Here is a 230686-nt window from a genome sequence, read left to right on the forward strand (position 1 = left end):
GTATCTAGAGTTGCCTCATTCGGAGACCTCCGGCTCGATGCTTGCTTCCAGCTCCCCGGAGCGTTTCGTCGGTCGCTACGTCCTTCTTCGCCTCTGCGTGCCTAGGTATCCACCGTTAGCTCTTTCTAGCTTGACCTGGTGAGTCTTACCTGACATCATTTTTCGCTTTCTCGCTCTATGCAGTTTTCAAGGTTCTCGCCGAACTTTCGTCCAGCAATCTCTCTGTTGCCACTAGAGTCGTTGCTAAACGATTTTTCTTTTTTCTTTTTTCCTGGGTTCAGGTGGGCCATCCTGGACTTGAACCAGGGACCTCACCCTTATCAGGGGTGCGCTCTAACCACCTGAGCTAATAGCCCATGCTCCCAAACCCGAACGACTGATAGTTTGAAAGCCTGTCCTTTTCCCTTGCTCGACCTTGGGATGTCTCTCAGGAAAGGATAGTTTTTGAGCGGCTCGGGGTTTTCTGTTTTTTCCCTTTGCCTTTTTCCTTTTTTCCTTGAGTTGGGTCTCCCTAAAAAGGAGGTGATCCAGCCACACCTTCCGGTACGGCTACCTTGTTACGACTTCACCCCAGTCACTAGCCCTGCCTTCGGCATCCTCCTCCTCATCGGTTGGAGTAACGACTTCGGGCGTGGCCAGCTCCCATGGTGTGACGGGCGGTGTGTACAAGGCCCGGGAACGGATTCACCGCCGTATGCTGACCGGCGATTACTAGCGATTCCTCCTTCATGCAGGCGAGTTGCAGCCTGCAATCTGAACTGAGGTAGGGTTTGCTGAGATTCGCTCGCCCTCGCGGGGTCGCTGCCCTTTGTCCCTACCATTGTAGTACGTGTGTCGCCCAGGACGTAAGGGCCATGCTGACTTGACGTCATCCTCACCTTCCTCCGGTTTGTCACCGGCAGTCTCCCTAGAGTGCCCAGCTTCACCTGCTGGCAACTAAGAACGAGGGTTGCGCTCGTTGCGGGACTTAACCCAACATCTCACGACACGAGCTGACGACAGCCATGCAGCACCTGTGTTCCGGCTCCCGAAGGCACCCCCGCCTTTCGGCAGGGTTCCGGACATGTCAAGCCCTGGTAAGGTTCTTCGCGTTGCATCGAATTAAACCACATACTCCACCGCTTGTGCGGGCCCCCGTCAATTCCTTTGAGTTTCACACTTGCGTGCGTACTCCCCAGGCGGGAAACTTAACGCGTTAGCTTCGGCACGGCTCGGGTCGATACAAGCCACGCCTAGTTTCCATCGTTTACAGCTAGGACTACAGGGGTATCTAATCCCTTTCGCTCCCCTAGCTTTCGTCCCTCAGTGTCAGTTCCGGCCCAGTAGCGCGCTTTCGCCACCGATGTTCTTCCCAATCTCTACGCATTTCACCGCTACACTGGGAATTCCCGCTACCCCTACCGGACTCTAGCTGCGCAGTTTCCACGGCCGCTCCGGAGTTAAGCTCCGGTCTTTGACCGCCGACTTGCGTTGCCACCTACGGACTCTTTACGCCCAATGATTCCGGATAACGCTTGCCTCCTCCGTCTTACCGCGGCTGCTGGCACGGAGTTAGCCGAGGCTGATTCGCTCGGTACCGTCACTTTCTTCTTCCCGAGCAAAAGAGGTTTACAACCCAAAGGCCTTCCTCCCTCACGCGGCGTTGCTCCGTCAGGCTTTCGCCCATTGCGGAAAATTCCCCACTGCTGCCTCCCGTAGGAGTCTGGGCCGTGTCTCAGTCCCAGTGTGGCTGCTCATCCTCTCAGACCAGCTACAGATCGTCGCCTTGGTAGGCTTTTACCCTACCAACTAGCTAATCTGACGCGAGCTCTTCTTCAGGCGAATTTCTTTCACCTTGCGGCACATCGGGTATTAGCAGCAGTTTCCCGCTGTTGTCCCCGTCCTGAAGGCAGATTCTCACGCGTTACTCACCCGTCCGCCACTAGGTGTTTCCACCCCGTTCGACTTGCATGTGTTAGGCACGCCGCCAGCGTTCATCCTGAGCCAGGATCAAACTCTCCATGGTAGAGTTGGTTTGATTGTTGCTCCAAAAACTGTTTTCAGTCTCCGGCATCTTTCGAGGTTTTCCTCGATCGGACTAGACCTCGCTAGTCGCTCGAGTTATAATTTCTTTTAACAAGGGCTCTGGCAACTTGGCTTTCAAACTATTGTCTTGTCTAGGTTCGGGGCGCTGCTCGAAGCGTTTGCCTCAACCGCGCATTTATTAATGTAACTATCTTTTGAGCGTTTGTCAACCTTTTGGCTCAAAAAATTTTTCAAACGCTGGAAACTCTCTTGCTCTGTGTTAGGCAACCGCTCGCGTCGCGCTCCGAGAACTTAACTCCGAGACGAACCAAGCAGCAGAAAAAAGCGATCGCGAAAAATTCAACGAATGGGATCGTGTACTGTAACTAACTTTGTTCCATCAGGAAACGTGGCTTCGACTTGTACCTCGTGCAGCATTTCTGGAATACCTTCCATGACGTCGTCTCGCGTTAATAAGGTTGTTCCGTAACTCATTAATTCAGCGACTGTGCGTCCTTCTCTCGCACCTTCTAAAATGGCAGCAGAGATAAAGGCGACCGCCTCTGGATAATTTAGTTTTATTCCTCTTGCCTTGCGTCTTTCTGCCAGGAGTGCTGCTGTAAAGATTAATAATTTGTCCTTTTCTTGGGGAGTTAGTTGCATTTTTCAGCGGACGGCGACCAGTTATCAGTGATTAGCTATTTAATATTACATCCAGACTCTGGGTTTGATAACGGAGCGTTTCATAAGTGAAAGACGCAGTAATTGCCAAACTCCTGTAAACCAGTTTCTGACATCTGCTGTAGACGAGCCTCGATAACGACATAATAATCCTCGTGCTTGGGTTTGAGTTACTCCGGCTTCCCCCAGATACTGTTTATCGCTCCAGAGGGTTTGTGCCCGTTCTATTATGTTTTGCGAAACAGGTTTTCCAATCCAGATCAGACTCGCTACGATTGGTTGTCCTGCCAAACCCAAAGAGCTATTAATAATTGCTTCTCCTGCAGGTAGCCATTGTCGGTCGATTAACAGCGGTTGTCCTTGTTGCCAGATTTCTGTATGAGATCGCCAATTTCCCTCCAAAAATTTTTCGCCTCTGGCACTGCGTCCTAAGCGAGTAATTTCCCATCCCAGCCAACTAGCTCCAGGCGCTAATTCTACTCTCAAATCTTGCTGATATATTGCCCCGTTGAAAATTATCGTTTCCTGAGGCACCCATTCTAAACAAGCACCCGATTCGATTTTGATACGAACTATTTGTTTGGCAAGTTTTCCGTTGCTGCGATAAACTTTTCCAGCTGCCGCCGTGGTAATTAAAGTATTGGCATTTTCTCTTAGTCGTATTGTTTGGGAAAGACTATCGCCTTCTACGATTCCTCCAGCCGTATGTAAAATGACGCTGTGACATACGGATTTGCCTTCGGGATAAAAAGGACGCTGCACTTTGAGGGGAGCTTTAACCAAAGCATGGGTCAGATAAGTAGTATCTCTCTCGCAACTATAGACTAAATCGAGACTACCATGCCATCCGGAGCCTGGTCGGGTTGTCATTAGATAAAGTAGTGCTTTTTTTAAACTTGATGGCACTTCTGGGAATAATAGAGTTGTCGGGAAATAAAAAACAACAAGAAGAAAGGAACTCAATTTGATGTGAGAGTTCTCAAGCTGGATTAATTTTAAGCTGCCATTAAATACCAATTCCATAATCCTGCTGCGGTTAACATTAACCGATCGTCAAAATCGAGGATTCGATTGCGGTAAATTTGACTGACAGCATCATAACGTTTGACTCCTGCAAAGGCATTTTCACCAACAACACGAGAACTACTTAAAAGGCGATTTTCTTCTTTTTGAGTTTCATCTAGTTCACCTCCTTTGGGCTTTCGATGAGGTAGATGGATGTTGTCATCCTGTTTTTGTAATCCCAGAAATCCTGAATCTACTTCAATCGGAATCTCTTCTGGAATACTTCGTGCAATATCATCTTCATCATGAGCGCGTTTGTCATGTATTTTTCCTTCTCTGGCTTGAGTCAGAACTAAAACTCTTTTTTTCTCGTCTACTGCTGCTAGATGTTTTCGATTGTGGCGTTTCTTCTTAAGCGAATAGTTAAGTTTTTGTTTTTCTGGATTTTTGGGTCTTTGAATCGGTCTTTCTGTTCCATCAATCATCACTCTTTTTACCTTGGGATATCTTACGAGAAAGGCTTCAATACTATTTAACTTTCGTTCTGGTAAAGCCATTTTCTGACCTAAAGCTGCTTCTAATACTGGCTGTAATCTATGTACCCAATCATGAGCCACACAGCGAGCGATGCATCCCAAAGATAAATCCTGCTAAATCGAATGTCGGATAACATTTGAAATAGAATGAGATGAAAAACAATTTTGCCGCTCCTGTCTCTAGGATAGCTTTTCTTCCACCTCCTACTGCTCTTTGTCTCAGTTGTTTGTCTTGCTCTGTTATTGTCTGTTGGTAGAACTCATTAAATGTTGGCAGCAAGGACTCAAATGCTTTTCGATTTAAGCCTGTCAAGGCTCTTAACAATCTGTCTTGTTTGATGACTTGCTCTATCTTCAACATTTGTGACTTCTGTTTTCTGCTATTATTCCTTATTTCCCGACAAGTCTAATATCACTGGAATTTAGGACTTGCTATTTATGGCACGCATAAAATAATAGCGGGAACCGATGTAGAAACTAAGTTTTACAATAATTTACTGACACTCGAACAAATTACTCAAGAATATGAGGAGGAGAAATACTGGACTGCCCTGGACTGCCTTGGAAATTGAAGACGAACTCCAGGCGCTGAAAGCAACGCTCTAAATTTTTTATTCATGAAAGCCAGGAAACAATTACCAGTAATTGGTTGGCGAGAATGGATCGAGCTACCAGAGTTGGGGATTGAGGAAATCAAAGCCAAAATCGATACGGGGGCACGTTCGTCGGCTTTACATGCCATGCATGTCGAATCATTTGAGCAAGAGGGTAAAGAGATTGTGCGCTTCCAAGTGCATCCCTATCAGCGAGATAGTTATTTTACCGTATCTGCCCAAGCGCAACTTTTGGAGTGGAGACAGATACGGAATTCTGGCGGAGATACTCAACTGCGACCCGTGATTCAAACAGCCATAAAATTGGGAGGGTTACAATGGTCGATCGAATTGACCTTAACCAATCGAGATGTTATGGGATTTCGTATGTTGTTGGGACGTGAGGGAGTGCGCAGGCGTTTTTTGGTCAATCCAGGTCGCTCCTATTTGCTAAGTCATCAACTGGAACGACAAACGAAACATTTCTTCTAAATTTGAGAAATTTCTTCAAATATAGTGACAAATTCTTCGGTCTTGATTATACTTTATGTTGTGTGAGGAGCGAACCAGTTAGAGAACCGAGACGAAACACGGCCAGTCGTCGGTTCTCTTTCTGATTTTTAGGGAAATTAAAGCGCTAAAATTCAAATTCTTCTAGGTCATCCTCTACCAATCGTCCGCGCTTGTTTCTTTTTGGTTGCGGCAGAAGCAAAGGTACGATCGCGCCCAGAATCATACCAGCTCCCAGGCAAAAAGATAACAAAACTCCCACAGGAATCTGAATCGATGCAAAGGTCAGGAATTTCAGGGAAACTGCCTCGATATTTTGGATTGAGAACACAGCGATCGCCCCAACCCAAGCAGCCATGACGATAGAAGTTAGCAAGGATGTAAAAGTTTTCATATTACCATCATAGTGAATATCTTTGAGCCATTCTAAGCTGCCGAATGTTAAGAGAGTCAGTAGCTTGAAATGGCGAAGAGTCGTTGCGTGATAAGATGATGGACTCTAGTATGAAGAATGTAACTTAATCCTCAAACTCCTAGATTTCAGTATAAGTTCGCGATCGCAATGAAACACACACTTTCAGTTCTAGTTGAAGACGAAGCAGGGGTTTTGACCCGAATCGCTGGTTTATTTGCTCGCCGTGGTTTTAACATCGAAAGTTTAGCTGTAGGACCAGCAGAACAAGTTGGGATTTCTCGAATTACGATGGTGGTGCCGGGAGACGAGCGCATTATCGAGCAACTGACTAAGCAACTCTACAAGCTAATCAACGTCCTGAAAGTGCAAGATATTACAGAAATTCCCTGTGTAGAACGGGAATTGATGTTGGTAAAAGTGAATGCGACATCTTCTAATCGTGCGGAAGTGATTGAATTAGCGCAAGTCTTTCGCGCCCGCATCGTCGATATTTCTGAAGAGACTCTGACTGTAGAGGTTGTAGGCGATCCCGGAAAAATGGTTGCGATCGTACAGATGTTAAATAAATTTGGTATTAGAGAAATTGCCCGCACTGGAAAGATTGCCTTAATCCGTGAATCGGGAGTTAATACAGAGTATCTTAAATCTCTGGAAGCGAAAGTTTAGCCTGATTCTTCGGCAAAGTCAATTTTGCTATTAGCGATCGCATAATTTTAGATACAAAAAACAGGGGTGACCATTGTATTAATAATTAGTCATCCCCATCATATTTTTCAACTAGGCAATGTTTTAAGCCAACGGCCTGCCTGCCTAGTTAAAGTTGCGGCACAAAGCGCTCTTTTTCAGGAACTCGCGTGTACTCGGCTACGATTTGACGAAACTCTTCGCCGTCAATGGTTTCTTTGTCAATCAACAGATCGACCAAGCGATCGATGACCTCGCGATTGTCTCGAATAATTTGCCGAGCAAGGTTGTGACCTTGTTCTGCGATCTCTCGTACTTGTTTGTCAATGCGAGCGGCAACTTCTTCGGAATATTCAGCACGGGTCATTAAACCGCCTCCTAAGAATACCTCTCCTTCTTGTCCTTCAAGGGACAAAGGTCCTAAATCGCTCATGCCGAAACGAGTCACCATTTGTCGCGCCAGTTCGGTCACTTGTTGTAAGTCGCCGCCTGCACCCGTAGTCACCTCGTCGTATCCAAAGATTTCTTCTTCGGCAGCACGACCGCCCATAGCCCCAGCAATCCGCGCCATCAGTTGCGATTTGGCTATCAAACCTTGTTCTTCGCTCGGCATAAACCAAGTCAATCCTTGAGCTTGTCCTCGCGGGATCAAGGTCACTTTCTGTACGGGATCGTGAGCCTCGACCAAAGTACCGACGATCGCGTGACCGACTTCGTGATAGGCAATTAATCGCTTGCTTTTGCTGTCAACTAGAGGAGTTCCCTCCATTCCTGCCACGACGCGATCGACTGCATCGTCAATCTCTAACATCGTAATAGCTTCTTTACGGCGACGGGCGGTTAAGATAGCGGCTTCGTTGAGCAAGTTTGCCAAATCGGCACCGCTAAATCCGGGAGTTCGACGTGCGATTCCTTCTAAAGATACTTCGGGCGCGAGTTTTTTATTGCGAGCGTGGACTTCTAAGATTGCCAAACGACCTTTAAAATCGGGCGCATCTACAATCGTTTGCCTGTCAAAGCGTCCGGGACGCATGAGAGCAGAGTCTAGTACGTCGGGACGGTTGGTAGCGGCGATGACGATGATGCCCGTATTGCCCTCAAATCCATCCATTTCTGTCAGGAGTTGGTTGAGGGTTTGCTCTCGTTCGTCGTTTCCGCCGCCGATTCCCGCACCACGCTGACGACCGACGGCATCGATTTCATCGATAAAGATCAAACAGGGAGCATTTTCTTTGGCTTTTTTAAACAAATCGCGCACGCGGGAAGCGCCCACACCTACAAACATCTCGACAAATTCCGAGCCAGAGATGCTGAAAAAGGGAACGCCTGCTTCACCCGCGATCGCTTTTGCTAGTAATGTTTTTCCCGTTCCTGGAGGACCGACTAATAGCACGCCTTTGGGAATTCGCGCCCCAACAGCCGTAAATTTTTCCGGTTGTTTAAGGAAAGTGACGATTTCTTGTAATTCTTCTTTGGCTTCGTCAATTCCAGCTACGTCATCGAAGGTTACTCCAGTTTTAGCCTCCATTTGGAAACGAGCGCGAGATTTGCCAAAGTTCATCGCCTGACCGGGACCGCCTGGAATATTGCTAGAACGGCGGAAGAGGAAAAATAATGCCGCGATCAAGAGGATGGGAAAAAGCAAATTGCCTAAAAATCCCCAAAATGCTCCATCATTGCGGATTGGATGAGCGTCAAGGCTAATATTAGCTTCTCTAAGCTTAGAGATTAATTCTGGCGAATTGGCTGGTAAATCTACGCGCATCCGTTGCACGCGATTTTCCAAGTCCGGATCAACTGCTTGGACGATCGCTGTCCGACCTCCTTCATAAAGGTCTACGCTGATGACTCTACCCGCGTCCAGATATTCCAAAAAACGACCATATGTCATGCGGGTACTTGCCGTATTAGTGCCCGCGTTTCCCGCAACTGGAACGAAGGTTCCTTGCCAGAGAAAGAACCCAATAACCAGAGCAGGTAGCGTCCAAAGTAGTATCGTTCTCCAAGAAATTTTCATTTTGTTAGTTTTCTCTAAATGAGCAAAAAACTTGCTTTTCTTAAATTTTATCGGCTGCTTTTGCTAAGGCTAATAACATAGTCAGAGCCAAATATCTATATCAGCCATGCCAACTTAACTAAATTTAACTTAATTCTCATCTTTACTGCAACCAGTAAATAAAAAGGCAGCGGGTTAGTCTCCATTGTCTAAAAGACAAAAAGAAGCTATCCCGCCGCTGTTGATTTCTGTAGTTCATAGCTCATCTGTCGCGATCGCAAGATCGACAATGAACGATGAACCATCGACAACGAATGTTAGTAAGTTTCAACGTGCCAGCGTTCTTCTTTCTTCATTTGTTTTTGGTAATCAGACCAATTCACTCCGTGCTTGGCAGCGGCTGCACTGAGGGCTTGGTCGATCCCGTCTTCCATTCCTTTGAGACCGCAAATATAAGTGTGAGTTTTGGGATTTTGCATCATTTCCCACAATTGGTCAGCATATTCGGCAACTCTATGTTGAATATACATCCGACCCCCTTGAGGATTTTTCTGTTCGCGGCTAATGGCATAGGTGAGGCGGAAGTTATCGGGATAATCGGCAGCTAATTTTTCTAAATCTTCTCTATAGAGAATATTAGGAGTCGTAGGAATGCCAAAGATTAACCAAGCAAAGCCTTTAAACTTGTAATCTTCGTGCTGTTCTTTGAACATCCGCCATAAATAGGCGCGGAAAGGCGCAATCCCCGTCCCAGTCGCCATCATAATAATATTGGCATCTTCGTCGTCGGGTAAGAGCATTTCTTTACCAACGGGACCGGTGATGGCTACATCTGCGCCGATTTCTAAACCACACAGATAAGTGGAGCAGACTCCGTATACGGTTTCTCCGGTTTCTGGGTGTTTGTACTCCAGTTGGCGAACGCAAAGGGAGACAGTTTTATCGTCGCCGCGATCGCCATGACGGGTAGAAGCAATTGAGTAGAGTCTGAGTTTGTGAGGTTTGCCTTTATCATCGGTTCCCGGTGGAATAATCCCGATACTTTGACCTTCGAGATAGCGCAAATCGCCACCGGAGAGGTCGAAGGTGAGATGTTGGACGATCCCGATGCCTCCCTCGCCAACGAGCGAATAATTTTCAATGCACTTTCCAATAAAAGGTTTATTTGGGCGATAGATATTCACGGGAATATCTGCGTGTTTTGCCTTCGCTTGAGTCATAGACTTACTTTTTTCTTGGGTCTGCTGTTGTGGTTCGTTTGTGGTTGTTAGTTGCGCGGGAATGTCTCCGTTTAAGGGTTTGATACTAACGATTTGACCTCCCAGGCGATTGATTCTCCTCATCTCCTGATTCATGCGCTGATAGGGCACCGTAATAAATACGCTGCCACTACGACGAATTGGATAGTTTAGACTGTCGGTGCTGCCGTTCTGACGTAAACCCACCACTTCAAAGACAAACAAACGGTTCCCATAATCTGTCGTGCTTGCAGAAGTTGCTGTCGTACCTGGACTGTACATACTTTAAATAACTCCCAACTCTCAATGACTGAGAATGACTGTTCTATTTAGCCTATCATTAGGAAGGCTATGGTCACGGTAAAAGGAAGCCTATCGAGGGAAACCGTCTAACTGTCCTAGTTATTAGTTAGAATGAGATTATCGAGTTTTAAAATAAAAAACTGTTAAGATTGCGTCAATTTTAGATTTTCTTTACTAAAAAAGACCGAAAAACCGTAGGATAAGAACTAAATAAGCTAGTTCCATTTTAACGCTGTTATCGGAGTCGGAGATTGACCGGGCGAAACGTAACTTAGCCTTGTGGGAGAAATTCCATTCTGGTAAGATTCATGCACGGGATCTAGTATTATTAAATACTTAAAAACTAGGGCGAGCTTGAGTCTTCTATACTCAAGGTCGATTTCTCTACAGGCAAGGTTTTCTTGTCTTGGGCAGGCTAAGAACTTAGTTTGCCTTATACTACGGGATAACAAATCAGTTTTGCATTAGAGGAAAGCTATGACCGCTCAGCCAGACCGCGTGGTTCTCATTGGAGTAGCCGGAGATTCCGGCTGTGGGAAATCAACATTTTTGCGTCGATTAACAGATTTGTTTGGGGAAGAGTTTATGACAGTTATCTGTCTGGATGACTATCATAGCCTCGATCGCAAGCAGAGAAAAGAGCAAGGCGTAACGGCGCTCAATCCTAAAGCTAACAACTTTGACCTGATGTACGAGCAAATCAAAGCGCTCAAGAATGGTCAGGCAATTGATAAACCCATCTACAATCATGAAACGGGAACCATCGATCCGCCAGAGAGAATAGAACCTAATAAAGTTGTCGTGATCGAAGGACTTCACCCGCTTTATGACGAGCGAGTCCGCTCTCTGATTGATTTTAGCGTTTACCTCGATATCAGCGACGAGGTAAAAATCAACTGGAAAATTCAACGGGACATGGCAGAGAGAGGTCATACCTACGATGACGTAATCGCAGCTATTAATGCTAGGAAACCAGATTTCACCGCCTATATCGAGCCACAAAAGCAATATGCCGACGTGGTCATCCAAGTTTTGCCAACCCAACTGCTTGACGACAAGGAAAGCAAGCTATTGCGGGTACGCTTGATTCAAAAAGAAGGCGTGCCCAACTTTGAACCATCTTATCTATTTGATGAAGGGTCAACGATTGATTGGAGACCTTGCGGTCGCAAGTTAACTTGTGCCTATCCCGGCATTAAAATGTACTACGGACCCGATAATTTTATGGGGAACGAAGTATCTATCTTAGAAGTGGATGGTCAGTTCGATAATCTCGAAGAAATGATTTATATCGAAAGCCATCTGAGCAAGACGGGAACGAAGTTCTATGGCGAAATGACCGAATTGCTGCTGCAACACAAGGATTATCCTGGCTCTAACAATGGAACGGGATTATTCCAAGTCCTTGTGGGGCTAAAAATGAGAGAAGCTTATGAGAAATTAACTGCTTCTACGACTCCTGCTGCCAAAAAGGCAACAGCCCAAGTTTAATCGACGGCTACGTAAGATTTTGCGATCGCGGGAGAGACAGGATAACTCTCGCGATTTTATTTTTTGGTTGAGTTAGTGGTTAGTAGCGATCTCGAACGACTAACCACTAACAAATAACAAATAATCAATCGCTTATGAAAATCGCTAAAGTCTGGATAACTATTGTTTTTCTTCTCTTTGTCTTAGCCGAACTTTATCAGTGGCTCGTAGGCTTTATACTGCCTTTACCAATTTATATCTTAGCAGGAGCATTTCTGGCGATCGCGTCTAACTACGACCGAGGAATTGGCGCGTTGTTTCGTCAAGTGGCTGGGAAAGAAGAAAAAGTATCGCCAACTGCCACCCTAGTCGAGTCGATAGAGGCTTTAGACGAAGCCAAGAACGATTATGTCTTGCCTCCTAGAGATTAGACGAAGTCACAGAGAAAGTTGTCATAGCGATCCGCCTAACTAAGTTATAAAGTTATAAAATAATGTTGGCAAAAATCTTAGAGTAACAGCAATTGGCATTAAATGTGGTACTAAATGTAAAATCCTGTTTCTCTGTGGATTTTTTGTTGTATATGTTGGTATGGAACTAAGCAAAGAGTATCTTTATGCTGTCTCTCGACGTACCTCAGAGTTCTTCTAAGCCTGAATTCGTCAATACCAGTCGCATTCTCGTCGTCGAAGACGAAGATGTCATTCGGGACATGATAGTTTTAGCTTTAGAAGAAGAAGGTTATGAGGTGATAACGGCAAGCGATGGACGAACAGCCCTAAATTTACTGCAAAACCCTGCTTCTGGGGATAGCGAGGAATCCTTCGATCTAGTCATTCTAGATCTAATGTTGCCTCAAGTTCACGGGTTGGATATTTGTCGCCTGCTGCGCTATCAAGGCAATATCGTTCCGATTCTAATGCTAAGTGCTAAAGCGAGCGAAACCGATCGCGTTCTCGGACTAGAAGTGGGAGCCGATGATTATCTGACCAAACCATTCAGCATGCGCGAGTTAGTAGCTCGCTGTCGTGCTCTCCTGCGCCGTCAGAGTTTCGGCAACTTGTCTCAAACGTCAATAATCCGCAAGTTTCGAGATATTTCTCTCTACACCCAAGAATGTCGCGTCATCGTCCGAGGCGAGGAAATTAATCTATCTCCTAAAGAATTCCGCTTGCTAGAACTATTCATGAGCTACCCCCGTCGAGTTTGGTCGCGAGAGCAACTCATCGAACAGGTGTGGGGGCCCGATTTTTTGGGAGATACCAAAACAGTAGACGTTCACATTCGCTGGTTGCGAGAAAAGTTAGAACTCGATCCCAGTCAACCAGAATACTTGATTACGGTTCGCGGGTTTGGCTACCGATTTGGTTGAGGGAGTTGGGAACTGGTAAAATAAATTACGTATGGCTCCAGCGTTACGAGTAACGGGGAACGTCGATCGCTATAACTAGAGTAAGGAAATTCTTGGTCGCGATCGCACGAGAAAAGTTATCTTAGAATTCAGAATCTTCTGCGGGTGCCAGCAGAATTCGCAATTCAGATGGCTTTCATTGTTACGTTTATCTTGGGAGTCGCTCTGGGCATAGGTTTTCATTACTGGAACCAGTATCGGTTTAAGCGCCAACTAGCCCAGATTTTGACTGCCTCCTCGGATACTGCCGACCTGATAACTTCCCTGCCCAGCTCATCCTTGGTGCGGCGAGAGATGGCGTATCTGACTCAGAAATGTCAAGCTCTTGAAGAAGAATTGCAAACTTGGCAAACTGTACTTGAAGGGGCACCTGTTGGCTATTTACAGGTAGATGCTGAAAATCAACTGCTTTGGTGCAATCAACAAGCTCGCAAATTACTTAAAATCGATCGCTGGCAACCCGGACAGCTTCGTTTGTTGCTGGAGTTGGTTCGCTCCTACGAACTCGACCAATTAATCGAACAAACCCGCTCCACTCAAAAACCTCAAGAACAAGAATGGGTATATTATCCCACTTACTATGCTGCAAAAGGAGAGCTGTCCGAGCGAGAACAATTGCAGCTATCGAGCGAAAAATCGATCGCGATCGAAGCCTTTGCTTACCCACTTCCTCAAGGACGAGTCGGCGTTTTTTTAGAAAACCGACAGCCTTTGGTAGAGCTATCGCGATCGCGCGATCGCGCTTTTTCCGACCTGACTCACGAACTGAGAACCCCTCTAACTTCCATTTCCCTCGTCGCCGAAACCCTACAAAAACGCCTCCAAAACCCCGAACGTCGTTGGGTCGAACAGATGCTCAAAGAAACCAACCGCTTGATAAATCTAGTTCAAGAATGGCTCGATCTCAGCCAACTACAAGAAGCGCCGGATCGACACCTCTCCTATCAATCCGTCGAACTGCGCGAATTAATTTTTGCCGCTTGGCAAAGTTTAACTCCTCTAGCTCGACAAAAAGAAATTACCCTTACCTATTGCGCTTCCGATACATTTTACCTGCAAGCCGATCGATCCCGCCTCACGCAAGTCTTTCTAAATTTATTCGATAACAGCATCAAATACAGTCCCCCTCAGAGCGAGATTCGCGTTCAAGTCGAGGCGATTTCCGAACCAGAGACTAGCGAAATTCTAATTAGTATCGTCGATTCGGGTTCCGGCTTTTCCGAGTCAGATCTTCCCTTTATCTTTGACCGATTATACCGAGGCGATCCGTCTAGAGCAAGATACCCTAGTCCTACTCAGGCGATAGAAACGCTCCCGACTCGACACGGCAGCGGACTGGGATTAGCGATCGCCCAGCAAATTATCAAAGCTCATGGCGGGTCTATTTCTGCTCAAAACCATCCCGAAACTGGTGGGGCTTGGTTGCAATTGCGATTGCCAACCCATCAATCTAAAGACATATAGTGCTTTTGGTTGCATTGAGTATAATTGGTGATAAGTGAAGGACTTTTTTGTGCTTTGCTATTGACAAAAAACTTATTTTAATATAATCCTAAGCATGAGCCAGTGAGCCTGTCTTCTCAGAGTCAACATACCGAACGAGCTTATTTTGAACGCTGCCTCCGACGTCTAGAACAAGATGTTTTGAGGATGGGAACGCTGGTGGAAGAGTCTTTTCGCCTCAGCCATCAGTCCGTCTTCGCTCGCAACTTAGCAGCCGCTCAAAAAATTCCGGCGATCGACAAGCAGATCGACCGCTACTACCGTCAAATCGAGTTAGAGTGTGCAACTCTGATGACGCTTCAAGCGCCTGTCGCTCAGGATTTACGACTGCTGAGCGCTTTCATGCAATTGGTTCGGGATCTAGAGCGCATCGGAGACTACGCCAAAGACATTGCAGAAATCGCCATTAAGCTCTTTCCCTATGAACCTCACCCTTGCATGAGCGAGATCGAAGCCATGTCCCGCCACGCTCAACTCATGTTGTCAACCAGTCTAGTCTCCCTTGCCGATCTCGATGCCGAAGCAGGTCAAAAGGTGAAAAAATTAGATGATACGGTAGATGATGCCTACGATCGCCTTTATGAAACCTTAGCCTATCAGCGAGATATTAAAGGAGTGGTAGAACCCATCCTTCTACTCGGACTACTCATTCGCCATTTGGAAAGAATGGCAGATCATGCCACTAACATCGCTCAGCGCGTTTCCTACATCGTGACCGGACATCGAGCTTGATAACAGCGAGTAGCGACCATACATAAAGGCGATCGCCTGGAGATTTAACCCGGGTTGACTGACAAATCTTTGTCCCCTCATCCCTAAATCCCTTCTCCCCTTGTGGGAGAAGGGACTTTAGTCCAAAGTCTTAAGTGGAAAGCCCCTCTCCCGCTCTGGGAGAGGGGTTGGGGTGAGGGCGATTTGAGTTTTGTCATTCAACTAGGATTTAACCTTATGATTCCCCAAACATTACCTTTTTCTAAATTAGCTGGTTTAAGATTGAAGAAAAACGTTAAATTTTTCAGCCCAACAACCTAATTGACATTACATTAAGAATCAAAATAGAATCTTACGGTTTTATTAACTTATTAGTTATCCTTCTTAAGATTGTGATTTATTTGATGAGTTTAGGGTAAGCTAAAGATAGATGTTTCTCTAGTATTCGTAATTGGGAGAAACAAAGCTGCCAAATACGTCATCGATACCAATAGTTAACTAAACGTTTAAGTCCCTGAGGTGTGAGGATGAGTTCGATGTCTAAATTACTGTGGTCTTCGATTAAAATTGCCCCAGCGATCGTTGGTGCATTCTTTCTAGCAATCCAGAGCGCGAGTGCCGCTCCAGAGGAGACGAGCAAGGTTGAGCTAGCCGAGAATTTGATGGCTCAAGCCGCTTCTAATCCTGGCAATGGCAACAGCAGCACCCAAATGCTCGAACAGCCAGGCGAGTTGAATCGCATGGACGGTCAACTCGACGAAAGCGAATCAATGGACCAAGTCACTAGCGTCCAGGAATTAAAAGATGTTTCGCCAACAGAGTGGGCTTATGAAGCGCTTCAGAGTTTGGTAGAGCGCTACGGCTGTATCGTCGGTTATCCAGACCAGACCTACCGAGGCAACCGCGCCCTAACCCGTTGGGAGTTTGCCGCTGGTTTGAACGCTTGCATGAATACCATGGAGCGCCTCATTCAGGAAAATGTCGCCGTTCTTAAAGAAGATATCGATACGCTCAAGCGCTTGGCGCAGGAATTTGAAGCCGAACTAGCCGCGCTCGGCGGACGAGTCGATAACCTGGAAGGACGGGTGGCTTTCTTGGAAGATAATCAGTTCTCCACAACCACCAAACTCAGAGGTGAAGCAATCTTCAGCGTTGCCGATACTTTTGGAGAAGACGACGACACCCAAACTGTTTTCCAAGACCGGGTTCGCCTCAACCTAGAAACGAGCTTTACGGGTAAAGACTTGTTGAGAACCCGCTTGCAGGCAGGAAACTTTGGGGGAAATCGATTCGATGTTTCCAATACCGGAACCAACGTGACGCGCTTGGCGTATGATGACGGTAGTAACAATGACATAACTATCGACGACCTCTGGTATCGCTTCCCGCTATTTGACGACAAATTGACGGTTTGGGTAGGTGCCAATGCTCTGAACTTGGATGATGTTTTCAATACCGTTAGCCCCTATTTAGCAGACGGCGGTACGGGTTCCCTCTCTCGCATCGGGCGATACAATAACATGGTCTACCGAGGACCATCGGGAGCGGGTCTAGGATTTAGATTTGACATTAGCGATCAATTCTACGTAGGGGGAGCTTATTTAGCTAGTGATAATAGTGAATTAGGGGCATCTAGTCCCGATGAAGGATCGGGCTTGTTCAATGGCTCGTATAGTGCAGGCGGTCAAATAGGATTCAAACCAACCGAGGACATCGAGTTAGCTGCGACCTTCGTGCATACCTTCCGAACTGGAAATTCAGATATATCAGATAATCAAGGTCTTTTTGGTAACATCAGCGATACCGATGCTGAATTTCCTTTTGGCAGGGGCATTCCAACGGCTGCCGAACGGATTGGTCTGTCTGCTAGCTGGAAAATCACAGACAGAATCCATTTAGGCGCTTGGGGCGGATATGCGATCGCTAATGAAGTATCTTCCGCTATTGGATTGGATAGCCGGGATATTTGGACTTGGAATGCCAATGTTTCTATCCTTGACTTGGGTAAAGAGGGTGCCGTTCTTTCTCTGAGCGGCGGTATGCCACCCAGAGGTGAATTCCAAGAAGGAACAGTAGAAGATCCCCTCACTGGAGAGACGATTACCGTCCCAGATGCCAGAAGAGTGGACGATCCAACTTACCTCATCCAAGCTCAGTACAAATTTCCCATCAATGACAATATCAGCATTACTCCGGGTGCCTATGTAGTTCTCAATCCCAATCAAAACGACGACAACGACGCGATTTGGGTAGGCGTTATTCGTACCACCTTTAAGTTCTAATAACTCCTAGTTAACCAATCTCGATAAAGTAGGGGCAGGTGTCAAAACCTGCCCTTTTAAACTACAGATCCAACAATCTCTCCCGTTCGCGAATTGCCATCCCGTGCGCCGGAAATTCTTCATAGGCAGCCAAGGTTTGCGTAGTTTGCTTGAGGCGGTTAAACCCTTCTGGCGTTAGATAGGCGAGTGTCGATCGTTTGAGAAAATCAAACACGGAAACGGCAGAATAGGAACGGGCAAACCCTCCCGTTGGCAGGACAGCATTGACTCCAATCGCATAGGTTGCCATAGAAGAAGGCGTATAAGCTCCCAGTAAAATTTCGCCAGCATTCTTAATTTTGCCGACGACGCTGAAGGGATCTCTGACTAAAATTTCCAAATGTTCCGGCGCGTAATCATTAATAAAATTAATCGATTCTTCTAAGCTGGCGGTGAGCAGAATGCCGCCATAGGAAGCCAATCCTTGCTCGCAAAATTCCCTGCGCCAATTGGGGAGACGCTTGAGATAGTCTGCGACATATTCGCTCGCTTGGCGTGCCACGACTTCGCTATGGGTCACCAACAGAGCCGCCGAATCGGAGCCGTGTTCTGCTTCGATTAAGAGATCGAGGGCAGCTATTTGGGGATCGGTCGTTTCATCGGCTAAAACAATCGATTCGCTCGGTCCGGCGGGAAGTCCGACATCGACAGTTCCATACAAGAGTCGCTTGGCGGCAGCGCCGTAAATACTGCAAGGACCGATAATTTTGTCGACTTTGGGGATCGTTGCCGTTCCCAATGCCATAGCCGCGATCGCCTGAACGCCGCCCAGCTTATAGACCTCTTCGATCCCTGCCATCTCGGCGGCAACGAGAGAAACGGGTTCGACATTGCCTTGTTTGTCTGGCGGCGTGCAAACGATAGCTCGGTTGACTCCGGCGACCATCGCAGGTACGGCAAGCATCAGCATCATCGAGGGAAACGCACCTCTACCTCTGGGCACGTATAAGCCAGCGCTGGGAATCGGCGAAATTTTTTCTCCGGCAAAGACCCCCGCGTCGATTTCTGCCAATTGCATTTCTTCTGGCATCTGGCGTTGGTGAACCGCTTTAATGTTGGCAAAGGATTGCTCGATGGCGGCTCTTACCTCTGGATCGATTAATTCCTGCGCTTTGGCAAATTCTGCTGCCGTTACCTTCAGATTTTCAACCGATGCTCCAACGTAGTCAAATTTTCTGGCATATTCAACGACTCCTCCGTCGCCGTCTTGTTTTATCTTGTCTATAACCGCTTGAGCGATAGGCAGTGCCTTATCGATATCTAACTCGGATCGTCTTTTCAAGGCGGCTAGTTCTTGTGGGGTCATTTGTGCGAGTTTCCGAATCACGATCGCTCTTTCTCTCCTTACAACTAGGAACTAAAAATGATATAGTCTTTCATTTACTGAAAGATCGTGTTAATTTCCCTAAGAAACCATCGAAAAGAGTGAATGAATCCTTTGGAACATCCTTTTGAGGCTACTACTTTAGTCGATCTGTTGCGCTATAGGGCTATCTATCAGCCCAACGTTCTTGCCTATACCTTTTTGGCAGATGGAGAAACGGAAGAAGTTGACCTTACCTATGAAGAACTCGATCGCAAAGCGAGAGCGATCGCCGTTTGCCTCCAATCGATTTGCCCGCCAGAAGAGCGCGCTTTACTCATTTATCCACCAGGTATTGACTATATTGTTGCATTTTTCGGCTGTTTGTATGCCGGAGTCATTGCCGTTCCTGCCTATCCTCCTCGACCCAATCGCTCTGCGACGCGCCTTCAGACCATGATAGCCGATGCCCGACCCAAAGTCGGTTTAACCGTGAGATCGGTTTTGGCGGGTCTGGAGCGACAGGGGGATCGCGCTCCCGAATTAAAGAGCTTGCGCTGGCTGGCTACCGATAATTTGAACGATAAGCTAGCGATCGACTGGCAACATCCTAGCTTAAGCGGCGATACCCTCGCGTTTCTCCAATATACATCGGGTTCGACAGCCGAACCCAAAGGCGTAGCGATCGCGCATCAAAATTTACTGCACAATTTAAGCTGGATCTATCGTCGTTTCGAGCATACGCCCAACAGCAAAGGCGTTATTTGGCTGCCACTCTATCACGATATGGGATTGATTGGCGGCGTGCTACAACCTCTCTACGGCGGGTTCCCCACAATCTTAATGTCGCCGCTCATGTTTTTGCAAAGTCCCATTCGTTGGTTGCAGGCGATTTCTCGCTATCGAGCTACCACTAGCGGCGGTCCCAACTTTGCCTACAATTTAGTTAGTCGCAAAGTCACTCCAGACCAACTCGCCAATTTAGATTTGAGTAGTTGGGGCGTTGCTTTTAATGGGGCGGAAACGATTAGCTATGAAATTATCGAGCAATTCTCAACTCTCCTGGAACCTTGCGGATTTCGTCGAGAAGCTTTCTATCCTTGCTATGGTATGGCAGAAGCCACCCTATTTATCTCAGGCGGGCAAAAAACTGCTCCCATCGCCTACAAAAAACTCAAAGCAAAAGCCATTGAAAAACATCGCGTCATTCCCGCTAGCGACGGCGAAGCCAATTTTCGGATAGTCGTTGGTTGCGGTCAAAGTTTACCCGATCAAAAAGCGATCGTGGTTAATCCCGAAACCATGACGCGATGCGCTCATAATGAGGTAGGAGAAATTTGGGTATCTGGTGCTAGCATCGCTCGCGGCTACTGGAATCGACCGGAAGAAACGGAGCGCACTTTCTACGCTTACCTGGCAGATACTGGCGAGGGTCCTTTTTTGCGTACTGGCGACTTGGGATTTATTGAAGATGGCGAACTTTTTATAACGGGTCGTCTCAAAGATACGATCGTCATCAACGGTCGCAATTATTATCCTCAAGATATTGAATGGACGGTAGAACAGAGTCATTCTCTTATCAGACCTAATTGTTCAGCTAGCTTCTCTGTAGAAATGGAGGGCGAAGAAAGGTTAGTTATTTTAGCAGAGGTGGAGCGCAGCTACCGAAAACGCCACTTGGAAGCAGATTATTCCCCCGAATCGCCAACGGACGCTTCCAAAGCTTTAATTCAGGCAATCCGCAAAGCTGTTTTACAACAGTACGACCTACAGGTATACGATGTATTGCTCCTGAAACCGGGTGCCCTTCCCAAAACTTCTAGTGGGAAAATTCAACGTCATTTGTGTCGGACTCATTATCTTGCCGGAACGTTAGAGGTTTTATAGACAAAATTACCTTATTCATTCATATTTCTATAGGTAGCAACGGCAGAAGGAGAAACGCGGTTGAGATAGCGGAAAATCCAATACTTGAATATCGTGTCTAAAATAACGGGAAATGTCGCGATGAATAAAAAATTAAACTCTCTATTTTCGGGCAGTCCAAAATGTTCGGCAATACTTCCTAAAATCACTTCCCATCCATGAGGAGAGTGAAAGCCTACAAACATATCTGTAAATAGAATAATGAGAAAAGCTTTTGCTGAGTCGCTCAGACCGTAAATAATTTCATCGAGAAATGATTTGACAATTTCAATTTCCTTTCGGTTAGTTGCAATAACTACCGCAAAAGCAACTAGGGAAAAGAGATCGGCAAAAATATTTGCGATCGCATTGCCTCCTTTCTGGCGAAACTCTTTGGAAATTTCTTGGGCTTTTTCCCTAACCCGATCTTGGATTTCTTCTAAAGATAATGTTGACAGTCCGATGATATTTCTGAACTGTAACATTTCCTCAAAATGTCTGAGTTCTAAAAAAGCTTCTTCTTCTAAATCTCTATTAATAAAAATAATTTGTGGATTTTTCTCCAGGTAATTACTGACAAGCGGACTGACCAAAAATGTCTTGGTCAGTTGATGGGTCAAAAGAGGAACGATAATTAGCAAAAGAATAAATTTAATTGAAATGGCTGTCTTATAACGAGAACTTCGATATCTTTTGATAACTTCTTCTTCGGTTTCTCCCGATTGGGGATCGATTTCTTGTCTGATGCGACTAATCGTATTCAAAAATGAGCGAGGTAAAACACCAGTTTTTTCAGTAGCTTTTGCAACTCTAGTTTTAGAATTCAGATCTTCATTTTCTAAATTCAGTTCTGGCTTACCATTTCTTTTCTTTTTTGAAGCCAAACTATCCCTGACATTAACGAGTTCCGAACCTTTACCATTTTTCCAATCCTCAGACTCATCTACTAACAGACTTTGCTTTGTATCTTTTTCTATAAAATTAGTTTTGTATTTAGAGACGATCTCGTCGATAAACTTTAGTTTTTCCAGAATAGCTAGCGAGCGATTTTGTTCTTCGAGCAACTTCTCTCGATTTTCCAGTTGGTTTTTGGATAAATTGAAAAGATTGAAAAAGAAACGACTGGTTTTAAACTCCACCAGTGCCATATTGATGGTTTGTAAATACCCTTTAACTTCTGTTTGAAAATAAGCAATAACGCTCTCTCCATAGTCAGAAAATCGAGCAGATACTTTTTGACCGTTAAAATGCCTATCTTCAATGTCTTTAATCTTGATAGCTGCTCTGTATGCCCTCTCCAACGCTCTTTCTGGAGTAGCAGAAAACCAGCGGGTAGCATTGCCTAAAATATTGTTGAGTTGCATAGAAATCGTTAACGATCTTTGTAAGATGATGAGAGACAGCAGCGATCGCTCAACCGATGCAGAGACGCAATATCTTGCATCTGTACTAGGATTCTGAATCTCATTGTATGCTCTGCACTAGCAAACTGACCTTAAAAAACAACTGTGTTGCTCTCATCAATTTGGATTATCGGATTAACTCGCAGTGGGAAAACAACGCGCTTAATTGGCGAATTTCGTCAATGGGTTCGGGAAAAACGACGCGCGTCCAAGCAAGTTGCTCGCAACAGCGATTCCGCTCAACCGTTGACCTCTGCTATTTTGGTCTTTGCCGCCAATAACGACAATCGTCGGAACTTAGCAGATCGACTGTCAATTTCGGTACGGGGAAGCTATCCAGTGCTCTGTAAAACCCCATTAGGATTTATCTGTGACGAGGTAACCTTGTTTTGGCCCCTGCTGTTCGAGCGATTGCATCTTAAGGCACAGTTCCCCCTGCGCCTGCGTCCGGAAACCGAACAAGAATTAGCAACGCGCCTGTGGCGACCTAAATTAGACCAAGAAAGTTTAACCCGACTCGGAATCGGCGAGTATCAGTTGGTGCGCCGAACGCTGGATTTATTGCAACTAGCTGGAGCAAGCGGCATTCCGGTAGAAGATATCCCCGCGATTTTAGCGGCAGGTTTTCCCAGTCTCAACGAGTCAGTTTCCGGCAATGTCTCGTATTGTCTGGGAGAATTGCTGATGGAGTGGCGACAGTGGTGCTTGGAGAGAGGATTGCTCAGCTATGGCATTATTTACGAACTTTATTGGCGGTATTTACTACCCGATCCAATTTATCAAGAGCATTTGAGCCGTCGCTACCAGGCGATTTTTGCTGACGATACAGATGATTATCCGGCAATTATCAGAGATTTATGCGAACTGCTTCTCGATCGCGGCGCGTTTGGCGTATTTACCTATAATCGAGACGGTCGGGTACGAATGGGATTGAATGCCGATCCCGACTATCTAGCAGGTTTAGCCTCTCGCTGTCGCGTCGAAGAATTATCCAACGCAAGCGGACTAGGAACCGACTTAGGAGACGCGATCGCGCAATTTCTCGACGATCCCACCTTTATTCCCAGCTTGCCCCCGTCAGTCCTATCGATTCAAACCATCTCCCGCGCCCAACTGTTGCGAAAAACGGCTGAAACTATTATTGAAGCAGTCGAAGCGGGAGAAGTTCGACCGGAAGAGATAGCGATAATCGCTCCCGGTTTGGACGAAATTGCTCGCTATACGCTCATCGAGATTCTCTCGTCGGCGGGAATTCCCATCGAACCGCTCAACGAACAGCGTCCCCTGATTAGTTCCCCGCTCATTCGCGCCTTATTGACGCTGTTGGCGCTTGTTTATCCGGGGTTGGGACGTTTAGTTGGACGGGATTTGGTAGCAGAAATGCTGGTCGCACTCAGTCAAAAACCTACAGGCGAAGCTAGAGAGATAGAGAACGGTGAAGACGGGGAAATATGGACAAACAACAGACAACGCCGACTCGTTCCGGCGATCGATCCGGTGCGTGCGGGTTTAATTGCCGACTATTGCTATCAGATCGACCCAGAACAACCGCGCTTGTTGCCTGTAGAGACGTTTGCTAGATGGGATCGCTTGGGATATCGAGCAACAAAAGCATATCAAGAGATCGCAGCTTGGATAGAAAAAACTAAATCCCTACTCCAACAACAGCATTTAGCCTACCCAGTTATGGTATTGGATCGGGCACTCAAGCATTTTGTCGGCAATGGCGCTCATCTGCCCTACGATTGTCTCTCTGCTTTGAGGGAACTGATAGAAACGGCACAACATTTTTGGGAAGTGGATCGGCGGTTGCGGCTAAACGAACCCATATCCTCCTCGGTGGCGACAACGGTCGCTCAATTTATTCAGCTATTGCGTCGGGGCACGATTTCAGCCAATCCCCGTCCGGTTAGCTCTTTTGGCAAAAAAAGGGGGGCGGTTACCTTGGCGACGATTTTCCAGTACCGTTCTCTTCGTTCTTTTCACCGCTGGCAGTTTTGGCTGGATGCCTCGTCTCATCTCTGGGATAAAGGCGGTGCGGCAACGCTATATGGCGCGCCCTTATTCCTACGAGAATGGTCGGGACGTGCCTGGATGCCAGAAGACGAGTTGGAGAGCGATCGCGAGCGTTTAGGGGGAATTTTGCGCGATCTCTTAGGACGGGTTGACGAACGAGTCTATCTGTGCCATAGCGATTTGGGCGTTAACGGAACAGAACAAATGGGTCCGCTTTCGGTATGGGTTCGCGCTTCTAGAGAGTATGTTGCAGAGTCTAAGGCAATTAGGGAAGATCGTCTCCAGAGAGAAGTTTACAGAAATTTATCTCAATAATGCAGCGCCAGCTAAAAAGGTTACAATTCAGATAATTATGGACTTATGAGGCTGCCTCTAAACTATTTTTACTGTCATCTGCCAAGCGATCGTGGACTTTTGCTTCTCATCTTCTCTCATTGCCGCTTCATCAGCTTCAACCGATAAAGGCACCGGCACTTCTCAATCGCTCTCGATCCGAACTGTTGAAGCCAGCGATATTAAGGGTCTTGCTGAAGTCATAACCCGAAGCTTTCATCCCCGTCAGGGATTGTGGTATTGGTTTTACCCTTTACTCAAATTAGGAATTTATGAAGATTTGCACAGCCGTATCCGTTCCTTCTCGCCCTATCATCGATGTATCGTCGCCAGTTTGTCGATCGATGGCGCAGCGGGTGGAGTAGAAGAAATCGTCGGTACGGCAGAAATTGCAATGCGCTTTGACTCGACTGCAAGCGACGGCTTCCCCTATATTTCTAATTTGGCAGTCAGTCCCACCCATCGGCGACAAGGAATCGCGCGAAAATTGCTGATCGCCTGCGAGCAGATCGCGGCGCGGGAATGGGGATGTCAAGCCGTCTCGCTACACGTTCTCGAAAATAACTATCCCGCTAAACGACTTTATTTTTCGTGCGGATATCGACTTTATCGTATTGATTTTAGCTTCGGTAACTGGTTGCTAAAGCGTCCCAGACGTTTGTTGATGTACAAAAAAATGCAAAATTCGTTCTAGTTGCAGCTCGATAGCAAAACAAGCTAAAAAACATCCAAGACAGTCAGATCGATGTCATGCAAGCCCCAAATAAAGAGACACAAATTCCCGATATCCTCGCCCAACTGCGCGAGAAAAAGTTCTCGATCGTCAATCCTCGCCGTAAAAATGGCTTGATTCTCTATAAACCCTATCATGCTGAATTTGTTGGTCCTGGAGCCGTGGTGGGCAGCGAGATTGATACAGATGTGGTAAAAGTCATATCAGTTGGCAATTTGTCGCTTGTAACTCCTCAAACCGCCAAAGAAAAAATTAATGCCTATTTGATTCGGCGGCAGTGGGTCAGGCTGACCAAACAAATTACAGACAATCCCACTGCCCTGCAACGGGCGCAAGTTATCCTCAATCAGTTTGAAAATTGGTTCGATCCTCAGACAACTGCCCAGCTTCCCGACGAGGCTTTTGCACTTTTGGTAGGAGTTTTGCCACAAACGATTAGAAAAGTCCGCAATGCATATATTGGTTAGGCTAGGGTAATTACGGTTAATTCTGGCGGACAAAAAATCCGTCCTGGAAAGTAAGTTCCCAAACCGCGATTGACGTAGAGTTGGTTGCGTCCTACCCGATGCCATCCCTGCGCCCATTGCCAATGTTTGACGACTCTAGAACATTGTCTGAGAAAGGGAATATACGACTGTAAGGGTTTTGGAGTATTTTGACGCAGTTGTTGCAGCAAAATTGGTGCCGGACCGCATCCTGGGATAACGATCTGACCGCCGTGGGTATGACCGGACAGTTGTAGATCGACCCGCCATCGTTTCAAAACTTCGGCAGTATCGGGATTGTGAGATAAGACGAGGCGGGGAATCTGCGCGTCTAGCCGATCTAAAACCGATGCGGGAGCGAATTCCCGCGACCAATAATCTGCCAGTCCGACAAGGGGGAACTCTTCTCCCAAAGGAGTCGCGATCGCGTTCCACAAAACATGAATGCCAACCCTGGTTAGCGCTTCGATGACTTTCTCTTTTGAGTGTCGGTAATGGTTATCGTGATTTCCCAAACAAGCATAAATTCCAGCCCGACTTTTGAGGGATTTTAGCCGGCGCGCTAATTCGAAGATCGGCGTTGGATCGTCGGTCACGTAGTCCCCCGTTAAAAGAACGAGATCGGGATTTTCTTGATTACTAGCTTCGATAGCTTGAGAAAGCAAGTCTTCCGAAAGACGCAACCCATCGTAATGAAAATCGGATAGTTGGACGAGTTTCGTTCCGACTAATGGGGCAGGCAACCCCGCGATCGCGACTGTCAATCTTTCTACACTTAAGGGTTCGGTTACGATCCACCAAGACATGAATTGATTTTCACTCCCCTCACCAGTTAGCAAATACCAGTTATCAGTGATTCGTCGCTCGATCGCGCTCTCTGACTGGTAACCGAACGCCGAATGGCGCTCTTTGTTATGACCCTGCCTTAATAGAATAACTCATGTCAATTCTAGGTAAGTATTACCTAGCACACCTAAACCCTGCCAAAATCTGACGCACGCCGGGATAGTACCAGTTGCGGAAACTCGATCGCATCGCCCAAGGACGAGTTGCCCAACTGCCGCCGCGCAAGACGCGATGCTGGTTGTCGAAATAGGTTTGGGAATACCCCTGATAAGGATAGGGCTTAAATCCCTCATACCCGGCAAACCAAGAAGCCGTCCATTCCCAAACATTCCCCAGCATATCGCAGCAACCATAGGCACTTTGATTCCCTCGATAGGCATCGACGGGGGTTGTATGTCCGACTAAAGTGTCATGATTGCATAGCTTCACATTGGGTTCCCTGTTTCCCCAGGGATAAAGGCGTTTTTGCCCCTTTTCAACATCCCAACTCGCAGCTTTTTCCCATTCCGCCTCTGTCGGCAATCGTTTTCCCGCAAATCGCGCGTAAGCTTCCGCTTCGTACCAACTGACACCGCAGACGGGATGATTATCCCAATCGCTGGAATCCGACCAATATAGAGGCTGAGAGACGGGATTTTCTTGCAACCATTGCCAGCCCTCCTCCGACCAAAATTGTCGCTCTTGGTAGCCTCCTGCCGTCATAAATGCTCGATACTGACTGCAAGTCACGGGATAGCGATCGATCCGATAGGCATCTAAATAAACCCGATAGACGGGACGTTCGTTATCCTGGGCATCAATAGCATCGCTTCCCATTGCAAACTCTCCGGCAGGGATTTCTACCATCTCATCGAATTTTGGCGAAGCCCTTTTCAAGGAGAACGGCGGATTTTTTTGGATTGACGATTTTGGAATAGAAAAGTGTAATTGAGTATAGAACCCCTCTCGATCCCAGCGATGGAGTTGTAGGAGAAACGCGATCGTTTCGTTATGCTGACTTTCGTGTTGAATCAGCCAACGCCAGAGACGCTCCTGTTTTTCTAGCGGTGCTGTTTCCAGATAGGTTAAAACTTGAGTTCTGACCGTATCGAGATACTCTCGAATTACCTCTATACCAGGTAATTTCTGCCGTTCTGACTTGGGCAAACCATCAGCCGCAAATAGTTTGTGATATTGAGAAAATACAGGCGGTAAACCCGCACAACACTCTAAAATCCAGAACGCTTCGGTAAAAGCAATGTGACCTAAATGCCAACCTACGGGACTAAAATCGGGATGCGCCTGCTTGCATAAGGTTTCTGAATCAATATCGACAAATAAATCTAAAGTGCGACTGCGACACGCTTGTAAGATCTTAAAAATTTCCTCTCTACGAGATTGAATTGATACGAACTTCAAGATTTCTCCCTACACTAAATAGAGGTTTTGAGGGTTCAAGTTGGTATTTTAACTCACCGATCGAGGTCTGCTAATTTGAAAGGCTTGGCATTAAAATTTTTCCAAAAGTTTTCAGCGGGTAAATGACTTCGGCAAGAAGTGTGAAACTCTAGTAAGTAAATATCGCCCTTGTTTTTGGGTTTGTTCTTGCTGAAAATTTTAAAAGGTATAGTCTGCTTACAGGTTGTCCCAAAAGTATAGTATGTGCAAGGTACTCCACCGTCTCGCGGCGGAGCCTGAAAAGCGCTTCGTCATGTTGAGCGTGGCGATAGCGAAGCGAAACATCTTATAGCAATTCGCCGATGCTCCTCCACTTCGTGGAAGTCCGCGTCGGTTGGCAATTATAAATTCGCAATTAGTCAGCCGCTCTGGGTGTAAGGCTTTTCCTTCGAGCATCTGTAGCGTTCTTGTTTAGAGATGGTCTTATAGCAGTTTTCAGTTAGATGAGAGACCAAATTGGTCGATGGAGAAAAGGGAAAAATCCTGTATTCTACCTCCAAACAAGGATTCTTCCTTATGTTCTCCTGCACTGAGAATGACAAAATAGACTTTTGGGATGTCCTCTTAAATACGCCCTTAATATCAAGTCTACCTGATTGGTCGTAATATGTATGTAGTGCGCTTATCGTAGCGTGCACTCGACAGAGCGCATATGTCTTGCTCGCCAATCCTTACCGCTCGAGACTCCTGTTGGTCGCACTACTTGGTATTATGGTCGTTCGACCGGATTGAACAGATTTAAGCTCAAAGGCTAGCGGCAAGTTCTTTCAGTAGCTGGCTGCCATTGCGAAAGACAGACCAGCCATCTCCTATCAGTACCGCATTTATGCCGCTGATTTGTGCTAGCCGACGGACTGAGATTAGGACCTCGGCTCGATTCCGAAGCTTAGCATCTGGTAGGAGCGTTAAGCTACCCGCTTGGGGGGCCCGCACTAGGTCTCCTGTAATTAGGGTGGTTTCTTCGAGCAGCAGCGCCAATTCTCCAGGTGTTTTAGATCCCTTCATTTCCAAAACTTTTAGCCCCGGAATTAATTCTTCGCCATCAGATAGCCAGCGATCGCATTGAATGGGAAAGGTGTCTTTTTCAGCTGCTGGTCCTGCTATCCGAGCACCTGTGAGCTGGGCAATTGCTGGAGCAGCGCGCAGATGATCTGAGTTAGTGACAACAATCCAAGCTGCGCCACCGAGGGATTGTAGATGATTCCAGTCATGCTCTGATAAGGGCAGCGGGTCTATCAGGACGTTTCCGTCAGGGCGAATCCAAGCAACACTATTAAAATCTATGTTTCTTTCAGAGTCGAACGACGACCAGCAATAGAGATCGGGACGATTCAGCGATTTCATGGGAATTTCTAGTTACTCTCTTCCATCAGTGTAGGCGCTTGCCGAGGAGCCGACTTAATAAAATTCTTCACCAGAGAATTTCTCAAGTTCCATTGCTGCGAAAAAACTGTTTGAGGATTTCACTGGGTTGCCGATCCCAAGTATCGATATGCTCGTAGATTAAGCCATCTGGCGTAAGTTTATAAGTCGAATAGCCGTTAAACAGAATTTTAGCTCTCCAAGGCACGCGCAAAGTCCCGCGTACAGTCCAATGAGCCAGAATGATATCTGTAGCTGTCTGCTTTACGTCGTGCAGGTCAAAGTAAATTTTAGTAAAAAAGAGCTTGCCGTGAAACCTTAACGTCCAGAAGATAATTCGATAGTTCAGTTTGCCTTTAAAAGTGTTAACTGGGTCTTTAAAATAAATATCTTTAGTATAGATATCGTAAGAAAGATCGGTTTCAAACAGACTCGGCAGTTCTGCTTTGAGAATTGCGATCGCTTGTTGGACTCGCGCTTGGTAATCGTTTAAATTCTCTTTCATCTAGAAAAGGGGATTGATAATACCATGCCAACACTGCTGTTGCCTCAACATACGTTCGTCGGACAACTCTATTGAAAAATGGGTACGATATCCGCACCGTACAGAAATTACTCAATCACCTCTAACCAAGCCGCTTTAACTCTTGTAAAATCCGATCGGGTTCCGCATTGCTGTCAATAAAGGTAAACAAATGTCTGTAGGTAATGCGACCTTCGCGATTGATGACGTACTGAGCGGGTAAAGGCGCGCCTAAAGCTTGTCCAGCTCCATAGAGGCGAAAGGTCTTGCAATCTGGATCGGACAAAAAAGGATAGGGCAGGTTCAAGTCGGAAACAATTTGCTCGCTCTGTACGCGATCGGTACTGGAAATCATCAGTAACTCTGCTCCGCGATCGCAAATATCTTGATAGCGTTGCTTTAAGTCTTGAATATGAGGATAGCAAAAAGGGCAAAAAAGTTTTTCGGTAAAAATGCGCGTAAACGCCAATACGACAGGCTGCTGACCTCGGTAGTCAGATAATCTAACCAGTCCGCCTCTAATTCGGGGTAGGGTAAAGTCCGGAGCTAACTCGCCAACCTCTGGCACTTGAAATCCTGGTAAGGGGATAAAGTTTTTAGCAAAGCGTTGGTTAAAAAGTCCTGTATTCCCAGTCATAACAATTTGTTAAGCGCTTTTTTCTCAAGGTAACATACCTTGAGAGCGATCGCTTTGTAGAGACAGGGCTAAAGAAAGCGATCGAGCTTTAGATCTCAAAAATCTTTATCGTAGGGATTTGGGAAGTTAGCTGGTGAGAAACACTAATAACGGTACGTTCTCGACAATTCTTCCAGTTTCCCTCAAATAAAGGTTCGGAGGCTATTATAACGGCATCTGGGTAGAGTAAATCGTCTTGCAACCAGTAAAGGGTCGGCGTTGGAGCGCGGTTAGAATAACGGGAAGCGACTAACTGTTTTCCATTACTGATAATGATATTGGCTGAAAAGTAAACATGATGCGATTTAGCCAATTGAGTCAGTTGAGTTAACGCATTAATCAAAGCCTTTTCTAGACTAAGATTGGGCGACTTTCGTAACTCACTAATGACTAGGGCAAAAATATGTTCGGAATCGGTTGTTCCTGTAATTAATTGATAGGCGTAGTCATCTAACAAGTTGCGGATAGGTCGATATAGCGTTTGACGAAAATTATGAATAAAGCCGTTATGAATAAAAAGTAAATTTTCATGAGTAAAAGGCTGGCAGTTACTTAAATCTACAGCTAGCGGCGGAGTAGCGCTGCGAACGTAGGCAAGTACGCAACTCGATTCGACATATCGACTCAAATGAGGAAGATTAACATCGCTCCAAATAGGTAAAATGTTTTTGTAAACATAGGGATTCTCGTCTTTTTGAGGGTGATACCAACCCACGCCAAAACCATCGGCATTGAGCAATCCGGCAGTCATTTCGCGGGGTTGGTAACTTTGAGCGATGAGAGAGTGGTCGGGTTTATAGAGTAAGTTATCTAGTTGAATTGCTGAACCTAAATAGCCTAATAAACGGCACATATTCAGAAATCAAGGCGTTAGAGATTAGCCTTTAGAGATTACATAAAACTTTCAATTCATTCTGTCACAAAGTCATCAAAATCCGATCGCCCAGCAATTCCAACTCATTCCTATTAACTTACAATTGGAGGCGGAGCGCGATCGCGCTACTCTTCTGTCTGTTGTTTCTGTTGATACTCTCCCAAAAGTTTAGCGACTCGCTCTTTAATTTGTTGGTGCCTGTCAATGCCTTCGTAGGCATAGCGGTTGAGTCTTTGTCGAACGATCGCCTCTTCTAAATAGCGAACGCGATCCTCCGTGTCTGGGTGAGTAGAAAACCATGCCGGAATGCCGGGATCTTCCTCCTCATTGAGCGTTACCATCAGGTTGCGAACGCCGTCTGCTGCATAGCCGTTGGCTGCTAGCAGCCTCGTTCCGAAAACATCCGCTTGTTCTTCCATCTCGCGGCTGTAGTTGAGAACGATTAGATCGCCTGCTACATTGCCAACATAGGGAATGTATTGAGTCACGCTGGCTGTTAAATTTCCCTCAGCCATGAGTTGAAAACCGTGCGACAAAACGGCGTGAGCGAGTTCGTGGGCAAGCAATCCCGCTAATTCTGCTTCTGAGTTAGTGTCAAGAATTGCACCTGCATTGAGGAATACCTTACCCCCTGGCAAGGCAAAGGCATTAAGGCGATCGTCCATGATGACGTAGAACTGGTAGTCAAACTCATCTCGCCCCGCGACATCGGCAAGTTTATTGCCGATGCCTCGCACGTATCCCAGAACCTCCTCGTCTTGCATCATGGGAAGTTCTTCTTGAATCCTCTCCGAAAAGCGATCGCCGATCGAAGATTCTCCTTCTAACAGTAAAATTGCGGTTTCCAGAGCAGACAGAGGACCGAAAATATTCCCCGTCAAGGCAAATCCTAGTCCGCCTACGATCGCATTGCCGACTGCATTCCAGGTGATGTCTGATTCTAGTTTGTCTTGGTAGCGCGCTAAATTTTCGTTGGCTATGCGAGTAAATTCGGCGGCTTGAGGATTTCCGGGATTGAACGAGGCAAATTGACGCGCCGTCAGCGAAGCTTCTAACCAATCTTCTGAGTCTTGATAAGCTTTAATTTGCGATCGTACTAATTCAGCTTCGTTAGGATACAAGGTGGCGGCGTGCTGGAGAACTTGCATCGCCTCTTCTTTTTTTCCTGCTTCTGCGAGCGATCGCGCGTAGTGCAAGTGACCGGGAATAAATTCGGGATACTGCTCGGTCAGCAGTTGCAGCGGCGCAAAAATTTTACTTTCTAAACGTTTATCTTTGCGTCCCTGTTGATACATACGCCAGTATACAGCACCGCCCGGTGGTAACTGTTCTGGTTGGTAAATGGGTTCTGGAATTTTCTCTCGCTCGATAGCTATCTCGGCGGGAAAGGGTTCTTTTGCTTCGCGATATACTTTCTCTGCCTGCGATAATTCTCCGCATGCATAAAGGCGATCGCCTTGCGCTAATTTTTTATTGCGGACGATCTTTTCTAGCGATGGTATTGGCAGCTTAGCCGTCTCGACTTCAAAAGAATCGATTTGACTTATTTCACCCTCTCCAGAATTTTGTGCGATCGCGAGTGGTGGCAAGCTAACCGTCAAGGCTAGTTCTAAAGTCGCTCCCGGAATCGTTTCGTCCGTAAAGGTTAGTAAAGAATCGCTCGGTTTATTACAGTCTTTTTTAGTTGTATTCTCTTGTGCCTGTTGAATTTTAGATTGTAAAAGCTGTCTTGTGCCTTCTAACTTCTGCCTTTTGCCTTCTGCCTTCTGCCTTCTAACTTCTGAGCGAAGCGAAGTTGAAAAAGTCAATTCTGGCTGGCTAGAAAATTGCTCTTCATAAGCTGCTATTGAAGGGAGAAAAGCTTGAGCGAAAACTGCCGGAGTAGGTAATAAGACCCCTAAAGCAATGAGAAATGAACTTCTTAGGGATTTCATAGCTCGGTCTCCCGATGCAATCGGCGCTAAGCGCCTCTATCTTTAGTTATATCGCTCAATCTTTTTTTAGATTTTTTTATTGTTACCAGCTAGATCGAGAAAACCTTTAAGCAAGAAAGAAAGACCACAATAGCAGTAAGATAGTGCCAAAAAATATGACGTGGTTCATCCAATCATCAAACGACCAATCTTTAAAATTAAACATGGCGATCGCTTCTCGTCAGAAAGTAGCGTAAGTTTGATGGTATCTCGAAATTCTATGCGATCGCGACCCCAGAATGCCAAAAAAATAGTGCAAGCCGACTAGGGCTTGCACTTAAAGTTAATGGAACTCGAACGCTTACACGCCTTCCTTACGAGTACTTACGTCACCCACTTTCGCGAAGAGTCCGAATTCGACTTGTTCGCCAAGATCTGGGTCAATACCAGCAAATACGTCTCGGAAAAGCGTCCGAGAGCCGTGCCAGATGTGACCGAAGAAGAACAGCAGCGCGAAACAAGCATGAGCGAAAGTAAACCATCCTCTGGGGCTGGTGCGGAAGACACCATCAGAGTTTAGGGTTTCGCGATCGAAATCAAATGATTCGCCGAGTTGAGCCTTACGAGCAAACTGCTTCACCGTAGCCGGATCGCTGAAAGTTTGCCCGTCGAGGATTCCACCGTAGAAGCTAACCTTGGTTCCCGTCTGCTCGATACTTGTTTTGGATTCTGCGCGTCGGAAGGGAATGTCAGCGCGAACGATTCCGTCGGAGTCAGTTAAGACGACCGGGAAAGTCTCAAAGAAGTTAGGCATCCGACGAACGCTGAGTTCCCGACCTTCCCCATCTCTGAAGACAGCATGACCCAACCAAGCTCTTGCAATGCCATCGCCACTGTTCATGGCTCCGGTACGGAATAAACCGCCTTTAGCTGGGCTGTTGCCAACATAGTCGTAGAAAGCCAGCTTTTCGGGGATTTTCGACCAAGCTTCCGAGAGAGTGTCTCCAGCCGCTAAGTTAGCTTCAACGCGACGCTGAATTTCTTGCTGGAAGTAACCTTTATCCCATTGATAGCGGGTGGGCCCGAATAACTCGATCGGAGTAGTGGCACTGCCATACCACATCGTTCCCGCCACGACAAAAGCTGCAAAGAAAACTGCGGCAATACTGCTAGAGAGAACGGTTTCGATATTCCCCATTCTCAGGGCGCGATAGAGTCTCTCTGGAGGTCGAACCGTCAGGTGGAAAAGACCGGCAATAATACCGACGATACCAGCAGCAATATGGTGGGCGACAACTCCGCCTGGATTGAAGGGGTTAAATCCAGCCGGTCCCCACTCCGGCGCTACGGGTTGAACGTGACCCGTTAGACCGTAGGGATCGGACACCCACATTCCGGGACCCCAAAGCCCCGTCAAGTGAAAAGCTCCAAAGCCGAAGCAGAGAAGACCGGATAAGAACAAGTGAATGCCAAACATTTTGGGCAGGTCGAGCGCGGGTTCGCCCGTGCGGGGATCGGTGAATAATTCGAGATCCCAATAAACCCAGTGCCAAACGGCTGCTAAGAACAGCAAGCCGGATAGAACGATGTGAGCGGCAGCAACGCCTTCAAAAGACCAGAAACCGGGGTTAACGCCTGTTTCTCCAGTGACGCTCCAACCGCCCCAAGAACCCGTGACTCCCAAGCGAGCCATAAAGGGCAGGACGAACATTCCTTGCCGCCACATGGGGTTGAGAACCGGGTCGCTGGGATCGAAAATCGCTAGCTCGTAAAGAGCCATCGAACCTGCCCATCCTGCTACGAGAGCAGTATGCATCAGGTGTACGGAAATCAGCCGTCCCGGATCGTTCAGGACGACTGTGTGAACTCTATACCAAGGTAGTCCCATTGAACTACTACGCTCCTCCTGTTGACAATTAGTGTCTGCTTAGACGCTTTTTTATTAACTGGTGTTAGGTTAAGTGCCCAACTCTCTCTTTTGCTAGAGGTTTTAGAATAGTGTATCTAAACAGAAAGAGTTTGACTCACCTAATTATCCCTTGAAATGATGATTATTTAAAGAAGTGTAACTATTGTGAGAGTCGATTGCAAGCGCGGCGGTATGAAGCTTGGCATCGCCTGAAATAATTTTTAAGAATTGGATCGCGACAGCTAGGCAGAAAAACCCCCTTATTCTTTTATTAGTTGATGAATGATGCCTTCGGCTTCGCTTAAACGCTCGATCGCTTCATCTGCATCGATCAGGCGTTTGAGAATTACTTGTCCAAACGGTTTGGCAGGATCGCTTGTCTCGCGAATCGGTTTCACTTCCACCATTAAAACAGCATCTTCAACTTGATAGAGCCAGAAAATTTCACCTTTTTCAATAATTCCTAAAGGCAAACGCTCGATATAAGGTTTGCGCCGCCAAGAAATTTCGTCCCATAGTCCGCCAAACTCCCAAACCCGCGCATAAGTCCATCCGTCCGATAAGAAGAAGTATTTCACTAGAAGTTATTTGTCTACCTGTCTAGATTAGGCTAGGTGTATATTACCCCTCAAAGAACTGCTAGAGATGGTTGGCAAAAAAATTTTAGTGGCACTCGATCGCTCGTCTCAAGCTCCAGTCGTATTTGAGGCAGCCATGCAGTTCGCTCAAGCCCAAAATAATTCTCTGATGGTGTTTCACTGTTTGGACTGGGAGACAGAAAATTTAGGGGAGGCTTTCCTGGGCATCGGCACGTTAGGAGATGTAGACCTCTATGGGTTATCGCTTGGGCGGCGGCGAACATTTCTGGGACGAAAGATGCAGCAGGCACAAGAGTGGCTGCAAGATTATTTCCAGAAGGCAATAGATGCGGGAATTCCTAGCGAGTTAAAATGTCAAGTCGGCGATCCCGGTACGAGAATTTGCCAATTGGCTCGAAATTGGGACGCTAATCTAATCGTGCTAGGTCGTCGAGGCCATCGAGGAATCTCGGAGGCTTTGTTAGGCAGCGTCAGTAATTATGTCGTTCACCATGCTCCCTGTTCTGTTTTGATCGTTCGGAGTGGAGAGATTGGGTGACAGTAACGTCTGCTGAATATCTTCTCGCCCCGAACGAGTCCCATAGCGATCGCGCTGGATTTTAATCTAAAAATCCCACATCACTGGATTTTTATCGAGATAATCGGTTACTTGTCGCCCAATGCGAGCGATTGCTTGCAATTCTTCCTCTGAAAGCTCTACTTCTGCCGCTTTTGCGTTTGCTGAGGCTTGTTCGGCAGTTCTTGCACCCGCGATCGCGTTGGTTTGAGGCTGGGCAATTAACCAAGCCAGAGATAGCTGAGCCAAAGTACAATTGTTGCGATCGGCAATGGGCCGGAGTTCGTTCAGTGCTTTTTGAGCGCGTCGGTAATTTTCTCCTTGAAAAAGTTTATTTTTCGAGCGATGGTCGCCTTCAGCAAATTTATGGTCGGGAGCGAATTTCCCGGTCAGTAGTCCCTGAGCGAGAGGCGAATAGGCAAGGATCGAGATATTGTTTTCAATGCAATAGGGCATGGCATCGGTTTCTACTAGCCGCCAAAAGAGCGAATAAGGAGGCTGTAAGCTATCGATGCGTCCATATTGCGAAGCTTCTTCTAGTTGGGCGCGAGAGAAATTAGAAACTCCGATCGCGCGGATTTTCCCCTGTTGTTTGAGTTGGTTAAGAGCGCTCATCGTCTCTTCGATGGGGACAATTTCTGTCTTGAACGAACCGGAGGGCCAATGGATTTGGTAAAGGTCGATGTAGTCGGTGTTGAGATTTTTGAGAGAGCGATCGCACGCTTCTATGACTCGGTCGTATTTGAGATGATTGGCAAAGACTTTAGTGGCATAGACAACTCGATCGCGAACATCTGAGAGTGCTTTGGCGACAATTTGCTCTGAGTGTCCCTCTCCATAGACTTCGGCAGTGTCAATGGTGGTAATGCCTGCCTCATAAGCAGCTCGAATCGCTTTGATGCTTTCTTCGTCTTCAATTCCCACCCACATTCGCTTGCCAGCTTGCCAAGTTCCCATGAGAATGGGAGTAATTTGAATGTCGCTATTGCCGAGCGATCGCTTTTTCATTGTTCTTTGACTATTGCTTAAAAGAAATAGTGACTACAGAAACAACCTCTAGGTCTACGTTACAGTATAAGAGGGGATGGGATCGAAGGTAATTATATGAAAATTGGCGTTCCAAAAGAGACAAAAGACCAAGAATTTCGGGTCGGATTAAGCCCCAGCAGTACGAGAGTACTTTCTGACAACGGGCACGTTGTTTTTGTAGAAACGGGTGCGGGTATCGGTGCAGGCTTTCCCGATGAAGAGTATGTACGAGCAGGGGCTAATATTGTTGCCAGTGCAGCTGAAGCATGGAACCATGAATTAGTTGTCAAGGTCAAAGAACCCCTACCCCCAGAATATCAATATCTTCAAAAAGGGCAATTATTATTTACCTATCTGCATTTAGCAGCCGATCGCAGCTTGACGGAACATTTGCTCAAAAGCGGCGCGATCGCGATCGCCTACGAAACCGTCGAACTTCCCGACGGAAAGCTTCCCCTGCTTACGCCCATGAGTATTATTGCCGGGCGCTTGTCGGTACAGTTTGGGGCGAGATACCTGGAGAAGCAGCAAGGCGGACGGGGAGTCCTGCTAGGTGGCGTTCCTGGGGTACGTCCCGCTAAAGTCGTCATTCTCGGCGGTGGCGTAGTGGGAACCGAAGCAGCCAGAATTGCCGTCGGAATGGGCGCTCAAGTGCAAATTCTCGATGTTAATGTCGATCGCTTAGCCTATTTAGAAACTTTATTTGGTTCTAGAGTCGAACTGCTTTACAGCAGTCCAGCTCATATAGAAACGGTGGTTCCGGAGGCAGATTTACTGATCGGTGCGGTCTTAATTTTAGGGCGACGAACGCCGATTTTAGTGTCTCGAAGCTTGGTACGACAAATGCGTCCCGGTTCGGTCATTGTCGATGTTGCCATCGATCAGGGCGGCTGTATCGAAACTTTGCGACCGACTTCTCACAGCCATCCTACCTATATTGAGGAGGGAGTGGTTCATGTAGGCATTCCTAATATGCCGGGGGCGGTTCCTTGGACGGCAACGCAGGCACTCAATAATAGTACCCTTCCCTACGTTCTCAAGCTGGCTAATTACGGTCTCAAGGCATTGGAGACGGATCTCGCTTTAGCCAAGGGATTGAATATCAAGGACGGTCGCATCGTCCATCCAGCCGTACAAGAGGTTTTTCCCGATTTGGTGTAGTTTAGAGTTAGCTTGATTTAAAACTGAGGGATTGAAGCGATTAGCTTTTTAGTGTAGTCTTTTTGGGGATTATTAATAATATTTTCTGCAATATCCATCTCTTCAATTTTTCCCTGATTCATGACCAGAATGCGATCGCTCATAAACTTAACTACGCTTAAATCGTGGGAAATAAAAATGTAAGTCAAGTGAAAATCTTTTTGCAATTTTTTGAGCAAATTTAAAACGCCAGCTTGTACCGAAACATCCAGTGCCGATACCGATTCATCGCAAATAATAAACTCAGGATCGACTGCTAAGGCTCTAGCTATACATACCCGTTGGCGTTGGCCTCCTGATAGTTCGTGAGGATAGCGATCGAACCAATCTGGATTTAATCCCACTCGTCCTAACAAATCCTTAACTTTTTCTCGTCTTGCTCGCGAACTTTTCCCTAAATTATGAATAGTCATCGGCTCCATAATTGCCTTTCCAATAGTCAGGCGAGGATTGAGAGAATTATAGGGATTTTGAAAAACAATTTGCATTTTTCTTCGCAAAAAACGCAGTTTTTCATCGCCCATAGATAGCCGAGAAATATCCTCTTCTTCAGTCGCTTCTCGAAACCGAAATTTAATTTTTCCAGTTGTTGCTGGAATTAAACGCAAAATCGTGCGAGCAAGGGTCGATTTCCCGCACCCTGATTCTCCGACTAATCCTAGCGTTTCGCCTGGCTTGACCTCAAAAGAAACATTGTCTACTGCTTTAAAAAAAACTTTCGTTTGACCGAACATCCCGCGAACGGGAAATAGAACGGACAAATTTGAGACAGATAATAAATTTTCTTTTTGTTGCAGGGAAGATAATCGTTCTTGTCGCTTTTGAGGAGAGATCGTCTTAAATTCGGGTGGTTCTTTTTCCTGAATCGATAACACTTTTCCCGTCGCAGAATCTTTGGTCGCTATCATAAAATTTTCTACTACGGGCAGTATTTCTAACTGGGAATGCAAACGAGGGCGACAAGCTAACAAGCCTTTTGTGTAGGGATGTTTGGGTTCGTATAAAATTTTGTCCTTATTGCCTGCTTCGACAATTTTTCCCCCATACATTACGACAACTGCATCGGCAATTTGATTGATTACTCCCAAATCGTGAGAAATAAAAATCATCGACATATCTCGATGGGTTTTGCATAACTCTCGCAGCAGGTGCAAAATTTCTGCTTGTACTGTTACGTCGAGTGCCGTTGTCGGTTCGTCAGCGATCAAAATGGTTGGGTTGCAAGAAATTGCCATGGCGATAGTAACCCGTTGCAGTTGACCGCCAGAAAGTTGGTGAGGATAGCGTTTGAGGATTGATTGTTTGTACTGCTTGATGTAATTTTTAACTCGTTGCGTGACCAAACCTGCCTCAGTGTTTTTATTACCTTTATTTTTCTCTAAATACTCGTTTTCTAACTGTTCGTCGCTAGGGATAAGCTTAACTTCTTGCAAAAGCGCGATCGCTTGATTTTTGGCTTGTTCTGGCGCGACATTTTGATGCAGTCGAATCGCTTCGATAATTTGAAAGCCAATCGTATAAACTGGGTTTAGGGCGCTCATCGGTTCTTGGAAAATCATGGCAATTTCCCCTCCCCGATAATTGCGCCGCTTTTCTTCGCTTAAGGCTAGGAGATTGACAAGTCTCGCGTTCCGTGCTTGATTATTTTCCCTAGCAGGACGAAACCAAATTTCGCCCCCGCTAATTTTGCCGGGACTGGGAATCAATCCCATAATTGCCAAAGAAGTAACGGATTTACCCGAACCCGACTCGCCGACGATCCCTAAAATCTGTCCTCGTTTGAGTTGAAAGCTTATGTCATCTACTGCTCTTGGGGAAGAATTTTCTGAAAAATTATTACGCGAGTCGCTCAGAAATTCAACTCGCAAGTTGCGAACGTCGAGAATAGTGTCGCTTGTCAGTTCGCGGATATTAACAGTAGCGTCACTCATAAGCAATTCAAAGTCAACTAACTTTGGCGATCGGTTTGGTTGGTTAAATGGATTTTAACCGATCCATCGTAAGGCAACGGCAAAAGAAAACCGAATAATCAATATTCGGTTATCAGTTACCAGTTACTATGATTTACTTGGACTCGGCGATCGCTAGCGAAGCAGAGATAGCAGGCAAACTGGGATGGATAAAAGGAATTACCACCAATCCCACCTTACTAGCCAAAAGCGATTTATCTCCGGAGGAGACCTTAAAACAACTCGCTGCTATCAGTCCTGGCGAGCTATATTATCAGCTTACTGCAACCGATTGCGATCGCGCGATCGCAGAGGGACGACGTGCCTTTGAAATTATTGGCGCGAAAACGGTACTGAAGGTTCCGGCAAGTGCGGTTGGGTTTCAAGTAGTAGCGTGCCTGTCACCGGAAATCCCTTGTGCGGTAACGGCGATTTACAGTGCGGCACAAGCGGCAGTAGCGCGAGAAGCGGGAGCAAAATATGCGATCGCTTACGTCAATCGCGCGACGAGATTGTTGGGCGATGGCTTGGCGTTGGTACGGGATATGGCTGCCTTATTGCAAGGGAGCGCGACAGAAATCCTTGCTGCTAGTCTGAAAACTCCTAACGAAGCTGCTGCTGCCTTGCGAGCGGGAGCGCATCATCTAACTTTGCCTTTAAGCGTCTTGCAAGCGATGACGACTCACGAGCTATCCGAGCAAACCGTAGAGGAGTTTAACAGTAATGGAACGGGAATAGAATTGCCATAACATTTAGCTATTTCTGAGAACAGGTCAACTCTTTTGAGGAGGGGAGATTAGCTGGCGGTAACTCGCAATGACTGGCAAGAAGCTTCCGAGAGCCGTTCTCAGTCTGTTGCAAGCTGACTTCGCGGATGGGAGATGTCAGCGTCAGGGGGATGCCGATCTTAACTGTCGTCCCTTTACCGCATCCAGCACTGTGCAGCCTAATGTTACCTCCCATGAGTTCGATTAAATTGCGGGAAATAGCCAATCCTAAACCCGTTCCGCCAAACTGACGGGTTGTTGAGCCATCTACCATCACGAAGGGGTGAAAGAGTTTATCCTGTTGGCTAGGATCGATTCCGATTCCGGTATCTTTAACCGTTATAACCACCTTTGAAGCATTCGCTGCTAACGCTTCATCTTTTTCGATGCCAATGCTAATCGCGATACTGCCTGACTGGGTAAATTTGACGGCATTACCTATCACGTTCAAAAGAACTTGTCGGAGTTTTGCCGGATCGGTGTAAATGATAATATCGTTCTCCCAATTAGGAGTTTTTAACTTCAAACCTTTTTTCTGGATGGGAGCGATTTGTAGATTGATAACTTCTTTGAGCAGTTTGCCTAAATCGACTGGCTCTAGGTTCACAGACAGTTTGCCGGCTTCAATTTTGGCAATATCTAAAATGTCATTAATAATGTTGAGCAAGTGAATAGCTGCATTATCTGCTTGCTGCAAAAACTCTATTTCTTCTTCTCGGCTATCGCAATAACCATCTTTAATAATCCGAATGCAGTTGATGATTCCGTTGAGCGGAGTTCTCAATTCGTGAGAAGTCGTCGCGAGAAATTCGTTTTTAAGCTGATTGGCATTCTGAGCTTCTTTCCACGAGCAGACGATCTCGTCTCCCCAAGTTTGGAGGCGTTCGAGCATTTCTTGGATAGCCGAAGCCAGTTGATTAAACTCCCGAATTTTGAAATTTTGCGGGCAAGTTTGAGGGGTTTCTGTTTTTTTACAAAAAAGCTCTTTTTTGATGGCGTAATCTCTGAGTTGTTCTAGAGGACGCGCTAGCTCGCGAGAAATAAACAATATGACTAGGATACTGGCGACGATCAAAGCCAACGTCATGCCAAATAGAGCTTTTTGAATATCCTGAAGTGGTGCTAGTGCCTTGTCTATGGGAGCTACGGCGAGAATCACCCATTTTTTACTTCTCTCGCTGGTAATGGGACTGGCGATGGCACTGTAACCCGCGACGAGTTCTACACCATCTTCATCAAAGGCAAATAAATGCAAAAACCTGGGCTGTCCTGCGATCGCGCTCCAGACAAGATCTTTCAATCGGTTGGCATCATCTTCTTCTCTAATGTTGCGTCCTACCCGTTCGGATAGGGGATGTGCCAAGATAGTTCCCTGTTGGTTAATGACAACCGTATAACCCGTCAGCGAACCGGGTTGGGTTTCGGTAGATACGAATTCTTTTTCTTGCAGTGCCGACTTAAAGCTCAAAACGTAACGAGGTCGATCGCGATCGTCGTAAACCGGAGCCGACAGGAGCAATTCTAACTGACCTTCATTTACCTCTGGATTCTTCTGCTGTTGGGGAAGTAAGAACTTAATGGAAATCTTGTTTGCCTCAACCGCCAGTGACTCTTGCTCCACTACCCCTTGGCTTCGAGCTAGGTTGTCGAGAGGTTGGTTCCCGCAGGTACTCGCTATAACTTGCCCCATTTGAAAATTGGTTAGCTGCACGCACTGAATTTGGTTTGGGAGTTTGGAGGCAAGGCGATCGAGAAAAGCTTGCTGTTGTAGAGGCGTTCCCTGCTTGAAAACAACGCTATCGCTTGCCGTGGCAAGATTGGCTCGTAGCGCCTCAATGGATCGATCGATACTTTCTCCTTTTCTAACTGCACTTTCAGTCAAATTTTGCCGTGCTGTTTCTAGGAAAGCCGAACGAGCTTTTCGATAGGTAACGTACACGCCTACTAGAAGCACGGGAACGCTGACCAGCAATAGGCGCGACAAGAGAATACGACGAAAAGAAGATTGACTGAGTGCCATAAAACTGAGGTTAGCGCTAAGGAGAGCGTAAATTGTTTCGAGCTGTGAAGCTAAATCGAGCGGCTAGGGAATCACCAACGTCAGAATTTAACCTAGCGAGTCAAAAGCGAATGACCTCTGCTGTTTACCTGTTCGTCTCCACTGTTATAGCATAGAGACCCGTTAGATTACTTGATAGATTAAATTACTTGGCGAACTTTATAGGAATTTGTAGTCAATTTTACCTTTTTCTCTTGAATGACAACCTTCGGTGGAGAAAGCTACAAAAATTGATTGATTTTTTTACCTATCCGCTTTTGCCCGATGAATCGCCCTTTTACTACAGTTATATTAGCGATGACGGCTGATGGAAAAATTGCCGATGTTGGGCGATCGCACGCTCGATTTTCCTCGGCAGCTGACAAAGCTCATTTAGAAAAACAAATTTCCCTTGCAGATGGCGTTCTTTTTGGGGCTGGCACGCTTCGCGCCTATGGAACGACGCTCCCCATCGGCGATCCCCAATTCTTACAGGCTAGAGAGAGGCAGCAAAAACCGCCACAACCCATACATATCGTCTGTTCTGCCTCGGCGCAAATCGATCCTCAATTGCCTTTTTTTCGTCAACCCGTCCCTCGCTGGTTGCTCGCGACGGCGGCTGGCGCTAAATCATGGCGAGAAAGCAAGCGAGAGGGCTTCGATCGCATTTTAGTCGCCGATGCAGGGGAGACTTTTGAGGCACTGAGAGATGAGGGGACAAAAGGACAAGGGAGAGTGGGGAGACAATTAATCCAAAATCAAAAATCTTTTCATCAAATGACTAATGACAAAAGACAAAGGACAACTGACCAATCCCCAATCTCCAATCCAAAATCGATTGACTGGATAGATGCATTAGCTCAACTCAAAGAACTAGGATTGCAGAAGCTGGCAATTCTTGGGGGTGGGGAATTAGTGGCTTCTCTGCTGGCAAAAGATTTGATTGATGAGTTTTGGTTGACCGTATGCCCGATTATTTTGGGAGGCGTTACTGCACCAACGCCAGTAGAAGGAATGGGTTTCCCAGCACAAGAGGCGCGGCGCTTGGAATTACTAAGTGTAGAACGAATTGAGGGAGAAATCTTTTTACACTACCGCCTACAACGTTAAGGAATATTACATTAATCTATGAGTAATGCTGATTATCAGTGACTGAATTATTGATTACCGATTACTGATTACTGACTTCGATGGTCGAACAACTCAAGCCCCAGTATTCCATCGCCTGGATAGAAAAAATCGCTGAAATTCCTAAAATCGAATGGGATTTCCTTGCCGAACCCCTCAAAACTCCATTTCTAGAGTGGGAATGGCTCAATAACCTAGAAACGTCTGGGAGTGCGACGGCGCGGACTGGATGGCAACCAGCTCACCTAACGGTGTGGCGAAATAGAAGCTTGATTGCGGCTGCGCCTTTGTATATTAAGGGTCACAGTTATGGCGAATTTGTTTTTGACCACCAATGGGCGGATTTGTCCCATCGTTTGGGAGTGCGTTACTATCCAAAACTTTTAGGGATGACTCCCTTTACTCCTGCCGTAGGCTATCGCTTTTTGATCGCGCCGGGGGAAGACGAAGCAGAGATTACAGAAATGATGGTAGCGGCGATCGATCGTTTCTGCGATCGCAACCGCCTCTCTGGTTGCAATTTTCTGTTTGTCGATCCCGATTGGCGCGCTGTAATGGAACGTTACGGTTTCAGAAGTTGGCTGCACTACAGCTACATTTGGACCAATAGAGGTTTTCAAACCTTTGACGATTATCTAGCCGTATTTAATGCCAACCAACGTCGCAATATTAAGCGCGAACGCAAAGCCGTTGTTAATGCCAATCTACAGGTGAAAACATTGGTAGGTGAAGAAATTCCCCATCATTTATTTCCTTTAATTTATCGATTTTACAGCAGCACTTGTGATAAGTTTTATTGGGGAAGTAAATATTTAACGCGCCAATTTTTCGAGCAACTTTATCCTCGCTATCGCCATCGCGTCGTTTTGGTAACGGCGTATCGAGAAGACAACGATTCGCGTCCCGTAGGATTATCTTTTTGTCTGCGCAAAAGCGAAAATTTTTACGGGCGCTATTGGGGCTGTTTTCAAGAATACGATTGCCTACATTTTGAGGCATGTTATTATAAACCGATTGAATGGGCAATTTCTCAGGGCATTCAAATGTTCGATCCCGGTGCTGGTGGAAGTCATAAAAAGCGGCGTGGGTTTCCTGCAACTCCCAATTACAGCTTGCATCGCTTTTACGACCCAAGAATGAGCAATCTTTTACGTCACTACATTAATGAAATTAATGCGATGGAACGGGAAGAGATCGATGCGATCAATCAAGATTTACCTTTTAGTAAACGAGAAATAAAATTTCAAATTTAGGCTATTATTCCTAAATTCTCGCTTTTGTAGCGCCGTTCCCTGGAATATCTCTACAAAGTTTTGAAATCCTGCAAGAATTCTATTGTTCGAGTGCCGATCGCCCTTGTTTGCCCAAGCGAATCAGGAGAAAATAGGCAAAGTAGAGCGTGTAAATAATCAATCCCACCATGCCTAAAAACCCTAAGAATCCCGGCGATGCATTGGGATGAAACCATTCTTTGTACCCCCAAGGTGCTTCTAACCAAACCCAACAAAAGGGAGTGTTGACTGCATATTCTCCGCCCGAAAAAGCACAAGAAAGAAAAGGGAAGCTAGCGATCGCGCCCAGACTAGAATAAATCGTTACTGCCCAGCGCCAGGAAGTCAAGACCAGTTTGAGAAAACTTTGGGGCAAATCTCTAATTTCGTCATTTAAATCGACCCAAAACCAAAGCGAGATGGGAATGAGAATGCGGGCTACCAACCCCGTGATATAGCTTAACGGACAAGACCAAGTAGCGATCGCTAAATAAACAGTAATCATTAGTAAACTCGATACTCGCCAGTAGATAATTAATAGCCGTAAAATCGCATCGGCTTGACGAACTAACGCCCAAATTAGCAAAATAGCGGGCAGGATAACGGTAAATAAAACTGCCAATCGGTAATCCATCCATACCAGGGATCGAAGCCAAGTTTCATCCATCTCTTCTTGCTCGTAAATGAAAATAATCCTAGATTATTTTAAAGACATACTCATGAAAAAAATTAGCAGTGGAAAGATCCTCAAAAGGATTCTCACTGCCGCGAAACAGGAGCCTAAAGCAGTATTCAACTACTAAACATTATCTTAGTCGTCGTAAACGCGACATTCAGCCGCATCGGGATTTTCGTCGCAATACTGTTGAAAAGAAGTTTTCTCAGGGTGTTTTTGACGTTGATGGGCGGCTTCTGCTTGCAATTCTTCAACTGCATCCCATGCAGCGGCACATTCGCTGGAAGTTTCTCCCTCCGTGCTACAAACAGTTCTGGCGTTTTCAATCTCTTGTTCGATTTGGTTTTTGATATCGCTCATGATTCCTCTAAATTCAGTGACTGAATATAGTATAAAAATTGATTGGGGCTGACGGTTTCGATCGTCTACTCAGTAGCGCTGCTGCTCTTTGAGTTTAAACAGTTGTTTATCTCAGTACTATCTTATTTGGTTTTTGCATGCTCAATCGTAGCTCAATGTCTTAAGATTTGACTATAGCTCAAAATATAAGTTTTCTGTTTAAAGAGCAAGATTTTTTGCCGTCCAATCCTGACAATACTAGGCTTTAGTTGTCATCGACACCCATGACCGATCGGATGCAGTGGACAAATGCTTTATCAACTCGTCCCTCTCTAGAAACCGCCATCGCAGAAGTTACTGAGAGGGTTCAACAGTCTTTGTCAGGAAATCCTGATTTAGGAGTGTTTTTCATTTCCTCTGCTTATGCCACTGATTTTCCGCGCGTGATGCCACTAATGCTCGAAAAATTTCCCCTCCCAGTTCTGATTGGCTGTGGTGGCGGTGGTGTTATCGGCACGGACGATCGCTCCCAAACTATCGAAGTAGAAGGCGCTCCCGCTCTTAGCTTCAGTGTAGCACGGTTGCCAGGGGTCGAGATTCATCCGTTTCACGTCTCGGCTGAGGAAATCCCAGATTTAGATAGTTCGCCAGAAGCTTGGGTAGAGTTAATAGGAGTTCCGCCTCAGAAAAACCCTCAGTTTATTTTGCTGTGCGATCCTTTTACCTCAAGAGTCAATGATTTAATAGAGGGGCTGGATTTTGCTTATCCGGGTTCGGTGAAGGTAGGAGGATTGGCTAGCGCCCGAACGATGGGAGTTCAAAGTGCCTTATTTTACCATTCCCCCAACCATTCCAGCCCATCTTTATATCGCGAAGGGACGGTGGGCGTAGCGTTAAGCGGCAACCTGATTCTAGAAACGATTGTGGCGCAAGGATGCCGCCCAATTGGCAAGCCCTATCGCGTGAGTCAGGGAGAGCGCAATATTATCCTGGAGTTGACCGAGATTGAGGATGGCAATGAAGGGATCGCGTCTTCTTCTCGTCCGCCGCTAGAGGTGTTGAGAGACTTACTGCAAACTCTAGACGATAAAGATCGCGAGTTAGCCCAGCATTCGCTATTTATAGGCATTGCTAGGGATGAGTTTAAAGCTCGACTGGGACGAGGAGATTTTTTAATTCGGAATCTGCTAGGAGTAGATCCGAGGAAGGGAGCCATGGCAGTGGGCGATCGCATTCGTCCCGGTCAAAGAGTACAATTTCATTTGCGAGATTCTGAAACCTCTGCTGAAGATCTAGAATTTCTCCTAGAAGCTTATCAAAAAGAAAAAGGAACATCCTCTCCAGGGGCGGGCGCCCTCATGTTTTCTTGTCTGGGACGAGGAGAGGCTCTCTATGGAGTACCTAATTTCGATTCCAAGCTCTTTGGGCGCTATTTGCATGATATTCCTCTGGGAGGTTTTTTCTGCAATGGGGAAATCGGTCCCGTAAGCGGTAGGACGTTTTTACACGGCTATACCTCGGCATTTGCTATTTTACGACAGCCCTAATCGATTTTTCGGACTATTTTTCTTTGGATTCAGACGGTTTTTTCGCCAGATAAATGCTAATCGTCGAGAGAATAGCAATAGACGCGATCGCAACCCCTATCCATTGCCCTTCCTTTTGTTTGTTAGTTGCTGGCTGTGAAGAACTTTTTTGAGAGACAGTTTTTCCAGGAAGAACGGTAACGCTATAAGCTAGCTTAAACGGCTTAAATTTTGCCTCTCCTTTAGGAGTTCCGCCGATCTCTAATTCATAGATTCCCGCTTCCGGAAAGACAATATCTGCCCCAGGAATATTTCGATACCGTTCTGCCGAAATAGCCTTGAGTGGAGGATTGGGAATTGATGAACTTTCTATATCCCTAGATTGAGGACGAACGGTTAACTGACAGTTACACCGATCTAGGGCGATCGGTTCTCCGCCTTGACGAGTTAAGGCAAACCAAGCTCTAGCTGGTTCTCCCGCGCGGGGATTATGATTGGGTTCGATATGAAACGTTGCGCCAACATCGCCATCGGTTTTGATGTTATGTGCTGCAACGGGGCTGATGCAACTGAGAAAAAGAATGCCGCTCAGAATTTTTATCAATTCTTTTGTCATTCGTCCTTTCTCCTTTGTGAGTTGAAAACGGTCAATGGGCGGCGCGATTGCTCGTTTTTATGAGGAGACTTTTACCCGTTGTCAGTATGCTAGCGCGATCGCTACAGTTTTCCTAGGCTTAACTTCTTTTCGGAATTTAGCCTTCCTGCTCGATCCCAGGTTTTTAGAGAAGCAAGATATAATTTGTTACGAAACTGATTAAGAAAGTTTTCCCATGAGCAATCCAGTTCTGCGTGCCTTTTTTTTTGGTAGGGCTTTAGCTGAAGTCCTAAACGAGAAAGTTGAAGAGACTTTTACCAACGCCCTTAGCGAATTGGGCAAATTCGATGCCGAACAGCGAGAGCGCCTGCGCAAATTCGTTGAAGAAGTTCAGGCCAGGGCAGAGCGGGAAGCTGCTCAAGAAAGCACGACAGGAGCAGCAGAGTCTTCTGGAGACTTACAGGAGGAAATCGACGAACTGCGAGCCGAAATCGCTCGCCTGCGGGCAGAAATCAAAAATTTTCGCAGTTAGTTCGCCTTGAAACGCGATCGCGTTATTCCTCAGCCGTGCCCTCAAATTGTTAATTTTTTCTTAAAAATTTTTACAATTTTTGAGATTAACATCATCTCCAGTAAAGATTCACGAAAACAAAACGAGTGTCTGCCCCGTCTCCCAACACTAACAACACCGCTCGGTACTCACCCGATTCTGACTCCAGCAAGCGCATTCTCCAAAACCCATCCCCTAAGAGTGCCTATCGCTGGAATCAAGAAAATTACTCTATCAATCGCCGACGCTTTGATATTTGGCGGTTCATTTTGCTATTGCTGCTCAAACTGTGGCTCAACGGCAAAAAGTGGAGCTATAAGGGCGGGTACGAGGAAGCCAAGCTTTTCCAACGCAGAAAAGTGCAAGCAGCTTGGATTCGAGAAAGCCTGCTGGAGTTGGGACCGACTTTCATTAAAGTCGGTCAGCTCTTCTCGACGCGAGCAGATTTATTCCCCGCCGAATACGTAGAAGAACTCGCCAAACTACAAGACCAAGTTCCCGCCTTTACCTACGAACAAGTGGTCGCGATTGTGGAAGCCGATTTAGGCAAGCCGATGAATAAACTCTTTCGCCATTTCGATCCCGTTCCCATCGCGGCGGCTAGCTTGGGACAAGTTCATAAAGCCCAACTGCATTCCGGGGAAGAAGTGGTCGTCAAAGTCCAGCGTCCCGGTTTGAAAAAGCTATTCACTATCGATCTGGCCATTCTCAAAAAGATTGCCCATTATTTTCAAAATCATCCTAAGTGGGGTAAAGGACGCGATTGGCTGGGAATATATGAGGAGTGCTGCCGCATTCTTTGGCTAGAAACCGACTATCTCAACGAAGGGCGCAACGCTGACACCTTCCGCCGCAACTTTCGCACTCAAAATTGGGTGAAAGTCCCTAAAGTCTACTGGCGTTATACGTCGCCGCGAGTTTTAACGCTCGAATACGTACCTGGGATTAAAATCAGTCACTACGAAGCCCTAGAAGCGGCTGGGCTAGATAGAAAATTACTGGCTAAACTTGGGGCTAAAGCTTATCTGCAACAATTGCTCAATGACGGCTTCTTTCACGCCGATCCCCATCCCGGCAACCTGGCGGTCAGTCCCGACGGAGCGTTGATTTTTTACGACTTCGGTATGATGGGCGAGATTAAGACCAATATCCGCGAAAAATTAATGCAGACCCTGTTTGGCATTGCCGAGAAAAATGCCGATCGCGTAGTGAATTCTTTGATCGATCTGGGAGCATTGGAGCCGACAGGAGATATGAGTTCCGTGCGGCGTTCGATCCAGTTCATGCTGGATAACTTCATGGATAAGCCGTTTGAAGAGCAATCGATCGACCAAATTAGCGAAGATCTTTACGAAATCGCTTACGATCGACCCTTTCGCTTTCCGGCAACGTTTACTTTTGTTATGCGAGCCTTTTCAACTCTAGAAGGCGTGGGCAAAGGGTTAGATCCAGAATTTAACTTTATGGAGGTGGCACAACCATTTGCTATACAGCTTATGAGCAACACAAACGGTAGAAACGGAAGCAATATTTTTGACGAACTGGGACGAGAAGCAGCGCGAGTTGGCAGTACGGCGTTGGGACTGCCCCGACGCATCGAAGATACGATCGAGAAATTAGAACGCGGCGATATTAAAGTTCGGGTGCGCTCTAGCGAATCCGATCGAATTTTGCGACGTTTGAGTGCGCTTCAACTCGGAACTAACTATACTTTACTTATTGGTACCTTCATCTTGTCCGCGACAATTTTATATGTCTATGGCAAAGTACAAGCAGCAATAGCCGTTCTTTTGTTAGCAATAGCTCCCGCTTGGGCATTCTTTCGCCTGCTCAGACGGCTCGATCGCTTAGATCGAATGTTTTAAGGACAACTCTGACAAACAAGCAACAGGAAAATGATAAATTTTAGAGGTTAAACGCAAATCTGGTTTATCATTGAGTATCACTTTCCTAACTATATAATCGATCGACCATATATATTACAGTGTTGGAATCAAGCTTGCCAATGATGAAACGTCGCTTCACGGGTCTTACCGATCCCGGATTGCTGCGCTCAGTCAATCAGGATAATTTCTATCTCGACCCTGAAGGGCGCTTTTTTATAGTCGCTGATGGCATGGGAGGGCATGCTGGCGGACAGGAAGCCAGTCAAATTGCCACTAAGCGAATCGCGGCTTACTTGGACGAACATTGGGATTCCGACATGGCTTCCGACGTTCTCTTAGAAGAGGCATTGAAACAAGCCAATCAAGGCATTCTCGAAGATCAATACGACCATCCCGAACGGGGTGATATGGGAACGACTGCCGTGGTGGTCGCGTTCCGCCAAAACCAACCTTGGTATGCTCATATCGGCGATTCCCGTCTTTACAGATTGCGAGATTCCCAATTAGAGCAGATTAGCGAAGATCATACCTGGGTAGCACGGGCGCTCAAAGTCGGAGACATTTCGCCAGAACAAGCAAAAGTACATCCCTGGCGGCACGTGTTATTCCAATGTCTGGGACGCAAGGATTTACACCAAATGGATATCTATCCTTTGGATGTTAAAGCAGGCGATCGCCTTTTGATGTGCAGCGATGGATTGACAGAAGAAGTCCCTGACGAACTGATTAGCGAAGTCCTTCAGTCGAGCAAGACCTGCGAAGAAGCCGCAACGCAGCTTGTCGAAGCCGCTAAAAAAGCTGGAGGCTCCGATAACATTACCGTAGTGATTATTGTTCAAGACTAGCAAGCTTGTTGCCAAACTCGCCCAATGGTATTGACTTGAGTAGGATTTTAAAGGATGGAATCGCCCTTAATAATTAATTTCCTAGCTGATAGAAAGATAGAAAAAGTCTTCTAAAGAGAACCCGATGGGAATTTCAGTCAATTTTAATCGAGTTGAGCTTTGAGCCTAGAACTAAAATTCTAGGCGTTGATGCCAAAAGTACAAGATGTAAGCTTAAACCAATTACGAAACTTTCTTCTGTCAATACTTTCAAATCGTCCATAAAGACTCATCAGCAAGCTTATGGAAGATTAGGGAATCCTGCGCGACATATACGTTGAAATCTTTAACCATAGTAGGGAGGTTCGTTGCCGCGTTTCCATTTGATGTTGCAACCGATACTGGGTTTTTGGTGAGAATCGACTTCTTTGCCTGCCAGTAGGGCATCGATCGCGGCGCGTAAATCTTTACCCGTCACGGGTATATTGTTGTTAGGGCGGCTGTCATCCAATTGCCCCCTATAAACAAGCTCTCTGTTGGCATCGAACAGGAAAAAGTCTGGCGTACAAGCAGCCGTGTAGGCTTTCGCCGTCTCTTGGCTTTCGTCGTAGCATAGGGGAAAAGTAAAGCCAAGTTCCTCTGCCATAGCTTTGAGGTTTTCGGGAGAATCGTCGGGATAGTTGGCAACATCGTTGGCACTGATGGCAACAATGCCGAGTTTGGTATCGGTGTAGTCTTTGCCAAGCTTGGCTAACTCGTGCTTGACGTGTTGAACAAAAGGACAATGCTGACAAATAAACATCACCAAAAGCGCTTTTTTGTCGGCAAATGTCTCTAGAGAAATCGTCTTGCCCCAGACAACATCCGGTAGCTGGAAATCGGGCGCTTTTGTTCCCAGGGATAACATGGTCGATTCTGTTAATGCCATTGATGCAATTTCCTAATACGCGCTACAGGATATCTATCCTGTTACCTATATTCTCGTACAAATACTAGGATTTATAATCGGAATTCAAGTAGCGATCGCTCTCGACCGATCTTGTACGCATGGTACTAATGTTCTACAATCTGAAGAAGGATTAACACCTCAACGAATATGAAGAAACTGTTAACGTCAGTTCCTGCTCTCCCTTTAGAATCTCAAAATTTTATTGAGACTGACCCTAAAGAACGTATCAAAATTGGTTTAAAACAGTTACAGGCGCAGTCGGAACGGATTAATCTATTATCAGCCGAGTTAGAAAGAGCAATTTTGGAATTTCAGGCGATCGCAACTCAAGTCAACCAAGACAGTCGTTTTGTTAGAGTACAACAGCGTCACGCCGAACGATTTAAAATTTGCGAATATCGTTCGGTTTATCTTCCGATTATTCGCCAAAAATCTGGGGGTCGTTTCGTTGTCGCATCGCGTTCGATAGATTTATCCAAACCTCCCAAACCCCAACAAAAACCCTTTTCGCTGGTACAGAAATTGCGAAGATGGATAACCAGAAAGCCAGCAAGTGCGATCTCTGAAAGTCACGAGTAGTTTTAGTGGCGCTCGCAATAGGAAACTCTTAAAATAATAGATCTAAATTTGATTAGCTCTAGCTGCTTAAAGCGCTTTTCGAGCGACGGTTTGACAAGTCGCGATCGCGCGGACGAGTTCTTGGGGACGATAAATCAAACAATCGGGTTGATGTTGGGCTAAAATCGATGGCGAATTGAATCCCCAACCGACGGCGACTGCCTTGACACGGCTTGTTTTGGCGGCATTGATATCTCTGGTTTCATCTCCAACATAAATGACTTCATCGGGTTGTAAGTTATATTGTCTGAGAATTCGTTCGAGAACTTTATGTTTTCCAAACAAAGAAGCTCCCGAATAAATAAAATCAAACAGCGATTCTAAGTTATTATTTTCTAGAAAAGCGCAGACATTATCCTTTTGATTAGACGTAACAATTCCCAATTGATAACCTTGCTCCTTTAGACAAAATAGAGCGGTTTCCATTCCCGTAACTGGTTTGAGATCTCTAATTTTTTTGCCTAATTCCGTTTTGACTCTTCTCAGGAGAAAGGGAATTTTAATTGCTGCAATCTGCGATCGTTTTATAATCTCTCTAGAACTTAAAGTCTTTAAGATCTCAAGTTCGTCTTGACCTACGGGTTTATAACCAAATTCTCCTGCTAGGCGATTGGTAATTTCAACTAATGCGTCGTGAGTATCTGCAATAGTTCCATCAAAATCAAAAATTATTACTTTAACTGTCATTGTTATTTAGAAGTAGCTACCACGGAGTCGAAAAACTCGATAGTAATGATCTGACGTTTCTGCATTGGGATTGAGAGAAGAAGGTGGCAATTTCCAGCAATTGCTTCTGGATAATTGGCTCTTTAATATTAGATTCTTTAGAATTCCTTATTTATTTAGATTAGCACGAGCATTTCGACGCAACATCGCAGGTTTAATCCTTCGTAACGCTGAGGCTGGAAATCGACGCTCCCACTCTTCATCGCTCATCTCGGCTAATTCCCTAAGTTTTGGTCCGATATTCCAAGGATAAGGCTGAAAATCGGCAATATTCGTCTCTTTCGCAAAACGCTGATTCCACGGACAGACATCTTGACAAATATCGCATCCTGCTATCCAATTAGACAAATGGGAGGCGATCGATGCGGGTAATTCTTCGGCGCGATTCTCAATCGTATGATAAGCAATGCAGCGATTGGCATCCACTACGAAAGGTTTGGCGATCGCACCTGTCGGACAAGCTTCCAGACAGCGAGTACAAGTCCCGCAGTGTTCTGCATGGGGAGTATCGGGTTTTAAGGCTATATTGGTCAAAATTTCGCCTAAAAATACCCAACTACCGTATTCTCTCGTAATTACATTTCCATTTTTGGCAATCCATCCAATTCCCGCCCGTTGCGCCCAAACTTTATCTTGTACGGGACCCGTATCGGCATAATAACGAGTTTGAATGCCTTCTGCTTGCGCTTCCAGCCATTGACTGAAGGCTTTGAGCTTTTTGTGCATTACCTTGTGGTAATCTCTTCCCCAGCCATAGCGAGAAATTTTGCCGTATTCCTTGCCCTCTGGACGTTGATGGGGCGTGTAATAGTTAAGGGCAACGCAAATGACAGATTGTACTTCGCTCATGCAGGCACGAATATCGAAGCGTTTTGAGTTCGCCATCCATGCCATATCCGCATGATATCCTAGAGCCAGCCAAGCTTGCAGGCGGGCAACGGCTGAGTCGTCTGGATCGTTTGCGATCGCAGCAATACCGACTTGATGAAACCCCAAAGACAAGGCTTTTTCTTTAATTTGCAGACTATCGAGTGTCACGGAACGGTTACCAGCGATCGATAGGACGCAACATATTTTCTACTTGAGCCGTCTGCTATCGAATATTTATCGCCTATAGGCGGAGAGAAAAAAACTTTTTTCTAGTCGCTATCTTAGTGCGAATTGGTGGGAATTTGGGAACACTAATTCCGGTAGCTAGAGGTTAAGGATATGTCGCGTCTGAATCAAAAAGCTTGGAAAATTCTACAGGCTGAAGTAGAAAAATGTGCTGCTAACGAAAAATTCGTCCCAGAAGTCGCAAGAGATATCGCGCTCAAGCGCCTAGAAAAGCTGCGCGATCGCGCGGGCAAACCAATTGCCGAAGAAGAATTGCGTCAGTTAACGAGCGATATCTTTCCCAATTTTAGCGAACAAGCCCTCAAAATAGCAGCGCAAGCGAATCGAACCTTCAGTCCTGTAGCCGTTGTGCCCTGGGCAGTGGCAGGTTTGGCGGGTTTGGCAGGGCTAGTTTGGCTGGTCAATTTACCCTCAACTCGCCAACCCGTCGCTAGAACTGCATCGATTCTACTTTTCCCTACCCATGTCGAGATCGATCGAAACTATCGAGAGGCGATCGCTCATCTAGAACAAGCAGAGCAACTCGTCGATCGAGCTGCCAGCAAAAACGATCTACAACTGGGCACACAAAAAGTTCGACAGGCGCAAAAAAATCTCGATGCCTTGCCTGTAGAAGTTTTAGACAACGAACGCCAGCCATCTTGGCAGGTGACGTGGGATGAGATTAGGGCGTTACGCGCTCGGGTTGGGCGCATGAAAACGATAATTTTCCAAGAAAAAAATGCGATCGCTCGACTCGAAACCTTAGAAGCAACGATCCAGCAAGCCAAACAAGCTTATCATCGCTCGTTTATCTTAGCACAAAAGCAAGCAGCCATTCAGACTTGGCAAACAGCTTTAGATGAATTATTTAAACTTCCTCCGGCTACTCTCGCACGAAGGAGGGCAAACGCCAAACTCGATACTTATCAAAGCGACTTTCAACAAGCTTCCAGTTTAGTCGCCCGTAACAACCGCGCCAATACTTTAATCGATACTGCCAAGCAATTTGCCGACCAAGCCGCTCAAACCTGTCAAAATTCTCCCCTTGGCGCAACCCAATGGCACGAATGCGTTAGTCTGTGGGAAGTCGCGATCGCACTGTTAAAAACGGTTGATGAGCGAGAGCCAGGATATCTAGAAACCCAAACTTTACTGGCAACCTATCAAAGCAACTTAGGGAATATCAAGCTTCGACAACAAACAGCCGTAGATTCACCAGAAGTTCGAGCTAAAATTGAACAGTTGCAAGCTTCTCTTGCTGAAGATGTCAACGCTATCGCTCAAAACCAGATTCTCGGTCAACTACAAGAAATCCCCATTTTCCCCAAGGCACCAGAAATGTTGAACTCGGAACCGAACGAGCTTGAGGAGTTTTAGTAACTACAATTTTATGGTCTTGGGCAGTGCGATCCGCGTAGCGCTCCCGTAGGGAATCGCTCGATTTTCGGCAAGCCAGTCGCGATTAAAACACGCAATCTAAGGTACTTTTATGGATGCAGAACGTTATCTCGCCTATCTCGAATTAATCGAATCGCTGCTGGCAGCTTTGGGCGACGAGGAAGCAACCGATATAAGCTTCAAGGTCAATCCAGATTTAATCGATATCGGGTTGGTCGAAGTCATGCGCGGCGTGGCAAGTATGGCAGCAGAGCAAGGTCAACAACATTCTGCCGATTTTCTCACCGGACTCGCGCTGCAACTCGAAGCGTATCTATGTCAAAATATTTCCACCTAACAGCCGTTGATAGCGGATCTCCAACTCTTTTTTGATAGAGGGCATCTCTTTGAGAGTTGGATCTCTCATCATAATCTTTTCTGCCGCATCCCGCGCTAATTCCAACACCTCTCGATCCTCCGCCAAACTCGCCAAGGCAAAATCGGGCAATCCCACCTGACGAGTGCCCAAAATTTCGCCGGGACCGCGAAACCGCAGATCCATCTCGGAGATAAAGAAGCCATCCTGAGACTGTTCTAGTACGCTCAATCGTTGATGGACATCTGGGGTTTTACTGCTACTCATTAATAAGCAGTAGGACTTATGACTGCCGCGACCGACGCGACCCCGCAACTGATGCAACTGGGATAAGCCAAACCGTTCTGCATTTTCGATTAACATCACGGTCGCATTGGGCACGTCTACCCCAACCTCGATGACGGTGGTAGAAACGATAATTTGCGTTTGATTGTCTCTGAATGCATTGAGGGCTGCTTCTTTATCCTGGGAATTCATGCGCCCGTGCAATAGCCCGATTTGAAAGTCGGGAAAGATAGTTTCTCTCAGGCGTTGGTATTCGTCTACGGCGGCGCGAACGTCAAGCTTTTCTGATTCTTCAATGACTGGAAAAATCACGTAGGCTTGTCGTCCTTGGGCAACTTCTCGCCGAATGAGTTCGTACGCTTGGCTGCGTTCTCTTCCCGATAAGACGGTCGTCTGAATCGGTTGCCTTCCTGGAGGCAATTCGTCAATTTGACTCACGTCTAAATCCCCGTGCATGGTCAGCGCTAGCGTTCGGGGAATGGGAGTTGCCGTCATGGAGAGAACATGAGGGGATTGTCCTTTGGATAGCAAACGCGCCCGTTGTTGCACGCCAAAGCGATGTTGTTCGTCAATGACGACTAAACCCAATCTGCGGAAGTTAACGGGGTCTTGTATGAGGGCGTGAGTTCCTATGAGTAAAGGCAATTCTCCCGTTTGCAATTGAGCATGAATTTCCCGACGTTTAGAGACTTTGGTAGATCCGGTGAGGAGTTCTACAGGGAGATGCAGCAAGTTAAACCAACTGACGATTTTGCGGTAATGTTGTTCTGCTAGGACTTCTGTTGGTGCCATCATTGCAGCTTGATAGCCTGATTGAATGGCGGCAAGAATGGCAAAGACGGCAACGATTGTTTTGCCCGAACCTACATCTCCTTGTACTAAGCGATTCATCGGCGTGGAGGAGTTTAAATCGGCGAGAATTTCTCCTATAACACGTTTTTGAGCATTAGTCAAGCTAAAAGGAATGATTTGATTTAATTTCTCGATTAATTGACCAGAAGGGGTAAAAATGGCGCTTTTTTCAGTTTGACGCTGCTGGTGGCGGCGGTGGAGAAATCCTAATTGTAGGTAGAAAAACTCTTCGAACACCAATCGCCGTCGCGCATGACCCAGAATATCTACATCGGTGGGAAAATGAATATTGGCGATCGCATCTTTTAACCCCAGCAATCCATATTGATTCCGCAGACTGACTGGCAAGGGTTCTTTAATTTGACTAATCGCCCCCATCGCCCCAATCACCGCTTTTCTGACGACATCGGCCGTGATGCCTTCAGATAGCGGATAAACGGGCAGTACTCGACCGATTTTCAGCGATTCGATACTCGCTCCCAAACTATCTAGTACTTCAATTTCTGGATCTTCGAGCGTCAAGCCATACTTATTTTTTTTGACCAACCCAGAGGCAGCGACTACCGAACCGAGGGGATATTGTCGTTTTTGATTTTCCTGCCAACCGCGATTGGTAAAGCGAGTTCCAGCAAAAAAACGATTGAGCTTGATTTGTCCGGTTTTATCCCTTATAAGTAGCTCAAAAATCGTTAATTTGCTATTTTTGGGACTGGTAAAGCAGTTACAGCGTCTAACGGTTCCGATGACTGTTACGGTTTCTCCAGCGACGAGATGGGCAATATTGACTTGACGGGCATAATCGATGTGGTCGCGGGGATAGTAAAAGAGAAGATCGCGCACGGTTCGCAAACCGAGACGCTCTTCTAAAGATTTCCCTCTGATGCGTCCTACCTCGGCTAAAGTGCCGATCGGATCGTCGAGACTGACGAAGCAATCGCTAGCTGTTTTACTATTCCCGAGCGCGGGTTTCGTACGAGGAAGTTTGGGTTGAGAGAGTTCGGGTGAAGATTCTAGCGTCTGTCTGAGGTCGTAGAGAAAGCGACGTGCTTCTAGGACGAGCGATTGACGCTGCGCTGGGGGCAGTTGGGGATAGCGGGCAAACCGAAGTGCAAATTCCTGCCAGCGACGGCGTTCCGATCCAGGAGTGCCGACGGGAGGAGCTTGTCCGAAACTCAGGCAGAGAAATTCGCTAAAGCGATATTGATTGCCCGCAAGGTCGGTAAAACCCCGTTGTGCTTCTATCGAAAGCGCTTTTTGCAACCGTACCCAGTCTGGAATTTCAGAATTCATCATCGCTCGTTCATAATTCCTTAATCTTCGTACCAAGTCGCGCGCCATGCTGCTTCAGCTTCGGCGATAGCATATTCACGCTGTAGTTGGCGATATTGTTGCCGAATTTTTTTGAGTTTTTCTAGCCAAGTGCGAACGCGATCGCGTTCGATGTTTAAGGTCGGGTCGGAAAATTCAATCTCTGCAAGTCGCAGATGAATGGCTGTCAGCTTGGTTATTTTGGCATTCTCTTTGGGCGCTGGCGATTCTCGTTCGCCTTCTCGTTCGGTTTCGATTAATAAGCTTAGGAGATTGGGGGAACCGCTCGCCGAGGCAGCGCTTGCTTCAGTTTGCATTGCCATTTCTAGAACTTTTACTGGCACTTGAGCGGGTAAAATTTGGGCTTCTTGCAAATAGAAATTAACTTCTTGAGATAAAGTTTCTAAGGTCTCTTGAATGCCTTGCTCTATTTGTTGGCACCAACGAATTAGGTCTTCTGGATTGGCAATTTTTTCGGATTCTGGCTCTTGTGCTTGGATTTCTGTTTCTGCTGGGGACGATGCTTCCTCGGAAGGCGGCAATAAAAGTTCTTCTGCTTCTAGGGTAGCTACATCGCTAGGATCGCTAGAATGAATGGGAAGATCTAAAAGTGCGAGTAGCTGAAACTGGAGATTTTTTCCTAGTCTTCTCAGATTTTCCTGTAGTTTCTGGCGATCGCTTCCAGATAATTTTAAAAATGATTCTGGATAGACTTGAGTGCAAATCTGATAGCTTGCCAAAATTAACTGTTTTCGGGCTGAATGACCCAATAATTTTAGATATCTGCCATAGAGCGCGCGTAGTTCAACGGCAAGATTAGCAACTTTCTCTTCTATTGTTGCTAGATCTTGCTTGATTTGTTGCATTGCTCTGGCCATATCAATTTGTCAATTCAATAGGAATCCGAGCGAGATACCCCCTTGTGCACTTCTTCAGGGATTCTTTAAATATAATCATTAATCGTAAAAAGGCAAAAGTTGAGAAACAAGTTTCCTTCCTTTTGCCTTTTTTAGGAGAGACCCGATTCATCGCGTCTCTACAATTTTTTTGGGAGCGTCTTATTTTTTCTTTTTGCCTCCTTTGGACTTTTTGTCTTTTTCGACGGTTGTAGCCTTGGTATCGGGTTTAGCTTCCGGCTTGGTTTTTTCTTCAACTGCTTTCGTCTTTTGACCGGTTTGAGCGGCGACTTCTTGAGCGAAGTCGGTTTGTTGTTTCTCGATGCCTTCTCCTAGAACGAAACGAGCAAAACGTCGTACTTGAATGTTTTCGCCTAGTTCGGCAATGCTTTGTTTGACCAACTCTTCAACGGAGATGTTCTGATCCCGAATGTAGGGCTGGTCGAGCAAAGACAGCTCTTTTAGGCGCTTTTCAATCCGACCCTGGACTATCTTCTCCTTAATATTATCGGGTTTGTTAGCCAGGTCTTCTCGTCCCATTTCGATTTCTTTCTCTTTTTGGACGACTTCTGGCGGGATATCCGCAACCTTCACGTATTCAACGTTGGGGCAGGCAGCAATTTGCATGGCAATATTGTTAACCAATTCTTTGAACTTTTCCCCACGGGCTACGAAGTCGGTTTCGCAGTTAACTTCTACTAGAACGCCAATCCGACCTCCCGTGTGAATATAGCTACCGACTAATCCCTCAGCGGCAGTTCGACCCGCTTTTTTCTCTGCCGAGGCAACACCTTTTTTGCGCAGCCATTCGGCAGCAGCCACTATATCGCCGTTAGTTTCTTGCAGCGCTTTTTTGCAGTCCATCATGCCAGCGCCAGTTTTTTCACGTAGCTCTTTGACCAGTTGTGCCGAGATTTCCGCCATTTTACTCGTGTTCCTACACTACATGTTGATAGTTCGGAGTTCGGAGCTTTTAATTTAAGTAAAATCGATTCCGAACGCCTAATTCCTAACTCTTAGTTAATTATCTTCGTCTTCGTCCTCGTTAGCATACTCTGCTGCTAAGTCCGAGTAATCCTCTTCGTCTTCGCCTTCTTCTTCGTAATCGGTTTCCTCAATGCTTTCTTCAAACTCTTCGTAATCCTCGTCGGTGTCGAGCTGTCCGTGACGACCTTCATAGATGGCATCCGCCAATTTTCCGATCACGAGTTTAATCGAGCGAATCGCATCGTCATTGGCAGGAATGGGAACGTCAACGACATCGGGATCGCAGTTAGTGTCTAACAGCGATACGATGGGAATTCCCAATTTTTGGCATTCTCGGATAGCATTGTATTCCCGTCGCAGGTCTACAATGACCGCAATATCGGGAAGCTTGCGCATAGTTTTGAGACCGCTGAGGTATTTCTGTAGTTTGGCGAGTTCTCGGCGCAGAACGGAGGCTTCTTTTTTGGGTCGTTTGGCAATACTACCATTTTCTTCGAGCGCCTCCAGTTCTTTCAATCGCTCGAGCCGCGATTTAATCGTTTCCCAATTGGTAAGCATTCCGCCCAACCAGCGCTGGTTGACATAGTTAGCGCCGCATCGAGAGGCTTCTTGCGCGATAATTCCGGCAGCTTGACGCTTGGTGCCGATGAATAAAAACCGCTTCCCCGCCTCGGCTGACTTACGCACGTAATCGTAAGCTTCTTCCATTAATTGGGCGGTCTGCACTAAGTCAATAATATGGACTCCGTTGCGAGCCGTATAAATATATTGAGACATTTTCGGGTTCCAACGACGGGTTTGGTGCCCGAAGTGAACTCCCGATTCTAGCAATTCAGCAAGCGATACAACTGGCATAGGTAAATTTTTTCTCCGATTCGGGTTGATCCTCCATCCAGGAATGTTGTTTTTTGTCCTTTGTCCTTTGTTTCTTGCCAATGACTAATGACCAATAACAAACCCGAAAGCCTGGATGTGCGATATTAGACAACTTTTCTAAAGTAGCATAAAAACAAGATTTTGAATTAATTGGATGGCTGCGATAGAATAAACAAGTTTTTCAAATTTTGATGAGGCGGTTTTTCTCAATAATCCAAAATAGTATCGCTCTTGAATCGGTGGGCGACCCTAGCGATCGCGCCGACCGCTTTTTTAAAGCGCTAGAATTAAAACAATTAATGCATCAGAGCTTGATTCAACGCGATTTCTCTGAAGCAACCTTGAAGCTTGTCTAAAGTTCCCAGGCTCGCAAAAAAACTTTTCCTATCATAGGAAAAGCGACGAAAAATCCTTCTCAGAGGCTTTAGTAAGGTCGGTGTTACTGCTCTTAGAGAGATCGTTGCTACACCTTAGGGAAAAGTAAAAACCATGTATAACTCCGAACAGCTCATCATTCCAGAGCACAGCTTGGATCGGGACTGCACGACCCTCTCTCGCCACGTTCTCCAACAATTTCAGAGTTTCTCCCCAGAAGCTCAAGATCTCAGCGCGATTATGAGCCGCATTGCCCTGGCTGCCAAACTGATCTCCCGTCGCCTCAGTCGCGCTGGATTAATGGCAGGCGTACTGGGCTTTACGGGCGAAGTTAACGTCCAAGGGGAATCGGTCAAAAAGATGGATGTCTATGCCAACGAGGTATTTATCTCCGTCTTCAAGCAAAGCGGTTTGGTCTGTCGCTTGGCATCGGAAGAAATGGAAAAACCCTATTATATCCCAGAAAACTGCCCCATCGGACGCTACAGCCTACTTTACGACCCCATCGATGGCTCCTCTAATGTCGATATCAATTTGAACATCGGTTCTATCTTCTCGATTCGCCAACAACAAGGAGAAGATTTAGACGGACAAGCGAGCGATTTATTGCAAGACGGTCGCCAACAAATTGCCGCCGGCTACATTCTCTACGGTCCAGCTACCGTACTGGTTTATTCTCTCGGTCACGGGGTTCATTCCTTTATCCTCGATCCGAGCTTGGGAGAATTTATTCTCTCCCAAGAGAATATCAAAATCCCAGAACACGGACCCGTGTATAGCACCAATGAGGGCAATTTTTGGCAGTGGGAAGAACCTTTTCGGGAATACACGCGCTATGTGCATCGCCATGAAGGATACACGGCACGCTATAGCGGCGCGCTAGTGGGAGATATTCACCGAATTTTGATGCAAGGCGGCGTATTTCTCTATCCGGGAACGGTTAAAAAACCAGAAGGAAAATTGCGCTTGCTCTACGAAACCGCCCCCCTCGCTTTTTTAATCGACCAAGCGGGAGGACGAGCGAGCGATGGAACGCGAAACCTTCTCGATATCGTGCCCGATAAACTGCACATGCGGACTCCTTTGATTATTGGCAGTACCGAGGATGTTAAGTTGGTCGAGTCATTTATCCAGGATTGGAAACGGCGAGGTCAAGAGATCCAAGTTCCGGTGCATTCTTGAGTGAGAAATGAAGGATCGAAAGAAGTGAATTGGAGGGAGCTAATGATGACGACAGCAACGAATCCCATTTTTGAGATCGAGAAGAAATACGGTCAAAGTATTTGGTTGGATAATTTAAGCCGCGACCTCATCGAATCGGGCGAATTGAAGCAATTAATCGAGCATCGGGGAATTGTGGGAATTACCTCCAATCCAGCCATTTTTGAGAAAGCGATCGCGGGCAATAAAATTTACGATGCCGATATCGAAGCAGGGATAAAAGCCGGAAAGTCGGTCGCAGAAATTTATGAGTCTTTAATTTTTACCGATATCCGCAATGCCTGCGATATTTTGAAGCCAGTTTATGAAGAAACTAACGGATTAGACGGTTACGTCAGCATCGAGATCCCGGCGACGATTGCCAGAGATACAGAGGCGACTATCAAAGAAGTCAGACGCTATTTTCAAACCATCGATCGCCCGAATTTAATGGTCAAAATCCCGGGCACGCCGGAAGGCTTGCCAGCGGTCGAACGAGCGATTAGCGAGGGCATTAATGTCAACGTCACCCTGCTCTTTTCTGTCGATAGTTATGTCGAAACCGCTTGGGCATACATAAGAGGACTAGAAAAGCGGGCGGCTGAAGGCAAGGATATTAGTAAAATTGCTTCGGTGGCCAGTTTCTTCCTCAGTCGCATCGATACCAACATCGACAACCGCATCGATGCCAAACTAAAAGCCGGCGTAGACAGCATCGAGCAAGAGGCAAAATTGCGAGCCATCAAAGGTAAAGTGGCGATCGCCAATGCCAAAATTGCTTACCAGAAGTATAAGGAAATCTATAGCAGCGATCGCTGGCAAGCCTTGGCAGAAAAAGGAGCAAAAGTGCAGCGCTTGCTTTGGGCTTCTACCAGCACCAAAAATCCCGAATACAGCGACGTGATGTATGTTGACGAACTCATCGGCGCTAACACGGTTAATACGCTACCGCCGCAAACTCTCGAAGCTTGTGCCGACCATTGCCATCCCGGCGATCGCATCGAAAGCGATGTCGAAGGCGCGTATCGACTGATGGAAAGTCTCAAAGATCCCGATATCGACATCGATATTAAAGAAGTGATGGATGAATTGCTCGAAGACGGAATCGATAAATTCGTCAAACCTTTCGAGTCCTTAATGTCTTCTTTAGAGACTAAAGTCAAGCAGTTAGCTACTGTTTAGTCAGTGGTGAGAAGGGGATTGGAAAATTTCCTTTCCCCGGCGATCGCTCCTCTACTTCTGGAAACTCCCATGTCAAGTGCTTATTCCTTACTCAAGCTCGATCGAGCTTTCCGCGTTTGCGAAGCGTCTTCAGACGAAACCAAGTACCATCTGGAAATTGCACCGCTAAACGATACAGAAAAAATGCGATTGCAGGAAATCGAAGCGATCGTCGCTCAAGGACTTCAGACGTTTTACGAAGTCGGTCAGGCGCTGATTGAGATTCGAGACAGAAAACTCTACCGCGAAACCCACAAAACCTTTGAAGCGTATTGCAAGGAAAAGTGGAGTCTGACGAGACCATCAGCGTATCGATTACTTAAAGCAGCAGAGGTTATCAAAAATTTGTCTCCCATGGGAGACAAATTTCCTACCAACGAACGTCAAGTTCGTCCCCCTACTAAACTTCCCCCAGCACAGCAGTTAGAAATTTGGCAAAAGGCAGTGGAAGAATCGCCCAATGGCACTCCAACTGCGAAGATAGTCGAACGTTTGGTAAAAGAACAAGAAAACTCCACCCCAAAGAAAAAAACTCTCTCGGAAGTAGAGCAATTACGTCAGGAAAACGAGCATTTAAAAGAAGAATTCAAAAGACAGGCTCAAGAGAGAGAACGACGCGCTGCATTAGTAGCCGCAGAATTAGAGCAATTACGAGAAGAAAATCGACAGCTCAAAGCCGAACTCAGACAACGAGATTTGGATTGGGAAGTACGACTGGCAGTAGAAAAAGAGAAAATTCGGGCTGAAGTTGAAGCTCAGATGGAGGCTAAATATCGAGGAATCATTGACTTGCTGACAGCAAAACTTGCCGAGATGACCGCCAAAAAATACGAAGCCGTTCTAGCAAGACTCGAAGCAATAGAAGGAGCAAAAGAGTAGATGGTAACGTTCCTAGAAAATCCCCTGCGAGTCGGACTGCGCCAAGAAAGAACTCCAGAACCTCTCATTCTAGTCATCTTTGGAGCTTCTGGGGATCTAACGCAGCGCAAACTCATTCCCGCTTTATATCAACTCAAACGAGAACGCAGGCTTCCGGCAGAAATGACGGTTGTTGGCGTTGCTCGCCGAGATTGGAGCGATGATTATTTCCGCGAACAGATGCGCCAGGGAATCGAAGAATTCTCCAATGGCATCGGCAACGAAGCCTTATGGCAAGACTTTGCCGAGGGATTGTATTACTGCTCCGGCAATATGGACGATCCAGAAAGCTATCAAAAGCTGAAAGCCCTGTTGGAAGAACTCGACGGACGGCGAGGAACGAGGGGCAACCGCGTCTTTTATTTGTCCGTCTCGCCCAACTTCTTTGCCCCGGCGATCAAACAACTCGGCGCAGCAGGAATGCTTCGAGATCCGCTCAAAACTCGCCTCGTCATTGAAAAGCCGTTTGGGAAAGATTTGAGTTCGGCACAGACGCTAAACCGAGTCGTGCAAAAAGTCTGCAAAGAAGAGCAAGTCTATCGCATCGACCACTACCTCGGCAAAGAAACCGTTCAAAATCTCCTAGTCTTTCGATTTGCCAACGCCATTTTTGAGCCGCTGTGGAATCGACAGTTTGTCGATCACGTACAAATTACGGTAGCAGAAACCGTCGGCGTAGAAGACAGGGCGGGTTACTACGACACCGCCGGCGCGTTGAGAGACATGGTGCAAAACCACTTACTCCAACTCTTTAGCCTTACAGCGATGGAACCGCCCAACGCCCTCAATGCCGACAGCATTCGCAACGAAAAAGTCAAAGTCCTGCAAACTACCCATCTAGCCGATATTCATAACCTAGAGCGATCGGCAGTTCGCGGTCAGTACAAAGCAGGCTGGATGAAGGGCAAACCCGTTCGCGGCTATCGAGAAGAACCCGGCGTAAATCCTAACTCGACAACCCCAACCTTTGTGGCTCTCAAACTAATCATCGACAATTGGCGCTGGCAAGGCGTTCCTTTCTATCTGCGCACGGGCAAACGCATGCCCAAAAAAGTGAGCGAAATTGCCATTCAGTTCCGGGACGTTCCCTTGCTCATCTTCCAGTCCGTGGCGCATCAAACCAACCCCAACGTATTAAGCCTGCGCATTCAGCCCAACGAGGGGATTTCGCTGCGCTTTGAAGCGAAAATGCCCGGTTCCGAACTGCGGACGCGAACGGTAGAGATGGACTTCGATTATGGGTCGTCCTTTGGTATGGCAGGAGCGGATGCTTACCATCGACTGTTGCTAGACGCGATGTTGGGCGATCAAACGCTCTTTACTCGCGCCGACGAAGTAGAAGAAGCTTGGCGAGTCGTTACGCCCGCTTTAGCCGCTTGGGATGCACCCGCCGACCCCGCAACCATTCCTCAATACGAAGCAGGAACCTGGGAACCCCCAGAAGCCGAATTGTTAATCAACCGAGACGGTCGGCGTTGGAGAAGACTCTAATGAAGGACAGAAGACAGAGGACTAAAGACAAATGACTACCACAGAAATCTCCCCTTTAGTTTCCTTGCAAGCTCCCAAAGATGTCTCAATCGATGAAATTGAGGCAGAACTGCGAGAAATCTGGAAACTCTATGGCGAAAACGAAGAAGGAATAGCCGCAACGCGGGCAGCTACATTTAGCTTGTTGATATACGAACCCACGCCAACGCAGCAGATGTTAGCCTCTTTGGGGTACTACACTGGACCGATTGACGGGATTGCCGGACCGCGAACGACTGCTGCAATCAAGTCCGCTCAAAAAGCTTATGGCTTGGAAGCAACGGGCAAGTCAGACGAAATATTTCTCAAGAAATTACAAGAGGAATATCAACAAGCCAAAGCTGAAGGCAAACTTGACGATGCCACCCAGAGAATGGAAAAGCAGTATTCTCCCGATTTGGAAGGAGCGGGCATTGCCGACGCGATCGCGGCTTCTAACCCCTGTCGCATCATTACCCTGTGCCCCACTACCGAGGAAGACAAAGGGGTAACGGCTCAGGTTTCCGCCTATTGTCCGATTCAAAAACGAACTCATAACAAGCTAATCTGTTGCGAGTACATCATGTTGCGGGGAACTGCCGATGCCTTAGAGCGAATTGGCGGCATCGTGTCCGAACTGACGATTAACGGACTGCCCAAATTCCTCTGGTGGAAAGCCAGTCCCGAACTCGAATACGGTCTATTCAAGCGACTGTCTTCTCTGTGCGACACGATTATCGTCGATTCGAGTACCTTTAAAGAACCAGAAGCCAACTTGTTGCGGATTGGGGAACTCCTCGCCAAAGGCGTTCCCATGGCTGACTTGAACTGGGGACGGCTTGCCGCTTGGCAGGAATTGACGGCTGAAGCCTTCGATCCGCCAGAACGCCGCCAGGCGCTCTCAGAAATCGATCGCGTGACCATCGATTACGAGAAGGGCAACCCCTCCCAGGCGCTCATGTTCTTAGGCTGGATTGCCAGTCGCTTGAAGTGGCGACCCGTTTCTTACCGAAAAGAAGGCGGCGATTATGACATCCGGCTGATTAGCTTGATCTCCGAAGATTGCCGCTCTATTGAAGCCGAGTTAGCTGGCATTCCTTTAGCCGATTCGGGAGAGGTACCGGGCGACCTGATTAGCTTGCGCCTGAGTTCTACCAACCTAGAAGCAGATTGCTGCACCGTCCTGTGTTCGGAAACGACCGGATGTATGCGCATGGAAGCAGGCGGCGGCGCTCAAGCTTGTCGCATTCAGCAAGTTACGCCCCTATCCGACCAAAAGACGGAGACTCTCTTGAGTCGGCAATTTCAACGCTGGGGTCGCGACATGCTCTACGAAGAAAGTATGAGCGTTACTACTCAAATTATTAACTTAGCCAATTAGAAAGAGATCTGGGACGACACAACGGCGTCGGCGGCTGCCACCGACGCCCCGTCCTCAACCTCGCTTCGCGATCGAAGGCAGAAGGCTTTTAGGCAGAATTCTAACTTCTCAGTTATGTCGAGAAAATTTTTTAGGGTTTATATCCAAAGATAGTTTTGTACCGTTACCACCGATCGAAAATAGGTACAAGGAAAAGTTGGAAATCGGAAGCGCATACAAAACTTTATGCCGGAACAGAAAAAAATTCTTCTCAATTCCGTAATTTCACCGAAAGAGATTGTAGATAGTTCTTAGAGCATTGGGATTAATTGTATTAGCGTGGGGTTAGCCATCGAGTAAAGATGGCTACTTTTTTTGGGAACTAGAAGCCAAGTTTCCTGCGTGGCTCGCTAACAATGCATCTAGAGACCGTCAAATTCGCTCGGACGACTACAATAGCAGGTAAGGTAGTGCGGATAAAATGAGCGCCGAGGAAACGATCGCGGCAAACTGTTTCATGAACTCTTCTGTGGGAAAGCCAGTCTAAACGGCAGACAGAGATGTAGAGCCATGCTAAAAACCAAGTCTCAGCAAACGGAGCCAGAAAATTTGACGACCTTACCGCCTCGTCCGAAAACGCCTCAACTGCTGCGGATGCTCAATCTGATTTTTCGTCCCATAGACTACATGGACGATTATGGAAAACGCTATGGCGATTTCTTGACTGTCGGCAGCGAAAAAAATCCCTTCGTCTACGTCAGCAACCCCCAGGCAATCCAAGAGATTTTTACAGGCGATCCCTATCGATTCGATACGGGGATGAGGGGAGGATTTATTTACTTATTGCTAGGGGCAAACTCCCTATTATCCCTCGATGGCGCGAGACACCAACGGGAGCGAAAGCTTTTAATGCCGCCTTTTCACGGCGATCGCTTGCGGGCATACGGTCATCTCATCTGCGAGATTGCCCGACAAGTAACAGAACCTTGGCAAGTAGGCAAATCCTTTCAAGTCCGCTCCTACATGCAAGAAATTACCTTGAGAGTTATTTTACAAGCCGTGTTTGGCTTGCAGCAAGGGGAGCGCTGCGATCGCTTGCGGCAACTTATCGGTTCGATGCTCGATTCCATCAGTTCTCCCCTCAGTTCTACCACGATGTTTTTTCCGGCGCTGCGAAAAGATTGGGGAAACTGGAGTCCGTGGAGTCGCTTTTTGCGCCAACAGGAACGAGTCGATCGCCTTTTGTTCGATGAGATTCGGGAACGTCGAGAACGGGGGCATTTAGACGGCGAAGATATTCTCACCTTACTGATGTCGGCTCGCGATGAAGAAGGAAAGCCAATGACAGACCAAGAGTTGCGCGATGAATTGATGACGCTCTTGTTTGCCGGACACGAGACGACCGCATCGGCACTATCCTGGGCGTTGTATTGGATTCATTATCTCCCAGAGGTGCAAGAAAAGCTGCGCTCCGAGCTAGCCAGTCTCCCAGAAGGAGCTGCTCCCGGCGAGATCGTTCGACTTCCTTATCTTACCGCCGTCTGCCAAGAAACCCTGCGAATTTATCCCATTGCTTTAGCTGCCTTCCCTCGCCTCTTAAAAGCTCCGCTAGAACTCATGGGCTATCAGTTTGAAGCGGGTACGGTGCTGGCTCCCTGTATCTATCTAACCCACCATCGCGAAGATTTATACCCAGAACCCAAGCGTTTCCAGCCAGAGCGCTTTTTGGAGCGACAATATTCTCCCTTTGAATATTTTCCCTTTGGCGGCGGCAATCGTCGCTGCATCGGCATGGCATTGGCAATGATGGAGATGAAATTGGTACTGGCGACCATTCTATCTTGCTATCAACTGGCACTGACTAGCAATTGTCCGGTGAAGCCAGTTCGTCGCGGTTTAACCGTCGCCGCGCCCAGTAGGTTGCGAATGCTGGTCAAACGGAAAGATTAACTTCTTCCGCGCGGGAAGTCCCCTAATTTATCGGTGGGATGAGAGCGCGGGCAGCACTTATAATTCTTGTTGAAATCTTCATATTGCTTGCCATGTAAGTGATATAAGCTAGAAATAGCTCAGAAATCAAACCGAGCCAAAAGGAATATACGGGCGAACCGGCCGTCAGGTCGTAGACACTCTACGCTGACGGCACTCAATGTGGCGACGCAGGTTCGCCCCCGCACCTCGTCTGCGAACATAACCGGAGTACTGATGGGATCTGGGTCAACACATAAAGAGTACTGCGGGACTCGCAGGAATCGAAAACGCCTATGCAGTTGAGGACGCGGATGCGCCACCTGCGGGCGCATCATTTGAGTGTCCGTCGGTCTGTCGAGGAGTAAGTCATGGGGCTGCTCTAGATAAGAAGCGAAACTCCAGTGATGGAAATAACTAGGAATGCCTAATCGTGAGGTTAGGAAGTTCCCGATTTATCGGGAGAGGATGTCACATTTCTCGATACACCCGTTTGGGAGAGGGTTGGAGGTCGATCGCAATAGCTACGGGACGCTCGCTGCGCTCTTTTGGCAACTGCGCTCCCCATTTCTGAAGGCTTTTCAGTACGGCTTCTCGAACGCCGGGTTCTTGTTCCCTAGAGAGCATCAGACAGAAATATTCGACCAGCTGAGGCCGGTAAACTTGACGCAAACGAGGTTGGTTAGCCAGATGGGAGAGTTGTCGCACGGCTATCAGGCGTTTGAGGGGATCGGCTGCTGTTAGATCTGACAATAGATGCTCGAATTTTCCCTCATCTCGCCGATCGCGATCGCAAATCAAGTGCCAAATTAAAAGGAGAAGCGTCAAGACAGTCCCAACCCCCTGTAAAATCGTCCCCGTTGCCAGCCAGCGGTTCTCAGAGTCTGCCCAAATCGAAGCGGCAATATAGGTACTCAAGGCAGCAAACCCGCCGCTTCCAACCGCAACGGTCAACTTTCCCTGAGATCCTGTAAAAAACTGTCGCCAATGGAACCAGTAGGCTTGCCAGTTCCATCCCTGCATAAAATAGACAAGCAACATCAATCCTACCCCAGCAACCGTTGCCAGTACCAGTTTCCAGTTCCACAACAGCATCGCGGTAACCCCCAAAGCGCCAAGAAACCAACCAATTGCCTTTCGGAATGATTTTTTAGAGAGAAATTTAATCAGTTGTCTCTCGACTCGATTGAATGACGGGTTGCCAATCGCATAGCAAACTTGTTTCCACCAGTGTGATGCTTGTGCCACAGGGAATTCCTATTAAAGTGGACGATCGATAAAATTTTGTTTTTTAATGGCTGTCATTAGCATAGATCGGGAACGATCCGATCGCGATCGCGAAATGCCATTGCCTAACTAATTTTACAGAGGTTTAGCGATTTGGAGGTGCTAGCGATCGCGCAATGCATCAAAAATTTAACTATTTATAACCCAATCGCTAAAAATGGCTTTCTCGTAACGCTTCTAGATAATCTATCGCCGCTTCTAGCTTATTGTCGTAAGCATAGGAAAATTCTTCAAACCACATCCCTTCTTCAGAACGAGGATTGAGTTTTTTTAACCACTCTTGCGCTTGTTGCCTCAATGCCTGTCGTTTTCGCTGCCGCCGTTCTCGGAGTTCTTGCTGTTGGCGTTCTCGTTCCAATCGCTCTTTTTCTCGATATTCAGCTTGAATGTCTTGTAAGACCCTATTATCTGACGAGGACGCAACGGTTGCTGGAGAAGTCGATTGTAGCGGCTGTGGGGAATAGTTTTTAGGAGCTTCCAATTCAGCCTTCACCTCTGCTAGTAAATTATCGATAAGCGGTTGCGATCGCGTTGGTTCCGAAGATGGCGATGCTAGCTGATTTTGTTCGTACTCGGCTTTCAGTTGGGCGAGTAAATTCTCCATTTCGTCCATATCACATACCCTCAGGCTACTATAGCGTAGGGGATTCTATTTACCGATCGCTGATTCCTGACAATTAATATTAGTTATCAGTCAGCGATCGCGTTGAGCAAAACTTCTGTTAAGGTGTAATTTTCCATATCTTGGATAGTTATCGTATCGACGATATCAAATTTTGCCCCGACGGTTTGCATTTCGTCGTCTAGCGCCTTGAGAAAGCGCGTTGCTTCGGCATCATTGCCGATTTGAATGAAAGAAATCGCTAGTTCTTCGTCTTTTTCCATACGCCGCGACGCTTCGATGATGACGCGCATCACTGCCTTGCGATCGTCGGGTTCCCCATCGGTGACGATCAAAATAATTTCTCCATTCGGCTTTGTCTGTCCGGCTGCTTTGCGCTGAAAGTAACCGTTGACGGCATCTTGCAGAACCCCTGCCAAATCCGTGCTGCCGAGGGGTTCGTTTTCGAGAAAAATTTGTCGGACTTTGCTAGAGGTAACGTTGTCGTAGCGCTTAAACCGTCCCGAAAAGGTGTAGACGGTAATGCCATCGGGATCGACTTCTTCGCATTTGCTTGCCAAAGCCAGGGTTGACTCCTGCATCGAACTCCAGCGACTTCTGCCTCCCGGCTGGTCTTTGATTGACATGCTGCCACTTTTGTCAATAATAAGCGTACAATCGCGTTGGTCTAACATTCCCGTCTCCGTAATTAATTTGTACGAGCAAGGTATGTCTTGCTCCCATTAATCGACGATAGCATCGAGCCAGTCTTCCGTCATCGTTAAATTCTCTATATCCTCAACACTCAGCGTATCGACGAGATCGAATTCGGATTTTTCAAGCAGCTAATACTATTTCTAAAAAAAGAACGCTACAGATGCTCAATGAAAAAGCCTTGCACCCAGAGCGACTGACTAATTGCGAACCGATAATTGCGAACCGACGCGGACTCCCACGAAGTGGAGGAGCATCGGCGAATTGGTATGACGCGCTCCTCATTGCCATCGTTTCTGCGGCATAGCCATGAAAAATTTTTGGTGCGATCGATCGCGATATTAGCCGTCCGATTTAGAAAATCCGTAATAAAATTGAATCGGATTCTAGAGAGCCTAAATTTTTGTAAACGGATAGAAGATGGGGATACTGACTAGAAAACGAGATTTCAAGAGCGGCTCTTTGTGTCATTAATCGTAGGTGAGGATGGCTAATAACAATCTCAACGGGAGCAATGACTATCGCTCGACCGAGACAGCGAGGAATCGTAGATTGAATGCTCACCATCTCGATCGAACGATTAATTATTGGCCCCCTGGCAAACAATTAGAAGATGGGAAATATACGATCGTCCAAAAATTGAGCAGTGGCGGTTTTGGGATTACTTATTTAGCGCAGGATAATAGAAGTGGCGATCGCGTGGTTGTCAAAACTCTCAGCATAGAATATATTCCGCCCGATCGCTTCGAGCGATTCCGTAAAGATTTTCTTAACGAAGCCGTTCGGTTGGCAAAATGCTGCCATCATCCTCACATCGTCTGCATCATTGAGTTGATTGAAGAGGAAGGGTGGCCCTGCATTGTCATGGACTACATTCCCGGTCAAGATTTGGAAACGATAGTCAAACAAAAGATCCTATCGCCTGAAGAAGCTTTGCGCTATATCAGACAGATTGGCGCGGCATTAATTACCGTCCACCAACAAGGATTGCTGCATCGAGATATCAAGCCGAAAAATATTATCATTCGAGCCGATAGAGATGAGGCAGTTTTAATTGATTTTGGCATTGCTCGCGAATACAATCCTAACGTAGAAAGATCGCTGACAGCTTTTATGTCGGGAGGTTATACGCCTGTCGAACAAATTTATCCCAACGAAAGCGAAAACAAAGCGGGATTTTATACCGATGTTTATGGACTATCAGCAACTTTATATTATCTCGTGACGGGAATCAATCCTGAAGATGCACAAAGTCGAGTCATTAATTTAGCTAACCATCGCTCCGATATTTTAGTCAATCCTCGGACAATTAATCCAGAAATCAGTGCCGAACTGGATCGGGCAATTTGCCAAGGGATGGAAATCTATCCAGCCAATCGACCTCAAACCATACAAGAATGGCTCGATCTCTTGCCAAATTCTTTTCATGAATTAGAAAGAGAGCAAACTTTAAAAATCGCCGCAACCCACCGTCAAAATAGCCATCCAACTCAATCATTTCTTCGACCGTTAAAACAACGAAAACTTGGCAGAAAATCTAAAAGGCATCTGGTTTGGATTATTGGAGGAGCGTTGAGCGCGATCGCACTCAGTATAGGCACGATCGGGGGTCTGCAAAGAATACTAGAACGACCAACTTCAATTAACTCAAATAGCAATTCGACTGTTGAGTTCGACAATCGAGAAGTAGCCGAGTATTCCCACTATGGAATTAAGTTTAAATATCCAAAAGACTGGGCAATTAAACAATACGAACCCAATGAATTTACTCAGATCGTAGCCGAATTAATTCCCCCTAGCGATCGCGCTTCGACCGAATCGATTCAACCCAAAATTCTTGTCGAACTTAGAGAACTGACTAATTCTTATTCAATCGATGAAGTTATGCAAGGAGCTGCTGAAGAAATTCAAAAATATTTACCCAACTCCAACATTATAGAAAAGCAAAAGATCCAGTTGAGATCGCATCCAGCTTATTTATTAGTTTATACAGGATTGGATGAAAAAAATGCCTTACAAAGAATACAAATTGGAGTTTTAAATAGCGATCGATTATACATTCTGACATATGAAGCAAAAGTCGAGCAATATAAAACCCACGAATCCACCGTACAATCTATCGTCAACTCTTTCGATTTTTCTCAGTGAAGCCTCTTAATAAAGTTTTTATTATAAACTATAAAAATCCTTTTAATTTTCTCCTAAAATTCTAATTGAAAAAGTTAAGAAAACAAACGGTGAAACCTTACAACCTGACTAAGATTCTCAGTAGACTGGCACTCGTTCTGGCTTTTAACCAAGCGATCGCCGAACCCAGCATGGCAGAAACTCAGCGTTTCTTCTGTGCGGTACTCAACGGAAACTATACGACTTTTGTTCGTACCCCGCGAGGCAACGTCCCGCTCATTCTTTGGACTTCTGGTGCTTTCGATCGAGCGGGATGGACGAATGAAAAGCGCTGCCTAGAGGTTAGCGGACGCTTTCAGAAGTACAACAAAAGCGGTAGGCTGAAATATATTAGGACGAGTAGCATCAATCGACTTCCCGTCCTATGCGTAGCGCAGGCTAAAGGGGGCAGTTGTCAGACTGAAGATGTATTATTTACCCTTCGAGCGGGAACAAATGCCCAACAAGTCCTGACAAGACTCTTAGATGTTCGTCGCGGTGCTGGTAGGAGTACGCCAATTCAACTGAGTAACGAGCAAATTTTTTCCTATGATGAGCGAGGCGAACTCTACGCTGATGTAGAAAACCTCATCCAAGCTTTGCCAGTGGAATCGGAGAAGAAAATCCAGCCAATTGAATCAAGAAATACAGAAACTACTCGACCTTTATGGTAAAGAGGAAGAGAGTGATGCAGATAAGATGGCGAGCGCTAGGACTCTCGTTATTCATTGGGAGTTTGGTGATAGGACTTCCAGGAAACACCCATAATGCCGATCTGGATCTGGCAAATCAAAAAGTCCAATCCGAGCAATTGCGCGATCGCCTGAGCGAAGAACAACTGTATCGAGAAGCCCAAGCCATTACCGTCAGAGTCTTATCCTCATTATCGCTCGTCGGCTCGGGAACCATCGTTCGCGCCGAAGGCAATACCTATTTCGTGCTGACAAATGCTCACGTTCTTCGCGCCGCCCCATCTCCCTATCAAATTCAGACCCCTGACGGTGCGGTTTACGAAGCCACAGTCATCACGCCCGCTTCCTTCCAAAAGAACGATCTGGAAGTTTTACAGTTTAGCGCCGCTAAACCTGACTACTCGGCGGCTAAATTGGGCGCATCGGCTACGCTAACCCAAGGAGAAGAAGTCTTTGCGGCTGGATTTCCCTTTTCCCTAGAAAAGCGCACTGCCGTGCGCGCACCATCAAAAAACGCTTCTGCTGCCAAATATTCTACTGACAGCAGCTTTGCCTTCAGAGAAGGTCGCGTCGTTCTCATATTGGACAAAGCCTTAGAAGGAGGCTATCAAGTAGGCTATACTAACGAGATTGAGAGGGGAATGAGTGGCGGACCGCTACTGAACCGCGTCGGAGAGTTGGTGGGCGTGCACGGCATGCAAGTCTATCCCCTATGGGAAGCTCCCGACTATTACGAAGATGGATCTGCGCCCCCTTCTCCTTTGCAACAAACGATCGCTCGTTCAAATTGGGCAATTCCCATCGAAAGAATCGTCCGGTCAGCAGCACCAGCCCAACTATGGTGAAAATTGCCTCCCGAATCCCTGTCGCGTTAATCGTCGCTACGACAACGATTACCCCAGTGCCATCTTCTGGCGCGGAGAGTTCGTCGCCGCCAGCCGTCGCCCAAATCGCTGCAGACATCACAGTGCGCATAGACGGACAAGAAAACGGTTCCGGCGCAATTGTCGCTAGAGAAGGCGATACTTACCGAGTTCTGACCAACTGTCACGTCGTCGATACGCCGGGAAGCTACGCGATTGTCACCTCCGATGGCGAGCAACACCTCATTAACATCAGTCAGGCGAACTGTCATCGGGAGGCAGATTTAGCTGTCGTGCAGTTTAGTGCAAAAAAAGACTATCCGGTAGCAGAAATCGGGGATTCAGGCCGACTGACGACAGGGACAGCTATCTATATTGCGGGTTGGGTAGACCGAGATCCCGTCAATCCCGAACGGGGCTATCGGTTTCGCGATGGAGCGATCGCGGGAATTCAGCCCCATGCGAGAAAAGGATACGCGATCGTTCACACCAGCGAAAGCAGACCCGGAATGAGTGGCGGTCCGATTCTCGATGCCCAAGGGCGCTTAATAGGCATCAACGGACAAAGCTTCACCGACCCCAACTCTAACGCCGTCGAGTTTTATGGCATTCCCATCGATACTTACACGAGTTGGCAAAAAATCGATTCAACTGTGTCAAACCCGGTTGCCACGGTAACGCCTATTCCCAACGACTCGCCAAGCGAACCCAGCAGCAGTACTGCCCCTCCCCCTACGCCAGAACCAGAACCCACTCCCACGCCCCCGCCCAGCAACAACAACGCTCAAATCGCTTACGTTCCTATCTCAAATTATGCCTTGACTTATATGCTCAGAGGTCATGCTTGGCCCGTCGTTAGCGTTGCTTTCAGTCCCAACGGACAGAAAGTAGCGAGTAGCAGTTGGGACGACTCGATCAAACTTTGGAATCCAAAGAATGGGAAATTAGAAAGAACGCTCGAACTGCACAGTGCCGGGGTCAACGCGATCGCGTTTAGTCCAGACGGACAAAAGCTAGCCAGCGGCAGCGAAGACAAAACCATCAAAATTTGGAACCTGACTAAAAATAGCTTAGAACTGACGCTGACAGACCATTTAGACTGGGTGATGTCTCTTGCCTTCAGTCCTGACGGACAACGATTGGCTAGCGGCAGCAAGGATAACGCGATCGCGATTTGGAATTTAGCGACTGGAACTTTAGAGGCAACGCTCAGCGGTCATGCCGGTGCGGTGCAAAGCGTGGCTTTTAGTCCCGACGGACAGCGATTGGCTAGCGGCAGCGACGACGCGACCGTCAGAATTTGGAATGTCAGGACTGGTAGCTTAGAGCAAACCCTCGAACAACATGCCCAAGGCGTAAATAATGTTGTTTTTAGTCCCGACGGACAGCGATTGGCTAGCGCTAGCAAAGATAAGAAGATTAGGATTTGGAATGTCAGTATTGGCAAGTTAGAGCAAACCCTTAACGGTCATGCCGATAGCGTCAATAGTGTTGCTTTTAGCCCCAACGGACAGCAATTAGTGAGTGCCAGCGACGATAAAACTATCAAAATTTGGAATCTGAGCAATGGCAGCGTAGAACGCACTCTCGAAGGGCATTCTAAAGCGGTTAAAAGCATTGCGTTCAGCCCGGACGGACAGGAGTTAGCTAGCGGTGGTTTGGATAATACCGTTGCAATCTGGCAGGCAAAACCACAGACAGAAGATGATTAATGTGAGTTCGGAACTTAGAAGCCAGAAGTTACAAGTAGGGGTGGATTTATCTAGAAACTCTAGGAACTTCCCAATAGCTAAATAAAAACCAGCCCTTAAACTCGGAAGGCAGAAGGCAGAAGAAAGGCAGAAGTCAGAAGTCGGAACGAGCTAAATCTGAAATCGAACTTGCATATGATTAGTACAACTCTCAAAATACCGCAAGACGAGTATGTCAAAGTTGGTTCTGTTAAGACTCGCTACTGGCGGGCAGGAGACAAAGGTTCTCCAGTCATTTTGCTACACGGTGGTGGGGGATCGGTAGAATTTTGGCTTTATAACATCCCCGTTCTGGCAAAGCATCACAGAGTTTATGCTTTCGATATGGTTGGTTCGGGTCTTTCCGATAAACCATCGGCTACCTATTGCCTCACCTATCAGGCACAATTTATCAAAGATTTCATGGAGGCTTTGGGGCTCGATCGCGCTACTTTGATTGGCAATTCGATGGGCGGTGGTGCGGCTTTGCAGTTTGCCCTCCTGTTTCCCGAACGCTTGCACAAGCTGGTGCTGGTGGATAGTTTTGGGCTGGGCAGGGAAATCTCTTTCGGTCTGCGGTTGGCCTCGATTCCCTTTGTCGTGCGATCGCTCCGTCCCAATCGCCGCATCTTTGAACCAATGATACGCCATGATTTTCACGACCCGACCTGCATTCCCCAAGAATGGCTCGAAATTCGCTATCCGATCTTTGCGTTGCCAGGACGACAAAAAGCACTCGAACAACTGGCGCGAACAAATTTAAGCTTACTGGGCGTTCGTCGTTCTGTCTACCGCCCCCTAGTCGAGCAACTGAGTAAGATCGCCGCGCCAACCCTGATCGTTTGGGGAAAACAAGATCGCATTCTACCCGTCGCTCATGCCTACGTTGCCGCCAAACATCTCCCGAATAGCCAGTTGCATATCTTCGATTCCTGCGGGCACCACCCCCATCTAGAACGCCCGGATGAGTTTAATCATTTGGTTTTAGAGTTTTTAGCTAGATAGCTTGCCAAGCGTGACTGGCGGATAAACAATGGTTTTACTTTTTATTAAACGCGAAGCTGCTAGAAATAAACTAAATCCAACTCCTCGTCCCCCTGCACTTTCAGTTGATAAGCGAATAAAAATGGCAGCAGTGGAGACGGCTAGGATACCGATAAATAAGATTAATCCTACTTGCCATTCCTTGGGGCGAGTGGCTGTTTTCATGAATCTTTTGGCATAAATGATTTTGATCTTGCGCAAAGGCGCAAAGGAACTCGCAAAAAACTGGCATGGAAATCTGATTGCTCTAGCTAAGTTGGCTCTCGCTTACGCCTAAAATCGCGATCGCATCTCCGACTCGCACGACTTTTCCAGCTTCCGAAGCAGGGACGTTGGTATTTACGCTCAATCGATAAAAATGATTAAAACGCTCTGTAACTGTCCATGATGGCAGCAATTCTCGCCGTTTATTGATAAATACTTTCTGGAAATTAGCGGTCGCTTCTCCCGTTTTGGAATCGCGCGTAGGAACGATGCAACGCTGACAGGAGTTGATTCCTTCAAAGAGCACTTCTCCTACTTTAAAGCGAACGCACTGCCCTGCTTGGGCAAAGAGCCGATCTTCCCAGAACGGTGGGACTCCAGCAATCTCTAAGTTAGCCCGCAGTCGCAAACGCATTTCTTCTACACTTAGGCTAGGAAACCAGGAAGCAACTTCTTCAATCGTCGCCGTACTAATTACAGTCGGTCCTTTGGCATTGAAATCGTCTGGAAAGCCTGTTATTAAATTCTGCTTTAATTTAACTGGAATGCCCAAGTAATTGCTTAACCAGTTTTCTAATTTAGTTCTCTCCTTATCGAGATGAAAAGTCGCTTTTTGGTCGGTACCCTGGATTTGTAGAGAGATGTAATTTAATTCGTCGTCAAATTGCGATCGCAGTAAATGAACTTTGGCATTGCGCTTGCCATTGACAAAGTTACCATTCTCGTCAAACAAAGCAAACTCGCGATCGTGCTCGATCGCACCACTTTCTAGTATCGTTGCTTGTGTCAAAGAAATTCCATCAAGCGACTTCACCGGATAAATGTGAATGCTCGTTATATAAGGTAATGCATTCATAAGCACTAATTCACAAATAACTTTTCAAAAGAGAACGAGAAGTCGCACAGGCAACTAGAAGTATTTCTGCATCGCGTCCTCCTTTCGCCAAGAGTCGGTGAGGAGTGCCGGCATCAAAGTGAGCGGCATCGCCGGGATGGAGTAAGTACTCTTCGTCTGCGAGTGCTAGCACCAGTTTGCCAGAGAGAACGTACAGCCACTCCTCGCCGTCGTGTTGATAAAGCTGCTCTTGCTTGCGTTCTGCGGGTACTCTAACTCGAATCGGATGCAGGTTAGCAGTAGGAAGGCTACCTGCTAGAGAAGTATAAAACAGACCATTGCCTTCTTTTGTTGCCGTATCTTTAGCGCGGACGATAACTCCAGCAGTCGCCTTGTGCTTTTGGGAAGCGGCTTCTAAGGCTGGCTCGAACAATAATAGTAAAGTGAGTCCATAGGTTTGAGCGAGATTCAAGAGAACGGCTAAAGATGGCTGGCGATCGCCACTTTCGAGTCTTGAAAGATATGCTTCTAACTACTAACCGATCGGCGATCGCTAAGGACAAATGACCAATGACCAATGACAAAAACTAATAAGCCTGTAAAATTATTCCTAAAACTCCGATCGCTCTTGACTTACATAAATAGACAATGTCTGCGCTACCGCCTTTAAATACAGATACCATCCGGGCAATTTTGAATGAAGAAATTGATGATGCTACTGTCAATCAATTAGTTTGGTACTATCTCGGCTATCGCTATGACCAATCCAGTCAGAAATGGGATACAAGCCAAGTAGCAGAGGATTGGAAACAAGAATATCCAGAACCTCCAGATTTTATTGCCAACAGACCTCCGACTGTGAAGCTCACCCGGTCTATTCCAGTTGAAAACAAACAATTGTTAAAAGAAAAACTGGGATTTCAAGGCTATAAAATTGGAGAATTTGGATCCAGACAAACGCGCCGCGCTACGGCAGCTAATTGGCTGTTAGGTTATCTGCAAACTCGATAGAATATTAAGTAAGGTAACAAAATTTGTAGAAATTTTAATCTTATGGCTTTATTTGGATTTGGTAAAAAGCTTTCCCTTCCTACCCCTGAAGAAGCATTACCCGGACGGGCAGAACCCATGCCAGTTCCTGCCTTTCACTACGTCAACGGGAATCCTCTCAAACCTCCCTATCCCGATGGATTAGAGATAGCAATGTTTGGCATGGGATGTTTTTGGGGCGCAGAAAGAAAATTCTGGCAGTTAGAAGGCGTTTTTATTACGGCAGTGGGGTACGCAGCTGGAATTACTCCTAATCCTACTTATCAAGAGGTTTGTACGGGGATGACGGGTCATAATGAAGTGGTTCGTGTCGTCTACGATCCGAAGGTCATTAGCTACGAACGACTCCTGAAAGTGTTTTGGGAAAACCACGATCCTACCCAAGGGATGCGTCAGGGAAATGATGTCGGCACTCAGTATCGTTCTGGCATCTATGTCTATTCTGAGGAGCAAAGAAAATTAGCCGAAGCGTCGCGGGATCTTTATCAAAAAGCTCTCAGCGAAGCCAGATATGGAAAAATTACCACTGAAATTCTGGATGCGCCCGAATTTTATTATGCAGAAGGCTACCATCAACAATACCTGGTAAAAAATCCCAATGGATATTGTGGATTGGGAGGAACCAAAGTAGAGTGCCCTATCTCGCTTGGCGTTAACCTGAGTTGATATTAGTGGTTAACTGTCAATTTCATCGAAAAAAATCGCGATCGCGCTTGACTTTTGGGAGAGCAAAGCAGCTGCTATAGCAATCCTAGTTGATTCATAAAAATTGTATGCGAGCGTCCCGCTCGCGCGGGCATCTTGCCCGCACTACGTTCACAAATGATTTAGGATTGCTATAGCAACTTTAAACTCGGCACCAACGAATCCCTTTAGTCCGCTGCAACACAATGGTGAGGCAGCACTTGACAATTTTCTTCGGCACAAGAAACCCCACCTCAACGGTCATTACTTGAGGTTCCAAATATACCTCTCGATCGACCATTCTCCTGAGTCCTCTCTGTGGAAGAGCCAGGTTTTTGTGGCTCGGAATGAATTCGTCGTTCCATCAGCGTGAGCGACAGTGTTTACATTGGCCCGCGCAATTCCGTATACCCATCGATCGTCGATCCGCAAAGCATCAAGGGGTGTCAACTGAACAGTCCATTTTGCGACATCATAGTCCTTCTGTTCGCTCTTGGCAATCTCGTCCGAACCGTATTCAGGCTCCGACCCTGGTGGAATCCGAATTGCATCTGTGGCAAATAGCTTCCGATAAGCTGCCGAATCGTTGGCGTTAACGGCTGCCTGATACTTCTCACACATTGTCTTGAGAACTTCGTTCGCATCAACCATAATTTAAGTCTCCTTTGTTAGTTTGCTCCCACCTGTTGCATAGGAGGTAAGCAGTATTGATATAACCGAAGCTGACTGCTTGTAAAGGCAAAGGTCGGCTGGAAGAGAGTGCAGATCCAGCAAAACCGTATATTTTTCTCTCTACTGAAGCTCAGGCTTGTACAAGACCTATCGAGATAAAAAAACAACAGCCTAGTTATTATGCTTATTATGTGAAAACTTTCTGTTTGTTTTCTCTATGATGATTCATATTCGAGTTAATTTGTCAAGTTAATACAAAATACTCTATATTTCTTTACTTTTTTTTTAGAAAAAGTTGTTATTTATTTTTTTATTTACAACTATCTTGATTGTAACGGCATAGCGCGATCGCTTCGCTCTAATTTTTGATCGCGCCCCACGCTTCACCAGAGTAATTAACATTAATTTAAACAGTTAAATTCACTGCGAAACTTCCCAACCTGAGAAGATAAATTACACAAGAGAGTTTCTAGGCTTTGCTCTTGATTTCCGAGATTAGCCGCAAAAATTACATTGACTTCCGATCGCCGCACTTCGCGAATAATTCATTTAGATGGATTGGGCATTCTCCAGCCCAAGGTTTCAGTAATATCCCATCCAATTTGACTGATAGTATAAGCTAGCTGCGATCGCAGAGCATATTCTAAGATTTCTTGGAAATTAATAGCTGTCGTTATTGTTTTCTCCTATTTGTGAAAATAATCTGTTTTGAGTAGTATTAGACGATTTTGATAAATAAAAGTCAGAGTTAAAAAATCCGGTAAGATTCTGTCATAGACTAGAGACATCTAAGGGATCGGGAGTTAGATTGATGAGTCAGGAAATGGCACAGGGAGTACGTTGGACGGTTCACGATATCGATTTATTGCCAGAGAATGAAGGAATCCGCTACGAAATTATTGATGGAGAATTATTTGTGACCAGAGCACCTCACTCTAGGCATCAGCAAACCTGCGGCAGAATTTTTCAGTACTTGAATAGTTGGTCTGAAGAAAGCGGTTTAGGGGAACCTATTCCCAGTCCTGGGGTTTTGTTCTCAGAGGCTGACAATGTAGTCCCAGATGTAGTGTGGGTGAGAAAAGAAACTTATATGCAACTAATTGACGAACAGGGACACCTGACTGGTGCACCAGAGTTAGTGGTTGAGGTAATATCTCAGGGTCAGCAAGACCAAAGAAGAGACCGAGAAGCGAAGCTTAAACTCTATTCGTCTAGGGGAGTGCAAGAGTATTGGATAGCAGATTGGCGATCGCGCAAACTTGAAGTTTATCGCCGAGAAAGTGCTCAACTGAAGCTTGTAGCAACTTTATTCAGTAACGATACAGTGACTTCTTCTCTATTACCTGGGTTTAGCTGTCTTGTCGATCGCTTTTTTCCCAAATAAGACAGCAAGAGTAGGTAGACAAACTTTGCCCACCCGACCGCCTTAAACCACTGTGCTAGTAAAATTTAAAAGTTGCTGTTCGGCTGCATTGAGATTGCCTCGGACAGTAACAAAATCTTCGTTTCTTAGGTTAGATTGCCGCTTTCTCCGTAAGCTGATTCTTCATACCACGATCGCAACAGAGAAAAGAAATCATCGGCAATCTCTGGATGTAAAAGTCAACCCCATCTAAAGCTAGCATTAGAGATGCATTAATTTCTGGTAGCAAACAATCTTCTCCATTAATTTTCTGTTGTCGTCGCTCGCCTCGAACTCTGCGCGGGCTGTGGGATAGAGATATCGACGATTTTGACTTCACCTCCTAAGTTGCTCAAGGGTGGCTGAATGGCTTGAGCGTTGCCGACGATTAAAGTCACGATGCGATCGGGTTGTAGATATTTCTGAGCGACGCGCTGGACATCCTGAATCGTCGTCGCTTTAACGGCTCGTTGATACTGAAAGATGAAATCTTCGGGATAGCCAAAGTATTCGTAACGCATCAGCCGCGAAAGAGTTTGATTGGGATTCTCGAAGTTAAAGACAAAGGAGTTGAGGATGGAATCTTTGGCGTAGTTGAGTTCCTTTTCTGTAATAGGGGTAGTCCGCACTTGTTCGATTTCTGAAAGCAGGGATTTGACAAAAGGAACTGTGGTTTCCGATTTCGTTTGTCCTCCGGCAAAAAAGAGTCCGGGATAATCGTATTTGGGATCCCAATAGCCGTAGACGCTGTAGGCAAGTCCCTGACGCGATCGCAAATCGTTAAACAAACGCCCGCCAAAGCCATTCAAAACACCATTCAAAACGCTAAGGGCGGGATAGTCGGGATTCCTAAAATCGCCGCCGAGATGACCGATGCGGATATTGCTTTGCGTAAGCTGAGGGCGATCGACCAAAAAGATTCCGCCTTGATATTTCTGAGAGGCTGGGGGAATAGCGTTATCTAGCTTGGTGGCGGGAGGCTGCCAGTCTCCAAATGCTTTCTCGATCGCCGCTTTCATTTTGGCTGGATCGAAATCGCCGACAATCCCTAAGATCGTGCGATCGGGACGAATGTAGGTTTGGTAAAAATTAATAATATCCTCGCGGGAAATCCTATCGATGGTCGTATATTCTTCTATGCGCGCATAAGGGCTAGTTTCCCCGTAAATCAACTTTTGAAATTCTCGGTTGGCGATCGCTCCGGGATCGTCGTTGCGACGGGCAATGGCACCCCGCCGTTGAGTTTTGGCTAACTCGATCTTATCAGGGGCAAAGGCGGGGTAACGAATCACCTCAGCAAATAGATCGAACACCATATCGATGTCTTCGCTAAGTGTGTTGAAGCTGGCCGTTCCCGAATCAATGCCGATACTCGTTTCTACAACAGCTGCTCGCTGCTCTAAAATCTCGTCTAATTTGTCGGCAGGATGTTGTTGAGTTCCACCAGTTCGCATCACTGTCCCAGCAATTGCGGCTAAGCCTACTTTATCTAGGGGTTCCAGACGAGAGCCAGTCCTTATCAGGGCAGTACCGCTCACTAGAGGAAACTGATGGTCTTCCATCAGATATACCACCATGCCATTACTTAATTGATAGCGTTCGTATTTGGGGATTTTGATTTCTGGTGCGGCAGAGAAGGTTAATTCGTCGTAATGCCGAGGAGTCTGAGCAATGGCTGGCATACGAAAGGTAAAAACCAGCGCGATCGCTACTATAACTAATCCAATTGCTCTAAAACTGTGAAAACGTTTTTTCATAGATTGTTTGTCATTGGTCATTGGTCATTGGTCGTTGGGGATTAGTTAGTCGTTAGTGGTTGGTGATTAGTTTTCTCCCTTGTCTTCCCACACTCCTCCCGTTTCCCAGTCCCCCACATTCTTCCGTCTCAGAAGTCTCCTTCTCCTTCTCTCCCTATCTCATCATTCCGTCTGGCTTGCTTAATAAACGTCCGATCGTGCGGTTTTGAGGGGTGAAGGTGGCTTTGGCGACTCGTTGGATATCGGCAGGGGTAACAGCCGCGATCGCGTCTAATTCCTTAAATAAATTGCGCCAGCTTCCGGTTTTAATGTCATACTCTGCCAGTAACTTCGCCATTCCCATATTGGAATCGAGCGATCGCAATAAATCGGCCGTAAGCTGATTTTTGACTCGCTCTAACTCTTTGGCTGAAATCGGTTCGGTTTTGAGGCGTTCGAGTTCTACATTTAAGGCTTTGGCAACATCGTCAACCGTTGCGTTAGGCGCTGTCAGTGCGTAGAACAGCGTGAGATTGGGATACTTATCGCCCGGAAATCCATTAAACCCTTGAGCTGAAAGCGCTACTCGCTTCTGTTCTACCAATGACTTGTAGAGGCGCGACGTGCGTCCGGTACTCATCAGTGTGGCAATGACTTCGTAGATGGCGTGGTCGGGATGGTTGAGTTGCGGGCGATGATATCCCTCCAAATACATTGGCTGAGCGGGTAACTCTAGCGTCACTTCCCGCGTTTCTGTTTGCCTGGGTTCTACTTGAGTTACCTCTGGCGGTTTGGTTTTAGGCGCAAAGCGCCCAAAATAGATCTGTGCCAATTGTTTGACCTGGGCGGGATCGACATCGCCCGCAATGGCAACCGTTAGGTTATTGGGCGGATAATAAGTCTCGAAAAACTGCCCCACGTCTTCTCGCGTCAGATTGCGAATGTCCTGGTCATAGCCGATGACGGGACGTTTGTAGGGATGTTGGACAAATGCCTTATCGATAAATGCCTCAATCATTTGCCCCATCGGGTTGTTATCCGTTCTCAGGCGACGTTCTTCTAAAATAACTTCTCTTTCTTTGTAAAATTCCCGAAAAACGGGTTCTAAAAAGCGCTCTGACTCCAGCGACATCCACAGTTCTAACTTATTGGCAGGGAAGCTGTAGAAATATACCGTTTCATCTGCCGAGGTAAAAGCGTTCAATCCTTCGCCGCCAGCTTGTTCGACGATTTGACCGAATTCATTTTGCTTGACATATTGCGATGCTTGTGCTTCTAGCCGAGCCAATTCTTTCTGGAGTTTGGCGACGATCTCTTGTTTTTTTCCAGAGGCATTGGCGGCTTTAATTTGATTAAAAATTTCGTCTTGGCGAGGGAATATTTTCGCTTCTGCGGGGTAATTAGTGGTTCCAATCCGCTTTGTGCCTTTAAAGGCTAAATGTTCGAGAAAATGAGCTACGCCTGTTTTTCCAACGGGTTCGTTAGCACCGCCCACATTGGCATAGGTGACAAAAGAAATCACAGGGGCTTCATGATTTTCTAAGACTATGAACTTCATGCCGTTATCGAGCTGAAATTCGGTAATCCGCTCGATTGTTTTTTGAACGTAGGGAGTAGTTGACTGAGCGGCTGTTAACGTTCCAGTTCGTGCTTGGGCAACTGCTGGGGCAAGGTTCCAGAGTAAAAAGAGCAGGATGAAGGAAACAATTGATTTTTGGTACCAGCGAGAATGTCGCGATCGCTTGATAAACATCGGCTAAATCTATTGCAATTGGCTCGCAGGAGAGCGATAAGTCTTTTTCTAGAATCTTTAACAAATGTAACTTATATTGCACAAAAATTCTAAAAAAGAACGCTACAGATGCTCAAGATGTTTCGCTTTGCTATCTCTTTGCTATGCTATCGCAACGCTCAACATGACATTCCTAGTTGACTGACACCCCCTCACCCCAACCCCTCTCCCCGAGCGGGAGAGGAGCTTTCCACTTAAGACTTTGGACTGAAGCCCCTTCGCCCCTTGTGGGATAAGGGATTTAGGGATGAGGGGACAAAGATTTGTCAGGCAACCAGCATGACATTCTCTGCTTTTGGGACAATCTGTTATTGTGCGATCGCGCTCCTGAGAAAAGAAAATAGCTATAAGATAGCACCAATCTGGAAAAAATATTAATTATTATTTAATTTACCTGTTGCTAAATCCCAAAAATCTATTCCAAGCTAGATATTGTTTTTACTTTTTTAACATTTTGACTTGCAATTCGCTTCAAAGCGAACGGCGATCGGCTATCATCAATTAGACGAAATAAGTGGAACTCTATCATGGTAACTTTCAAGATTTGTTAGGGAGAATTCTGTGGATTGCCCCTAGTTGTAAAATCCTAGCCCCGACAATCGGCTTTCTGCTTCTATACGGACTCGCTCCCAGTCAGAAAGGAAAACTATCTATGGCAATGACCATCGAACAGCAAGAAAGATTTGAAACTCTCGTTCGACAACTGGAAAAAGATTCTCGTCACCATCCCACCAATTATCAGATTAAGGTGGCATTATTGGCAATTCTGGGTTACGCTTACATACTCTTTGTTTTCTTGCTGTTACTGGGAATCATTTGGGGCGCGAGAACCTTTCTAGTCGCAGCCAGTTCCGAAGCTTTAACCAACCAACTCAATTTGATGGCAATCCTGGTCAGTCTAGGCGTTTTGCGACTTTTCTGGATCGATACCAAAATCCCCAAAGGACTGCCACTCGATCGCTTGCATGCGCCCGAACTGTTTGCGACCATCGATCGACTGGCAACAATCTTACAAGCCCCAAAATGCGATCGCGTTTTCCTAACAGACGAACTGAATGCTGGCGTTCTCCAAAGTCCCCGTTTGGGTTTGCTCGGCTGGCAGCAAAACTACCTATTTCTAGGACTACCTCTGATGCAAGCCCTCTCGCTCCAGCAGTTTCGAGCCGTTCTCGCCCATGAATTAGGACATCTTTCTGGCAATCACAGCCACTTTTCCAATTGGATTTATCGCCTTCGCAAAATCTGGTTCGAGTTAGCCGAACGGTTTCCGGAGCAAGAAAATAGTGGCTCTTTTCTCTTTCAATGGTTTTTTCACTGGTACGCGCCCTATTTCCATGCCTATAGTTTTGTCCTAGTACGCGCTAACGAATACGAAGCCGACCGCTGCGGGGTCGAATTAGCAGGCTTAAAGAATGAAGCCCAGGCAGATATCAATCTGGCAATTTACAGTTATTTCCTGCACAAGTCCTTTTGGCCAACCATTTATCAACAGGCAGAACAGCATGCAGAACCTCCTAGCGACGCGATAACGCAGCTATTGCAACAGCTAAAAATCGGTCTTTCTCCCAGAGAGGCTGCCAAATGGCTCGATCGCGCCTTAGCTCATCGCACCGACTACGAGGATACCCATCCTTGTTTGCTCGATCGCCTGACTGCTATTGGCTACGATCTAGACCAAATTCAACCTCCAGAACCGCCAACACAAACTGCCGCCGAGTACTTTTTTGGCGAATTGCTGTGGAGTTTTGCCGATGGACTCGATCGCGAGTGGAAAAACGAAGTAGCCGGGAGTTGGGAAAAGCTATATCTTCGCGCCCAGCAACAGAGACGAAATCTTGCAGCGCTCGATGAAAAAGCACAAAAGCGTGCTTTAACCGTAGAAGAGATGTGGAAGCGTGCCTGTTTGACTTCGACTTTACAAGAAGCCCACAAAGCGATCGCACTGTTTCAACAAGTGCTTGAGGTAGAACCCAATCATCCTTTAGCCAACTATCAATTAGGGAAAATTCTCATCGAAAAAAATGATTTTCAAGGGATTAATTACCTGGAAAAAGCAATAGCTACAGACCCAGAGTTAGTCGTTCCCGGTTGCGATTTACTCTACGATTTTTACCAAAACCAAGGCAAAATTAAACAATCAAAATTCTATCAACAGAAAGGTCAAAAATATTATTGTCTCTGGAAAAGAACCCAACAAGAACGTAGTCGAATTTCCCATGAGACTCCTTTGTTTCCCCATCAGTTGGCCGATGGGGAAGTTCGACAGTTAAGCGAGCAATTATCGACTTACCCCGAAATTAAGAAAACCTATCTCGTTCGTCAAAAAGTTACTTTGTTTCCTGAAAAAGCTTTTTATATCTTTGCTATTGTTCTTCAAACGGTTAAAGGAGCCGAAGCCAATCGGAAAAGCCATGAAGAAATTATCGATCGCTTGGAAAACGACCTCAATTTTTCAGGAAATTTTAGAGTCATTATCTTGCCAAATAGTAATTTGAAACTGGAGCAAGCCATTTGTAAAATCTCTGGATCTTGTATTTATTATTAAAGTCTCTATCTGCTCGCGAGCGAGACGCTCGCACTACTTCTTATCAACTTACTGGAGAAACTTGTCAATTATCTATGTTCTAATATTTCTGTACAGTGATTACTATAAACTTATCTGTTACTAAGTTCAAAAATAATCACATCCATGAAAAACAATGTAATTCTTTTAGCCACAACTGCCTTACTTTCCACCTACAGCCTGCCTAGCTATGGGTCAGATTTTGAGAAATTAGTCTCCGGTCAGCAAATTCCGCTAACTCAAAAACTTCAAGATTTAGACAGTTCTTGGCGACAAATTTCCATTGGCGGTCAATATGAAATGGGCGATTTCATGAAAAGTTGGGCTGGTTTATTGGGCGGCAGCAGCTATAACTATGTCTATTACACTCAGGGACGGACAGTAAAGGTTGCGGAGGAAACTTATGTCATTGCCTATCGCTTGCCCGCTACAGGCGAGGGATTGAACTTTAGAACCTTCATTGAAAGTACCTTTAGTATGGGATGTACGGAAGCCTCGCTGCCAATCAAACTTACCCCAGAAACATCGCTCAGCCTATCGCTGCTGAACCTTCGCACTATCGGCAGTCTCAACGACGTTCGCGTTTTTAATCTTAAGGAAGAAGTGGCTGCTTCCGAACGGCGGTACGAAGCGGCAAAAGTTGCCTGCGAACAAATGCAGACGCAACCAACAGAACCGGGAACGGAACCGCCTGCATCCGAACCTTTCCCATCCATGCCTCCTCAGTAGATAGGTCGCAACGAAAGTTGAGGGATTGGTAGCGCGATCGCGCTACCAATCCCTCAAGGAACAATCAACGATAAATAAAACTCTTCTTTATGATACGCTATCGGCAATTAGAAATGGGGCGAGGAGAAGAAATGACAAAAAAATTGCGGGTAGGGCTGTTGTTTGGCGGTCGTTCTGGCGAACATGAAGTCTCGATTAATTCAGCCGTTGCGATCGCGACCGCTTTGAGCGCCCAAAACAACGCGACGAAGTACGACGTTTTGCCAGTTTACATCCAAAAAGATGGCATTTGGCAAGCCGGAGACATTGCCCGACAAGTTCTCGATTCGGGCAAGCCGCTAACTTCAGAAACCAACGATAAAAAACAACTTTGGCAGTTTCCCTCGCAAGTAGCCGAAGTCGATGTCTGGTTTCCCATTCTCCACGGGCCCAATGGCGAAGACGGCACGGTTCAAGGGTTATTGACCCTCATGCAAGTTCCTTTCGTCGGTAGCGGCGTTTTGGGTTCCGCTGTCGGGATGGACAAAATCGCCATGAAAATGGCGTTTGCGCAAGCGGGTTTGCCTCAAGTTAAGTATATGGCAATCTCGCGATCGCAAATTTGGTCTAATCCTTGCGTCTTTCCCAAACTCTGCGACGAAATTGAAAAGACTCTAGACTATCCCTGCTTTGTCAAACCCGCTAATTTGGGGTCTTCAGTGGGTATTGCCAAAGCGCGATCGCGTACCGAATTAGAAACGGCTTTAGACAATGCTGCCAGCTACGACAAACGCATCATTGTCGAAGCAGGGGCGATCGCCAGAGAAGTCGAATGTGCCGTCCTGGGCAATGACAATCCCAAAGCTTCAGTTGTTGGAGAAATCACCTACAACAGCGATTTCTACGACTATGAAACCAAATATACCGACGGACGCGCCGAGTTGCACATTCCCGCCCAAATTCCCCCTGCCATTGCTTCGCAAATCCAAGAAATGTCTCTCAAAGCCTTTGCTGCTGTAGATGCGGCCGGACTGGCAAGAGTAGACTTTTTTTATCTTGAAAAAACGAGCGAGGTTTTCCTCAACGAAATTAATACTCTGCCCGGTTTTACCGCCTTTAGCATGTATCCTCAGCTTTGGGCAGCTAGCGGCGTTCCTTTTCCCGAACTGTGCGATCGCTTGATTCAGTTTGCCCTAGAACGTCACCAATAAACGAGCCTGTCAGTTTTGCCAACAGCATTGTACCAGTTCTGACAACAAACCATGGCTACTGTCCTAACTCCAGGAAACCTTCATCTAGCCAATTTTAATAAACCCCGTCACTCACGTCATAAACTCCTGACTCCTCACAAACCGCGACCCCTTAATAGGTTTTACGATCCTCAATACGGTCAGATTCTGATGGGACTTGCTATATGGAATCCAAGGAATTACAACTACGAGCTAGTCCACTCTTTTAATGACATCCCAATAACCAAAAAGCCATGGATTGTAACATTTGAAGATCTTTTTCCAAGAACGTTTGGTAAATATGGAAAATACTTAAAAAAGTTAGTGAGAAAGCTTGCGCTTCAAGAAAACTGTGCCAAACTCATTTCGCTTTCCAATTACGGAGTCAACAAGACAAAATTCTGGAATCGCGACTGGTCGAACCTATCAAAAATGATGAAAAAGGTCGAAGTCATTTCTCCTAGCGTTCCGCTAAGAACTCAGCAACCTAAACGCTACAGTGGAGATAAGATTCGTCTCGCCTTTTGCGGAAATGCTTTTGCAAGAAAAGGTGGAATTGTAGCACTACGACTCGCTAAAATTGCCCATCAAGCTAATTTTCCCCTACAGGTAGACTTAATCTCCAGCATGAGGTTTGGTGAGTACACTGACTTTATGGATAAAAGCAGGTATGAAGCCGATCTTAAATTACTCGACTTACCCAATGTAACCTTTTATGGCAAATTACCAAACAAAAAGGTAATAGAGTTATTCGCTGCAAGCGATTTTCACCTATTGACAACTTTACATGATACCTATGGTTACAGCGTTTTAGAAGGGTTATCGGTCGGTACTCCCGCGATTGTAACAGCTACCTGTGCCCTTCCAGAAATTGTTCGTCATAGGGAAAATGGATTTCTTTTGCATGTCGATGTAAATGAGCTGAACGATCTTAATTGGTTAAAACCAGGCGATCCTACTTATAGACTGACAGACGAATATTGGGAACAGCTAGATCGAACTTACAACGATCTCTCGCAACAAGCTTTTGAAACTCTCCAGTTATTTTTGACAGATCCTAACGATTACGAGCGACTTAGCCAAAATGCGATCGCACAAATTGTCCAATTTCATAATGTCGAAATTACTTCCCAGCGTCTCGACGCTCTTTATGACGAAATTTTAGGCAGGAATTGAATTATTAACTCTAATTCAATCGAGATGATAGGCGATCGCCTTTTTATCAAGTCGGTTAGATATGGTGGGCATTGCCCACCGTCACCTTAGTAATGCCCAAATAACACTCAAAAGCGGATCGCCTCTACACCCTAAACTTCTCTGCAATCCGCTTCATCGCCTCTTCTACATTCTCCCGGCTGTTAAACGCTGAAATGCGGAAATAGCCTTCACCTGCGGCACCAAAACCAGAACCGGGCGTTCCTACCACATGACAAGTATGCAGTAACTTATCGAAGAAATCCCAACTCGACAGACCATTGGGCGTTTTAACCCAGACATAGGGCGCATTTACGCCGCCATAGACTTTTAATCCAGCTTCTGTCAGGCGATCGCAAATAATTTTGGCATTTTCGAGATAAAAGCTTACTAGCGCCTTAACTTGTGCCTGTCCTTCCTCAGAATAAACCGCTTCGGCTCCCCGTTGCACGATGTAGGACACGCCGTTAAACTTGGTGGACTGGCGGCGATTCCACAGCTTCCACAATTCTACATCGGAACCATCGGCAGCTTTTGCCGTCAGCGTCTTCGGCACTACTGTCAGCGCACAGCGAGTTCCTGTGAAACCCGCATTCTTAGAGAACGAACGAAACTCGATCGCGCATTCTTTCGCTCCTTCAATCTCATAAATCGAATGGGGAAGATCGGGATTAGTGATAAAAGCTTCGTAAGCGGCATCGAAGAAAATAATTGAGCCATTAGCTCTAGCATAGCCTACCCAAGCTTTGAGATGTTCCTTCGTAGCAGTTGCCCCCGTGGGGTTATTGGGGAAGCAGAGGTAAATTAAATCGACTTTCTGAGAGGGTATCTTGGCAGTAAAGTTATTCTCTGCGTTGATAGGTAGATAAACTAAACCTTCATACTCCCCTTTCTCGTTGGCTTCTCCGGTATGCCCTGCCATGACGTTAGTATCGACATACACCGGATAAACGGGATCGGTGACTGCGATCGCGTTATTATCGCCAAAGATGTCGAGAATGTTACCCGTGTCGCACTTGGAACCGTCAGAGATAAAAATTTCGTCGGCATCGATCTGGCATCCCCGCGCCTGGAAGTCATATTTAGCAATCGCCTCTCGCAACCAGGGATAGCCTTGTTCTGGTCCATAGCCTTTAAATGTCGCGCGATCGCCCATTTCTTCGATAGCTTTAATCATTGCCTTGCGGCACGCTTCCGGTAAGGGTTCGGTAACGTCGCCAATCCCCAATCGAATAATCTTGGCCTCAGGATTTGCCTGTGCGAATGCGTTTACTCGTCGCGCAATTTCGGGAAATAGATATCCTGCTTTGAGTTTGAGGTAGTTGTCGTTAATCGTTGCCATGTTGATTCGTAACAAACGCCGTAAAAATAGCTTACAAGACTTAGACAAACTAAAAACTTGAATACCTGGTTGAGTGACAAAACTCAAATCGCCCTCACCCCAACCCCTCTCCCAGAGCGGGAGAGGGGCTTTCCACTTAAGACTTTTGACTGAAGTCCCTTCTCTCCTTGTGGGAGAAGGGATTTAGGGATAAGGGGACAAAGATTTGTCAGTCAACCAGCTTGAATACTAATCCGATCGCTAGATGCTCGTTGCGATGGAAGATGCGATCGCTACCAAACAATTTGTAAATCCAACACGAAACCGGGCAATACATCTTCTCCTGAAAGAGTCGCCGGATTGTCTAAAATTTCTACTTTTTGTCCGGGGCGATAAATTTCTACTTGGCGGTTTTTCCTGTTAATTAGCCAGCCTAATTGCACGCCATTTTCGATATATTCTCGCATTTTTTCTTGTAGCTCTTGCAGGCGATCGCTAGGAGACATTAACTCTAAAACGAAATCGGGAGCGATTGGAGGAAATTTTTCTTTTTGTTCGGGAGTCAAAGCCTTCCATCTTTCTTGTTTAATCCAAGCCACATCAGGAGAACGATCTGCCCCATTGGGAAGTTGAAAACCCGTCGAAGAATCAAATAATTTTCCTAGTTGAGATCGCCGATTCCAAACTCCAAATTCAATAATAATTTCAGCATTTCGATTCCCAGTTTCTCCTCCGGTGGGAGACATAATAATTATTTCTCCTTTGGCATTACGTTCAAACTTAATATCTGGATTCGCCCGACAGAGCTGATAAAATTGGTCTTCAGTCAGCTTAATAATTGGATTAAAATTAATCGTGTAAGTATTCATTTCTTTTCTCTAAATCCTTCTAAAATTGAGTACGAAATTGTTCCACTACTCGATTTAATCCTACCGAATTAGAGGCTTTAAATAACAAGCGATCGCCTGCCCGTACAACTTCCATCAATCGCTTAACTAATTCCTCATGGCTGGTAAAACACTCAGTTGGGATGCCCGATGCACCTTCGGCAATGGCTTCTGTTTCTGGATCGTCAATTAGGATAAATAATTCATCGATGCCCAGCTGTCTTACCTTATTACCCACTTGATGGTGAAATTGTGGCGATCGCTCTCCGAGTTCCTTCATCGTGCCAAGAACGGCAATATGGCGCTTTCCAGGGGTTTCTTTGAGCAGGTGCAGCGCTGCTAACATCGATTCTAAACCAGCATTGTAGGTTTCATCGAGAATTGTAATATCGTTGGGCAATTGGTAACGCCGCGATCGCCCACCTGGTAAACTGACGGATAAACCTTGCATTAACGGAGTCCAGTCAATATTTAGTACCTTCGCTATTGCTAAAGCGCCGAGGTAATTTAAGGCATTGTGACGACCGAGTAACGGTAGAGGAAAATCCATGCCTTCCACTCTTAGGGTTTGAAAATCGATGAGTTTTCCGGTTAAATCTCCGCCTTCTAACCCGTAGGTAATCGTTTCTCCTTGCCATACCTTAGCGGCAGTTTCGCGCAAAAGCGGATTGTCGTGATTTAATATAGCTATGCTAGTATGGGGCATTTGTGCTAATAACTCACATTTTGCCTGGGCGATCGCTTTTTCCGATCCCAGTCGTCCGATGTGTGCCGTTCCTACGTTAGTGATAATGCCAACGGTCGGACGACTAATTTGCGTCAGCAGAGCAATTTCTCCCCGCGCTCGCATTGCCATTTCTATGATGGCGTAATCGTGTTCCGCTCCGAGTTCTAGTAAGGTCTTGGGAACGCCGATTTCATTATTGTAATTTGCTTGAGTTTTGTGAACCTTTCCTGTCGTCGATAAGACGGCGGCAATTAGTTCTTTGGTTGTCGTTTTGCCAACCGAACCCGTTACGCCAATGACGGGAATATCGAATCGCTCTCGCCACCATCGAGCAATTTTCTGATAAGCTTCTAGGGTATTTTTAACTTTAAATTGTGGAACTTTCTTAGGAAAATTCACGGACAGATCTCTCTCAGTAACGATTGCGATCGCTCCTTTTTCTATGGCAGTTTCTATAAATTCATGTCCGTCAAATCTTTCTCCTTTGAGGGCTAAAAATATCTCTCCAGGAGAAAGCAAGCGAGTATCGGTAGTAATTCCCGTTGTTAATTGCTCTAAGGAAATATCCGAACTATTTATTAAAAAAGCATCAATAATTTCACGGAGTTGAGCGAGAGAAATTTGCAAGGACATAGAAAAAGTAATTACCAGAAATTCACGTTGATTTCTGCGATCGATGTACTTTTAAATAGTGATAGCGATCGCAGACGAGCCAAATTGATTGTCTTAGTCTTAGTAATGGGAGATTCTGCTTGACGCACAAGCTCTGATTTTCTAAAGCTTGTTTTGACTTCAAGCCAACTCTTTGCTTTTCCATCAATTGCTCGATTATTTCTCAAAAAGACTCAATCAAGGGTTAGATTACAGGAGAAGACTGACTCCAATGAGTACATTATCCAGGAAAAACAGTGATAGTCAACAAATTCAGCAGGCAGAACAAGTCCTGTATGATTATTTATTGGCATGCGTCCAGACAGAATCTCCCGAACGGTTACTAGAAGAGTTTCGCAGCTTGTTCGTCCACGGTCAAGGTTGCAGGGACTCTCGCGTTTACTCTGCCCTAGAAATTATAGTTAAATCGAAGGGAGCAGAAGCTCGTTTCAATCTCTTCTTCAATCGTTGCTGCTATATTCTCATCAATCGCTGGCAAATGAATTCTCAATCCCAATCAGCCATTCCAGAGTTGGTGAGAATGTTTGATTATCTCGGACCTGCTATCAATGGATATCCTACTACTGCTAATTTGTTGCGGCGGTTGGTGAGAAATTTTACCCAAGACGAGCTATATGTTAAGATGCAACGGTTAGCGCGAATCATCGATGCCAAACAAAGTAGCACCAACAATCCTACTAGCTCGGTTGGCAACTTGATTCACCGTTATCCCTATCTATACAACCATTGCCTGCTCGGCGACAACAGCAATGGGGAAGATTTGAAGACGGTACACCGTATCAAAACCCAGATCGAACGTCGTTTCGAGGTAGATTTGTCAAAGTACGCGACTTATCAAGTGCGACTGACACGAATGGCACAGGGTTCGGATCTATCGACGATAATTCGTCCGGTAAAAAATCCGACCCTGCTCAGCGATCGCGAATTAAACCGAGCCATTATTCATTATACGGGGGCGGTACAAGGTAACCATACCTATAAAGATATATCGCGCAGCTTTATCAGTCACAGCGCTAACACTTTTACCTATCGCGCTTTTAAGAACGATTTGTACCACTACATCGCTAGTTCGTTTGACTCCAAATACGCCAAGAGTCAATTTAATAAAAAACTTTGTCAACACCTACAAAATACACTGCCGGAATTCGATAATCAAAGACCTAGCGAATTTCTGATCGTGCGGACTTCAAGCCAACTTTTTAACTTCTTAGTGGTAGAAAGCGCCCACCAACCGCAACACTATGTTTTTGTCGATCTGATTACCAATATGGGAGTTACCCGTACTATTGGGTTGTTACTCAAAGTGGTACTGATGTGCAATAAGGTCAAGCCTTATCTAGAAAAACGATTCTCGATTCTGTTCAATCATTACGAGTCTTTTGCTAAAGATGGCGTTCCCTGGTTAGTCAAAGCGTTAGAAAGTCTCCAGGTTGCCTTCAGCGTCCATTTTGGCAAGGCAGACGTATCTTGTTTCAAACAACTTCGAGACTAAACCAATCTCGATCCAAACATTGTCAATTCTCAACTGTGAATCGAAATAACTCATCGAGTCCATCCTCCAAAGAGGGTGGGGCGGCTTGCAGACAACGGTACATGTGCATGATAATCTCTTCTGGAACGTATCGCTTGCGCCTGCGATTTCTCTCCAAACAGAGCGACAGGGGCGTATCGAGCCAAACGCCAATAATGCGGGTAAATCCTGTCGTTCGAGCAAGATTGATCGCATCTTTCCTGTGCCGTCTGACTGCATTCGTCGCATCATAGATGGCTTTGGATCGCTTGCCTTGGTAGATTTGCTCGACTGCATCGCGAAATTGTCGCTCTATCTCTCGCCAAACTGACAGCCACGATCCCTGAATGCTCGCATCGCCAAATAATTGAGCGCGAATAGCGTCCGTGGAGATAATTATACATCCCTTGGGAGATCGCGCCGCTATTTGTCTGGCGAGAAAAGATTTACCGCTACCTGGAAGTCCTATGAGTAGAATGAGTTGAGCAAATGTGCCGCGCATCCTACGATTGTATTGCGTTGCCATCAATCGGTAGTTAGCAGCACGCCGAGTTTACCTGGCTCATCCTGATTCTCGATGTACTTTAACAGGGTGTTGACACGATATATACTACCATTATGGTTAATTCAATTGTACGCACAGACCGATGGCAGTTAAACCCGACTCCAGAACAATTAAGTTATGTGGAGGCGACGATTGACGAATATCATTGGTTCTGCAAAGCGCTGTCCTATGTGGTTATGGGTCACTCGACGGAGATTGTAGGAGCGACTTGTCGTTGTACGGCGATTGAAAAGCTAATTCACAAAACCAGTAGCAACCCAAATCCCAAGTACCAGTATTTCCGGAAGCGGTTGTATAAGTTCCCGTCTTACCTGCGCCGAGCAGCTATCGAGTTTGTAGGAGGGCAGGTTTGTTCATTTCAAACTCGCTATTACGATTGGCAGTCCGGCAAGCGTAAACGGAGAGATGCACTACCCCTAAGATTCAATCCACAAGCAGGCTGCTATCCCGCTTTATATCGAGGGTAATGTATTAAGTTCTCCGATAGCTTTGGTAGCGCCCAAATCAAGGTATGGAATGGTTCTGATTGGGTTTGGATAGACGTTCAAATCGCGCAAGTCAGAGAACGTCATTTGTTGGCGCACAGCAAGGGGCTATCACCGTTACTGATTGTCAGAAATGGCAAAGCTCGCCTGGGTGTACCTTTCAAGTTGCACCCGTCTAAATTAGGAGGAAAATTAGTCTGTGCTGTAGACGTAGGGATTAACACAAAACAGCAACTGCTACTATTGTCAGTAGCGACGGCACTGTAATCTCTCGAAAATTCTTTCATCGAGGGAGAGACATAGACCGTCGCGACAAAGTCTTAGGGCAGATTCGACGCAAGGCGAGGTTAACCAAGAAACTGCACAGAGGCTTCTGCCAAGGGTTATATCGACGCGCTAGAGGAATCAATCACAATATGGCGCAGCACATCTCGAAGGAGATCGTGCAATTCGCACTTTCTCAAGGGGCATCTGTAATTGTGTTTGAAAACCTGAAAGATTGGAAGCCAAAGGCAGGCAAGAAACGTTCTCCCCTAAAGCAACGATTTCATGGTTGGTTGCATCAATTGTGGGTGCAATTAACCGAAAACAAATTTGTTGAAATGCGTGGCAAGGTAGAGTTAGTCTGCCCTCGCGGTACATCGTCATGGGCGTATGACGGTTCTGGTCAACTCAAGCGCAGTCAAGACAATTACACATTAGCTACTTTCCAGAGTGGAAAGCGTTACCATGCCGACCTTAATAGTAGTCAAAATATTACAGCCCGACACTGGGCGCATCTGCTAAAACTGGCGTACAGAAATGGTCGTCAGTTGTCTTCCAGCCAAAGTTCTGGAAGTAAATCGAGAATGCCGATTACCCTGTCTCATCTTTGGGAGGGGGAAGCCGCTCATGTACGCCCAGCGTCATGAGTCGGAGCATTCACGCACTAATATTAGTTGTCATGTTAATTCCGTTAATGTTGGAATTGTATATACATAGTAGTGCGAGCGCCCCGCTCGCGTATAGTCCCGAACAGCGCGAGCATTGAGGCTCGTACTATCGATAATTCCTCCGATACAAACGGATTTGAGATCGGTAATCACTAATCGGTTAGCAACACTCCATTTAGAGGACATCCCAAAAGTCCATTTTGTCATTCTCAGTACGGTAGAACGTAACGAAGAATCTCTGTTTGGAGTTGGTGTACTGAGAGGATGATTGGAAAGTCCAAGATGAGTAGAATTTGTCATTGTGAGTGCAATGAAATGAAGCGAACAATCCTAATTTTTTGTTGAGGCTGAGATGCTTCACTGAGCGGAGTATACCCTCATCTCGAAGTGAAGGGCTAGGTTGGGCATAACAAAAACTACACTTTGCAAACATCCTCTAAGATGTTTTGCTTCGCTATTGCTAAGCTCAACATGACATTCTCTACTTTTGAGACAACCTGTTACAAAAGGGGTTCTTACTTGTTTGGAAATGGATGGTTAGTCAGCGTTTTTAGAACTGTCTGACTGATATAGACTTTATCTTGTTCGGCTCTAGCCGCCAAATTATCTAAGAAAAAGTCTACCGTATCTTGTTTGAGCCACCCTTTGAGAACGACTAATTTGCCAAAGCGAATTCTCGGTGTTGGATTCTTTTGTTGCTCCGCAAGAAGAATTCTAATCTGATGGTCGTCGAGCAAAGCAGCTTCTTTTAAATAAACGCCAAGCGGCTTTTTATTAGGTTGCTTGACGAGGGCGGGAAATCTTTCGGCAAAGAAATCGGCTGTCTCCTGTTTTAGCCATCCTCGCAGCGCCAAAATTTCTCCAATGCGCATATCGTCATATATACCCTGATCTTGGAGCGCGATCTGAATTTGTGCGGCTGAAACCAAGCCTGCCTCTTGTAAAATTTCTCCTAAAAGTTTTTTTGCAAGTTTCTTTGGCATCGATTCTGCTGGCTTAATAATAGTTGTTTTAGTAACGTGTAACATATCTTTCCCAGTCAATGACGCAAGCGAGCGATCGAGATTTTCTCACCTTAGAAGGGATCGTTTTATTGGTGAGTTGAAAACTTCACCCAATAATGCAGCCCGTGCGAGAGGGAATATCTAATTTTAGTCGATTTCCCTGCCACAAAACTCTACCCTTTCCATATAATAAATTTTCTGGACGGGTTTGCAGATCCGCAAACTCCACAGTTATTGCAGCAGGGTTTGTATCGACGTTAACCGCAACTATCAGTTTTTCTGTGCCCAAACTCCGAGAAAATACGTAAACGCCGCCTTGGGCATAGAGAACCCGATAGTCGCCAGTTCGTAGGGCAGCATATTTATTGCGCACAGCAATCAATTTTTTGTGATAGTTTAATACCTCTAAATCCCAATTTTCTTCTTTGGGAAATCCGCGACGGCAATCGGGATCTAATCCTCCTGGCAAACCCACTTCATCGCCATAAAAAATACTCGGCGCGCCAGGAAAGGTGAATAGGAGTAAAGTCGCTAACTCTACACTAGCGCGATCGCCCCCAGCGATGGTCAGCAATCTTGCCGTATCGTGGCTGTTGAGTAAATTTAACTGGGTTAATTGAATTTCCCACGGATAGAGGGCGAGCAACTGCTGGATTTTTTCGGCGTATTCTGGGGCAGAGAGGGCAGGATAGGGGTCGTAACTCGGACTTTCGACAAATTCCATAATAACGCGATCGCCTGCGGTAAACGCGATCGTCGGGGCAGCAAATAGATAATTCATCACTCCATCAAACTGGGTTCCATCGAGCCACTGTCGCGAATCTTCCCAAATTTCTCCTACGATATATGCATCGGGATTAATCGCTTTTACTCGGCTACGAAATTCTTGCCAAAATCCTGGTGCTTTGACTTCATTAGGAACGTCCAATCGCCAACCATCGATGCCTTTTTTAAGCCAATATTCCCCAATTTGCATGATATATTCCCGTACTTGGGGATTATCGTGATTGAATTGTGGCAGAGCGCGATTATCTGCCCAACTGATGTAATTGGCAGGTTTGCTGCCATCATAGGCAGATACGGGCCAGCCTTCAACAATAAACCAATCCAGCCAAGCAGAAAGGGGGCCGTGTTCGAGAATATCGTTGAAGAAGAAAAAGCCGCGACTGGCATGATTGAACACCCCATCCAAAACGACTTTCATATTGCGTTGGTGGGCAGCTTCTAGAAGTGCGTCTAAAGCCATATTTCCTCCCAACATCGGATCGACTTGATAAAAGTCATGGGTGTGATAGCGATGGTTCGATGCCGACTGGAAAATGGGGGTAAAGTAAATCGCATTAACGCCCAAATCTTTTAAATAATCCAGTTTTTCTATAACTCCCCATAAATCTCCGCCTTTATATCTTTGCAGCGTTGGCGGATCGTCCCATGGCTCTAGATTATTAGAAATCCATAAACCCTGATGGGATTGTTGGCTCCTTGCAAAGCGATCCGGAAAAATCTGATAAAATACGGCATTTTTGACCCAATCTGGCGTTGTTATTCCCATGAATTTCTCAAGCTAGTCTAATTTTTTTGAAGGGTACATAGAAAATATAAACAGCAAAAATCAGAACTGGAAATACCCTATGGGTAGATTTCAGGAGAATAGCTATGGCATTTATCATCAATACCCCCAGTCACTATATTCTCAACCTGGCTTTCTTAGGCAAAACGATCGCGCCCAATGCTAATGTTGCCATCGTGTTTTTTTGGGTTGCTGCCATCGAGTTTTGCCAAAGCCATTGCGATCGCGATTAACATTCTATACATAGTTGGATATTTATGTTTTTATGCCTTGTAAATTAAATAAGCGATCGAGCTTTAGCAATTAGCAACCAGAAAGCACCTACGCTAGTCTTAATCAAGAAATACTTACAAAACCGATGAATTTGCCATCTAATGCAGAACTTTCCCTATATCGGCTAACTCAGGAGGGTACGCCTCCCGCGCCAACGCTGACGGTGAGTTCTACTACATTTAGAGCCTCGATTGCTGCGATCGTCGATTTCCTAATCGAGCAAAAAATTGCCGCGACGCTATGGGTGAAACTGCCAACTACCGGACGCTGGCTAGCAGAAATCGAGCGCTATTCCCAACAAGGACAACCCGAACAGATTTATCTATGCACTATTGGCACTATTGCCAGTCAAATTCCTCCGGTGCTCTCTTGTGCTGCTGAAATCGTTCCTCTGGTTCTAGAAGCCAGTTCCCAGCTAAAACGAGAATATTTTTTAATCGTCCTGTCGTCCCAATTTTGCAGCTCGCTCCTTGCTCAAAGACAAACCGCACAAGGGCTTGCAGAAGGGACATCACCTCAGTCATCTCGGCTAAAAATAGTCTATAGCTTCGAGCCAGCCGCGATCGTTAACGTTTTAGCCGGAATTAAACAAGTCCTTACCGTCACCGACAGCACGCCAGAATCCTTGCTCGCCGATACGCTGATATCGAGTGCTTTACCTACCTCGATTGACTCAACGCTGATGACTAATTTGTTGCTCAAACAAATTCAGCAAAGCGACGCGACTCAGTTTGCCAAATCCGAAGCAACCATTAAGAGCTTTACCGAATCCCTCAGTTTTCATCATGAATTGCTTACCAACCTAACGCGGGAACTCAGCCTCTATCTGACCAATATGAAAACTGCATTGCGCTTGATAGATTCCACACAGAACAGGCGGGAACAGCGTCAGCGTTATTTGCAACTGCTCCAGCAACAGTGCGATCGTCAAAATTCTCTCCTGACGGGTTTACTCGAATTAGAACAATTTAACCAGCCCATTGACGACTCAGAGTCATCTTTAAGGCTAGAAGACTTAATTCCGGGAATCGTCAGCATCTATCAACCCATTGCCGAAGAAAAAGGGATTATGTTAGGCTACACCGTCCCGGCAGATTTGCCTTCCGTTGCCTGTCCCGGTAATTGGCTCAGGCAAATTCTCCGCAATCTGCTCAGCAATAGCCTCAAATTTACGCCAGCCAATGGTCGGGTTTACGTGCAAGCGGCTCTCAATAATAATGTAGTCGAGTTAACGGTTAGCGATACAGGCGTTGGCATTGACAGTAACGATATTCCCAAAATCTTTAATAGTTTCTATCGCGGACGCAATGCCACCAGCACTGAAACGGCAGGAGCTGGAATGGGTTTAACCATCGTGCAACAACTGCTGCGGCGTTGCCATGGCTCGATTTCTGTCACCAGCAGACTGGGAAGAGGATCGACTTTTAAAGTCGTGTTGCCAGTAGCCGCGTAACGATCAGTAGCGAACTCGCGGATCGAGAAAACCATAGGTAAGATCGGCAACCAAGTTAAAAATGACAATCAAAATTGCATAGATAAAGGTAATTGCCATGACAACAGGAGTATCGCTGCTCTTAATCGAATCGACTAGCAGCGCTCCAATTCCAGGAACGCGAAAGACTTGTTCTGTGACCAAAGCTCCGGTAAAAATTGCAGGAACGTCCAGAGCTACTAAGGTAACCACAGGAATCATGGCATTGCGGAGAATGTGGTTTTTTAGAACGGCAAAACTACTCAACCCTTTGGCATAAGCCGTGCGCACGTATTCCTGAACGAGTTCTTCGAGCACCGACGAACGAACGAAGCGCATTAATACGGCTGACTGATACAATACCAGCACGCACACTGGCATAATCGATTGTCTAATTTGTTCGACAAAAGTTTCCCAATTAGTAATTTGTAAAGTGCTGTTGTAGATAAAGGGAAACCAGTTAAGTTGAACGCCAAAGATAATAATAAAAAGCAATCCGGTAAAGAAAGTCGGTAAAGAAAATCCTAATAAGGCAAAAGTAGTAATAAATTTATCGAGCCAAGAATAACGTTTCAGGGCAGAAAGAATGCCAAGAGGAAGTGCTACTAATACTCCCAAAAGATAGGCAAAACCGACAATCCATAAAGTTGTTGACAAACGTTGTAAGATTACATCTAAAACTGGGCTGCGACTGGCAAAAGAGTACCCCATATCGCCTCGAATAAATGCCCAAGCCCACTTAAAATAACGGATATAAATCGGTTGGTCGAGTCCCAAACTCCTGCGAATATTTTCGCGGACTTCTTCGGTAATTGAGGGATTGGAGGCAAATTCTCCCATCGGATCGCCGGGCGCTAATGCTAAAATCGTGAAAATAACGATACTTATCGCAATTAACGTAGGAATAGAAATTAATAAGCGTCTGGTTAAATATTGCAGCATTAATGATGGCGTTTACGAGGTTTCCGTGAGTTTTTAGAGAAAAAAATCGCGATCGCGTCTCACAATCAACCGAGCGTTAGAGTCTCTAACCGATGGAAGATTATACAGAGAGTTTTTGTTGATTTCCCCGATCGCATCGCCCGTTATCTAAGAACGCCTCCAATCTTTAATATTCCAAGTATTTCTATCCCAAGGAGTCAAGTCATAACCAACTAAATTATTACTAAAAGCTGTAACATCTGCGCGATGAACGAGGGGAATAATTATCGCATGATTAACCAGCATATCGTTCATTTTAATAAACATTTGTTGCCGTTTTTTCGGATCTAATTCCTGGGTAGATTCTTGCCAGAGTTTGTCATAGTCTTTGTTACAGTAACGAGCGTTATTATCGCCAATCCAATTATTTGCTTTTTGAGGAATTTCTGCACAAGTAAAATACTTCATATAAGCAACCGGATCGGGACTATTATTTCCTGAAGTATACATCTGCAAATCGGCATAAAACTTTTCTAAGGTATCGTTATTAGCTGGATCGCTAGAGAAGTAAATCCCGGGATCGATACTTTTCAATTCTACAGCAATGCCCAGAGTTTGTAATCCTTGTTTGACAATTTCTTGAGTTTTTTGGCGTAAGGGATTAACTGAAGTTTGAAAGAGAATTTTCATTTCTGTACCATTTTTATCGCGAATTCCATTTTCGTTAGTATCTTTCCATCCCGCTTCATCTAATAAAGCTTTTGCTTTTTCTAGATTAAATTCGTATTTCGTATTAGGAGAATTATATTGCTCTGGCAGGACTAAAACATTGGCAGTTGGTTTGCCTGTAATACCATAAAGTTGTTGAGAAATTGTATCGCGATCGATTGCCAAAGAAAAAGCCTGACGAACTTTTGGATCGCTAAAGAAAGGATGAGGAAATTTTAAACTAGAACGTTCTCCATTTAGTGTAGCTTTATTAGGATCGCTTTGATTAAGAATAATTCGCTCGACTAAAGAACCATATTCCGAGATGAGCTTACCTTTCCCCGATGCTTCAAATCCTTTTAGGATGGAAGATTCTACTTGAAGATTATAAGCATAATCTGCACCGCCTGTTTGTAACACTACTCTTGCTGCTGAAGTCGCATCGCCACCGCCTTTTAATTCAATGCGTTTAAACCCTAACTTATCAACTTCTCTAAAGTTAGGATTGGGTTCGTAAACAACAACATCACCAGGTCTAAACTCTACAACTTGGTAAGGTCCCGTTCCGACTGGTTTTAAATTTGCAGGAGCTTGTCGAGCATTTTCTCCATTAAATTTTTCATAGAGGTGACGCGGAATAATCATTCCTTCAGATCCTACAAATACCGCCGACCAATCTGGATTGATATCTTTAAAATTTACCTTGATGGTATAGTCATCAATTGCCTCAACATTTTTGACAACCTGATAGGGACCCGAACTCGTCGCACCTACTTTAGGATTGGTAACAAATTGATAAGTAAATACTACATCAGCCGCCGTAAATGGTTTGCCATCAGACCATTTAATTCCTTTTTTGAGTTTCCAAGTAACGGATTTTCCATCTTTAGCAATGCCCCCATTTTCAGGAGTAGGAATTTCTGCGGCTAAAAAAGGAATTAATTTGCCATTTTTATCATACGTTGCCAAAGGTTCTAAGGTAATGCGACTCGCCTCCGCATCCTTATAGCCAGTGGATAAGTGAGGATTGAGAATTGTTGGCGCTTGCCAATAAAGTAGTCTTAAAACTTCATTATTGCCCTGGGTAGTTGTTGGCGTAGTTGGAGATTGTTGCTGTGGGTTGCAGGCAGAAAATAGCAAAGTAGAGCAAAGGGATAGGATTAAGAGAGGGAAAAAGAAAGAACGAGTTAGAAGTTTTTCAAAGGTCACTCTGGATTATGGCTCCTCAGAAGGTTTCAACGTACTAAGCTCTCTTTATAAAAGGTGTAGAAAGGAAAGATATTTCGATCTTATCGGTAATGAATCGGTATCGTCTCCTATTATCGGCGATCGAGACAGTGATGCTGCAAGTTCCGCGATCGCTTGTTTGATTAAGATTTTTTTCTCAAAGGAAGAGTATAAGTAGAATTCTGTAATTTTTTGATGAAGTTAGCCGATCTCAGTGTTCCTGCTCTAGGCATTGGGGGTAGCAAGCGGATAGCATCAAAATAACCTCACACAAACGATTCTCACTCAAGATTAACCTCAGTGAAGATTAGTAGCAAAGATCCCTGGTTGGCAGTTAACTTTTCGATGTTTTTCCCAGGTATCGGACAGTTCTATGCGGGAAAACCGATCAAAGGCGTAGTTTTCTGCGCGTATCAAACAGGGTTATTAGCGATCGCATTTTGGTCGATTTTCTTTCCTGATGGCAATACGGTGACCGGGTTAATCGAACTCTGCATCGCCACAGTTTTTTATTCAATCAATATACTAGATGCCCATCTTTGCGTTTATCGTCAGCAAGACGATCCAACCTTAGAAAAAATTCCTCGCCAGCAAAAAAACCCTTGGTTTGCTGTCTGTATCTCTCGCGTCTTACCGGGATTGGGTCAGCTATACATCGACAAAGCCGTCTCCGGTATTTTATTTTTGACAGCGACGCTGTTTTTACTCAAGCTTGACGATTTTTTTGCGTCGCTGCTGGTCATTCCGCCGCTTTTGAAGGCGATCTCAACTTACCACGCCTATATTACTTTTCCCCACCAGAAAACACCTTTTTATCGTTCGCTGATAGCAGTGATGGCGGGAGCGATCTTTTTGTGGGGATTGTTTTGGAGTCACGTTCCCCAGTGGCTTAACCAAAGGATGTTTCTGATTCCTAGCGAGTCGATGGTGCCAACCTTGCAGAAAGGCGATCGCATTTTCGTTCAACCCTTTTATGGCGATTTGCCACAAAGAGGAGATATCGTCGTCTTCAGACCCACTAGCGCGATCGAGGTGCTTGACGATGAAGCGGCTCGCGATGACAATCTTTATTACGTCAAGCGATTGATTGGCAAACCCGGAGAAACTCTTCGCATTGATAATGGTATCGTTTATATTAACGAGCAACCTTTACAAGAAAGCTATATCGCTGCTCCTCCTAATTATCAATGGGGGCCGGAAACCATACCAGCCAACTCCTATTTTGTAATGGGTGACAATCGAAATGACAGCTTTGACTCCCATATATGGGGATTTTTGCCCAGAGAGTATTTATTCGGTAAAGCTTACAAAATTTATTGGCCTCCACAGAGAGTAAGGTCGCTCCTCAAGTGAGAGACAGGAAACTGGGAAACGGGAGGAGTGTGGAGAGACAAGGGAGAAAACTAATCACCAACCACTAACTACTAACTAATCCCCAATCCTTTCATCCAAAATCCGAAATCTAAAATCCTTTCATCAAAGAACTGGTAATTGAACAAATGCAACCCGAAGCCTTACAATCCCTGCTTGAATCTGTTGCTAGGGGTCAAGTTAGTCCAGAAACTGCTCTAGAAAAGCTCAAATACTTGAGTTTTGAACCTGTTGAGGAATTTGCAAAGATCGATCGCCATCGACAGCTAAGAACGGGTTTTCCAGAAATCATTTGGGGTCCTGGTAAAACCCCCGAGCAAATTGCTCAAATTATGAAAGCCATGAGCCAAGGTTCTCCCGTAGTCATGGCTACTCGAATCGAACCCGCCGTGGCCGAACACCTTGAAGAACAGGTTCCCGGTCTAATCTATTACCCAATCGCTCGCATTTGCGTCCTGAAAACGGCTGAATCCGGCGCGAGCTATGATGGAGTTATTTCCATTCTGACTGCGGGAACGGCAGATTTACCCGTTGCAGAAGAAGCTGCCGTAACGGCTGAACTGTGCGGTTTTCAGGTACAGCGTTTGTGGGATGTTGGCGTAGCAGGAATTCATCGGTTATTGAGCCATCGTCAGGTAATTGACCAAGCGGATGTCCTGATTGTGGTCGCGGGAATGGAGGGGGCATTACCTAGCGTGGTTGCAGGAATGGCAGATTGCCCCGTTATTGCAGTTCCTACCAGTGTGGGTTACGGAGCGAGTTTTGGCGGTATCGCTCCTCTGTTGACCATGCTCAACTCCTGTGCGACTGGCATTGGCGTAGTCAATATTGACAATGGCTTTGGGGCTGCAATTTTGGCAGGGCAAATCCTTCGTACCGCTAATAAATTCAAACGCAGCTGCCGAAAGCTATAGCTTACCCATCATAGCCATTTAAGCTTTTCTTGATAGACAGTTTCTGGCACGGAATCTGGTAGCTGTTTTCCGGCTTGATTTTTTGGGAGCGGTTTTTTAGGTTGAAAATTGACTGGATAGCTCTTAAACTGACTGAGAGCTTCACTCGCACTTTTGACGACATCGCTATCAAAATCTCGCAATGCTTGTTTGAGATAGGGAATAACTTGTTCTGACTTAATTTTCCCCAAAGCGATCGCAGCTGCCTGACGAACCGAAGGATCTGTATCTCGGCTTAATTGCCCCAAAACTGAGATGGCCCGCTGCGTCTCGGCTCTAACTTTCTTCGCACTGGCAATATTTCCTAAAGCCGAAGCTACCAATTTCCGGATCTGACTGTCAGGATGAGTTTTGTATTCGATCGCCTCAAGCAATTCTATCGTTTGACCGAACTCTGCCATAGCAAGCAGCTTTTCTTCTAATCTCTGAATGTCTTTTTGGACGGGAAGGGGAAAAGCTACCGATTCTTTAACTTGGGATAGAGGTTTTTGGATTGCTGTTTCTGGTACGTTTGGTTGGGGCAAATCAGCTTTAGCCTGTTCGGCTTCTTCTAGGGCTAATTTTAAACTTTTTTCTGCTTTTCTGGCTGTTGGCGATGAAGTTCTTTCTGGAGATCTTTCGGCTCTAATCTTAGAGATTGCAAAAAGAGCTACGGCGATCGCGATCGCAAAAATAAGCGAATTTATGATTAAGGTGAGAAATTGTTGTAGGGCTTGCATGAATTGGATTAAGGTTATTGGGTGTAAAATATTGCGAATCTATCTTGCTAGATTTTGGCAAATCTCAGGAGTGTCGCGCAACGTTACATTAATAACAAAAAAACTTGAAGTTAAGTATTATGTCTGGAACATCAATTTCAACGGCTAACTTACTCAGACACCGAGCTATCTCGCGATGCTGGCATCGCCACCAGTCTCAATGCCAAATTTTACGCGCTCAATTGGGGTTTGACCGAGTTGAATCCTCGCGTCCTTTAGCCTGTCAAGGTTGTCGTCACTATCACGGAAAAGCCTATGGTCTTACTCAGACAACTCGCATTCGCCTGATTTGCGGTTTTCATCCCTATGGCTGGATGGAAAAAGAAGGCTGCCCCGATTGGCAAGGAGAAAACGAGTCAATTAGTTAGTTATAAATAAGAGTTCGACAACCTCGATCCAATTAGTCTCAAATAAAAAATTATAGAAATATATTTCTTTCCGAAGGAAGATGAAAAATATCAACCAATTTGCTTAAGCTTTTTAAGTAAAAAGATAAAATATTGAGATAAAATCAGAAGCTAATAAAATAGCTAGAAAAAATTGCCAATGAAAGAGAAAGTTATTAATATTCTGCTGGTAGAAGACGATGAAGTCGATGTAATGAATATCAAACGGGCATTTAAAAAAAATAATATTACCAATCCTCTTTACGTTGCAGGAAATGGATTAGAGGCTCTGGCAATGTTGCGAGGACAGGAAGGGAAACCTCCAATAATGCCAACTCACCGGAGGCTGATTTTGCTCGATCTCAATATGCCCAAAATGAATGGAATAGAATTCCTTCAGGAATTGAGAGCCGATCCCGAACTAAAAGCGACGCCTGTTATCGTACTGACTACCTCCGATGAGGATAAAGACAAACTAGAAGCATATAACCTAAATGTTGGTGGATATATTCTCAAACCCGTAACTTTTATGAATTTCGCTCAAATAATGGTTGCTCTGAATAATTATTGGACATTAAGTGAATTGCCTCATTGAAAAAAATCGCTTGCATCAACAAAGTAAGAAAATTGATTCAATTAGAAACATATTTAATCACTTAGGATCGCTGTCGAGAATAATACAGGTTTGCTAGCGATCGCGCCATAATTTCATCGATTTTGGTTAGATACGCTGCTAGACTGATGAGTTACTTGCCTGTATCCTTACCAAGAGAGCGTAGGAAATCCCAGTGTATGGGCGACAATCGGACAAATGACGCGGAAACCCCGCCCTAAAAGGGTGGGGTTAAGTTTACGCAAAAGAGCCGGATAGTCATATAGTCGTGCCTTAATTGCGATCGCGCCGACTCCTACTTAATTAGTCTTATTCTCACAAGCGTCACTTGTATGGATTTAGAGATTTTTGAACGAGATAGCAAACAATTTATTTTTGCCGATAGGCGGTCGCTTCCAGAGTGGCCCCGTGTACCAAGCAACCATCCAGTCCCAAAGCTAACTCTCAAAGCCGACGAATTGTTTTTGATCGCAGATACTCTAGGAAATATTGCCGATGGCTTGGAAAATGAGCAGACAATTAACCTGGGATTATTTTGTCACGACACCCGTTTCTTGAGTCGATTGGAGTTGCAAATTGAAGAATGCGTCACCAATGGCAAAGCTGCCAAACAGTTTTCTCCCATCCTTTTGAGTAGCAATGCAGATAAAGGATTCGCTCTTTCGGTTTTGTGTTCCAATCCCCGTCTGCCAGATATCGAACCAGAAACTATCGGCATTCAGCGAGAAATCGTTCTCAACGGCGGCTTGTTTGAAGAGATAGAAATAACTAACTACAACACTAAAGCGGTCAGTTTTTCTATCGCCCTCACTTTTGAGGCTGATTTTGCCGATTTGTTTGAAATTCGGGGTCAACAGCGCAAAAAGAGAGGAAAATTCCTCAGACAGATCCCACGGGGAGTCGATCCCCAAAAATTCCTGATGCTTTCCGAGTTCCAGCAAGACTCTTTAATCCTTGCCTATCAGGGACTAGACGGTTTATTAATGGAATCCCGCATTCAGTTTTACCAAAATCCGCCCGACTGCTTCAAAGGCTACACTGCGGTTTGGCAATTGTCCCTCGAACCTCACGCCACTAAAAAAATAGGCTATCGGCTGCAAATGATGACGAATCATAAGTCTACGGTGGCCCGCGAGATAGCTACCACCCTCGGACAAGCCAAAGCCGCTAATTTGCTTGAAGAACAGGAATGGTGTCAGCGAGTCACCAAAATTCGTTCCGATAATGAAACCTTTAACCAGGTAATTTCTCGTGCCGAGCAAGACATCTACTTACTCTTGCAAAACTTTCAAGAGTATAAAGCCCTTTCCGCAGGCGTTCCTTGGTTTTCGACTCTCTTTGGACGAGATGCTTTGATTGCTGCTTCCCAAACCCTGATTCTCGATCCGACAATTGCTAAAGACACCTTGCAACTTCTGGCGCACTATCAAGGTCAAGTTAACGACGAGTGGCGCGACGAAGAACCCGGCAAAATTTTGCACGAACTCCGATTGGGAGAAATGGCTCGTTGTGGAGAAATTCCCCATACGCCTTACTACGGTACGGTAGATGCTACGCCTCTGTGGTTAATGCTCTATGCGGAGTATTATGCTTGGACAAACGACCATCTCACGTTAGATCGGTTATGGTCTAATGCTCTGGCAGCAATGGATTGGATTGATGCTCAATGCCAAAAGACGGGCTATCTGAGTTACGAGCGCAAGTCTAAGTCTACGCGGGGTTTGGTGAATCAGGGATGGAAAGATTCTGGCGATTGCATCGTCGATCGCCATGGTAAACTAGCAACGGGCGCGATCGCGCTATGCGAAGTACAAGCCTACGTCTACGCTGCTAAAATCCGACTGGCGCACATTGCTCGCATCAAGCATCATATCGATCTCGCCACTCGTTGGGAAGAAGAAGCGAGAGAGCTAAAATTGCGATTTAATCGCGATTTTTGGCTAGAAGACGAAGATTTCTGCGCCCTAGCGCTCGATGGCGAAGGAAAACCCGTCGATAGTATTACCTCTAATCCCGGTCATTGTTTATCTCTGGATATTTTTACGCCAGAAAAAGCGGCTAGCGTCGCAGAAAGGCTACTCGCACCGGATCTATTTAGCGGCTGGGGAATCCGTACCCTCAGCAGCAACTCTCCCGCTTACAATCCCATGGGATACCATGTCGGTTCGGTTTGGCCCCACGATAATGCCATTATTGCCTCGGGATTGCGGGCTTTAGGTTTGATTGACTCTGCCTTGGAAGTTGTTAAAGGCACGATTGACATGACCTTGCAGCAACCCTATCAACGCCCTCCCGAACTTTTTTGCGGTCACGATCGCATCGACGGCAGCCATCCCATACAATATCCCGTAGCTTGTTCCCCTCAAGCTTGGGCGACGGGAAGTATCTTTCAACTGCTGACTCTAATGCTGAATTTGGTACCCGATGCCCCTGGAAATTGCCTGCGCATCGTCGATCCTACCTTGCCCGATTTCATCAATAAACTGTCAATTCAAAACCTACGCATTGGTTCGACAATTGTGGATCTCGATTTTGAACGCACCGGTATGGCAACTGCCTGTCGAGTGGTCAAAAAGCGCGGTAACTTGCGAGCGATCGTTGAAACCTAAGCTGGACTTTTTAATATTCATTCAACACCTTCTTCAAAGCCTCCTCTGCGGCGGCTTTTGTCGCGTCTTGTTTGCGGCGACCCGTACCAATGCCGTATACAAAGCCATTTACGCGCACGCCAAACGTAAAAGCCTTAGCATGAGCGGGTCCCGATTCTTCTATGAGAAAATATTCGGGATTGCAGCCAAATTCTGCTAGCGCCCATTGCTGAAAGCGATTTTTTACATCAACCAGATTTTGGGAATTCGTATCGGATTGAGGAAGTACAATACTATCAGCAACTGATTGAAACAAAGTCCTAACAAATTCGCGGACGGATTCGAGTCCCGAATCAAGAAAATATGCACCTATAATTGCTTCAAAGGTATCGCTCAATAGGGCAGGATTTTGGCGACCGCCATCTTTTTGAGCGCCTTTACCGAGTCGCATGTATTCTCCGATGCCCAGTTCCATGGCAAATTTAGCCAGTTGCGTCTCGTCTACTAAAGAGCTGCGCAGGCGAGTCAGTTGGGCTTCGCTTAAATTGGGATATCTCTGATAGAGAAATTCACTGACTAGAAATCCAAGAACAGAATCTCCCAAAAATTCTAAGCGTTCGTTATGTTCGTTAGTATCGGAATTTTCGTTGATATAGGAACGATGGGTAAGGGCACATTGCCATAATTTTTTATCTTGAAATCTTGGAAGTTTGTGCATTTTGATTTTTATCCTAACCGCTCGAACAAAGCAGCTAAAATAGTGTTAGAAAATAAAAATCCTTCGGGATCGGTTAATCTTATTTTATTGCGAATTGTTAATTGCGAATTGTCTCGACTTTCTGTTGTTATCCATTCTACCCAACCTTGTTGCGTATAAGGATGCAAACAAGTCCAAATTTTCTCTAAAATTTCTTCTCCAAATTGCTGACAAAGCTGAGATAAATCTACTCCTTCTGCAAGGCGCAATCCGAGCATTAGTGTTTCCAAAAGGCGATCGCACTCCGAAGTTTCTGGACAATCGATCGCGTCATGATTTTCTTTCAATTGTTGTACCCAGGCATAATATTCAACTCTCGTGCGCGGGCGAGTAAATCGCTGTCTCCTAACATAACTAGCAGCTCCCATACCAAAGCCATAAAAAGCTTGATTCTCCCAATAAGCGCAATTGTGGCGGCATTGATAGCCCTCTCGGGCATAATTAGAAATTTCGTAATGTTGATATCCTGCCCTTGTTAACATTTGCTGGGCGAGACGATACATTTGGGCGGTCATTTCATCCGTTGGTAAAGGAGTTTCTCCGGGTTGATATTGCTTGCCAAAAGCGGTGACGGGTTCGAGTACCAAGTCATAACAAGAAAGGTGTTTGGGCGAAAGCGCGATCGCACTCTCAACAGAGGCTTGCCATTGTTCTAACGTTTGATGCGGCAAACCCGAAATCAGATCTATGCTGAAATTATCCGCACCGGCTTGGCGAATTAAATCAACTGCCGCAAAGATATCGCTAACGGAATGCGATCGCCCGCAAAGTTGCAGTAATTCGTCCTGAAAGGCTTGCACTCCCAGACTGACACGATTGACTCCAGCCTGAAGATACCCTTGCAACTGTTCTAAGGTAAATGTTCCTGGATCCATCTCTATGGAAATTTCTGCATCCGAGGCGATCCCGAAGCATTGCGAGAGCGTTTCTAAGATGCGTTCTAAATATTTGACTGGCAGTAGGGAAGGAGTTCCTCCGCCAAAGAAAACCGTTTCTAATGGCTGTCCGAATCCGGGTGCAACTGCGATTTCTTGGCACAACACTTCAACATACTCAGCAATAGAAACGGAGGTGTTAATGTTGGTTTTATTTCCCAGTACGGAGATCGGAAAATCGCAGTAATAGCAGCGCCGACGACAAAAGGGAATATGAATGTAAGCAAAACGAGGAAGATCGGTTTGAACTATATCTTGGGCTATTTTTTGCCTGGAAAAATTTTGAGTTTCTAGCTGTATTTCTCTCATTAATACCTTCCTGAATAAAACAATAATATTGATTCTTAATAGGATTAATTATGTTTCAAAAACTAATCTCTTCTTTCCCCTCGATTTAAAACACAATTGAAAGAACTCCTTTCCGGACAGAAGCCGGTCTTGGTAGACTCCTCTAAAGGGGGTTTAGTCTGCTTTACAAACCGTAATTTTTGGGGATTTTCCAAATTTTTACAGATTCTGTTCCGATTGTAATTAAGGCAACACTTTTAACCAAAAAAGCACGAAACTTTGGCGATCGAAGAGATATAATAGGGACGTTTCATATCTTTCATCAACAAAGTTTCTCGAATTTATAACCCGAACTCCCAAGGAGTTTCATTGGATCGGAAACATGCTTGACGCAATCATTATTATTCTATTCATCCTAGCAGCCGCCGGAGTCGGCTTTGATAGCGTCGATTTGCTGCCACGTGCGATACAGGAGCAAATTTCTAATATTGAGGCGTTGCGGTGGTTAACGGCTGGTTTTACCTCGATTATCGGTTTGGCACTCGGTCTAGTTGCCCAAACCACCTATCGTCGCATAGAAGCCCAGATTCGCAAAACCTCAATTGAAACGATTCTGACGCGAGCAGTGGGGCTAGTCGTCGGACTCCTAATTGCTAACTTGATGCTAGCACCGATCTTTCTGCTACCTATTCCTGAAGAATTCGCTTTCATCAAGCCAATGATGGCAATTTTGGGCAGCGTTATCTTCTCCTTTCTAGGCATTAGTTTAGCTGATACCCACGGGCGCACCTTTTTACGACTGATCGATCCCAACAGCATCGAAACCATGCTAGTTGCAGAAGGAACGCTGCAACCAGCCACCAGTAAGATTATCGATACCAGCTGTATTATCGATGGTCGGATCGAGCAACTATTGGCAACTGGCTTTATTGAGGGGCAAATTCTCGTACCTCAGTTTGTCTTGCAGGAATTGCAGCAGCTAGCCGATGCCAGCAACGATCAAAAACGGGTTCGAGGGCGAAGAGGACTCGATATTCTCAATCGCATCCAAGAAGCCTTTCCAGAACAAATTATCATTCATCCGGCTGATTACGAAGATCTGACAGCCGTGGATGCTAAGTTGATTCGTTTGGCACAGGAAATCAACGCTACGCTGCTTACTAACGACTACAACCTCAGTAAAGTCGCCAACCTACAAAAAGTGGCGATTCTCAACGTCAACGATTTAGCACAGGCAATCCGTCCCATTTATCTTCCCGGCGACACGATCGAGTTAAAAATCCTTAAGCCGGGTAAAGAACCAACCCAAGGAGTCGGCTATCTCGAAGACGGGACGATGGTAGTCGTGGAAGAAGGCAAAGATTATGTGGGGGGAGAAGTGCGAGTCATCGTGACTTCCGCCCTGCAAACTTCGGCGGGACGAATGATTTTTGCCAAGCCACAATCGGTTGTGGCATCGTCAGAAGTATAAACTTGCCTTCATTTGAGAACTCGCCGCTGAAATTCTTCTGCTTGCTTTGGATCGGGAATTTTGTCAGCTAAAGCTTCCACAAAGTCTCTAGGAGAGATGGTAGGATTTTTACTCAGAATTCGCTGGCAAATAATAGAAGCCATCGGTCCGATGAATTGGGCGAGTTCTTGCTGGCAGCGAGAGATAAAATTTGGATCGAGTCCAGAGTCGTCTGTTGTCGCCCGTGCTAGAACTTTTGGCGGAGCGCGATCGGGTAGTGGTCGAGTCGCTTGTACGGTAGTTGTCTCTATTTCTGGAGAAGCGGGCTTTTGTTGCAAGGGTTCGATCGCAACGGACGTTTTCATGCGAGAGTGGGGATCGCTGCCGTACAAACTGCGATAAATTTCTTCTAACTCGCGCAGGATGACTTCTGCCGATTTCGGTCGCTGGCTGGGTAAGCGTGCCATCATGCGATCGAGGAAATCGGCAAACATAGGAGAAACATTGGGCGCAGCCTCTCGCCAGCGCAAATCGTCTACATAGGAATCGTAAAATTCACTGGGATGTTTGCCCGTCAGCAAATAAACAATGGTACGTCCTAACGCAAAAAAATCCGATTCGGGAACAGCCTGACCGTTGAGTTGTTCGAGAGGACTGTACCCAGCCGAAAACAGCCCCGTAACTTGTCCTTCGGATCGCTTTGATAAGTAGGTTTCCGTTACTTCTCGCGCCGTGCCAAAGTCGATCAATACCAACTGTCCGTCGGCTCGGAGCATAATATTGGAGGGCTTAATATCTCGATGAAAAAAGTGATGGCTGTGAATCTCTTTCAAAATTGAGACTAGCTCGATCGACCATTGAATGGCTCGTTTCTCGCTAATGCAAGACCCCCTGCGATTGATATATTCTTTGAGATCGAGTCCCTCGATTTTTTCCATCACCAGACAGTGCAAGGGATCGGCACTATTGTGAGGATAATAAACAAAATAAGCATCCGGTTCGACTTTCGGAATTCCTGGATGGTTTAATCTCGCTAAAAATTGTGCTTCTCGTTGAAAAAGCTCGACGTACTTGGGATGATTATAAGTCAGAACTTTCAGGACTTTCAGAGCGCTTTGACTTTCGTACCCAGCTTGCGAATCCTTGACTTCATAGGTTTTGCCAAATCCTCCCCCTCCTAATTGTTGCGTGACGCGATAGCGCCCCTCTAGCAGTAACTCAGAGCCACAGCTGACACAAAAGAGAAGTGAATCTTTATTAATGGGATTGGGACAGCGAGGATTAATGCAAAGGCTCATCCGAGTGATAGATTGACGATTGATAAATTAATGTCTTTCCCGACTCTATAGGGTACTTTTGTGCGCTATATGCTCGATCGCCTAAGTGACCCTGACTTCTCTATTGTCTCTGAGGTAACGGCTAATTGCCACCATAATTTAGCGATCGCTTAGAATTCCCAATTATTAGTCCTCAGCATAGTTTTTAACAACTAAAAACTTATAAAAACTTAAATTTCACTAATAAAAAGGAATAATTAGGAAAAATTCTTTACTTTAGAGCGAGTGACTCAAGCTAACAAGCGATCGCACACACTGACTACTGCGGTTGCCCAACCTTGGCAACCGGGTGCGGGAGCGACTTGCCAGCCTCGCCCCATCAAACCCGGATGGGGTGCTTTTGCGCTAGGAACGACGATAGGAACATCTACGGCTTCAAGCATAGCTAAATCGTTGGGGCTGTTGCCCAATCCCACCGTAATCAGTTTTTCCTCTGCTTTAGGAAATCGATAATGCCGAACTAACCAGCGAACGGCTTTGCCTTTGCCAGCACCGCTGCCGATTAGATGAGAAAAGCGATCCCCGACGACGACTTGAAACCCCTGCGCCTCAACCGCTTGTTGTAGCTGCTGTTGCGAAACGCGATCGGGAGTAAGAAATGGCTCTGTAAACTCCCGCGCTTTTGCCCGTTTGACTTCTTGCTCGGATAGTCCGGTCAGTTGCCCGATCTCTTGTTCGCTGAGATCGCCAAAGCCTCGCAATCGTTCCCCAAGCATCTTTGCAACTGCCGCGAGTCCTTGTCGAGCTTCTGCATAGGTACAGCCCAAAAGTTCGAGTTGATAGCCTTCCCGCTCGATTTTTGCGCTCAAGACAAACTGTTTTGAGTCGAGGGGGACAAAAACAGCACTCCCATTTTCAACGATAAAGGGATCGCCCAGATTGAGTTCTTGACGTAGCGTCTCGACTTCCTGGCGCGTTTTACTGGTAACGGGAATGACGGGAATTTGCTTAGCTTGGAGTTCCTTTAAGACGGGAAGGGCTGCATCACAACGATAATCGTCTTGGTTAAGCAGAGTTCCGTCTAAATCGGTAAAAATAATTATTGCCATTTTTAATCCGTCATCCGTCATTTGTTAGTAGGGACGCTTCGATCTATCTATAAAAATGCTAGAGATTTCCCAACAGTTACTGTCAAAAACCCTCCCGTACAATGGTTATGTAAATTCCCTAAAATCTTACTACAAATCCCCGGAGAGGGAGAAACGGGAGTGTGGGGCATTGGTTTTTCTATACTCACTCATCCCCTTCCCATACCTTCCACACTTAGTCGTTAATTGCTTCTCCGTTCCCCAATCTCCCCGTCTCCCCTGCTCTCTATTTATGGGCTGCGTTCGATAATAACTTCTCTTCCACCATCAGAAGCAGCAGGACGAATATAGTTAGGATTTTCTCGCAACGAGGTATTAAAAGGATTGGGTAAATCCCGCGTTCTTATTCTCGGTAGAGACGATTGCTGTTGTAGAGTATCTTTATAGAGTGCCTCTAGCAATTCTGCATCTCTAGTAATTTGATTTTCTGGGAAAGATGCTGGTACCTGAAAAGGAATAATCCCCAATTCATTGTTCAGTTGCCCTAATGGATCGGTGCCCTCGAAAAAGTCGCCGGAATTGTGAGAGAAAGCCCGGTTAAAGGTTTCCGATAATGCTTCGGTCGAGGCAGCAGTTGCCGATGTCTCCTCTCTAGTCGTCATTGCCGATTCTAGCATCCGACGTTCGACTGCTTGCAAACAGGCATTCATCCCAGCTGCAAATTCGTAGCGGGTTAGAGGGCGATTGCCTCGGTATGTGCGATCGGGGTAGCCGACCACACAGCCATATTCTTCTACTAAATTCTGCAATGCCTCAAAAGCCCATTCTCCTGGAGCAACATCGCTGAACTGGGCGATACTTGTCACTTGTGCCAGTAACTTCTCTCTATCTTCGTTGCTATAGGAAGCGAGTTGATTCGCTGTTAGCACCGAGATTGGGACTTCGCCTGCGTTAGCCAATGATGGCACGAGAGCGGACGTACCAAAAGCCGCTAGGATAAGGAAGGAAGATTTCCAAACGATCTTAGACATTTTTATTGATGGCTCCTCACCAGGGAAAAATAGCTAAAACAAATTTTTCTGGATAGTGCTAATTGCTTTTCATGCAATAAATTGAATTAACTTTCTAAAAAGTTAATCTACATAAATTAATTTTAACTGAAATCACAGAAAACAAAGCCTCCTCGCTTGAGTTCTCTTGACACTGCCACCTATGAAAACCAATTCCCAAGCTAACGTCTTAGTTACTACCGCCGACTTGTCTGCCATACGCCAGCTACTTTTAGACTTATTCGTTCGTTTGGCCTACAAAGAAGGAGATTTTGTCCTGTCTTCAGGACAGCGCAGCAACTATTACATCAATGGCAAACAAGTCACCCTTACGGCAGAAGGAGCCTTAGCTATCGGTCGTTTATTACTTTCCATGTTGCCAGAAGATACTCAATCCGTAGCCGGTTTGACGCTGGGTGCCGATCCTATAGTGACGGCGGTGAGCGTAGTGTCAGCCTACGAAAATCGACCCATTCCCGCACTTATCGTTCGCAAAGAGGCAAAAGGACACGGAACGCGAGCTTATCTCGAAGGTCCGACTCTCCCATCTGGGGCAAAAGTTGTCGTCCTAGAAGATGTCGTGACAACCGGAAAATCGGCAATGCTAGCAGTGGAAAGATTGCGAGCCGCTGGTTACGCAGTCGAGCAAGTTATTGCCCTAGTAGATCGGGAGCAAGGAGGCACAGAATTTTATCATTCACAAGGACTTAAGTTTCAAGCGCTCTTTTCTATTGAGGAAATTCGGCAGCGTTACGCTCAGATAGAATCCGAGCGATGACTTAAACTTAAACATATTTATACCAATTCGCCGATGCTCCTCCACTTCGTGGGAGTCCGCGTCGGTTCGCAATTATCAGTTCGCAATTAGTCAGCAGCTCCCTGTGTAAGGCTTTTTCGTTGAGCATTTGTAGCGTTCTTTTTTAGAAATGGGATTACAATTCGCAATTGGAACGATTCTCCTCGCGCTGCATCTGAAGACTTGTATAGCGTGATTGTCGGGGAGCAATTTCGCTTTGGGAAAGAGGCATCGATGCTGTCAAAGGTTATTGTTGTAGGCGATTCCTCCAATTACGAATTGGTTCGATCGCCCTAGAAAGCTATAGATTGTTGTCAATCGCTTATGTTTATAGAAGTTAGTAATATACCCGAACGATGAACGAGTAGGGGTAAGGAAATCTCGCCCCTACTGTGACTTTACGATCTCTTTTCTTTAATAAAACCAGCTCAGCCAACCGCGCTTATAGTTTCCTGATGGAATACTAATAAGTGGACCTCGTGTTGGAATATAGCGCCTACAAGCTTTGGGTTGCGTCCGATCCATTACGCACGCAAGTGGATCTTTATAAGAGCCATTTAGACTAAATAGATCTTCGCGCTGGCTGCTGTTTTCACAGTCGGCTGATTCGCTGGCAACCAAACACACATCCATTCTGTAATTTACTTTTCCTGTAGTCTCATCTTTTAGTTCTGTGCGTTTGGACGAGAAATATGGTTGTTCGCCTCGATCGTATTTACTTTGTAATTTTTGAGCCATTTGCTGACACAAGGCTTTGGCTGAATCGCCAGAGAATAAGTATTCTGAATGCCAGCTAAAGATCGGGGTAAGCGTGGGGTTTCCTCGTTCGTCTCTGCCAATCGCAAATGTTGTTGGCGGACTGTTATTGGCATCGCAGATGAAGGTCACCTTCGACTCTTGTGGTGCCTGCTCTTGCGATACAGTCTGACTAAAAGTTACGGTAGCATCCAGCGCCGCGATGCCGATCGCGATCGCTCCCGCTGTCAAAATTTTAGGAATAGGTTTTGCGATCATAATTTCGTTCCCTCCCGATCGATTTTAGTTCCCTCTCAATCCATTGAGCAAGTGTCATAGAAAAGTACCAATCTCTCGACTTTCCAGCCCGACCGATTGATTTTCGAGATCTTCTGTTAACTACAAATTGAAGATTAAATATTCCCGATTCTTTTTTGGTGGGCGATCGCTTGTCTAAAGACTTAAGTGTCATTATTTCGCATAGCTCATCGGGAAAGCTTATTGCGCGATCGCTAGTTATTCCCTCATATCTTTATTCCAAGGGCGATTAGATAGCTCTTCCATCTTATAAAAGATTTCCGATCGAATATTACAGTTTTACTGAGATAGTTGTCACCCATACGATCGAAGATCCGTAATTTTACGATTGGATGACCGATAAATCGACAATACATTATAGGAAGAGGACTCTAAACCGAATGGCACTAAGATAAGGGGAACGCCTTGCGCAATCAACATCGCAGACTTTGTAAGTGCTGAGGTTAGAATGCGTCGCGCGTGCAATGACGATCCAAAATGTTTTCAATTGGGAGAAAAAGCTTTCAAGCCCGTAAAATACTTTTTTGGAACTTGAAAGCCAATTGGAATAATAATATTGTGACAAATCGTGTCAGAATTCTTCAAGAAAAATTTAGGCAGAGTCTGGGACTACCGTTTGAGAATTTATTGCCGTCATGGGAGATTCAAAAAGTTATCGATGAATTAAAAGTTAAATATCGTCGGCGATTATTTGACCCAATAGTAACTCTTGAAAACTACTTTGGGCATGGAAGTTTTACGAGGTAAAACTCCCGCTATGGTAGGTAAAGAACTTTATGTTTATTTGCTTGCCTACAATTTGTTACGTACCTTAATGTGGGAATCTGGTACGACTTACGGTGTGCCACCAGTACGCTTATCATTACAAGGAACTCGTCATCACTTGCATAATTTTATTCCTCAATTATTAGCTGCTTCATCCGCACAACTTCATCAAATTTATCGGACTTTACTAAAAGTTGTTGTTCACAAGTCGGTGAGCGATCGCCCCGGCAGAAGTGAACCAAGAGTTCGTAAACGTCGCCCTAAAGCTTATCCTTTGATGAAGCAGCCTAGACATCAGTACGCCGAACAATGGCAAACTGCTTGAATGATAAGTGTTTCCACTTATCTTAGTGCCATTCTTCCATGCCCAAAGTAGTTTTCAAGAGTTACTATTGGGTCAAATAATCGCCGACGATATTTAACTTTTAATTCATCGATAACTTTTTGAATCTCCCATGACGGCAATAAATTCTCAAACGGTAGTCCCAGACTCTGCCTAAATTTTTCTTGAAGAATTCTGACACGATTTGTCACAATATTATTATTCCAATTGGCTTTCAAGTTCCAAAAAAGTATTTTACGGGCTTGAAAGCTTTTTCTCCCAATTGAAAACATTTTGGATCGTCATTGCACGCGCGACGCATTCTAACCTCAGCACTTACAAAGTCTGCGATGTTGATTGCGCAAGGCGTTCCCCTTATCTTAGTGCCATTCGACTATAGAGACGATCACACCCAACCCGCAAGCAGGCACTTTTTCGTGAGGTAGGTACCATTTGGTTGCAAATGTGAACCCACAGGATAATCAAGGTCAGAAAAATTTTTCTGTTGCTTCAAGCAGGCTCATTAAGATGTTTGAGGATTGCATTGGGTGTAAATGGACGCTTCACATTTTGATCCAAATTCAGCGCGGTGTGAACCGTCCACGAGCTTTGGTGAAGACAAAACCGGGATTAACAACCAAGGTACTGAATGAACGTCTTGCTAAGATGGTTCAATTTGGAATTTTGGAGAAATTAAGCTACCCTGAAATTCCTCCGCGTGTTGAGTACCAATTGACTCCTTTCGGGAAAGAGTTTCTCGAAATCCTTGATCGCGTTGAAGAGCTACACTGCAAATTCACGAGTGACTTGCAGGAATAATTGAGATCGTAGCTCACAGACAAAATGGTAACTGCATCTTTACCAATTACCTAAGCCGTATAACGACCAAGTTGAGCAGCGCTAGATAACACATAAACGAAGCAAGCAATTGCCATACGATGCTGCTCCAACGACTTGTTAGCTGGCGGTTGTATTCTTCTGCAACCATTCTACAAATGCTTTGCGCCCTAGCTCACCTGATGCGATTGCCAGCACCACACGCTCCTGTTCATCCACAGAGGCGTTAATTTCCATTCCGTTTAGGACAAGAAAAGTTTCCATCGCAGCATGACCTGTACGCTTGTTTCCATCTACAAATGGATGATTTATGATGATAGACAAACCTAGTGCTGCTGCTTTCTCCAGTAAGCTTGGGTACAAATCTTCTCCACCAAATGTCATTCGAGGCTGCGCGATCGCTGACTCCAACAACCCTACATCTCGGAGACCGAATGTTCCACCAGATTGATCAATGACTCTGCGATGTAGTTCTAGCACTTCGATTAACGTCAGGAAACGCATCATGCTAACCGCTGATATAACTCAGTATTTTTTGTTAGCACATAATTTGCAGCATCAACAAATTCGCTCTTTTGAGAATTTAGCCAATCTTCCAAGCTTGCCTTCAACAAAACTTCGGGCGTAATTCCATGGACTGTTGCCAAATCTTGTAGCTTTTGGAATTGGGTGTCTGAAAGTTCAAGGGTAATAGAAGCCATAGCGATCGCTCTCTTAATGTTTCTGGGTCAAGTTTAGCATCTACACCCAAGCAGTAGCCTCGTTTCACTGGCCCAACCCAAGAACTAAGCCGGCTAAAGGCTTAATTGAGCGGCGGCAGATAACCTCGAACTCAGCGCCAGCTCATTATGCTGTGATCGCCTCCAATGAACGTTATTTCTCTAAAAGTGTTGTAACTCCTGGCAAAATACTGACGTGAGTGGAGCTATCTTGGACAGCTTCAAGGTCTCCGGTAATTTTGCTGTCGTCAATTTGCCAAAGTGGATCTTTTCCCGTTCCTCCAAACTTTGCAGGTCTACGGAAGGCTGGCAAACTTTCAATTGCCAGCGAAACAAACATTGCTTTTGTATTTCTAATGGCTACCGCTACAAGTTCACCTGATGAAGGATTGTGCGTTCGGCATTGCTGAATAAGCATATGATTCACTGAGGGACAAGCACCTCTCCAAATTTCAGGTAGTGCAGTAACAATTTGAGCGAGTGCTTTAGCATTGCTACGGACTTCGAGTAGCACAACGTCTTGCGGTGCAATCGAGCCAGGTAGTGACGTAATCGGGTATTTTCGCCTTCCACCCGCGTCATGTAAGTCTTGCTGATAATGTGGTCGCCATCGGGAATGAAACCAGGATAGACCTTCCAACCATCGGTGACATAGAAATAGCACTTCCAAGCGGCCACGATGGCCCACAAGGGACGGAACGTTTCCGCGCTATGAGCCCCTAAAACCCACCCTAAAATCCCCGCTTTGAAGTGGTCAACGGCAGTCCACAGCCAAATCTTGTTTTTTTGTGCCCACAAAGGTCTCCAACTCATCCAATTCCCCCACTTCCGGCGTGACTTCTGGTTCGTAAGCATCGGCTAACAATTCCCCAATTTGCTTGACCCAAGTAATCACCGTTGTATGGTGAACGCCTTTGACTCGTTCAATGGCTCGAAATCCCATGCCGTTGACATCCAGTTTGAGACAGTCCCGCTTAAACTCATCACCATAGCCTGCAGGGGGATCATAGGTTTCAATGAACTGCCGCCGACAAGCTTTACAAAGGTAATTTTGTTTACCTCTTTGCTTACCGTTCTTACCGAGCGCAGTAGAGCCACATTCAGGACATTGCATTGGTTTTACCCTCGTTTCATATCCTCATTATGCAATGCCGTGCGTTCTACTTCTGGTCGAAGGTACCCCTGCTCATCCAACCAATCTCTAGACATTTGTTCGATGTCAATGTCGATGCCAGGTCTGATTCCCAATATCCGAGCGCTACGTCCCACTTTGAGTTTACCGTTTTCCTCTGCCATGCCGCGATAATAGAGTGTTACCATCAGCCAGAATCAGATTAATATGAGCGCCAACCATTTAGTGTAAGCCCATTTTGCATCAATATTAATGCGCTACCATATTACCCTTGAACCAGGACTATAAGCACTGTAACTACTGTAACTATCACTGTAGGTACTACTGTTAGTAGAGGTATTTTTAGTTTCCTCTTCCTTCTGTTTGCACTGAGGCTCTTCCCTTGGCTTTCCCGTCACCTGCCAAATCTTGATTGTATCATCATAACTGCCACTAACCAAAGTTTTTCCATCCGGGCTGATAGCTACAGTACTAACACCATCTGAATGTCCCGTAAGAGTGCGGAGTAGTTCCCCCGTACTTAAACGCCAAATCTTAATTGTACCGTTACAACTGCCACTGACCAAAGTTTTTCCATCCGGGCTGATAGCGACAGTACTAACGCCAACGCCATCAGTGAGACAACGCAGCAATTTCCCCGTACTTAAACGCCAAATTGTAATTGAATCATCATAGTTGCCATTGCTGGCTAAGGTCTGGCCATCCGGGCTGATAGCAACTGAATAAACAAAGCATGAATGCTCCTCAGTCAGAGTGCGCAGTAGTTTCCCTGTATATGAACTACCTACGGACTTCGCTTGCGCTACCTCCGAGGTTTCTGACGCTTCACCTGCTGAACTTTCCTAAACCCTCCACAATGCTGTGGGGTCTTAGAAAGAGGTTCAGCATCAGCGTTTGAGAGGCTAGTTCCTAACCCCAAAGCGTAATTGAGCATTACCATTGATGCTGCCACATCACGAGCCGCAGTGAAGTTGCAGTTTTCACAATGATGCACACGCTCGGCTAACTCTTTTTTCTTTTTGTAACCACACCGAGGGCAAGTTTGGGATGGTGCAATTTTGAGAGGTACTTCAACAAATACCCCACTACATTCACTGAGCTTAGATCTGATTAGTGAAGTTAGATTGCCAATCCCAACATCTAACAGCGAGCTATTGAGTCCTGTTTTTTGATGTTTTCTTTGGCTGCCCTTGTTTGCTTTACGAGTCATCCCTTTGATGTTCAACTTCTCAGTAGCTACCAGTGAATTACTCTTTCCTATCTGTGTAGCTACTTGATGTTGCCAATCTTGTCTTTGATTGGTCACTTTACTTTGAAGTCTACTAATTTGTTTCCTGGCTTTTCTCCAACGTTTAGATGCTTTAATCTTCTTTTTGAAATTAGGCGCACGCTTGCGACGCAATCTCTTAGATAATTGCTTTATTTTTTGTTGAGTTTTGGCTAAAAATTTCGGAGGAGCAATTATTGTTCCATCTGAACAAGCAATAGCGTGGTGAGTACCAAAATCTAAACCTATAGCACCAGTGCTAGTTTCTCGTTTTGGTTCGCAGTTTACAGTGATTGAAGCATACCATTTACCTGGTTTCCAGATGATTGTACAAGTTGTTGGTGTCCCCCAAGTTCTAGCTTTACCTCTCATCTGAATTTGTCCTAAATTAGACAATTCCAGGTAGCCGTTATCGCCTGATGTATGCGCTTTCCATCCACTTATTCCTGGATAAGTCCGACCACGATCATGTCGTGCAGACTTGAATTTTGGGTATCCACTCAATCCACGGAAAAAACGTTGAAAGGCATAGTCAACACCCTTTACCGTTGCCTGTAAAGCTTGCGCACCTAATTCTTTATATTCAGGCCAACATTCTTTGAAATCTGGCAGAATATTTTGCTGGTCATAGTAGCTAATAGAATTCCCAAAACGCTGATATTCTGTCTTTCTGTGGTAAAGACAGGCCTTGAACAAATCTTTATGAAGTCGTCGCCAATAATGCAATTTCGACTCCTGAGATTTAGTTGGATATAAGCGAAAGGTGGTTCTACGTGTTACTCTCATGGGTGCGAGCGTACCATTCACTTAACGCCCAGTGCAACCTTTGCTCAGAAAGAGTTCTCATGCTCTATTTTGTATTCACTTGCATATTGTATTGGTAACGAAGTATCGAGGCAAGGTGATTACTTCTGAAATTCTCACTAGGTGAACAACAAAAAAGCATTATAAATCCCCGTCCTTAAGGACGGGGTCTCAATTGGTCAGTCTGTCTCCAGACAACCAGATTTCTGAGTTTGTAAAAGTTCTCAAAGCGTCATCAAGCAGACTAATTCGCAAGGAGTTCAAGTCTCATGTTGACAAATACTACTGGAAACCTGTTTTTTGGTCTAGCTCATACTTGGTCAATTCCAGTGGCGGAGTATCGCTTGATGTTTTGAAAAAATCTATCAAGCAACAAGATTCTCCGCGTAGCTAACTATATCCTGCCCTTGCTTTCATCCCCCAGTTCCGTTTCCCTGCACTGGGGGACTTCCCGCAAGGATGTTAACTCATTTTTTAGATTAATATTCTTATGAGTTATGCAAGAGGTCTATTGCAAAATGGCTATGATATTCGCACGGTGCAGGAATTACTCGGACATAAAGATGTCAAGACAACCATGATTTATACCCACGTACTAAATCGAGGTGGTAAGGCTGTCAGAAGTCCTCTCGATTCTTGATAGGTTAGTTGATGATTGAAATGCGATCGCACAAAACTAAAAGACAGGAGAAAAATCTCCTGCCTTTGCTAAATTTTACTGAACCGAAGTAAGTGTCTTTTCTTGCTCAACTACCGCTTCAGGATTGGTTTCTGGCGCGTTGGCTTCCGATGGGGGAACGACTTGCCAGAATTTGCCAAGATAGGACTCCCAATTGTCGAGAATCGCCTTACCTTTAGGGCTGCCCGTCTTTTCGACGTGAGCCTCGATTAGCCCTTTCAACAATTCTTCACCAGCAGGCGTACAGATCCGTTGAATTTTAACAATGTCTTTATTGACTTTTTCTGGGAAAGATCCATCCTCATCGAGGAAGTATGCTAAGCCTCCCGTCATGCCAGCCCCAACGTTGCGACCGACCGAACCGAGGACGACCACTACGCCACCCGTCATGTATTCGCAACAGTGATCGCCTGCCCCTTCGATAACAGCTTTTGCGAGGGAGTTACGGACTGCAAATCGTTCTCCTGCGCGACCGTTGGCATAGAGTACGCCGCCTGTTGCTCCGTAGAGGCAAGTATTGCCGATAATGACGTTTTCTGAAGCATCGAAAGTAGCTTCCTTCGGAGGCACGATCGCGATTTCGCCGCCGTGCATTCCTTTACCGACGTAATCATTAGCTTCTCCTTCTAACAATAGCTTCATGCCAGGTAAGTTGAAAGCCCCGAAGCTTTGACCCGCAGAACCCTTGAATTTTAGGGTAATTTCCCCTTCAAAGCCGTTATTGCCGTATTGTTTGGCGATCGCTCCGGCAATTCTTGCGCCTACAGTGCGATCGGTGTTAACGATCGCGATTTCCTTGGTGATAACGCCTTGGTTTTGGATGGCTGCGGCTATTTCAGGATCTGCCAGCAAGCGATCGTCGAGAACGTCGCCGTTGCTATGGACTTCTTCGTGGTTTAACCAACTGCGGTTTTCCCGAACGTTGGGAAGATTGAGCAAGCAATCGAGATTGAGTGCCTGGGTTTTAGTTAATTTAGCTCCTTCTCTCATTTCCAATAAGTCGGTGCGACCGATAATTTCGTCCAAACGACGATAGCCTAGACGCGCCAGCAGCGATCGCACTTCTTGGGCGATGAAGTAAAAGAAATTGACTACGTGCTCTGGTATGCCAGTAAACCGCGCTCTCAAGCGTTCCTGTTGAGTAGCAACCCCTACCGGACAGTTATTAGTATGGCAGATCCTCGCCATAATGCAGCCTTCGGCAATCATGGAAATCGAGCCGAAGCCAAATTCTTCTGCACCCATCAAAGCTGCCATAACGACATCCCAACCCGTTTTCAACCCGCCATCTGCTCGCAGAATCACGCGATCGCGCAATTGATTTTCCAGCAGCACGCGATGAACTTCTGTCACGCCCAATTCCCAAGGACCGCCAGCGTGCTTGATTGAACTCAATGGAGATGCTCCCGTACCGCCGTCGTGACCGGAAATTTGAATGATATCTGCATTTGCCTTAGCAACGCCAGCCGCTACCGTACCGATGCCGATTTCAGCAACCAGCTTGACCGATACTTGCGCTTTCGGGTTGATCTGATGCAGGTCGAAGATTAGCTGCGCCAAGTCCTCAATTGAGTAGATATCGTGGTGGGGCGGCGGAGAAATCAAGTCAACTCCGGGTTTAGAACGCCGCAACATGGCGATGTAGGGGCTGACTTTCTTGCCGGGTAACTGACCGCCTTCTCCAGGCTTCGCGCCTTGGGCAATCTTAATTTCTAGTTGCTTGGCGCTCATTAAATATTCGGGGGTAACTCCAAAGCGTCCAGAGGCGATCTGTTTGATAGCAGAACTCGCCGTATCGCCGTTGCGAAGTCCCTTCAGGTGGGGCAATGTGGGAGAATTGCCGTTTTCGTCTACATCGTCGAGAATCTTGAAGCGGATGGGATCTTCGCCGCCTTCTCCCGAATTGGATTTGCCGCCGAGACGGTTCATCGCGATCGCTAGGATTTCGTGTGCTTCTCGCGACAGTGCCCCCAATGACATGCCGCCCGTGCAGAAGCGCTTGACAATCGATTCGATGGATTCGACTTCTTCGATGGGAATAGAAGCGCGATCGGGTTGGAAATCCAATAAATCTCGCAGCGCCGTCACCGGACGGTCTGCCAGGTATTTTTGGTAGACTTCGTAGTGGTCGTAAGCTTCCTTGTTATCAGAAGAGCCGTTGCTTTCGCCTTTGTAGGCTGCAACTGCCTTATGCAGCGCCTTTGCCATCTCTGGGGAGTTCATGTGATATTCTCCGCCGGGACGGTAGTTGACAAAACCGTAATTTTCTAATTTCTTGAGCGTTAGGTTAGGAAAGGCTTGTCTGTGGAAGGAAATGACTTCTTGCGCTAATTCTTCTACGCTCAAGCCGCCAACTCGACTGGTAGTTCCCCTAAACGCCAGATCGATTAATTTGCCTCCCAAACCGATCGCTTCAAAGATTTGCGCTCCATGGTAGGACGAGAGGAGCGAAATTCCCATTTTGGAGAGAATCTTCAACAAGCCAGCTTCTACCGCCTTGCGATAGCGTTTGAGAGCTGTTTCTAACGTAATGGTTTCTAGCTTGCCATTCGCCATCATCTTTTGCGTTTTTAAGTCGTTCCGCCAATGGCGCACGGATTCTAGGGCAAGGTAGGGACAGACTGCCGACGCGCCGTAGCCGATTAAACAAGCAAAGTGGTGGGTACTCCAACACTGGGCGGTATCTACAATCAATGAGGCGCTCAAGCGCAGCCCTTCTCGAATCAGATGATGGTGTACTGCTCCCACTGCTAGCAGGGGAGGAATATAGCTTTGGGTTTCATCAATGGTACGTCCGTTAGCGCGATCGCTCAGAATCAGAATTTCTGCTCCCGAACGAACGGCTTGGGCAGCTTCGTCGCACAGCCGCCGCAAAGCGATTTCTAACCCGCTTGGTCCGTTGGCGATTTCAAATAAAGTCGATAGTTCTACCGTGGCAAACTCGGAGGCTTTAATGGCTGCAAACTCGGTTTCGTTGAGAATGGGGGTTTCCAGTTTCAGGAGACGAGCGGCTTCTGGACTGGGAGCGAGCAGATTGCCCCGTTTGCCCAACAGCACCTCTAACGACATGACTAAGCTTTCCCGCAGGGGATCGATAGGCGGATTGGTGACTTGAGCAAAGCGCTGTTTGAAATAGTCGTAGAGTAAGCGGGGTTTACTCGATAGCACTGCCAAGGGAGTATCGTCTCCCATACAGAAGGTGGGTTCTTTGCCTTGACTTGCCATCGGCTCGATAATCATCTCGACATCTTCTGCCGTATAGCCAAAAGCCGTCTGATAGCGCAGTAAAGCTGCGTCGTCTTCTATCTGGAGCTTTTCGCAGAAGGATTGCACTCCGACTTCTTGGCGAAAAGCATTTACCCACTCGCCGTAGGGATGCTGTTTGGCAATGCGCTGCTTGATCTCCCAATTTTTCAGAATTTCTTGGGTTTCTAAATTCACTGCGATCGCTTCTCCGGGACCCAAGCGCCCTTTCTCGACAATCTCCGCCTCTGGAAGGGAAACGACTCCCGCTTCGGAGGCGACGACGACGTAGCCATCTTTGGTGATGCTGTAACGAGCGGGGCGCAAACCGTTGCGATCCAAGCAGGCACCAACGGTCTTACCATCGCTAAAGACGAGCAAAGCGGGTCCATCCCAGGGCTCTTGCAGTCCGCTGTAGTAGCGATAAAACTCGACGATTTCTGGATGGTTCTTTAAATCGGGTTGGTTTTGGTAGGCTTCCGGCACCAGGATCGTCGCTGCTTCTAGGGGGCTGCGTCCGGTACGCACCAACAGCTCCATCGCGCTATCCAGGTTGTAGGAGTCGCTGTTATCGATGTTAACGATGGGCGTGAGCGCGTCGAGTTGCTCTGCCGTCCATCCCGGCACTTCTAGATTCATTTCCCGTGCTGCCATCCAGTTGATATTGCCTAGCAGGGTGTTGATCTCGCCGTTATGCCCCAATAACCGCATTGGCTGAGCAAGGGGCCATTTGGGCATGGTGTTGGTGCTGAAGCGGCGGTGGTAGACGGCAAACTGACTTTGATAGTTAGGATCTTTTAAGTCGAGATAAAACTCTCCCAGGACTGCTGCTCTCACCATGCCTTTGTAGACGATCGTGCGGCAGGAAAACGAGCAAATATAAAAATCGTCGGCTAATTTTTTTCCGACTCGCGATCGCGCTACGTAGAGAACCTTATCTAATGCATCTCCAGCTAAGTTATTGGGAGATGTCACCATAATTTGCGCGATATAAGGCTGATTTTCCCGCGCTTGCACCCCTAGCACTTCCGGACGCACGGGAACTTCTCGCCATCCCAGTACGGTTAATTTTTCGGCTTTGACTGCCTCTTCTACATCAGCCATCGCCTCCGCTCGTCTGGAGGGTTCTTGAGGCAAAAACACCATCCCTACGCCCAGACGTTCTGCTATCGGCATGGAAAGATGATTGGCTCTAAACCAGCCCTCAAATAGTTGCAGCGGCAGGGCAGTCATTATACCCGAACCATCGCCCGAATCGTTATCTGCACTGCACGCTCCCCGATGCTCCATACAGCCTAATGCCGATAGGGCTTGTTCGATTAGTGCGTGACTGCCTCGACCTTTAACGTCGGCGATAAAGCCAACTCCGCAAGCATCCCGTTCCTCCGTTAGCCATCTGGGGCCGAGATAAGGCATTTCCCGTTCGGGTTGGTGAGTTGATTGACTGCGATTCTCTCTATTCATTCTCTTTCCACGATCTGTGCTGGTTTAAGGTAAGGTATTGATATTATTGGTTAGCTTAAAAATGGCTGCTGCTGGCAAATTCCGGTTGACAAATACGAGATTTGGATCCGATTATGAGGGAAACAAAATTAAGCTTGATTAAGTTTGTTTATTTAGTCTAAATATTAGGATATCCTGTTTGCGTTTTCGAGCAGAACGTCCTAAGTGTATTTGCCCTTAACCCAAACAATTCGCCATTAACTGTACGATCGATTGCGAATTAGATTGCCCCGTCTATGTGCCCAACTTAGCCGCGACGGAATTGCTCAACAATCGTTAACAACTGCTGAGTTTTAAAGAATAACCTTTTGGCTTTATCGAAGTGAAGCAACTGGCGTTCTCCAAGATATCTGGTAAATCTTGGCGGATAGGTGAATTTTCTCCGCTTAGTAATAATCAATATTATAAGAAATATTGAATTTTAACAATCTCCAGTTCGAGTTGGTGTTATTTTAATTAGCTTAGGCTTGCTACTACCATCAAGCCAGCAATAGCAATCGCGATCGCCCGTTCGAGTCAGAGAGATCGAAACGAAAAAGTCATCAATCCATGATGTATTACAATCATTTTTGTGCGATCGCAGCGCGATCGGAATAAAAATTAAATTCTTAAAAAGTAACTTGAGGGCGTATCCGTGACTGACTCAATTTGGAAATCAGTAGGCTTCTTTTCTTTTTCTCTACTCGCGACGCTAGTTGTCTACTCCTTCTCAGTTGGCTCGTCGGCTGAAACAGAAGGCGATCGCCCTCAGAAGTTAGATGTAGGGGAGAGTTTGGAAATCCGCTCGCCTAGAAGTCAGGAGGATTTCAAGGCAGAGAACAAGGGTCGCTACACCGCCCCGCCAATTCGCGAAACGCCCGTACAGAAATTAGAAGCTGTTCGAGTGTCTTCTGCCATCCCTCAAACCAATACTTCTGTTAACGCAGAACTTATCACAATTGAGCATTCAAAATTCAGAATTCTGAATTCTTTAATCGCTCAAACTCCCTCTTCCGATTCCCAAGCAAGTCGGGAAATCTCTCTCAACGGACGCAGATTTCCGATCGCTTGGACGCAATGGAACGAAAATGGTTCGGTTCGCACAGCTATTACCGATACTGGCGCCATGCAAGCCTTGGGAGTAGAACTCCTCAGTACCAACAGATCGGACGTACAGCCCGTACTTTGGTTCCCAGTCGATCCCAAGCGACCGATTTCTCTTGGAGCAAAATTTATTAGCCCGTACCGCTACCTCGATATTACCGAGCTAGTCAATCGAGCAGGCGGTCAATTGCAAGTAGCAGGCAACGTTCTCAACATCGACTTTCCCCAACCGCAGATCCTCAATATTCGTCAAGGCAATCAAACTTGGGGCAAGCGCCTGGTTATCGATTTGGATCGTCCGGTTTTCTGGCAAGTCAGTCAAGCCCCCAAGCAAGGAGCCGTGATAATTGAAGGCATGGCAACTCCCGAACTATTAGCCCAATTTCAACCATCGCCTACAGCCGACGATGCCATTCAGGCAACCGATGAGGACGATATGGGCAGCGGCGCTCCCTCGCCTGCACCCACTAAGCTTGACGAGCAGCTATTTTCCTTGCAAAGTGATGGCAAAATTACCAAGTTACTGATCGACTTGCCAACGGCTCATGGCGTGCAAGTATTTAGCCTAGCCAATCCCAACCGATTAGTCGTCGATATCCGTCCCGATGTCATGAAGCAGCGAGATATTGTCTGGGCACCGGGAGTTATTTGGCGACAGCGGTTTGTCAGGCTCGATCGCAGCTATTTTCCAGTAAATTGGTTGGAGATCGACCCGCGATCGCCGGGAATCTCCCTCAAACCTATTACCAGCAATCCCAATACCTTAGAAGGCATTGCTCCCCTCGTAATGACTGCTCGTTCTTGGCAGGCAACGGCGGCAATTAACGGCGGCTTCTTTAACCGCGATAGCAAGCTGCCGCTGGGGGCAATTCGTCAGGATAACCGTTGGCTATCGAGTCCCATCCTCAACCGAGGCGCGATCGCATGGAATGACAAAGGACAGGTTAAAATCGGTCGTCTCGCATTTCGAGAAATGCTAACGACATCGACGGGAGAGCGTCTGCCGATTCTCTTGCTCAATAGCGGCTACGTAGACGCGGGAATGGCTCGCTATACGTCTGAGTGGGGAGCGAATTACAAAACTCTGACAGATAACGAGACAATCGTTGTCGTACAAAATAACCGCGTTACCCAACAGCTACAGGCAGGATTGGCTGGAAAAGATGCATTTGCCATCCCCACGGATGGTTATTTATTGGCAATTCGCAAAAATGGCGCACCTGCTTCCGTCTTGCTCGTCGGCACGCAAGTGACGCTGGAGAGCAGCACATTTCCTGCCGACTTTGCTAGTTACCCTCACGTGTTAGGGGCGGGCCCTCTTTTAATCCAAAACAGTCGCATCGTCCTCAACGCCGCCTTGGAACGATTCAGCACGGGTTTCCAAAAACAAATGGCTTCTCGCAGCGCGATCGCGACGAGCGCTCGGGGTACGTTAATTATTGCCACGGTTCACAACCGCGTTGGCGGACGAGGGGCAACCCTTAGCGAGCTGGCTCAGATTATGCAAAAGTTAGGAGCAGTCGATGCCCTCAATCTCGATGGAGGCAGTTCGACATCTTTATTGCTAGGCGGTCAATCGATCGATCGCTCTCCCGTTACTGCCGCTCGCGTTCATAATGGAATTGGGATTTTCCTGTCTACTTCGCCATAAACTCATCGAATTTTTGCATCTTTTTGCTTCAGCGAGGCAAGCCGATTTTGTACGGCTTGATAGGCTTCTGTGTTTCCCTGTTGCTTGAAAATCTCGGCGGCTTGCTTAAAATCGAGGATAGCACCTTCTCGATTGCCTAAATCCCAACGAGCGAGGGCACGATTGTAATAAGCTTCCGCATATTCTGGATTGCTAGCAATAACTTGAGAAAGTTCAAAGTCAGCGCCTTTGCTGTCTCCTGTATTCAAATAGACGAGACCCAAAGTATTATGGGCAAAGGGTTCGTTAGGATTCAGTTTAAGTGCTGCCCGAGCATCGGCGATCGCGTTTTTGTAATCTCCCGATTGTAAGTAGATATTGGCTCGGTTAACGTAAGCCTCGATAAAGTTGGGATCGAGTTTCAAGGCTCTAGTAAAATCGGCGATCGCTTTCTCGGCTTCTCCCAATTGACTGTAGGCAAAACCTCGGTTGAAATAAGCGTCTGCATCATTACTATTAATTTTCAGGGCTTTGGTAAAGTCTTCGCTTGCTCCTTTATAGTCGCCGCCTTGGGTTTTTTCGATTCCCCGTTGGACTAGCTCTACGGAATTGACTTGGATAAGCTGACTATTAGTCTGCCCGGTTTCGCTAGGCGATAGAAAGGTACAGGCACTTGCCAGACCAACCAGAATAGCCGTCAGACCTAGCAAAGGAGTGGAATAGGTAGACATGTTCGATTTTCTAGAAAGGAGATGTTTTAAGGACGCAGGGGAGATAGGAAAAAAGAAATAATTAACTACTCCTCAATCCAAAATCCAAAATCCAAAAACTGGTCAATCCAACTCACAATTGCCAATCAACAATTGTGAATTATCAATTGCGAATTGCGAATTGTTTTAGTCACTGGTCATTGGTTGGTGTCAGCCAGAGGGCTAAGTTTTTGACATAGCATTGAATATCTGCCAAAGCCTGCGGTTCTTTTTGCATTCCTTCGCCAGGAGGCTCGTCTACAAAGCTAGGACAGCCTTTGCTGATATCCCAATTGTAGTCTACGAAATGATGGAATGTTGATTGAGCGACAACCCGTCCCGATCCATCGACTCTTTCTGCGGCGACAGCTAGATTGAACTCTCGTCCGGTTACTTGACTTTTTCCCGTCGCGATTACCCGTGCGTGTTTGGCATTGGCAGGAACGCCAATGCCACCTTCATGGGGATGGGCAGGGAAAAATTGAATCGTTCCCGTTGGAGAGGCCGGATTTTTTAGAAGGTCGTGCAGGGGTTCGACGGGTTGGATCGTCTGATAATCTCCGTTGCGCCCAGAGTGGTAGTTGGGCCAGGAAATATAGGTCGTATAGCAGTCGTCGCTACGGCAGCGAGACTCGTCTGGGTCAATTTGCTGAGTATGAAAGTAGTGAAAACAACCGATGTTATCGAGACCGCACATTGAGATGCCCATATCTTGGTGGTCGCGCGTCGCGAGAATGCCGCCGCCCCGTTGATGAAAGCGAGCAATTCCGGTTAGGTCTCGATCGCTCAGACCGCCTCCTACGTCTAGGGCAAATAACCAGAGTTCGTCAAAATCTTGGCGATCGAGATCGCTGAGCACGGGATCGTTTCCTTGGGCATCGGGCTGGCGATCGCGTGCCGTCACCTGACACAGCGAGTTTCCCCGCTCGTCGGTTAGAGAAGTTAGATAGTCGCTCAGCAACTGAAAGCGCGCGATCGTCCAATCGTCTTCTTTAGTAGACAATAGAGTTGTTTGCAGTAGGATGCGAATAGACATGATTCATGGAAGTCGATAGAGACAGGATTCAGTATTTAGTAATCAGTTAACTGCTAACAGTTAATCGTTAATTTCTCCACAATCGATGCAGATCCTTGTACCCACAGGGTCAAAGGAACCGATCGCTGATTCAGTCAGCTTTTTAATTTACTAGCGCATCATGGGTGAAAAATCGGAAAAATCTTTGTTTTAAATTTAAAAAATATACAATTTAAATTTATAATGACGACAAGCAGCCGAAAAGATAGACTCGTTACAAATCACATGCCATTAGACGAGCTAGAAAATAGTTAGTCATTTTTGAGCCATAGGGGGAATTCCACCACCGCGAAGGATGACAACCAACGGGAGCGTTCGGAGAGTAGTCAAGCTTATCGCATTTTCTCCAGCGATTATTTTCGCGCCAGCCAACTCGCTCGCCTAATTTTTCTATGAGTTTTCGATCTTGTTCTAGAGTAGTTTCCAGATTGCCGCCTAAAGTTTGGTAAATGCCTAGCTGTATACTAAAACCAAAGCGTTTTTGACTGTACCTGAGCCAGAGCAGATCGATAGTCGCGATCGCGTTACAAGGAAAATTCCTGATATCCTCTGGGGTTAGTTCTTCTATCGGCTTACCCGCCACATCGAGAATGACATTAACAGTTTCTTTATCCGCCTCGAACCAATTTCCAGAAGCCAAGTCTTGTTGCAGTTTTCCATAGCGGTGTACGTCGGACACCAGCATTAGTCTCTCTTCTAGCTGAGACACTTGCTCGGACAAGCTTGAGATTTGCTCTGGGTACGGCTTAATTTCTGCTAATTGACTGCTCAGTTGACTCAATTGGCTTTGAATTTCTGATAACTGCGGCGGTTGAACGTTCTCCTCATTAGTTGGATTAGACATATTTAAGCCTCTGGAGTGTTCTGTTTTTTCGGTTGGCTTAAGCCATGCTTGTATTGACACTTCAATCATAAGACTCATTGCCTGAGTTCGAGAGTTCGAGCGAGTTCTTCAAACATAAGTTTGTAGAGATGCGATTCGAGCGCGTCGGTGAGGAATTGTCCGTCTCCGATTAAGAATTACGAATTTGAAAGTCGTAATTTTAGTTGCCTCGCAAGGCTTTCAGGTATAGTTTTTATGCAATTTAAATTTTTATATCCTTAAATTTCACCGACTTGACTACTCGCGATCCCGAATTATCATTTATGATATGAATCCATATATGGAGTTTTCTATCTGGAAGACCACCATATCTGTGGTTTAATACTAAGATACTAAGAAGCGTATTAGTTTAGCGTTTGCGTATCTCAATCGTCGAGTTATTTGTAGAATTACCTAGACTTATGCAACAGTCCTTATCGACTACAATTTCCAATACCACCGACCGACGCAATCAGTTCGCTTCTTGTGCCGTCGGTAACGGGCACTCGCCACATGCTAGCGACATACAGGTCATCAGACGAGATGGTTCGAGGACTTCCCTAAATATTGCCAAAATTCGTGCCGTGGTCGATTGGGCTTGTGCTGGAGTTGAGGTCAATCCCATTGCTCTGGAAGCTGGATTAAAAACTCGCTTGCGCAACGGCATTACGACGAGAGAGATTCAGGACAATCTGATTAACTGCGCCTTAGAAATGTGCAGCCCCGAAGAACCAGACTGGCGCTACGTGGCGGGAAGACTTCACATCTGGAGTTTGTGGAAAGATACCCAAGTCAGTCGCGGCTATCAATATGGCGACTACAAACAGACCGTTCGAACGATGGTTGCGGCAAAGAAATACGACGAGAGAATCTTGACCTATTCGTCTAAAGAATTACAGGAAGCTGGAAGCTGGATTAATCCCGATTGGGATACCGATTATGATTATGCTGGGGCAGTTTTGCTGACCAGTCGCTATCTCTTACCAGACGAGTTACCTCAAGAAGCCTTGCTGACTTGCGCCCTGCTGTTAGCTACGATTGAAGCGCCAGAAAATCGCCTCATTTGGGCGAGGAGATTTTATGAGGCGATCGCGTCTCGGAAAATTTCCCTTGCTACCCCTATTCTGGCAAATTTGAGAGTTCCTGGCGGTTCTTTGACCAGTTGTTTTATTCTTTCTATTGACGACAATTTAGAGAGTATTTTTGCCGAGATTACCAACACTGCCAGAATCTCGAAAAATGGCGGTGGTGTAGGCGTGAACGTCAGCCGCATTCGCGCTACCGGAAGCTGGGTGATGGGCAAGGCAAATGCCTCTGGCGGTGTAATTCCTTGGATTAAGTTACTTAATGATACTGCGATCGCGGTCAATCAAGGCGGTCGTCGGGCGGGTGCGGTTACAGTTAGTTTAGACGTATGGCACTTCGATGTCCCCGAATTTCTAGAAATGCAAACCGAAAACGGGGATCGGCGTCGCAAGGCTTACGATATTTTCCCGCAATTAGTCTTTCCCGATGAGTTTATGCGTCGGGTAGTCAATAAAGAAGAATGGACGCTAGTCGATCCTTATGAAATTCGTACCAACTTAGGCATAGAACTTGCCGAATTGTGGGGAGAAGAATTTGAGCGTGCCTATCGACTCATCGAAGCAAAATTAGATAAAGAAATTACACTCTACAAGCGAGTTAATGCCCGCGAATTATTTAAAACTATCATGCGATCGCAGGTAGAAACGGGAATGCCCTACCTAGCTTTCAAAGATACCATCAATCGGGCAAATCCGAACAAGCATGAGGGCTATATTCCGGGAGTAAATTTGTGCACCGAGAGTTTTTCCAACGTAGCGCCAGGAACGGAAGCGCACTGTTGTAATTTAGTCAGTCTTAATCTAGCCAATATCGAAGACGACGAACTCGATCGCGTTTGCAATATAGCCGTGAGAATGTTAGATAATACTATCGACATCACCAATCCTCCCTTCGATGCGGCAAAAAATCACAATAATAAATACCGCACTATCGGAGTGGGTTGTATGGGATTAGCTGACTGGTTGGCAAAGCATCGCCTCTCTTACGCCAACTTGCCAGAAATTAGCGATCTCTTTGAAGAAATTGGCTATTGGTGTACGCAAACTTCGATGGAATTAGCTAAAGAAAGAGGCGCATACGATGCTTTTGAAGGCAGCGAATGGAGTCAAGGGAAATTAATTGGGGCGAAACCCATAGAATGGTTCCTAGAAAATGCGAATCATAAAGAAAGATGGGTGCAACTTTCTCAAGATATTCAAAAATATGGCATTCGCAATTCTCATATTACCGCGATCGCACCGAATACTTCTTCATCTTTAGTACAGGGTTGTACGGCAAGCATTCTTCCCGTCTATAGTCGTTTTTTCTATGACAAATGGGCAAAAGGAACTGTTCCCGTTGCCCCTCCATTTATTAATAATTACTTCTGGTTTTATCCAGAAAATAAAACCATCGATCAAAAAATTGTTGTCAAAGCAGTCGCAACAATACAGCAATGGATCGATACGGGAATATCCATGGAATTGTTATTCAATCTCAATCAAGGCGTTTATTTTCCCGACGAACCCAATCGCGCGATCGCAGCTAAAGATATCTTTGAAACATTAGTAATGGCATGGCAACAAGGGTGTAAAGCCATCTATTATATCCGCACCGTACAAAAAGATGGTTTTAAAGAGTCAGAAAATAATTGTACGGCGTGTGCGAATTAATAGCAGTTTGGTGGGCAATGCCAACTTTCCCTAGCCATAGCAAGTCTACATTAATCATAAAGGTTAGTAAATGTATATTGATTCAACCTCAAAAATGCCAATCAACCCCATTTTTAATCCCGATGGGGACGATACAATTGAAAACCGTTCTATTTGGTTTGGTAATACAACAAACCTGATGCAACTCAACGATGTTCGTTACACTTGGGCGCTGGGATTGTATCAACAAATGAGGGAGAATTTTTGGATTCCTCAACGCCTCGATGTTACTCAAGACGTAACGGACTATTGGAATCTTACCCCGGAAGAACGTCATGCCTACGATGGCATTTTGTCCTATCTTACTTTTTTAGATTCCATTCAAACCTGCAATATTCCTCACTTAAAAAGCAGTATTACTGCCCCAGAAGTTAGCTTGTGCATGGCGGAACAAATTTCTCAAGAGGCAATGCACAACCAAAGCTATCAATATATCATTGAAACCGTGATTCCGCCCGATCGCAGAAATGCTGTGTATGACTTCTGGCGTACCGATAAAGTCCTCAAAGATCGCTGCGAATTTATTGCTAAGCTATATCAAAAATACATAGACTATCCGACCTCAGAAAACTATTTTATTGCTTTAGTAGCCGATTATTTGCTCGAAGGACTTTATTTCTATAACGGATTTATTTTCTTCTACAATCTGGCTTCTCGGATGTTAATGCCGGGTTCGGCTGATATTTTCAAAATGATTAACCGCGACGAACTTTCTCACGTGCGGCTCTATCAAAAATTAATCCCAGAGGCAATGCATGTGTTTTCGCATTCGGTGGAGCAAATTTATGAAATGTTTGACGAGGCAGTCAAACACGAATGCCGCTGGACAAATCACATCGTTGGTAACAATATTTTAGGGATTACAGAAGCCAGCACGGAACGATATACAAAGTATTTAGCGAATATGAGGCTGCGTTCCATTGGTTTGGAAGCGCTTTATCGGGAGGAGAAATATAAGAAGAGTCCCTACACTCATTTAGAGAGATTTTCGGATACGAAGAAAGAAGCCCATACTAAAGCAAATTTCTTTGAGGCAACTGTTACCAGTTATGTCATGTCTTCTGGGGTAAGTGGTTGGGACGAAATCTGACTCAAGAATTATGAATTATGAATTATGAATTCATGATTTAGAATTAATTTAAATATAGTACATCAGACCTTCTTGTTTGAGAGCGTCGCGTCGCTGGCATAGATCTTGCAGGGTGTAACGATTCAAAATCTCTAGAGAGGCATGATTGGCTTTCTGCCAGATTTCAGCGACCAAGGCGCGATCGATCGAGTTATCGGACTCCTTTTGTTTGCGATCGCCCTCCACAAGAGCAACGACTTCTAGGACGGTAATTTGCCAAGGTTCGCGGGCAAGTATATAGCCTCCTTTGGAACCGCGTAGGCTTTGTACCAAGCCTCCCCGTCGCAGGCTGGTAAAAATATGCTCTAAATAGCGATCGGGAATATTTTGTCTTGTCGAGATCTCGCTAATTGTCAAAAGATGGGTTTTATCGAGGTGACTTGCCAATTCTAAAAGTGCGAGTAAGGCATATTCCACTTTGGAGGGAAGTTCTAGAAGGATATAGTTTCGACGATCTGCATCGGTGTTCATCATAGTATGATTGGTTGATCGATTTATCGATCGCTCTATCGACTTAACCTCTCAAAATTTAGTGACAGTATTCCAATTATCCCCCAAATACTATATCTTGAGCGCCTTATTGTATTTTTACTCCTCTCGCGCTAGATAATACCAAGATATATAACTCTGACTGAGGGATAAGCAAAACCAAGGTGGGCTAAGCCTTTACTCAACCCACCTACTGACTGGCAACCACTAACTACTCGCAGAATTTATTCCCAAATCTGACAAACTAAATCGCCAGCTTTTTGAGAGAAACGGATATTTTCGTTGTAGTCTACGGGACAGTCGATCACTGTCGGAACGTCCTGTTCTAAAGCCGTTTTCAGCGTTGGAATTAAATCGAGAGCTGATTCGATGCGGTAGCCTTTCAACCCCATACTTTCGGCAAATTTGACGAAATCGGGGTTGCTAAACTTGACGAAAGCAGATTCGCCAAACTGGTTGATTTGTTTCCACTCGATCAAGCCATAGCCGTTGTCGTTGAAAATCAAGGTGACAAAAGGCGTTCCTACCCGCAAGGCGGTTTCTAATTCCTGATTGTTCATCATGAAGCCGCCGTCTCCAGTGACCGCAACTACTTTTTTATCGGGATGCACGAGTTTAGCTGCGATCGCGCCGGGAATGGCAATGCCCATCGCTGCAAATCCATTGGAAATAATGCAAGTATTAGGAGTATCGCAATGATAGTGCCTTGCCATCCACATTTTATGGGCACCCACGTCTGAGATGACGATATCTTCGGGTCCCATCACTTGTCTGAGGTCGTAAATCAGTTTTTGGGGTTTGATGGGGAAGCCTTCATCGTTAGCATACTTTTCGTACTCGGCGCGAATTTCGGAACGCAATTTGGCAGCGTGTGGCGTGGGTTTGCCTTGACGATCCGTCCGCTTCATCAACTCTATCAAAGAGTCGGAAATGTCTCCCACGACTTCTACAAACGGAATGTAGCTGCTATCGATTTCTGCTGCTGTCATGCCAATGTGAATAATGGGGATTGTTCCTTGGGGATTCCAACGTTTCGGGGAATATTCGACCAAATCGTAGCCGACTGCAATTATCAAATCGCTTTCCTCGAAAGCACAACTGATCAGATCCCTCTGTTGCAGACCAAACGACCACAGGGCAAGCGGGTGGGTGTAAGGGATGACCCCCTTGCCCATGAAGGTGTTGACGACTGGAATATTGAGTTGCGTGGCAAATTCGGTAACGGCTTCGCTTGCATTGGCGCGAATTGCGCCGTTACCTACCATAATAATCGGATTTTTCGCTTTCGCGATCGCCACTGCCGCATTGTTGAGACTGCGGTAGGAGGCATAAACTTTTTCTTGACTGTTCCGATTGAGGGGTTTTCCTTCCACTGGCATTGCTGCAATGTTTTCGGGCAAGTCGATGTGAACGGCACCGGGTTTTTCGCTTTGGGCGATCTTAAAAGCTTTGCGAACGACTTCTGGCGTAATCCCCGGACGAACGATTTGCTTGTTCCATTTGGTGACGGGGGCAAACATTGCCACTAAGTCTAAGTATTGGTGGGATTCGATGTGCATGCGATCTGTTCCCACTTGACCCGTAATTGCCACCAGTGGGGCGCGATCCAGGTTAGCATCAGCTACTCCCGTCATTAGGTTGGTCGCACCGGGACCTAAGGTAGACAGACACACTCCGGCTTTTCCGGTCAACCGTCCGTAGACATCTGCCATGAAGGCTGCTCCTTGTTCGTGACGGGTTGTGATAAATTTAATCGAAGAATGTTTCAGTGCCTCTAAAACATGTAGGTTTTCTTCGCCTGGAAGCCCAAAAATATATTCGACTTCCTCATTTTCGAGGCATTGAACGAGTAATTCGGCTGTGTTTAATTCCCCCATGACTTTATTCCCCAGTGCATTTTTTGTGTTAGTTTTTCGTCCCCAGACAAATGATTTCTTCTAGGATTGATGCTTCGATCGCATCGATCCCTTGGCAAATTAGATAGTAGACGGTCTATCCAATCGAGTTGCTGGAATAAATCTTGATAAGATTTCCTACTTCCACTTTAACTAGTGTTACGCGATCCAAACGGTTTTGATGTTGACAAACTCATGAATTCCTTGAATTCCCAATTCTCGACCGTAACCCGATCGCTTAATACCGCCAAAAGGCAGGCGCGGATCGGATTTGACCATGCCATTGATAAAGACTGTCCCGGCTTCGATTTCGTTAATGAGGCGTTCCCGTTCTTGGGGATCGTTCGTCCAAGCGCTTGCCCCCAACCCAAATGATGTGCTGTTGGCTATTTCGATAGCTTCATCGAGATTCGCTACGCGGAATAATAACGCAACCGGACCGAAAAATTCTTCTTTGGCGATCGCGCAATCGGCAGGAAGATTGGCGACAATGGTAGGCGGATAGAAGTTTCCCGGACGATCCGATAGGGGTTTGCCTCCGATTAAGATCTTGCCTCCCGACGCTGTGGCTTCTTGCACTTGGCGATCGAGATCGGAGAGAATCTTTGGCGTTGCCAAGGGACCGATATCGGTATTTTCATCCATCGGATCTCCTATCTTAAGCGCTTGATATTCAGCCAGCAGACGTTTTTCAAATTCATCCGCCACTGTCTCAAGGACGATAAACCGCTTGGCGGCAATGCAGGATTGACCGTTATTGAGCATTCTAGCCGTTACTGCCGTAGTGACGGCTTTTTCGAGATCGGCGCTTTCGGTGACGATAAAGGGATCGCTACCGCCCAATTCGAGAACCGTCTTCTTGATTTGCTTGCCCGCCGCCGTCGCTAAACTCATCCCAGCAGGTTCGCTGCCTGTCAAAGTTGCCGCTTTCACCCGTTCGTCATTGATTATAGATTCAACGCGATCGGCACCGACGAGTAAACTTTGGAATACGCCTTCGGGGAATCCTGCTTCCTTAAAGATTGCTTCGATCGCCAAGGCGCATTGAGGCACGTTAGAGGCGTGTTTGAGTATGCCCACATTTCCTGCCATCAAAGCGGGTGCGGCAAAGCGAAAGACTTGCCAGAAGGGGAAATTCCAGGGCATTACTGCTAAAATAATCCCTAGCGGCTGATAGCGGACGAAACTGCTGCTCGCATCGGTTGAACTCGGCATGTCTTTGAGAAATTCAGCAGCATTTTCAGCGTAGTAGCGACAAACCCAAGCGCATTTTCGTGCCTCGGCGATCGCGCTTTTGAGGGTTTTCCCCATTTCTAGGGTCATTACCTTGGCAAACTCGACCTGCTTGCTTTCTAGAATTTCTGCTGCCCGATTCATCCATTCGCTTCTCTGCGCGATCGAGGTTTGGCGATATGATTTGAATGCCGATGCTGCCAGGGCAAGCTTGGCTTCGAGTTCTTCATTGGTTAGTGGTTCAAAAGTTTTTAGCGTTTCTCCGGTTGCTGGGTTGACTGTAGCGATCCCCATATTTCCTCCTACCTCTCACTGCTGAGGTATTTCATCGGCATCTTAAGTTTGATGACTCCTTGAAGAATAAAACTAAATTTTTTGGCAATTTTTAATTTCTATTACTAGCTTTGCTCTCAAATCAGCCGATGAGCTGAAATCTTAACATTTTGATACATTTGGAAAAATAGGATTTTTCTACTTTTTCTTAGTCAATAGAGATTTCTTCAATCTCATCAATTAATGCTATCCAATCTTTCTCGATCGCAAAGCGATCGCTGTCTAAAAAAGCGCCAGATTCTAATAAAGATTGATAATACGGACAACTTTCTTGACAGTTAGACAGATGAGGAAATGAAGTTCCAGTATTGGAATAATTATCCAGCCAGCGATCGAGTTGGGTTAACAAACGAGTTAAGTCTTGGCGATTTTTTTCATGTTGGACACTGTTATATACAAACGTCAGGCTTTGAGGTTGCGTAGGAAGCTTAACAAACCAATAGGTCATAGAGATCTGTTCTGGCAAGTAATCTGTAGTTTCTGCCAGGACATAAAGATACAGTCGCGTTTGCCAATTTTTCGCTAATTTTGCGCGATTTTCTGGAAATAAATACGTTTTCCAATCTACTATTTTGGCTTTAGCGCGATCGCTTATCAGCAAGTCATAAACTACTGTCAGTAAATATCCCTGAAAGCTGAGGGTGCGACAATGTTCTGCCTCGCGCCAACTTCCCGATTCGGACTGCCAGATTTCAGGTGCTGCATTCATTAATGCAGTTATTGAATGTTGCAGTTGTTCATCCTGGGCGACTAAAGATTCAATGGGCAATCCTAATTCTTTTTGCTGCATCAAAAGGTGAAACTGACTTCCCCAAGTTTGCTTTTCCTGTTGCTGCGGACTGAGAGGAGAACCTAACTGTTCGAGATAAAGGCGTTGAAACTGAGGGGGACAAGTTTCGAGTAAATTGAGTTGTGCTTGGGAAAGACGAATGAAATTGTCAGTCATCTGTCATTCGTTCGTAGTTAATCTTTTAGGGATCGCAACTTTTATTGTTACTTACTCTAATAAAGGCGCACGACCGTGCGCCCTATAAGAATTTAAATGTCAACGCCAAGCGCGATCGATCGCTTCCCTAATATTTACGTTCCATCGGTTCAAAGCGATTGATGACCACGGGCATATAGTTAATATCGATTCCCGCAGGCGAATAATACGCCAAAGTATGCTTGAGGAAATTGGAGTCGTCTCGCTGGGGATAATCCTCTCTTGAATGTGCGCCTCGACTTTCCTTGCGGTTAAATGCCGAAGCCAGAATGATCTCTCCTACTATCATTAAACTTCTCAATTCAAGTGCTTCGATTAACTCTGTATTCCAGTCAGTGTTTTTATCGTCTAAATAAATCTGGGAATATTTTTGTTTTAACTCCTGTATTTTTGCCAAGCCTTCTTTCATCGTTTCTTCACTGCGGAAAACACCACAATGCTCTGTCATACAATCTTGGAATAGCTGGCGCAACTGACCGATGCGCATCGTTCCTTTTTGGTCGAGAAGGCTTTGGATTTCTTGTTTGGTAGCAGCGTGATAGGTTTCGGCATTGAGTTCGGGAAACTTGCGCTCTTGAACGTACCGGGCGATTGCAGCCCCAGTTCTCCTGCCATAGACCACGCATTCGAGGAGAGAATTACTGCCTAAACGGTTTGCCCCGTGAACCGACACGCAGGCACATTCTCCTGCCGCAAAAAAGCCTTCAATTAAACTGTCTGGACTCCGGCGTACCCGACCATCCGTATTCACGGGAATCCCACCCATACAATAATGAACGGTAGGGCGCACGGGCATGGGTTGATGTACCGCATCGATGCCCAGAAGTCGGTGTGCTTCCTCCCAGCAGAAAGGAATCCGACTCATAATCTTTTCTTTGCCCATGTGGCGCAAATCTAGATAGACGAAGGGACCGCCAGAGGTGCCATCGGGATGGATGCCTCGTCCGGCGCGAATTTCTAGGGTAATTGCACGGGAAGTAATGTCGCGGGGTGCAAGTTCCATGTGACTGGGGGCATAGTTTGCCATAAAGCGATCGCCTTCGCTATTAATTAAATAAGCCCCTTCTCCTCGGACTGCCTCGGAAATCAGAACGCCTACCGGATACAACCCCGTTGGGTGGAACTGAACGAATTCCATATCTTCTAGGGGAAGACCAGCCGCAGCGGTCATCGCCAGACCATCGCCCGTGGAAGCAAAGTCATTGGAAGTCGTATTGAACACCCTTCCATAGCCCCCCGTGGCAAACATTACGGCTTTAGTACGGACAATTTCTATCTCTCCGTCCCAGATATGGTACATGACAATTCCCTTTGCCTCTCCCTCTTCAACAATCAATTGCATCACGTACCATTCCTCGTAAATTTGCACGCCATTACGACGCAGGTTGTTGACCAATTCGTGTAAGATGGCATGACCTGTCTTATCGGCTGCGTAACAAGTTCGTCTCTGAGAATGTCCGCCGAAGGCACGTTGGGCAATTCTGCCATCACTCAAGCGAGAAAAAAGAACCCCCATGTGTTCTAAGTCGATAATCACATCGGGGGCTTCTTTGGTAAGGATTTCTACCGCATCTTGGTCGGCTAAATAGTCAGAACCTTTGACTGTATCGAAAGCGTGTGCCTCCCAACTATCTTCAGGGTCTACATTTTTTAGCGTTGCTGCAATTCCCCCTTGGGCGGCAACGGAGTGGGAACGGATGGGATGGGTTTTAGCAACGAGTGCGACATCGATACTTGGGTTAGTGCGTTTAATTTCTAGGGCGGCATGACAACCCGCTAAACCACCGCCGACAATCACTACATCGTGTTCTCTCATCTTAAATCGACAGATTATGGACCTCTATGTCTATCGTGACGCAACTAAAGGTTAACTTGCGGAAAGTTACAGAACTTTTTCACATTAAAGTCAATTTAAAGATTTGCAGCGACCGGACAAACGACTACTTGGATAGGAGAAATTTATCCTGTCAAAATTTGAAAGCCTGCTCGTGCAAAATGACTGTCAAAAGTCAGAACTTTACTAGACCTCCAGCAAAAGTCAGAGTAAGTTAGGTAAAATAAAACCAAATTACAATTCGAGTTATGACTTACTCTCAAGTAAAAAATTTAAAACCGACAGAGTTTAAACGGCTTTGTGGAGTATATCCAGAGACGTTTAAAGAGATGGTAAAAGTTCTAGAAGCCGAAAAAGTCTTACAAAAAAAAAACAGGACGACCAAATAAATTAAGCGCAGAAGACCAAATCTTAATGACTCTTGAATATTGGCGAGAGTATCGCACCTATTTTCATATCGGAACTAGCTGGGGAATAAACGAGACAACGGCTTTACGAATCACCAGAAAAGTAGAAGATATTTTAATGAAATCGGGACTTTTCAATCTGCCTGGGAAAAAAGCTGTTCAACCCCAAAATACAGAAATTGAAATTGTCGTAGTAGATGTAGCAGAACATGAAATAGAAAGACCGAAAAAAAACAAAAAGCTTACTACAGTGGTCGGCAAAAGTGTCACACGATAAAATCGCAAGTTTTAGCTGACGCAAAAACGAGACAAATTCTTTGTATTGCTCATGAGAAGGGAAAAAGTCATGATTTTAAGATTTGGAAAAATAGTAAAATAGGAATCGAACAACAGATAGAATGTTTGGCTGATAAAGGATATCAAGGAATTCAGAAACTTCATCCCAACAGTAGAATTCCCAACAAAAAAAAGCGCAATCAACAGTTAAGTCTAGAGCAAAAGAAGTTTAATCGTAAGTTAGCAAGTGAAAGGATTGTAATTGAAAATATTCATCGCAGTCTAAAAATATTCAGAATTCTTTCAAGTCGATATCGCAACCGAAGAAGACGGTTTGGGTTGAGATTTAATTTGATTGCTGGCATTTATAATTATGAACTTCTTTCCCACTCCAATTATGCGATCGCGTAACACTTTTGCAGGAGGTCTACTGACTCCCTACTCCCACATGACTTCAAATGAAATGCAATCGACTAATCCCCATTGTTTATCTTGATATTTTTTGTATAGTTCAAAAGCGCGATCGAATAATTGTGGTATGAGATGGACTACTTCTACTTCATCTGAAGTCATAAAACTATCCAAAATTTCTACTGCTTCTTGTTTGTAGCTGCGTGAGAGAGCATTCCCAATTTCTAGTAAAACCGCATCTATTACAAGTAAAGGATAGCCTTCAAATCTATGGGCTAATTCTGTAGCTTGTTGATGATATTGGTCGCGTTGATTGATGAGTGCAACGACAAATCCAGTATCAATAAATATCTGTTCCTTCACGTTGTTTTCCACTTAGGTATAGATCGATATTCGCAGCAAAATCTTCTGGAGCATCATTTTTTACAGAAGTGTTGAAAGAAAGCTTAAGACAAGAAAAAAGGGGTCAGAAAATAGTATTCTAACCCCTATCAAATAAAAAATTCTGTCTGATGCTATCGTCGTTTCCCAATATTGTCAAATCGCTTGTCAAGGGCCTGTCGCCGACTGACTACCCAGTTTTGAACACCCGCTTGTTCTTTGAAATCTGGCTGACGTTTGTGCTCGATGCCAGCTTGACGAGCCTGCGAGCTCTATTTTATCGGCTCAATCATGCTGGTTCCAAAGCTTGTAAAACTCGGCAAAGGGAGAATTGAATTTTTGCCGCATCTACTTGGACTTACGCCAACGCTTAAAGCGACGGCACCCCCTCACCGCACAGATGCTCATTCCGATTGATTCGACGGTGATTAGTTTAACCAGCAAGTTATTTTGGGAGCAGGAAGATCGTCAAGTTAAATTGCTCAATGGCATCAATTTAGAGCAGGGCAATCCGACGGAATGTTTGATTCATTTTGGGCAAGGACATGATGCTCGATTGGCCGAAACCGTGAATAGTATGATTCCCGAGAACGGCGTTGGAGTAATGGCTCGAGGCTTTGCAAGTTGGGATTTCTTGGATGAACTGAGTGCCACTCAAACGCGCTTCGTCGTGCGGCTCAAAAACAACATGAAAACCGAACTTGACCATCAGCGCTATCGGGTCGTTTGGTTTTGTGATTTAGAGAGCCATAGTGAGTTTCGGCTTGCCACAAATTTAGCAGAGATGACGAATGAAGAGGTGAGTGCAATCTATCGTAACCGATGGTACATTGAGCTTCTGTGGAAGTTCTTGAAAATGCATCTCAAACTCGACCGCTTGATTGGTAAAAGCGTTAACGGAGTGATGATTCAAATCTATGTGGTACTGATGGCATATTTGCTTCTAGAGTTGATGGAAATTCCTGCCTTTTATGGGCATCGATTGTTGGATAAGTTTCGCTATTTACAATTGGAATTCAGTCGTCGTTGTTCCATCTCGCACTGGAGCTATGATTTCCTCCCAGAGGCACTTGTCCATTGAAGTGTTCGCTGAAATATGAAGTTTTATATCTGGATTCAACACTTCTGGATATTGACGTAAAAATCCTATCGATACAATCAGTAAAATTGTAAAAGTCAATAACGCTACAGCAGATCTTCTTTGCTATCTTGATAAGTCCTTGAATAGGAGTCGAAGGATTTTACGAATAAAATTTACACCTTTGCTAGTTTTTTGAGATGAATTCTGTTTAGATTGCTTGATTAATTCTTCTAACTCATTCAAAATGATTTGACTTTGGTTATTATTACTGTTACTTATGATTGACAAATCTTGATTAGGAGTCATATACTATATCCCCTAATTTTTTTAAAAAAAGTTGCTATTTTTACAAAGCGATCGCAAAAAAGTTTCAAAAAGCGAATTCTGAATTCCGAATACACAAGTCTTTTCAGAATTCAGAATTCAGAATTCTTAGGCTTGTCGAGAATAGTACTCGACCACCAGTAGTTCGTTGATGGATAGAGCAACCCATTCCCGTTCGACAACGCTGTTAACTTTACCCGTAAGCGTATTTTTATCGAACTCTAAGTGGCTGGGGAGATTAGCTAAACCAGGATACTCCATATTAGCTTGTACCAAACGACGAGATTTGTCGCGATCTCTAACGGCAATTACGTCTCCAGGACGGCACTGATAGCTAGGAATATCGACAACTTTGCCATTGACGGTAATATGACCGTGACAGACTAACTGACGCGCGGCTGGAATTGTCCCTGCCATTCCCAGGCGAAAGACAGTATTATCCAAGCGCATTTCAAGTAATTGCAGTAGGGTTTGACCTGTAGAACCCGTGGCACGACGGGCTTTGCGCACGTAGCGGAGTAATTGTCTTTCAGTCACGCCGTAGTTAAAGCGCAGTTTCTGCTTTTCTTCCAGGCGGATGGCGTATTCGGAGCGCTTTTTGCGGTTTTGACCGTGTTGTCCTGGCGGATAGGAACGACGTGCTGATTTGCGAGTTAAGCCGGGCAGTTCTCCCAAGCGTCTTACGACTCTAAGGCGAGGACCTCTATAGCGAGACATATAGGTAATTTTCTCCTAATTTACACTTTATCCCAAAATTTCTATTGTACGTCTTTTCAATGGAAGAAGGAAGGAGAGAAAAGGAAGATTATTAGCAGGTAGCTTTGACGGTATTGCAAGCTTGCCGAGCTTCTTGGCGCAATTGACGGGCAATTCTAAAGAGTTCTTTGCCCGTGTGTAAATAGCGATCGTCGTAGTTAAGGGTAAATAATTCTAATTCATCGATACCATCGCCAATGCGATCGAGACAGTAGTAGAGAGAGGCTGCCACCTTTGCCACTTTGGCGGGATTGGGTTGAGAGACAAAAATCTGCCGCGCGCGATCGAGATAATCGCCGCAATTTTCTAAGTAATTCCGAAAGACTTCCATAAGGCGATCGTCAAACGGATCGGCAGATAATAAGTCTATCTGGGTTTCTAGGGGATTGAGAATTCGACCGAGCAGGCGATCGAGCGGCGCATAAATTTCCTGGAACCATTGATTGAGACGAGCTTCTGTTGCCCGTTCGGTTTCTCGACTTCTCTGATACTGACGTTGAGCTTCTGTCGTTCTCCGTTGTCGTCTGCTGGTATAGTCTCCGTCGGTAAGTTGGCGATCGTAAGCGCGGCGGCGTTGGGGATCGCTCAAGACTTCGTAAGCCGCATTAATTGAGATTATTTTTTCATGGTTAGCTGTCTCGTTTTGAGTATCTGGGTGAAATTGCTTAGCTAGCCGTCGATAGGCTTGCTTAATTTCTTGCTGAGTGGCTGTTTGGTTAACTTTAAGAGTTTGGTAGTGATTTTCGCAAGTCATGATTGTTGATAAATCGTCGTAAGTAGACGTGTTGCTTCAATTCGATCGTCTTTTTAGTGATGGAAATCATAGTTTTGGAGCTAATGTCGATCGGCTTTTCTAGCCAAATGGTAGCAATAAATAAGCCCCGCTTTTGACAGGGCTTCGAGAGAATCTAGAACTAGAAGTAGAGCTACTATTTAGTTTGCTCTAGAAAGTAAAGGTGGTTCTGATAGTACCGACAAATGCATCGTCACCATCTTCTTCCTGTTCGGGATTGGAAAGCCAGATCACGCCAGGAGTGATAGAGATGTTATCGGTTAGCTGATACTTGTAGAAAGCTTCAACGTGAATTGGGATGTCGCCAGGCGCATCTCCCCGATATGGCTGAGCACCTGCAAAGATACCCAAGACGCTTCCTTCTTTACCAAGGTCGGGGAAGCTAAATCCACCGCCATAAGTCCAGTATTCTGTATCGCTACCGCCGCGAGCATACACTTCGCCCCAGCTACCAAAGGCGCTAAAGCTAATTGCGTCAGTGATTCTGAACGATCCTTGCAGTCCGACGTTAATTGTCGATCTGTCGAATCCGTCGTTGAAGTTATTGATAGCTCTTGTCCCAACCACACCATCACCAGGACCAGCATCAGTACCAATGCCACCCAAACTGAAGATAGGACTGCCTGCCTTGTGGTAAGAATGGACAAAAGTAGCACCGAGTTCGACTCGTTCGATAGGACTGAAGTTTAACTGACCTAGAACGGCATAGTCGCCATTAAACAATCCCGAACCCTCGTCAGGATTGGCAGCATTGCTTGCTAGGTAACCGCCTGTGACTTGTACTGGACCGATGTCAAAGTTAGCAGCAATACCCGTGCCGCCGCCGATTCTAAAAATTGGGTTTTCGCTAGCAAAGGTAGAAAGGGCACCGTTACCGCCGTCGAAATCTTCGAAGAAGGGATTGCTAGTGGGGGCAATGTCACTCCAAATACCGCCAACAGCTGCTACGTAAGTATTGATTGTAAAGTCGTCGCCAAATTTGAGGGGATAGTAGTAGGACAACCAATCGATCGCAACGTCATTGTTATCGTCTGGTTTAAGGTTAAAGGTTTGGGTCGTCGTAGGCTCTAGCGCTCCATCTCCGGTAACGTTAAACGCCTCCAAATTTCCAGCCGCCAGACGGGTTACTAAGCGGTCTTCTCCGGTGAAGCTCGTATTGAGCGTTAGGCGAACGCGATCGCCGAAAACGGTTTGGGTGTTATCATCTTCGCCAAAGGTGTCCGTTGCAGCGAAGATGACCTCTCCACTCAGTTTCGTAGTAGTAGAAAATTGGTTATCTTCCAAGAAAGCCACTCGACCTTCTAAGTTATCGACGCGCGCTCCTAGAGCAGCGAGTTCGGCTTCAAACTCCTGCATCAGTCGCTTGAGCGTATCGACATCTTCTTTAAGAACGGCGACGTTCTCCTGAATGAGACGCTCCATGGTGTTCATACAAGCGTTCAAACCAGCGGCGAACTCCCAACGGGTTAGAGCGCGGTTGCCTCGGTAGGTCTGGTCGGGATAACCGACGATACATCCATAGCGTTCTACCAAACTCCGAAGCGCTTCATATGCCCATTCAGTAGGAGCGACATCCTTCAATTCGTTGACGCTGGTAACTTGATCCTCAGAGCTTCTAGAGCCTTGACCTTCGTTGCTATAGTTGTCTAGTTGATTTAATGTCGGATCGCTATTTTCAGATGTTACGTCCGGTTGAGCTTGCGCTAATTCCATTGGTGAAGCGGCGTTTGGATTAAGTTCAGCTTTGGTCGTGTCTTGAGCTGAATTTTTTTCTAACGATATCGCTTCAATTTCCGATGTGGCATTTAGTTTGAATTCAGTTTTTGTCGTGTCCTCTGCTGCCTTTGCTACAGATGAAAATGCTAAAGCTGCTACCAAAACAGCCGGACTGACTAGAAGTGATTTCCACAGTATCTTGAACATTTTTCGCTTTTCCTCACACCTTTTTTGACTACAAAGTTTATAGCCTTATATTTTTTATTATACATAGTCTACTTAGATCGCAATCAAGATGATTAGCTCGATTAAGCTAAGTAAAACCGCGAAAATATTTGTAAAAAGTATCATTAATAATCGGCTTGGTAAAGGCTTGACTTTACCTTGGGGCAAGATGTTAACTTAAGGCAGAAACGCCCGGTCGTCACTACATGTTAAGAATCGGTGACTTTGCTCAACTCAGCCGCATCTCTCCTAAAACATTGCGCCTATACGATCGCATGGGTTTGCTCAAACCGGCCGAAGTCGATAGCGATACGGGCTATCGCTACTATGCGACCGTGCGGCATCGCTATTTACCACGATACTAAGTTGCGCGATCGCGACATTCCTGTAGAATCTGCCGTGCCCATCTACGATCAGATTTCCGGCAACGAGCGGGTATGGGTGTACGAACTGCCAGCAGTAGAAACTATGGCTTGTGCAGTTCATCATGGTTCCTTTGCCACGCTGGGACAAGCTTATAATGCCTTACTGGAGTGGGTAGAAAAGCAGGGATATCAAATTGTCGGTTCTACTCGCGAAGTCTACTTGCAATACGAACGGGATGGAGACCAGTCGCAGTACCTGACAGAGGTTCGAGTTCCCGTCGAGAAGATTTGAGTTGCATATCTTCAGAGCTAGTATTCGGCGATCTCACCAGAATGCGATCGCCTTAGTATAAATTTGAGAAAAAATTTCAGCAAAGCACGCTCTTTTCTCGTTCGAGGATTTTTTTGCCTCTTACGCCTTGGAGATTGGCTCCTTCAAAATTTGTCCCTTTCAGCTTGGCTTCGGTAAGGTTAGCTTGGTTAAGATCTGCATCTTCCAGGTTGGCTTCGCTAAGATTTGCTTTAGCAAAATTCACCCATTGCAAGTTTGCTTGGCTGAGGTTGGTTCTTTCCAAGTTGGCTTCGCCGAGGTTTGCCCAACGCAGGTCTGCACCTTGCAAATTGGCTTCGCTCAAATTTGTCTTGCGCAAATCTGCTTTGACGAGTTTTACCTGAGTGAGGTTTGCCCTGCTTAGGTTTGCCTGACTTAGGTCTGCTCGATTAAGGTTGGCTCCTTCGAGATTCGCTTCTTCAAGGTTTGCCCAACGCAGATCGGCTCCTCCCAAGTTAGCTTGACTCAGATTTGTCTTGCGCAGATCGGCTTTGATGCAATTTGCCCACGGAAGACTAGCTCCACTGAGGTTTTCCCCTGCCAGATTCGCTTCGCGGAGATCGGGCCAAACGATCGTATTTCTCTCCTTGGAATTATTCCAGACGGCTACTCCTTGCTTGAGCAGCGCGAGGTGTTGTTGGTTTGCCATATGGCTCACCTCCGAGAGAGTTTATTGGAGTTGAATGATTTATTGTTGTCATTGTTGTCATTGTTGTCATACCCCCTTAACTCTATCTTGCCGCGCCATTATGCCGCTGAGAGGGCATTTAAAAAAACAGTCCATTTTGTCATGAAGATTTATATATCTTGCTTACGAGCCACTTTTCTAGCAGCGCAACTAATTCCTGGCAAGCGAACCGACTTTCCTTGCCACAGACGAATCATTAATCCCAAACACGTCAGAATATAGCCAGAAGTGAGCAGACCATTTAGATAAAGCAAACGCAGTGTCAAAAATTCTGAAGTTTGTGCTGCTCCCAGCCACAGGAGAACATAGACCAGCAGCCAAGCTAAGGTCAAGGTAACTGACAGGCGGCTGATAGATTGTTGCTCGCGAGTTCCTTGTTTCCGATACAGCGTCCACAGAGCGGGTACCCAGCCTACAATCGGAAGTAAATAGATCGATAGTTGAAATTTATTGAGCTTTTGCTCTTTAAAGGAATCGTTATCTTTCATACAAGCTCGAAGGCGATCGATTAAACCATGACACAGTTCGCAGCCATTATTCTAGCTGGAGGACGAAGTTCCCGTATGGGACGAGATAAAGCCGCGATCACAATTCAAGGGCAACCTTTCCTGAAAAAAATTTGCCTTTTAGCCAGTCAATGTGCCAGTCAAGTCTATGTTATTACTCCCTGGATAGAAAAATATCAAGCGATCGCTCCTGGTGATTGTCAAATGATTCGAGAGGTTGCGTTACCGGGAGAAACCGAACCTCATGGTCCTTTAATTGGCTTTGCACAAGCATTAACTTATGTAAAAACTGAGTGGGTATTGCTACTCGCTTGCGATCTCCCTAATCTTACGGAGTCTGAAATTCAGAAATGGTCGAGTTATTTGGAGACAACTCCGCCAGAAGCGATCGCGGCATTACCAAAAAGTTCCAAAGGATGGGAACCGCTGTGCGGTTTTTATCGCCGCCGTTGTCTGTCTGTACTCAATGAATTTATCGATGGCGGTGGCAGATCTTTTCAACGTTGGTTAGAGCAACATCCCGTGCGAGAACTTCCCGTCAGCGATGCCAATATCTTGTTTAATTGCAATACGCCTGCTGATTTAGAACAAATCCAAAAAGGATGATTAGGACTCCTCATTTTCCCTTACAATCCACTGCCGATGGCTCTTTTACCTTCTTTTCCAACGAGTTTGGCGAAACCTTTCATTCTTCCTGTGGTGCCAAACAAGAAGCGGAAAGAAAATTTGTCGAACCCTGTCAATTAAGAGAAAAAGCTAAGGCTAACAATTCTCTTAAATTACTCGATATTTGCTATGGATTGGGCTACAATAGTGCGGCTGCTCTAGAAACGATTTGGACAGCGAATCCCGATTGTCGAGTAGAGTTAATTGCCCTAGAACTCGATCGATTGGTTCCCCGTCAAGCGATCGCCGAGCAACTACTCGTTCGATGGTTGCCACCGATTCCCGACTTATTAGAAGAATTAGCAGAAAATTATCGGGTAAAAACTTGTCGGTTAGATGCTCGATTATTAATCGGAGATGCTAGAGAAAAAATTCAACAAGTCCAACAATCTGGCTTTCAAAGCGATGCGATCTTTTTAGATCCCTTTTCTCCTCCGAAATGTCCACAATTGTGGACAGTGGAATTTTTAGCAATTGTCGCTCGCTGTTTAAAACCGGATGGCAGACTGGCTACCTATTCCTGTGCGGCTTCGGTACGCACTGCCTTACAATTGGCGGGGTTGCGAGTTGGCGCATCCAATAGCGTTGGCAGACGATCGCCGGGAACTGTGGCCAGTTTTGGCGATCGGGATTTACCGCCTCTTTCTCAACAAGAATCCGAACATTTACAGACTCGCGCTGCAATTCCCTATCGCGATCCCCAACTGCAAAATTCAGCCGAAGCGATCGCCGAGCAACGACGAATCGAGCAGCGATCGAGTTCTCTAGAACCGACAAGCCAATGGAAAAAACGTTGGTCTAAAGTTTTTACCGATATCAATTCAATTCCAGTAGACTCTCGTAAATAAAATTCCGTAGAAAAACTGATGTGCAAAAGAACGACGATTATCCATACTAGAGTTAGTATAGATCGTAAAGTTTCATATTCATCCTGTTGCTGTGAGTACTCTAGTTAGTTCCGAGCAAGCTAAAATCCTAGTCGTTGACGATCACCGCTACAGCCGGATGGCAGCCGTCGATCTGCTATCGCTAGATGGCTACAAAGTCCTAGAAGCCGATGATAGCAGAGATGTCGTGAAAGTCGTCCTCGACAACAAGCCAGATTTAATCTTGCTAGATGTTATCATGCCTCACACAGATGGCTTTGAAATCTGCGAGCGCTTGAAACAGGATGAAAGAACTTGCTCGATCCCAGTAATTTTTATCACTGCCTCCGACGATAGAAACTGGCGAGTCAAAGGTCGCGAAGTTGGCGGCGATGATTTCCTAGCCAAACCCCTCGATCGCCTCGAACTATTAACCAAAGTTAAATTGTTGATCCAGCAAAAACGCCTCAATGAAGGCTTAGATCAAACCGAACAGCTTTTATTTTCCATTGCCAGCGCGATTGAAAATCGTTCTACAAAGGATGGAAGAACGTTTGCCAAACTGGAGAACTTAGCCCAATCCTTTGGAGAATACCTGGAACTTTCAGCTACAGAAATTAGCGATCTGATCTTTGCCGCACGCCTGCACGATATCGGTACTGTCTGCATTCCCGATGCAGTTTTGCTTAAAAAAGGCGAACTCACGGCAGAAGAGCGCGAACTGATCGAGCAACACGTTTTAGTTGGAGAAAAAATTTGTCAGCCCATGCAAAACCGACGGGGAGTATTGCCCATTATCCGCCATCACCACGAACGGTGGGACGGTAGCGGCTACCCCGATGGCTTGTCAGGAGAAGAGATTCCTTGGCTAGCACAGGTGTTTCAAATTCTCGATATTTACGTTGCCCTCACGAGCGATCGACCCTACAAACAAGCCCTGACCCCCGACGAAGCGATCGCAGTCATTGCCGAAGAAACTGAGAAAGGTTGGCGCAACCCCGAACTGGTCAACCAGTTTACCGCCTTTATCCAAGCAACTGCAACAACGTCGTAGAGGCGGGATAAAATAGTTCAAAGATTAGAGTTCAAAATTCAAAATTGGTCGTTTACGCCTGAAGTCAGGAGATTAAAAGAAGAAACTTCGCTGTTTGACTTGTTCCAAAAATAAATTTAGAGACTTGAAACCTAAATTAATTTTGAATTTAAAACTTTGAACTGTTGAGCGACGGAATCGAGACGCGATATACTCCAGTCGAGGAAGTTAAAAAGTATTAAAGCAATGGTAGCGGTAGCAATTTTAGCGGCTGGGCGCGGAACCCGGATGAAATCAAATCTGCCCAAGGTTTTACATTCTCTAGGCGGGCGATCGCTGCTTGAGAGAACCCTCGATAGTTGCCGACTGCTAAACCCGCAACGGCGGATCGCGATCGTTGGCTACCAAGCAGAACGAGTAAAAGAAGCACTTCAACACCAACAAGGATTAGAATTTGTCGAACAAACCGAACAATTAGGAACCGGACACGCAGTTCGGCAACTACTGCCCCATTTAGCAGGATTTACGGGAGATTTGCTCGTTCTGAATGGGGACGTTCCCCTCCTGCGACCGGAAACTCTCCAACGACTCTTACAAATTCATAAAACCCATCAAAATGCCGCAACGCTTTTAACCGCCCATTTGCCGAATCCTAAAGGCTATGGGCGCGTTTTTTGCGACGGGAACAATATCGTCACGCAAATTGTTGAAGACCGAGATTGTACTGCCGCCCAAAAGCAAAATCACCGCATTAATGGAGGAATTTATTGCTTTAATTGGCAAAAACTCGCAGAAACTCTGCCCAAACTTAGCGCCAACAATCAGCAACAAGAATACTATCTCACCGAGGCGATCGCTTATCTTCATCCAGTCATGGCAGTAGATGTAGAAGATTATCTAGAAATTAGCGGCATTAACGATCGCAAACAACTAGCAGAAGCCTATCAAATTCTGCAAACCCGCATTAAAGATTACTGGATGGCAGCAGGCGTGACGTTAATTGACCCCGATAGCATTACCATCGATGATACGGTAATCCTGCACCCAGATACCATCGTAGAACCGCAGACTCACTTACGTGGAAATACCGAGATTGGTTCGGGCTGCCGCATCGGTCCCGGTAGTTTGATAGAAAATAGTCAGATTGGCGAAAACGTGACGGTAATGTATTCCGTAGTGAGTAATAGTCATGTAGAAGCTGGTTGCCGCATCGGGCCCTATACTCATTTACGGGGCGAAGTCAGGATAGGGGAGTCTTGCCGCATTGGCAATTTTGTGGAAATCAAGAAAGCCACGATTGGAAATAAAACCAATGTGGCTCACCTATCTTATATCGGAGATGCCACACTCGGCGATCGCGTTAATGTCGGTGCCGGAACGATTACCGCTAACTATGACGGCGTGAAGAAACATCACACCCACATCGGCAGCGGTACTAAAACCGGAGCCAATAGCGTTTTCATTGCTCCCGTTACTATTGGAGAAGACGTAACTGTGGCGGCGGGTTCGGTGATTACCAAAAATGTCCCCAACGAAGCTCTCGCGATCGCTAGAGAAAACCAGAAAATCATCGAAGGATGGCATAAGATAAAAACCGATATGGGAAATCGTAAGGCATAAAAACAATTCGCAATTATGAATCGACAAACCTTTTTTGAAGAAATTTATTTGCCGATTTTTGGACTTTTCAGTTGGTTATTCGTGATTCTTGTCTCAAAATTCATTCGATAGGGGTCAACCAAAGACGATTGCGCGATCGCACTGCGCGAGTGGTACATCGAACAATACCGTAAACCTGGCGAAGCCGCCACACGCTCCCCAAAGCATTTCGGGGAGAACGACGGTTATGGAGATCGTGTGGCAGCGAGATAATCGAGATAATAAAGACAATCCCCTAGCTGGTACGAACAGCTAGGGAACAGCAGAAAAATTTCATCTATCTAATAGGAGTTTACCAAAATGTCCAACACACCGATTCAGGTGACGACCGATTTAGGCAAAATCTTAGAGCGAATAGAGCAGAAGATAGATAAGCTCGATGAAAAGTTCGAGACTAAGCTCGATACCCTTGATAAGAAAGTTGAAACCAAGCTCGGCAAGATTGATGAACGACTCAATAGGCTAGAGGTAGGGCAAACCAAGCTAGGGGGCGATCTCAAAGCGTTGGAAACTAAAGTAGGCGAACTTGGTAAGCAAATTGATGACCAGAAATTTATCAATCGCGGTGTTCTGATTGGCTTGATTGTAACAATCTTAGGCGGTGCTGCCAAACTGTTTGGGTTGGTAGGCAATCCCTAAACCTTTATTGCCAAGCAACTACCTGATTCCTCTACAAAAGTGCTACGTTTTAGTGATGAAATTCTAGTTTAGTTTCTTGGCGGATGAGGGACTTTTGCAAGAGATCTACTTGCTATCGGTCTTGCCGTCGATTTTGACGACGATTGGGCTGCTCTTCACCCTCTTTTTGCTTTTCTTCTTGACGATCGCGATTCGGATTGGTTTGAACGTCAAATCCTTGATCTTGCAGAATTTCCGAGGCTGCTGGGCTGGGATTGTAGTTATAGCCAAACTGCGATCGAGGATTATCATCGATAATCTGAGGAGTCAGCATAATAATAACTTCAGCCCGTTCCTTGATGTTATCAGTGCTTCTAAAGAGAGCGCCGAGAATGGGGATATCTCCTAAAATCGGCACTTTGCTAACAATCGTGCGATCGCTGTCCTGAATGATACCTGACACGATCAGGGTTTGACCATCCCGCAATCGAATCAGTCCAGAGCTAAGTTCCCGACGATTTAGTAAGGTAAGAGTGTTTACCGTTCCGTTACCACTATCGAACTCTACTGAATTGCCAGGAGCAGCGACAGTAGGACTAACCGACAAGTTAACGAAACCGTTATCGTCAATTCTTTCAATATTAACTGTAAGGGTTAATCCGGCATCAGCCAAAACAGGAGTAGTCGTCCTCACGCCACTAAGCGGATCGACTTGAGTATTGACACTTTCCAAAACCTTTTCCGTTAGTCTAACCGTCGCTTCTTGTCCTTCTTGGACGACCAACGTAGGATCGGTTAAAATCTTGGCGTTCCCGCTAGTAATCTGGGCATTTAACTGTGCCAGGAATCTTTTAGGATACTGGAATAAGCTTGCTAGCCCTGCGGTTGCCGTCCCTAGCTCTCCTGGCGTGAAGGATACTGTCCCATCTGGAGCAATTGTAAGGGTATTATCTGTAGCTAGGGTAAAGTCTGTAAAACCTGCCTCAAAAGGATTGCCAGAAACACCAGCTCTTCTATTAAAAAAGTCTCCAGTTCCAGGTGGAATTCTTTGAAAAGGTTGAGGAGCACCAGGGCGTTGATTGAAAATTATTGTTCCTGGAACAGTGCCAGGAATAGGTGTGGTGTTTTGCAAATCAAGGAAAGTATTAGCATCTGCGGCGGGATTGGGAATGACGGGAGGATTGGCTATACGTCCAGTTGCGCTATTGATATCTGCTGAAGTAGCCGGACTGCTGGTGCCAAATCTCAAGGTTGCTGCACCTTGATCTTGGATAAAGAAGGTGTCATCTATGCCGAAGGAAAAACTACTACCAAAGTTTTCTGTATTGCTTAAGTTAACGTCTACCACCTTGACATTGACGGCGACTTGACGGCGGCGAGCATCTAGCTGAGTTAGCATCGAAGTAGCTACTTCAACTTGACGCGGATCGCCAGTCAAAGTGAGTGCATTTAGGCGATCGTCAGCCGTCACCGTCAGTCCCGCTAACAACAAGGGCGAGCCTACCCCTGCTTCTTCCCCTACTTTAATAGGCTGAATTTCTGCGGGTCTCTCGACTCGACGAACAACCCTTTGGGTGACTGGATCGACAACTTCTTCAACTGGGGTAACGACGCGCTGAAAGCTAGCCCCTTGAGATGCCAAGACAGTTCCTGCATTGACGACGCTGGCTTGATTGAGACGCAGCGTTCGACTAATTAAATTACGTGCTTCATGAGGTAAGTTTGAACCGACAAAGATCGTTCGTCCTCGACGATTAGCGTTTAACCCAGAGACTAATAGCACCGAATTAAAGACTTCTTGTACTGACTCGTTTTCCAAGTCTAAAGAAACCGTTGGCTCTGCTGCCGTTTGTGCCTGTTCTTGTCCCTGTCCACCTGATTGTATTCCGTCTGTAAAGACAAGATTCAAACCTGCATAGCGAGCTAATACAGCCAATACTTCTCGTGCGGGGGCTTGTCGCAGAACTAGACGGGGAACGAGTACGTCTGTTCCCAGATCGATTAAATCTGCCGAAGGATCGATATTTGAGATCGCTATGTCTCCTACTGGAGGCGCTACCGCACGAGGCAGGACGGGAACTACTGGTGTGGTGGGTTGAAGTATGTCTGTGGGTGCATTGGCGTTCGGGTCTATATTTACGTTTACCCCTGTATTGGTATTCCCATTGTCCTGAATCGTAATTTGTGGTTGCGGAACCATTGGCGCAGGAGAGGAAGTAGAAGGCATACCTTGTGCCTGATTGGTATTCCCTGGATTAGAACTACCGCTTTCCTGGATAGTGACTTGCGGTTGCGGCACCATTGGAGCAGAAGAGGGATTGGGAGCTGGAAGAGTTGGTGTCTGGGCGAGCCATTGTGGTGATTTGCTCGTTAAAAGACTATCGAAGTCACTGCTTTTAGAAAAAGAAGTGAGGGAAATTTTGTCTATCTGTTTGGAAAACGCTGGTTCTTTTTTTGTGCCAGTTTTTTTGTCAATTGCTTTGTTTTTTTGGACAGATTTATCCTGAGAAAACTGCTCTAACTTCTCAAAATAATTAGCGGCTTCTACAAGTATTTCTTGTTTGAGTCCGGTAGCGTTTTTGCTAGAGTTATTTTCTTTTTCCGTCGCTGCTTGTGCCGATCGCGCTGCTAGGAGCATGATAGCTGCTCCACCAATCATTAGCGGATAATAATAACTTTTCACGATTCACTCCTCACTTAATTATGCGGTTAATTCTCAAAAGCGATGCAATCGCGATCGCAGATGAGATATTTAATTTTTTTGTTCCCTCAAATAAGCATTACTAAGATTTTTGCTGTTGCTGACCCTCCTGCGCGGGTGGTTGTGCTACTGCTGCCGCTTCTTCAGGCGTTAGGGGCAAGACTACATCGAGCGTTAGTGTAGTTTTCAGCATCGATGGCAGAGAAATTAATTCAGTTTGCTTTGTCTTTGGATTCGGTAGGACAACAAAGGGACTTACAGTCATTTTCGAGCTGATGTTTTTTACCAACAAGAGAGGTTGCAGTCGCTCGATATCCCTCAGAATGGATTGGGTTTGCTCAAAGGTTCCCTCCAGCTCTAGGTTAATTGTCCGACGTTTGAGCTTATTATTAACTAACGTTCCTAAAGAACCGTCGTTGACAATAGTAGCCTCATTCCCTTGAGGTTTATAATTGACCAATTTAGCATTTTTAGAAGCAACAAATTTATTGATATCTATCAATAAAGTATCGAGAGTTGCTTGACTAGAAAATAGATTCAAAACCTCTGACTTTAGATTCTGAGCTTGTTTGAGCTTAGTTTCTGTCTCTTGAAGTTTCTTTTCGATTACACCTGATTTTTGCTGATTGACTTGGTCTTCTTTTGCTTTCTCATCAGTTGTAAGCGTTTGATAATTCTGATAAGCTGGCATGACAAAATTGGCTAGGATATAAACCGCGCCTAGCACTCCTAAAATAGCGAGCGCAATGCCGCTAACTTGAGGAGTAAAGGTAATGCCAAAAGCAGTTGGATAGTTACCCTGTTCTTCAGCTTCCAGCCCATTTTTGCTTATAGGTTCGTCAGCAAATGTCATGGTTGAATGGCTCCTTTTTGCTCCAATGTTCTAATCCGAGTTACCAGTCCTATAGCTCCTTTGCGAGCTAGCTCCGGCATTAACTTAGAAGCCGGAATATCGCCTAGCTCCGTCTTTATCTGATACTTGATGACTTTGGGAAACACGTACAGATCTTTGACGCTTGTCACGCTTGTATTTTTGGGAAGACCGGGAACCTTACCCTGCTGGATGATTCTGGATATTTCTTGGCGATCTTCTTCCTTGATGTCTTGAACGGGTGCATCTACTAGCTCGGCGTTAGTTAAAACAGTTTTCTGAGCTTTCAAAAAGTTAGATTGCTGCAAGGAGAGAACTAAATCGTTCGCGTCATCGTAGGAGCGAGCGATACCCGTGAGGGTTAACTGTATCCCAGGTGTCGCCGAACCGCCTTGAGGTGCTGCCGCTGCCTCCTGTTCGATCGATTCAATTTGTACTCCTGCCGGCGTGCGATCGCGAATGTCTTGCAAAACGGCAGACCAAGGCTTAATTTGATTAAAAACGCTCACCAGCGCTTGCGTCTCTTCGTTGACGGAGCTAACTTGTTTTTCTACCTCCTGAATCCTCTGGTTTTGCGCGGTGAGCTGAGCGATTTGACCTTCCAGTTCTTGGATGCGCTGTTGCGTACTTGCGGTTTGCGCGTTGATGACCCACAACAAACTGCCAGTAGCTGCAGGGAGGAGAATCATCACTCCCGCACCAATCAGCATCGGCAAATTTTTCCCTAGCGAAAATCCGGGAGATTCAATTAGAGTAGTCTTTTTAGCGTCCTCCTCGACTTTGCGATCCTTGAGGAAATTAATATCTAAGCTATACATGGTTTTAAACCTCTCGAAGTCCTAAACCCAGAACAGTTCCCAATCCCGGTCGCGCGATTGCAGGAATTTCGCGATCGATTTGTAATGATAGTGCTGACACTGGATCGATTTGCATGGTCGGAACGCTCAAGCGCTGCGTAAAAAATTCATCTAGTTGTCCGATAGCGCCGCCGGGACCTGCCAGGAGGAGTTGAACGACTTCCAATCCCTCGCTCTGATTTAAATAGAAATTAATCGAGCGACGCAGTTCGTCTGTCAGTTCGCTGACAATTCTCAGCAAAGCGCTCATCCCCGGATTTACGGCTATCCCTTGAGTGCTCAGACTGTCGAAGGGCGTGTTGGGAATGGTAATATCTCTGAGAATTTCAGGATCTCTCGACGGCGGTAAATTCATGGCGCGAGCCAAAGCCGTCTGCATTTGAAATGTTCCAATGGGCACTGTTCGAGAAAATTGAGGAACCCCATCGACGACAATGGCAATTTCCGTACTGTCGAATTCGATATCGACGAGGACGGCAGCTTCTTTCGAGCCAAATTGCCTCAGTTGCTCCCTAATCGTGCGAATTAAGGCAAAGCTATTGATTTCTAAGACATCTACTTCCAATCCAGCTTGTTTGAAAGTCTCTATATAAGAGTCAGTCACCTCTCGCCGGGTGGCTACCAATAGGACTTGGACTTTTTCGATGCCATCTTCGTCTTCAAAATAGCCTAACTTTTGATAGTCGAGATCCACTTCCTCGCGGGGAAAAGGCAAATATAAACTCGCTTCGTGGTTCAAAACCAAATCCCGCAATTCTTGCTCGTCTAGTTCTGCTGGTAGGGGAAGAAGGCGAATAATCGCTTCTCGCATCGGCACTGCCGTTGCTACCCGCTTTGCTTTAATTTTGTATTCTTTGAGCAGTTCTTGAATGCGTTCGGCTAAGGTTAGCGAGTCAACAATTTTGCCCTCTTCAAATACGCCTTCGGGGATTTCCGAAGAACAATATTTAACGAGTTTGTACGTTTGCCCTTGTTTGCTTAGTTGTGCTAAGTTAATCCTCTCAGGAGTGATTTCTAACCCAAACCCCGTACTTTTGGTTGGTAGAAGACTTTTTAAACGCTCCAGCATATCCCTCTAACATATCGCGATCGATACATATTATGAATGTAATATTTTCAATGTGCGAGGAAAACGACTTAAATATTATGCTACCCAATCTCCTGTCAAAAGAAAACAATCGAGAGATTTTTAACCTAAGAGAGGAGAACTGACAGAAAATCTATTGTGCATATTGTAACAGCATAAGAATGAGTAAAATTGTCAGGTTAAGAAATGTATGCCTGTGGGCGCTGCTGGGTTTGTTATTAAGCTGGCTGCTGAGTTGTCAGTCCAATCCCTCATCGAGCCAGGAAATAGAATTTTGGACGATGCAGCTACAGCCCCAATTCACTCAGTATTTCAACGAGCTAATCGCTACGTTTGAGAAAGAAAATCAAGGAGTCAAGGTACGCTGGGTAGACGTACCTTGGGAGGCAATGGAAAATAAAATTCTGAGTGCCGTTTCTGCTAAAACCGCACCGGATGTAGTCAACCTCAACCCAAATTTTGCTTCCCAGTTAGCGACGCAGGATGCTTGGCTAGACTTAAACAAACAGTTAACGACTGAAAACAAACAACAGTATTTACCTAAGATTTGGCAAGCCAGTACGATTAACAATATTAGTTTTGGCATTCCCTGGTATCTGACCACGCGAGTTACGATTTATAACAAAGATTTATTAGCTAAAGCCGGAATTAGCGAACCGCCAAAAACTTATGAAGAACTGGCAAAAGTAGCGGCACAAGTTAAAGAAAAGACGGGCAAATACGCTTTTTTTATTACCTTCGTCCCCGGCGATTCTGCTGAAGTATTAGAGTCCCTGGTACAGATGGGAGTCAAATTGGTTGATGAAAAAGGGAAAGCCGCCTTTGATACGCCAGAGGGCGTAGCAGCATTTAAATACTGGGTAGATTTATATCAAAAAGAACTTCTACCGCCAGAAGTCCTTACCCAAGGACATCGCTATGCCGCAGAATTATATCAGGCAGGCGAGACGGCATTATTAGCTTCTGGGGCAGAATCTTTCCAGACGATAGAGAATAATGCGCCAAACATTGCCCAAGTCTCCGCCGCTTCCCCTCAAATTTCGGGGAAAACGGGCAAGAAAAATGTAGCGGTGATGAATTTGACAATTCCTCGCGATACCGATAAACCAGAGCAAGCGGTTAAATTTGCCTTATTTGTGACCAATAGCGCCAATCAGCTAGCCTTTGCTAAGGCAGCTAACGTTTTGCCTTCGACGGAGGAGGCGGTAAAGGAATATATTAAGGAATTGGACAAAGGGGGCAATGCGATTCCAATCGAACAAGCGCGAAGAGTTAGCGCCACTCAGCTTAAAGATGCCGAGATATTAGTCCCAGCCATGAAAAACCTCAACCAACTGCAAAAAGCAATCTATGAAAATTTGCAGGCAGCCATGTTGAAGGAAAAAACGGTAGAACAAGCTGTCAAAGATGCTGCCCAGGCATGGAATAGCAGATAAGCTTAAAAATTTCAGCAAAATGTAACGAGTTGTGAGTCAGCCATATATTGGGGGCATGAAATCTTCTAAAATTTATGCCCATGAATCTCCAGATCGCGCGATCGCGCCTTCTGAAGAAACAAGCAATATGGGGCATAATCTATATTGGTCGCAATCCGTATCAGGAGAGCTGGTAACAAAGATAGTTGACTCAAACTTCCCCTGAAACCAGCAAAAGCCTGGTAAACAACCAAAAGCCTGATTATGCCAATGAGGTAAAAAGCCTCAAAAACCGTGAAGATCGAGCAGCCAACATTCAGTAATCAGTGTTCGGTGTTCAGTAACCAGTAAACTGCCAGCTAATAACTGATATCTGATATCTGATATCTGAAAATGTAGCGATTCAAAAATTTTGAGAGAACACGCCGATATGCATATAAGTGAAATTACTCATCCGAACCAGTTGCACGGCTTGTCAATTCGCCAACTAGAGGATATTGCCCGTCAAATTCGAGAAAAACATTTACAAACTATTGCAGCTAGCGGCGGACACCTTGGACCTGGACTAGGAGTTGTCGAACTGACCCTTGCTTTGTATCAAACCCTCGACCTCGACCGAGATAAAGTTATTTGGGACGTAGGACACCAGGCCTATCCCCACAAAATGCTAACGGGACGCTATCACCGCTTCCACACGCTGCGTCAAAAGGACGGTATTGCAGGCTATCTCAAGCGCTGCGAAAGCAAATTCGACCACTTTGGGGCAGGACATGCTTCTACTAGCATTTCTGCGGCTTTAGGGATGGCACTAGCGCGGGATGCTAAAGGGGAAGACTTTAAAGTTGTAGCTATCATTGGCGATGGGGCACTGACTGGCGGGATGGCATTGGAAGCCATCAACCATGCCGGACATTTGCCCCACACTAACCTGATGGTCGTATTAAACGACAATGAAATGTCAATTTCTCCTAATGTAGGAGCGATTTCTCGCTATCTTAATAAAGTTCGTCTCAGCGACCCCATTCAGTTCATTTCCGACAATTTAGAAGAACAATTTAAGCATCTGCCTTTCTTCGGCGAATCTCTCACCCCCGAAATGGAACGCCTCAAAGAAGGAATGAAGCGGCTTGCCGTTCCTAAAGTCGGGGCAGTGATCGAGGAATTGGGATTCACCTATTTCGGCCCGATTGACGGTCACAACCTCTCAGAACTCATCTCTACCTTTAAACAGGCACATAAAGTTCCCGGCCCCGTCTTCGTTCACGTTGCCACAGTGAAAGGGAAAGGCTACGAAGTTGCGGAAAAAGACCAAGTAGGCTACCACGCTCAAAATCCCTTTAATCTTGCCACGGGCAAACCCATTCCCTCCAGCAAACCCAAGCCTCCAGCATACTCCAAAGTTTTTGGTCACACGCTCACCAGGCTAGCCGAAAATAATCCCAAAATTATCGGCATCACGGCAGCAATGGCAACGGGAACGGGGTTAGACAAGCTTCACGCCAAACTTCCCAAGCAATATATTGATGTGGGGATTGCCGAACAACACGCCGTTACTTTAGCAGCCGGCTTGGCTTGCGAAGGTATGCGTCCCGTGGTAGCGATTTACTCTACCTTCCTACAACGCGCCTACGACCAAGTCATTCATGATGTTTGCATCCAAAACCTCCCTGTCTTCTTCTGTATGGATAGGGCGGGGATTGTCGGTGCCGACGGTCCAACTCACCAAGGACTGTACGACATTGCCTATTTGCGCTGTATTCCCAACATGGTCGCAATGGCACCGAAAGACGAAGCCGAACTGCAACGAATGGTGGTGACGGGAATTAACTATACCGACGGTCCCATTGCCATGCGCTATCCTCGCGGTAACGGAATCGGCGTTCCTCTGATGGAAGAAGGCTGGGAACCTTTACCCATTGGCAAAGGCGAAATTCTCCGCAACGGAGACGATGTTTTGCTCTTGGGTTATGGCACGATGGTCAACACTGCCATGCAAGTAGCCGAAATTCTCAGCGAACACGGGGTTGAAGCAACCGTTATCAATGCTCGATTCGTCAAGCCTCTGGATACGGAGTTGATTCTGCCGCTGGCGCAGCGCATTGGCAAGGTCGTTACCCTAGAAGAAGGTTGTCTGATGGGCGGCTTTGGTTCTGCGGTGGCGGAAGCCTTGCAGGATAATAAGATCTTGGTGCCCGTGAAGCGTTTTGGCGTGCCCGATAAGTTAGTAGACCATGCCAAACCAGACGAATCCCTTGTCGATTTGGGATTGACGGGTTCTCAAATTGCCGAACAAGTGCTGGGTGCCTTTTTCAGCAACAAGCTACCTTCGGTTGTTAGTTAGATAACTTCGCGGAATGCGATCGCATTCCGCGACTTGGTTCGCGCCGTAGTTTAGCTCGGCGACGGGAAGAGTACCGCTACGACCACTTCCAGTTGAGAATTTCAGGCTTGTCAATGCCATGTTCGCGAGCGTAATGAAGGTTCTCGATAATCTGGTTCTTCATGCGCTCTTTGGCGTGGGCAGCAGCAGATTGTAATTTAGGAACGCGATCGATAACATCGATAACCAGATTAAAGCGATCGATCTGATTTTCGATCGCCAATTCGAGCGGCGTATTGATATTACCTTTTTCTTTATAACCGCGCACGTGAATGCGCTCTTGATTGGTACGGCGGTAGGCTAACTTGTGAATCAGCCAGGGATAGCCGTGGAAATTGAAAATGACTGGTTTATCCGGGGTAAAAAGGGTGTCGAAATCCCTATTTGATAAGCCGTGGGGATGTTCGGTGTCTGATTGCAGTTTAAACAGATCGACCACGTTAATAAAGCGAACCTTGAGTTGGGGAAATTCTTGGCGCAAGATAGCCGTTGCTGCCAAAGATTCCTGAGTCGCGATATCTCCGCAGCAAGCCATGATAACATCGGGAATATCGGGTTCAACGCCGCGATCGTCGTTACTTGCCCAATCCCAAATCCCAATCCCTTTGCTACAGTGCTTAATTGCTTCATCCATCGTCAGATAGGCAAGATGTTTCTGCTTGTCTGCGACGATTACATTGACATAGCCAGTGCTGCGCAAACAATGATCGGCAACGGAAAGCAAGCAGTTCGCATCGGGGGGCAAATAGATGCGGGTAACTTCGGCACTCTTGTTAGTCACCACATCGATAAAACCGGGGTCTTGATGGCTAAAGCCGTTATGGTCTTGCCGCCAGACGGTGGAAGAAAGCAAGATATTCAGCGATGAGATAGGTACTCGCCAGGGAACTTCATGCCGGGAGACGTCGAGCCACTTGGCATGCTGGTTAAACATGGAATCGATGATGTGGACAAAAGCCTCGTAAGTGTTAAACAAACCGTGTCGTCCGGTGAGAAGGTATCCCTCCAGCCAACCTTCTAGGGTTTGTTCGCTGAGCATTTCCATTACGCGACCATCTCTGGATAGTTCGCTGCCGTCGAGGTCTTCTGGTTTGAATTCTGCCATCCAGGTTTTTTTGGTAACTTCGTAGACGCCGTTAAGGCGATTCGACGCGGTTTCGTCGGGTCCAAACAGCCGGAAATTATCTGGATTATTGCGCATCACGTCGCGCAGAAAATTGGCGAGAACTCGCGTCGGTTCCACCTCAGTCGCACCCGGTTTGGACACTTCAACGGCATAGTCGCGAAAATCGGGCAGGCGCAGTTCTTTACGTACCAGACCGCCGTTGGTAATCGGGTTGGCACTCATGCGGCGATGACCGACGGGTGCGAGTTCCTTTAATTCGGGAATCAACTTGCCCTTTTCATCAAACAATTCTTCAGGTCGATAGCCGCGCATCCAATCTTCCAACAGCTTCAGATGATGGGGGTTGCTGTGCATTTCTCCCATGGGAACTTGATGGGCGCGCCAGAAGCCTTCCACCTTATGACCGTCCACTTCTTTCGGTCCCGTCCAGCCTTTAGGAGAGCGCAAAATAATCATGGGCCAGCGCGGACGCTTAGCTTCGCCAGTTCGGCGAGCTTCCTCCTGGATGGAACGAATCTGGTTGATGCAGTGTTCTAGGGCAGCAGCCATTTTTTGATGCGAGACAGCGACATCTTCGCCTTCCGGACATTCCACTACGTAGGGAGTATAGCCATATCCGACGAACAGACTCTCTAACTCCTCTGGCGCGATGCGTGCCAGGATAGTTGGGTTAGCGATTTTGTAGCCATTTAAATGCAAGATGGGTAGTACGGCGCCATCGCGGATGGGGTTGAGAAACTTGTTGGAGTGCCAAGCTGTGGCTAATGCGCCCGTTTCAGCCTCGCCATCTCCAACAACGCAGGCAACAATCAAATCTGGATTGTCAAAAGCAGCACCGTAGGCATGAGAGAGACTATAACCTAACTCCCCTCCTTCGTGAATCGAGCCGGGCATTTCGGGGGTGCAGTGACTGCCAATTCCGCCAGGGAAGGAAAACTGTTTGAAGAACTTTTTCATCCCTTCCTCATCCTCGCTTCTGTCGGGATAAATCTCGGAGTAGGTTCCCTCTAGATAGATGGGAGCGAGAACGCCCGGAGCACCGTGACCGGGTCCGGCGATGAAAATCATATTGAGATCGTATTTTTTAATTAAGCGATTGAGATGGATGTAAGTGAAGCTCAGACCGGGACTCGATCCCCAATGTCCCAACAGGCGATATTTGATGTGTTCGGACTTGAGGGGTTCTTTTAGCAGTGGATTGTCCTGCAGATAGATCATTCCGACGGCAAGATAGTTACAGGCACGCCAGTAAGCATCTATTTTGCGCAGTTCTTCGGCGGAAAGCGGACTTTGCTCGATTGGAAGTTGGCTAGGCGCTACTGTCATGGCTCGCTCCTGTTATTGGTTGTTTTTAATGGTTGATTCTTTGTCTATTTCTTGTTTAGTTTTCGGTTAGCCTAACTCTAGGATCGACTAAGTTTGAGTTAAAGAAAGTTTAAAAAACATTATTTTTAGCCAAACTTAGCTTTGACAGATCTTTAAAAATGTCGATCGCGAGATGCAATTGAACTACAACTTTTGTCCTTGAATTTAAATTAGATATTTTGACTTTTATCTAGGATAATGAATTTTATCTGTCTTCTTGCTTATAAATGCTCCAGCGATCGCGTCGATTAACTCATCAATAGATGTCAGAGACTTAAAGGCTTATTTCTTAACAGCTCGCTTTGTCAGAGTATTTAGATTATAAAGTGTAGCTGGTCAGATCGAAAAATGTAATCTGCTCTTAAACTATTTTTAATCTGCCTATCACAAAACAAAGTGAAAAATCTCTTGGCGAATGGGCTGAAAAATTCTACCTAAAGAGAGAGGCAAAATAAAATCACTTGTGTAAAGCCAACGAGCGCCGACCCTATCATTATTAACTCTAAATCTTAGCACTTATAGATTGAAAAGATTCAATCTATATAATTTACTAAAAGCTGGATGTTAGCCAAAAGAGCGATCGCGATCGCAATTAGTATGACTCGTTCGTTCGACAGTTGCAAAATTGGGAAAATCTGAAGTTTTTATTTAGCTATCGGACACTCACCAAAAAATTCTTAGCATAATTAGCATAAAGATAATCTGGAGCGCGCAGTTAATAAAAACATAAGCTTGGCTGACAGCCATCTTTACCTTTCTCCAACTCGACGAGCATAATAAGGAGATATTTTCATGACAGTCAAAATTGGGATTAACGGGTTCGGTCGTATCGGAAGACTCATGTTTCGCGCGGGAATCGATAACCCAGAAATTGAATTTTGTTGCATCAACGATCTCGTCCCGCCAGACAATATTGCCTATTTGTTAAAATACGACTCCACCCACGGTCGTTTTTCGGGTACCGTAGAAGCAAAAGAGGACGGAATCGTCGTCAATGACAAATTTATTCCTTGCGTCTCCATCAAAAACCCTGAAGAACTGCCTTGGAAGCAATACGGAGTTGATTACGTCGTTGAGTCCACTGGCTTATTTACCACCTACGAAGGAGCTTCCAAACACCTGAAGGCAGGAGCTAAGCGAGTCATCATTTCCGCTCCCTCAAAAGACCCCGATAAAATCCGCACCCTATTAGTGGGAGTCAATCATCAGACCTACGACCCCGCTAAAGATACCATCGTATCCAATGCTAGCTGTACGACTAACTGTCTCGCGCCTATCGCCAAAGTCATCCACGACAACTTTGGTTTAGCGGAAGGACTGATGACAACGGTTCACGCCATGACTGCCACTCAGCCAACCGTCGATGGTCCCTCCAAAAAAGATTGGCGCGGCGGACGGGGAGCGGCGCAAAACATTATCCCCGCTTCTACTGGTGCTGCTAAGGCAGTGACCTTAGTCTTGCCAGAGTTGAAAGGCAAGCTTACGGGAATGGCATTCCGAGTTCCTACTCCAGATGTATCGGTGGTCGATTTGACCTTCCGTACCGAAAAAGCCACTTCTTACCAAGAAATCTGCGCGGCGATGAAAGCAGCAGCGGAAGGCGAAATGAAAGGTATTCTGGGTTATACCGAAGATGAAGTCGTCTCCAGCGACTTTACTGGCGACTACCATTCGAGTATCTTTGATGCTAAAGCCGGAATCGAACTGAACTCGAACTTTTTCAAAGTCATCGCTTGGTACGACAACGAGTGGGGTTACTCAATGCGCATGCTCGACTTGATCCTCTATATGGCAGCTAAGGACGCATCGATGGTTGCGACAGTTTAAGAAAAGCATTAATGCGAGCTTAGATTTTAATAGAGATGTAGAGGCACCTAGCTACATCTCTATAAGTCCATAGCTAATTTCCCATTCCCGGAATCAAACTCTTTTTCAATCGCTGCATTGCATACTCGGTAATATCGCCATAACGCAACTCTCCACAGAGAATTTTAGCCATGACTTGTGCTGCGGTAGGTCGCTTGACACCGAATTTGTAGGCAATTTTGGGAAACTGATAGAATAATCCAGCCAAGCGGTGAGCCAAAACCATATCAGAACCCCATTCCTGAGCGATGACTTGGGTATAGTTTGCCAAAGCTTGTCCGTCGCCTGCGATCGCGCGATCGATCGCTTCTGCCGCTTTCATGCCTGTAAAAATAGAAGGGCGAATTCCCTCGCCACTCAAGGGATCGAGAATTCCTGCTGCCTCGCCTGCAATAACGGCGCGATTGGCGTGTAAGGGTTGGTTTTCCGTCCACAAACTCAGGGAATAATCGCTATAGCGACTATTCGCTAGGTCGATTCCAAACGCTTTAGCATAGTCAGTAAGATGCTTTTTCAATTCATCGGGTTTGGTTTTACCGCGCATGCAGCCTGCACTCAGAGAATATCCATCGGCTTTGGGAAAGTTCCAGATGTAGCCATTCTTGAGCGTCCCAAAGTCAAAGTAGGCGGTATGTTGCTTGTCGGCGGGTACGGCAGTTTTGACTTCCAGCGTGGCGCCGAGAAATTCTTGACGCGGCTTCAACCCCAACAACTGGGTTAGCAAACTCCTACCCCCATCAGCGGCGATCAGATAGGAAGCTTCATAGATTCCGTCAGATGTATTAACTTGCCAGCTTTGGCTGTTAGGGGAGATTGCCTTAACTTCCGTATTATCTTTTACCCGTGCGCCTTTTTGTTGGACTTGCTCGATCAAATAATTGTCGAACTCATCGCGTTTCACCATCCACATGGGTTCTTTCATGTTTAATTCGGTTTCCATGGGATCGCCCATTTTCCAGGTATATTGCACCTTGGTGATGGTGTTGTTAATAACGGGGGTAAAATCAAAGTCAAACCACTTGGCGATCGCGGGTGAAACTCCTCCACCACAGGGTTTATAACGCGGTAAAGCGACTTTTTCTAATACTAAAACCGAGCGTCCTAGTTTAGCTAGATGATAAGCGGCAGTTGCTCCCGCAGGACCAGCGCCGACAACAATACAATCAAACATTTTGGGTAAGCAGGAGTAATATGGGTTGATTCCGTGTTAGACGGGCTAATTTATTAGTTTATTTGTTCACAAACTTTAATATAATATCCCACATGGGCTAATTTGTTCTCAGGTTTCTTTACGTTGAGCCAATCGCAATTTTGCTGAGCGAGAACGAGGATTTTGCGCTTCTTCGTCGGGTTGAGGAGTAATAGGCTTCTTGGTAAGGACTTCTAATAAAGGTGAGTCGCGCAGACGATGTTTGACGATGCGATCTTCTAGACTATGAAAACTAATAATACCAATTCTGCCGCCTATTTTCAGCCAATGAGGCGCTTTGTCGAGAAAGCGTTCTAAAGATTCCAGTTCCTGATTGACGGCAATGCGAAGAGCTTGAAAAACGCGGGTGGCGGGGTGAATTCTGCCATAGCGATATTTTGGAGGAACGCAACGAGCGATCGCCTCGGCTAGTTCTGTTGTAGTTTGAAAAGGACGCTGGCGAACGATCTGTTTGGCAATGCGCCGCGACAGTCTTTCTTCTCCGTATTCGTAGAAAATCTTGGCTAACTCCTCCTCGTCCCAATCATTGATAATGTCTGCGGCAGTCAGGGACTGAGTGCGATCCATGCGCATATCTAGAGGGGCTTGGTGGCGAAAACTAAAACCGCGATCGGGAATATCTAATTGAGCCGAACTGACCCCTAAATCAGCTATAATCCCATCATACCTTGCGTTCTCCGGTTGATAGTCAGCAAAGTTTCCCTGCCAAAATGTCAAACGCTCCGCGCCATATTCTGCTAAATTTGCCTTTGCCGCTGCGATTGCTCGTTCGTCGCGATCGATGCCCGTTACCTTCACATCTGGAAAAGTTTCTAGAATTAAGCGGCTATGTCCTCCTCCTCCAATTGTGGCATCGAGGTAATGCCCGCCTGGATTAATCTTTAATCGAGCGATTAATTCCCGACTTAGAACAGGAATATGAACGAAAGCGGATGCGTTTTTCTCTGATGTATTGGTAATCGTGCTCATGTTTAACGAAAGAGGAATTAGCGCTCGGCAAGCAGCCAAGAGTTCGTTAGGAATTTCTTTTCTTGCCAGCCATTGCTTGGCAATCTTCAACTATGGAACTTCTAGTACATAAATTAATTCAAAAAAAGTCAGAGAATCTCTGTGGAGATTTGGCTATGATAATATATTTGCCGAATAACGCGCATGATTGTTATTGACTGTGTCTCGTTTGATTTGAACAGAGTCTTTACTCGTTCTTTAATAGCTTGTGTGATGGCAGCAATGAGCATTCTTTGCGGCGTTATCCCTGAATTTTCCTGGCATTCCGCCAGGATTATTTTCAGTTCCTATGCGCGAACTCAAGAGTTTAGTGAAGAACAAATAATGAAATATGCTAGGGCAGTTTTAGAAATAGAAACCCGTCGCCAACAAGCTTACCAAAAAATTCAACAAATTATCGGTCAGTCGCCCCCAGATATTATTTGCGATCGACCCAACACTTTCAGAAATCTCCCTAGAGAAGCTCAAAGAGTTGCTGTAGACTACTGCACGAGTTCTAAAACAATTGTTGAAAAGAGCGGTTTAACTGTTGCTGAGTTTAATGCTATTACATTAAGGGTACGATCCGATCGCGAATTAGAAAGACGCATTCAAAATGCAATGATTCGCATCAGGCAACGCAAATAAAAAAGTCAGAATTAATCTGTCGATCCCAATTATAGAGCCATGCTGACTTTTACCGAACGCTTATCTCGGGTTATCGATCGCTCGATTATTCCCCAGCCAGTCATTCCTTTATTCACTTTATCGCTTTCGGCTGAAGAACGAACTCGCAGCCGCCATCGCTTTGAAACTCCTGACGGACAAAGTTTGTTTCTGCGCTTGCCGAGGGGGACAATCTTACAAGATGGGGATTTACTGAAAGCGGAAACCGGAGAAATTATTAAAATTGCAGCTAAACCAGAACCCGTATTGACGGTAACGGCTCAAAATCCTCTAGATTTACTGCGGGCAGCTTATCATCTCGGAAATCGCCACGTTCCTTTAGAAGTTGCGCCTAACTATTTACGCTTGTCTCCCGATCCCGTACTCAAAGACATGTTAGAACGAATGGGAGTAACGGCGATCGAAGAAATCGTTCCTTTTCAACCAGAAATCGGAGCTTATCACGCACATAGTTAATAATTAAGCGAATTCGGCGTTGCTTGGTAGAGGCAGTTCGCAATTCCGAATTATTTTGGTCACAAGTTTGTTACTCAATTGTCATGAGAATGTCACATGGCTTTTATAAGGTTTTGAGAATTGCAACCCAACAGTCCTAAAAAAAGCAACACTTTTAAGGCTTTCAATGGTGCTTGTCGTAGGTAAAGATATGAAAAAGAAAAAGATAGAGTTTGAGCGGATTATTTTTTTTAGCGATGCTGTCTTTGCCATTGCCATTACCTTGTTAGCATTCAATCTCAAACTCCCTGAAAATAGCAGTCATCTAGCAAGAACTTCACTATCGGGTTACCTAAGCTCGATTTCACCCCAGTTTCATGGTTATATTGTCAGTTTCCTGGTTATTGGCTTTTACTGGGTGAGCCACCACCGTTACTTCCGCTACATCAAGCACTACAACTACATCTTAGTCTGGTTAAACATTGGCTTTTTGATGTGTATTGCGTTTCTGCCTTTTTCCACTGCTATTTTGAACGATTACAGCGGACAGCGACTAGCGGTAATCTTTTATGCTGGCAGTATGGCGTTCGTGGGACTAATGAAAGCGCTACTCTGGTGGTATGCTTCCAGCCATCGCCGTTTAGTGGCTTCTAGTCTCTCTCATCGCCTGATTCGCTCTCTTACCTATCGCACGTTAGTGCCGCCAATGATTTTTCTAAGTTCGATAGCGATCGCTTACTTAAATCCTTTTCTGGCTGAGTTTTCCTGGTTGTCAATACTGATTTACTTTCTTGTGTTGAAGATCCGGTGGCTGTGAAAAAAATGCTCGATGACTCCACACTTTTATCTTTATTACAACTCGTCAGTCCTGCATTACCCGTAGGAGCTTATAGTTATTCTGAAGGACTGGAAGCGTTAGTCGATCGCGGCGTTATTAATAGCAAAGAAACCCTACAAGATTGGATAAGGCAACAATTGCAATACGGATCGATTCGCATAGAAGCGGCAGTGATGCTGCGAACCTATCAAAGCTTTCGCGGTGAGGATTTAAAAGCAATTGCGAAGTGGAATGCTTGGCTGTCTGCCGCTAGAGAAACCGAAGAATTGCGACAGCAGAGTTGGCAAATGGGGAGATCGCTGCTGAAACTATTAATTGAGCTACAACCTCAACTCCAGTCAATTGCTGGTGCGATCGATTCTCCCTGTAACTATGCAGTTGCCTTTGGCATTGCTGCTGCCTGCTGGCAAATCGATCCCCAAGTAACAATTATCGGTTATTTACAGAGTTGGGCAGCGAATTTAATCAGTGCAGGAGTCAAATTAATTCCTCTCGGTCAAACAGCAGGTCAACAGATTCTCCTCAATCTGCGCGACCTGATAATTCGGGCAACCCAGGAGATTTTATGCTTAAAAGATGAAGAGTTAAGCAGTTGCAGTTGGGGATTAGCCCTTGCTAGTATGGCCCATCAGACACAGTATACGCGATTATTTCGCAGTTAAAAGCCAGCGATCGCGTCGGGATGAATTTTATTTGGTCATGCTGAGTGCAGCTCTTCACCGTTTCAGCTTCGATTTCCACCATCTATGCCAGCTAAACCAGACAGTTTCTAGATTTTGATAAGCTTCTTGGGAAGTCGAACCAGAATTTGAGGCACTCGGAGTAGATAACAGCGTCCACAAACAGCGCCCGTCCAACAGATCGTCGTGACCTAAAATCCACCCAATCGTCCGTTGGGGACTCCAACCGTAGCTATATTTATTTTGAACGAATTGTTGTTCGGTGACCGTACTTTGACCCACAGGATTGAGACAGGCGCTGAGATAGGCTTTTTCCTTGTACTCGAACAGACTATAATAGCCGATATCTTCTCGATATTTGACGGTCGGCACGACGGTTGCGGGTTCGATTGGCGTGTAAACGACTAGCAGACGACCGATATTGCCATCTGTATAGTGCTCGTAACGCGCCTCGAGCTCCACGCGCTTTTGATTTTGACTGTATTGATACCGTTTGCCGAAATCGGATTGTGACGGTTTAGTTGCCGTTAGTGGTTTGGCACTAACCAGTTGCCATTGCGGTATGGGAACTGTAGCGGGAAAGTCAAAGGTACCTAACTGACGCTCGTTCTCCGCATGGGGGAATAAAATTGCCTTTGCGAGTACGCCGACTACGCCACCCAGGGTTAAAGCGATCGCGACAATTCTTATGGGCTGCCATCGGAATGCTATCATCGAGGTTCACCGGAATTAGGAGTAACTGTTAAATGGCGAACATATGCCCACCAGCAAAACGTCCCAAACAAGAAGACTGAAATCATCGAGAAAATAAAACTTCCATCACCGCCATGCCAGTAATCGAAAGCGTTTTGTTGGGAATAAGCCACCAAGATTGCCAGAATAGACACTCGCAAGCTGTTAATAAAAAATCCTAAGACGATGGCTACTAACATACAGATTGTTTGCTGGACTCGGCTTAGAGGCACTATCAGCAAAAAAAGCACCGAGATACACAACATCAAAATAATACTATCTATCCCAGAACAAGCACCATACACTTCGACTCTTCCCGTCGGCATCAGGATCTGAGTGCCTTCTCGATAGGCATTAAATCCAGCCGCCCAAAGCATAAAGGTAGAGAATTTAGCCGTCAGCGTTGACAAATCGATAGCCTTAAGCAATCCAGAAAAAACTGGATAGAGAACTAATAAACCTAGAATCAGAAGCTCTTTCCAGTAGTGATGCAATCGCTTGATGCCAGATGCTATCAAACACAAACCCAAGCCTGAGACAAACGGTGAAATCCGAATATGATATCCTGCCGGCGCCAAACTTCGCAGCAGAATTAGAGCAATTAAAGATATGCCGAGAAAGGTTGAGAAAATTCCACTTTCTAGATTTAATTTGTCGCGCCTATCCCAGATAGAGGAGGCGATTCCCAACCAAAATAAGAGGCTCAGGCTCATTAAATTAGGCTCATCTGCCTTGCTTAGGTAGGTTAAATGAAGGGCAACTAAAGCTGCAGCTAGACTCAGTAACCAATAGTTAGGTTGGAGTATTGTTTTTAGCCAATTCATTTTATTTATTTAAAGTTTTGGTAAAGCTAACTCAAATAAGTGCTTTTCTCGATCTCTTTTATCATTATTCGACATTTGATAGCAACTTAGTATAATTGGTTGCGCTCTTTTTTAGCAATGGTATTAGCTTTTGAATAATGCGATCGCGCTTCGTTTCCCCATGCAATAGCCAAAGACAGAGAATTTATTCTCTGGCTTTCGAGAATGAAATAGCCCCGATCAAACTGGCGATCGCACTTTTTATAGCGTTTAGCACTCTTTCTATTTTGACCGTTGAATAATGCCGAAGTAAGTTGGTTACCTTCTCAAATTTGTAATTAAATAAAATCTCCATCATATCTTCTACTGAAAGATATTTTAAAGCAGCAACTCTGCGATCGATCTTTTCATCGGGATATTCTAGATAAACGCGACGGCTAATCCGAGCGGAGATATTCCATTTATAGACAAAGTATTTATGCATAGATTTTTGATAGCCTTGAAAATTTTCAATCTTGCCTTTTAGATACTCTTGAATATATTCATTGGCAATTTCTGCCCCTTTCATTGCGTGTCGGATGCCCTCTCCTCCCAAAAAGTTGACAGTAGAAACTGCATCGCCAATAGCGATGATATTGTCTCGGAAGTATCGATCGTTTAATCCGATGGAATATTCAAGAATAGAACCATGAATGTCAACAATTTTATAGCGCTCGAGTTGTATATATTCTTTAAAAATTAAGTAAATATATTCTTTTAAAGGTTTAACGCGATCGATAAATTTGTGAGGTTGTTCCAACCAAGCCGAACCCACTTTCAGTTGATTATTATTCATGGGAAATATCCAAGAATACCCCTTAGGAATCCATTTGTAACCCATAAAAAAAACAAGAAAATTGGAATATTTTTCATAATCGCGATTGCTGACTTCTATCAAATACTCTATGCCAGTTCCTTTAAGAAACTTGGGACGATCGCGCTTTTTCTCATACATAACCGCTCTAGCATAACCGGTAGCATCGACTAGAACTTTAGTCGAAACGGCGATTGCGTCGCTATTTTTAGGTTTAATTGAGACAACCGTTTTTTCAGCTTCTTGCCAAGATTTTAGATAGCGATGACCCAGCCAAACTTCTCCTCCATTTCTCTCGACTTCTTTAGCCAGAAATTCTCTTAGTTTGGCAAAATCCAAAACCGCCCCTAAAGTTTTCTGAGATTCCCAATTCTGACTAACTTTAGAGGTAACTATCGTTAGATTTTGCCAAAAACTTGCCACAACATCTTGAGGTAAATTGAATTTTTCTAATGTTTCCAACGGAGTAGCCGCGCTAGAAAAATTATTTTGATAGAAATGTTCGCATTGCTCTATCAATAAAACTTGATAATTCGATTTAGCTAACAATCGCGCGCAGTAGCAACCCGCAGGACCTGCCCCTACAATGACAACATCAAATTCTTTCATTAGTATGCGATCGGAATTCGTTAACGATTGACGATTTATCGCCGAGCGAGTATCGATGACAATTCACCGGGTTTAACTGCACCTTTCTCGGTAATAATGGCAGTAATTAATTCAGCATTTGTAACATCAAAAGCCGGATTATAAAACTCTACTCCACCAGGACAAATAGTCGTTTCTCCAATTTGATAAATTTCTGAGGGATGGCGTTCTTCAATCGGAATCGAATCGCCATTTGGCAAGTCGAAATCGATAGTAGAAAGGGGTGCGGCAACGAAGAAAGGAACGTTATGCATTTTAGCGACTACTGCCAAAGAATAAGTGCCAATTTTATTAGCAGTATCTCCATTGGCGGCGATTCTATCTGCACCAACAATTGCCGCATCAATTAGTCCTTGTTTCATACAGTGAGCCGCCATACTATCGGTAATCAACGTTACAGGGATACCTTCTTGGACGCATTCCCAAGCCGTTAATTTGGCTCCCTGGAGGCGAGGACGAGTTTCATCGGCATAGACTCTTGCCAGCCGTCCTCGATACCAAGCAGAGCGAATGACTCCCAAAGCCGTACCGTATCCAGCCGTTGCTAGCGATCCAGTATTGCAGTGAGTGAGGATAGTTAGCTTATCGGGTTTGGAAGGCAAAACCGCCAAACCATTATCGCCGATCGCTTTACAGGTTTGTAAATCTTCTGACTGAATTTCTTGGGCAGTTTTGAAGAGATTGGCTCTAATTTCTTCAACCGTACCAATCGTTTCATAGGCAGTTTTGAGCATTCGAGAAATTGCCCAAAATAAATTGACTGCGGTAGGACGAGTTTGGCGCAATAGATTGGCGACTGATTCTAACTCTTTTAAAAATAAATCGCGATCGCTCGTTTGAATGTCTCTTGCTCCCAGATACATCCCATAGGCGGCGGCAACGCCGATAGCTGGCGCACCTCGCACGATCATCGTTCTAATTGCCTGCGCCATATCCTCGCAACGACTGATTTCCACAACTTCATATTCGTTGGGAAGTCGAGTTTGATCGATTAAGGATACTTTATTGTGATGCCAAAGAACGGGATAAATTTGATTGGAGGAAGTCATAAAAAAAAGTTGGAAATCGGAAGTCTGAATTCAGAAGGCAAAGAGCGCAAAGCCTTGCGCTTGTGCAGTAGTGATAGAGAAGTAACAGATGATTATTGTACAAGCGATCGCAAATTCGCGTGATAAGTTATCGTCGAGACGAACTTAACCAAGAAGCCTTTTCAAAACCTCAGCCAAGTATTGATATTGGTCGAGCCTGTTGTAGAATTGAGCTGAAATTCTTACCAGACAGGAGCCATCAGATAAAGGTACGATCGGCACTTCGATCTTAAACTCCTCCAGTAACTTTGACTGCAATGACTCCCAAGACAGAGGAACTGTTCCCAAGGGAACCGATGCCATCGAACCGAGCATCTCGTCGGGGCAAGGAATTGCCACTTCAAGCGTTTTACAGAGAATCTGCCTCGCTGCGAGTACGAGCTTTCGATTGCGCTCCCTCAGTGAAGACCATCCTCCCGGCAGGAGCGATCCCATCACTCGAATAGCTTCTGGAACGCATAGATAAGCCGTCGGATCGTCCGTTCCCGTCCAATCAAATTCTAAGCGAAAGCGAGAACGATCTGTACGCGGGGAATTCGATCCATGGCTAATCGCTAGAGGGCGAATGCTAGCTTGCTTATCTTTTCTTACGTAGAGGAACGCTGCACCCTTGGGAGCGCACAACCATTTGTGACAGTTTCCTGTATAGTAGGTAACATCGAGAGAACGTAGGTCTAAAGAAACAAAACCAGGCGCATGAGCGCCATCGACTAGGGTATCAATCCCTCGGCGAGCTAATTCCTTAACCAGGGTTTCGATAGGAAAGATCGAGGCTGTCGGACTGGTAACGTGGTCTAGCAAAGCTAGTTTAGTTTTCGGCGAAACTTTCTCTAAGATTGCTGTTACTACCTGTTGGGAAGATTCCAAAGGAAAGGGAACGGATGCAACAACTATTTTTGCACCAGTGCTATGAGCGACGAACTCTGCGGCATTGCGGCAGGCGTTGTAAGTACGATCGGTAATCAGGATTTCGTCGTCTGGCTTAAAGGCTAGAGAACGCAAAATCGTATTGACACCTACAGTTGCATTAGGAATAAAAGCTATGTCATCCGCATCTGTCCCAATAAAATCAGCTAATTGCGATCGCGCTTCATCTAGCAATCCTTCTAATTCTCGCGTCAGAAAGCGAACGGGTTCGCGTTCCATCCGTTCTCTGAGAGATTGTTGATAGTTTAAAACTGCGATCGGCGTGGCTCCAAAAGAACCATGATTGAGATAATGAATGTTTGGCTCTAGTAACCAGATTGGCTCTGATGCGTTATTCATTAGAGTAGAGAGACGTTTTTTCCATCATGTAAGAATTATGGAATACTCTGAAATTAAACAAAATTGGGAAAAGCGCGGCTTTAGTTTTGGTGTCTGGAGCGATCCCCCCGGACAAATTTGGGCAGACTATACTCACGATACCGACGAGCTAGTCATGCTCGCAGAAGGAGAAATTGAATTATCTTTCGGCGGTCAAATCCTTCGCCCTCGCGTCGGAGAAGAAATCCTCATTCCTGCCAGAGAACCGCATACCGTCAGAAATATCGGTCAAACAACCAATCGTTGGTACTACGGGTACAAACACAAATCTATGTGATAGGCGCGATACATTCGGGTTTCTCGTTAATAGGATTGTTGACTGCCGAACTAACGGGAGTCGCTTTCATTGCCTTGCTATCGTAAGGTTTTAGCAGTTCCCGCAGGGTTTGGAGATCGGTTAAGCTCGGCTCGAGCCATCGATCGTAGCTATCCGGCGCTAGTATAACTGGCATGCGATCGTGAATAAGCTCCGCGAGGGAGTTGGTGTTGGTAGTAATAATCGTACACGAAACAATTTTTTCTCCTTCGGGTGGCTGCCAGGTATCCCACAAACCAGCGAAGGCAAAGGGTTTGCCATCCTGCATTTAAAAATAATAGGGCTGCTTGCGGTTGTCTACTTTTTGCCATTCATAGAAACCATCGGCGATTATCAGACAGCGCCTGTGTTTGAAAGGATTGCGAAAAGATGGTTTTTCTGTTAAGGTTTCGGCTCTACTAGCGTTGATTAATTTGTTGCCAATGCTCGGATCTTTTGCCCAACTGGGAATCAATCCCCACTGCATCCACTGAAACTGTCGCTGAGTTTTTTGGAGAATTGTGCCGATTTGTTGAGTAGGAGCGATATTGTAGCGAGGAGTTAGATTGGGAATTTCAGGCAACTGAAAGATTTGGGCAATCGTCTCGGCAGATTGAGTTAAGCTAAATCGTCCGCACATGATAAAAATTAAGATTGTTGAAAATGGTTGGATTTTTAGCGATCGCTCTGGGTATTGCTTCGCTGCGACTGCTTCGACTGTTCGATAATTTCACTGGCTATTTCAACACATTCACCGCAGATATGGAGTCTGTAATTGAATTGTTCTAGTATCGATCCAGCAATCAGAAATCGCACTTGCTCTTGATTTTTACCACAAAAGGAGCAGTATAAAAGTTTTTCCCGATCGATACTCTGTGTGGTAGCCGAGATAGACATGAGCAATCTCCTTTCTTCACAGTGGCTATGTTCGTATCTTATCCCAGGAAACTCTAATCAACCGCATTCGGTAACGAATCGCTGCGATAGTCGGCGAAGACGATCTGAATAGCTTTTCATCACTTCTAGGGCAAACAGGGGTGTTTCCTGAGCGGCAAACAGAAACCTTTCTCGATCTAGGAATGCCAGTTTACAGTCACTTTTTGCGATCGCACTCGAAGCTCTCAGACGGTCGGGACGAAGTAACGATCCTTCGCCAAAAACATCGCCTGCTGCGAGCGTTTCTACTATCTTGTCATCGACTAATATCTCAATCTCACCTTCGATGATGCCATACATTATAGTATTACCTGGCTCTCCTTGGGAAAAGATAATCTCACCAGCCACAAAGGTTACAGGAGAGGAAGATTGAAAAATTGCTACCGTTCTCGCTGGTTCCAACATGGTTATTCCCCTTCGACTCCCTAATCTCACTCCGTCTACCCGTTTTTGCCAAACGCGATCGCCGACTACACCTATTGTCAGATGAGTGACATCTTAGGTAAAAAAGATTAATAATTGGTTGAAAATTGTCGCGCTCGCTTTACCTCTCAAAACTTGCTGTTGGAGTTGCCTAGTTCTTTTTTAGAAACAACATGTATGCGATCGCGAGACAAAGAACATTCGCAGTGCGGACATAGATGCCATCTTGCGTGCAACTCTTTAGGGACTTTAGCCAAGAGAGATAATTAGAGTAAAATACTTGTAAACTTGGCTTAAAAAACTTGTATTTATGGTCAAAATTCTCAGTCGAAAATCGCTAGGAATTCAATCTGTCTACGATATTGGTGTAGAAAAAGACCATAATTTTCTTTTAGCAAATGGGTTAGTAGCTTCCAATTGTTTCAATAAATCCCATTCGACTGCTTATGCTTACATCACTTATCAAACTGCCTACTTAAAAGCCAATTATCCTGTCGAATATATGGCGGCTTTACTCACTGCTAGCAGCGACAGCCAAGAAAAAGTTGAAAAATATCGGGAAAATTGCCAGAAAATGGGCATTAATGTTTTGCCGCCCGATATCAATCGATCGCACAAAGATTTTACTCCCTGCGGCGAACAAATTTTATTTGGACTTTCTGCTGTAAAAGGATTAGGAGAAAAAGCCATAGAAAATATTATTCAAGCCAGAAAAGAAGCAGGTGGCAAGTTTACATCTTTAGCAGATTTTTGTTCTCATATCGACTTACAAATCGTGAAAAAAAATGCTATAGAAACATTGATTTTAGGAGGAGCCTTTGACAAAATTCAACCGAACCGCAATCAACTAATGCACGATTTAGAATTAGTTATTAACTGGGCGCAAAAACGTGCTAGAGAAAAAGAAAGCGGTCAGATGAATTTATTTGATATAATGGGGGGCGGCAGTTTAGAAAAAAACTCTCAAGATACGAGTTTTGAACAAGCGCCTAGTGCTTCACCTGTAGAAGATTTTTCCTTAAAAGAGAAACTAGAAAAAGAAAAAGCTACTTTGGGCTTCTATGTTTCCGAACATCCGCTAAAAGCTGTTCAAAAAACTACTCAAATTCTTTCTCCTATCAACCTAAATGAATTTGAACAAAAAGTTAAGAAAAGAGTCAGTGCCGTTGTGATAGTAAATGCCGTCAAAAGAATTACAACCAAGCAAGGTAAATCGATGGCATTTCTAGGAATAGAAGATATTTCTGGGCAAGCAGAAGCCGTTGTCTTTGCCGATGCCTATGAGAAAATTCAGAAATACTTAATTGAAGATTCTCATCTAATTCTCTGGGGAAAAGTCGATCGCAGAGAAGACAAACTACAGCTAATTGTCGAAGATGCCGAACCGATAGAAACCATAAAAATGGTTATGGTCAGACTATCTCTCCAGGAAGCCACTGACTTAATTACTCAACAAAATCTTAAAGTCATTTTGCAAGAACAATCGGCAGACAAAAACCAAGCTAAAGTTCCTGTCATTGGCATTATTGGCAGCGGACAACATCGTCAATTTGTTCGCTTCGGGCAGAATTATTGGGTACAGAATGAATATAGAGCCGTTGATGTTTTAATTAAAGCTGGATTTTCTGCTTATACCGAGCCTCTCATTCCAACTTCTTCGTAATTACTAGGCAATTTTTCTAATTAATTCTCGTAACAGAGCGTTCTTTCTTAGAAATGGTATTAGTATACCAACTCCAAACAGAGATTCTTCGTCAGGTTCTACTGCACTGGGAATGACAAAATGGACTTTTGGGATGTCCTCTAAGGACAGGTTACAAAATCGCCCCAGACCGTTGCCCATTGTACGCGCAGGATAGTCATTGGTACAAAGGAAAAAGGATAATCTTAACTTTGCTAAAGTATTAAAGAGATGAAAACAGAATAATGTAGCTAAGTAAATTTCATTTCTTTAGGAGAAAACCTCTGTCTCTGGAAGCCATTTCAATTCCCCCTGCTAGTGGAAATCGGCCCACCCACCTATTTATTGCCCTACATGGCTGGGGAGCCGATGCTAGGGATTTAGCCCCTCTAGCATCGATGTTTAATTTGCCCGATTATCAATTTCTTTTTCCCAATGCGCCTTTTCCCCATCCTCAAGTACCGGGGGGAAAGGCTTGGTATGCGCTAGAAACTGAGGACTATGCGGGTATATTAGAAAGTCGGCAAATGCTGTTCGACTGGCTTGTATCCCTAGAAAGTGAGACGGGCGTTCCTCTAGAACGCACGATTTTGAGTGGCTTTTCTCAAGGAGGCGCAATGATATTAGATATAGGATTGAACTTGCCCGTAGCGGGTTTGTGCAGCATGAGCGGTTATTTACATGCCAAGCCACAAGCTAGCAATTCTCCCTTGCCTCCAATCTTAATCGTTCATGGCAGACAAGACCCAGTCGTTCCCGTTCAAGCCGCCCGACAGGCAAGGGATGAGCTAACCGCCATAGGCGCAACGGTTGAGTATCACGAATTCGACATGGGACACGAAATTCGACCAGCCGTCTTAGATCTTCTACAACAATTTATTTTGGCGAGGCAATAAACTTGCCCGGTTTTCGCCTTCGTTGAGAGCGATGACGACATTAACCTGTAAGTTGGTCAACCCGGCAACTTTCTGGCTAGCGGTCGAATCGAGGCGGATTTTCACTTCGACGACTCTGGAGTCAACATCGGCAGTTGGATCGGTACTGAGAACATCTTTTTTGCCAATTTGCAAACCAATTTCATCGACCCTACCCGACAACTCTCCGAGAAATCCGAAGCTGGTAATCTTGGCTTTTTGACCGACGCGGATTTTGCTAATATCGGTTTCGTAGACTTCTGCGATCGCGTACATCTGATCGGTTTTTCCAATTGCCACAATCCCTTGGTCTGCGATCGCTTCTCCCGGTCGAGTATGAATTTTGAGAATTTGACCGTTTTCGGGAGCGCGGATGTAAGCTGCATTCAGATTAGCCTGGGCTTGTTTCATGGCTGCCTGAGCTTCTTCGAGTTCGGCAACTGCAACCCCTACATCGACGGGTCGGACTTCGGCGATTTCCTCTAAGGTAGCTTGGGCTTTGGAAAGCTGCTTGAGAAGGGTTTTCTCGGTTCGGTTGCGAGTGGCTTGGGCTTCCTCTAACTGGTCTTGAAGGGTGTCTTGTTTCAAACAGGTATTGTCGCGTTCGGAAGCCGAAAGCACGCCATCTTGATATAACTTTTGGTAGCGCCAACATTCGATTTTAGCATTGTGTAATTCAGCTTTAATGCGATCGATGTTAGCTTGATGAACGGCTATTTATTTGCCCTTGCAGTTCGGCTTCTATGCCATTAATATTGGCTTTTTGAGCCTCGATCGCGCCTTTTTTTGCACCTGCTTGGATTTTCGCCAGACGAGCTCGAGCGACTCTGACTTGGGTTCGGCTTCGTTTGAGAGCGGCTTCGAGGCGATCGCGGTTGTCGAGAATGGCGATCGTCTCTCCAGCTTTAACTTTATCTCCTACTTTGACTAACATCCGATCGACTCGCACGCTTTCCGACGAGTTAGGGGCAGACAAGTTAATAACTTCTCCTTGAGGTTCCAAACGTCCTTGGGCGGCAACAGCATCAACGGACGATCGCTTAACCGCAACGAGCGTTTTAGAAGGCGAACTGGACTTAGTTACCTGAGCGGAGAGGAGATGGCGAGCAACGACAAAAACGAGCGTTGAAGATGCGATCGCAGCTACAGTTGTAATTCCTAAAACTATTCTTCGCGCACTTCTAGGTTTGAATAAAGGCGTTTCCGTCAGGAGTGCGAGCGTCTCGCTCGCGACCAAGATGGTTGCATTGCATATAATGCCAACCCCAATAGTTATTTACTGCATTTGAACCGATCGCGCTGTTCTTCGCTTCAGCAACACGTAGACGGCAGGCAAAAAGTAGAGAGCAAGAAAGGTTGTGCCTCCTAACCCTCCAGCAACGACAATCGCCAACGGATTCCAAAAACCCGTCGGATCGACCAGGAGCGGTGCAAACCCAGCCACATCAGTAATCGTAGTAGTAATCATGTGACGAGTAGCATGAAGAACCACTTCGCCCGTTGCCTTGCGATCGCCCCGTCGCGCCCAGCGATCTTCAAGGAGTGCCGCCAGGGTTACTGTGGACTCATTGACGGCAATCCCAATCAGTCCGATCGTGCCCACGACGGCGGTAAATCCGAAGGGAGAGCCAGAAACCCACAGAGCAAGGAATCCCAGTCCTACTGAGAGGATAGCCACAACCACAACCAGTCCGGCTAGGATAAAGGAATTGAACGTCAGCACCAGAGTTGCCAGCATCAGGATTCCCAGCACGCCGACGGTAGACACTAAATTAGCAACAGCCGAGTTGCGTTCCTCTGCCTCGCCACCGATTTCTAACCGATAACCAGAGGGTAAAGTAAACCCACTCGCTTTGAGTCGAGCTTGAAAATCTTTCAGTACCACCGAGGGAAGTACTCCTGCCGCGACGAATCCATCGATTGTATTAACCCGTTGTCCGTCCCGGCGGACGATAGCAGCTTGTTCGGGAATCAGCTCGAGTTTGCCCAACGCAGAAAGCGGGATTGGTTGAGCCGATTCGCTGCCCGAAGAGGAGCGCAAATTGAGGGATCTGATTTGGCTGAGGTCGGCGCGATCGCCCGCTGACAGGCGTACCCGCACGGGGAGTTCTTCAGTCCCTTCTAAGACTGAGCCGCCGACCGTTCCCTCTAAAGTCGTGTCGAGTTGTTGGGCGATCGCCGTTTTGTCGAGTCCGGCGATACGAGCTTGTTCCTCGTCCAGGCTCAGCGCCAATGTTGGCAGAGATTCTCCAAGGGTTGCTCGCGTCTGAATCACGCGATCGACTTTAGCGAGTTCCGAGCGCAACTGTTCGCCGAGCGCTTGTAATTGCCTGAGATCGGGTCCGTAGAGCCGCATTTCAACTGGTGCCTCATAGGCTGGTCCTTGTTCTAATTGACGCACCAGCACTCGTGCTTGCGGAAACGCTTGCTCTAGTAGTTTCTGGAGATTTTGAATCGCGAGATGGGGGGGGATGTTGGGACGCAGTTGCACGATCGCCTGGGCATAATTGGCTGACTCCCGACCGGTCGGAGAGTTGTAATAAATTTTTGGGGCGTTGCTACCGACAAACCAATGTACGTCTTCTACGCCAGGTTGTTGTCGAATCAGTTTCCGCGCTTGCAAAACCGTAGACTCGGTTTCTTTTATGGAACTTTGAGTGGAAAGTTCAAACTCAATCGAAAATTGATCGCGTCCCGAAGGGGGAAAAAATTGCTCCTCCAAGTGAGGAAATAGAGTAAAACCCATGACGGGCATCACCAAAGCAAGGCTAATGGCTAGCATGGGTTTGCTGAAGGCGCGATCTAACGACCAGCGATAGATTCGGGTGAGGCGAGGATGGGAAAATCCCGCCTGCCACCAACTTGGAGCGCTAGCAATCGGTCGCCAATCGTGCAGCTTTCCCGCTAGTGCTGGCAAGATTGTCAGGGAAACAAACAGAGAACTAAACAGTCCGAAAATTGCCGTAATGCCGATAGTATTGACGAACTCGCCGATACTGCCAGAAGCTAGTGCGATCGGCATGAAGGCGATCGCGGTAGTCAGCGTGGAACTGAAGAGGGGAATGCCCATAGTGCGGACGCTTTGGGCGATCGCGTCTGCCGCTGTCATTCCCTTGAGCAAGCGAACCTGCACTTCGTCTGCTATGACGATCGCGTTATCGATCAACAGCCCCAGGGCAATAATCATGCCGACGATGGAAATCTGATGCAGGGGGATTCCCAAAACATTCATCTCCCCGAATACCATCAGACCCGACAGCGGCAAAGTAACCCCTATTACTAGTGCCGAACGCCAGCCCATCAAGAGAAATACCGTCGTCATTGCCAGCAGCGAGCCGACAATCAGTTCTTGAATTACTGAATCGATCCTTGCCTCCACATAGCGATTCTGATTGAGAATGACCTGCACGCTAATGCCCTTCGGCAGCTCGGTGCGGAATTGGGCAAGCACTTCACTCGCCTCCTGTTTCCACACATCCAATCGTCTGTTTGACTCCACTAACACGCCCAGCGCGATCGCGGGTTTACCGCTCACCCACGCTAGCGTGGTGGCAGGCACGGCGATACCCTTCTCGATGCGAGCGATATCGCTCAACCGAGCAAACTGTCCGCTTGCGCTCGTCCGAATCGGGATGCGCCGAATTCTCTCCAGCGAGTCTAACTCCCCTTCGACCTCCAGCAGTAAATCGTTCTGCTGCCCCCGCACTTGTCCCGCCGAAACCTTGGCATCGCTAGCTTCGATTTGCTCTACTACCTCTTGTGCCGTCAGTCCCAGTCCTGCGAGTTCTTTTGGATTTACCTCCACTACGATTTCTTCGTCGGGAGCGCCAAAGAACTCGACTTTCTCCGTACCGCTGATTGCGCGGAGGCGATTTTCTAATTCCTTGCTCCAACGTCGCAGAATTGCATAGTTGGCAGGAGAGTCTAACTCCCAGGTAAGAGCGACGATCGCAGCATTAGCTCGCACGTCGGTTTCTCGGAATTCTGGTTCCCGGGCGCCAGCAGGTAATTGGGAAACGACGTCGTTAAGGCGATCGCGCACCCGCGACCACACTGGCTCGACATCTTTCACCCAATCGTAAAGTTCTACATAGATAATCGAAATCTCAACCTGAGAGCTAGATTCCACCCAATCTACCTCTTCGATTTCGTCTAGCTCCTGTTCTATCGGCTCGGATACCAGCGCCTCTACGCGTTCCGGCGTTGCTCCCGGAAAGCGAGTCGTCACTAGCGCTCCTCGCTCCACGCCTACCGGATCTTCCATCCGAGGCAGGCTCAGGAAGGACGACAACCCCCAGACCAGAATCAGACCAATGCTAAGAATTAGCAGGAGACGATTGCGATAGAAAAGATTGAACATGCCGTTGCCGATCGCTTCCTTAAATTATCTATCAACTTTCACAAGTTTCACTGCCATAAAGGTAAGCTAACTGGTCAGAATCCTACTTTAGCCCAAGTTTATTTGCACTGAGATCTTGCGCCATTCTCAACAACTGCTGTTGTCATTAATTTCCTGGCCGATCGAAAAAGTCTTCTAACGAAGACTCGATAGGAATTTTAGTCGATTTTAATCGAGTTGAGCTTTGAGCCTAGAACTAAAGTTCTAGGCGTTATTTAGCTAAAGTCGCGGAAGGCGACCGCACGCGTGCGGTCAGAAACTCCAGAAACTGCCAAGATCGACAACGCGATAGGTGTTGATTTTAGAAGGAGAGAGATTGCAGTAATCAGTACGGGTAAATCAATAAAGAATTCCTTCTAAATCGAGGACAAAACCTGGCAGAACATTTTCACCTGATAACTGAGATGGATTTTGTAAAATTTCGGGGGGCTGTCCGGGACGGTAAATTTCTACCATTTTGCTCATAGGGTCGAGCAACCATCCCAGTCGCGCTCCGTTATCGATATACTCTTGCATTTTGTCGCGCAAATCTTTGAGGCTATCGGATGGCGAGCTTAGTTCGGCAACAAATTCAGGGCAGATGGGAGGAAAAGTTTGGCGCTCGTCGGCACTAAGATTATTCCATTGGACTAAGCTTATCCAGGAGGCATCGGGAGAACGAAACGATGAGTTAGGTAGTTGGAACATTGTAGAAGAATCAAAGGCGATTCCAGTGCCGTCGCTATCGGTCCAGTTCCCCAATCTTTGAGATAGTTTAAGATTGCGAGAACCGCTTTCTCCACCCGTCGGCGACATGACAACTAATTCTCCTCGTGCGGTCAGTTCTAATTTGGCATCGGGATTGGCATAACACAGTTGGGTAAACTGTTCGGCGCTCAAATGAATGACTGGTTCTAGCTTTAACGTAACCATCGCGATCGCACCTGGGAGTATCGACGAAATGAGATGAGTCCGGGCGGTAAGTAAGCAAACCCCCGTGGTTGGGATAGAACAAATATACCATAAGATGAGAGGAAGTAAAAGAAGGCATCATTCCCTTCTGAGAGATAGCGAAGGATTTTTCGCACTACCAGTTATTGTGGTCATTCATCCGGATTTGATATTACCCAGATTTTATTGCCTAGAAGTCCCGATTTGATTAGGTTTTTGAGTTTTTCAGGAACGACTAACTAATCCGATTTAACTCAATCGGTAGGGTTTTCTAACGAGGTAGCTTGTGGAACCTTCTTCACTGCGTTTCCAACTAATCCGAATTAACCCAATCGGTGGGGAGTACATCCTCCCAAAAATCGAACAAAACACATACCTCAAATCCTTGTCCTATAAGCAATCGACACCACTTAACGAAAAATATAGGGTTTTGGGGATTTGGTGAGTGGTGTCGATGACCATGTTACAAAACCTCCTTAATTATCCTAAAACCTAGATAACATAATACTTTGGTGGTGCTGCTGGTTCTTGACCACCAATAGTTAACACTCTGGAAACAGATTCTCCCGAAACAGGGCTATTTCATTCTAGATGTTATGATGTCTATGGTAAAGTAAAAGCCAAGAGAGTAAATGAATCAAATAGCAATTCTCAAAGCGTTTGAGGGAATGCCACTTGTTTGAGATAGAACGTATTCCATCCTACAGTGCTATCAGAAGAGTATTGCTCAATACAGATTATCAAGACTAGGCGCTGAGGCTAGCTAGCTTTTTTGGTGTCGTGCCAGAAGCCGGAGAAACTATAAGTTTAGACGGCAAGACATTAAGAGGCTCATACTTAGTTCAAGAAGATAACCCAGAAAGCGAGCCACATCCGGCAATTATTCTGGTAACGGCTTATGTGGTTGAAAGAGGATTAATTCTACCACCGCAGCAAGTTAATTACGGGAGTAATGAAATTACTGCCCGGCCAGAGTTAATCAAAAATTTAGCGGTTTCGGGAGTGGTCTTTGCTTTTGATGCGATTAACACCCAAAAAAACTATCGAAACAATTATCGCCACTGGCAATCATTATCTAGCAGCAGTTAAGAGCCATCAGAACCGTCTGTATCGAGAAATTCAAGAGAATTTCACACCTGAACTCCGAAATAATACTTAAATTTGGTTTTAGCAGCATCTTGAGTGAGTTTTATACGTAAACTATTGAAGTCAAGTTCAATTCCCAATAGTTCGCACGCATAGCGTAAATTATTTCCATCAACGTAAATATATGTGCAAGGTTCTTTGACTGAAATTTCAGGAACGATTTTTATAGGCTTTAGTTGCTGAAAGAGATTTTGAATTGGAGGATTAATTTCTGTTTTTTTCAGCGGGAATTCAGTAACCTTAGAAGAGCAGAGAGCAACTTTAACAGAATGTTGTACTTTGTCAAGTTTTAACAGCACTAGACGTTGGCGAGTTTCTTGCTTAGCAGTTTTTTCTTTGAGCTTTTTTAATTCGCTGTTGAGAGAAGTATTTTCTGTACAAAGAAGGATTATTTGCTTTTGCCGTTCGGCGCATTTAGTCTGTAAGATGGTATTATTTTCCTTAATCTCGGCAACTTGGCGATCGAACTTTTCACGCTCTTTGTGAACTCCGAAAGGTAGATTCTCCAACCCCCTATAAACAAGCAGATAAAAATAACTTGATGAAGAACCACAACCTAGCTAGAGCCATAGCTAATGGCGGGTTCTACGAATTCAAGCGACAAGTATCTTGTATAAGTTCTTAAGAGCGGTGTTGCGTCACTGTTGCGTCAAATCGCCTAAAATTAAGGGACGGAGAGGGAGGGATTCGAACCCTCGTTAGAGTCACCCCTAAACAGCATTTCCAGTGCTGCGCCTTCAACCACTCGGCCACCTCTCCAGTGGGGCCACAATCTACGATTATACAATAATAATCTGTTATTAGTAAAAAAAATCATAATTATGACGCGATATTATCAAATTCGCATTCACAATCGCCAAGCCGGAACCGAACACACCCTAAAAGTTCCAGAAGATAAATATATCCTCCGCAGCGCGGAACTTCAGAGCTGCGAGTTGCCTTTCTCTTGTCGCAATGGAGCTTGTACGACTTGTGCGGTGCGCGTTCTATCAGGCGAAATTTATCAACCGGAAGCCATGGGACTGTCGCCAGAATTAAAGCAAAAAGGTTACGCGCTATTGTGCGTCAGCTATCCTCGTTCGGACTTGGAAGTCGAAACGCAAGACGAAGATGAAGTCTACGAACTGCAATTCGGTCGCTATTTTGCCAAGGGAAAAGTGCGCTTTGGCTGGCCATTGGATGAAGATTAGAAAGCCTGTAAGCAGCTTGACTGAAACCTCCCCCCTTCTTGCCTTTAAAATTTAAGAGCGAAAATCTAACCTCGTTATAATGGCTCGACTTTCTTCCAACCAACTGCAAATTTTCTTAGATATCGCCACAGAAGCCGTGATGTCTGCTGGCGCTATTTTGCTAGATTGCTGGGGCAAGATAGAAACAATAGAAGAAAAAGGTCGTCCGGACGATCTAGTGACAGAAGCGGATAAAAAAGCAGAAGACGCGATTCTTGCCGTATTGCGCCGTCACGTTCCCGACCATCAAATTTTAGCCGAAGAATCCGGTCGGCTTGGAAATGAAGAGAATGATTATCTCTGGGCGATCGATCCCCTTGATGGCACGACTAATTATGCTCATGGCTATCCGGTTGCTGTAGTTTCGGTAGGATTGCTCGTCGAAGGGATCCCGCAGGTAGGGGCAGTATACAATCCCTTTCGTAACGAATTATTTCGGGCGGCTAGAGGATTGGGCGCAACGCTTAATCGTCATCCCATCGGCGTTTCTGGAACCGAAGAATTGAGTAAAAGCCTGCTCGTCACAGGATTTGCCTACGATCGCCGGGAAACAGCCGATAATAACTACGCCGAATTTTGTTACCTAACCCATCTAACTCAGGGCGTGCGTCGCAGCGGTTCGGCAGCGCACGATTTAACCGATGTCGCCTGCGGCAGGCTTGATGGTTACTGGGAAAGAGGCATTCGCCCTTGGGATATAGCAGCAGGGCTTGTTATTCTCGAAGAAGCTGGTGGGGTTGCGAGTGCTTACGACGGAAGTCCCCTTGTCATTGAGTCCGGTCGCGTTTTGGCGACTAACGGGAAAATCCATGCTAGTCTGAGTCAGTCCCTCCAAGAAGCGGCAACGCGATCGCCATACTTTAGCGATCGCACTCACGCTATTGCGAAAGAACAATTGCTGAAATAGATTAGTATTGCTATCTTCAGCAGAATCTGAGAGATACTAGAAAGATACTAGAAAAAGCTATCGATACTCCCAAACTATTATGACCCCCTATGTCTTTTAAGATCCAACAAGGACTATTTAAACTCGATATTGTCGATCATTATGCAATTCTGGGCATTTCCCTAGATTCGGATACCAAGCAAATTCGTCAGCGCTATCTCAAAATAGCTCAACGATTGCATCCCGATACCTGTAAAGCTACCAGCAACGCAGAAAAACAACAAGCCAATCAAATCCTGTCGAAGCTAGTCAATCCCGCCTACGAACAGTTGTCTAAAGACGTCACTCGGACAGAATATCTCTTAATTCTGTCTCAAATGGGAAAAACTTTAACCTTGGATGGCGGCAAAATTACGCTTGTTAGCGAATCTGCCAAGCAATTGGCTCAAGCAATTGGCAATGCAGACCAACTCTATAAAAAATTACTGCAATCTCTGGCTTTAGAGCAATATACATCGATAGATAAAATTCTCGGCACGATCGCTCAGATCAGCGAACTGAACTTAGTTTACTTGATGCTCAAACAGGGTCAGATCGCTCCAGTAAAAGCAACTCAGACTTTCGCTGCCAAGCCAGCAGCGGAGAGCCAAGTTAAAAAAACAGAGCCAGAAACTCCCGTATCTCCAGTGGCAAGCTATATTCGCCGCGCTCAAGAGTATTTGGATAGAAAGAACTCCGCCCAAGCCATTGTCGAGATGCGAGATGCGCTTAAGATAGAGCCGAATAATAGCACTTGCCACGGTTTGATGGGTTTGGCGTATCTCCAACAGAACCAGATGACAATGGCAAAAGTTCACATCAATAAAGCTTGGCAAGCCAATCCTAAAGATCCTATTGCCATGAAAGCGAAGCAGGAACTTAATAAGCTGGTTCCATCCGAGGATAGCAAGTCCAAGACTTCAGCCGAGCGATCGTCGAGCAGTGGTTTTTTAGGCGGTCTGTTTGGTGGTAAAAAGAAGTGATTGGGAAGAGGGGAAGATGGGGTGGAGAAACCTCCTGAATTCTGGCTCCTGTATGAGCGAGTTTTTAAGATTAACTGTCGGTAAGTTTCTAGAGTTTCTAGATAAACCCGCCCTTACGACTCCTGACTCCTAAAACTGATTACTGATTATTGATTGCTGAAATGATTCATCAACCACCAGCAGGGGCAAGAGATTTACTCCCCCTAGAAGTCGTCCAAAAAGGCTGGATTAACGATCGCCTCCAAGAAGTGTTTCGGCAATGGGGGTATCAACGCATCGTCACTTCGACAATTGAATGGCTCGATACGCTCATGGCTGGCGGCGCGATCGAGCGTTCGACGGTCATTCAACTGCGCGAAGAATCGGAGGGAACGCTAGGACTGCGCCCGGAATTAACGGCTTCTATTGCTCGCGCCGCCGTAACTCGTATGGCAGACGCTACCTATCCGCAACGCCTCTGTTATCGCGCCAATGTCTTTCGCAATCCCCCGCCGGGATACCACGGACGGCAACTGGAGTTTTATCAAGCCGGAGTTGAGTTGCTTTTTGCTGGCGGCGTGCTGGCAGATGCAGAAATTCTGTTACTGCTCGCTGACTGTTTGGATAAGCTAGGGCTGCAACAGTGGCAGTTGCTCCTGGGAGAAGCTCGATTGACGCGATCGCTGCTGTCTCCTTTTCCAGACTCCCTACGACGACAAGTTCGCTATTGTATCGCTCAACTCGATCGCATTGCCCTAGAAAATCTAGACTATCCCTCTCCTGCGCTCAAACAACGGGCAATGGTTTTGTTCGACTTGCGCGGCAAACCTGCCGATGTTCTGCAAACCGTGATGGGTTTTGAGCTAGATGAAGCCGCCCAACAGATTGTCGGTAACCTCAAATCCCTCGTCGAACTCCTGCAAAAAAGCTCTCCGAAGCCGTTTCCTTTGATTTTGGATCTCAGTTTTCTACAAACCTTTGACTATTACACCGGAATTGTTTTTCAGGCAGTCAGTCAAAGCGAAAATCAACTTTGCATCCTCGGACAAGGCGGACGCTACGACGAATTGTTAGGCGTATACCATCCCCAAGGCAAAGCCGCTCCAGGAATCGGTTTTTCTCTCAATCTAGAAGATTTGCACCTCTGTCTCCTCTTTAGTGCGGCTCTCCCCCAGCAAACGCCGCCGATTGACTGGCTCGTTGTTGCCGAAACGCCTCAAGCACAGGCAGCAGCGTTTATCTATGCCCAAAGGTTAAGGAATAAAGAGCCTCGGCTTCGAGTCGAAGTAGATTTGGGCGGGCAATCGCCTCAAGCCATCCGCGACTATGCGCGTCGCTGCCGTATCAATTGTCTTGCCTGGGTAAGAGAAGACTTAGAGGCACTCGTCGAGACTTTAGGTTGCTGAAAAAAACAAGCTTGCGATCGCTAGAAAATTTTTAAAGTTCGCAAACGATTCAGAGCAGCCGCTAATTCAAAGCGTCGAAATAAGGCTAAATCTCCTTGAGGAAATTCGGTCAAGATATCTAATCCTTTTGCCTGAATATCCTCCATGACAAGTTCTAAAATCTCCGGAATCGTTCGCTTTCTGTCGAGATATTTCTCTTTAGCATAGACAATCGCAGACGCGATCGCTCTCAACTGTCCGGGATCGACAATTTGTTCTACAGCAGCTAAATCGATATCTTCTTCTCCAAAAGCCACTTCATCGACATCGCGTACCTTTAACTTGACTGCCTTGCGCCCGCGACTGGGATCGATGCTTTCTGCTAAAGGAATTCTGGGAGTGATTTTTCCGAATCGTTCTCCGCCTTCTCGAATGCGTTTGTTAAGATGTTCTTTGGCGATCGCTTTGGCTTTTTCGGTTACGTCTTGCGGTTGAAAATTCTCCATGGCAATAACGGTATCGGCTACGTCAAAATAATCACCGCTGCCGCCCATAACTAAAATAGTAGAAACGCCATAATCGCGATAAAGTTGTCTGACTTTATCAATAAAAGGAGTAATCGGTTCTTTATCTTTAGAAATTAACTGTTGCATGCGGCGATCGCGAATCATAAAATTTGTCGCTGAGGTATCTTCATCGACTAGCAATAGTTCCGAACCTATCTCTAAAGCTTCGATAATATTTGCCGCTTGAGACGTACTTCCACTCGCATTTTCTGTCGAAAAATTCGTTGTCGAACGACCTTGAGGCAACTGATTAATAAACGGAGAAATATCGACCCCGACGATACTGCGCCCGTCCTCAGCGCGAATTTTTACCGCCGTAGAATTGGCGATCGCAAATTCTCTTCCATCTCCAGGGATATGATTGTAAACTCCTAATTCAATCGCTTGTAATAAAGTCGTTTTTCCGTGATAGCCACCGCCTACAATTAAGGTAATTCCCATCGGAATTCCCATTCCTTTAATGGCTCCTCGATTGGGGCAATTAAATTCAACTTCTAGGGAGGGTGGAGACTGAAAAGCAACAGCATCTTTTAATAACGGACGGAAATCTACACCACTTCGTCGCGGCAAAATCGAATCATTAGCAATAAATGCGACTAATCCTCTTTCTTTTAACTGTTGCCGCAGCCAATCGGCATCTTCATTTGTTTCTACGTGCTTTTGAATTTCTCGTGCATTCAGCGAGGCATATTTAAGCTTTTTCTCGACGATTTCCGGGATATCTTTGCATAGCATTTCTGCCGCCTGACGACCTAAAATCGTCCGTCCTCGTGCGGGAAGTCCGACTAAAAATCTTGCTTCAACCCATTCGTCATCAATAAAAGCAGAAGTGCGTTCTAATATTTCTTGTCCGGTGCGAACGATAGAAATCAATCCACTTTTTCCCGTGCCGCGATAGGAACTTAAATCTCTGGCAACGCGCTCGAACTGACGAGTGAGATAATCTCGTAAGGCAACTTCTCGACTAGCAGACTGGTAGAGACTGCGAGGAAACTTAGCGATTGACTGGGGAACTTTGACGATGAATTTGCTAGGCGAGGCAAAGGGATCGCCCTGTACGCGATCGATAGTCAGGGTAAAATCCGGAAACTGGTAGCTTCCCTCGATCTCTTTATAAGCTTTGTAACCGCGTCCGTCTAGTTGCAGCAAAGTGGAGCGCAGATTTTCTCGATCTGACATAAGATCGCCAAGAGGAAATTCAATTGTTTCCAAACTACCACGAAAAAACGCGCTCTATTGGTTAGACGAATCCAAGCTCAACTGCACTCGGTTTGATAAACTTCCTCTGCAACTCGTTTGAGTCGTTTTAATTGAGCTTTCATATCGTTTTTTGTCCAATTGGCAGCAAAGCGATCGAATCCCCAACCGATCAGCGGATTGGGAATCTCGAATTCAAAGCGATTGATGAGTTGCGTTCCTTTGGGGTTGGGTTGGCATTCCCAGCGATCGCGTCCTTTAAAAAAACCATCAAATTCCCATACGATTAATCCTGGTTCTCGTTCGACTACTACGCTTTTTAAGGTAGGTTCGATAACAGGAATTTTAATAATAAATCGACTTCGACTTCCTATCTTGGTACTCCATTCGCCAACGGGTTGGCAACGCAAAACTGGATTTAACCAGCGATGCATCAGATCGAGATCGGTAATGCAACGCTCGACAATTGTTGAACTGGCATTAATTTGAACTGATTGTTCAAAAACTGTCTTTTCCATCAGAGCTAACGTGCAAGCTTCTAATACATTAATCCAAACTTGCCTGACTTTCTAAGCAACCACTTGGCGATCGCTACTCAAAAGCTTGCTTTCAATGAAATTATTCGCTTTCATAATTTCATCGAGATAAATATTCGTTTCTAACAAACAAGCATGACCGCTGTCAGGCAGGATGACCGTTTGAGCGTTAGGCAGAAAACTGTCTAATCGTTTCGCTTCTTCCATTGACGGCAGTACCCGATCGCCAGTACTGGCAATCAGTAACGTAGGTTGAGCGATGCGGCGCAAATCGTTGTCGGCAACCGCGAAATTCTTCAGTAGCGACAATCGCCATGATACAACATGGGGCGGTATGGAATTCATTGCTCTCAGTAAAGCCATGCGATCGCCTGACGACATTCTCTCTAAAGAAGCCAAAAAAGGCAACAACGCCAAGGCTGACACTGGATGTAGAAAGTCCGGCATCCAGTGAGTAATTTGAATTCCCCAACTCAAGCACGGTCGTCGATTGAAAGAAGAGGACGGATTGACCAAAATGAGGCGATCGAACAGCTTCGGTGCTTCTAAAACCAATTTCAGTGCCAAACATCCCCCGAAAGATTCGCCGCACAGATAAATGGGATGAGGGGAGGCATGAGATTTTCCATTTCCATCCCCCCATCTTCTTGTCTCCCCGTCTCTTTGTCTCTTAAGAAGTTCGTTTTTGATAAGAGCGACGGTTTTCTTAGCAAGACTATCCCAGTCGTTCATATCGTCTGGGGGAATAGCCAAACACCGAATATCAAAAAACTTGGCTAATCGATCGGCTTGTCGTTGATAGAGTTGACCCGTCCCATCCATTCCAGGCAGAAAGATAAACAGGGGCAACTCTGGCTGGATGGGGGTTGGAGCAATAAAACTCAGACGACTGGTGATTTCTGACATTTAACTAGATTCGGTTTGCAACAGTTGGGCGATTTCTTGGCGACAGTAATCGGTTAATTCGGTAACTACCTGTTTGGCGCTTCCTCCCTGATACTGTTGGCGGTGCCGTGCGGTAATCCAATAAGGACGACCGATTAATACATTAGCATGGCGATAGACTAACACTGGATGCCATCCTGCGCCATTGAATAGGGGTTCTGAGGGATCGAAAAGCCGCAGCAACCGCACGGGAAAGATTAAAGCGATGTTTTCGGCTTCCGACGCGATCGCGACGGGCAGTACCGCTAAGTCGGGAACCGATGCTCTGAGGGCTAAATGAGCAAATCCTCGCTGAAACTTCCTCATTTCCCTGGGTTGGGTTAACTGGATCATCGGCGAAGCCCCTTCGGGAAAGATTCCCACCCATTGCCGAGATTGCAATAGTCTAGTGGCTCGCTCGAAAAATTGTCTCCCGCGTTTTTTCGGTTCATCTAAGGGGATGCAGCCTAGTAGGTCGATCGCTTCTTTTAAGATTGGTGTTTGACCCATATAGCGATGGCAGGCAACGCGAACTGGTCGTCTGAGCGCTTGAATTAAAATCGGGGCGTCCATAAAACTGCGATGATTGCTCACAACCACCACTGCGCTAGCCTCTTGGGGAATCCGGTCTTCATGATAAACAAACATCCGCATTCCCATCGCCCCCAAGAGCGATTGAGAAACCGGAAGAGAAGTCTTAGTTAAGTCGTAGGACATAAGCAAAAGAGGCTGTGTAAAATAAAAGATAAAAGGCACGGTCAGCCGCGATCGCGAGTGAAAACTTTACCTAGGCTCTTTGACTCAGCTCGAACGAATTGCTCTGCTTGCTAAGGTTAGAAGCCTCTCTAGCTTCGATTCCTTTCATGACTGTCACAGTCAACCCGCTTCTATCCTCAAACATTTCGTTCGGTAATGCATCAGCTTTGAGGCATAACCCAATTGGTTGGATCGATCTCAAACTGCTTAATATTACTTTACCTCAAGTCGAGTTCGTACTATACTGGAGTGATTTAATAGTTTTTACTAAAAATTAATTCATCCTCATTCCGTATTTTCCCATAGGCGAAAAGCTTAACAATGTTTTTATCGATACAAGCAAAGGAGCTAGATTAAGACAGATATAAGGTCAACAAAATAGCAACTAAAATAAGAAATTGGAGCTTTGCGCCAGAGCCACTAAAAGAGCATTGGCGCTTGTTATTCTTTTTAGATAAGTTATATAAGATTACATGAGTCCAGATAAGACAAGTAACCGTAAATTTGCCCTAACAACACCGCTATATTACGTAAACGATATTCCCCATGTAGGGAGTGCCTACCCGACCATGGCGGCAGACGCGATCGCGCGTTTTAAACGTCTCCAGGGAAATTCCGTGCTTTTTATTACAGGAACCGACGAACACGGACAAAAAATTCAACGAAAAGCTCAAGAGAAAGGATTAGCACCTCAAGAATACTGCGACCAAATCGTACCGAGTTTCGAGGCACTTTGGCACAAACTCAATATTCGCTACGATCGCTTCAGTCGTACCACATCAGAACGCCATCGCGCGATCGTCAACGAATTCTTTGGGCGAGTCTGGGATCGCGGCGATATTTACCTGGCGCGGCAACAGGGATGGTATTGCGTTGCCTGTGAAGAATTTAAAGAAAAAAGGGAATTATTAGAAGGGGGCGAATGCGCCATCCATACTAACTTGAAAGCTGAATGGCGAGATGAAGAAAATTATTTTTTTCGACTCTCAAATTACCAACAGCAGTTAGAAAGACATTATGAAGACAACCCCGATTTTATCCAACCTGAGAGCCGTCGCAATGAGGTTCTAAATTTTGTCAGACAGGGACTGCAAGACTTTTCTATTTCTCGGATTAATATGGATTGGGGATTTCCAGTCCCTCGCGATCCCAAACATACCATTTACGTTTGGTTCGACGCACTTTTAGGGTATGTTACCGCTCTACTAGAACCAGAGCAAGAACCCACTTTAGAGAATGCCTTATCTCAATGGTGGCCCATCAATTTACATTTAATTGGTAAAGATATTTTGCGCTTTCATGCCGTTTATTGGCCCGCCATGTTAATTTCGGCAGGATTGCCTTTACCAGGTAGAGTATTCGGACACGGATTTCTGACTAAAAACGGACAAAAAATGGGAAAAAGTTTGGGAAATACCCTCGATCCTTTTGATTTAGTCAGTCGCTATGGGTCTGATGCGGTGCGATACTATTTTCTTAAAGAAATTGAATTTGGACGGGACGGTGATTTTAATGAAACTCGATTTATAAACATTCTCAACGCGGATTTAGCCAATGACCTTGGCAATTTACTCAATCGAACTTTAGGTATGGCGAGGAAATACTGCAATGGAGTTGGTCCGCAACTGAGTGCAGTAGATATTTCTGAAGATAATCCTCTAAAAGCTTTTGGAGTAGAATTAGGCGATCGCGTTGCGAAAGCCTACGACGATCTTCGTTTTCATCAAGCCTGCGAAGAAATTTTTACGCTGATTCGCAGCAGTAATAAATTCATTGATGAAAGCGCTCCTTGGAGTTTATTTAAAGCAGGCAAACAAGCAGAAGTCGAACGAGTTTTATATTCAGTTTTAGAATCAGTCAGACTGAGCGCTTATCTGTTATCACCTATCATTCCCAATTTGAGCAGTAATATTTATCAACAACTCGGTTTTTCTCTTGATTTTAACGAATTCGATCGCGTTAAAAAAATTGCTCCTTTTAGCGAACACGCTCGTTGGGGAAAACTAACGGCTAACCAACAGTTAAGTAAGCCTCAACCGATCTTTGCCAAACTGGAACACCCCGGTGAGGATTAAACGTCACGATCCCTACCAGAAACTCGATCGAAAGCAAGCGAGCAGATTTAGCTGAGAGGCTCGAAACTATGATAATAACAAATCTTTTTTTAGATAACAAAACAGCTTTTCATAATAAACGGGGAATAAAAAAAATGTTTGACGATTATGACACTAACCCGATCTTTACGCCGGAGCAAGTATTAGAAAATCGGGGAAGAGTGGCGATTTTTATCGACGGATCGAACTTATTTTATGCAGCGCTTCAATTGGGCATCGAAATCGATTACACCAAACTTCTCTGTCGCTTGACAGCAGGATCGCGCCTGCTGCGGGCGTTCTTTTATACTGGGGTCGATCGCACCAACGAGAAACAACAGGGGTTTTTGTTGTGGATGCGCCGCAACGGCTATCGAGTCATTGCTAAAGATTTGGTGCAACTCCCCGATGGCTCGAAAAAAGCTAACCTAGATGTAGAAATTGCCGTCGATCTCATGGCATTGGTAGGCGCATACGATACAGCCGTAATCGTCAGCGGAGATGGGGATCTCGCCTACGCCGCCGATGCAGTAAGCTATCGGGGAGCGAGAATTGAGGTAGTCAGCTTGCGATCGATGACCAGCGATAGTTTAATCAATGTAGCCGATCGCTACATCGACCTAGAACAAATCAAAGAAGAGATTCAAAAAACGCCCAGACAGAGTATAGGTTATACTAGCTTCTCTACTCTAGGGGCGTTGGACGAGGATAAACCCAGATGAAAATAGGCGCTCTTGTCAAGGGAGGTTTGTTAGCGATTTTGTTGCTGAGCCTTGGGGCATGTCAACAGCAAAGAGAGCAACCGGAAAAAGTCGATAACAATTCTTCCCCTGCCTCAGAGCCAGAAACTCGCCTAGTTTTGAATAATGCGACCTTAGAACAATCGAATAATCGGGGACAACCCCTTTGGAAAATTCAGGTAGAGAAAGCTAGCTACAGCCCCGATCGCAAAATGGCACAAGTGAGTAAAATTCGGGGAAATCTCTATCAAGACGGCAAAGTTGTTTTGCAAGTCAGCGCAGATACGGGAGAAATTTATAGAGACGGCGAGCAGATTTTTCTCAAGAAAAATATTATTGCCACCGACCCGCGCAACGGAGCCGTTATCCGCAGCGAAGAAGTAGAGTGGCGACCGAAAGAAGACGTGTTGATGGCACGCCAGAATCTCAGGGGTAGCAATGCCAAATTTAACGCATTGGCAAAAGAAGGCAAATACTATACTCGGCAAGAACGCCTGGAATTGATTGGCAATATTGTCGCCACGGCCAAAGAGCCACAATTGCAACTGAAAACCGAGCATCTAAATTGGAATATTTCCCAAGACAAGGTAATTGGCGATCGCCCGTTGACGATGGTTCGCTTCCAAGATAAAACGGTTACTGACAGAGTAGCTGCCGATCGCGGCGAGGTCAATCTCAGAATTGCCAGCACCACGATTCAAGATCGCGTCGAGTTTCGCTCCGTCGATCCCCCAGTCCAGATTGCCGCCGATACAGTCACCTGGAATTATCGAAATCGCCTCGTTCTCTCCAATCGACCAGTCCGACTGTATCATTATACAGAGCAAGTGACCATTACGGGCAATCAGGCACAGGTAGATTTAGCCAAAGAAGTGGCTCGACTCAAAGGCGGCGTTCGGGGATATGGCAGCCGCAACCAGGCAAAACTTTATTCTCGCGAGATGACCTGGTATGTTTCCTCGCAGAGAGTCGAGGCAGTGGGAAACGTAATTTACGAGCAAGCCGATCCTCAGTTTAATGTAACGGGAGATAGGGCAGTGGGAAGGCTTCAAGATAATAACGTCGTCGTCAGCGGCAATAGTCAAGATAGAGTGGTGACGGAGATCGTTCCCGAATAGGAGATCGCGATCGAATAAGGCTTTTGAAATTTAGATAAATAAATAACGCCTATTTAAAATATAAATTTGACTTGACTCCCGACCAAAGATGAGGAACACTATTAGCGTAATAGCAATCTGAATGGTGTGAGGAGAGGTTGAATTCAGATGGCATCAAAACGGAATTTGGCATTTTTCGCAGCCACCCTGCGCTTTTTTGCGCGTCGTCCTTGGGGTCTTGCTTTGTTGGTCTGGCTCGTCCTAATCGCCCCAGCACAAGCAGCAGTCGAACTTCGAGTGGCGATTAAAAAGAATCTCGATCGCGTTAAAGTGGGCAGTTCCACCCCTGCGGTCGTTCGCGATGAAACAGGTCGAAAACTGGGGGAAATAACCGCTCTGGATGCTTTCTCAGTAAGGACTGGCGGTCGCGGAGTCGCTCTCGGTAACTGGAGTGGCGATCGCCTCTACATCGAACCAACCGAAGAGGGTTACGTTTGGATTGGGGATAACTGGTATCGGGGACGCACCGAACTGATTCGGCAAGGGCAGGGAGTTACAGCCATCAATCGCGTCGATTTAGAAGAATATCTCTACAGCGTCGTTGGTTCGGAAGCAATTCCCAGTTGGCATCAGGAAGCCTTGAAAGCCCAAGCCGTTGCTGCCCGAACCTATGCTCTTTATCAACGCGCTATCTCAGCCAATCGTCTCTACGATCTGGAGACGACAACCCAAACGCAAGTATATAAGGGGATTAGCAGCGAGTATATCAGCACCCAAGAGGCAGTCAAGGCAACTGTCGGACAGATATTGACCTACCACGGGAAGACAATTCTGGCAGCTTTTCATTCGTCTTCTGGCGGACACACCGAAAACGTGGAAGATGTCTGGAGTTCTCGCCTGCCCTATCTTCGAGGCGTGATAGATTACGACCAGCGATCGCCTGTTTTCCAGTGGACAAAAACTTTTTCGTCTGAAGAACTCGCCCGTCGCATTAGCGGGATTGGCAATGTCAAAGCCTTGATCCCAGAACGAACCACACCTCGCGGACGGATCGTGACAATGAGAATAGTAGGCGATCGCGGCACGAAAACTCTGACTGGCGCTCAACTTCGTCAAGCCCTCGATCTCCGTAGTACTCTCTTTACTGTTTCTGCCGAAAACGACACGTTCCAAATTAACGGACGTGGCTTCGGTCACGGCATCGGGTTGAGTCAGTGGGGAACTTACTATTTAGCCGATCGGGGGGTGGATTATCAGCGAATTCTCGCCCATTATTACCAAAATGCTCGTCTGACTCAAATGTAATAGAGAGAGTCCGATCGTTCGGGAGAACGTTCCTGGTCAGCAGTTGCCAGCAAGTTTTTCAACTTCATCATAGGCTCTCAACAATCCGCTGTACCAGGCTTGTTATGCATCACCTTGATGTTTTAAGAACGGCACTAAATGCATCATAAAATCGCGCTTTCCTATTGAAGCTCCTTCCATACGTAGGATGTTATACGCTGTCGTCAGATGAAAATAAAAATTTGGTATTAGAAAATCATTTACATACGAGAGTCCAGATAATTCTACATATAGCCCTTGCCCAAGCTCAAGCCGATAGATTTCTGAAAGCTTGGCATCGACAACATTGATAGCGGCCAGAAGCCCCTTAGTCGATGAAATATGACTACGAGCTTCAGTTAACGATGTTACGTTAGGGTTTAAGTTGTTCGCGGACTGACCTAGGCACCATAATGCAAAGTTGCGAGGCTGATTACAAGTAAACGCTATTTGTGTCCCAAAAGGGAACATATCAGGCGCTATGCGTCGCTGCAAAAGGGACTCCACATCGTCTGTGAAATGACTCTCAGCCACATCTAAAAGATGGTTCAAAGTATCGAGCCTAGAATTGAAAATATTTTGTAATGCTGCGATCTTCTGTCTTTCCATACGTTCTTTAGAAATAGAACTTGTGATACATTGTAATACACAACGTTAACCAACTCGCTGTTGAGGCACAACAACTGAGTACGAATAGAGGTTGCGATCGCTGGCTCGATCTCGATGCTGGCTTCTACTCCTGCTGCTAGCTCGATCGCGATCGCAAGAAAACGATTCTGGTTTGTAAAGCTGCGATCGCGCGTTGCTGTTGAAAAAGCTAAATGGATTAAACTACACCAACTTCAGCGTAGTAAGTTGGAGCGCTGATATCTTTATAAAGATATAAAGAATAGATAGAATCCAAGCTAGAATCCGTCAGGGCGATTCGGCGGGCTCGTTCACAGGAAAAAACTACTAAATGACGGCTAAACATCAGGAGTAACGTTAATGGCTGGACCGCTTATTCCCCCCAGACGATACCGCCAAAGCGATCGGTACCGCCAACAGTTCCTTAACTGGTTACTCGCCCAAGAACAAGCCCCAAAGGGAGAGCATCACTCCAAGCATCCTTGGTGGCAGGTTATGTGTTTAACGGGGGTTGATTATTTCTCGACGCTGGGCTATCAACCTGGGATTGCGGCACTGGCAGCAGGCGCGCTTTCCCCGCTAGCAACCTTGGTTTTGGTCTTGCTGACGCTCTTTGGTGCCTTGCCTATCTATCGGCGGGTGGCTGAAACCAGTCCCCACGGAGAAGGTTCGATCGCGATGCTCGAGCATCTCCTTTCTTGGTGGCAGGGGAAGCTTTTTGTCCTTTGCCTACTGGGCTTTGTGGCAACTGACTTCATTATCACCATTACCCTTTCGGCTGCCGATGCGACAGCCCATATCATTGAAAATCCTTTGGTGCCAGCTTTTCTTGACGATCGCGCAATCGGTATAACTCTCTTCCTGATAGCATTGCTTGGCGGCGTGTTTCTCAAAGGATTCCGAGAAGCCATTGGGATTGCTGTCTTCCTGGTTGGGATCTACTTGCTGTTGAATTTAATTACCATTGGCGTTAGCGCGTCTGAGATCTGGTCTCGCCCAGTTGCGATCGCTTCCTGGCAGTCTTTACTCTTGAGTGAAGATCAAAATCCTCTCACCATGCTCGGCGTGTCGGTTTTACTGTTTCCAAAGCTTGCTCTGGGATTATCCGGTTTTGAGACGGGAGTAGCGGTTATGCCCCTCATCAAGGGTTGTAGCAGCGATACTGATGAGCGACCAAAAGGACGCATTTACAATACGCACAAGCTGCTTACAACTGCTGCCGTCATTATGAGTTTTTTCTTGATTGCGAGCAGTTTGGTGACGACGCTATTAATTCCAGCCGAAGAATTTCAAGCTGGCGGGGCAGCTAGCGGACGCGCCCTTGCTTACCTGGCGCATGCCTATCTGGGCAGTGGCTTCGGAACGATTTATGATTTGAGTACCATTTCCATCCTGTGGTTTGCGGGTGCGTCTGCTATGGCAGGTCTGCTCAATATCGTTCCTCGCTATTTACCGCGCTATGGCATGGCTCCCAACTGGACGCTGGCGATACGTCCTTTGGTGTTGATTTATACGGCGATCGCTTTTGCGGTCACGATTATTTTTAAAGCCAATGTGGAAGCGCAAGGGGGAGCCTATGCAACGGGAGTGTTGGTGTTGATGAGTTCGGCTGCTTTTGCTGTAACCTTAGCCGCTCGCCGCCAGAGAACGAAGCGAGGAGTTCTAGCTTTCAGTTTGATTACCTTAGTATTTTTATATACTACTATCGTCAATATTATTGAGAGACCGGAAGGGATTCGGATCGCTGCCTTTTTTATCGGTACGATTATCGTTACTTCGCTGATTTCGCGGGTCTGGAGATCGACCGAACTCCGAGTCGAGCAAATTGACATTGACAAAACTGCCTGTTGCTTTATCGATGCTCTAGCAAGTCGGGGCACGATACGAATTATTGCCAATCGATTGAATGAGGGAGATGAGAGGGAGTATTACTTGAAGGAAAAAGAAGTCCGCGAGGACAACCATATTCCCCCGATGGATCCGGTTCTGTTCCTAGAAATTCTGGTATCCGATGCCTCAGAGTTTATAGATATCATTCGGATCGAAGGAGTAAAAGTCGGCGATTATCGCATCCTACGCACTCATAGTGCCGCCGTACCAAATGCGATCGCAGCCATCCTTTTATACATACGCGATCGCACAGGTAAAATCCCCCATGCCTACTTTGGCTGGGTAGAGGGCAATCCCATCCAATATTTGCTGCGCTTCATCCTCTTTGGCGAGGGAGATATTCCTGTCGTTACCCGTGAAGTCCTTCGTAAGGCAGAAAAAAATCCCGACCGCCGCCCCGCTATCCACGTTGGCGGCTAAAAAATCTTAGCGATCGCCCAAAGGCTGAATTCCGCGCCACAGAATTCGCGCTAGCTGGTTTGACCAAGATTGAGGATTGACTCGTTGCGGGTTAGCAATCCAAGCCAGTATCAAGCCGTCTAGCATCCCAGCCCAGAAAGTTGCCAGCACGAAGGGATCGATATCCGCAGCAATTTGTCCATTGTCTTGCAAGCGGCGGATCGAGCTATTGACCATCTCCTGGGAGTTTTTATAAGTAGTGCTACCGAGCAATTTTTGTACTTCTGGCTCTCGGCTTTCGGTGATGAACTCTAGGTAAAGTCTGACCCAATCGGGGTTTGCCTGCGCATAACCCAGCTGGCTAGCGAGCAGTTCGGCAATCCCTGCTTCTCGATCTTCCGAACTGAAGGCTCTATCGATTTCCTCTGGTAATGCTGGAAGGCGAGATTGCATCCTTTGTTCCATCAATGCCAGGAACAAATCGCTCTTGCTGGGAAAGTGCCAGTAAACGGCTCCTTTGGTCAATCCGGCATCGGCAGCAATGGCATCCAGTGTTGCTCCTGCGTAGCCGTGTTGGGCGAAAATACGGCTGGCAGAAGCAAGAATGCGACTGCGAGTATCGAGAAGTTGCGGACTTGAGCTAGTCTGCTCTGTGGCAAGCAACTCTCTCAATTGCTTCTTATTGCCAACGTAGCGCCGAACGGTAGGCCAGCTCACGCCTGCTTCCTTGGCTACATCAGTCAAGTTAATTTTGTCAAGAGGACGTTCGGCAGCCAACCGTTTAGCAGCAGCGAGAATCTCGTCGCGAGAAGTCGCTGGAAAACCTTTTTGCATAATTATATTCTTATTGGTATTTATATTATATACCAATGAGTATGTAAATTACAAAATTGCGGCTCTATGAAAATCCTTTTCTAGATAAAGGTGGGTATTTGCCGATCGCGCTAAGGTAAACATGAGCGAATAAAGATCGTGCAACAGCGCGATCGCGTTTTTTAGGATTTGGTTAAATTTGCTACATCAAATCTTTGCTCTTTCGTTGTATTTTAAAACACAAAGATATAGAGTCAATATCACCCTCCGATTGCTGGAAATTGACCTCCTTAATCTGTCGCAATGTAAAGATTAGAGGTCAATTTTATTTTGGGGAAATTTAAGAGTTCGCCATTTTTGCACCAAATAGCGTCCTTGTATTTACTCGTGCTTAGCTAGCGATCTCTGCCTTAGAAGGATCGGGCTTTGTCGCTTCCTCTAACCAAACAGTCGGTAGTTGACTAGGACGATTGGGCAATTGCATCAAGCCCATTTCTACAAGGCGAACGACAGTAGTCAAAGATTCTACCAAGGCAGGATCGAAACGAGTGCCGCTAGATTGCCGACATTTTTCTAGAGCGTCTGCTACGCTATAGGCAGGACGATCGCCTCTGGGTTGGGTTAGTTTTTGAAACTCCGCCACCAAGCCAAGAATGCGAGCTTCGATAGAAATTTCTTCTTCTCTCAATCCGTCTGGTTTGCCGCTACCATCCCAGTGTTCTAGATGATGCAAGACAATATCGGTAACGGGGGCCAGTTCAGGCATAGTAGATAGCAGTTTTGCGCCCAGTATGGCGCGATCGCGCCAAAAAGCCAAACTCGCTTCATCTAACTGATTAGAAGTGTGGGTAAATACCTCTATCGGCGCTTCGGCTAATCCAATGCGAAACAAGAGTCCGGCGAGGCGCAGCCGTCTCAACTTCAGGATCGGTAAATCGAGGAGCTGTCCGATGGTTTCTGCTAGGGCGGCTACCTGAAGCGAGGCAACCGGGTTATCTTTATCCCGTTCGTCTACTCGCTGCGCCATTCTCAAGAAGGCTTGCAGCTTGCCAGCGGTTAAATTGCGATTAAGTCGCCGCGCTTGTCCTTCTAATTCCACCAGTTCCCGCGCTTGACGATTGACGGTGACGAGCTGTTGCTGGCTGGTTTGTAAATAAGTCACAATTCTGGAAACAACTCTCGTGAGATCGGCCGGGTTGGGGTTAGGAGTGCTAGCAATCTGCGCCTGCATTTGTGCGAGGCGATGGCATAGCGGGTTATCATAGGGGCGCATCCGTTCGATTAAAATTTCGGCTGATTTCTCAACTAGAGTGCGATCGAACGTCCACAATCCGTAAAACTTGCGCTCCATATCGGCTTGCGGCAGACTATCTGCCCGATATTCTTCGGCAGAGAGTTCGTGACACAATACCATCGCTGCGTAGTTAGGCGCGAGGATAATTAAATTCCATTCGTTGACTAGGGGATCGCTAGCATCTAGATTGATAAGGGAGACATTTTCCTGTTGTCCGGTTGGGTGGGCGGCGAAACCACTTTCGGGAAAGGCTGCGATCGCAATGTGACGGGAACATCGAGCGATCTCAAAATAGCGATCGGCTTCTTGCAAATACCATTTTCCCTGCTGAAAGGTAACGAGAACCAGGGGTTTTCGATCGGGAAGTCCTTCGCAAGTTTGTAAGATATGATCTTCTAAAGCATGACACAGAGCAATTAACGTATTTTTAAAATATACGCCGTAACTTGGAGGCAGTTGACCGTCGGGGAGCGCTGCTTTGAGTCGAGCCAGGGTGGACGAGCGTTGCATTGTCGATAGAGTGTTTTCCAAACTGTGCGCTTGATTAACCGCTTAATCCTATTAGTCTAGGATAAAGGAAGCTTATTCGATCTATATTTATAAGTTAACTCGCGCGATTGTTCGATTAAAGGTCGCATGACTTTCTTTAATAGTGCTCTCTATTTAATTTACTCTCGTGGTAGTTTTAATTTGTCCCGGCATGCACGAGCCGCAACTAACCGATCGCTTTTTGCAAGCGCTACGACAGGAATCAATCGATCTCGGCACGCCTCTAATTTTTCCGACACAAACCTATCCAGCCTTTTCTGCATGGCATATCATACAGTTTTTACGCCAGGAACTCATGCAAAGGAGCGATAACTCTCTCTTATTTATAAGCTTTAGCGCTGGCGTTGTGGGAGCAATTGGGGCTGCTTGGGCTTGGCAGCAAAGTGGGGGTAAGATTTTAGCTCTAATCGCTTTAGACGGCTGGGGAGTTGCCTTATTTGGCAATTTTCCCATTCATCGCCTCAGTCATGACGAGTTTACCCACTGGAGTTCTGCCTTACTCGGAAGCGGAGAAGATAGCTTCTATGCCGATCCTGGTGTAGAGCATCTAGACTTATGGCGATCGCCCGATCTTGTCAGGGGGTGGGCGATTCAAAAAACCGTTTCTGGAATCCAGAGGCGATCGCGATCGACTGCCGCAGCCTTTTTAGCGCTATTATTGAACAGATATTGGGAATACCGAACATCCTCCCGGCACCAGCTCAATAAAGCCTAGACTTTTACCTTCTTAATCTTCAAGCTCGGTTGATATCAATAAGATATTAAGAAATTGACGAGGTTTGCGATCGCTCGGTTTTGTTAATTATTGAGTTAGCGATCGCGCCTTTCTCATTTACTATTCATCAAGTTGCAATTTTCCTACGGTAATGAGATAGAGTACTGCTTCTTCTTGTCCGTCTAATCCTAATAAGCCATTGAGCGCATCATCCAAAAAAAGCGCCGATCGCGCACGCTCCCAATTCCAACGAAGTTGCTGTTAAATAAATATTCTGTCCCAGATGTCCCGCTTCCATCAGAACATAGCGGTAGGTGCGAACGCGATATTTCCACCGCGTTCGCTGAAAAATTGCTGAAATAACCAAACAAACGCTCGCTTTTGCCAAAAAGCCTTTTCCTAAACCAGCCATAACCAAATTTGTCCGAAAATCTCCAGATTTGAGCCGTTCTAATTGATGAGTTTGGACGGCATAGTGATAAATTCCTGCTGGCAATCCTTCGACGCGATGGACGACTGTATAGATTTCCAAGGGGTAAAGTGCCCCCGCAGAAGGAACGGAGCGTAATTCGCGATCGCTTTGAGTAATGCCCTGCGCTAGATGCAGCAAGCGAGACAATTGAATGAGGGATAGGGGGGCATCGGTGTAATCGCGTTGCGAGCGACGAGTTGCGATCGCAGTTTCTAAACTCAACCCCTGGTAGCCTTGAGGATTGGGCAATTTAATCTGTTCGGCATCGGGATACGTCTTGTAGCGGGCTGGAGGTTCGCCCCAGTTGAGAATCGCGCCGAGGGCTTGCGCGGCACCAGGTTTGCTCCACTGATGGTAATATAGTCCCACATCCGTCATCCCATCGGGCAGTTCGGCGGTAGATCGATAGGGGAGGAGTCGTCCTAAAAAGAAACTACCAGCGATCGCTGCTGCCCAAACGAGTAAATTTCGTCGTCCGGTTTCTTGATGCGGTTCTAAGTGTTGCACCCGTTCGCGATCTCCATGCCAAAAGCGATGTCCCCAACAAACTTTAACCCGTCCCCAATTCAAACTCAGATGTAGCACTGCTAGAGCAACCCAAGCGTAACCGACTTGAGTGTGAAACGCAAAGCGGTGCAGTCCTATTGTATCCATCAACAGCCCACTGACGAATAGGTAGAGACTGCCTAACACCAGGAAAGCGACGAGATATAATCTAGGTCTGTCCGTCTCATTTGTGTATTTCTGGAAAAAATGATGGCGAGTTAACAAAACAGCGATCGCGCCCAAAGGAGAAATCGTCAAAACCCTTAGAACTAAGATCTTGCACCATTCTCAACAACTGTTGTTGTCATTAATTTCCCGTGCGATCGAAAAAGTCTTCTAAAAAAGACCCAATAGGAATTTCAGTCGATTTTAATCGAGTTGAGCTTTGAGCCTAGAACTTTAGTTCTAGGCGTTGATTCCAAAAGTGCAAGATCTCAGTTAGAACAAAAAAGCCATCCTACTCATAATCCAACAACACTTGCACCCATTCTGGCGGGCGAGGAATTGGATTGCCCAGTCGATCTAACACCAGCAAGGCAACTAAATGAACGGCGAACAAGTAAATCAAATCGTTGAGGAAAATCATCAAGACAGCGATAATTTGAATCAGTAAAACGCTCGGTTGGGCAAGCAAACCCAATCGAAGAAATACCCAATCTACGATCTCCGTTACCTGGGTGATAACGTACAGCCATAGGTCTTCTCCCAGCAGAATTGAAAACAGCCAGAAGCGGAAAAAGAAGCCAGAAGTTCCAATTAATGCCCCCGTAAAAATCGAAAACCACCAATGAGCACCCCGCCGCCAACAAGCCCCTAACTGCACTCCCATCAATCCATAGGGAATCAAATAGATGATGCTGCGCGGCGGGCCCATTAACACCGTCAGCAAAAGTACCGACACCAGCGTCGTCATCCAAGACGCGCGATTGCTCCAACGAAGATAGGCTAGAGCAACGGGAATGGGAAAAAAAATCTTCAGGATCGGTCCTAGCGGAAAATAATAATTAATCAGCCAGATCAAGCTAGCAGTGCTAGCCAGAAATGCCGTTTCTACCATAACTAGAGTATGGCTATTTTTAAGGGGAGATTTTTTGAAAGGGTCTGCAACTGAAGTTTTCGGCTTCGAGATCGATTCTAGATTCGGGTCATCGTCAACCCAATTGGACTCCTCAAGGGATCGATCGTCTCTCGTACCAGGAGACTTGGAGCGAGAATTGTCATCACCAGGAAAAGAATGATTCATCAAAAAAATATCGGACTGTTAATTAATTTATGGAATTAGGTAATGATCTGCTCTAAAGCAATTAGATCGGGAATGTAGAGAATGTCTTGGTTTCGTTGGATTAATCCTTTCTTTTCTAACTTAGTCAGCGATCGCGTCACTGTCTCCCTCGCCAAACCACTAATACTGCTCAATTCTCGATGGGGCAAATTAGGAATTTCCGTTCCTTTCTCTCCCGCCTTCCCCTGTCCTTCGGCAAGAAACAAAAGGGTATCGGCAACCCGCGACAAACTATCCGACTCCCGCAAGCGCAACCGCCGATTGAGCTGACGCAGACGCTTTGCCATCAGTTGCGCCAGTCGAACTCCGGCAAGCGCTTCCGTTCGCAGCAAGCTGACAAAATCTTGGGAGGGAATACTGCTGACCGTCGTTGGCGTTAAGGTAATCGCATCGGTAGAACGCGGGACTTCTTCTAATGCCGCCATTTCTCCGACGATTTCCCCCTTTCCCACAATATTGAGAGTCAATTCTTTTCCCTCTAAATTGTGAGTGCGAATTTTGACCCATCCCTCTAAAATAAAATAAACCGAGCCGCCCCAATCATTCTCTAGCAAGATGACCCGATTGGCTGGATGAGCGCGGGTAACAGCTTGACGAGCGACTTTCTCGATACTCTCCTGTGGTAGCCCGACAAAAAAGGGAACCGTTTCTATCAATTTTTTGACATTGGAGTTTTGCGGTTGGCGAGTTTGTCTATCTTCCATGAACTTGTCGGCAGATTAATCGATACATCTGCTATGCTTAAGCCTAGCAAAGAATATGCAGTTTAATGGTTTGTTATTAACGCTTTCCTACCAAAGATAAAGGGTTTATCGTGGCAGTTCGGGACGATCTTCAATGGCTTATTGCCGATCTTGACAGAATTCTTTCCCAAAGTAGCACTCTTTTTGATGGGTTGCAGCCGAGCGAGCGCGAGTCGATCGCCGCTATTTTGGAGAGAGTTCGTCAATATCTTGCTTCTCAACAAGATCGGGCCGCCTCTTCAGGAGCCTCCGCAACAGCAGCCCAACAAATTGCTCAAGCCGTCCTGTCTAGACTCGATAGGCGCTTGAGCGACTGGTTTGAACTGTTGCAATCGGAAGTAGAACAATTGCGCCAACAGAGACAATTGCTGATCGCACAAATGCAACAGCAACAACAGCAGCACCAGCAGAGCGTTACCGAAGAGTTAGAGGTTCTCGCACAGCGTTGCAACGAAGCCGTACAGCAAAAACTGTCTCAAATCCAGAGCGCCCTAGAACAGCAATCTCTCGACTCCCAGCCGTCTCAGTTAGAACAGTTTGAACGACTGCAAGAGCAATCGAATCGTCTGTTGCTCTCTCTCGATTCTAGCTTTCGGAGTGTCTTCGCCACCCTAGAAAAAGATCTGCAAGGCTATTACGATTCCCTGTGCCAAGGGTTGGAGAGAATGCACAGTTTGGGACAGCAAGGCGAAGCCAAATTTTTAGCTTACGTTCGGCGGCTGACGCAACAGATAGAAGGCTCTTCAACCCAATCGCTTCAGTCTAAAGAAGCAGAACTGGCTGCCGTGATGAGGGATCTCAGCGAAGTCAATACCATTATTTATCCAACCCTGCCAGAAGAAGAAACAGAAGAGATTCAGACGATTGCTGCCCTAACGGATTTAATCGAACCAAATTGGCAAGAAGAAGCAACAAAGTCCCATCAAGGGTGGTATCTAGCAGTCGATTTCGGAACGGAGGGATTGGCTGCCGTCCTATTCAACCGCCACAAAGAACAAATCTACCCGCTTGCTTGGATATCTCAAGAGGGAGAATTTTGCTCGCGCCTTCCCACCGAGGTTTATTGTCAATCGAGCAACGAAACGCAGGAATTATATTGTTTCGTTGGAGAGGCGGCAAAGGCAAAAGCCAAGGAAAAAACGGGAATTTTTTTGGAAAACTGGAAAGAAAATCTCAATTTAACCAGTTCGCCTGCTAATCCAGTCCGAGAAGCCCTCAAATCTTTATTTTCAATGTTAATTCCTTCAGAGGCAGGAGCGGTCAATAGAGAGATCGTAGAAGCGATGGGATTGCCGGAGGAATCATTTCGCCAAGTTTTGAAACACTTAGAAGGCGCAATCCTCAGTTGTCCGGCAGGCTGGGGCGAACCGTATAAGCAGCTTTTGCGAGAGACCGTATTGGAGATCGAGTTAGTACAGAGTGCCGAACGAGTTTTCTTTCTCGAAGAAGCGATCGCCACTTTACTGGCCCACGTAAGTCTCAATTGCGTCGCCCAAACGACTGTGTTGGTCATCAATGCAGGCGCGATCGCGACGGAATTAGTCCTGGCAGATATTCCTGAAGACTATCGAGCCTTGAGCAACAGAGATTTTTGCCTTGAGAGTTTTGCTTACGGCGGCAGTGCGATCGACCAAGATATTCTAGTTCAGTTGCTCTATCCCCAGTGGGCTTCCCAACTCAATCCCTCCATCCCGAGACTCGATGAGGAACCGCCGCAACCAGGCGAACCTGACCTGCAAAAGCGAGAAAATTTGCGATGGCGCTTGCAAAGCCATCCCATCGGGCAATCGTTTCTAGAAGCTGCCAAGCTGACAAAAATGATCTTGCAGCAGCAGGAAGCATTTAATGCTCGACTGGGTAATTGTCAGTGGGGGGTCAAGCGTCAAGACTTTAGCGAAAAAGTGGTCTTGCCCTACTTGAAGCGGTTAGAGACAGCGATCGACTCCCTGTCGATCCAAACGGGTAAATCGGCGGGAGCGATCGAACAAGTTATTTGTAGCGGGGGATCGATGCAAGCCGTTTGGCACGTGCTATCTCCTTGGATAAGCGAAAAACTGCCCAATGCGACCATAATTCAGAACGCAGGCGCAACAACCGAACCGCTAGCGTCCGCTACTTGGGGACAGACGCACGACCTCAGCTTTCTCGATCGCACTCAAACAGCTATAGGACTAGCCTGTTTGCCCCTATTTCCACTAATCTTGGAAAGGCAATAATTTCGTGTTTCTATGACATCTTTGAAAAGTCTGGCGATTCGCGGGGCAATTTGGACGTTTGCGGGTTATGGTCTGAGTCAGGGATTGCGATTGGTAAGTAACCTGATCCTGACGCGCCTGCTCGAACCCGAACTTTTTGGGCTGATGGCATTGGTGACAACCTTTCTCATCGGTTTGAATATGTTTTCCGATGTCGGATTTGCACCAAACATCATTCAAAGCAAGCGGGGAGACGATCCGGATTTTCTCAATACGGCTTGGAGCTTGCAAGTCTTGCGCGGCTTTGTCTTATGGGCGATTTGTCAGGCGCTCGCTTTGCCCGTTGCCGAATTTTATAACGATTCGCGATTGATAGGGATCGTTCCTTTGGTTGGGTTGACCATGATTTTTGCCGGGTTTAACTCTACTTCTCTCTATACGCTTAACCGACAAATGCTCATAGGCAAGCTAACCCTCTTGGAATTAGTGACGCAAATTATTGCTCTAGTCGTGATGGTTACTTGGGCGTGGTTGAGTCCCTCGATTTGGGCATTGATCGTCGGTAATCTCGTTGCGGCACTGTTGAAAACGATCCTCAGCCATCGCTTAATCCCGAATTATACCAATCGCTTCGCTTGGGAGCGAGCGGCTGTGCGCGAAATTTTTTCCTTTGGGAAATGGATCTTTGTCTCGACTGCGATGACATTCTTCGCCACCCAAGCCGATCGCATGATTATGGGAAAACTGCTTTCTTTTAGCATGTTAGGCATCTACACGGTAGCTTTTACTTTTGCCAGCCTTCCCCAGCAAGTTATCGGGCAACTTTCTGGCAAGATGATTTTGCCGCTAATGTCCCAGTTTGCTCACCTGCCTCGCGAGAGTTTTCGAGCCAAAATTCTCAGCAAGCGCAAGGGGATCCTGACTGGCGTAGGATTGCTGATTATTCTTTTGGTTTGCTTTGGCGACATACTCATTTTAAAGTTCTACGATTCAAGGTATGCCCAGGCAGCTTGGATGCTTCCCATTCTGGCTTTAGGCATTTGGCCCTATTTATTATTTGATACCAGTCGCACAGCTCTAATGGCGATCGGCAAACCCAACTATCAAGCCTACGGTCAGCTGGCTAAGAGCCTGCACGTTTGTATCGGCTTATTTGTTGGGTATTATTATTTAGGAGTGTTGGGAATCGTCATCGCGATCGCGCTTAACGATATAGAACTCTATTTCATGAATATCTACGGTCTCTGGCGCGAAGAACTCAGCACCTTCCAACAGGATCTCAAAGCGACTCTTTTACTTCTATTGGGATTGGCGATCGTACTGGCAGGAAGATATTTCCTGGGGTTTGGATTTCCGCTAGATACCCTGTTTGCCTGAGAGGATGTTTGAAAAGTATACATTATACGCCTCCGCGATGGCGCGATCGGGCAGCTGCCCGATCGCGACAGCAGCGAGATTTTACCTCAGCTATGCAAGCTAACGAGGGATCTAAAAATCAGACAACAACAAAGTCATCGCTAATACTAATGTTAGTTATGTCTTGCAAGATAGCAATTAAGTCGCTGTTGTAGAAAATTTGAGTATCTACAGCCGAACTGCCGACTAAATTAGCGGTCGTATCGAGGGAGTAATCATCCAGACTGCCATAGACTTCGAGAAGATCGTTGGCTTTCCAATCCTCGATAATTGCGCGTCCGTCTCCCAGATAGTAAGCACCAGAAGCATTGCCGAGAACAAATGTATCGACACCTCGACCGCCCGACAAAGTATCGATCGCATCGGGATCTGGATCGGAACCGTAGCCGTCAAGCCGATCTGCGCCATCTCCGCCCGACAATGAGTCATTGCCGAGCATTCCGATTAGGGTATCGTTGCCAGCACCGCCGATGAGGGTATCGTTGGCATCTAGTTCTACCCGACCATTGGGCGTGTCAACAATGTTCTGTTTGCCGCCACCGTAGAGCCAATCGTTTCCCCTGCCACCATCGAGGCGATCGCTGCCATTGTCTCCATAGAGAGTGTCATCACCTGCACCACCGATGAGAGTATCGTCCAAGTCTAGGAGGGAGAAGTACGGGGGATCGCCTATAAGAAAGTTCCGTTCGCCGCCGCCGTATAGCAAGTCATTCCCCCTACCGCCATCGAGACTGTCGCTGTCTTCTTCTCCATAGAGGGTGTCGTTGCCAGCGCCACCGATTAGGGTGTCGTTGTCTACATCATCCCAGCCATACACGAAGTTGCCTTCTTCAAAGCTGAAACCGCCATAGAGTACGTCATTGCCAGCACCGCCATCTAGGAAATCGCTACCGCCTCCAGTGTAGAGACGGTAGCGAGCGTAGACATAATATTGTCCGCCATTAAGAGTGTCATCCCCAGAGCCGCCTTTTAAAGTGTCATTGCTAGCTCCACTGTTGAGGCTATCGTTGCCCCCTTCACCGTAAAGCGAGTCGTTCCCATTGGACTCGGTAGAAAGGATGTCATCGCCATCTCCGCCATAGCCGACAGAAAACCATCCATCAAGACTGTCATTGCCATTTCCTCCATAAAGAGTATTATTCCATGCCCCGATAAGAGTGTCGTTGCCGGAGCCGCCATAAAAGATATCGTCGCCCCACAAGCCTTCATCGTAACTAGGGTATGCGCTCAGATAGTCATCGCCAGCTCCTCCCATCAAGGTGTCGTTTCCTCGTCCACCAATAAGAGTGTCGTTGCCTTCTCCGCCATCGAGGAGAAGACTAGCGTAGCCAAGTTCCTCGCCGTAGAGAAGATCGTTGCCAGCTCCTCCGCGCAGCGTATCGAGATCAAAACTCGAATAATCATCATCGAGCGTTCCGCTGTAGAGAGTGTCATCTCCCTGTCCGCCTTCGAGTAAATCGCTGTCTTGTCCTCCATCGAGGCTATCATTACCTCCTAAACCTAAAAGAGTATCTTTTCCCTCAAAGCCTAAAATTGTGTCGTTATTAGGAGTACCAAGGAGGTTATTGTCAAAAGAATCTCCTTTTATAAGAGCCATAATTGACCTCCTAAATCAGTTTAGATATTTTTGAAAAATCTACTTTCATCGTATCTTTTTCAAGAATTCTATTGGAGTTTTTTTTGCAATAAAGTTACACTTTTTTTTCTTTGCTCTTTAGTTGTTTGAATGAGTTTGTAATTAAAGTTAATTAAATATTATAATTTGTAAATGAGCGCCCTTAAATTTTAACCAACTAGATTCTATAAGATTTTTTAGAGGACATCCCAAAAGTCTATTTTGTCATTCTCAGTGCAGGAGAACGTAACGAAAAATCTCTGTTTGAAGTTGGTATACTAATACCATTTTGGATGAAAGGATTTTAGATTGAGAAGTAAGGGCGGGTTTATCTAAAAACTCGCCCTTACTTCCCTACAGTTACCGTCAAAAACTCGCCACACAGAACTGCTGACTAATTGCGAACCGATCGATCGTTGCGAATTGCAAATTGTGAATTGCGAATTGGTATAAGATGTTTCGTTTCGCGATCGCTGCACTCAACATGACGAAGTGCAAGCAGGTAGAGTCAAAAGTGGAGACTGCTGTAGAGTTGGCTCCCCTCATCCCTAAATCCCTTCTCCCACAAGGGGCGAAGGGATTTTAGGCAGATTTGGGTTTGGTCACTCAAACAGGTAGAGTTGAATTGACAGTGACGCGATCGCAAGATTTATTATTATGACTAATTATGGGGATGCGCCTCTGTGAGAAGGAAAAATCTTGACCAAATCTTTATTCTTTTATGGAGAATAGGGGAGTCGAACCCCTGACCTCTGCGGTGCGATCGCAGCGCTCTACCAACTGAGCTAATTCCCCCTAAATACTTTTAGATAAACTATCCTAGCATTATTGTAGATTTTTTTGCTTGGTTTGGAGTCTTTCCCTGGGGCTGCCATGCTGATATTTGTCATTGTTTTTAATTTGTGTTTAACTCTGTTCAACCTGTATATCGCTTTTCGCCTTTGGAGATTGCGGCGAGTGCTCGCGAGAGTCGCTAAAACATTAACAATGGTGGAACGTCGCCTTCACAGAATTTTTTATCCCGCGCCAGAGGTTGTCCTAAGAGGAAAACAAGGAACTCACGAACTCAGACAACGCTACCAAAGATTACTGGTACAAATCGAACTGATAGAGAAAATTTTCTCTCTGGTAAGTTTGGGAATAGGAATCTGGCGGCGACAAATGAGGGGCAAACGCCGTCTTCGCTCCGAAAAACTTTTCCCAGCCGTATAAATGACTTTGCACTTTATTGCTCGCTATAATTTTTAGAGAATAAAGAAGTGTTTTAGTTACCAACCATGACAGAACTAAAACAACAAAAGTGCGAAGCTTGCAGCTCAAAATCTCAGCCTATTACTCAAGCTGAAATCGAACAACTCAAGCCCCAGATTCCTGGCTGGGAGATTATCGAACGCGAGGGAGTGCTGCGCCTAGAAAAAGTTTACAAGTTCCCTAACTTTAAGAGTGCGATCGCGTTTACCAATGCTGTTGGAGACGAAGCAGAGAAAGAAGGACACCATCCTGCCTTACTGACCGAATGGGGAAAAGTCACCGTAAGTTGGTGGACTCATGCTATTTCTGGGCTGCACAAAAATGACTTCGTGATGGCAGCGAAGACGGATGCTATTATGAATTCTCAATTTTCCTAAATTTTTAGCAATAACTAAAATGAGAAAATTTATCAAAAAAAATTCTCCTTGAAAAGCTCGACCTTGAAAAGCAAAAAAATTTGCTAGGCTTTTCTTAAAAAATGCGATCGATAAAAGCGATCGAGAGAAAAACTTACACGAGCTAGCGATCGCGTTACAGGAGTATAAGGTACAAGTAGAAGACCGATTAAAAAAATTAAAAATGGTATAACCAAACGAAGCAGTTTACAGACTCAAAAGAAGATAAACTTCAACTCATTTTTTCTATACAAAGGCTAAAAAGCTCGTAAAAATTTGAAAAGAATTATGTAAATACAACAACCAATTTTTTTAAACTAAGGATAAGGTTCTTTTTACCCAATTCTCATTAAAAATCAATTCATAAATCCGATTATGTATGCTTAAAAACCCCTGGTGTTTAATCGCTAATCCTGATAAGATTAATTCCCGTTCTTCGGGGCTATCGAGGGCAAGAATTTTTTGTTGAGACAAAATGTTTTGATAAAGCTTGAGCAAGCTAACTGGATTGAGTTCGCTACTAAGAATACGATCGCGAATCGTGCGTAAATGTTCGGGTTCGTCTTGAGATTCCCAGTTTTCAATTATCTGCGATCGCACTAATTTTTCTATCCATTCTTTTTCTTGGTTAGTGGGAATTGTCGAGGTAGAATGGCGAATCAGTTTGCAGAGTTTTTGAGTTAAAAATGGTTGTCCATTCGTCCATGCCAATATTTCTTTAAGCACGGCTTGCGGGTTGCTAACTCTCTCGGTTAATCCCTGTAATAAGGGTTGGGCTTCGTGTAATTGAAATCCATTGAGTTGAATTGCCTGACCGATATTAAAAGGAGTGCGCTTTTTGTCGTCAATTAATTGAGAAGGAGTTGCTACCCCTAGTAAGACAAAAGTTAGGCGTTTATATTCACAAAAATCACTTCGTTTATTATAACAATTTCTCAGAAAAATAAAAAAGTCATCGATGGGAAAATCCAGATTAAGAACGCTATCAATCTCATCGATAAAAATCACAATAGGTTCGGAAACTTTTGCCAGTAAAACCGAGTGAATAAATTCTCCTAAACGCTGTACGGGAGAGAGAAAAGAATGCTCTTGCCACCAAGTCCGCAGTTCGACGCGATCGAGGAGGTTAAAATGACTGACTAATATGTAAACAAAGCCAGCATACCACTGTTCCATGGTTAGCTGTCGATTGCCGATTTCTGAGAGGTCGATCGCCGCACATCGAATTCCTTCAGCTTGGAGTCGCTTCATAATTTGCACTCGCAAGCTCGATTTGCCCATCTGTCGAGAATTGAGAATATAACAAAATTCTCCCAACTTTAGCGCTCTGTAAAGGTGGCGATCGGCAGAACGCACGACATAAGTTGGCGCATCCATCGGCAAGCTTCCTCCTACCTGATATTCATAGGTAGAGGGAGATTCTGCGCTTCTGAGCAGTGCGTTTTCTATCACCAATTTTGCTTGCGTTGCTTTAAGAACGTCTAGGGTTTGTGACAGCTCGCGGGTACGTTCTTCAACTTTTTGTTCCAGGGTACGGCTATATTCGGCTAACTTATCTTTTGCCTGTTGCAGTTCTTCGGTAAACTTAATGCGCTCGGCTTCTGCTCGCTTGCGAGCCGTGATGTCGGTAAAAGCCGCGATCGCATAGGTAATATGACCCTTTTCGTCAAAAATTGGACTAGCCGATACTTCCACGGGAATTATCTTATTATCTTGGCGAATCTCCATATCGTCGATGGTGATACTTTCACCCTTTAATGCTCGCAAAATTGGCTGTTCGTTAGACGGATAAAGTTGCTCCGTCCCCTGTCGATAGACACGATAAATCTTGGTTAATTGTTCGACTGTCACACCCGGAACGACTCCCTCACCTAAGATTTGCTCTGCCATTTGATTGGCATAGGAGGGTTCCCC

The 230686-nt window shown here is 45.9% G+C and carries 203 protein-coding genes, 3 tRNA genes, 2 rRNA genes and 7 pseudogenes (2 of these 215 running past the window's edge); 100 read left to right on the forward strand and 115 right to left on the reverse strand.

Features of this window, described 5'->3' with window-relative positions; translation table 11 throughout:
• The 6 genes from PLE7327_RS19750 to PLE7327_RS19775 all read right to left on the reverse strand — a co-directional run.
• Positions 1 to 136, reverse strand: a 23S ribosomal RNA gene (locus PLE7327_RS19750); it reaches 2746 nt to the left of the window's first position.
• A 146-nt stretch (positions 137 to 282) separates the two neighbouring features.
• Positions 283 to 356: transfer RNA gene (locus PLE7327_RS19755), tRNA-Ile, on the reverse strand.
• A gap of 159 nt (positions 357 to 515) precedes the next feature.
• Positions 516 to 2005, reverse strand: a 16S ribosomal RNA gene (locus PLE7327_RS19760).
• Together the 16S and 23S rRNA genes with 1 tRNA gene alongside form the textbook arrangement of a ribosomal RNA operon.
• A 359-nt stretch (positions 2006 to 2364) precedes the next feature.
• Complete coding sequence (ureA, locus tag PLE7327_RS19765) at positions 2365 to 2667, reverse strand: urease subunit gamma (protein WP_015145540.1); 303 nt, start codon at positions 2665 to 2667, stop codon at positions 2365 to 2367.
• A gap of 45 nt (positions 2668 to 2712) precedes the next feature.
• Positions 2713 to 3555, reverse strand: coding sequence for an urease accessory protein UreD (locus PLE7327_RS19770; protein ID WP_041393636.1), 843 nt, complete (start codon positions 3553 to 3555; stop codon positions 2713 to 2715).
• Between the two features lie 125 nt (positions 3556 to 3680).
• A complete protein-coding gene (locus PLE7327_RS19775; protein ID WP_217523211.1) occupies positions 3681 to 4307 on the reverse strand; it encodes a transposase family protein in 627 nt (208 codons plus the stop codon).
• A 536-nt stretch (positions 4308 to 4843) separates the two neighbouring features.
• Between PLE7327_RS19775 and PLE7327_RS19780 the strand changes: the two genes are divergently transcribed.
• Positions 4844 to 5311, forward strand: a complete 468-nt coding sequence (locus PLE7327_RS19780; RefSeq protein ID WP_015145544.1) for a RimK/LysX family protein — start codon at positions 4844 to 4846, stop codon at positions 5309 to 5311.
• Between the two features lie 145 nt (positions 5312 to 5456).
• Here PLE7327_RS19780 and PLE7327_RS19785 read toward each other — a convergent pair whose 3' ends face one another.
• The gene (locus PLE7327_RS19785; protein WP_015145545.1) at positions 5457 to 5723 is read right to left on the reverse strand and encodes a lipopolysaccharide assembly protein LapA domain-containing protein; all 267 of its coding nucleotides are present in this window, start codon (positions 5721 to 5723) and stop codon (positions 5457 to 5459) included.
• Between the two features lie 168 nt (positions 5724 to 5891).
• On the opposite strand from PLE7327_RS19785, the gene ilvN reads away from it, so the two are divergent.
• The gene (gene ilvN, locus PLE7327_RS19790) at positions 5892 to 6410 is read left to right on the forward strand and encodes an acetolactate synthase small subunit (protein WP_015145546.1); all 519 of its coding nucleotides are present in this window, start codon (positions 5892 to 5894) and stop codon (positions 6408 to 6410) included.
• 148 nt (positions 6411 to 6558) lie between these two features.
• Here ilvN and ftsH2 read toward each other — a convergent pair whose 3' ends face one another.
• The gene (gene ftsH2 / locus PLE7327_RS19795; protein WP_015145547.1) at positions 6559 to 8445 is read right to left on the reverse strand and encodes an ATP-dependent zinc metalloprotease FtsH2; all 1887 of its coding nucleotides are present in this window, start codon (positions 8443 to 8445) and stop codon (positions 6559 to 6561) included.
• A 296-nt stretch (positions 8446 to 8741) separates the two neighbouring features.
• Positions 8742 to 9944, reverse strand: coding sequence for a ferredoxin--NADP reductase (gene petH / locus PLE7327_RS19800; protein WP_015145548.1), 1203 nt, complete (start codon positions 9942 to 9944; stop codon positions 8742 to 8744).
• 498 nt (positions 9945 to 10442) lie between these two features.
• Between petH and PLE7327_RS19805 the strand changes: the two genes are divergently transcribed.
• The 6 genes from PLE7327_RS19805 to PLE7327_RS19835 all read left to right on the forward strand — a co-directional run bounded on the left by PLE7327_RS19805 (position 10443) and on the right by PLE7327_RS19835 (position 17342).
• Complete coding sequence (locus PLE7327_RS19805; protein ID WP_015145549.1) at positions 10443 to 11456, forward strand: phosphoribulokinase; 1014 nt, start codon at positions 10443 to 10445, stop codon at positions 11454 to 11456.
• 134 nt (positions 11457 to 11590) lie between these two features.
• Positions 11591 to 11866 carry a hypothetical protein gene (locus PLE7327_RS19810; RefSeq protein ID WP_015145550.1) on the forward strand — a complete coding sequence of 92 codons (276 nt, stop codon included), beginning with the start codon at positions 11591 to 11593 and terminating at the stop codon, positions 11864 to 11866.
• Between the two features lie 185 nt (positions 11867 to 12051).
• Positions 12052 to 12807, forward strand: a complete 756-nt coding sequence (locus PLE7327_RS19815) for a response regulator transcription factor (protein WP_015145551.1) — start codon at positions 12052 to 12054, stop codon at positions 12805 to 12807.
• A 168-nt stretch (positions 12808 to 12975) separates the two neighbouring features.
• Entirely contained in the window at positions 12976 to 14310 is a 1335-nt protein-coding gene (locus tag PLE7327_RS19820; RefSeq protein WP_015145552.1) for a cell wall metabolism sensor histidine kinase WalK, read from the forward strand.
• A gap of 102 nt (positions 14311 to 14412) precedes the next feature.
• Positions 14413 to 15081, forward strand: coding sequence for a phosphate signaling complex protein PhoU (gene phoU / locus PLE7327_RS19825; RefSeq protein ID WP_015145553.1), 669 nt, complete (start codon positions 14413 to 14415; stop codon positions 15079 to 15081).
• Between the two features lie 515 nt (positions 15082 to 15596).
• Positions 15597 to 17342, forward strand: coding sequence for an iron uptake porin (locus PLE7327_RS19835; protein WP_041393642.1), 1746 nt, complete (start codon positions 15597 to 15599; stop codon positions 17340 to 17342).
• A 61-nt stretch (positions 17343 to 17403) separates the two neighbouring features.
• Here the strand turns inward: PLE7327_RS19835 and hisD are convergent, their stop codons facing one another.
• Complete coding sequence (gene hisD, locus PLE7327_RS19840; RefSeq protein WP_041392408.1) at positions 17404 to 18687, reverse strand: histidinol dehydrogenase; 1284 nt, start codon at positions 18685 to 18687, stop codon at positions 17404 to 17406.
• Between the two features lie 123 nt (positions 18688 to 18810).
• Here hisD and PLE7327_RS19845 point away from each other — a divergent pair, with 123 nt between their 5' ends.
• Positions 18811 to 20571, forward strand: a complete 1761-nt coding sequence (locus tag PLE7327_RS19845; protein ID WP_015145556.1) for a fatty acyl-AMP ligase — start codon at positions 18811 to 18813, stop codon at positions 20569 to 20571.
• A gap of 11 nt (positions 20572 to 20582) precedes the next feature.
• Here the strand turns inward: PLE7327_RS19845 and PLE7327_RS19850 are convergent, their stop codons facing one another.
• Entirely contained in the window at positions 20583 to 21953 is a 1371-nt protein-coding gene (locus PLE7327_RS19850; protein WP_015145557.1) for a proton extrusion protein PcxA, read from the reverse strand.
• Positions 21954 to 22097: 144 nt separating this feature from the next.
• Between PLE7327_RS19850 and PLE7327_RS19855 the strand changes: the two genes are divergently transcribed.
• From PLE7327_RS19855 to PLE7327_RS19865, 3 genes are all read left to right on the forward strand, one after another.
• Complete coding sequence (locus tag PLE7327_RS19855) at positions 22098 to 24323, forward strand: hypothetical protein (RefSeq protein WP_015145558.1); 2226 nt, start codon at positions 22098 to 22100, stop codon at positions 24321 to 24323.
• A 91-nt stretch (positions 24324 to 24414) separates the two neighbouring features.
• Positions 24415 to 25035, forward strand: coding sequence for a GNAT family N-acetyltransferase (locus tag PLE7327_RS19860; protein WP_015145559.1), 621 nt, complete (start codon positions 24415 to 24417; stop codon positions 25033 to 25035).
• A 56-nt stretch (positions 25036 to 25091) separates the two neighbouring features.
• On the forward strand, positions 25092 to 25541 hold the full coding sequence (locus PLE7327_RS19865) for a hypothetical protein (protein WP_015145560.1): 450 nt from the start codon (positions 25092 to 25094) through the stop codon (positions 25539 to 25541).
• Here the strand turns inward: PLE7327_RS19865 and PLE7327_RS19870 are convergent.
• From PLE7327_RS19870 to PLE7327_RS19910, 9 genes are all read right to left on the reverse strand, one after another.
• On the reverse strand, positions 25538 to 26365 hold the full coding sequence (locus tag PLE7327_RS19870; protein WP_015145561.1) for a metallophosphoesterase: 828 nt from the start codon (positions 26363 to 26365) through the stop codon (positions 25538 to 25540). The genes PLE7327_RS19865 and PLE7327_RS19870 overlap by 4 nt on opposite strands.
• Before the next feature lie 154 nt (positions 26366 to 26519).
• Positions 26520 to 27803 (reverse strand): ergothioneine biosynthesis protein EgtB, encoded by a 1284-nt coding sequence (locus tag PLE7327_RS19875; protein WP_015145562.1) that lies wholly within the window; start codon positions 27801 to 27803, stop codon positions 26520 to 26522.
• A gap of 783 nt (positions 27804 to 28586) precedes the next feature.
• Positions 28587 to 29186 carry a hypothetical protein gene (locus PLE7327_RS19880; RefSeq protein WP_015145563.1) on the reverse strand — a complete coding sequence of 200 codons (600 nt, stop codon included), beginning with the start codon at positions 29184 to 29186 and terminating at the stop codon, positions 28587 to 28589.
• Between the two features lie 82 nt (positions 29187 to 29268).
• Positions 29269 to 29709: a DUF2358 domain-containing protein gene (locus PLE7327_RS19885; RefSeq protein ID WP_015145564.1), complete on the reverse strand. Its 441-nt coding sequence runs from the start codon at positions 29707 to 29709 to the stop codon at positions 29269 to 29271.
• A gap of 121 nt (positions 29710 to 29830) precedes the next feature.
• Positions 29831 to 30364: a peroxiredoxin family protein gene (locus PLE7327_RS19890; protein WP_015145565.1), complete on the reverse strand. Its 534-nt coding sequence runs from the start codon at positions 30362 to 30364 to the stop codon at positions 29831 to 29833.
• Positions 30365 to 30452: 88 nt separating this feature from the next.
• Positions 30453 to 31256, reverse strand: coding sequence for an ergothioneine biosynthesis protein EgtC (gene egtC, locus PLE7327_RS19895; protein WP_015145566.1), 804 nt, complete (start codon positions 31254 to 31256; stop codon positions 30453 to 30455).
• Positions 31257 to 31402: 146 nt separating this feature from the next.
• Complete coding sequence (locus PLE7327_RS19900; protein ID WP_015145567.1) at positions 31403 to 33211, reverse strand: M48 family metallopeptidase; 1809 nt, start codon at positions 33209 to 33211, stop codon at positions 31403 to 31405.
• 340 nt (positions 33212 to 33551) lie between these two features.
• Entirely contained in the window at positions 33552 to 35078 is a 1527-nt protein-coding gene (gene psbB / locus PLE7327_RS19905) for a photosystem II chlorophyll-binding protein CP47 (RefSeq protein ID WP_015145568.1), read from the reverse strand.
• Between the two features lie 281 nt (positions 35079 to 35359).
• The gene (locus PLE7327_RS19910; RefSeq protein ID WP_015145569.1) at positions 35360 to 35677 is read right to left on the reverse strand and encodes a hypothetical protein; all 318 of its coding nucleotides are present in this window, start codon (positions 35675 to 35677) and stop codon (positions 35360 to 35362) included.
• 67 nt (positions 35678 to 35744) lie between these two features.
• Between PLE7327_RS19910 and PLE7327_RS19915 the strand changes: the two genes are divergently transcribed.
• Positions 35745 to 36236 carry a universal stress protein gene (locus tag PLE7327_RS19915; RefSeq protein WP_015145570.1) on the forward strand — a complete coding sequence of 164 codons (492 nt, stop codon included), beginning with the start codon at positions 35745 to 35747 and terminating at the stop codon, positions 36234 to 36236.
• 66 nt (positions 36237 to 36302) lie between these two features.
• Here PLE7327_RS19915 and PLE7327_RS19920 read toward each other — a convergent pair whose 3' ends face one another.
• The gene (locus tag PLE7327_RS19920; protein WP_015145571.1) at positions 36303 to 37262 is read right to left on the reverse strand and encodes an aldo/keto reductase; all 960 of its coding nucleotides are present in this window, start codon (positions 37260 to 37262) and stop codon (positions 36303 to 36305) included.
• 96 nt (positions 37263 to 37358) lie between these two features.
• Between PLE7327_RS19920 and ald the strand changes: the two genes are divergently transcribed.
• Complete coding sequence (ald, locus tag PLE7327_RS19925) at positions 37359 to 38444, forward strand: alanine dehydrogenase (RefSeq protein ID WP_015145572.1); 1086 nt, start codon at positions 37359 to 37361, stop codon at positions 38442 to 38444.
• Positions 38445 to 38461: 17 nt separating this feature from the next.
• On the opposite strand, the gene PLE7327_RS26285 is transcribed toward ald, so the two are convergent.
• Positions 38462 to 40414: an ABC transporter ATP-binding protein gene (locus tag PLE7327_RS26285; protein ID WP_015145573.1), complete on the reverse strand. Its 1953-nt coding sequence runs from the start codon at positions 40412 to 40414 to the stop codon at positions 38462 to 38464.
• A gap of 128 nt (positions 40415 to 40542) precedes the next feature.
• Here PLE7327_RS26285 and PLE7327_RS19935 point away from each other — a divergent pair, with 128 nt between their 5' ends.
• Positions 40543 to 41181, forward strand: coding sequence for a transaldolase family protein (locus PLE7327_RS19935; RefSeq protein WP_015145574.1), 639 nt, complete (start codon positions 40543 to 40545; stop codon positions 41179 to 41181).
• Between the two features lie 7 nt (positions 41182 to 41188).
• On the opposite strand, the gene PLE7327_RS19940 is transcribed toward PLE7327_RS19935, so the two are convergent.
• Positions 41189 to 43219: a hybrid sensor histidine kinase/response regulator gene (locus PLE7327_RS19940; RefSeq protein ID WP_015145575.1), complete on the reverse strand. Its 2031-nt coding sequence runs from the start codon at positions 43217 to 43219 to the stop codon at positions 41189 to 41191.
• Between the two features lie 303 nt (positions 43220 to 43522).
• On the opposite strand from PLE7327_RS19940, the gene PLE7327_RS26010 reads away from it, so the two are divergent.
• Positions 43523 to 44347, forward strand: coding sequence for a RibD family protein (locus PLE7327_RS26010; protein ID WP_015145576.1), 825 nt, complete (start codon positions 43523 to 43525; stop codon positions 44345 to 44347).
• Between the two features lie 80 nt (positions 44348 to 44427).
• Entirely contained in the window at positions 44428 to 45618 is a 1191-nt protein-coding gene (locus tag PLE7327_RS19950; protein ID WP_015145577.1) for a GNAT family N-acetyltransferase, read from the forward strand.
• A gap of 79 nt (positions 45619 to 45697) precedes the next feature.
• Here PLE7327_RS19950 and PLE7327_RS19955 read toward each other — a convergent pair whose 3' ends face one another.
• Positions 45698 to 46303 (reverse strand): DUF3177 family protein, encoded by a 606-nt coding sequence (locus PLE7327_RS19955; RefSeq protein WP_015145578.1) that lies wholly within the window; start codon positions 46301 to 46303, stop codon positions 45698 to 45700.
• A 144-nt stretch (positions 46304 to 46447) separates the two neighbouring features.
• On the reverse strand, positions 46448 to 46672 hold the full coding sequence (locus tag PLE7327_RS19960; protein WP_015145579.1) for a Calvin cycle protein CP12: 225 nt from the start codon (positions 46670 to 46672) through the stop codon (positions 46448 to 46450).
• Positions 46673 to 46935: 263 nt separating this feature from the next.
• Here PLE7327_RS19960 and PLE7327_RS19965 point away from each other — a divergent pair, with 263 nt between their 5' ends.
• Positions 46936 to 48198 (forward strand): FIST N-terminal domain-containing protein, encoded by a 1263-nt coding sequence (locus PLE7327_RS19965; protein WP_015145580.1) that lies wholly within the window; start codon positions 46936 to 46938, stop codon positions 48196 to 48198.
• A gap of 13 nt (positions 48199 to 48211) precedes the next feature.
• Here PLE7327_RS19965 and PLE7327_RS19970 read toward each other — a convergent pair whose 3' ends face one another.
• Positions 48212 to 48793: a hypothetical protein gene (locus PLE7327_RS19970; protein ID WP_015145581.1), complete on the reverse strand. Its 582-nt coding sequence runs from the start codon at positions 48791 to 48793 to the stop codon at positions 48212 to 48214.
• A 34-nt stretch (positions 48794 to 48827) separates the two neighbouring features.
• On the opposite strand from PLE7327_RS19970, the gene PLE7327_RS25005 reads away from it, so the two are divergent.
• From PLE7327_RS25005 to PLE7327_RS19985, 4 genes are all read left to right on the forward strand, one after another.
• Positions 48828 to 48995 carry a hypothetical protein gene (locus tag PLE7327_RS25005; protein WP_015145582.1) on the forward strand — a complete coding sequence of 56 codons (168 nt, stop codon included), beginning with the start codon at positions 48828 to 48830 and terminating at the stop codon, positions 48993 to 48995.
• A gap of 12 nt (positions 48996 to 49007) precedes the next feature.
• Entirely contained in the window at positions 49008 to 49304 is a 297-nt protein-coding gene (locus tag PLE7327_RS19975; RefSeq protein ID WP_015145583.1) for a DUF6825 family protein, read from the forward strand.
• A gap of 194 nt (positions 49305 to 49498) precedes the next feature.
• On the forward strand, positions 49499 to 51187 hold the full coding sequence (locus PLE7327_RS19980) for an ABC1 kinase family protein (RefSeq protein WP_371265307.1): 1689 nt from the start codon (positions 49499 to 49501) through the stop codon (positions 51185 to 51187).
• Between the two features lie 140 nt (positions 51188 to 51327).
• Positions 51328 to 52053, forward strand: a complete 726-nt coding sequence (locus PLE7327_RS19985) for a Stp1/IreP family PP2C-type Ser/Thr phosphatase (protein ID WP_015145585.1) — start codon at positions 51328 to 51330, stop codon at positions 52051 to 52053.
• A 325-nt stretch (positions 52054 to 52378) separates the two neighbouring features.
• Here the strand turns inward: PLE7327_RS19985 and PLE7327_RS19990 are convergent, their stop codons facing one another.
• Complete coding sequence (locus PLE7327_RS19990) at positions 52379 to 52960, reverse strand: thioredoxin family protein (RefSeq protein WP_015145586.1); 582 nt, start codon at positions 52958 to 52960, stop codon at positions 52379 to 52381.
• A gap of 168 nt (positions 52961 to 53128) precedes the next feature.
• Here PLE7327_RS19990 and PLE7327_RS19995 point away from each other — a divergent pair, with 168 nt between their 5' ends.
• The gene (locus tag PLE7327_RS19995) at positions 53129 to 53560 is read left to right on the forward strand and encodes a hypothetical protein (protein ID WP_015145587.1); all 432 of its coding nucleotides are present in this window, start codon (positions 53129 to 53131) and stop codon (positions 53558 to 53560) included.
• 66 nt (positions 53561 to 53626) lie between these two features.
• Here the strand turns inward: PLE7327_RS19995 and PLE7327_RS20000 are convergent, their stop codons facing one another.
• Together PLE7327_RS20000 and queG are read right to left on the reverse strand one after the other, a co-directional pair.
• Positions 53627 to 54286 (reverse strand): HAD-IA family hydrolase, encoded by a 660-nt coding sequence (locus PLE7327_RS20000; RefSeq protein ID WP_015145588.1) that lies wholly within the window; start codon positions 54284 to 54286, stop codon positions 53627 to 53629.
• Between the two features lie 147 nt (positions 54287 to 54433).
• Complete coding sequence (gene queG, locus PLE7327_RS20005; RefSeq protein WP_015145589.1) at positions 54434 to 55363, reverse strand: tRNA epoxyqueuosine(34) reductase QueG; 930 nt, start codon at positions 55361 to 55363, stop codon at positions 54434 to 54436.
• Positions 55364 to 55534: 171 nt separating this feature from the next.
• Here queG and PLE7327_RS20010 point away from each other — a divergent pair, with 171 nt between their 5' ends.
• Both PLE7327_RS20010 and PLE7327_RS20015 read left to right on the forward strand, forming a co-directional pair.
• Positions 55535 to 56800, forward strand: coding sequence for a hypothetical protein (locus tag PLE7327_RS20010; RefSeq protein WP_015145590.1), 1266 nt, complete (start codon positions 55535 to 55537; stop codon positions 56798 to 56800).
• 112 nt (positions 56801 to 56912) lie between these two features.
• Complete coding sequence (locus PLE7327_RS20015) at positions 56913 to 57158, forward strand: hypothetical protein (protein ID WP_015145591.1); 246 nt, start codon at positions 56913 to 56915, stop codon at positions 57156 to 57158.
• Here PLE7327_RS20015 and recG read toward each other — a convergent pair.
• The 4 genes from recG to rpsB form a co-directional block, all read right to left on the reverse strand.
• Positions 57135 to 59603, reverse strand: a complete 2469-nt coding sequence (gene recG / locus PLE7327_RS20020) for an ATP-dependent DNA helicase RecG (RefSeq protein ID WP_015145592.1) — start codon at positions 59601 to 59603, stop codon at positions 57135 to 57137. The genes PLE7327_RS20015 and recG overlap by 24 nt on opposite strands.
• 20 nt (positions 59604 to 59623) lie before the next feature.
• Positions 59624 to 60487, reverse strand: a complete 864-nt coding sequence (locus PLE7327_RS20025) for a hypothetical protein (protein ID WP_015145593.1) — start codon at positions 60485 to 60487, stop codon at positions 59624 to 59626.
• Positions 60488 to 60679: 192 nt separating this feature from the next.
• Entirely contained in the window at positions 60680 to 61441 is a 762-nt protein-coding gene (gene tsf / locus PLE7327_RS20030) for a translation elongation factor Ts (RefSeq protein ID WP_015145594.1), read from the reverse strand.
• A gap of 96 nt (positions 61442 to 61537) precedes the next feature.
• Positions 61538 to 62359 (reverse strand): 30S ribosomal protein S2, encoded by an 822-nt coding sequence (gene rpsB, locus PLE7327_RS20035; RefSeq protein ID WP_015145595.1) that lies wholly within the window; start codon positions 62357 to 62359, stop codon positions 61538 to 61540.
• Positions 62360 to 62869: 510 nt separating this feature from the next.
• On the opposite strand from rpsB, the gene fbp reads away from it, so the two are divergent.
• From fbp to PLE7327_RS20065, 6 genes are all read left to right on the forward strand, one after another.
• Complete coding sequence (gene fbp, locus PLE7327_RS20040) at positions 62870 to 63937, forward strand: class 1 fructose-bisphosphatase (RefSeq protein ID WP_015145597.1); 1068 nt, start codon at positions 62870 to 62872, stop codon at positions 63935 to 63937.
• Between the two features lie 42 nt (positions 63938 to 63979).
• Positions 63980 to 65137 (forward strand): transaldolase, encoded by a 1158-nt coding sequence (gene tal, locus PLE7327_RS20045; protein ID WP_015145598.1) that lies wholly within the window; start codon positions 63980 to 63982, stop codon positions 65135 to 65137.
• Positions 65138 to 65155: 18 nt separating this feature from the next.
• Positions 65156 to 66055 carry a hypothetical protein gene (locus tag PLE7327_RS20050; protein ID WP_217523215.1) on the forward strand — a complete coding sequence of 300 codons (900 nt, stop codon included), beginning with the start codon at positions 65156 to 65158 and terminating at the stop codon, positions 66053 to 66055.
• Positions 66056 to 67585, forward strand: a complete 1530-nt coding sequence (zwf, locus tag PLE7327_RS20055) for a glucose-6-phosphate dehydrogenase (RefSeq protein WP_015145600.1) — start codon at positions 66056 to 66058, stop codon at positions 67583 to 67585.
• Positions 67586 to 67616: 31 nt separating this feature from the next.
• On the forward strand, positions 67617 to 68984 hold the full coding sequence (gene opcA, locus PLE7327_RS20060) for a glucose-6-phosphate dehydrogenase assembly protein OpcA (RefSeq protein ID WP_015145601.1): 1368 nt from the start codon (positions 67617 to 67619) through the stop codon (positions 68982 to 68984).
• A gap of 549 nt (positions 68985 to 69533) precedes the next feature.
• Positions 69534 to 70913, forward strand: coding sequence for a cytochrome P450 (locus PLE7327_RS20065; protein WP_015145602.1), 1380 nt, complete (start codon positions 69534 to 69536; stop codon positions 70911 to 70913).
• Positions 70914 to 71402: 489 nt separating this feature from the next.
• Here PLE7327_RS20065 and PLE7327_RS20070 read toward each other — a convergent pair whose 3' ends face one another.
• The 3 genes from PLE7327_RS20070 to PLE7327_RS20080 form a co-directional block, all read right to left on the reverse strand.
• Complete coding sequence (locus PLE7327_RS20070) at positions 71403 to 72179, reverse strand: hypothetical protein (protein WP_015145603.1); 777 nt, start codon at positions 72177 to 72179, stop codon at positions 71403 to 71405.
• A 190-nt stretch (positions 72180 to 72369) separates the two neighbouring features.
• On the reverse strand, positions 72370 to 72831 hold the full coding sequence (locus tag PLE7327_RS20075; protein WP_015145604.1) for a salt stress protein, Slr1339 family: 462 nt from the start codon (positions 72829 to 72831) through the stop codon (positions 72370 to 72372).
• Between the two features lie 77 nt (positions 72832 to 72908).
• A complete protein-coding gene (locus PLE7327_RS20080; protein ID WP_015145605.1) occupies positions 72909 to 73514 on the reverse strand; it encodes a VWA domain-containing protein in 606 nt (201 codons plus the stop codon).
• A gap of 182 nt (positions 73515 to 73696) precedes the next feature.
• On the opposite strand from PLE7327_RS20080, the gene PLE7327_RS25010 reads away from it, so the two are divergent.
• The 6 genes from PLE7327_RS25010 to PLE7327_RS20105 all read left to right on the forward strand — a co-directional run bounded on the left by PLE7327_RS25010 (position 73697) and on the right by PLE7327_RS20105 (position 79989).
• The gene (locus PLE7327_RS25010) at positions 73697 to 73840 is read left to right on the forward strand and encodes a hypothetical protein (RefSeq protein WP_186005342.1); all 144 of its coding nucleotides are present in this window, start codon (positions 73697 to 73699) and stop codon (positions 73838 to 73840) included.
• A gap of 179 nt (positions 73841 to 74019) precedes the next feature.
• Positions 74020 to 75681, forward strand: coding sequence for a PsbP-related protein (locus tag PLE7327_RS22900; RefSeq protein WP_015145606.1), 1662 nt, complete (start codon positions 74020 to 74022; stop codon positions 75679 to 75681).
• An 89-nt stretch (positions 75682 to 75770) separates the two neighbouring features.
• Positions 75771 to 76373, forward strand: coding sequence for a COP23 domain-containing protein (locus PLE7327_RS20090; protein WP_015145607.1), 603 nt, complete (start codon positions 75771 to 75773; stop codon positions 76371 to 76373).
• Between the two features lie 14 nt (positions 76374 to 76387).
• Positions 76388 to 77236 (forward strand): serine protease, encoded by an 849-nt coding sequence (locus PLE7327_RS20095; RefSeq protein ID WP_015145608.1) that lies wholly within the window; start codon positions 76388 to 76390, stop codon positions 77234 to 77236.
• Positions 77179 to 78966: a trypsin-like peptidase domain-containing protein gene (locus tag PLE7327_RS22905; RefSeq protein ID WP_217523219.1), complete on the forward strand. Its 1788-nt coding sequence runs from the start codon at positions 77179 to 77181 to the stop codon at positions 78964 to 78966. The genes PLE7327_RS20095 and PLE7327_RS22905 overlap by 58 nt, the downstream gene beginning before the upstream one ends.
• Before the next feature lie 174 nt (positions 78967 to 79140).
• Positions 79141 to 79989 carry an alpha/beta fold hydrolase gene (locus tag PLE7327_RS20105; RefSeq protein ID WP_015145610.1) on the forward strand — a complete coding sequence of 283 codons (849 nt, stop codon included), beginning with the start codon at positions 79141 to 79143 and terminating at the stop codon, positions 79987 to 79989.
• On the opposite strand, the gene PLE7327_RS24560 is transcribed toward PLE7327_RS20105, so the two are convergent.
• The 3 genes from PLE7327_RS24560 to PLE7327_RS20120 all read right to left on the reverse strand — a co-directional run bounded on the left by PLE7327_RS24560 (position 79978) and on the right by PLE7327_RS20120 (position 81539).
• The gene (locus PLE7327_RS24560) at positions 79978 to 80193 is read right to left on the reverse strand and encodes a hypothetical protein (RefSeq protein ID WP_186005343.1); all 216 of its coding nucleotides are present in this window, start codon (positions 80191 to 80193) and stop codon (positions 79978 to 79980) included. The genes PLE7327_RS20105 and PLE7327_RS24560 overlap by 12 nt on opposite strands.
• Positions 80194 to 80275: 82 nt before the next feature.
• Positions 80276 to 81088: an MOSC domain-containing protein gene (locus PLE7327_RS20115; protein WP_015145612.1), complete on the reverse strand. Its 813-nt coding sequence runs from the start codon at positions 81086 to 81088 to the stop codon at positions 80276 to 80278.
• A gap of 10 nt (positions 81089 to 81098) precedes the next feature.
• Positions 81099 to 81539: a cupin domain-containing protein gene (locus PLE7327_RS20120; RefSeq protein WP_015145613.1), complete on the reverse strand. Its 441-nt coding sequence runs from the start codon at positions 81537 to 81539 to the stop codon at positions 81099 to 81101.
• A gap of 176 nt (positions 81540 to 81715) precedes the next feature.
• On the opposite strand from PLE7327_RS20120, the gene PLE7327_RS20125 reads away from it, so the two are divergent.
• Both PLE7327_RS20125 and msrA read left to right on the forward strand, forming a co-directional pair.
• On the forward strand, positions 81716 to 82078 hold the full coding sequence (locus PLE7327_RS20125; protein ID WP_015145614.1) for a DUF1823 family protein: 363 nt from the start codon (positions 81716 to 81718) through the stop codon (positions 82076 to 82078).
• A gap of 42 nt (positions 82079 to 82120) precedes the next feature.
• Complete coding sequence (gene msrA / locus PLE7327_RS20130) at positions 82121 to 82783, forward strand: peptide-methionine (S)-S-oxide reductase MsrA (protein ID WP_015145615.1); 663 nt, start codon at positions 82121 to 82123, stop codon at positions 82781 to 82783.
• 282 nt (positions 82784 to 83065) lie between these two features.
• Here the strand turns inward: msrA and PLE7327_RS20135 are convergent, their stop codons facing one another.
• Entirely contained in the window at positions 83066 to 83452 is a 387-nt protein-coding gene (locus tag PLE7327_RS20135) for a DUF4440 domain-containing protein (protein WP_015145616.1), read from the reverse strand.
• Positions 83453 to 84284: 832 nt separating this feature from the next.
• Here PLE7327_RS20135 and PLE7327_RS20140 point away from each other — a divergent pair.
• Positions 84285 to 84857: a Uma2 family endonuclease gene (locus PLE7327_RS20140; protein WP_015145617.1), complete on the forward strand. Its 573-nt coding sequence runs from the start codon at positions 84285 to 84287 to the stop codon at positions 84855 to 84857.
• Between the two features lie 134 nt (positions 84858 to 84991).
• Here the strand turns inward: PLE7327_RS20140 and PLE7327_RS26780 are convergent.
• The 3 genes and pseudogenes from PLE7327_RS26780 to PLE7327_RS20150 all read right to left on the reverse strand — a co-directional run.
• A pseudogene (locus tag PLE7327_RS26780) lies at positions 84992 to 85134 on the reverse strand (AAA-like domain-containing protein); the annotation flags it as partial.
• A 4-nt stretch (positions 85135 to 85138) separates the two neighbouring features.
• Positions 85139 to 86632 (reverse strand): pitrilysin family protein, encoded by a 1494-nt coding sequence (locus PLE7327_RS20145; protein ID WP_041392418.1) that lies wholly within the window; start codon positions 86630 to 86632, stop codon positions 85139 to 85141.
• A 154-nt stretch (positions 86633 to 86786) separates the two neighbouring features.
• Positions 86787 to 88364: a pitrilysin family protein gene (locus PLE7327_RS20150; protein ID WP_015145619.1), complete on the reverse strand. Its 1578-nt coding sequence runs from the start codon at positions 88362 to 88364 to the stop codon at positions 86787 to 86789.
• A gap of 553 nt (positions 88365 to 88917) precedes the next feature.
• On the opposite strand from PLE7327_RS20150, the gene PLE7327_RS20155 reads away from it, so the two are divergent.
• The 4 genes from PLE7327_RS20155 (at position 88918) to PLE7327_RS20170 (ending at position 94079) form a co-directional block, all read left to right on the forward strand.
• Positions 88918 to 90948 carry a M48 family metalloprotease gene (locus PLE7327_RS20155; RefSeq protein WP_015145620.1) on the forward strand — a complete coding sequence of 677 codons (2031 nt, stop codon included), beginning with the start codon at positions 88918 to 88920 and terminating at the stop codon, positions 90946 to 90948.
• 144 nt (positions 90949 to 91092) lie between these two features.
• Entirely contained in the window at positions 91093 to 91695 is a 603-nt protein-coding gene (locus PLE7327_RS20160) for a hypothetical protein (RefSeq protein ID WP_015145621.1), read from the forward strand.
• Between the two features lie 131 nt (positions 91696 to 91826).
• Positions 91827 to 92885, forward strand: a complete 1059-nt coding sequence (locus PLE7327_RS20165) for a D-alanine--D-alanine ligase family protein (protein ID WP_041393661.1) — start codon at positions 91827 to 91829, stop codon at positions 92883 to 92885.
• Between the two features lie 51 nt (positions 92886 to 92936).
• Positions 92937 to 94079, forward strand: coding sequence for a glycosyltransferase family 4 protein (locus PLE7327_RS20170; RefSeq protein WP_015145623.1), 1143 nt, complete (start codon positions 92937 to 92939; stop codon positions 94077 to 94079).
• A gap of 124 nt (positions 94080 to 94203) precedes the next feature.
• Here the strand turns inward: PLE7327_RS20170 and PLE7327_RS20175 are convergent, their stop codons facing one another.
• The 3 genes from PLE7327_RS20175 to murF all read right to left on the reverse strand — a co-directional run bounded on the left by PLE7327_RS20175 (position 94204) and on the right by murF (position 97665).
• Positions 94204 to 95439, reverse strand: a complete 1236-nt coding sequence (locus PLE7327_RS20175) for an LL-diaminopimelate aminotransferase (protein WP_015145624.1) — start codon at positions 95437 to 95439, stop codon at positions 94204 to 94206.
• 272 nt (positions 95440 to 95711) lie between these two features.
• On the reverse strand, positions 95712 to 96287 hold the full coding sequence (locus tag PLE7327_RS20180; RefSeq protein WP_015145625.1) for a Uma2 family endonuclease: 576 nt from the start codon (positions 96285 to 96287) through the stop codon (positions 95712 to 95714).
• A 19-nt stretch (positions 96288 to 96306) separates the two neighbouring features.
• On the reverse strand, positions 96307 to 97665 hold the full coding sequence (murF, locus tag PLE7327_RS20185) for a UDP-N-acetylmuramoyl-tripeptide--D-alanyl-D-alanine ligase (RefSeq protein ID WP_015145626.1): 1359 nt from the start codon (positions 97663 to 97665) through the stop codon (positions 96307 to 96309).
• Between the two features lie 250 nt (positions 97666 to 97915).
• On the opposite strand from murF, the gene PLE7327_RS20190 reads away from it, so the two are divergent.
• Positions 97916 to 99196 (forward strand): hypothetical protein, encoded by a 1281-nt coding sequence (locus tag PLE7327_RS20190; RefSeq protein ID WP_015145627.1) that lies wholly within the window; start codon positions 97916 to 97918, stop codon positions 99194 to 99196.
• Positions 99197 to 99218: 22 nt separating this feature from the next.
• Here the strand turns inward: PLE7327_RS20190 and PLE7327_RS20195 are convergent, their stop codons facing one another.
• Positions 99219 to 99716, reverse strand: coding sequence for an AAA family ATPase (locus PLE7327_RS20195; protein WP_041392420.1), 498 nt, complete (start codon positions 99714 to 99716; stop codon positions 99219 to 99221).
• A 116-nt stretch (positions 99717 to 99832) separates the two neighbouring features.
• On the opposite strand from PLE7327_RS20195, the gene PLE7327_RS26015 reads away from it, so the two are divergent.
• Both PLE7327_RS26015 and PLE7327_RS26020 read left to right on the forward strand, forming a co-directional pair.
• Positions 99833 to 100246, forward strand: coding sequence for a hypothetical protein (locus PLE7327_RS26015; protein WP_254658035.1), 414 nt, complete (start codon positions 99833 to 99835; stop codon positions 100244 to 100246).
• 461 nt (positions 100247 to 100707) lie between these two features.
• Positions 100708 to 101175, forward strand: a complete 468-nt coding sequence (locus tag PLE7327_RS26020; protein ID WP_254658036.1) for a hypothetical protein — start codon at positions 100708 to 100710, stop codon at positions 101173 to 101175.
• A 536-nt stretch (positions 101176 to 101711) separates the two neighbouring features.
• On the opposite strand, the gene PLE7327_RS20205 is transcribed toward PLE7327_RS26020, so the two are convergent.
• Together PLE7327_RS20205 and PLE7327_RS20210 are read right to left on the reverse strand one after the other, a co-directional pair.
• Positions 101712 to 102179, reverse strand: coding sequence for a hypothetical protein (locus tag PLE7327_RS20205; RefSeq protein ID WP_144266152.1), 468 nt, complete (start codon positions 102177 to 102179; stop codon positions 101712 to 101714).
• 127 nt (positions 102180 to 102306) lie between these two features.
• Entirely contained in the window at positions 102307 to 103752 is a 1446-nt protein-coding gene (locus tag PLE7327_RS20210) for a glycoside hydrolase family 13 protein (protein WP_015145631.1), read from the reverse strand.
• A gap of 104 nt (positions 103753 to 103856) precedes the next feature.
• Between PLE7327_RS20210 and PLE7327_RS25015 the strand changes: the two genes are divergently transcribed.
• Together PLE7327_RS25015 and PLE7327_RS20215 are read left to right on the forward strand one after the other, a co-directional pair.
• A complete protein-coding gene (locus PLE7327_RS25015; RefSeq protein ID WP_015145632.1) occupies positions 103857 to 104003 on the forward strand; it encodes a hypothetical protein in 147 nt (48 codons plus the stop codon).
• 125 nt (positions 104004 to 104128) lie between these two features.
• Positions 104129 to 105496, forward strand: coding sequence for a DICT sensory domain-containing protein (locus PLE7327_RS20215; protein WP_015145633.1), 1368 nt, complete (start codon positions 104129 to 104131; stop codon positions 105494 to 105496).
• Positions 105497 to 105499: 3 nt separating this feature from the next.
• On the opposite strand, the gene PLE7327_RS20220 is transcribed toward PLE7327_RS20215, so the two are convergent.
• Both PLE7327_RS20220 and PLE7327_RS20225 read right to left on the reverse strand, forming a co-directional pair.
• The gene (locus PLE7327_RS20220; protein WP_015145634.1) at positions 105500 to 106456 is read right to left on the reverse strand and encodes an ABC transporter permease; all 957 of its coding nucleotides are present in this window, start codon (positions 106454 to 106456) and stop codon (positions 105500 to 105502) included.
• A gap of 147 nt (positions 106457 to 106603) precedes the next feature.
• Positions 106604 to 108352, reverse strand: a complete 1749-nt coding sequence (locus PLE7327_RS20225; RefSeq protein ID WP_015145635.1) for a peptide ABC transporter substrate-binding protein — start codon at positions 108350 to 108352, stop codon at positions 106604 to 106606.
• A gap of 318 nt (positions 108353 to 108670) precedes the next feature.
• Here PLE7327_RS20225 and lepB point away from each other — a divergent pair, with 318 nt between their 5' ends.
• Both lepB and larB read left to right on the forward strand, forming a co-directional pair.
• On the forward strand, positions 108671 to 109723 hold the full coding sequence (gene lepB / locus PLE7327_RS20230) for a signal peptidase I (RefSeq protein WP_015145636.1): 1053 nt from the start codon (positions 108671 to 108673) through the stop codon (positions 109721 to 109723).
• A gap of 146 nt (positions 109724 to 109869) precedes the next feature.
• Positions 109870 to 110655 carry a nickel pincer cofactor biosynthesis protein LarB gene (gene larB / locus PLE7327_RS20235; protein ID WP_015145637.1) on the forward strand — a complete coding sequence of 262 codons (786 nt, stop codon included), beginning with the start codon at positions 109870 to 109872 and terminating at the stop codon, positions 110653 to 110655.
• Positions 110656 to 110663: 8 nt separating this feature from the next.
• Here larB and PLE7327_RS22910 read toward each other — a convergent pair whose 3' ends face one another.
• A complete protein-coding gene (locus tag PLE7327_RS22910) occupies positions 110664 to 111413 on the reverse strand; it encodes a HEAT repeat domain-containing protein (protein ID WP_015145638.1) in 750 nt (249 codons plus the stop codon).
• Between the two features lie 119 nt (positions 111414 to 111532).
• On the opposite strand from PLE7327_RS22910, the gene PLE7327_RS20245 reads away from it, so the two are divergent.
• From PLE7327_RS20245 to PLE7327_RS20255, 3 genes are all read left to right on the forward strand, one after another.
• On the forward strand, positions 111533 to 111820 hold the full coding sequence (locus tag PLE7327_RS20245) for a hypothetical protein (protein WP_015145639.1): 288 nt from the start codon (positions 111533 to 111535) through the stop codon (positions 111818 to 111820).
• A gap of 178 nt (positions 111821 to 111998) precedes the next feature.
• Complete coding sequence (locus PLE7327_RS20250) at positions 111999 to 112433, forward strand: response regulator (RefSeq protein WP_015145640.1); 435 nt, start codon at positions 111999 to 112001, stop codon at positions 112431 to 112433.
• 350 nt (positions 112434 to 112783) lie between these two features.
• The gene (locus PLE7327_RS20255) at positions 112784 to 115060 is read left to right on the forward strand and encodes an amylo-alpha-1,6-glucosidase (RefSeq protein WP_015145641.1); all 2277 of its coding nucleotides are present in this window, start codon (positions 112784 to 112786) and stop codon (positions 115058 to 115060) included.
• 10 nt (positions 115061 to 115070) lie between these two features.
• Here the strand turns inward: PLE7327_RS20255 and rnc are convergent, their stop codons facing one another.
• Positions 115071 to 115757, reverse strand: coding sequence for a ribonuclease III (rnc, locus tag PLE7327_RS20260; RefSeq protein ID WP_015145642.1), 687 nt, complete (start codon positions 115755 to 115757; stop codon positions 115071 to 115073).
• 8 nt (positions 115758 to 115765) lie between these two features.
• Entirely contained in the window at positions 115766 to 117040 is a 1275-nt protein-coding gene (hemW, locus tag PLE7327_RS20265) for a radical SAM family heme chaperone HemW (protein ID WP_015145643.1), read from the reverse strand.
• A gap of 361 nt (positions 117041 to 117401) precedes the next feature.
• Between hemW and PLE7327_RS20270 the strand changes: the two genes are divergently transcribed.
• Positions 117402 to 118490: a PIN/TRAM domain-containing protein gene (locus PLE7327_RS20270; protein ID WP_015145644.1), complete on the forward strand. Its 1089-nt coding sequence runs from the start codon at positions 117402 to 117404 to the stop codon at positions 118488 to 118490.
• Between the two features lie 8 nt (positions 118491 to 118498).
• Here PLE7327_RS20270 and PLE7327_RS20275 read toward each other — a convergent pair whose 3' ends face one another.
• The 3 genes from PLE7327_RS20275 to PLE7327_RS20285 form a co-directional block, all read right to left on the reverse strand.
• Positions 118499 to 119767 (reverse strand): serine/threonine-protein kinase, encoded by a 1269-nt coding sequence (locus PLE7327_RS20275; protein WP_015145645.1) that lies wholly within the window; start codon positions 119765 to 119767, stop codon positions 118499 to 118501.
• Between the two features lie 269 nt (positions 119768 to 120036).
• Positions 120037 to 120855, reverse strand: coding sequence for a mannosyl-3-phosphoglycerate phosphatase (locus PLE7327_RS20280; RefSeq protein WP_041393671.1), 819 nt, complete (start codon positions 120853 to 120855; stop codon positions 120037 to 120039).
• Positions 120856 to 121124: 269 nt separating this feature from the next.
• Entirely contained in the window at positions 121125 to 121865 is a 741-nt protein-coding gene (locus PLE7327_RS20285; protein WP_015145647.1) for an iron uptake porin, read from the reverse strand.
• Positions 121866 to 122046: 181 nt separating this feature from the next.
• On the opposite strand from PLE7327_RS20285, the gene pyrE reads away from it, so the two are divergent.
• Complete coding sequence (gene pyrE / locus PLE7327_RS20290; protein ID WP_015145648.1) at positions 122047 to 122661, forward strand: orotate phosphoribosyltransferase; 615 nt, start codon at positions 122047 to 122049, stop codon at positions 122659 to 122661.
• 432 nt (positions 122662 to 123093) lie between these two features.
• Here pyrE and PLE7327_RS20295 read toward each other — a convergent pair whose 3' ends face one another.
• Positions 123094 to 123693 carry a COP23 domain-containing protein gene (locus PLE7327_RS20295; RefSeq protein WP_015145649.1) on the reverse strand — a complete coding sequence of 200 codons (600 nt, stop codon included), beginning with the start codon at positions 123691 to 123693 and terminating at the stop codon, positions 123094 to 123096.
• 748 nt (positions 123694 to 124441) lie between these two features.
• Here PLE7327_RS20295 and PLE7327_RS20305 point away from each other — a divergent pair.
• Positions 124442 to 124822, forward strand: a pseudogene (locus PLE7327_RS20305) (IS4 family transposase); the annotation flags it as partial.
• 17 nt (positions 124823 to 124839) lie between these two features.
• On the opposite strand, the gene PLE7327_RS20310 reads toward PLE7327_RS20305, so the two are convergent.
• Complete coding sequence (locus PLE7327_RS20310; protein WP_041392428.1) at positions 124840 to 125112, reverse strand: hypothetical protein; 273 nt, start codon at positions 125110 to 125112, stop codon at positions 124840 to 124842.
• Positions 125113 to 125272: 160 nt separating this feature from the next.
• On the opposite strand from PLE7327_RS20310, the gene PLE7327_RS20315 reads away from it, so the two are divergent.
• On the forward strand, positions 125273 to 125638 hold the full coding sequence (locus tag PLE7327_RS20315) for a helix-turn-helix domain-containing protein (protein WP_217523224.1): 366 nt from the start codon (positions 125273 to 125275) through the stop codon (positions 125636 to 125638).
• Between the two features lie 138 nt (positions 125639 to 125776).
• Here PLE7327_RS20315 and PLE7327_RS20320 read toward each other — a convergent pair whose 3' ends face one another.
• The 7 genes from PLE7327_RS20320 to PLE7327_RS20350 form a co-directional block, all read right to left on the reverse strand.
• Entirely contained in the window at positions 125777 to 126163 is a 387-nt protein-coding gene (locus PLE7327_RS20320; protein ID WP_015145651.1) for a type II toxin-antitoxin system death-on-curing family toxin, read from the reverse strand.
• A complete protein-coding gene (locus PLE7327_RS20325) occupies positions 126160 to 126357 on the reverse strand; it encodes a hypothetical protein (RefSeq protein ID WP_015145652.1) in 198 nt (65 codons plus the stop codon). Before PLE7327_RS20325 ends, PLE7327_RS20320 begins: the two co-directional genes overlap by 4 nt.
• A gap of 172 nt (positions 126358 to 126529) precedes the next feature.
• Positions 126530 to 126793 carry a hypothetical protein gene (locus PLE7327_RS20330; RefSeq protein WP_217523226.1) on the reverse strand — a complete coding sequence of 88 codons (264 nt, stop codon included), beginning with the start codon at positions 126791 to 126793 and terminating at the stop codon, positions 126530 to 126532.
• Positions 126794 to 126798: 5 nt separating this feature from the next.
• Positions 126799 to 127489 (reverse strand): IS1 family transposase gene (locus tag PLE7327_RS23755; protein ID WP_371265071.1). Its coding sequence is split into 2 segments (ribosomal slippage): positions 126799 to 127165 and positions 127164 to 127489, totalling 693 coding nucleotides; the frame shifts between segments, so codons are not numbered across the junction.
• A gap of 5 nt (positions 127490 to 127494) precedes the next feature.
• Positions 127495 to 127695 carry a hypothetical protein gene (locus PLE7327_RS20340; RefSeq protein WP_015145653.1) on the reverse strand — a complete coding sequence of 67 codons (201 nt, stop codon included), beginning with the start codon at positions 127693 to 127695 and terminating at the stop codon, positions 127495 to 127497.
• 69 nt (positions 127696 to 127764) lie between these two features.
• Positions 127765 to 128268 (reverse strand): WD40 repeat domain-containing protein, encoded by a 504-nt coding sequence (locus PLE7327_RS20345; protein ID WP_083888320.1) that lies wholly within the window; start codon positions 128266 to 128268, stop codon positions 127765 to 127767.
• Positions 128269 to 128309: 41 nt separating this feature from the next.
• Positions 128310 to 129560, reverse strand: a complete 1251-nt coding sequence (locus tag PLE7327_RS20350) for an RNA-guided endonuclease TnpB family protein (protein WP_041393677.1) — start codon at positions 129558 to 129560, stop codon at positions 128310 to 128312.
• A gap of 193 nt (positions 129561 to 129753) precedes the next feature.
• Between PLE7327_RS20350 and tnpA the strand changes: the two genes are divergently transcribed.
• Positions 129754 to 129972, forward strand: coding sequence for an IS200/IS605 family transposase (gene tnpA / locus PLE7327_RS26025; protein WP_254658006.1), 219 nt, complete (start codon positions 129754 to 129756; stop codon positions 129970 to 129972).
• A gap of 99 nt (positions 129973 to 130071) precedes the next feature.
• Positions 130072 to 130218: pseudogene (locus PLE7327_RS23765) on the forward strand (tyrosine-type recombinase/integrase); the annotation flags it as partial.
• Positions 130219 to 130293: 75 nt separating this feature from the next.
• Here the strand turns inward: PLE7327_RS23765 and gltB are convergent.
• Entirely contained in the window at positions 130294 to 134964 is a 4671-nt protein-coding gene (gene gltB, locus PLE7327_RS20355) for a glutamate synthase large subunit (RefSeq protein WP_015145655.1), read from the reverse strand.
• Positions 134965 to 135637: 673 nt separating this feature from the next.
• On the opposite strand from gltB, the gene PLE7327_RS20360 reads away from it, so the two are divergent.
• The gene (locus PLE7327_RS20360; protein WP_015145656.1) at positions 135638 to 137737 is read left to right on the forward strand and encodes a phosphodiester glycosidase family protein; all 2100 of its coding nucleotides are present in this window, start codon (positions 135638 to 135640) and stop codon (positions 137735 to 137737) included.
• A 2-nt stretch (positions 137738 to 137739) separates the two neighbouring features.
• Here the strand turns inward: PLE7327_RS20360 and PLE7327_RS20365 are convergent, their stop codons facing one another.
• The 3 genes from PLE7327_RS20365 to PLE7327_RS20375 form a co-directional block, all read right to left on the reverse strand.
• On the reverse strand, positions 137740 to 138447 hold the full coding sequence (locus PLE7327_RS20365) for a tetratricopeptide repeat protein (RefSeq protein ID WP_015145657.1): 708 nt from the start codon (positions 138445 to 138447) through the stop codon (positions 137740 to 137742).
• Between the two features lie 169 nt (positions 138448 to 138616).
• Positions 138617 to 139501, reverse strand: coding sequence for a hypothetical protein (locus PLE7327_RS20370; protein ID WP_015145658.1), 885 nt, complete (start codon positions 139499 to 139501; stop codon positions 138617 to 138619).
• Between the two features lie 253 nt (positions 139502 to 139754).
• Positions 139755 to 140462: a GUN4 domain-containing protein gene (locus PLE7327_RS20375; protein ID WP_015145659.1), complete on the reverse strand. Its 708-nt coding sequence runs from the start codon at positions 140460 to 140462 to the stop codon at positions 139755 to 139757.
• A gap of 464 nt (positions 140463 to 140926) precedes the next feature.
• On the opposite strand from PLE7327_RS20375, the pseudogene PLE7327_RS20380 reads away from it, so the two are divergent.
• Positions 140927 to 143140 (forward strand): annotated as a pseudogene (locus PLE7327_RS20380) (ribonucleoside-diphosphate reductase subunit alpha); the annotation flags it as partial.
• Between the two features lie 70 nt (positions 143141 to 143210).
• Positions 143211 to 144269, forward strand: a complete 1059-nt coding sequence (locus PLE7327_RS20385) for a ribonucleotide-diphosphate reductase subunit beta (RefSeq protein ID WP_041392432.1) — start codon at positions 143211 to 143213, stop codon at positions 144267 to 144269.
• 48 nt (positions 144270 to 144317) lie between these two features.
• Here the strand turns inward: PLE7327_RS20385 and PLE7327_RS20390 are convergent, their stop codons facing one another.
• The 5 genes from PLE7327_RS20390 to PLE7327_RS20410 form a co-directional block, all read right to left on the reverse strand.
• Positions 144318 to 144782, reverse strand: coding sequence for an Rrf2 family transcriptional regulator (locus PLE7327_RS20390; protein WP_015145662.1), 465 nt, complete (start codon positions 144780 to 144782; stop codon positions 144318 to 144320).
• 239 nt (positions 144783 to 145021) lie between these two features.
• Entirely contained in the window at positions 145022 to 146674 is a 1653-nt protein-coding gene (locus tag PLE7327_RS20395; protein ID WP_015145663.1) for an acetolactate synthase large subunit, read from the reverse strand.
• A gap of 177 nt (positions 146675 to 146851) precedes the next feature.
• Positions 146852 to 148219: an NAD-dependent succinate-semialdehyde dehydrogenase gene (locus PLE7327_RS20400; RefSeq protein ID WP_015145664.1), complete on the reverse strand. Its 1368-nt coding sequence runs from the start codon at positions 148217 to 148219 to the stop codon at positions 146852 to 146854.
• Between the two features lie 187 nt (positions 148220 to 148406).
• On the reverse strand, positions 148407 to 149204 hold the full coding sequence (locus PLE7327_RS20405) for a PD-(D/E)XK nuclease family protein (protein WP_015145665.1): 798 nt from the start codon (positions 149202 to 149204) through the stop codon (positions 148407 to 148409).
• 127 nt (positions 149205 to 149331) lie between these two features.
• The gene (locus PLE7327_RS20410) at positions 149332 to 151059 is read right to left on the reverse strand and encodes a succinate dehydrogenase/fumarate reductase flavoprotein subunit (protein WP_015145666.1); all 1728 of its coding nucleotides are present in this window, start codon (positions 151057 to 151059) and stop codon (positions 149332 to 149334) included.
• Between the two features lie 266 nt (positions 151060 to 151325).
• Between PLE7327_RS20410 and PLE7327_RS23770 the strand changes: the two are divergent.
• Positions 151326 to 152171, forward strand: a pseudogene (locus PLE7327_RS23770) (IS5 family transposase).
• Positions 152172 to 152198: 27 nt separating this feature from the next.
• Here PLE7327_RS23770 and PLE7327_RS20425 read toward each other — a convergent pair.
• A complete protein-coding gene (locus tag PLE7327_RS20425; RefSeq protein WP_015145667.1) occupies positions 152199 to 152534 on the reverse strand; it encodes a type II toxin-antitoxin system VapC family toxin in 336 nt (111 codons plus the stop codon).
• Between the two features lie 146 nt (positions 152535 to 152680).
• Between PLE7327_RS20425 and PLE7327_RS20430 the strand changes: the two are divergent.
• A pseudogene (locus PLE7327_RS20430) lies at positions 152681 to 153633 on the forward strand (transposase).
• A gap of 432 nt (positions 153634 to 154065) precedes the next feature.
• Here PLE7327_RS20430 and rpsD read toward each other — a convergent pair.
• The 3 genes from rpsD to PLE7327_RS20445 all read right to left on the reverse strand — a co-directional run bounded on the left by rpsD (position 154066) and on the right by PLE7327_RS20445 (position 157429).
• Positions 154066 to 154674 (reverse strand): 30S ribosomal protein S4, encoded by a 609-nt coding sequence (rpsD, locus tag PLE7327_RS20435; RefSeq protein ID WP_015145669.1) that lies wholly within the window; start codon positions 154672 to 154674, stop codon positions 154066 to 154068.
• A 91-nt stretch (positions 154675 to 154765) separates the two neighbouring features.
• Complete coding sequence (locus PLE7327_RS20440; protein ID WP_015145670.1) at positions 154766 to 155467, reverse strand: J domain-containing protein; 702 nt, start codon at positions 155465 to 155467, stop codon at positions 154766 to 154768.
• A gap of 189 nt (positions 155468 to 155656) precedes the next feature.
• Entirely contained in the window at positions 155657 to 157429 is a 1773-nt protein-coding gene (locus PLE7327_RS20445) for an iron uptake porin (RefSeq protein WP_015145671.1), read from the reverse strand.
• Between the two features lie 224 nt (positions 157430 to 157653).
• Between PLE7327_RS20445 and PLE7327_RS20450 the strand changes: the two genes are divergently transcribed.
• Together PLE7327_RS20450 and PLE7327_RS20455 are read left to right on the forward strand one after the other, a co-directional pair.
• The gene (locus PLE7327_RS20450; protein WP_083888321.1) at positions 157654 to 157812 is read left to right on the forward strand and encodes a MerR family DNA-binding transcriptional regulator; all 159 of its coding nucleotides are present in this window, start codon (positions 157654 to 157656) and stop codon (positions 157810 to 157812) included.
• Positions 157775 to 158104, forward strand: coding sequence for a GyrI-like domain-containing protein (locus PLE7327_RS20455; RefSeq protein ID WP_071880628.1), 330 nt, complete (start codon positions 157775 to 157777; stop codon positions 158102 to 158104). The genes PLE7327_RS20450 and PLE7327_RS20455 overlap by 38 nt, the downstream gene beginning before the upstream one ends.
• Positions 158105 to 158180: 76 nt before the next feature.
• On the opposite strand, the gene PLE7327_RS20460 is transcribed toward PLE7327_RS20455, so the two are convergent.
• Together PLE7327_RS20460 and PLE7327_RS20465 are read right to left on the reverse strand one after the other, a co-directional pair.
• Positions 158181 to 158792 carry a pentapeptide repeat-containing protein gene (locus PLE7327_RS20460; protein ID WP_015145672.1) on the reverse strand — a complete coding sequence of 204 codons (612 nt, stop codon included), beginning with the start codon at positions 158790 to 158792 and terminating at the stop codon, positions 158181 to 158183.
• A gap of 149 nt (positions 158793 to 158941) precedes the next feature.
• On the reverse strand, positions 158942 to 159319 hold the full coding sequence (locus tag PLE7327_RS20465; protein WP_015145673.1) for a hypothetical protein: 378 nt from the start codon (positions 159317 to 159319) through the stop codon (positions 158942 to 158944).
• A gap of 27 nt (positions 159320 to 159346) precedes the next feature.
• Between PLE7327_RS20465 and PLE7327_RS20470 the strand changes: the two genes are divergently transcribed.
• From PLE7327_RS20470 to PLE7327_RS20490, 6 genes are all read left to right on the forward strand, one after another.
• On the forward strand, positions 159347 to 159943 hold the full coding sequence (locus tag PLE7327_RS20470; protein WP_015145674.1) for a molybdenum cofactor guanylyltransferase: 597 nt from the start codon (positions 159347 to 159349) through the stop codon (positions 159941 to 159943).
• Positions 159940 to 160851 (forward strand): tRNA (5-methylaminomethyl-2-thiouridine)(34)-methyltransferase MnmD, encoded by a 912-nt coding sequence (locus tag PLE7327_RS20475; RefSeq protein ID WP_015145675.1) that lies wholly within the window; start codon positions 159940 to 159942, stop codon positions 160849 to 160851. The genes PLE7327_RS20470 and PLE7327_RS20475 overlap by 4 nt, the downstream gene beginning before the upstream one ends.
• A gap of 91 nt (positions 160852 to 160942) precedes the next feature.
• A complete protein-coding gene (locus PLE7327_RS20480; RefSeq protein ID WP_015145676.1) occupies positions 160943 to 161923 on the forward strand; it encodes a two-component system response regulator in 981 nt (326 codons plus the stop codon).
• Positions 161924 to 162148: 225 nt separating this feature from the next.
• On the forward strand, positions 162149 to 163522 hold the full coding sequence (gene glmU, locus PLE7327_RS20485; protein WP_015145677.1) for a bifunctional UDP-N-acetylglucosamine diphosphorylase/glucosamine-1-phosphate N-acetyltransferase GlmU: 1374 nt from the start codon (positions 162149 to 162151) through the stop codon (positions 163520 to 163522).
• A gap of 88 nt (positions 163523 to 163610) precedes the next feature.
• Complete coding sequence (locus PLE7327_RS25470; RefSeq protein WP_144266154.1) at positions 163611 to 163817, forward strand: hypothetical protein; 207 nt, start codon at positions 163611 to 163613, stop codon at positions 163815 to 163817.
• 44 nt (positions 163818 to 163861) lie between these two features.
• Complete coding sequence (locus tag PLE7327_RS20490; RefSeq protein ID WP_015145678.1) at positions 163862 to 164200, forward strand: hypothetical protein; 339 nt, start codon at positions 163862 to 163864, stop codon at positions 164198 to 164200.
• A 112-nt stretch (positions 164201 to 164312) separates the two neighbouring features.
• On the opposite strand, the gene PLE7327_RS20495 is transcribed toward PLE7327_RS20490, so the two are convergent.
• From PLE7327_RS20495 to pilM, 4 genes are all read right to left on the reverse strand, one after another.
• A complete protein-coding gene (locus PLE7327_RS20495; protein ID WP_015145679.1) occupies positions 164313 to 166862 on the reverse strand; it encodes a secretin N-terminal domain-containing protein in 2550 nt (849 codons plus the stop codon).
• A gap of 100 nt (positions 166863 to 166962) precedes the next feature.
• On the reverse strand, positions 166963 to 167733 hold the full coding sequence (locus tag PLE7327_RS20500; RefSeq protein ID WP_015145680.1) for a hypothetical protein: 771 nt from the start codon (positions 167731 to 167733) through the stop codon (positions 166963 to 166965).
• Positions 167730 to 168569: a PilN domain-containing protein gene (locus tag PLE7327_RS20505; protein ID WP_015145681.1), complete on the reverse strand. Its 840-nt coding sequence runs from the start codon at positions 168567 to 168569 to the stop codon at positions 167730 to 167732. Before PLE7327_RS20505 ends, PLE7327_RS20500 begins: the two co-directional genes overlap by 4 nt.
• 4 nt (positions 168570 to 168573) lie before the next feature.
• Positions 168574 to 169677 carry a type IV pilus assembly protein PilM gene (pilM, locus tag PLE7327_RS20510; RefSeq protein WP_015145682.1) on the reverse strand — a complete coding sequence of 368 codons (1104 nt, stop codon included), beginning with the start codon at positions 169675 to 169677 and terminating at the stop codon, positions 168574 to 168576.
• A gap of 179 nt (positions 169678 to 169856) precedes the next feature.
• Between pilM and PLE7327_RS20515 the strand changes: the two genes are divergently transcribed.
• From PLE7327_RS20515 to dxs, 3 genes are all read left to right on the forward strand, one after another.
• Positions 169857 to 171131 (forward strand): sugar ABC transporter substrate-binding protein, encoded by a 1275-nt coding sequence (locus PLE7327_RS20515; protein WP_015145683.1) that lies wholly within the window; start codon positions 169857 to 169859, stop codon positions 171129 to 171131.
• Between the two features lie 31 nt (positions 171132 to 171162).
• Positions 171163 to 171336, forward strand: a complete 174-nt coding sequence (locus PLE7327_RS25020) for a hypothetical protein (protein WP_186005345.1) — start codon at positions 171163 to 171165, stop codon at positions 171334 to 171336.
• A 204-nt stretch (positions 171337 to 171540) separates the two neighbouring features.
• A complete protein-coding gene (dxs, locus tag PLE7327_RS20520) occupies positions 171541 to 173451 on the forward strand; it encodes a 1-deoxy-D-xylulose-5-phosphate synthase (protein WP_015145684.1) in 1911 nt (636 codons plus the stop codon).
• Positions 173452 to 173527: 76 nt separating this feature from the next.
• Here dxs and PLE7327_RS20525 read toward each other — a convergent pair whose 3' ends face one another.
• Positions 173528 to 175942, reverse strand: a complete 2415-nt coding sequence (locus tag PLE7327_RS20525; protein ID WP_015145685.1) for a phosphoketolase — start codon at positions 175940 to 175942, stop codon at positions 173528 to 173530.
• Between the two features lie 831 nt (positions 175943 to 176773).
• Here PLE7327_RS20525 and gap point away from each other — a divergent pair.
• Positions 176774 to 177808, forward strand: a complete 1035-nt coding sequence (gene gap, locus PLE7327_RS20530) for a type I glyceraldehyde-3-phosphate dehydrogenase (protein ID WP_015145686.1) — start codon at positions 176774 to 176776, stop codon at positions 177806 to 177808.
• 73 nt (positions 177809 to 177881) lie between these two features.
• Here the strand turns inward: gap and PLE7327_RS20535 are convergent, their stop codons facing one another.
• Both PLE7327_RS20535 and rsmH read right to left on the reverse strand, forming a co-directional pair.
• Positions 177882 to 179018 (reverse strand): geranylgeranyl reductase family protein, encoded by a 1137-nt coding sequence (locus tag PLE7327_RS20535; RefSeq protein WP_015145687.1) that lies wholly within the window; start codon positions 179016 to 179018, stop codon positions 177882 to 177884.
• Between the two features lie 108 nt (positions 179019 to 179126).
• The gene (gene rsmH / locus PLE7327_RS20540; RefSeq protein ID WP_041393688.1) at positions 179127 to 180026 is read right to left on the reverse strand and encodes a 16S rRNA (cytosine(1402)-N(4))-methyltransferase RsmH; all 900 of its coding nucleotides are present in this window, start codon (positions 180024 to 180026) and stop codon (positions 179127 to 179129) included.
• Positions 180027 to 180278: 252 nt separating this feature from the next.
• On the opposite strand from rsmH, the gene PLE7327_RS20545 reads away from it, so the two are divergent.
• From PLE7327_RS20545 to PLE7327_RS20560, 4 genes are all read left to right on the forward strand, one after another.
• Entirely contained in the window at positions 180279 to 180692 is a 414-nt protein-coding gene (locus tag PLE7327_RS20545) for a DUF4168 domain-containing protein (RefSeq protein ID WP_217523231.1), read from the forward strand.
• Positions 180693 to 180731: 39 nt separating this feature from the next.
• Positions 180732 to 181187 (forward strand): urease accessory protein UreE, encoded by a 456-nt coding sequence (gene ureE / locus PLE7327_RS20550; protein WP_015145690.1) that lies wholly within the window; start codon positions 180732 to 180734, stop codon positions 181185 to 181187.
• Between the two features lie 190 nt (positions 181188 to 181377).
• Entirely contained in the window at positions 181378 to 181983 is a 606-nt protein-coding gene (locus PLE7327_RS20555) for a TMEM175 family protein (protein ID WP_144266234.1), read from the forward strand.
• 5 nt (positions 181984 to 181988) lie between these two features.
• Positions 181989 to 182666: an urease accessory protein UreF gene (locus PLE7327_RS20560; RefSeq protein WP_015145692.1), complete on the forward strand. Its 678-nt coding sequence runs from the start codon at positions 181989 to 181991 to the stop codon at positions 182664 to 182666.
• Positions 182667 to 182720: 54 nt separating this feature from the next.
• On the opposite strand, the gene PLE7327_RS20565 is transcribed toward PLE7327_RS20560, so the two are convergent.
• The 5 genes from PLE7327_RS20565 to PLE7327_RS20585 form a co-directional block, all read right to left on the reverse strand.
• Positions 182721 to 183398: a cyanoexosortase A system-associated protein gene (locus tag PLE7327_RS20565; protein WP_015145693.1), complete on the reverse strand. Its 678-nt coding sequence runs from the start codon at positions 183396 to 183398 to the stop codon at positions 182721 to 182723.
• Complete coding sequence (gene crtA, locus PLE7327_RS20570; protein ID WP_015145694.1) at positions 183395 to 184240, reverse strand: cyanoexosortase A; 846 nt, start codon at positions 184238 to 184240, stop codon at positions 183395 to 183397. Before crtA ends, PLE7327_RS20565 begins: the two co-directional genes overlap by 4 nt.
• Positions 184241 to 184424: 184 nt before the next feature.
• Positions 184425 to 185681 carry an NAD(P)/FAD-dependent oxidoreductase gene (locus PLE7327_RS20575; protein ID WP_015145695.1) on the reverse strand — a complete coding sequence of 419 codons (1257 nt, stop codon included), beginning with the start codon at positions 185679 to 185681 and terminating at the stop codon, positions 184425 to 184427.
• A gap of 35 nt (positions 185682 to 185716) precedes the next feature.
• Entirely contained in the window at positions 185717 to 186769 is a 1053-nt protein-coding gene (gene mtnA / locus PLE7327_RS20580; protein WP_015145696.1) for an S-methyl-5-thioribose-1-phosphate isomerase, read from the reverse strand.
• Between the two features lie 144 nt (positions 186770 to 186913).
• The gene (locus tag PLE7327_RS20585) at positions 186914 to 188074 is read right to left on the reverse strand and encodes an aminotransferase class V-fold PLP-dependent enzyme (RefSeq protein ID WP_015145697.1); all 1161 of its coding nucleotides are present in this window, start codon (positions 188072 to 188074) and stop codon (positions 186914 to 186916) included.
• A gap of 37 nt (positions 188075 to 188111) precedes the next feature.
• Between PLE7327_RS20585 and PLE7327_RS20590 the strand changes: the two genes are divergently transcribed.
• Positions 188112 to 188390, forward strand: a complete 279-nt coding sequence (locus PLE7327_RS20590) for a cupin domain-containing protein (protein ID WP_015145698.1) — start codon at positions 188112 to 188114, stop codon at positions 188388 to 188390.
• Here PLE7327_RS20590 and PLE7327_RS26035 read toward each other — a convergent pair.
• The 3 genes and pseudogenes from PLE7327_RS26035 to PLE7327_RS20600 form a co-directional block, all read right to left on the reverse strand.
• Positions 188383 to 189048 (reverse strand): annotated as a pseudogene (locus tag PLE7327_RS26035) (SOS response-associated peptidase). The gene PLE7327_RS20590 and the pseudogene PLE7327_RS26035 sit on opposite strands and share 8 nt — an antisense overlap.
• Positions 189049 to 189083: 35 nt before the next feature.
• Positions 189084 to 189305, reverse strand: coding sequence for a ClpX C4-type zinc finger protein (locus PLE7327_RS23775; protein ID WP_015145699.1), 222 nt, complete (start codon positions 189303 to 189305; stop codon positions 189084 to 189086).
• 57 nt (positions 189306 to 189362) lie between these two features.
• Positions 189363 to 189749, reverse strand: a complete 387-nt coding sequence (locus PLE7327_RS20600; protein WP_015145700.1) for a cyclic nucleotide-binding domain-containing protein — start codon at positions 189747 to 189749, stop codon at positions 189363 to 189365.
• A 328-nt stretch (positions 189750 to 190077) separates the two neighbouring features.
• Here PLE7327_RS20600 and PLE7327_RS20605 point away from each other — a divergent pair, with 328 nt between their 5' ends.
• Both PLE7327_RS20605 and PLE7327_RS20610 read left to right on the forward strand, forming a co-directional pair.
• Entirely contained in the window at positions 190078 to 191430 is a 1353-nt protein-coding gene (locus PLE7327_RS20605) for a trans-splicing intein-formed DNA polymerase III subunit alpha C-terminal partner DnaE-C (RefSeq protein ID WP_015145701.1), read from the forward strand.
• Positions 191431 to 191732: 302 nt separating this feature from the next.
• A complete protein-coding gene (locus PLE7327_RS20610; protein WP_015145703.1) occupies positions 191733 to 192344 on the forward strand; it encodes an alpha/beta hydrolase in 612 nt (203 codons plus the stop codon).
• Here PLE7327_RS20610 and PLE7327_RS25485 read toward each other — a convergent pair.
• From PLE7327_RS25485 to PLE7327_RS20625, 4 genes are all read right to left on the reverse strand, one after another.
• Positions 192315 to 193079, reverse strand: a complete 765-nt coding sequence (locus PLE7327_RS25485; RefSeq protein WP_217523480.1) for an efflux RND transporter periplasmic adaptor subunit — start codon at positions 193077 to 193079, stop codon at positions 192315 to 192317. The two genes, PLE7327_RS20610 and PLE7327_RS25485, sit on opposite strands and share 30 nt — an antisense overlap.
• Positions 193060 to 193599: a biotin/lipoyl-binding protein gene (locus PLE7327_RS25490; protein WP_217523237.1), complete on the reverse strand. Its 540-nt coding sequence runs from the start codon at positions 193597 to 193599 to the stop codon at positions 193060 to 193062. Before PLE7327_RS25490 ends, PLE7327_RS25485 begins: the two co-directional genes overlap by 20 nt.
• A 39-nt stretch (positions 193600 to 193638) precedes the next feature.
• Positions 193639 to 196722: an efflux RND transporter permease subunit gene (locus tag PLE7327_RS20620; protein WP_015145704.1), complete on the reverse strand. Its 3084-nt coding sequence runs from the start codon at positions 196720 to 196722 to the stop codon at positions 193639 to 193641.
• Positions 196723 to 197100: 378 nt separating this feature from the next.
• A complete protein-coding gene (locus tag PLE7327_RS20625; RefSeq protein ID WP_015145705.1) occupies positions 197101 to 197673 on the reverse strand; it encodes a Uma2 family endonuclease in 573 nt (190 codons plus the stop codon).
• A gap of 798 nt (positions 197674 to 198471) precedes the next feature.
• Here PLE7327_RS20625 and PLE7327_RS20630 point away from each other — a divergent pair.
• Positions 198472 to 198780: a hypothetical protein gene (locus PLE7327_RS20630; protein WP_051036492.1), complete on the forward strand. Its 309-nt coding sequence runs from the start codon at positions 198472 to 198474 to the stop codon at positions 198778 to 198780.
• Positions 198781 to 198821: 41 nt separating this feature from the next.
• Here the strand turns inward: PLE7327_RS20630 and PLE7327_RS20635 are convergent, their stop codons facing one another.
• A complete protein-coding gene (locus PLE7327_RS20635; protein WP_015145706.1) occupies positions 198822 to 199346 on the reverse strand; it encodes a hypothetical protein in 525 nt (174 codons plus the stop codon).
• Positions 199347 to 199509: 163 nt separating this feature from the next.
• Positions 199510 to 199596, reverse strand: a tRNA-Ser gene (locus PLE7327_RS20640).
• Between the two features lie 62 nt (positions 199597 to 199658).
• On the opposite strand from PLE7327_RS20640, the gene PLE7327_RS20645 reads away from it, so the two are divergent.
• From PLE7327_RS20645 to PLE7327_RS20660, 4 genes are all read left to right on the forward strand, one after another.
• A complete protein-coding gene (locus PLE7327_RS20645; protein WP_015145707.1) occupies positions 199659 to 200027 on the forward strand; it encodes a 2Fe-2S iron-sulfur cluster-binding protein in 369 nt (122 codons plus the stop codon).
• Positions 200028 to 200106: 79 nt separating this feature from the next.
• A complete protein-coding gene (locus tag PLE7327_RS20650) occupies positions 200107 to 200973 on the forward strand; it encodes an inositol monophosphatase family protein (protein WP_015145708.1) in 867 nt (288 codons plus the stop codon).
• A gap of 89 nt (positions 200974 to 201062) precedes the next feature.
• A complete protein-coding gene (locus PLE7327_RS20655) occupies positions 201063 to 201974 on the forward strand; it encodes a J domain-containing protein (protein ID WP_015145709.1) in 912 nt (303 codons plus the stop codon).
• A gap of 161 nt (positions 201975 to 202135) precedes the next feature.
• Positions 202136 to 203359, forward strand: a complete 1224-nt coding sequence (locus PLE7327_RS20660) for an ATP phosphoribosyltransferase regulatory subunit (protein ID WP_015145710.1) — start codon at positions 202136 to 202138, stop codon at positions 203357 to 203359.
• 20 nt (positions 203360 to 203379) lie between these two features.
• On the opposite strand, the gene PLE7327_RS20665 is transcribed toward PLE7327_RS20660, so the two are convergent.
• The 4 genes from PLE7327_RS20665 to PLE7327_RS20680 all read right to left on the reverse strand — a co-directional run bounded on the left by PLE7327_RS20665 (position 203380) and on the right by PLE7327_RS20680 (position 207278).
• On the reverse strand, positions 203380 to 205083 hold the full coding sequence (locus PLE7327_RS20665; RefSeq protein ID WP_015145711.1) for an ABC-ATPase domain-containing protein: 1704 nt from the start codon (positions 205081 to 205083) through the stop codon (positions 203380 to 203382).
• Between the two features lie 77 nt (positions 205084 to 205160).
• On the reverse strand, positions 205161 to 205619 hold the full coding sequence (locus tag PLE7327_RS20670; protein WP_015145712.1) for an SRPBCC family protein: 459 nt from the start codon (positions 205617 to 205619) through the stop codon (positions 205161 to 205163).
• A gap of 51 nt (positions 205620 to 205670) precedes the next feature.
• Positions 205671 to 206543 carry an alpha/beta fold hydrolase gene (locus PLE7327_RS20675; protein ID WP_015145713.1) on the reverse strand — a complete coding sequence of 291 codons (873 nt, stop codon included), beginning with the start codon at positions 206541 to 206543 and terminating at the stop codon, positions 205671 to 205673.
• A complete protein-coding gene (locus tag PLE7327_RS20680; protein WP_015145714.1) occupies positions 206544 to 207278 on the reverse strand; it encodes a 1-acyl-sn-glycerol-3-phosphate acyltransferase in 735 nt (244 codons plus the stop codon).
• Positions 207279 to 207790: 512 nt separating this feature from the next.
• Between PLE7327_RS20680 and metG the strand changes: the two genes are divergently transcribed.
• From metG to PLE7327_RS20700, 4 genes are all read left to right on the forward strand, one after another.
• Entirely contained in the window at positions 207791 to 209392 is a 1602-nt protein-coding gene (gene metG, locus PLE7327_RS20685; RefSeq protein ID WP_015145715.1) for a methionine--tRNA ligase, read from the forward strand.
• A gap of 134 nt (positions 209393 to 209526) precedes the next feature.
• A complete protein-coding gene (locus PLE7327_RS20690) occupies positions 209527 to 210132 on the forward strand; it encodes an NYN domain-containing protein (protein WP_041393694.1) in 606 nt (201 codons plus the stop codon).
• Entirely contained in the window at positions 210129 to 211268 is a 1140-nt protein-coding gene (gene lptC / locus PLE7327_RS20695; protein ID WP_015145717.1) for an LPS export ABC transporter periplasmic protein LptC, read from the forward strand. The genes PLE7327_RS20690 and lptC overlap by 4 nt, the downstream gene beginning before the upstream one ends.
• A gap of 147 nt (positions 211269 to 211415) precedes the next feature.
• The gene (locus PLE7327_RS20700; RefSeq protein WP_015145718.1) at positions 211416 to 212552 is read left to right on the forward strand and encodes a SpoIID/LytB domain-containing protein; all 1137 of its coding nucleotides are present in this window, start codon (positions 211416 to 211418) and stop codon (positions 212550 to 212552) included.
• A 102-nt stretch (positions 212553 to 212654) separates the two neighbouring features.
• Here PLE7327_RS20700 and PLE7327_RS20705 read toward each other — a convergent pair whose 3' ends face one another.
• Positions 212655 to 213179: a DUF1993 domain-containing protein gene (locus tag PLE7327_RS20705; RefSeq protein ID WP_015145719.1), complete on the reverse strand. Its 525-nt coding sequence runs from the start codon at positions 213177 to 213179 to the stop codon at positions 212655 to 212657.
• 114 nt (positions 213180 to 213293) lie between these two features.
• Here PLE7327_RS20705 and PLE7327_RS25025 point away from each other — a divergent pair, with 114 nt between their 5' ends.
• Positions 213294 to 213437 carry a hypothetical protein gene (locus PLE7327_RS25025; RefSeq protein ID WP_186005346.1) on the forward strand — a complete coding sequence of 48 codons (144 nt, stop codon included), beginning with the start codon at positions 213294 to 213296 and terminating at the stop codon, positions 213435 to 213437.
• A 120-nt stretch (positions 213438 to 213557) separates the two neighbouring features.
• Positions 213558 to 215507 carry an APC family permease gene (locus PLE7327_RS20710; RefSeq protein ID WP_015145720.1) on the forward strand — a complete coding sequence of 650 codons (1950 nt, stop codon included), beginning with the start codon at positions 213558 to 213560 and terminating at the stop codon, positions 215505 to 215507.
• Between the two features lie 6 nt (positions 215508 to 215513).
• Here PLE7327_RS20710 and PLE7327_RS20715 read toward each other — a convergent pair whose 3' ends face one another.
• Positions 215514 to 216320, reverse strand: coding sequence for a TetR family transcriptional regulator (locus PLE7327_RS20715; RefSeq protein ID WP_015145721.1), 807 nt, complete (start codon positions 216318 to 216320; stop codon positions 215514 to 215516).
• A gap of 370 nt (positions 216321 to 216690) precedes the next feature.
• Positions 216691 to 218103 carry an HD domain-containing phosphohydrolase gene (locus tag PLE7327_RS20720; protein ID WP_015145722.1) on the reverse strand — a complete coding sequence of 471 codons (1413 nt, stop codon included), beginning with the start codon at positions 218101 to 218103 and terminating at the stop codon, positions 216691 to 216693.
• A gap of 166 nt (positions 218104 to 218269) precedes the next feature.
• Here PLE7327_RS20720 and PLE7327_RS20725 point away from each other — a divergent pair, with 166 nt between their 5' ends.
• The gene (locus PLE7327_RS20725; RefSeq protein WP_015145723.1) at positions 218270 to 218857 is read left to right on the forward strand and encodes a hypothetical protein; all 588 of its coding nucleotides are present in this window, start codon (positions 218270 to 218272) and stop codon (positions 218855 to 218857) included.
• Between the two features lie 208 nt (positions 218858 to 219065).
• Here PLE7327_RS20725 and PLE7327_RS22915 read toward each other — a convergent pair whose 3' ends face one another.
• The 3 genes from PLE7327_RS22915 to PLE7327_RS20740 all read right to left on the reverse strand — a co-directional run bounded on the left by PLE7327_RS22915 (position 219066) and on the right by PLE7327_RS20740 (position 221861).
• Complete coding sequence (locus PLE7327_RS22915; RefSeq protein WP_144266155.1) at positions 219066 to 220133, reverse strand: SagB/ThcOx family dehydrogenase; 1068 nt, start codon at positions 220131 to 220133, stop codon at positions 219066 to 219068.
• Between the two features lie 199 nt (positions 220134 to 220332).
• The gene (locus tag PLE7327_RS20735) at positions 220333 to 221118 is read right to left on the reverse strand and encodes a DUF2232 domain-containing protein (RefSeq protein ID WP_015145725.1); all 786 of its coding nucleotides are present in this window, start codon (positions 221116 to 221118) and stop codon (positions 220333 to 220335) included.
• A gap of 35 nt (positions 221119 to 221153) precedes the next feature.
• The gene (locus PLE7327_RS20740) at positions 221154 to 221861 is read right to left on the reverse strand and encodes a Crp/Fnr family transcriptional regulator (protein ID WP_015145726.1); all 708 of its coding nucleotides are present in this window, start codon (positions 221859 to 221861) and stop codon (positions 221154 to 221156) included.
• Positions 221862 to 221971: 110 nt separating this feature from the next.
• Here PLE7327_RS20740 and PLE7327_RS20745 point away from each other — a divergent pair, with 110 nt between their 5' ends.
• Entirely contained in the window at positions 221972 to 224116 is a 2145-nt protein-coding gene (locus PLE7327_RS20745; RefSeq protein ID WP_015145727.1) for a hypothetical protein, read from the forward strand.
• Between the two features lie 12 nt (positions 224117 to 224128).
• Positions 224129 to 225472, forward strand: coding sequence for an oligosaccharide flippase family protein (locus PLE7327_RS20750; protein WP_015145728.1), 1344 nt, complete (start codon positions 224129 to 224131; stop codon positions 225470 to 225472).
• 118 nt (positions 225473 to 225590) lie between these two features.
• On the opposite strand, the gene PLE7327_RS20755 is transcribed toward PLE7327_RS20750, so the two are convergent.
• Entirely contained in the window at positions 225591 to 227108 is a 1518-nt protein-coding gene (locus tag PLE7327_RS20755) for a calcium-binding protein (RefSeq protein WP_015145729.1), read from the reverse strand.
• Between the two features lie 740 nt (positions 227109 to 227848).
• Positions 227849 to 227921: transfer RNA gene (locus tag PLE7327_RS20760), tRNA-Ala, on the reverse strand.
• Positions 227922 to 228083: 162 nt separating this feature from the next.
• Between PLE7327_RS20760 and PLE7327_RS20765 the strand changes: the two genes are divergently transcribed.
• A complete protein-coding gene (locus tag PLE7327_RS20765) occupies positions 228084 to 228338 on the forward strand; it encodes a hypothetical protein (RefSeq protein ID WP_217523239.1) in 255 nt (84 codons plus the stop codon).
• A 65-nt stretch (positions 228339 to 228403) separates the two neighbouring features.
• On the forward strand, positions 228404 to 228754 hold the full coding sequence (locus PLE7327_RS20770) for a 4a-hydroxytetrahydrobiopterin dehydratase (RefSeq protein WP_015145731.1): 351 nt from the start codon (positions 228404 to 228406) through the stop codon (positions 228752 to 228754).
• A 330-nt stretch (positions 228755 to 229084) separates the two neighbouring features.
• On the opposite strand, the gene PLE7327_RS20775 is transcribed toward PLE7327_RS20770, so the two are convergent.
• On the reverse strand, positions 229085 to 230686 hold the 3' portion of the coding sequence (locus PLE7327_RS20775) for an AAA-like domain-containing protein (protein WP_015145732.1). It continues 564 nt past the right edge of the window; 1602 of the gene's 2166 nt are visible here — the last part of the coding sequence; the start codon falls outside the window, past its right edge — the gene reads right to left on this strand; it ends in the stop codon at positions 229085 to 229087.

Source organism: Pleurocapsa sp. PCC 7327 (assembly GCF_000317025.1).
In the GTDB taxonomy this organism is placed as follows: Bacteria; Cyanobacteriota; Cyanobacteriia; order Cyanobacteriales; family Microcystaceae; genus Hydrococcus.

Coding starts and splice junctions, on each gene's coding strand:
- ureA (WP_015145540.1), bottom strand. CDS start 2,667: ATGCAACTAACTCCCCAAGAAAAGGACAAATTATTAATCTTTACAGCA.
- PLE7327_RS19770 (WP_041393636.1), bottom strand. CDS start 3,555: ATGACAACCCGACCAGGCTCCGGATGGCATGGTAGTCTCGATTTAGTC.
- PLE7327_RS19780 (WP_015145544.1), top strand. CDS start 4,844: ATGAAAGCCAGGAAACAATTACCAGTAATTGGTTGGCGAGAATGGATC.
- PLE7327_RS19785 (WP_015145545.1), bottom strand. CDS start 5,723: ATGAAAACTTTTACATCCTTGCTAACTTCTATCGTCATGGCTGCTTGG.
- ilvN (WP_015145546.1), top strand. CDS start 5,892: ATGAAACACACACTTTCAGTTCTAGTTGAAGACGAAGCAGGGGTTTTG.
- ftsH2 (WP_015145547.1), bottom strand. CDS start 8,445: ATGAAAATTTCTTGGAGAACGATACTACTTTGGACGCTACCTGCTCTG.
- petH (WP_015145548.1), bottom strand. CDS start 9,944: ATGTACAGTCCAGGTACGACAGCAACTTCTGCAAGCACGACAGATTAT.
- PLE7327_RS19805 (WP_015145549.1), top strand. CDS start 10,443: ATGACCGCTCAGCCAGACCGCGTGGTTCTCATTGGAGTAGCCGGAGAT.
- PLE7327_RS19810 (WP_015145550.1), top strand. CDS start 11,591: ATGAAAATCGCTAAAGTCTGGATAACTATTGTTTTTCTTCTCTTTGTC.
- PLE7327_RS19815 (WP_015145551.1), top strand. CDS start 12,052: ATGCTGTCTCTCGACGTACCTCAGAGTTCTTCTAAGCCTGAATTCGTC.
- PLE7327_RS19820 (WP_015145552.1), top strand. CDS start 12,976: ATGGCTTTCATTGTTACGTTTATCTTGGGAGTCGCTCTGGGCATAGGT.
- PLE7327_RS19835 (WP_041393642.1), top strand. CDS start 15,597: ATGTCTAAATTACTGTGGTCTTCGATTAAAATTGCCCCAGCGATCGTT.
- hisD (WP_041392408.1), bottom strand. CDS start 18,687: ATGACCCCACAAGAACTAGCCGCCTTGAAAAGACGATCCGAGTTAGAT.
- PLE7327_RS19845 (WP_015145556.1), top strand. CDS start 18,811: ATGAATCCTTTGGAACATCCTTTTGAGGCTACTACTTTAGTCGATCTG.
- PLE7327_RS19850 (WP_015145557.1), bottom strand. CDS start 21,953: ATGCAACTCAACAATATTTTAGGCAATGCTACCCGCTGGTTTTCTGCT.
- PLE7327_RS19865 (WP_015145560.1), top strand. CDS start 25,092: ATGCAAGCCCCAAATAAAGAGACACAAATTCCCGATATCCTCGCCCAA.
- PLE7327_RS19870 (WP_015145561.1), bottom strand. CDS start 26,365: ATGTCTTGGTGGATCGTAACCGAACCCTTAAGTGTAGAAAGATTGACA.
- PLE7327_RS19880 (WP_015145563.1), bottom strand. CDS start 29,186: ATGAAATCGCTGAATCGTCCCGATCTCTATTGCTGGTCGTCGTTCGAC.
- PLE7327_RS19885 (WP_015145564.1), bottom strand. CDS start 29,709: ATGAAAGAGAATTTAAACGATTACCAAGCGCGAGTCCAACAAGCGATC.
- PLE7327_RS19890 (WP_015145565.1), bottom strand. CDS start 30,364: ATGACTGGGAATACAGGACTTTTTAACCAACGCTTTGCTAAAAACTTT.
- egtC (WP_015145566.1), bottom strand. CDS start 31,256: ATGTGCCGTTTATTAGGCTATTTAGGTTCAGCAATTCAACTAGATAAC.
- PLE7327_RS19900 (WP_015145567.1), bottom strand. CDS start 33,211: ATGAAATCCCTAAGAAGTTCATTTCTCATTGCTTTAGGGGTCTTATTA.
- psbB (WP_015145568.1), bottom strand. CDS start 35,078: ATGGGACTACCTTGGTATAGAGTTCACACAGTCGTCCTGAACGATCCG.
- PLE7327_RS19915 (WP_015145570.1), top strand. CDS start 35,745: ATGGTTGGCAAAAAAATTTTAGTGGCACTCGATCGCTCGTCTCAAGCT.
- PLE7327_RS19920 (WP_015145571.1), bottom strand. CDS start 37,262: ATGAAAAAGCGATCGCTCGGCAATAGCGACATTCAAATTACTCCCATT.
- ald (WP_015145572.1), top strand. CDS start 37,359: ATGAAAATTGGCGTTCCAAAAGAGACAAAAGACCAAGAATTTCGGGTC.
- PLE7327_RS26285 (WP_015145573.1), bottom strand. CDS start 40,414: ATGAGTGACGCTACTGTTAATATCCGCGAACTGACAAGCGACACTATT.
- PLE7327_RS19935 (WP_015145574.1), top strand. CDS start 40,543: ATGATTTACTTGGACTCGGCGATCGCTAGCGAAGCAGAGATAGCAGGC.
- PLE7327_RS19940 (WP_015145575.1), bottom strand. CDS start 43,219: ATGGCACTCAGTCAATCTTCTTTTCGTCGTATTCTCTTGTCGCGCCTA.
- PLE7327_RS26010 (WP_015145576.1), top strand. CDS start 43,523: ATGAATCGCCCTTTTACTACAGTTATATTAGCGATGACGGCTGATGGA.
- PLE7327_RS19950 (WP_015145577.1), top strand. CDS start 44,428: ATGGTCGAACAACTCAAGCCCCAGTATTCCATCGCCTGGATAGAAAAA.
- PLE7327_RS19955 (WP_015145578.1), bottom strand. CDS start 46,303: ATGGATGAAACTTGGCTTCGATCCCTGGTATGGATGGATTACCGATTG.
- PLE7327_RS19960 (WP_015145579.1), bottom strand. CDS start 46,672: ATGAGCGATATCAAAAACCAAATCGAACAAGAGATTGAAAACGCCAGA.
- PLE7327_RS19965 (WP_015145580.1), top strand. CDS start 46,936: ATGACCGATCGGATGCAGTGGACAAATGCTTTATCAACTCGTCCCTCT.
- PLE7327_RS19970 (WP_015145581.1), bottom strand. CDS start 48,793: ATGACAAAAGAATTGATAAAAATTCTGAGCGGCATTCTTTTTCTCAGT.
- PLE7327_RS25005 (WP_015145582.1), top strand. CDS start 48,828: ATGGGCGGCGCGATTGCTCGTTTTTATGAGGAGACTTTTACCCGTTGT.
- PLE7327_RS19975 (WP_015145583.1), top strand. CDS start 49,008: ATGAGCAATCCAGTTCTGCGTGCCTTTTTTTTTGGTAGGGCTTTAGCT.
- PLE7327_RS19985 (WP_015145585.1), top strand. CDS start 51,328: ATGATGAAACGTCGCTTCACGGGTCTTACCGATCCCGGATTGCTGCGC.
- PLE7327_RS19990 (WP_015145586.1), bottom strand. CDS start 52,960: ATGGCATTAACAGAATCGACCATGTTATCCCTGGGAACAAAAGCGCCC.
- PLE7327_RS19995 (WP_015145587.1), top strand. CDS start 53,129: ATGAAGAAACTGTTAACGTCAGTTCCTGCTCTCCCTTTAGAATCTCAA.
- PLE7327_RS20000 (WP_015145588.1), bottom strand. CDS start 54,286: ATGACAGTTAAAGTAATAATTTTTGATTTTGATGGAACTATTGCAGAT.
- PLE7327_RS20010 (WP_015145590.1), top strand. CDS start 55,535: ATGTCGCGTCTGAATCAAAAAGCTTGGAAAATTCTACAGGCTGAAGTA.
- PLE7327_RS20015 (WP_015145591.1), top strand. CDS start 56,913: ATGGATGCAGAACGTTATCTCGCCTATCTCGAATTAATCGAATCGCTG.
- recG (WP_015145592.1), bottom strand. CDS start 59,603: ATGAATTCTGAAATTCCAGACTGGGTACGGTTGCAAAAAGCGCTTTCG.
- PLE7327_RS20025 (WP_015145593.1), bottom strand. CDS start 60,487: ATGCAACAAATCAAGCAAGATCTAGCAACAATAGAAGAGAAAGTTGCT.
- tsf (WP_015145594.1), bottom strand. CDS start 61,441: ATGGCGGAAATCTCGGCACAACTGGTCAAAGAGCTACGTGAAAAAACT.
- rpsB (WP_015145595.1), bottom strand. CDS start 62,359: ATGCCAGTTGTATCGCTTGCTGAATTGCTAGAATCGGGAGTTCACTTC.
- fbp (WP_015145597.1), top strand. CDS start 62,870: ATGTATAACTCCGAACAGCTCATCATTCCAGAGCACAGCTTGGATCGG.
- tal (WP_015145598.1), top strand. CDS start 63,980: ATGATGACGACAGCAACGAATCCCATTTTTGAGATCGAGAAGAAATAC.
- zwf (WP_015145600.1), top strand. CDS start 66,056: ATGGTAACGTTCCTAGAAAATCCCCTGCGAGTCGGACTGCGCCAAGAA.
- opcA (WP_015145601.1), top strand. CDS start 67,617: ATGACTACCACAGAAATCTCCCCTTTAGTTTCCTTGCAAGCTCCCAAA.
- PLE7327_RS20065 (WP_015145602.1), top strand. CDS start 69,534: ATGCTAAAAACCAAGTCTCAGCAAACGGAGCCAGAAAATTTGACGACC.
- PLE7327_RS20075 (WP_015145604.1), bottom strand. CDS start 72,831: ATGGACGAAATGGAGAATTTACTCGCCCAACTGAAAGCCGAGTACGAA.
- PLE7327_RS20080 (WP_015145605.1), bottom strand. CDS start 73,514: ATGTTAGACCAACGCGATTGTACGCTTATTATTGACAAAAGTGGCAGC.
- PLE7327_RS25010 (WP_186005342.1), top strand. CDS start 73,697: ATGCTCAATGAAAAAGCCTTGCACCCAGAGCGACTGACTAATTGCGAA.
- PLE7327_RS22900 (WP_015145606.1), top strand. CDS start 74,020: ATGGCTAATAACAATCTCAACGGGAGCAATGACTATCGCTCGACCGAG.
- PLE7327_RS20095 (WP_015145608.1), top strand. CDS start 76,388: ATGCAGATAAGATGGCGAGCGCTAGGACTCTCGTTATTCATTGGGAGT.
- PLE7327_RS20105 (WP_015145610.1), top strand. CDS start 79,141: ATGATTAGTACAACTCTCAAAATACCGCAAGACGAGTATGTCAAAGTT.
- PLE7327_RS24560 (WP_186005343.1), bottom strand. CDS start 80,193: ATGAAAACAGCCACTCGCCCCAAGGAATGGCAAGTAGGATTAATCTTA.
- PLE7327_RS20115 (WP_015145612.1), bottom strand. CDS start 81,088: ATGAATGCATTACCTTATATAACGAGCATTCACATTTATCCGGTGAAG.
- PLE7327_RS20125 (WP_015145614.1), top strand. CDS start 81,716: ATGTCTGCGCTACCGCCTTTAAATACAGATACCATCCGGGCAATTTTG.
- msrA (WP_015145615.1), top strand. CDS start 82,121: ATGGCTTTATTTGGATTTGGTAAAAAGCTTTCCCTTCCTACCCCTGAA.
- PLE7327_RS20135 (WP_015145616.1), bottom strand. CDS start 83,452: ATGGTTGATGCGAACGAAGTTCTCAAGACAATGTGTGAGAAGTATCAG.
- PLE7327_RS20140 (WP_015145617.1), top strand. CDS start 84,285: ATGAGTCAGGAAATGGCACAGGGAGTACGTTGGACGGTTCACGATATC.
- PLE7327_RS20145 (WP_041392418.1), bottom strand. CDS start 86,632: ATGAAAAAACGTTTTCACAGTTTTAGAGCAATTGGATTAGTTATAGTA.
- PLE7327_RS20150 (WP_015145619.1), bottom strand. CDS start 88,364: ATGTTTATCAAGCGATCGCGACATTCTCGCTGGTACCAAAAATCAATT.
- PLE7327_RS20160 (WP_015145621.1), top strand. CDS start 91,093: ATGAAAAACAATGTAATTCTTTTAGCCACAACTGCCTTACTTTCCACC.
- PLE7327_RS20165 (WP_041393661.1), top strand. CDS start 91,827: ATGACAAAAAAATTGCGGGTAGGGCTGTTGTTTGGCGGTCGTTCTGGC.
- PLE7327_RS20170 (WP_015145623.1), top strand. CDS start 92,937: ATGGCTACTGTCCTAACTCCAGGAAACCTTCATCTAGCCAATTTTAAT.
- PLE7327_RS20175 (WP_015145624.1), bottom strand. CDS start 95,439: ATGGCAACGATTAACGACAACTACCTCAAACTCAAAGCAGGATATCTA.
- PLE7327_RS20180 (WP_015145625.1), bottom strand. CDS start 96,287: ATGAATACTTACACGATTAATTTTAATCCAATTATTAAGCTGACTGAA.
- murF (WP_015145626.1), bottom strand. CDS start 97,665: ATGTCCTTGCAAATTTCTCTCGCTCAACTCCGTGAAATTATTGATGCT.
- PLE7327_RS20190 (WP_015145627.1), top strand. CDS start 97,916: ATGAGTACATTATCCAGGAAAAACAGTGATAGTCAACAAATTCAGCAG.
- PLE7327_RS20195 (WP_041392420.1), bottom strand. CDS start 99,716: ATGCGCGGCACATTTGCTCAACTCATTCTACTCATAGGACTTCCAGGT.
- PLE7327_RS26015 (WP_254658035.1), top strand. CDS start 99,833: ATGGTTAATTCAATTGTACGCACAGACCGATGGCAGTTAAACCCGACT.
- PLE7327_RS20205 (WP_144266152.1), bottom strand. CDS start 102,179: ATGCCAAAGAAACTTGCAAAAAAACTTTTAGGAGAAATTTTACAAGAG.
- PLE7327_RS20210 (WP_015145631.1), bottom strand. CDS start 103,752: ATGGGAATAACAACGCCAGATTGGGTCAAAAATGCCGTATTTTATCAG.
- PLE7327_RS25015 (WP_015145632.1), top strand. CDS start 103,857: ATGGCATTTATCATCAATACCCCCAGTCACTATATTCTCAACCTGGCT.
- PLE7327_RS20215 (WP_015145633.1), top strand. CDS start 104,129: ATGAATTTGCCATCTAATGCAGAACTTTCCCTATATCGGCTAACTCAG.
- PLE7327_RS20220 (WP_015145634.1), bottom strand. CDS start 106,456: ATGCTGCAATATTTAACCAGACGCTTATTAATTTCTATTCCTACGTTA.
- larB (WP_015145637.1), top strand. CDS start 109,870: ATGCAACCCGAAGCCTTACAATCCCTGCTTGAATCTGTTGCTAGGGGT.
- PLE7327_RS22910 (WP_015145638.1), bottom strand. CDS start 111,413: ATGCAAGCCCTACAACAATTTCTCACCTTAATCATAAATTCGCTTATT.
- PLE7327_RS20245 (WP_015145639.1), top strand. CDS start 111,533: ATGTCTGGAACATCAATTTCAACGGCTAACTTACTCAGACACCGAGCT.
- PLE7327_RS20250 (WP_015145640.1), top strand. CDS start 111,999: ATGAAAGAGAAAGTTATTAATATTCTGCTGGTAGAAGACGATGAAGTC.
- PLE7327_RS20255 (WP_015145641.1), top strand. CDS start 112,784: ATGGATTTAGAGATTTTTGAACGAGATAGCAAACAATTTATTTTTGCC.
- rnc (WP_015145642.1), bottom strand. CDS start 115,757: ATGCACAAACTTCCAAGATTTCAAGATAAAAAATTATGGCAATGTGCC.
- hemW (WP_015145643.1), bottom strand. CDS start 117,040: ATGAGAGAAATACAGCTAGAAACTCAAAATTTTTCCAGGCAAAAAATA.
- PLE7327_RS20270 (WP_015145644.1), top strand. CDS start 117,402: ATGCTTGACGCAATCATTATTATTCTATTCATCCTAGCAGCCGCCGGA.
- PLE7327_RS20275 (WP_015145645.1), bottom strand. CDS start 119,767: ATGAGCCTTTGCATTAATCCTCGCTGTCCCAATCCCATTAATAAAGAT.
- PLE7327_RS20280 (WP_041393671.1), bottom strand. CDS start 120,855: ATGGCAATAATTATTTTTACCGATTTAGACGGAACTCTGCTTAACCAA.
- PLE7327_RS20285 (WP_015145647.1), bottom strand. CDS start 121,865: ATGTCTAAGATCGTTTGGAAATCTTCCTTCCTTATCCTAGCGGCTTTT.
- pyrE (WP_015145648.1), top strand. CDS start 122,047: ATGAAAACCAATTCCCAAGCTAACGTCTTAGTTACTACCGCCGACTTG.
- PLE7327_RS20295 (WP_015145649.1), bottom strand. CDS start 123,693: ATGATCGCAAAACCTATTCCTAAAATTTTGACAGCGGGAGCGATCGCG.
- PLE7327_RS20310 (WP_041392428.1), bottom strand. CDS start 125,112: ATGTTTTCAATTGGGAGAAAAAGCTTTCAAGCCCGTAAAATACTTTTT.
- PLE7327_RS20320 (WP_015145651.1), bottom strand. CDS start 126,163: ATGATGCGTTTCCTGACGTTAATCGAAGTGCTAGAACTACATCGCAGA.
- PLE7327_RS20325 (WP_015145652.1), bottom strand. CDS start 126,357: ATGGCTTCTATTACCCTTGAACTTTCAGACACCCAATTCCAAAAGCTA.
- PLE7327_RS20330 (WP_217523226.1), bottom strand. CDS start 126,793: ATGCTTATTCAGCAATGCCGAACGCACAATCCTTCATCAGGTGAACTT.
- PLE7327_RS20340 (WP_015145653.1), bottom strand. CDS start 127,695: ATGGTAACACTCTATTATCGCGGCATGGCAGAGGAAAACGGTAAACTC.
- PLE7327_RS20350 (WP_041393677.1), bottom strand. CDS start 129,560: ATGAGAGTAACACGTAGAACCACCTTTCGCTTATATCCAACTAAATCT.
- gltB (WP_015145655.1), bottom strand. CDS start 134,964: ATGAATAGAGAGAATCGCAGTCAATCAACTCACCAACCCGAACGGGAA.
- PLE7327_RS20365 (WP_015145657.1), bottom strand. CDS start 138,447: ATGTCTACCTATTCCACTCCTTTGCTAGGTCTGACGGCTATTCTGGTT.
- PLE7327_RS20370 (WP_015145658.1), bottom strand. CDS start 139,501: ATGTCTATTCGCATCCTACTGCAAACAACTCTATTGTCTACTAAAGAA.
- PLE7327_RS20375 (WP_015145659.1), bottom strand. CDS start 140,462: ATGAGTCTTATGATTGAAGTGTCAATACAAGCATGGCTTAAGCCAACC.
- PLE7327_RS20385 (WP_041392432.1), top strand. CDS start 143,211: ATGTATATTGATTCAACCTCAAAAATGCCAATCAACCCCATTTTTAAT.
- PLE7327_RS20390 (WP_015145662.1), bottom strand. CDS start 144,782: ATGATGAACACCGATGCAGATCGTCGAAACTATATCCTTCTAGAACTT.
- PLE7327_RS20395 (WP_015145663.1), bottom strand. CDS start 146,674: ATGGGGGAATTAAACACAGCCGAATTACTCGTTCAATGCCTCGAAAAT.
- PLE7327_RS20400 (WP_015145664.1), bottom strand. CDS start 148,219: ATGGGGATCGCTACAGTCAACCCAGCAACCGGAGAAACGCTAAAAACT.
- PLE7327_RS20405 (WP_015145665.1), bottom strand. CDS start 149,204: ATGACTGACAATTTCATTCGTCTTTCCCAAGCACAACTCAATTTACTC.
- PLE7327_RS20410 (WP_015145666.1), bottom strand. CDS start 151,059: ATGAGAGAACACGATGTAGTGATTGTCGGCGGTGGTTTAGCGGGTTGT.
- rpsD (WP_015145669.1), bottom strand. CDS start 154,674: ATGTCTCGCTATAGAGGTCCTCGCCTTAGAGTCGTAAGACGCTTGGGA.
- PLE7327_RS20440 (WP_015145670.1), bottom strand. CDS start 155,467: ATGACTTGCGAAAATCACTACCAAACTCTTAAAGTTAACCAAACAGCC.
- PLE7327_RS20445 (WP_015145671.1), bottom strand. CDS start 157,429: ATGTTCAAGATACTGTGGAAATCACTTCTAGTCAGTCCGGCTGTTTTG.
- PLE7327_RS20450 (WP_083888321.1), top strand. CDS start 157,654: ATGTTAAGAATCGGTGACTTTGCTCAACTCAGCCGCATCTCTCCTAAA.
- PLE7327_RS20455 (WP_071880628.1), top strand. CDS start 157,775: ATGCGACCGTGCGGCATCGCTATTTACCACGATACTAAGTTGCGCGAT.
- PLE7327_RS20460 (WP_015145672.1), bottom strand. CDS start 158,792: ATGGCAAACCAACAACACCTCGCGCTGCTCAAGCAAGGAGTAGCCGTC.
- PLE7327_RS20465 (WP_015145673.1), bottom strand. CDS start 159,319: ATGAAAGATAACGATTCCTTTAAAGAGCAAAAGCTCAATAAATTTCAA.
- PLE7327_RS20470 (WP_015145674.1), top strand. CDS start 159,347: ATGACACAGTTCGCAGCCATTATTCTAGCTGGAGGACGAAGTTCCCGT.
- PLE7327_RS20475 (WP_015145675.1), top strand. CDS start 159,940: ATGATTAGGACTCCTCATTTTCCCTTACAATCCACTGCCGATGGCTCT.
- glmU (WP_015145677.1), top strand. CDS start 162,149: ATGGTAGCGGTAGCAATTTTAGCGGCTGGGCGCGGAACCCGGATGAAA.
- PLE7327_RS20490 (WP_015145678.1), top strand. CDS start 163,862: ATGTCCAACACACCGATTCAGGTGACGACCGATTTAGGCAAAATCTTA.
- PLE7327_RS20500 (WP_015145680.1), bottom strand. CDS start 167,733: ATGACATTTGCTGACGAACCTATAAGCAAAAATGGGCTGGAAGCTGAA.
- PLE7327_RS20505 (WP_015145681.1), bottom strand. CDS start 168,569: ATGTATAGCTTAGATATTAATTTCCTCAAGGATCGCAAAGTCGAGGAG.
- pilM (WP_015145682.1), bottom strand. CDS start 169,677: ATGCTGGAGCGTTTAAAAAGTCTTCTACCAACCAAAAGTACGGGGTTT.
- PLE7327_RS20515 (WP_015145683.1), top strand. CDS start 169,857: ATGAGTAAAATTGTCAGGTTAAGAAATGTATGCCTGTGGGCGCTGCTG.
- dxs (WP_015145684.1), top strand. CDS start 171,541: ATGCATATAAGTGAAATTACTCATCCGAACCAGTTGCACGGCTTGTCA.
- PLE7327_RS20525 (WP_015145685.1), bottom strand. CDS start 175,942: ATGACAGTAGCGCCTAGCCAACTTCCAATCGAGCAAAGTCCGCTTTCC.
- gap (WP_015145686.1), top strand. CDS start 176,774: ATGACAGTCAAAATTGGGATTAACGGGTTCGGTCGTATCGGAAGACTC.
- PLE7327_RS20535 (WP_015145687.1), bottom strand. CDS start 179,018: ATGTTTGATTGTATTGTTGTCGGCGCTGGTCCTGCGGGAGCAACTGCC.
- rsmH (WP_041393688.1), bottom strand. CDS start 180,026: ATGAGCACGATTACCAATACATCAGAGAAAAACGCATCCGCTTTCGTT.
- PLE7327_RS20545 (WP_217523231.1), top strand. CDS start 180,279: ATGGCAGCAATGAGCATTCTTTGCGGCGTTATCCCTGAATTTTCCTGG.
- ureE (WP_015145690.1), top strand. CDS start 180,732: ATGCTGACTTTTACCGAACGCTTATCTCGGGTTATCGATCGCTCGATT.
- PLE7327_RS20555 (WP_144266234.1), top strand. CDS start 181,378: ATGAAAAAGAAAAAGATAGAGTTTGAGCGGATTATTTTTTTTAGCGAT.
- PLE7327_RS20560 (WP_015145692.1), top strand. CDS start 181,989: ATGCTCGATGACTCCACACTTTTATCTTTATTACAACTCGTCAGTCCT.
- PLE7327_RS20565 (WP_015145693.1), bottom strand. CDS start 183,398: ATGATAGCATTCCGATGGCAGCCCATAAGAATTGTCGCGATCGCTTTA.
- crtA (WP_015145694.1), bottom strand. CDS start 184,240: ATGAATTGGCTAAAAACAATACTCCAACCTAACTATTGGTTACTGAGT.
- PLE7327_RS20575 (WP_015145695.1), bottom strand. CDS start 185,681: ATGAAAGAATTTGATGTTGTCATTGTAGGGGCAGGTCCTGCGGGTTGC.
- mtnA (WP_015145696.1), bottom strand. CDS start 186,769: ATGACTTCCTCCAATCAAATTTATCCCGTTCTTTGGCATCACAATAAA.
- PLE7327_RS20585 (WP_015145697.1), bottom strand. CDS start 188,074: ATGAATAACGCATCAGAGCCAATCTGGTTACTAGAGCCAAACATTCAT.
- PLE7327_RS20590 (WP_015145698.1), top strand. CDS start 188,112: ATGGAATACTCTGAAATTAAACAAAATTGGGAAAAGCGCGGCTTTAGT.
- PLE7327_RS23775 (WP_015145699.1), bottom strand. CDS start 189,305: ATGTCTATCTCGGCTACCACACAGAGTATCGATCGGGAAAAACTTTTA.
- PLE7327_RS20600 (WP_015145700.1), bottom strand. CDS start 189,749: ATGTTGGAACCAGCGAGAACGGTAGCAATTTTTCAATCTTCCTCTCCT.
- PLE7327_RS20605 (WP_015145701.1), top strand. CDS start 190,078: ATGGTCAAAATTCTCAGTCGAAAATCGCTAGGAATTCAATCTGTCTAC.
- PLE7327_RS20620 (WP_015145704.1), bottom strand. CDS start 196,722: ATGTTCAATCTTTTCTATCGCAATCGTCTCCTGCTAATTCTTAGCATT.
- PLE7327_RS20625 (WP_015145705.1), bottom strand. CDS start 197,673: ATGGTTACGTTAAAGCTAGAACCAGTCATTCATTTGAGCGCCGAACAG.
- PLE7327_RS20645 (WP_015145707.1), top strand. CDS start 199,659: ATGACGCGATATTATCAAATTCGCATTCACAATCGCCAAGCCGGAACC.
- PLE7327_RS20650 (WP_015145708.1), top strand. CDS start 200,107: ATGGCTCGACTTTCTTCCAACCAACTGCAAATTTTCTTAGATATCGCC.
- PLE7327_RS20655 (WP_015145709.1), top strand. CDS start 201,063: ATGTCTTTTAAGATCCAACAAGGACTATTTAAACTCGATATTGTCGAT.
- PLE7327_RS20660 (WP_015145710.1), top strand. CDS start 202,136: ATGATTCATCAACCACCAGCAGGGGCAAGAGATTTACTCCCCCTAGAA.
- PLE7327_RS20665 (WP_015145711.1), bottom strand. CDS start 205,083: ATGTCAGATCGAGAAAATCTGCGCTCCACTTTGCTGCAACTAGACGGA.
- PLE7327_RS20670 (WP_015145712.1), bottom strand. CDS start 205,619: ATGGAAAAGACAGTTTTTGAACAATCAGTTCAAATTAATGCCAGTTCA.
- PLE7327_RS20675 (WP_015145713.1), bottom strand. CDS start 206,543: ATGTCAGAAATCACCAGTCGTCTGAGTTTTATTGCTCCAACCCCCATC.
- PLE7327_RS20680 (WP_015145714.1), bottom strand. CDS start 207,278: ATGTCCTACGACTTAACTAAGACTTCTCTTCCGGTTTCTCAATCGCTC.
- metG (WP_015145715.1), top strand. CDS start 207,791: ATGAGTCCAGATAAGACAAGTAACCGTAAATTTGCCCTAACAACACCG.
- PLE7327_RS20690 (WP_041393694.1), top strand. CDS start 209,527: ATGTTTGACGATTATGACACTAACCCGATCTTTACGCCGGAGCAAGTA.
- lptC (WP_015145717.1), top strand. CDS start 210,129: ATGAAAATAGGCGCTCTTGTCAAGGGAGGTTTGTTAGCGATTTTGTTG.
- PLE7327_RS20700 (WP_015145718.1), top strand. CDS start 211,416: ATGGCATCAAAACGGAATTTGGCATTTTTCGCAGCCACCCTGCGCTTT.
- PLE7327_RS20705 (WP_015145719.1), bottom strand. CDS start 213,179: ATGGAAAGACAGAAGATCGCAGCATTACAAAATATTTTCAATTCTAGG.
- PLE7327_RS25025 (WP_186005346.1), top strand. CDS start 213,294: ATGCTGGCTTCTACTCCTGCTGCTAGCTCGATCGCGATCGCAAGAAAA.
- PLE7327_RS20710 (WP_015145720.1), top strand. CDS start 213,558: ATGGCTGGACCGCTTATTCCCCCCAGACGATACCGCCAAAGCGATCGG.
- PLE7327_RS20715 (WP_015145721.1), bottom strand. CDS start 216,320: ATGCAAAAAGGTTTTCCAGCGACTTCTCGCGACGAGATTCTCGCTGCT.
- PLE7327_RS20720 (WP_015145722.1), bottom strand. CDS start 218,103: ATGCAACGCTCGTCCACCCTGGCTCGACTCAAAGCAGCGCTCCCCGAC.
- PLE7327_RS20735 (WP_015145725.1), bottom strand. CDS start 221,118: ATGAATCATTCTTTTCCTGGTGATGACAATTCTCGCTCCAAGTCTCCT.
- PLE7327_RS20740 (WP_015145726.1), bottom strand. CDS start 221,861: ATGGAAGATAGACAAACTCGCCAACCGCAAAACTCCAATGTCAAAAAA.
- PLE7327_RS20750 (WP_015145728.1), top strand. CDS start 224,129: ATGACATCTTTGAAAAGTCTGGCGATTCGCGGGGCAATTTGGACGTTT.
- PLE7327_RS20755 (WP_015145729.1), bottom strand. CDS start 227,108: ATGGCTCTTATAAAAGGAGATTCTTTTGACAATAACCTCCTTGGTACT.
- PLE7327_RS20770 (WP_015145731.1), top strand. CDS start 228,404: ATGACAGAACTAAAACAACAAAAGTGCGAAGCTTGCAGCTCAAAATCT.